This is a genomic window from Agromyces hippuratus, from assembly GCF_013410355.1.
Classification (GTDB): Bacteria; Actinomycetota; Actinomycetes; order Actinomycetales; family Microbacteriaceae; genus Agromyces; species Agromyces hippuratus.
In genome coordinates this window covers 282960-508525 of sequence record NZ_JACCFI010000001.1, presented here as the reverse complement: position 1 = coordinate 508525, position 225566 = coordinate 282960, and the positions used below count along the sequence as shown (strand labels likewise).

224 protein-coding genes, 1 tRNA gene, 3 rRNA genes and 1 pseudogene (2 of these 229 cut by a window edge) are annotated in these 225566 nt (G+C 69.8%); 61 read left to right on the top strand and 168 right to left on the bottom strand.

The genetic code is table 11. From position 1 onward, the window contains the following. From nrdR to BJY17_RS18420, 11 genes are all read right to left on the bottom strand, one after another. Nucleotides 1-130, bottom strand: partial view of a transcriptional regulator NrdR gene (nrdR, locus tag BJY17_RS02415; protein WP_056008298.1) — the beginning only. The gene continues 344 nt to the left of window position 1, outside the view; only the first 130 of its 474 coding nucleotides appear in the window; the start codon lies at nucleotides 128-130; its stop codon lies beyond the left edge, outside the window. 79 nt (nucleotides 131-209) lie between these two features. Further along, nucleotides 210-1517, bottom strand: coding sequence for a histidinol dehydrogenase (hisD, locus tag BJY17_RS02410; RefSeq protein WP_179549964.1), 1308 nt, complete (start codon nucleotides 1515-1517; stop codon nucleotides 210-212). A gap of 46 nt (nucleotides 1518-1563) precedes the next feature. Then, nucleotides 1564-5097, bottom strand: coding sequence for a DNA polymerase III subunit alpha (gene dnaE / locus BJY17_RS02405; protein ID WP_179549963.1), 3534 nt, complete (start codon nucleotides 5095-5097; stop codon nucleotides 1564-1566). Between the two features lie 87 nt (nucleotides 5098-5184). Then, entirely contained in the window at nucleotides 5185-6105 is a 921-nt protein-coding gene (locus tag BJY17_RS02400; protein WP_179549962.1) for an RluA family pseudouridine synthase, read from the bottom strand. After that, complete coding sequence (gene lspA, locus BJY17_RS02395) at nucleotides 6105-6722, bottom strand: signal peptidase II (RefSeq protein WP_179549961.1); 618 nt, start codon at nucleotides 6720-6722, stop codon at nucleotides 6105-6107. The genes BJY17_RS02400 and lspA overlap by 1 nt, the downstream gene beginning before the upstream one ends. Continuing rightward, a complete protein-coding gene (locus tag BJY17_RS02390) occupies nucleotides 6712-7407 on the bottom strand; it encodes a DivIVA domain-containing protein (RefSeq protein ID WP_179549960.1) in 696 nt (231 codons plus the stop codon). The genes lspA and BJY17_RS02390 overlap by 11 nt, the downstream gene beginning before the upstream one ends. A gap of 115 nt (nucleotides 7408-7522) precedes the next feature. Further along, nucleotides 7523-7840, bottom strand: coding sequence for a YggT family protein (locus tag BJY17_RS02385; protein ID WP_179549959.1), 318 nt, complete (start codon nucleotides 7838-7840; stop codon nucleotides 7523-7525). Nucleotides 7841-7846: 6 nt separating this feature from the next. After that, a complete protein-coding gene (locus BJY17_RS02380; RefSeq protein WP_074259250.1) occupies nucleotides 7847-8323 on the bottom strand; it encodes a cell division protein SepF in 477 nt (158 codons plus the stop codon). A 33-nt stretch (nucleotides 8324-8356) separates the two neighbouring features. Beyond that, nucleotides 8357-9049 (bottom strand): YggS family pyridoxal phosphate-dependent enzyme, encoded by a 693-nt coding sequence (locus BJY17_RS02375; RefSeq protein WP_376866154.1) that lies wholly within the window; start codon nucleotides 9047-9049, stop codon nucleotides 8357-8359. Then, on the bottom strand, nucleotides 9046-10239 hold the full coding sequence (gene ftsZ, locus BJY17_RS02370; protein ID WP_179549958.1) for a cell division protein FtsZ: 1194 nt from the start codon (nucleotides 10237-10239) through the stop codon (nucleotides 9046-9048). The genes BJY17_RS02375 and ftsZ overlap by 4 nt, the downstream gene beginning before the upstream one ends. A 178-nt stretch (nucleotides 10240-10417) precedes the next feature. Then, on the bottom strand, nucleotides 10418-11209 hold the full coding sequence (locus BJY17_RS18420) for a cell division protein FtsQ/DivIB (RefSeq protein WP_179549957.1): 792 nt from the start codon (nucleotides 11207-11209) through the stop codon (nucleotides 10418-10420). 64 nt (nucleotides 11210-11273) lie between these two features. Here BJY17_RS18420 and BJY17_RS18415 point away from each other — a divergent pair, with 64 nt between their 5' ends. Continuing rightward, nucleotides 11274-11462, top strand: coding sequence for a hypothetical protein (locus BJY17_RS18415; protein WP_179549956.1), 189 nt, complete (start codon nucleotides 11274-11276; stop codon nucleotides 11460-11462). A gap of 24 nt (nucleotides 11463-11486) precedes the next feature. On the opposite strand, the gene murC is transcribed toward BJY17_RS18415, so the two are convergent. The 12 genes from murC to BJY17_RS02300 all read right to left on the bottom strand — a co-directional run bounded on the left by murC (nucleotide 11487) and on the right by BJY17_RS02300 (nucleotide 25613). Then, the gene (gene murC, locus BJY17_RS02355; protein ID WP_179549955.1) at nucleotides 11487-12890 is read right to left on the bottom strand and encodes a UDP-N-acetylmuramate--L-alanine ligase; all 1404 of its coding nucleotides are present in this window, start codon (nucleotides 12888-12890) and stop codon (nucleotides 11487-11489) included. 103 nt (nucleotides 12891-12993) lie between these two features. Further along, nucleotides 12994-14094 (bottom strand): undecaprenyldiphospho-muramoylpentapeptide beta-N-acetylglucosaminyltransferase, encoded by a 1101-nt coding sequence (gene murG, locus BJY17_RS02350; RefSeq protein WP_179549954.1) that lies wholly within the window; start codon nucleotides 14092-14094, stop codon nucleotides 12994-12996. After that, nucleotides 14091-15359 (bottom strand): putative lipid II flippase FtsW, encoded by a 1269-nt coding sequence (gene ftsW / locus BJY17_RS02345; protein WP_179549953.1) that lies wholly within the window; start codon nucleotides 15357-15359, stop codon nucleotides 14091-14093. Before ftsW ends, murG begins: the two co-directional genes overlap by 4 nt. Beyond that, entirely contained in the window at nucleotides 15319-16860 is a 1542-nt protein-coding gene (gene murD, locus BJY17_RS02340; RefSeq protein ID WP_179552675.1) for a UDP-N-acetylmuramoyl-L-alanine--D-glutamate ligase, read from the bottom strand. The genes ftsW and murD overlap by 41 nt, the downstream gene beginning before the upstream one ends. Then, on the bottom strand, nucleotides 16860-17957 hold the full coding sequence (mraY, locus tag BJY17_RS02335) for a phospho-N-acetylmuramoyl-pentapeptide-transferase (RefSeq protein WP_179549952.1): 1098 nt from the start codon (nucleotides 17955-17957) through the stop codon (nucleotides 16860-16862). The genes murD and mraY overlap by 1 nt, the downstream gene beginning before the upstream one ends. A 73-nt stretch (nucleotides 17958-18030) precedes the next feature. Next, entirely contained in the window at nucleotides 18031-19443 is a 1413-nt protein-coding gene (locus BJY17_RS02330) for a UDP-N-acetylmuramoyl-tripeptide--D-alanyl-D-alanine ligase (protein ID WP_179549951.1), read from the bottom strand. Next, a complete protein-coding gene (locus tag BJY17_RS02325; RefSeq protein ID WP_179549950.1) occupies nucleotides 19440-20987 on the bottom strand; it encodes a Mur ligase family protein in 1548 nt (515 codons plus the stop codon). Before BJY17_RS02325 ends, BJY17_RS02330 begins: the two co-directional genes overlap by 4 nt. 13 nt (nucleotides 20988-21000) lie before the next feature. Beyond that, complete coding sequence (locus BJY17_RS02320) at nucleotides 21001-22809, bottom strand: peptidoglycan D,D-transpeptidase FtsI family protein (protein ID WP_246303633.1); 1809 nt, start codon at nucleotides 22807-22809, stop codon at nucleotides 21001-21003. A gap of 29 nt (nucleotides 22810-22838) precedes the next feature. Then, entirely contained in the window at nucleotides 22839-23429 is a 591-nt protein-coding gene (locus BJY17_RS02315) for a hypothetical protein (protein WP_179549949.1), read from the bottom strand. Further along, on the bottom strand, nucleotides 23426-24379 hold the full coding sequence (gene rsmH, locus BJY17_RS02310; protein WP_179549948.1) for a 16S rRNA (cytosine(1402)-N(4))-methyltransferase RsmH: 954 nt from the start codon (nucleotides 24377-24379) through the stop codon (nucleotides 23426-23428). Before rsmH ends, BJY17_RS02315 begins: the two co-directional genes overlap by 4 nt. Nucleotides 24380-24482: 103 nt before the next feature. Further along, nucleotides 24483-24914, bottom strand: a complete 432-nt coding sequence (mraZ, locus tag BJY17_RS02305) for a division/cell wall cluster transcriptional repressor MraZ (protein ID WP_179552673.1) — start codon at nucleotides 24912-24914, stop codon at nucleotides 24483-24485. A gap of 309 nt (nucleotides 24915-25223) precedes the next feature. Next, complete coding sequence (locus BJY17_RS02300; RefSeq protein ID WP_179549947.1) at nucleotides 25224-25613, bottom strand: DUF3040 domain-containing protein; 390 nt, start codon at nucleotides 25611-25613, stop codon at nucleotides 25224-25226. Nucleotides 25614-25687: 74 nt separating this feature from the next. On the opposite strand from BJY17_RS02300, the gene BJY17_RS02295 reads away from it, so the two are divergent. Next, nucleotides 25688-26800: a polyprenyl synthetase family protein gene (locus BJY17_RS02295; RefSeq protein ID WP_179549946.1), complete on the top strand. Its 1113-nt coding sequence runs from the start codon at nucleotides 25688-25690 to the stop codon at nucleotides 26798-26800. Between the two features lie 14 nt (nucleotides 26801-26814). Here BJY17_RS02295 and BJY17_RS02290 read toward each other — a convergent pair whose 3' ends face one another. Beyond that, nucleotides 26815-27153 (bottom strand): Rv2175c family DNA-binding protein, encoded by a 339-nt coding sequence (locus BJY17_RS02290; RefSeq protein WP_322789723.1) that lies wholly within the window; start codon nucleotides 27151-27153, stop codon nucleotides 26815-26817. Between the two features lie 279 nt (nucleotides 27154-27432). Here BJY17_RS02290 and BJY17_RS02285 point away from each other — a divergent pair, with 279 nt between their 5' ends. After that, on the top strand, nucleotides 27433-28605 hold the full coding sequence (locus BJY17_RS02285; protein ID WP_446680637.1) for a LysM peptidoglycan-binding domain-containing protein: 1173 nt from the start codon (nucleotides 27433-27435) through the stop codon (nucleotides 28603-28605). Nucleotides 28606-28696: 91 nt separating this feature from the next. Continuing rightward, the gene (gene pknB, locus BJY17_RS02280; protein WP_322789722.1) at nucleotides 28697-30625 is read left to right on the top strand and encodes a Stk1 family PASTA domain-containing Ser/Thr kinase; all 1929 of its coding nucleotides are present in this window, start codon (nucleotides 28697-28699) and stop codon (nucleotides 30623-30625) included. Between the two features lie 100 nt (nucleotides 30626-30725). Here the strand turns inward: pknB and BJY17_RS02275 are convergent, their stop codons facing one another. The 3 genes from BJY17_RS02275 to BJY17_RS02265 all read right to left on the bottom strand — a co-directional run bounded on the left by BJY17_RS02275 (nucleotide 30726) and on the right by BJY17_RS02265 (nucleotide 33874). Next, a complete protein-coding gene (locus BJY17_RS02275) occupies nucleotides 30726-32054 on the bottom strand; it encodes a class II 3-deoxy-7-phosphoheptulonate synthase (protein WP_179552669.1) in 1329 nt (442 codons plus the stop codon). A 123-nt stretch (nucleotides 32055-32177) separates the two neighbouring features. Further along, the gene (locus BJY17_RS02270) at nucleotides 32178-32867 is read right to left on the bottom strand and encodes a lysophospholipid acyltransferase family protein (protein WP_056008212.1); all 690 of its coding nucleotides are present in this window, start codon (nucleotides 32865-32867) and stop codon (nucleotides 32178-32180) included. 50 nt (nucleotides 32868-32917) lie between these two features. Further along, a complete protein-coding gene (locus BJY17_RS02265; protein WP_179549945.1) occupies nucleotides 32918-33874 on the bottom strand; it encodes an ROK family glucokinase in 957 nt (318 codons plus the stop codon). Between the two features lie 152 nt (nucleotides 33875-34026). Between BJY17_RS02265 and BJY17_RS02260 the strand changes: the two genes are divergently transcribed. Then, the gene (locus BJY17_RS02260) at nucleotides 34027-35859 is read left to right on the top strand and encodes an AMP-dependent synthetase/ligase (RefSeq protein WP_179549944.1); all 1833 of its coding nucleotides are present in this window, start codon (nucleotides 34027-34029) and stop codon (nucleotides 35857-35859) included. Nucleotides 35860-35920: 61 nt separating this feature from the next. On the opposite strand, the gene def is transcribed toward BJY17_RS02260, so the two are convergent. The 3 genes from def to BJY17_RS02245 form a co-directional block, all read right to left on the bottom strand. Then, a complete protein-coding gene (gene def / locus BJY17_RS02255; protein ID WP_179549943.1) occupies nucleotides 35921-36409 on the bottom strand; it encodes a peptide deformylase in 489 nt (162 codons plus the stop codon). Nucleotides 36410-36421: 12 nt separating this feature from the next. After that, complete coding sequence (locus tag BJY17_RS02250; RefSeq protein ID WP_322789721.1) at nucleotides 36422-37813, bottom strand: MinD/ParA family ATP-binding protein; 1392 nt, start codon at nucleotides 37811-37813, stop codon at nucleotides 36422-36424. Nucleotides 37814-37886: 73 nt separating this feature from the next. Then, on the bottom strand, nucleotides 37887-41291 hold the full coding sequence (locus BJY17_RS02245) for a pyruvate carboxylase (protein WP_179549942.1): 3405 nt from the start codon (nucleotides 41289-41291) through the stop codon (nucleotides 37887-37889). Between the two features lie 74 nt (nucleotides 41292-41365). On the opposite strand from BJY17_RS02245, the gene BJY17_RS02240 reads away from it, so the two are divergent. Beyond that, the gene (locus BJY17_RS02240) at nucleotides 41366-42199 is read left to right on the top strand and encodes a ParA family protein (protein WP_074259272.1); all 834 of its coding nucleotides are present in this window, start codon (nucleotides 41366-41368) and stop codon (nucleotides 42197-42199) included. Between the two features lie 140 nt (nucleotides 42200-42339). Here the strand turns inward: BJY17_RS02240 and BJY17_RS02235 are convergent, their stop codons facing one another. From BJY17_RS02235 to BJY17_RS02220, 4 genes are all read right to left on the bottom strand, one after another. Continuing rightward, entirely contained in the window at nucleotides 42340-42894 is a 555-nt protein-coding gene (locus BJY17_RS02235; RefSeq protein WP_179549941.1) for a MerR family transcriptional regulator, read from the bottom strand. A gap of 112 nt (nucleotides 42895-43006) precedes the next feature. Then, nucleotides 43007-43702, bottom strand: a complete 696-nt coding sequence (gene ftsR / locus BJY17_RS02230; protein WP_179552667.1) for a transcriptional regulator FtsR — start codon at nucleotides 43700-43702, stop codon at nucleotides 43007-43009. After that, on the bottom strand, nucleotides 43699-44217 hold the full coding sequence (locus BJY17_RS02225) for an FHA domain-containing protein (protein WP_376866170.1): 519 nt from the start codon (nucleotides 44215-44217) through the stop codon (nucleotides 43699-43701). The genes ftsR and BJY17_RS02225 overlap by 4 nt, the downstream gene beginning before the upstream one ends. Next, complete coding sequence (locus tag BJY17_RS02220) at nucleotides 44207-44842, bottom strand: CDP-alcohol phosphatidyltransferase family protein (RefSeq protein WP_179549940.1); 636 nt, start codon at nucleotides 44840-44842, stop codon at nucleotides 44207-44209. Before BJY17_RS02220 ends, BJY17_RS02225 begins: the two co-directional genes overlap by 11 nt. Nucleotides 44843-44874: 32 nt before the next feature. On the opposite strand from BJY17_RS02220, the gene BJY17_RS02215 reads away from it, so the two are divergent. Continuing rightward, nucleotides 44875-45705 carry a DUF1295 domain-containing protein gene (locus BJY17_RS02215; RefSeq protein WP_179549939.1) on the top strand — a complete coding sequence of 277 codons (831 nt, stop codon included), beginning with the start codon at nucleotides 44875-44877 and terminating at the stop codon, nucleotides 45703-45705. A gap of 9 nt (nucleotides 45706-45714) precedes the next feature. Here the strand turns inward: BJY17_RS02215 and BJY17_RS02210 are convergent, their stop codons facing one another. Further along, nucleotides 45715-46164 carry an NUDIX hydrolase gene (locus BJY17_RS02210; RefSeq protein ID WP_322789720.1) on the bottom strand — a complete coding sequence of 150 codons (450 nt, stop codon included), beginning with the start codon at nucleotides 46162-46164 and terminating at the stop codon, nucleotides 45715-45717. A gap of 54 nt (nucleotides 46165-46218) precedes the next feature. On the opposite strand from BJY17_RS02210, the gene BJY17_RS02205 reads away from it, so the two are divergent. Next, nucleotides 46219-46590, top strand: a complete 372-nt coding sequence (locus tag BJY17_RS02205; protein WP_074259278.1) for an RNA-binding S4 domain-containing protein — start codon at nucleotides 46219-46221, stop codon at nucleotides 46588-46590. A gap of 25 nt (nucleotides 46591-46615) precedes the next feature. Beyond that, nucleotides 46616-46909, top strand: coding sequence for a GNAT family N-acetyltransferase (locus tag BJY17_RS02200; protein ID WP_179549937.1), 294 nt, complete (start codon nucleotides 46616-46618; stop codon nucleotides 46907-46909). A 77-nt stretch (nucleotides 46910-46986) separates the two neighbouring features. Here BJY17_RS02200 and BJY17_RS02195 read toward each other — a convergent pair whose 3' ends face one another. Together BJY17_RS02195 and BJY17_RS02190 are read right to left on the bottom strand one after the other, a co-directional pair. Then, nucleotides 46987-47130 (bottom strand): hypothetical protein, encoded by a 144-nt coding sequence (locus tag BJY17_RS02195; protein ID WP_179549936.1) that lies wholly within the window; start codon nucleotides 47128-47130, stop codon nucleotides 46987-46989. A gap of 67 nt (nucleotides 47131-47197) precedes the next feature. Then, on the bottom strand, nucleotides 47198-48031 hold the full coding sequence (locus BJY17_RS02190; protein WP_179549935.1) for an aggregation-promoting factor C-terminal-like domain-containing protein: 834 nt from the start codon (nucleotides 48029-48031) through the stop codon (nucleotides 47198-47200). Nucleotides 48032-48175: 144 nt separating this feature from the next. Between BJY17_RS02190 and BJY17_RS02185 the strand changes: the two genes are divergently transcribed. After that, nucleotides 48176-48586 carry a YchJ family protein gene (locus tag BJY17_RS02185; RefSeq protein ID WP_179549934.1) on the top strand — a complete coding sequence of 137 codons (411 nt, stop codon included), beginning with the start codon at nucleotides 48176-48178 and terminating at the stop codon, nucleotides 48584-48586. A gap of 30 nt (nucleotides 48587-48616) precedes the next feature. Here BJY17_RS02185 and BJY17_RS02180 read toward each other — a convergent pair whose 3' ends face one another. Both BJY17_RS02180 and BJY17_RS02175 read right to left on the bottom strand, forming a co-directional pair. Further along, nucleotides 48617-49081: a VOC family protein gene (locus tag BJY17_RS02180; RefSeq protein WP_179549933.1), complete on the bottom strand. Its 465-nt coding sequence runs from the start codon at nucleotides 49079-49081 to the stop codon at nucleotides 48617-48619. A gap of 32 nt (nucleotides 49082-49113) precedes the next feature. Then, nucleotides 49114-49605: a carboxymuconolactone decarboxylase family protein gene (locus tag BJY17_RS02175; RefSeq protein WP_179549932.1), complete on the bottom strand. Its 492-nt coding sequence runs from the start codon at nucleotides 49603-49605 to the stop codon at nucleotides 49114-49116. A gap of 46 nt (nucleotides 49606-49651) precedes the next feature. Here BJY17_RS02175 and pdxR point away from each other — a divergent pair, with 46 nt between their 5' ends. After that, nucleotides 49652-51088, top strand: coding sequence for a MocR-like pyridoxine biosynthesis transcription factor PdxR (gene pdxR / locus BJY17_RS02170; RefSeq protein ID WP_179549931.1), 1437 nt, complete (start codon nucleotides 49652-49654; stop codon nucleotides 51086-51088). A 38-nt stretch (nucleotides 51089-51126) separates the two neighbouring features. On the opposite strand, the gene BJY17_RS02165 is transcribed toward pdxR, so the two are convergent. After that, nucleotides 51127-52275: an epoxide hydrolase family protein gene (locus BJY17_RS02165; RefSeq protein ID WP_179549930.1), complete on the bottom strand. Its 1149-nt coding sequence runs from the start codon at nucleotides 52273-52275 to the stop codon at nucleotides 51127-51129. Further along, nucleotides 52272-53123 (bottom strand): MBL fold metallo-hydrolase, encoded by an 852-nt coding sequence (locus BJY17_RS02160; RefSeq protein WP_179549929.1) that lies wholly within the window; start codon nucleotides 53121-53123, stop codon nucleotides 52272-52274. The genes BJY17_RS02165 and BJY17_RS02160 overlap by 4 nt, the downstream gene beginning before the upstream one ends. Before the next feature lie 150 nt (nucleotides 53124-53273). Here BJY17_RS02160 and BJY17_RS02155 point away from each other — a divergent pair, with 150 nt between their 5' ends. Next, on the top strand, nucleotides 53274-54002 hold the full coding sequence (locus tag BJY17_RS02155) for a GTP pyrophosphokinase (RefSeq protein WP_179552665.1): 729 nt from the start codon (nucleotides 53274-53276) through the stop codon (nucleotides 54000-54002). A gap of 25 nt (nucleotides 54003-54027) precedes the next feature. Here BJY17_RS02155 and BJY17_RS02150 read toward each other — a convergent pair whose 3' ends face one another. Continuing rightward, nucleotides 54028-54720 (bottom strand): ArsR/SmtB family transcription factor, encoded by a 693-nt coding sequence (locus BJY17_RS02150; RefSeq protein WP_218889837.1) that lies wholly within the window; start codon nucleotides 54718-54720, stop codon nucleotides 54028-54030. A gap of 64 nt (nucleotides 54721-54784) precedes the next feature. On the opposite strand from BJY17_RS02150, the gene BJY17_RS02145 reads away from it, so the two are divergent. After that, nucleotides 54785-55609: a hypothetical protein gene (locus BJY17_RS02145; protein ID WP_179549927.1), complete on the top strand. Its 825-nt coding sequence runs from the start codon at nucleotides 54785-54787 to the stop codon at nucleotides 55607-55609. Beyond that, nucleotides 55593-56399, top strand: a complete 807-nt coding sequence (locus tag BJY17_RS02140; protein WP_179549926.1) for an isocitrate lyase/PEP mutase family protein — start codon at nucleotides 55593-55595, stop codon at nucleotides 56397-56399. Before BJY17_RS02145 ends, BJY17_RS02140 begins: the two co-directional genes overlap by 17 nt. 1 nt (nucleotide 56400) lies before the next feature. Here BJY17_RS02140 and ligD read toward each other — a convergent pair whose 3' ends face one another. The 7 genes from ligD to BJY17_RS02105 all read right to left on the bottom strand — a co-directional run bounded on the left by ligD (nucleotide 56401) and on the right by BJY17_RS02105 (nucleotide 62316). Then, nucleotides 56401-57420 carry a non-homologous end-joining DNA ligase gene (gene ligD / locus BJY17_RS02135; protein WP_179549925.1) on the bottom strand — a complete coding sequence of 340 codons (1020 nt, stop codon included), beginning with the start codon at nucleotides 57418-57420 and terminating at the stop codon, nucleotides 56401-56403. 65 nt (nucleotides 57421-57485) lie between these two features. Further along, nucleotides 57486-57776 (bottom strand): DUF2277 domain-containing protein, encoded by a 291-nt coding sequence (locus tag BJY17_RS02130; protein WP_179549924.1) that lies wholly within the window; start codon nucleotides 57774-57776, stop codon nucleotides 57486-57488. Nucleotides 57777-57814: 38 nt separating this feature from the next. Continuing rightward, nucleotides 57815-58600, bottom strand: a complete 786-nt coding sequence (locus BJY17_RS02125; protein ID WP_179549923.1) for a lysophospholipid acyltransferase family protein — start codon at nucleotides 58598-58600, stop codon at nucleotides 57815-57817. A 60-nt stretch (nucleotides 58601-58660) separates the two neighbouring features. Beyond that, entirely contained in the window at nucleotides 58661-59167 is a 507-nt protein-coding gene (locus tag BJY17_RS02120; protein ID WP_179549922.1) for a nitroreductase family deazaflavin-dependent oxidoreductase, read from the bottom strand. A 31-nt stretch (nucleotides 59168-59198) separates the two neighbouring features. Then, nucleotides 59199-60260, bottom strand: a complete 1062-nt coding sequence (locus BJY17_RS02115; protein ID WP_179549921.1) for a YihY/virulence factor BrkB family protein — start codon at nucleotides 60258-60260, stop codon at nucleotides 59199-59201. Between the two features lie 135 nt (nucleotides 60261-60395). Then, the gene (locus BJY17_RS02110) at nucleotides 60396-61211 is read right to left on the bottom strand and encodes an aggregation-promoting factor C-terminal-like domain-containing protein (RefSeq protein ID WP_179549920.1); all 816 of its coding nucleotides are present in this window, start codon (nucleotides 61209-61211) and stop codon (nucleotides 60396-60398) included. Between the two features lie 298 nt (nucleotides 61212-61509). After that, nucleotides 61510-62316: an aggregation-promoting factor C-terminal-like domain-containing protein gene (locus BJY17_RS02105; RefSeq protein ID WP_179549919.1), complete on the bottom strand. Its 807-nt coding sequence runs from the start codon at nucleotides 62314-62316 to the stop codon at nucleotides 61510-61512. A 335-nt stretch (nucleotides 62317-62651) separates the two neighbouring features. On the opposite strand from BJY17_RS02105, the gene BJY17_RS02100 reads away from it, so the two are divergent. From BJY17_RS02100 to BJY17_RS02090, 3 genes are read left to right on the top strand one after another with little or no spacing between them, the layout of a single operon-like run. After that, nucleotides 62652-63185: a hypothetical protein gene (locus BJY17_RS02100; RefSeq protein ID WP_179549918.1), complete on the top strand. Its 534-nt coding sequence runs from the start codon at nucleotides 62652-62654 to the stop codon at nucleotides 63183-63185. After that, nucleotides 63182-65149: an ATP-binding cassette domain-containing protein gene (locus BJY17_RS02095; RefSeq protein WP_179549917.1), complete on the top strand. Its 1968-nt coding sequence runs from the start codon at nucleotides 63182-63184 to the stop codon at nucleotides 65147-65149. Before BJY17_RS02100 ends, BJY17_RS02095 begins: the two co-directional genes overlap by 4 nt. After that, nucleotides 65146-66039, top strand: a complete 894-nt coding sequence (locus tag BJY17_RS02090; protein ID WP_179549916.1) for an ECF transporter S component — start codon at nucleotides 65146-65148, stop codon at nucleotides 66037-66039. Before BJY17_RS02095 ends, BJY17_RS02090 begins: the two co-directional genes overlap by 4 nt. Here BJY17_RS02090 and metH read toward each other — a convergent pair. Next, nucleotides 66036-69662, bottom strand: coding sequence for a methionine synthase (gene metH / locus BJY17_RS02085; protein ID WP_179549915.1), 3627 nt, complete (start codon nucleotides 69660-69662; stop codon nucleotides 66036-66038). The genes BJY17_RS02090 and metH overlap by 4 nt on opposite strands. 186 nt (nucleotides 69663-69848) lie before the next feature. Between metH and msrB the strand changes: the two genes are divergently transcribed. Next, complete coding sequence (msrB, locus tag BJY17_RS02080) at nucleotides 69849-70310, top strand: peptide-methionine (R)-S-oxide reductase MsrB (RefSeq protein ID WP_179549914.1); 462 nt, start codon at nucleotides 69849-69851, stop codon at nucleotides 70308-70310. Next, nucleotides 70307-70828, top strand: a complete 522-nt coding sequence (gene msrA, locus BJY17_RS02075) for a peptide-methionine (S)-S-oxide reductase MsrA (RefSeq protein WP_179549913.1) — start codon at nucleotides 70307-70309, stop codon at nucleotides 70826-70828. The genes msrB and msrA overlap by 4 nt, the downstream gene beginning before the upstream one ends. A 74-nt stretch (nucleotides 70829-70902) precedes the next feature. On the opposite strand, the gene BJY17_RS02070 is transcribed toward msrA, so the two are convergent. Continuing rightward, nucleotides 70903-71391, bottom strand: coding sequence for an SRPBCC family protein (locus BJY17_RS02070; RefSeq protein WP_179549912.1), 489 nt, complete (start codon nucleotides 71389-71391; stop codon nucleotides 70903-70905). Between the two features lie 84 nt (nucleotides 71392-71475). Here BJY17_RS02070 and BJY17_RS02065 point away from each other — a divergent pair, with 84 nt between their 5' ends. After that, nucleotides 71476-72948 (top strand): carboxylesterase/lipase family protein, encoded by a 1473-nt coding sequence (locus BJY17_RS02065; RefSeq protein ID WP_179549911.1) that lies wholly within the window; start codon nucleotides 71476-71478, stop codon nucleotides 72946-72948. Nucleotides 72949-72977: 29 nt separating this feature from the next. On the opposite strand, the gene BJY17_RS02060 is transcribed toward BJY17_RS02065, so the two are convergent. Beyond that, entirely contained in the window at nucleotides 72978-73883 is a 906-nt protein-coding gene (locus BJY17_RS02060) for a serine hydrolase (protein ID WP_179549910.1), read from the bottom strand. After that, complete coding sequence (locus BJY17_RS02055) at nucleotides 73873-74805, bottom strand: LysR family transcriptional regulator (protein WP_179549909.1); 933 nt, start codon at nucleotides 74803-74805, stop codon at nucleotides 73873-73875. The genes BJY17_RS02060 and BJY17_RS02055 overlap by 11 nt, the downstream gene beginning before the upstream one ends. A gap of 74 nt (nucleotides 74806-74879) precedes the next feature. On the opposite strand from BJY17_RS02055, the gene bla reads away from it, so the two are divergent. Then, a complete protein-coding gene (gene bla, locus BJY17_RS02050; RefSeq protein WP_179549908.1) occupies nucleotides 74880-75803 on the top strand; it encodes a class A beta-lactamase in 924 nt (307 codons plus the stop codon). A 26-nt stretch (nucleotides 75804-75829) separates the two neighbouring features. Here bla and soxR read toward each other — a convergent pair whose 3' ends face one another. After that, the gene (gene soxR / locus BJY17_RS02045) at nucleotides 75830-76312 is read right to left on the bottom strand and encodes a redox-sensitive transcriptional activator SoxR (RefSeq protein WP_179549907.1); all 483 of its coding nucleotides are present in this window, start codon (nucleotides 76310-76312) and stop codon (nucleotides 75830-75832) included. A gap of 80 nt (nucleotides 76313-76392) precedes the next feature. Between soxR and fdxA the strand changes: the two genes are divergently transcribed. The 8 genes from fdxA (at nucleotide 76393) to BJY17_RS02005 (ending at nucleotide 83497) form a co-directional block, all read left to right on the top strand. Next, a complete protein-coding gene (gene fdxA, locus BJY17_RS02040) occupies nucleotides 76393-76740 on the top strand; it encodes a ferredoxin (RefSeq protein ID WP_179549906.1) in 348 nt (115 codons plus the stop codon). Then, entirely contained in the window at nucleotides 76737-77258 is a 522-nt protein-coding gene (locus BJY17_RS02035) for a flavin reductase family protein (RefSeq protein WP_179549905.1), read from the top strand. Before fdxA ends, BJY17_RS02035 begins: the two co-directional genes overlap by 4 nt. 61 nt (nucleotides 77259-77319) lie before the next feature. After that, nucleotides 77320-77952, top strand: coding sequence for a superoxide dismutase (locus tag BJY17_RS02030; RefSeq protein ID WP_179549904.1), 633 nt, complete (start codon nucleotides 77320-77322; stop codon nucleotides 77950-77952). Nucleotides 77953-78198: 246 nt separating this feature from the next. Then, entirely contained in the window at nucleotides 78199-78609 is a 411-nt protein-coding gene (locus tag BJY17_RS02025) for a GreA/GreB family elongation factor (protein WP_179549903.1), read from the top strand. Nucleotides 78610-78718: 109 nt separating this feature from the next. After that, the gene (locus BJY17_RS02020; RefSeq protein WP_179549902.1) at nucleotides 78719-79090 is read left to right on the top strand and encodes a DUF4180 domain-containing protein; all 372 of its coding nucleotides are present in this window, start codon (nucleotides 78719-78721) and stop codon (nucleotides 79088-79090) included. Between the two features lie 81 nt (nucleotides 79091-79171). Continuing rightward, nucleotides 79172-81343: an alpha-galactosidase gene (locus BJY17_RS02015; RefSeq protein WP_179549901.1), complete on the top strand. Its 2172-nt coding sequence runs from the start codon at nucleotides 79172-79174 to the stop codon at nucleotides 81341-81343. A 29-nt stretch (nucleotides 81344-81372) separates the two neighbouring features. Further along, nucleotides 81373-82395 carry a LacI family DNA-binding transcriptional regulator gene (locus BJY17_RS02010; RefSeq protein WP_179549900.1) on the top strand — a complete coding sequence of 341 codons (1023 nt, stop codon included), beginning with the start codon at nucleotides 81373-81375 and terminating at the stop codon, nucleotides 82393-82395. Then, on the top strand, nucleotides 82379-83497 hold the full coding sequence (locus BJY17_RS02005) for a hypothetical protein (RefSeq protein ID WP_246303631.1): 1119 nt from the start codon (nucleotides 82379-82381) through the stop codon (nucleotides 83495-83497). The genes BJY17_RS02010 and BJY17_RS02005 overlap by 17 nt, the downstream gene beginning before the upstream one ends. On the opposite strand, the gene BJY17_RS02000 is transcribed toward BJY17_RS02005, so the two are convergent. Then, entirely contained in the window at nucleotides 83490-84089 is a 600-nt protein-coding gene (locus BJY17_RS02000; protein WP_179549899.1) for a TetR/AcrR family transcriptional regulator, read from the bottom strand. The genes BJY17_RS02005 and BJY17_RS02000 overlap by 8 nt on opposite strands. A gap of 45 nt (nucleotides 84090-84134) precedes the next feature. Between BJY17_RS02000 and BJY17_RS01995 the strand changes: the two genes are divergently transcribed. After that, nucleotides 84135-85388 carry an aminotransferase-like domain-containing protein gene (locus BJY17_RS01995; protein WP_246303630.1) on the top strand — a complete coding sequence of 418 codons (1254 nt, stop codon included), beginning with the start codon at nucleotides 84135-84137 and terminating at the stop codon, nucleotides 85386-85388. Nucleotides 85389-85397: 9 nt separating this feature from the next. Here the strand turns inward: BJY17_RS01995 and BJY17_RS01990 are convergent, their stop codons facing one another. Beyond that, a complete protein-coding gene (locus BJY17_RS01990) occupies nucleotides 85398-86426 on the bottom strand; it encodes an NADP-dependent oxidoreductase (RefSeq protein WP_179549898.1) in 1029 nt (342 codons plus the stop codon). 98 nt (nucleotides 86427-86524) lie between these two features. On the opposite strand from BJY17_RS01990, the gene BJY17_RS01985 reads away from it, so the two are divergent. Beyond that, nucleotides 86525-87100, top strand: a complete 576-nt coding sequence (locus BJY17_RS01985) for a TetR/AcrR family transcriptional regulator (RefSeq protein WP_179549897.1) — start codon at nucleotides 86525-86527, stop codon at nucleotides 87098-87100. 49 nt (nucleotides 87101-87149) lie between these two features. Here BJY17_RS01985 and BJY17_RS01980 read toward each other — a convergent pair whose 3' ends face one another. The 3 genes from BJY17_RS01980 to BJY17_RS01970 are packed head-to-tail and all read right to left on the bottom strand — an operon-like array spanning nucleotide 87150 to nucleotide 88424. Continuing rightward, entirely contained in the window at nucleotides 87150-87602 is a 453-nt protein-coding gene (locus BJY17_RS01980; RefSeq protein WP_179549896.1) for a hypothetical protein, read from the bottom strand. A gap of 13 nt (nucleotides 87603-87615) precedes the next feature. Continuing rightward, a complete protein-coding gene (locus BJY17_RS01975; RefSeq protein ID WP_179549895.1) occupies nucleotides 87616-88158 on the bottom strand; it encodes an Imm21 family immunity protein in 543 nt (180 codons plus the stop codon). After that, nucleotides 88158-88424: a hypothetical protein gene (locus BJY17_RS01970; RefSeq protein WP_179549894.1), complete on the bottom strand. Its 267-nt coding sequence runs from the start codon at nucleotides 88422-88424 to the stop codon at nucleotides 88158-88160. Before BJY17_RS01970 ends, BJY17_RS01975 begins: the two co-directional genes overlap by 1 nt. A gap of 106 nt (nucleotides 88425-88530) precedes the next feature. Here BJY17_RS01970 and BJY17_RS01965 point away from each other — a divergent pair, with 106 nt between their 5' ends. After that, the gene (locus tag BJY17_RS01965) at nucleotides 88531-89871 is read left to right on the top strand and encodes a flavin monoamine oxidase family protein (RefSeq protein WP_322789719.1); all 1341 of its coding nucleotides are present in this window, start codon (nucleotides 88531-88533) and stop codon (nucleotides 89869-89871) included. A 7-nt stretch (nucleotides 89872-89878) separates the two neighbouring features. Here BJY17_RS01965 and BJY17_RS01960 read toward each other — a convergent pair whose 3' ends face one another. Next, the gene (locus BJY17_RS01960) at nucleotides 89879-90466 is read right to left on the bottom strand and encodes a M15 family metallopeptidase (RefSeq protein WP_322789718.1); all 588 of its coding nucleotides are present in this window, start codon (nucleotides 90464-90466) and stop codon (nucleotides 89879-89881) included. Nucleotides 90467-90607: 141 nt separating this feature from the next. Here BJY17_RS01960 and BJY17_RS01955 point away from each other — a divergent pair, with 141 nt between their 5' ends. The 3 genes from BJY17_RS01955 to BJY17_RS01945 are packed head-to-tail and all read left to right on the top strand — an operon-like array spanning nucleotide 90608 to nucleotide 93076. Beyond that, the gene (locus BJY17_RS01955; RefSeq protein WP_179552662.1) at nucleotides 90608-91303 is read left to right on the top strand and encodes a response regulator transcription factor; all 696 of its coding nucleotides are present in this window, start codon (nucleotides 90608-90610) and stop codon (nucleotides 91301-91303) included. 10 nt (nucleotides 91304-91313) lie between these two features. Next, nucleotides 91314-92390: a sensor histidine kinase gene (locus tag BJY17_RS01950; protein WP_281371081.1), complete on the top strand. Its 1077-nt coding sequence runs from the start codon at nucleotides 91314-91316 to the stop codon at nucleotides 92388-92390. After that, on the top strand, nucleotides 92387-93076 hold the full coding sequence (locus tag BJY17_RS01945) for a VanZ family protein (protein WP_179549890.1): 690 nt from the start codon (nucleotides 92387-92389) through the stop codon (nucleotides 93074-93076). The genes BJY17_RS01950 and BJY17_RS01945 overlap by 4 nt, the downstream gene beginning before the upstream one ends. Here the strand turns inward: BJY17_RS01945 and BJY17_RS01940 are convergent. The 7 genes from BJY17_RS01940 to BJY17_RS01910 all read right to left on the bottom strand — a co-directional run bounded on the left by BJY17_RS01940 (nucleotide 93073) and on the right by BJY17_RS01910 (nucleotide 99849). Next, nucleotides 93073-93633, bottom strand: a complete 561-nt coding sequence (locus BJY17_RS01940; protein ID WP_179549889.1) for a dihydrofolate reductase family protein — start codon at nucleotides 93631-93633, stop codon at nucleotides 93073-93075. The genes BJY17_RS01945 and BJY17_RS01940 overlap by 4 nt on opposite strands. A gap of 76 nt (nucleotides 93634-93709) precedes the next feature. Further along, on the bottom strand, nucleotides 93710-94087 hold the full coding sequence (locus BJY17_RS01935) for a DMP19 family protein (RefSeq protein ID WP_179549888.1): 378 nt from the start codon (nucleotides 94085-94087) through the stop codon (nucleotides 93710-93712). Between the two features lie 53 nt (nucleotides 94088-94140). After that, the gene (locus tag BJY17_RS01930) at nucleotides 94141-94992 is read right to left on the bottom strand and encodes a DUF6999 family protein (protein WP_179549887.1); all 852 of its coding nucleotides are present in this window, start codon (nucleotides 94990-94992) and stop codon (nucleotides 94141-94143) included. Between the two features lies 1 nt (nucleotide 94993). Further along, on the bottom strand, nucleotides 94994-95695 hold the full coding sequence (locus BJY17_RS01925) for an iron-containing redox enzyme family protein (RefSeq protein ID WP_179549886.1): 702 nt from the start codon (nucleotides 95693-95695) through the stop codon (nucleotides 94994-94996). Next, nucleotides 95692-96834 carry a 3-oxoacyl-[acyl-carrier-protein] synthase III C-terminal domain-containing protein gene (locus BJY17_RS01920; protein WP_179549885.1) on the bottom strand — a complete coding sequence of 381 codons (1143 nt, stop codon included), beginning with the start codon at nucleotides 96832-96834 and terminating at the stop codon, nucleotides 95692-95694. Before BJY17_RS01920 ends, BJY17_RS01925 begins: the two co-directional genes overlap by 4 nt. Nucleotides 96835-96922: 88 nt before the next feature. After that, on the bottom strand, nucleotides 96923-98332 hold the full coding sequence (locus BJY17_RS01915) for an APC family permease (RefSeq protein ID WP_179549884.1): 1410 nt from the start codon (nucleotides 98330-98332) through the stop codon (nucleotides 96923-96925). Between the two features lie 140 nt (nucleotides 98333-98472). Further along, complete coding sequence (locus tag BJY17_RS01910) at nucleotides 98473-99849, bottom strand: MFS transporter (protein WP_179549883.1); 1377 nt, start codon at nucleotides 99847-99849, stop codon at nucleotides 98473-98475. A 102-nt stretch (nucleotides 99850-99951) separates the two neighbouring features. Between BJY17_RS01910 and BJY17_RS01905 the strand changes: the two genes are divergently transcribed. The 3 genes from BJY17_RS01905 to BJY17_RS18865 all read left to right on the top strand — a co-directional run bounded on the left by BJY17_RS01905 (nucleotide 99952) and on the right by BJY17_RS18865 (nucleotide 102670). Then, entirely contained in the window at nucleotides 99952-100332 is a 381-nt protein-coding gene (locus tag BJY17_RS01905; protein WP_179549882.1) for a winged helix-turn-helix transcriptional regulator, read from the top strand. Nucleotides 100333-100544: 212 nt separating this feature from the next. Next, the gene (locus tag BJY17_RS01900) at nucleotides 100545-101969 is read left to right on the top strand and encodes a CCA tRNA nucleotidyltransferase (RefSeq protein WP_179549881.1); all 1425 of its coding nucleotides are present in this window, start codon (nucleotides 100545-100547) and stop codon (nucleotides 101967-101969) included. Between the two features lie 83 nt (nucleotides 101970-102052). Then, nucleotides 102053-102670 (top strand): GNAT family N-acetyltransferase, encoded by a 618-nt coding sequence (locus BJY17_RS18865; RefSeq protein ID WP_322789717.1) that lies wholly within the window; start codon nucleotides 102053-102055, stop codon nucleotides 102668-102670. Between the two features lie 30 nt (nucleotides 102671-102700). On the opposite strand, the gene BJY17_RS01890 is transcribed toward BJY17_RS18865, so the two are convergent. From BJY17_RS01890 to BJY17_RS01865, 6 genes are all read right to left on the bottom strand, one after another. Next, nucleotides 102701-103291 (bottom strand): thymidine kinase, encoded by a 591-nt coding sequence (locus BJY17_RS01890; protein ID WP_179549879.1) that lies wholly within the window; start codon nucleotides 103289-103291, stop codon nucleotides 102701-102703. Between the two features lie 137 nt (nucleotides 103292-103428). Then, entirely contained in the window at nucleotides 103429-105267 is a 1839-nt protein-coding gene (locus tag BJY17_RS01885) for a glycoside hydrolase family 3 protein (RefSeq protein ID WP_179549878.1), read from the bottom strand. 262 nt (nucleotides 105268-105529) lie between these two features. Beyond that, nucleotides 105530-105919, bottom strand: a complete 390-nt coding sequence (locus BJY17_RS01880; RefSeq protein WP_179549877.1) for a DUF1801 domain-containing protein — start codon at nucleotides 105917-105919, stop codon at nucleotides 105530-105532. Between the two features lie 239 nt (nucleotides 105920-106158). Beyond that, nucleotides 106159-106235, bottom strand: a tRNA-Pro gene (locus tag BJY17_RS01875). A 132-nt stretch (nucleotides 106236-106367) separates the two neighbouring features. Continuing rightward, nucleotides 106368-107024 (bottom strand): hypothetical protein, encoded by a 657-nt coding sequence (locus tag BJY17_RS01870; protein ID WP_179549876.1) that lies wholly within the window; start codon nucleotides 107022-107024, stop codon nucleotides 106368-106370. Next, nucleotides 107021-107500, bottom strand: coding sequence for a MarR family winged helix-turn-helix transcriptional regulator (locus BJY17_RS01865; protein WP_179549875.1), 480 nt, complete (start codon nucleotides 107498-107500; stop codon nucleotides 107021-107023). The genes BJY17_RS01870 and BJY17_RS01865 overlap by 4 nt, the downstream gene beginning before the upstream one ends. A 99-nt stretch (nucleotides 107501-107599) precedes the next feature. On the opposite strand from BJY17_RS01865, the gene BJY17_RS01860 reads away from it, so the two are divergent. Beyond that, on the top strand, nucleotides 107600-108223 hold the full coding sequence (locus BJY17_RS01860) for a GNAT family N-acetyltransferase (RefSeq protein WP_179549874.1): 624 nt from the start codon (nucleotides 107600-107602) through the stop codon (nucleotides 108221-108223). Nucleotides 108224-108258: 35 nt separating this feature from the next. Here BJY17_RS01860 and BJY17_RS01855 read toward each other — a convergent pair whose 3' ends face one another. The 20 genes from BJY17_RS01855 to BJY17_RS18280 all read right to left on the bottom strand — a co-directional run bounded on the left by BJY17_RS01855 (nucleotide 108259) and on the right by BJY17_RS18280 (nucleotide 126574). Beyond that, nucleotides 108259-109182, bottom strand: a complete 924-nt coding sequence (locus tag BJY17_RS01855; RefSeq protein WP_179549873.1) for a CHAD domain-containing protein — start codon at nucleotides 109180-109182, stop codon at nucleotides 108259-108261. Nucleotides 109183-109220: 38 nt separating this feature from the next. Continuing rightward, nucleotides 109221-109457 carry a DUF167 domain-containing protein gene (locus BJY17_RS01850; RefSeq protein WP_179549872.1) on the bottom strand — a complete coding sequence of 79 codons (237 nt, stop codon included), beginning with the start codon at nucleotides 109455-109457 and terminating at the stop codon, nucleotides 109221-109223. 5 nt (nucleotides 109458-109462) lie between these two features. Then, nucleotides 109463-110188, bottom strand: a complete 726-nt coding sequence (locus tag BJY17_RS01845; RefSeq protein WP_179549871.1) for a DUF4166 domain-containing protein — start codon at nucleotides 110186-110188, stop codon at nucleotides 109463-109465. Beyond that, nucleotides 110185-110829, bottom strand: a complete 645-nt coding sequence (locus tag BJY17_RS01840) for an SRPBCC family protein (RefSeq protein ID WP_179549870.1) — start codon at nucleotides 110827-110829, stop codon at nucleotides 110185-110187. The genes BJY17_RS01845 and BJY17_RS01840 overlap by 4 nt, the downstream gene beginning before the upstream one ends. Before the next feature lie 7 nt (nucleotides 110830-110836). Continuing rightward, nucleotides 110837-112351, bottom strand: a complete 1515-nt coding sequence (gene der, locus BJY17_RS01835; protein ID WP_179549869.1) for a ribosome biogenesis GTPase Der — start codon at nucleotides 112349-112351, stop codon at nucleotides 110837-110839. Then, nucleotides 112348-113082: a (d)CMP kinase gene (cmk, locus tag BJY17_RS01830; RefSeq protein ID WP_218889836.1), complete on the bottom strand. Its 735-nt coding sequence runs from the start codon at nucleotides 113080-113082 to the stop codon at nucleotides 112348-112350. The genes der and cmk overlap by 4 nt, the downstream gene beginning before the upstream one ends. Beyond that, on the bottom strand, nucleotides 113079-114161 hold the full coding sequence (locus BJY17_RS01825) for a prephenate dehydrogenase (RefSeq protein WP_179549868.1): 1083 nt from the start codon (nucleotides 114159-114161) through the stop codon (nucleotides 113079-113081). The genes cmk and BJY17_RS01825 overlap by 4 nt, the downstream gene beginning before the upstream one ends. Next, nucleotides 114158-114955 (bottom strand): pseudouridine synthase, encoded by a 798-nt coding sequence (locus BJY17_RS01820; RefSeq protein WP_179549867.1) that lies wholly within the window; start codon nucleotides 114953-114955, stop codon nucleotides 114158-114160. Before BJY17_RS01820 ends, BJY17_RS01825 begins: the two co-directional genes overlap by 4 nt. After that, the gene (scpB, locus tag BJY17_RS01815) at nucleotides 114948-115688 is read right to left on the bottom strand and encodes an SMC-Scp complex subunit ScpB (RefSeq protein WP_179549866.1); all 741 of its coding nucleotides are present in this window, start codon (nucleotides 115686-115688) and stop codon (nucleotides 114948-114950) included. The genes BJY17_RS01820 and scpB overlap by 8 nt, the downstream gene beginning before the upstream one ends. Next, nucleotides 115678-116508: a segregation and condensation protein A gene (locus BJY17_RS01810; RefSeq protein WP_179552660.1), complete on the bottom strand. Its 831-nt coding sequence runs from the start codon at nucleotides 116506-116508 to the stop codon at nucleotides 115678-115680. Before BJY17_RS01810 ends, scpB begins: the two co-directional genes overlap by 11 nt. A gap of 94 nt (nucleotides 116509-116602) precedes the next feature. Further along, nucleotides 116603-117487, bottom strand: a complete 885-nt coding sequence (locus BJY17_RS01805) for a ParA family protein (RefSeq protein ID WP_179549865.1) — start codon at nucleotides 117485-117487, stop codon at nucleotides 116603-116605. Nucleotides 117488-117530: 43 nt separating this feature from the next. Then, on the bottom strand, nucleotides 117531-118433 hold the full coding sequence (gene xerD / locus BJY17_RS01800; protein WP_179549864.1) for a site-specific tyrosine recombinase XerD: 903 nt from the start codon (nucleotides 118431-118433) through the stop codon (nucleotides 117531-117533). Continuing rightward, on the bottom strand, nucleotides 118430-119104 hold the full coding sequence (locus BJY17_RS01795) for an NUDIX domain-containing protein (protein WP_179549863.1): 675 nt from the start codon (nucleotides 119102-119104) through the stop codon (nucleotides 118430-118432). Before BJY17_RS01795 ends, xerD begins: the two co-directional genes overlap by 4 nt. Next, entirely contained in the window at nucleotides 119097-120857 is a 1761-nt protein-coding gene (locus BJY17_RS01790) for a CTP synthase (RefSeq protein ID WP_179549862.1), read from the bottom strand. The genes BJY17_RS01795 and BJY17_RS01790 overlap by 8 nt, the downstream gene beginning before the upstream one ends. A 50-nt stretch (nucleotides 120858-120907) precedes the next feature. Further along, nucleotides 120908-122608 carry a DNA repair protein RecN gene (gene recN, locus BJY17_RS01785; protein ID WP_179549861.1) on the bottom strand — a complete coding sequence of 567 codons (1701 nt, stop codon included), beginning with the start codon at nucleotides 122606-122608 and terminating at the stop codon, nucleotides 120908-120910. Between the two features lie 24 nt (nucleotides 122609-122632). Next, nucleotides 122633-123589 (bottom strand): NAD kinase, encoded by a 957-nt coding sequence (locus BJY17_RS01780; RefSeq protein ID WP_179549860.1) that lies wholly within the window; start codon nucleotides 123587-123589, stop codon nucleotides 122633-122635. After that, a complete protein-coding gene (locus BJY17_RS01775; RefSeq protein ID WP_179549859.1) occupies nucleotides 123544-124353 on the bottom strand; it encodes a TlyA family RNA methyltransferase in 810 nt (269 codons plus the stop codon). Before BJY17_RS01775 ends, BJY17_RS01780 begins: the two co-directional genes overlap by 46 nt. Nucleotides 124354-124356: 3 nt before the next feature. After that, a complete protein-coding gene (locus BJY17_RS01770; RefSeq protein WP_179549858.1) occupies nucleotides 124357-124551 on the bottom strand; it encodes a hypothetical protein in 195 nt (64 codons plus the stop codon). Nucleotides 124552-124599: 48 nt separating this feature from the next. Next, the gene (locus tag BJY17_RS01765) at nucleotides 124600-125631 is read right to left on the bottom strand and encodes an HAD-IIA family hydrolase (RefSeq protein WP_179549857.1); all 1032 of its coding nucleotides are present in this window, start codon (nucleotides 125629-125631) and stop codon (nucleotides 124600-124602) included. Next, on the bottom strand, nucleotides 125606-126574 hold the full coding sequence (locus BJY17_RS18280; protein WP_322789715.1) for a tetratricopeptide repeat protein: 969 nt from the start codon (nucleotides 126572-126574) through the stop codon (nucleotides 125606-125608). The genes BJY17_RS01765 and BJY17_RS18280 overlap by 26 nt, the downstream gene beginning before the upstream one ends. A gap of 18 nt (nucleotides 126575-126592) precedes the next feature. Here BJY17_RS18280 and BJY17_RS18275 point away from each other — a divergent pair, with 18 nt between their 5' ends. Next, entirely contained in the window at nucleotides 126593-127438 is an 846-nt protein-coding gene (locus tag BJY17_RS18275; RefSeq protein ID WP_218889835.1) for a hypothetical protein, read from the top strand. A gap of 223 nt (nucleotides 127439-127661) precedes the next feature. On the opposite strand, the gene rrf is transcribed toward BJY17_RS18275, so the two are convergent. The 4 genes from rrf to tyrS form a co-directional block, all read right to left on the bottom strand. Continuing rightward, nucleotides 127662-127778: ribosomal RNA gene (rrf, locus tag BJY17_RS01755) — 5S ribosomal RNA — on the bottom strand. Between the two features lie 222 nt (nucleotides 127779-128000). After that, nucleotides 128001-131107 (bottom strand): 23S ribosomal RNA (locus BJY17_RS01750). Between the two features lie 471 nt (nucleotides 131108-131578). After that, nucleotides 131579-133106, bottom strand: a 16S ribosomal RNA gene (locus BJY17_RS01745). Together the 16S, 23S and 5S rRNA genes form the textbook arrangement of a ribosomal RNA operon. 510 nt (nucleotides 133107-133616) lie before the next feature. Then, nucleotides 133617-134918, bottom strand: coding sequence for a tyrosine--tRNA ligase (tyrS, locus tag BJY17_RS01740; protein WP_179549856.1), 1302 nt, complete (start codon nucleotides 134916-134918; stop codon nucleotides 133617-133619). A 108-nt stretch (nucleotides 134919-135026) separates the two neighbouring features. Between tyrS and BJY17_RS01735 the strand changes: the two genes are divergently transcribed. After that, on the top strand, nucleotides 135027-135632 hold the full coding sequence (locus BJY17_RS01735) for a DNA-binding protein (RefSeq protein WP_179549855.1): 606 nt from the start codon (nucleotides 135027-135029) through the stop codon (nucleotides 135630-135632). Beyond that, nucleotides 135629-136234 (top strand): hypothetical protein, encoded by a 606-nt coding sequence (locus BJY17_RS01730; protein ID WP_179549854.1) that lies wholly within the window; start codon nucleotides 135629-135631, stop codon nucleotides 136232-136234. Before BJY17_RS01735 ends, BJY17_RS01730 begins: the two co-directional genes overlap by 4 nt. A 59-nt stretch (nucleotides 136235-136293) precedes the next feature. Here the strand turns inward: BJY17_RS01730 and BJY17_RS01725 are convergent, their stop codons facing one another. From BJY17_RS01725 to infC, 17 genes are all read right to left on the bottom strand, one after another. Then, a complete protein-coding gene (locus BJY17_RS01725) occupies nucleotides 136294-136914 on the bottom strand; it encodes a DNA-3-methyladenine glycosylase (protein ID WP_179552659.1) in 621 nt (206 codons plus the stop codon). Next, a complete protein-coding gene (gene argH, locus BJY17_RS01720; protein WP_179549853.1) occupies nucleotides 136911-138389 on the bottom strand; it encodes an argininosuccinate lyase in 1479 nt (492 codons plus the stop codon). The genes BJY17_RS01725 and argH overlap by 4 nt, the downstream gene beginning before the upstream one ends. After that, entirely contained in the window at nucleotides 138389-139318 is a 930-nt protein-coding gene (gene argF, locus BJY17_RS01715; RefSeq protein ID WP_179549852.1) for an ornithine carbamoyltransferase, read from the bottom strand. The genes argH and argF overlap by 1 nt, the downstream gene beginning before the upstream one ends. 33 nt (nucleotides 139319-139351) lie before the next feature. After that, nucleotides 139352-140539 carry an acetylornithine transaminase gene (locus BJY17_RS01710; RefSeq protein ID WP_179549851.1) on the bottom strand — a complete coding sequence of 396 codons (1188 nt, stop codon included), beginning with the start codon at nucleotides 140537-140539 and terminating at the stop codon, nucleotides 139352-139354. Further along, nucleotides 140536-141438: an acetylglutamate kinase gene (argB, locus tag BJY17_RS01705; RefSeq protein ID WP_179549850.1), complete on the bottom strand. Its 903-nt coding sequence runs from the start codon at nucleotides 141436-141438 to the stop codon at nucleotides 140536-140538. The genes BJY17_RS01710 and argB overlap by 4 nt, the downstream gene beginning before the upstream one ends. A gap of 2 nt (nucleotides 141439-141440) precedes the next feature. Further along, the gene (gene argJ / locus BJY17_RS01700) at nucleotides 141441-142592 is read right to left on the bottom strand and encodes a bifunctional glutamate N-acetyltransferase/amino-acid acetyltransferase ArgJ (RefSeq protein WP_179549849.1); all 1152 of its coding nucleotides are present in this window, start codon (nucleotides 142590-142592) and stop codon (nucleotides 141441-141443) included. After that, entirely contained in the window at nucleotides 142589-143632 is a 1044-nt protein-coding gene (gene argC, locus BJY17_RS01695) for an N-acetyl-gamma-glutamyl-phosphate reductase (RefSeq protein WP_179549848.1), read from the bottom strand. The genes argJ and argC overlap by 4 nt, the downstream gene beginning before the upstream one ends. A gap of 511 nt (nucleotides 143633-144143) precedes the next feature. Continuing rightward, complete coding sequence (gene pheT / locus BJY17_RS01690) at nucleotides 144144-146669, bottom strand: phenylalanine--tRNA ligase subunit beta (RefSeq protein WP_179549847.1); 2526 nt, start codon at nucleotides 146667-146669, stop codon at nucleotides 144144-144146. Nucleotides 146670-146672: 3 nt separating this feature from the next. Continuing rightward, entirely contained in the window at nucleotides 146673-147713 is a 1041-nt protein-coding gene (gene pheS / locus BJY17_RS01685) for a phenylalanine--tRNA ligase subunit alpha (protein WP_179549846.1), read from the bottom strand. Nucleotides 147714-147756: 43 nt separating this feature from the next. Then, complete coding sequence (locus BJY17_RS01680) at nucleotides 147757-148683, bottom strand: amino acid ABC transporter permease (protein ID WP_179549845.1); 927 nt, start codon at nucleotides 148681-148683, stop codon at nucleotides 147757-147759. Then, nucleotides 148680-149327: an amino acid ABC transporter permease gene (locus tag BJY17_RS01675; RefSeq protein WP_179549844.1), complete on the bottom strand. Its 648-nt coding sequence runs from the start codon at nucleotides 149325-149327 to the stop codon at nucleotides 148680-148682. The genes BJY17_RS01680 and BJY17_RS01675 overlap by 4 nt, the downstream gene beginning before the upstream one ends. A gap of 68 nt (nucleotides 149328-149395) precedes the next feature. Next, the gene (locus tag BJY17_RS01670; protein WP_179549843.1) at nucleotides 149396-150256 is read right to left on the bottom strand and encodes a glutamate ABC transporter substrate-binding protein; all 861 of its coding nucleotides are present in this window, start codon (nucleotides 150254-150256) and stop codon (nucleotides 149396-149398) included. A 56-nt stretch (nucleotides 150257-150312) separates the two neighbouring features. Beyond that, nucleotides 150313-151101: an amino acid ABC transporter ATP-binding protein gene (locus tag BJY17_RS01665; RefSeq protein ID WP_376866218.1), complete on the bottom strand. Its 789-nt coding sequence runs from the start codon at nucleotides 151099-151101 to the stop codon at nucleotides 150313-150315. A gap of 56 nt (nucleotides 151102-151157) precedes the next feature. Beyond that, complete coding sequence (locus BJY17_RS01660; protein ID WP_179549841.1) at nucleotides 151158-151970, bottom strand: TrmH family RNA methyltransferase; 813 nt, start codon at nucleotides 151968-151970, stop codon at nucleotides 151158-151160. Nucleotides 151971-152063: 93 nt separating this feature from the next. Continuing rightward, nucleotides 152064-152450 carry a 50S ribosomal protein L20 gene (rplT, locus tag BJY17_RS01655; RefSeq protein WP_179549840.1) on the bottom strand — a complete coding sequence of 129 codons (387 nt, stop codon included), beginning with the start codon at nucleotides 152448-152450 and terminating at the stop codon, nucleotides 152064-152066. 32 nt (nucleotides 152451-152482) lie between these two features. Then, on the bottom strand, nucleotides 152483-152677 hold the full coding sequence (rpmI, locus tag BJY17_RS01650) for a 50S ribosomal protein L35 (protein ID WP_056657888.1): 195 nt from the start codon (nucleotides 152675-152677) through the stop codon (nucleotides 152483-152485). Nucleotides 152678-152732: 55 nt separating this feature from the next. Beyond that, the gene (gene infC, locus BJY17_RS01645) at nucleotides 152733-153353 is read right to left on the bottom strand and encodes a translation initiation factor IF-3 (RefSeq protein ID WP_082571582.1); all 621 of its coding nucleotides are present in this window, start codon (nucleotides 153351-153353) and stop codon (nucleotides 152733-152735) included. Nucleotides 153354-153615: 262 nt separating this feature from the next. Between infC and BJY17_RS01640 the strand changes: the two genes are divergently transcribed. After that, nucleotides 153616-153966, top strand: coding sequence for a DUF1844 domain-containing protein (locus tag BJY17_RS01640; protein ID WP_074261092.1), 351 nt, complete (start codon nucleotides 153616-153618; stop codon nucleotides 153964-153966). Between the two features lie 26 nt (nucleotides 153967-153992). Here BJY17_RS01640 and BJY17_RS01635 read toward each other — a convergent pair whose 3' ends face one another. The 9 genes from BJY17_RS01635 to BJY17_RS01595 all read right to left on the bottom strand — a co-directional run bounded on the left by BJY17_RS01635 (nucleotide 153993) and on the right by BJY17_RS01595 (nucleotide 165330). Next, nucleotides 153993-154769 carry an Fpg/Nei family DNA glycosylase gene (locus BJY17_RS01635; RefSeq protein ID WP_179549839.1) on the bottom strand — a complete coding sequence of 259 codons (777 nt, stop codon included), beginning with the start codon at nucleotides 154767-154769 and terminating at the stop codon, nucleotides 153993-153995. After that, the gene (locus BJY17_RS01630) at nucleotides 154756-159282 is read right to left on the bottom strand and encodes an ATP-dependent helicase (RefSeq protein WP_179549838.1); all 4527 of its coding nucleotides are present in this window, start codon (nucleotides 159280-159282) and stop codon (nucleotides 154756-154758) included. The genes BJY17_RS01635 and BJY17_RS01630 overlap by 14 nt, the downstream gene beginning before the upstream one ends. A gap of 52 nt (nucleotides 159283-159334) precedes the next feature. Next, a complete protein-coding gene (locus tag BJY17_RS01625; RefSeq protein ID WP_376866219.1) occupies nucleotides 159335-160780 on the bottom strand; it encodes a pyridoxal phosphate-dependent decarboxylase family protein in 1446 nt (481 codons plus the stop codon). Between the two features lie 91 nt (nucleotides 160781-160871). Further along, nucleotides 160872-161675: an SseB family protein gene (locus tag BJY17_RS01620; protein WP_179549837.1), complete on the bottom strand. Its 804-nt coding sequence runs from the start codon at nucleotides 161673-161675 to the stop codon at nucleotides 160872-160874. Next, the gene (priA, locus tag BJY17_RS01615) at nucleotides 161672-162418 is read right to left on the bottom strand and encodes a bifunctional 1-(5-phosphoribosyl)-5-((5-phosphoribosylamino)methylideneamino)imidazole-4-carboxamide isomerase/phosphoribosylanthranilate isomerase PriA (protein ID WP_179549836.1); all 747 of its coding nucleotides are present in this window, start codon (nucleotides 162416-162418) and stop codon (nucleotides 161672-161674) included. Before priA ends, BJY17_RS01620 begins: the two co-directional genes overlap by 4 nt. Before the next feature lie 100 nt (nucleotides 162419-162518). Continuing rightward, a complete protein-coding gene (hisH, locus tag BJY17_RS01610; protein WP_179549835.1) occupies nucleotides 162519-163157 on the bottom strand; it encodes an imidazole glycerol phosphate synthase subunit HisH in 639 nt (212 codons plus the stop codon). Next, complete coding sequence (gene hisB / locus BJY17_RS01605) at nucleotides 163154-163768, bottom strand: imidazoleglycerol-phosphate dehydratase HisB (RefSeq protein WP_179549834.1); 615 nt, start codon at nucleotides 163766-163768, stop codon at nucleotides 163154-163156. The genes hisH and hisB overlap by 4 nt, the downstream gene beginning before the upstream one ends. Continuing rightward, nucleotides 163765-164856, bottom strand: coding sequence for a histidinol-phosphate transaminase (locus BJY17_RS01600; protein ID WP_179549833.1), 1092 nt, complete (start codon nucleotides 164854-164856; stop codon nucleotides 163765-163767). The genes hisB and BJY17_RS01600 overlap by 4 nt, the downstream gene beginning before the upstream one ends. Before the next feature lie 57 nt (nucleotides 164857-164913). After that, on the bottom strand, nucleotides 164914-165330 hold the full coding sequence (locus BJY17_RS01595; RefSeq protein WP_179549832.1) for a LysM peptidoglycan-binding domain-containing protein: 417 nt from the start codon (nucleotides 165328-165330) through the stop codon (nucleotides 164914-164916). 266 nt (nucleotides 165331-165596) lie between these two features. Here BJY17_RS01595 and lexA point away from each other — a divergent pair, with 266 nt between their 5' ends. Continuing rightward, nucleotides 165597-166274, top strand: coding sequence for a transcriptional repressor LexA (gene lexA / locus BJY17_RS01590; protein WP_179552657.1), 678 nt, complete (start codon nucleotides 165597-165599; stop codon nucleotides 166272-166274). A gap of 60 nt (nucleotides 166275-166334) precedes the next feature. Here lexA and BJY17_RS01585 read toward each other — a convergent pair whose 3' ends face one another. The 4 genes from BJY17_RS01585 to hflX form a co-directional block, all read right to left on the bottom strand. After that, nucleotides 166335-167102 (bottom strand): alpha/beta fold hydrolase, encoded by a 768-nt coding sequence (locus tag BJY17_RS01585; RefSeq protein WP_179549831.1) that lies wholly within the window; start codon nucleotides 167100-167102, stop codon nucleotides 166335-166337. Nucleotides 167103-167187: 85 nt separating this feature from the next. Continuing rightward, nucleotides 167188-169539: a 5-methyltetrahydropteroyltriglutamate--homocysteine S-methyltransferase gene (gene metE / locus BJY17_RS01580; protein WP_179549830.1), complete on the bottom strand. Its 2352-nt coding sequence runs from the start codon at nucleotides 169537-169539 to the stop codon at nucleotides 167188-167190. Next, a complete protein-coding gene (locus BJY17_RS01575; protein WP_179549829.1) occupies nucleotides 169536-170522 on the bottom strand; it encodes a methylenetetrahydrofolate reductase in 987 nt (328 codons plus the stop codon). The genes metE and BJY17_RS01575 overlap by 4 nt, the downstream gene beginning before the upstream one ends. A 324-nt stretch (nucleotides 170523-170846) precedes the next feature. After that, nucleotides 170847-172376, bottom strand: a complete 1530-nt coding sequence (gene hflX, locus BJY17_RS01570; protein WP_179549828.1) for a GTPase HflX — start codon at nucleotides 172374-172376, stop codon at nucleotides 170847-170849. A 42-nt stretch (nucleotides 172377-172418) separates the two neighbouring features. Between hflX and BJY17_RS01565 the strand changes: the two genes are divergently transcribed. Next, nucleotides 172419-173033, top strand: coding sequence for a class I SAM-dependent methyltransferase (locus BJY17_RS01565; protein WP_179549827.1), 615 nt, complete (start codon nucleotides 172419-172421; stop codon nucleotides 173031-173033). Nucleotides 173034-173119: 86 nt separating this feature from the next. Here the strand turns inward: BJY17_RS01565 and dapF are convergent, their stop codons facing one another. The 20 genes and pseudogenes from dapF to BJY17_RS01470 all read right to left on the bottom strand — a co-directional run bounded on the left by dapF (nucleotide 173120) and on the right by BJY17_RS01470 (nucleotide 193046). Further along, entirely contained in the window at nucleotides 173120-174001 is an 882-nt protein-coding gene (gene dapF / locus BJY17_RS01560; protein WP_179549826.1) for a diaminopimelate epimerase, read from the bottom strand. Nucleotides 174002-174063: 62 nt separating this feature from the next. Next, nucleotides 174064-174984, bottom strand: a complete 921-nt coding sequence (gene miaA, locus BJY17_RS01555) for a tRNA (adenosine(37)-N6)-dimethylallyltransferase MiaA (RefSeq protein WP_179549825.1) — start codon at nucleotides 174982-174984, stop codon at nucleotides 174064-174066. Between the two features lies 1 nt (nucleotide 174985). Continuing rightward, nucleotides 174986-176596, bottom strand: a complete 1611-nt coding sequence (miaB, locus tag BJY17_RS01550) for a tRNA (N6-isopentenyl adenosine(37)-C2)-methylthiotransferase MiaB (RefSeq protein WP_179549824.1) — start codon at nucleotides 176594-176596, stop codon at nucleotides 174986-174988. 12 nt (nucleotides 176597-176608) lie between these two features. Then, a complete protein-coding gene (locus tag BJY17_RS01545; RefSeq protein ID WP_179549823.1) occupies nucleotides 176609-177337 on the bottom strand; it encodes a regulatory protein RecX in 729 nt (242 codons plus the stop codon). Nucleotides 177338-177371: 34 nt separating this feature from the next. Then, nucleotides 177372-178442 carry a recombinase RecA gene (gene recA / locus BJY17_RS01540; protein ID WP_179549822.1) on the bottom strand — a complete coding sequence of 357 codons (1071 nt, stop codon included), beginning with the start codon at nucleotides 178440-178442 and terminating at the stop codon, nucleotides 177372-177374. A gap of 298 nt (nucleotides 178443-178740) precedes the next feature. Then, a complete protein-coding gene (locus BJY17_RS01535; protein ID WP_179549821.1) occupies nucleotides 178741-178986 on the bottom strand; it encodes a DUF3046 domain-containing protein in 246 nt (81 codons plus the stop codon). A gap of 69 nt (nucleotides 178987-179055) precedes the next feature. Then, nucleotides 179056-179364: a helix-turn-helix domain-containing protein gene (locus BJY17_RS01530; RefSeq protein WP_056013571.1), complete on the bottom strand. Its 309-nt coding sequence runs from the start codon at nucleotides 179362-179364 to the stop codon at nucleotides 179056-179058. A gap of 145 nt (nucleotides 179365-179509) precedes the next feature. Further along, nucleotides 179510-180028 (bottom strand): CinA family protein, encoded by a 519-nt coding sequence (locus tag BJY17_RS01525; protein ID WP_179549820.1) that lies wholly within the window; start codon nucleotides 180026-180028, stop codon nucleotides 179510-179512. A gap of 13 nt (nucleotides 180029-180041) precedes the next feature. Beyond that, nucleotides 180042-180644, bottom strand: coding sequence for a CDP-diacylglycerol--glycerol-3-phosphate 3-phosphatidyltransferase (gene pgsA / locus BJY17_RS01520; RefSeq protein WP_179549819.1), 603 nt, complete (start codon nucleotides 180642-180644; stop codon nucleotides 180042-180044). A gap of 65 nt (nucleotides 180645-180709) precedes the next feature. Beyond that, nucleotides 180710-183607, bottom strand: coding sequence for a DNA translocase FtsK 4TM domain-containing protein (locus BJY17_RS01515; protein ID WP_179549818.1), 2898 nt, complete (start codon nucleotides 183605-183607; stop codon nucleotides 180710-180712). A 106-nt stretch (nucleotides 183608-183713) separates the two neighbouring features. Then, nucleotides 183714-184205, bottom strand: coding sequence for a GNAT family N-acetyltransferase (locus BJY17_RS01510; RefSeq protein ID WP_179549817.1), 492 nt, complete (start codon nucleotides 184203-184205; stop codon nucleotides 183714-183716). Between the two features lie 58 nt (nucleotides 184206-184263). After that, the gene (locus BJY17_RS01505; protein ID WP_179549816.1) at nucleotides 184264-185505 is read right to left on the bottom strand and encodes an ABC transporter permease; all 1242 of its coding nucleotides are present in this window, start codon (nucleotides 185503-185505) and stop codon (nucleotides 184264-184266) included. After that, the gene (locus BJY17_RS01500; RefSeq protein WP_179549815.1) at nucleotides 185502-186293 is read right to left on the bottom strand and encodes an ABC transporter ATP-binding protein; all 792 of its coding nucleotides are present in this window, start codon (nucleotides 186291-186293) and stop codon (nucleotides 185502-185504) included. The genes BJY17_RS01505 and BJY17_RS01500 overlap by 4 nt, the downstream gene beginning before the upstream one ends. After that, nucleotides 186290-187402, bottom strand: a complete 1113-nt coding sequence (locus BJY17_RS01495) for an efflux RND transporter periplasmic adaptor subunit (RefSeq protein WP_179549814.1) — start codon at nucleotides 187400-187402, stop codon at nucleotides 186290-186292. Before BJY17_RS01495 ends, BJY17_RS01500 begins: the two co-directional genes overlap by 4 nt. Nucleotides 187403-187548: 146 nt before the next feature. Then, nucleotides 187549-189225, bottom strand: coding sequence for a ribonuclease J (locus BJY17_RS01490; RefSeq protein ID WP_074261122.1), 1677 nt, complete (start codon nucleotides 189223-189225; stop codon nucleotides 187549-187551). A 107-nt stretch (nucleotides 189226-189332) separates the two neighbouring features. Further along, nucleotides 189333-190307: a 4-hydroxy-tetrahydrodipicolinate synthase gene (gene dapA, locus BJY17_RS01485; RefSeq protein WP_322789714.1), complete on the bottom strand. Its 975-nt coding sequence runs from the start codon at nucleotides 190305-190307 to the stop codon at nucleotides 189333-189335. Nucleotides 190308-190561: 254 nt separating this feature from the next. Beyond that, nucleotides 190562-191125 (bottom strand): endonuclease domain-containing protein, encoded by a 564-nt coding sequence (locus tag BJY17_RS18860; protein WP_322789896.1) that lies wholly within the window; start codon nucleotides 191123-191125, stop codon nucleotides 190562-190564. A 180-nt stretch (nucleotides 191126-191305) separates the two neighbouring features. Next, nucleotides 191306-191452: pseudogene (locus tag BJY17_RS18855) on the bottom strand (type IV toxin-antitoxin system AbiEi family antitoxin domain-containing protein); the annotation flags it as partial. Between the two features lie 254 nt (nucleotides 191453-191706). Then, nucleotides 191707-192240: a dihydrofolate reductase gene (locus BJY17_RS01475; protein WP_179549812.1), complete on the bottom strand. Its 534-nt coding sequence runs from the start codon at nucleotides 192238-192240 to the stop codon at nucleotides 191707-191709. Continuing rightward, on the bottom strand, nucleotides 192237-193046 hold the full coding sequence (locus tag BJY17_RS01470) for a thymidylate synthase (RefSeq protein ID WP_179549811.1): 810 nt from the start codon (nucleotides 193044-193046) through the stop codon (nucleotides 192237-192239). Before BJY17_RS01470 ends, BJY17_RS01475 begins: the two co-directional genes overlap by 4 nt. A gap of 118 nt (nucleotides 193047-193164) precedes the next feature. Between BJY17_RS01470 and BJY17_RS01465 the strand changes: the two genes are divergently transcribed. From BJY17_RS01465 to BJY17_RS01445, 5 genes are all read left to right on the top strand, one after another. Beyond that, a complete protein-coding gene (locus BJY17_RS01465) occupies nucleotides 193165-193605 on the top strand; it encodes a TlpA family protein disulfide reductase (RefSeq protein WP_179549810.1) in 441 nt (146 codons plus the stop codon). Then, the gene (locus BJY17_RS01460) at nucleotides 193589-194089 is read left to right on the top strand and encodes a DUF4395 domain-containing protein (protein WP_179549809.1); all 501 of its coding nucleotides are present in this window, start codon (nucleotides 193589-193591) and stop codon (nucleotides 194087-194089) included. The genes BJY17_RS01465 and BJY17_RS01460 overlap by 17 nt, the downstream gene beginning before the upstream one ends. A 54-nt stretch (nucleotides 194090-194143) precedes the next feature. Further along, on the top strand, nucleotides 194144-194569 hold the full coding sequence (locus BJY17_RS01455; RefSeq protein WP_179549808.1) for an OsmC family peroxiredoxin: 426 nt from the start codon (nucleotides 194144-194146) through the stop codon (nucleotides 194567-194569). 3 nt (nucleotides 194570-194572) lie between these two features. After that, nucleotides 194573-195478, top strand: coding sequence for a TIGR01777 family oxidoreductase (locus BJY17_RS01450; protein ID WP_179549807.1), 906 nt, complete (start codon nucleotides 194573-194575; stop codon nucleotides 195476-195478). Nucleotides 195479-195697: 219 nt separating this feature from the next. After that, a complete protein-coding gene (locus BJY17_RS01445) occupies nucleotides 195698-195883 on the top strand; it encodes a hypothetical protein (protein ID WP_179549806.1) in 186 nt (61 codons plus the stop codon). A 157-nt stretch (nucleotides 195884-196040) separates the two neighbouring features. Here BJY17_RS01445 and BJY17_RS01440 read toward each other — a convergent pair whose 3' ends face one another. Next, nucleotides 196041-196481, bottom strand: a complete 441-nt coding sequence (locus BJY17_RS01440) for a hypothetical protein (RefSeq protein WP_179549805.1) — start codon at nucleotides 196479-196481, stop codon at nucleotides 196041-196043. Continuing rightward, on the bottom strand, nucleotides 196478-197230 hold the full coding sequence (gene dapB / locus BJY17_RS01435; RefSeq protein ID WP_179549804.1) for a 4-hydroxy-tetrahydrodipicolinate reductase: 753 nt from the start codon (nucleotides 197228-197230) through the stop codon (nucleotides 196478-196480). Before dapB ends, BJY17_RS01440 begins: the two co-directional genes overlap by 4 nt. 94 nt (nucleotides 197231-197324) lie before the next feature. Between dapB and BJY17_RS01430 the strand changes: the two genes are divergently transcribed. Continuing rightward, nucleotides 197325-197807, top strand: coding sequence for a GNAT family N-acetyltransferase (locus BJY17_RS01430; RefSeq protein ID WP_179549803.1), 483 nt, complete (start codon nucleotides 197325-197327; stop codon nucleotides 197805-197807). Between the two features lie 33 nt (nucleotides 197808-197840). On the opposite strand, the gene BJY17_RS01425 is transcribed toward BJY17_RS01430, so the two are convergent. The 8 genes from BJY17_RS01425 to BJY17_RS01390 all read right to left on the bottom strand — a co-directional run bounded on the left by BJY17_RS01425 (nucleotide 197841) and on the right by BJY17_RS01390 (nucleotide 206434). Beyond that, the gene (locus BJY17_RS01425) at nucleotides 197841-198443 is read right to left on the bottom strand and encodes a histidine phosphatase family protein (protein ID WP_179549802.1); all 603 of its coding nucleotides are present in this window, start codon (nucleotides 198441-198443) and stop codon (nucleotides 197841-197843) included. 37 nt (nucleotides 198444-198480) lie between these two features. Continuing rightward, complete coding sequence (locus BJY17_RS01420) at nucleotides 198481-199866, bottom strand: M16 family metallopeptidase (RefSeq protein WP_179549801.1); 1386 nt, start codon at nucleotides 199864-199866, stop codon at nucleotides 198481-198483. Nucleotides 199867-199935: 69 nt separating this feature from the next. Then, on the bottom strand, nucleotides 199936-201021 hold the full coding sequence (locus BJY17_RS01415; protein WP_322789713.1) for an aldo/keto reductase: 1086 nt from the start codon (nucleotides 201019-201021) through the stop codon (nucleotides 199936-199938). Between the two features lie 114 nt (nucleotides 201022-201135). Beyond that, a complete protein-coding gene (locus BJY17_RS01410) occupies nucleotides 201136-201951 on the bottom strand; it encodes an HpcH/HpaI aldolase/citrate lyase family protein (RefSeq protein WP_179549800.1) in 816 nt (271 codons plus the stop codon). After that, nucleotides 201948-202499 (bottom strand): MaoC family dehydratase, encoded by a 552-nt coding sequence (locus tag BJY17_RS01405; RefSeq protein ID WP_179549799.1) that lies wholly within the window; start codon nucleotides 202497-202499, stop codon nucleotides 201948-201950. The genes BJY17_RS01410 and BJY17_RS01405 overlap by 4 nt, the downstream gene beginning before the upstream one ends. 10 nt (nucleotides 202500-202509) lie before the next feature. Further along, nucleotides 202510-203631, bottom strand: a complete 1122-nt coding sequence (locus tag BJY17_RS01400) for an acyl-CoA dehydrogenase family protein (protein WP_376866766.1) — start codon at nucleotides 203629-203631, stop codon at nucleotides 202510-202512. 53 nt (nucleotides 203632-203684) lie between these two features. After that, entirely contained in the window at nucleotides 203685-205694 is a 2010-nt protein-coding gene (locus BJY17_RS01395) for an acetyl/propionyl/methylcrotonyl-CoA carboxylase subunit alpha (RefSeq protein WP_179549797.1), read from the bottom strand. Nucleotides 205695-205795: 101 nt separating this feature from the next. Beyond that, entirely contained in the window at nucleotides 205796-206434 is a 639-nt protein-coding gene (locus BJY17_RS01390; RefSeq protein WP_179549796.1) for a TetR/AcrR family transcriptional regulator, read from the bottom strand. 106 nt (nucleotides 206435-206540) lie between these two features. Between BJY17_RS01390 and BJY17_RS01385 the strand changes: the two genes are divergently transcribed. Then, on the top strand, nucleotides 206541-207263 hold the full coding sequence (locus tag BJY17_RS01385) for an MBL fold metallo-hydrolase (RefSeq protein ID WP_179549795.1): 723 nt from the start codon (nucleotides 206541-206543) through the stop codon (nucleotides 207261-207263). Nucleotides 207264-207294: 31 nt separating this feature from the next. Here BJY17_RS01385 and BJY17_RS01380 read toward each other — a convergent pair whose 3' ends face one another. Then, nucleotides 207295-208902 carry a carboxyl transferase domain-containing protein gene (locus tag BJY17_RS01380; RefSeq protein WP_179549794.1) on the bottom strand — a complete coding sequence of 536 codons (1608 nt, stop codon included), beginning with the start codon at nucleotides 208900-208902 and terminating at the stop codon, nucleotides 207295-207297. A gap of 104 nt (nucleotides 208903-209006) precedes the next feature. Here BJY17_RS01380 and BJY17_RS01375 point away from each other — a divergent pair, with 104 nt between their 5' ends. Then, on the top strand, nucleotides 209007-209675 hold the full coding sequence (locus BJY17_RS01375; RefSeq protein ID WP_179549793.1) for a TetR/AcrR family transcriptional regulator: 669 nt from the start codon (nucleotides 209007-209009) through the stop codon (nucleotides 209673-209675). Then, nucleotides 209654-210136 carry a GNAT family N-acetyltransferase gene (locus tag BJY17_RS01370; protein ID WP_179549792.1) on the top strand — a complete coding sequence of 161 codons (483 nt, stop codon included), beginning with the start codon at nucleotides 209654-209656 and terminating at the stop codon, nucleotides 210134-210136. Before BJY17_RS01375 ends, BJY17_RS01370 begins: the two co-directional genes overlap by 22 nt. 9 nt (nucleotides 210137-210145) lie before the next feature. On the opposite strand, the gene BJY17_RS01365 is transcribed toward BJY17_RS01370, so the two are convergent. The 6 genes from BJY17_RS01365 to pdhA form a co-directional block, all read right to left on the bottom strand. After that, on the bottom strand, nucleotides 210146-210520 hold the full coding sequence (locus tag BJY17_RS01365) for a hypothetical protein (protein WP_179549791.1): 375 nt from the start codon (nucleotides 210518-210520) through the stop codon (nucleotides 210146-210148). Further along, nucleotides 210517-210720, bottom strand: a complete 204-nt coding sequence (locus BJY17_RS01360; RefSeq protein ID WP_179549790.1) for a hypothetical protein — start codon at nucleotides 210718-210720, stop codon at nucleotides 210517-210519. Before BJY17_RS01360 ends, BJY17_RS01365 begins: the two co-directional genes overlap by 4 nt. A gap of 107 nt (nucleotides 210721-210827) precedes the next feature. Further along, entirely contained in the window at nucleotides 210828-211139 is a 312-nt protein-coding gene (locus BJY17_RS01355; RefSeq protein WP_179549789.1) for a 4a-hydroxytetrahydrobiopterin dehydratase, read from the bottom strand. Nucleotides 211140-211166: 27 nt separating this feature from the next. Further along, nucleotides 211167-212585 (bottom strand): dihydrolipoamide acetyltransferase family protein, encoded by a 1419-nt coding sequence (locus BJY17_RS01350; protein WP_179549788.1) that lies wholly within the window; start codon nucleotides 212583-212585, stop codon nucleotides 211167-211169. Nucleotides 212586-212587: 2 nt separating this feature from the next. After that, on the bottom strand, nucleotides 212588-213598 hold the full coding sequence (locus BJY17_RS01345; RefSeq protein ID WP_179549787.1) for an alpha-ketoacid dehydrogenase subunit beta: 1011 nt from the start codon (nucleotides 213596-213598) through the stop codon (nucleotides 212588-212590). Then, nucleotides 213595-214764, bottom strand: a complete 1170-nt coding sequence (gene pdhA / locus BJY17_RS01340) for a pyruvate dehydrogenase (acetyl-transferring) E1 component subunit alpha (protein WP_179549786.1) — start codon at nucleotides 214762-214764, stop codon at nucleotides 213595-213597. The genes BJY17_RS01345 and pdhA overlap by 4 nt, the downstream gene beginning before the upstream one ends. 166 nt (nucleotides 214765-214930) lie before the next feature. On the opposite strand from pdhA, the gene BJY17_RS01335 reads away from it, so the two are divergent. The 4 genes from BJY17_RS01335 (at nucleotide 214931) to BJY17_RS01320 (ending at nucleotide 217419) form a co-directional block, all read left to right on the top strand. Next, nucleotides 214931-215389: an Lrp/AsnC family transcriptional regulator gene (locus BJY17_RS01335; protein WP_074261157.1), complete on the top strand. Its 459-nt coding sequence runs from the start codon at nucleotides 214931-214933 to the stop codon at nucleotides 215387-215389. A 76-nt stretch (nucleotides 215390-215465) separates the two neighbouring features. Beyond that, complete coding sequence (locus BJY17_RS01330) at nucleotides 215466-216407, top strand: ATP-grasp domain-containing protein (protein WP_179549785.1); 942 nt, start codon at nucleotides 215466-215468, stop codon at nucleotides 216405-216407. Between the two features lie 110 nt (nucleotides 216408-216517). After that, a complete protein-coding gene (locus BJY17_RS01325; protein ID WP_179549784.1) occupies nucleotides 216518-217213 on the top strand; it encodes an ArsR/SmtB family transcription factor in 696 nt (231 codons plus the stop codon). Then, on the top strand, nucleotides 217210-217419 hold the full coding sequence (locus BJY17_RS01320) for a hypothetical protein (protein ID WP_056013695.1): 210 nt from the start codon (nucleotides 217210-217212) through the stop codon (nucleotides 217417-217419). The genes BJY17_RS01325 and BJY17_RS01320 overlap by 4 nt, the downstream gene beginning before the upstream one ends. A 107-nt stretch (nucleotides 217420-217526) precedes the next feature. Here BJY17_RS01320 and BJY17_RS01315 read toward each other — a convergent pair whose 3' ends face one another. Then, nucleotides 217527-219809 carry a polyribonucleotide nucleotidyltransferase gene (locus BJY17_RS01315; protein ID WP_179549783.1) on the bottom strand — a complete coding sequence of 761 codons (2283 nt, stop codon included), beginning with the start codon at nucleotides 219807-219809 and terminating at the stop codon, nucleotides 217527-217529. A 333-nt stretch (nucleotides 219810-220142) separates the two neighbouring features. Between BJY17_RS01315 and BJY17_RS01310 the strand changes: the two genes are divergently transcribed. Then, the gene (locus BJY17_RS01310; RefSeq protein ID WP_056658069.1) at nucleotides 220143-220334 is read left to right on the top strand and encodes a DUF5302 domain-containing protein; all 192 of its coding nucleotides are present in this window, start codon (nucleotides 220143-220145) and stop codon (nucleotides 220332-220334) included. 7 nt (nucleotides 220335-220341) lie between these two features. On the opposite strand, the gene BJY17_RS01305 is transcribed toward BJY17_RS01310, so the two are convergent. Further along, entirely contained in the window at nucleotides 220342-222378 is a 2037-nt protein-coding gene (locus BJY17_RS01305) for a GDSL-type esterase/lipase family protein (protein WP_179549782.1), read from the bottom strand. 198 nt (nucleotides 222379-222576) lie between these two features. Between BJY17_RS01305 and BJY17_RS01300 the strand changes: the two genes are divergently transcribed. Beyond that, nucleotides 222577-222783, top strand: a complete 207-nt coding sequence (locus BJY17_RS01300; protein ID WP_056013706.1) for a dodecin family protein — start codon at nucleotides 222577-222579, stop codon at nucleotides 222781-222783. A 306-nt stretch (nucleotides 222784-223089) separates the two neighbouring features. Beyond that, on the top strand, nucleotides 223090-224517 hold the full coding sequence (locus BJY17_RS01295) for a DUF5979 domain-containing protein (protein ID WP_179549781.1): 1428 nt from the start codon (nucleotides 223090-223092) through the stop codon (nucleotides 224515-224517). Nucleotides 224518-224655: 138 nt separating this feature from the next. Here BJY17_RS01295 and BJY17_RS01290 read toward each other — a convergent pair whose 3' ends face one another. Next, a complete protein-coding gene (locus tag BJY17_RS01290) occupies nucleotides 224656-225141 on the bottom strand; it encodes a hypothetical protein (protein ID WP_179549780.1) in 486 nt (161 codons plus the stop codon). A 290-nt stretch (nucleotides 225142-225431) separates the two neighbouring features. After that, nucleotides 225432-225566, bottom strand: the 3' portion of a protein-coding gene (locus tag BJY17_RS01285) for an FMN reductase (protein WP_056013718.1). 495 nt of this gene lie beyond the right edge of the window; the window shows 135 of its 630 coding nt (coding positions 496-630); its start codon lies off the right edge, out of view; its stop codon occupies nucleotides 225432-225434.

Genomic DNA, 225566 nt, shown 5'->3' with positions numbered 1-225566 from the left:
CCGTCTCGGTGGTCGAGAACCTGCGCCCGCACTCGGGACACTGGCGGCGGCGCCGGATCGAGAGCCCGTCGTCGCTCGTGCGGGAGTCGATGACTCGGGAGTCGGGGTGGCGGCAGAAGGGACAGTACATGGTGCTCCCAGCCTAGCGGCGGCGATCGGGGCGCCGCCGACCGCCGCGACGACTCCCGGCGGAACGGATCGGATCGAGGTCAGCCCGGGAAGCGGGCGGTGACGGCCTCGCCGTGGGCGGGCAGGTCCTCTTCGGTCGAGAGCGCGGCGATCACCGGTGCGACCTCGCGGAGCGCCTGCTCGTCGTAGCGCACGACCTGCTGCGGACGCAGGAACGTGGCGGCCGAGAGCCCGGATGCGTGGCGCGCCTGACCGCCCGTCGGCAGCACGTGGTTGGAACCCGCGGCGTAGTCGCCGAGGCTGACCGGCGAGAAGGAGCCGACGAAGATCGCGCCGGCGTTCTCGATGCGAGCGAGCGTGGCATCGACGTCGCGCACCTGGATCTCGAGGTGCTCGGGGCCGAAGGCGTTCGCGAAGTCGGCGGCCTGCTCGAGGTCGTCGACGAGCACGATCGCCGACTGCACGCCGTCGATCGCCTCGCGCACCCGCGCGCTGTGCTTCGTGGCCGTGACGCGCGCCTCGAGGCGCTCGGCCACCCGAGCGGCGAGTTCAGGTGAGTCGGTGACGAGCACGGCGGCGGCGAGCTCGTCATGCTCCGCCTGGCTCACGAGGTCGGCCGCGACGAAATCGGGGTCGGCACTGTCGTCGGCGATGACGAGGATGTCGGTCGGCCCGGCCTCGGCATCGATGCCGGTGACGCTCTGCACGACGCGCTTCGCGGCGGCGACGAAGACGTTGCCCGGACCGGTCACGCGCTGCACCGGGTCGAGACCGATGCCGTCGACGCCATACGCGAAGGCGCCGATCGCCCCGGCGCCGCCCATGGCGTAGACCTCGGTGATGCCGAGGAGGGCTGCGATGCCCGCGATCGTCGGGTGGATGCGGCCGTCGAACTCCGACTGCGCCGGCGACGCGAGCGCGATCGAGCGCACCCCGGCCACCTGGGCCGGCACGACGTTCATGATCACGCTCGACGGGTAGACGGCCTTGCCGCCCGGCACGTAGAGGCCGACGCGGGCGACGGGCTGCCAGCGCTGCTCGACGATGGCCCCCGCGGCGAGCACGGTCGTCTGCGGGGCGGGCACCTGGGCCTCGCTCGCGGAACGGACGCGCTCGATCGTCTGGAGCGCCGCGGCGCGGATCTCGGGGGCGAGACCCTCGAGCGCCGCCGCCAGTTCATCGGCCGGCACGCGCACCGCCGAAGGTCGAACGCCGTCGAAGCGCTCGGCCTGGTCGAGCAGCGCCGTCTCACCGTGCTCGCGCACCTCGTCGATGATCGAGCGGGCGGCGTCGAGTGCCGCGGAGACGTCGGTCGCCGCCCGGGGCACGAGGGCGAGGAGCCCTGCCGTCGAGGGTCGGGTTCCACGGAGGTCGATGGTGCGCAGCATGATGATTCCAGCCTACCGACGTGTCACGCCGCGCACCGGGCCGCCGTCACACGAGGCAGTTCGGGCCGAGCAGGCTCTTCAGCTCGCCGTAGAGGTCGGCGGTCACCTTGACCGGGTACTGCCCGATCTCGAAGACGCGACCGACGCGGCCCTTCGTCAGCGTGATGCGGACCTCGGTGTCGCCGTGATGACGGACGAGCACGTCTCGGAGCGCCTCGGTGGTCTCCTGCGTCGCCCGTTGGTCGGGCAGCGTGATCTTCACGATGCCCGATTCCTCGTCTTGACCGATCTCGGGCGTGAAGACGCTGTAGGCGTGCAGGTTCATGCCGTCGTCGCGCATGCTGACCCGCCCGCGCACGACCACGATCGAATCGGCCTGCAGTCCGGGCGCGAACTCCTGGTAGGCCTTGCCCATGAACATCACCGTGATCTCGCCCGAGAAGTCCTCGACCGTGATCATGCCGTACTGGTTGCCCGAGGCCTTCGCGATGCGGTGCTGCACGCTCGTGACGAGACCTGCAACCGTGACGGTGTCGGCGTCCTGCGTCGAATCGGAGGTCATCAGGTCGGTGATGGTCGTCGACGCGTGCTTCGCGAGCGGAGCCTCGAGGCCCGCAAGCGGGTGATCGGACACGTAGAGCCCCAGCATGTCGCGCTCGAACGCCAGCTTCTGCTTCTTCGGCCATTCCGGGCGCGCGGGCACGAGCGACGGCGCGGCATCCCGCTCGTCGTCGTCGAAGAGGCTGTCGAAGTCGAAGCCGAAGTCGCCGACCTCTTCAGCCCGCTTCTCCTTCACGACCGACTCGACGGCGCCCTCGTGGATCTCGACGAGCGAGCGACGCGTCGCGCCGAGCGAGTCGAACGCGCCCGCCTTCACGAGGGACTCGATCGTGCGCTTGTTCGCCACCGGGAGCGGCGACTTCTTCAGGAAGTCGTGGAAGGACTCGAACCGGCCCTTCGTCTCGCGTGCGCTGCGGATCGCGTCGACCACGTTGAACCCGACGTTGCGGACGGCACCGAGGCCGAATCGGATGTCTTCACCGACGGCGGCGAAGTAGCCGATCGATTCGTTCACGTCGGGCGGCAGCACCTTGATGCCCATGCGACGGCATTCGTTGAGGTACAGCGCGAGCTTGTCACGTGCGTCGCCGACGCTCGTGAGCAGCGCCGCCATGTACTCGGCCGGGTAGTGCGCCTTCAGGTACGCGGTCCAGTAGCTCAGCACGCCGTACGCGGCCGAGTGCGCCTTGTTGAACGCGTAGTCGGAGAAGGGCAGCAGGATCTCCCAGAGCTTCTGGATCGCGGCATCCGAATAGCCGTTCGCCTTCATGCCTCCGGAGAAGCCCTCGTACTGCTTGTCGAGCTCTGACTTCTTCTTCTTGCCCATCGCGCGGCGCAGGATGTCTGCCTGACCGAGCGAGAACCCGGCGACCTTCTGCGCGATCGCCATGACCTGCTCCTGATAGATGATCAGGCCGTAGCTCGTGTCGAGGATCTCCCGGAGCGACTCCTCGAACTCGGGATGGATCGGGGTGATCTCCTGCAGGCCGTTCTTGCGCAGGGCGTAGTTGATGTGCGAGTTCGCACCCATCGGGCCCGGCCGGTACAGGGCGATGACGGCCGAGATGTCTTCGAAGTTGTCGGGCTTCATCTGGCGCAGCAGCGATCGCATCGGCCCGCCGTCGAGTTGGAACACGCCGAGCGTGTCGCCCCTCGCCAGCAGGTCGTAGGCGCCCTGGTCGTCGAGCGCGAGGTCTTCGAGCACCGGACGATGGCCGCGGTTGGCCTCGATGTTGTCGAGGGCGTCGTCGATGATGGTGAGGTTGCGCAGCCCCAGGAAGTCCATCTTGATGAGGCCGAGCGACTCGCACGCCGGGTAGTCGAACTGGGTGACGATCTGTCCGTCTTGCTCGCGCTTCATGATCGGGATGATGTCGATGAGCGGATCGCTCGACATGATCACGCCGGCAGCGTGCACGCCCCACTGGCGCTTCAGGTTCTCGAGGCCGAGGGCCGTCTCGAACACGGTCTTCGCCTCGGGATCGGTCTCGACGATGGCCCGGATGTCGGAGGCCTCTTTGTACCGCGGATGCTTCGAATCGAAGATGCCGGTGAGCGGGATGTCCTTGCCCATGACCGCGGGCGGCATCGCCTTCGTGAGCTTCTCACCCATCGAGAACGGGAAGCCGAGCACGCGGCCGGAGTCCTTGAGCGCCTGCTTCGCCTTGATCGTGCCGTAGGTCACGATCTGCGCGACACGCTCGTCGCCGTACTTCTCGGTCACGTACCTGATGACCTCGCCGCGACGACGCTCGTCGAAGTCGACGTCGAAGTCGGGCATCGAGACGCGGTCGGGGTTCAGGAACCGCTCGAAGATGAGGCCGTGCTGCAGCGGGTCGAGGTCGGTGATGCGCATGGCGTAGGCCGCCATCGAACCGGCACCTGAGCCACGGCCCGGACCCACGCGGATGCCGTTGTTCTTCGACCAGTTGATGAAGTCGGCGACGACGAGGAAGTAGCCGGGGAACCCCATCTGCAGGATGACGCCGACCTCGTAGTCGGCCTGCTTGCGCACCTCGGCCGGGATGCCGTTCGGGTAGCGCACCTCGAGGCCGCGATCGACCTCCTTGACGAACCAGGTGTCTTCGCTCTCGCCCTCGGGCACCGGGAAGCGCGGCATGTAGTTGGCGTTCGTGTTGAACTTCACATCGGCGCGCTCGGCGATGAGCAGGGTGTTGTCGCAGGCCTCGGGGTAGTCGCGGAAGACGTGGCGCATCTCGGCGGCCGTCTTCAGGTAGAACTCGTCGGCGTCGAACTTGAACCGGTTGGGGTCGTCGAGCGTCGAACCCGACTGCACGCAGAGCAGCGCCGCGTGGCTCTTGGCGTCGGCGGCGTGCGTGTAGTGCAGGTCGTTGGTCGCCACGAGAGGCAGTGCGAGGTCTTTCGCGAGCCGGTGCAGGTCTTCCATGATGCGGCGCTCGATGCCGAGCCCGTGGTCCATGATCTCGGCGAAGTAGTTCTCTTTGCCGAAGATGTCGCGGAAGTCGGATGCCGCCTTCACCGCTTCGTCGTACTGCCCGAGCCGGAGTCGCGTCTGCACCTCGCCCGAGGGGCAGCCCGTCGTCGCGATGAGTCCCTTCGAGTACATGGACAGGAGCTCGCGATCCATGCGCGGCTTGAAGTAGTACCCCTCGATCGACGCGCGGCTCGAGAGACGGAAGAGGTTGTGCATGCCCTCGGTCGTCTCCGAGAGCAGGGTCATGTGCGTGTAGGCGCCCGAGCCCGAGACGTCGTCGCCGCCGCCGTTGCCCCACCGGATGCGGGTCTTGTCGCCACGTGCGGTGCCCGGGGTGATGTAGGCCTCGGTGCCGATGATCGGCTTGATGCCGGCGTCGGTCGCCTGCTTCCAGAAGTCGTACGCACCGAACACGTTGCCGTGGTCGGTGACCGCGACCGCGGGCATTCCCTCGCTCTTCGCGGCCTGGATGAGCTCCCCCACCCTCGCTGCGCCGTCGAGCATCGAGTACTCGCTGTGCACGTGCAGATGGACGAAGGAATCGGTGGCCACTGGGCTCCTCATCGGGTACGGCGAGTGTGTTTCGGGGTCTTCACGGGGTCATCAAAGTCTACGGCGACCCGGCGACGCCCGGCCCGCTCGAGTGGTGTTTCAGTCGCCGCGGAGCACGTCGAGCGCGTGCGCGAGGTCGGCCGGATACTCCGACACGAACGTCGTCCACCGACCGTCGGCCGGGTGGGCGAAGGCGAGCTGCTTGGCGTGCAGCCACTGCCGCTCGAGGCCGAGCTTCGCCGAGAGCGTCGGGTCGGCGCCGTACATCGAGTCCCCCGCGCACGGATGCCGCTGGGCGGCCATGTGCACCCGGATCTGGTGCGTGCGGCCGGTCTCGAGGTGCACCTCGAGCAGCGATGCGTAGGGGAACGCCTCGATGGTCTCGTAGTGCGTGACGGCGTGCTTGCCCTCGGCGGTCACCGCGAACTTCCATTCGGAGCGCGGGTGACGGCCGACCGGCGCGTCGATCGTTCCGGCGAGCGGGTCGGGGTGGCCCTGTACGACCGTGTGGTAGATCTTCTCCACCTCGCGGTCGTGGAACTGTCGCTTCAGCTCGGTGTAGGCGCGCTCCGACTTCGCGACGACCATGAGGCCGCTGGTGCCCGCGTCGAGGCGGTGCACGACGCCCTGTCGCTCGGACGCGCCCGAGGTCGAGATGCGGAAACCCGCGGCCGCGAGCGCGCCGACGACGGTCGGCCCGTTCCACCCCACCGAGGGATGCGCGGCGACGCCGGCCGGCTTGTCGACGACCACGAGGTCGTCGTCGTCGTGGATGATGCCGAGGTCGGGCACGGCGATCGGGTCGATGGTCAGGCCGCGCGGCTCCTCCCAGCTCACCTCGAGCCAGGCGCCGGCGCGGAGCCGGTCGGACTTGTCGACCGATGCCCCGTCGAGCGACACGCCGCCCGCCGAGGCGATGTCGGCCGCGAGGGTGCGCGAGAAGCCGAGGAGCTTCGCAAGGCCCGCGTCGACGCGCGCACCCTCGAGCCCGTCGGGAACGGGGAAGGAACGGTGCTCCATCAGGCTCCGGTCGCGGCTTCGCGGAGCGGAACGTCGCCGTCCACCGTGGCGGCGGGCGTCTCGTTCGGCACGGTCTCGACCGCGTCGCGCTTCACGGGCCGCAGCTCGCGCGAGCCGTCGAGGCCGATGCCGCGGATCGTGAGGATCATGAAGAGCACCATGCTCGACACGATCGCGATGTCGGCGATGTTGTAGATCGCCGGGATGAGCCATGGCGTCGCGATGAAGTCGACCACGTGCCCGAGGCCGAACGACGGCTCACGGAAGAGCCGGTCGGTCAGGTTGCCGAGCACTCCGCCGAGCAGGAGCCCGAAGACGACGGCCCAGGCGATCGAGCGGATGCGACGTGCGAACCACACGATGAAGGTGATCACGCCGGCGGCGAGGATCGTGAAGATCCAGGTCATTCCGCTCGCGAGCGAGAAGGCCGCACCGGGGTTGCGCACGAACTGCCACTGGAGCAGCGAACCGAGCACCGGCACGACCTCGCCCTCGGTGAGGTTCGAGACGACGAGGAACTTGCTCAGCTGGTCGAGGCCGTACGCCGCGAGTGCGGCGCCGGCCACGACCAGGAGGGCGGTGGTGGAGCCGACCTTCGCGGCCCGCTCAGCCTCCAAAGCCCTGGAACGTCGGTGCCGGCTGCTCAGCGGGCAGACCCGACGCGCCCACAGGCGACGAGAATCCCTGGTTGCCGGTGACCTGCACCGGCGCTGCGGTGTCGAGCTCGCGGAGCTGACCCTCGATGTAGTTCTTCAGCTTCGCGCGGTAGTCGCGCTCGAACACGCGGAGCTCGTCGACGCGCTTCTCAAGGGCGACGCGCTCCTGGTCGAGCACACCGATCTGCGCGCGCTGCTTGGCCTCGGCCTCGGCGACGACCCGCGCCGCAGTGGCATGGCCCTCGGCGATGAGCGCATCGCGCTTCTCGACGCCCTCGCGGACGTGCTCCTCGTGCAGACGACGGGCGAGCTGCAGGAGGTTCGTCGTGCTCGCCTGCTCGTCGAAGTCCGACTGCTGCGAGACGGGCTGCTGCATCGGCACGGCGACCGTCGGCGGCGGAGCCGCTTGCTCGGTGTAGACCGCGGCAGCTGCCGGCGCAGCGGCGGCGGGAGCCTTGGCGGCCTCCGCAGCACGGGCCTCGGCCGCGGACAGCCGCTGACGCAGCTCCTCGTTCTCCCCGTTCAGTCGACGAAGCTCGACCACGACCTCGTCGAGGAAGTCGTCGACCTCGTCTTGGTCATACCCCTCCCGGAACTTCGTCGCTTGGAAGCGCTTGTTGACCACATCTTCCGGAGTTAGCGCCATGGCTTTCCACCCTCAAATCTGTCGAACTGTTCGATCACGTTCAGCTAACGGTAGCAAAGACATCCTCAGAGTCGTGAGTGCCGATCGTCTCGACCTCATCCCTCGCAGGAGATCATCAGCCGGGCACGGACGCCGCCTGTGCCAGAAGGGACACCACGGTCATCGCCACGATCACGACGAGCATGGCCAGACTCCACCCCAGATCCAATGCGACCTGGCCGATGCGGATCGGCGGCACGAGTCGCCGGAAGAAGCGCACGGGCGGATCGGTGAGGCTGTAGACGGCCTCGACGACCACGAGCCAGGCGCCACGAGGGCGCCATGCACGGTTGAACGTGCGTACGAGATCCAGGACGAACCGCCCCCACATCACGAAGAAGTAGATGAGCAGCAGGATGTAGAGGATGTTCCAGACGATTGCCAGCGCGCCCACGACGGGCTACGCGTGCGTGAAGAACGACGCGTCCACGTCGCCCTCACTCTCGCCGGTCTCCCCCGAGACGACCACATGGGCGGGCGAGAGCAGGAACACCTTGCTCGTCACGCGCTCGATCTTTCCGTAGAGGCCCTGCGAGAGGCCGCTCGCGAAGTCGATGAGACGACGCGCGTCGGCATCCGACATCTGCGAGAGGTTGATGATCACGGGGACTCCCTCACGGAAGGACTCGGCGATCACCTGCGCGTCACGGTATTGACGCGGGTGGACGGTCAGGATCTCGTTCATCTCCGCCTGCGGTGTGCTCGGTTGGACATGGTTCTTGCGCAGCGGTGTGACCGATGCACCGGTCCTCGGTGCAGGCGCCGCGTTCGCGACCGGGGTCACCGGTGCGGGCGCGTGGGCCTGCGTGGTCTCCTCTTCGAGCTCTTCATCGGCGAGTCCGAGATAGACCATCGTCTTCTTGAGCGGGTTCGACATCGCTGCCTCCGTCTGTGTTCCGTCTCTTCGAGGTTAACCGGCGACCGGCCGATTCCCGGTGATTGCCGTTCCGATTCTCAGGTGTGTCGCACCCTCCATGATCGCGTCGCGAAAATCGTGCGACATCCCCATGGACAGATCGCGCGCAGTCAGGTCCGATTTCTGCACCAGCTCCGACATGGCGCGCACGCGGGCGAACGCCGGGCGCGCCGGTTCTCCGAGCGGCGCGACCGCCATGAGCCCACGGAGGCGCAGTCCGGGGGTCTCGAGCACGTGCGCGACGAGCGCCTCGAGGTCATCGGGGGCGACGCCGCCGCGGCCTGCGTCGTCGGTGAGGTTCACCTGCACGAAGCAGTCGACGGATGCCTCGTCGGAACGCAGCGCGTCGACGAGCGCCGGCCGGTCCACCGAGTGGATGGCCGAGGCGTAGGCGCGGACCTGCCTGGCCTTCTTGCTCTGCAACTGCCCGACGAAATGCCAGCGCAGGTCGAGTGCAGCGAGCTCGGCGGCCTTCGCCTGCGCCTCCTGATGCCGGTTCTCGCCCACGTCGCGCACGCCGAGCTCGGCGAGTTGCTCGACGAGCGACGCGGGATGGAACTTGGTGACGACGATCGTCGTGATCTCGGCAGGGTCGCGATCCGCGTCTCGCGCGGCATCCGACACCCGGCCGGTCACCTCGGCGAGGCGCCCTGCCAGTGACTCGGCGGCCGGCCTCGCGTCGCTCACTTCAGGAAGTCGGGGATGTCGAGGTCGTCGTCGTCGGTGTCGAACGCGGGGTCCGAGACGATCTGGTCGGCCGTCGCCGGCTCGACCTCGCCCCAGTTCGCGGTCTCGACGAGCTCGTCGATGTCGATCTCGGCGATCACATCGGCGGCCTCGCTCGAGATGGCTCCGCCGCCGCCGACCGCCGCGCCGACGGCAGCGGGCACGAAGTTCGTGCGTCGCGCCTCGACGGGCTTCGCGTTCGGCTCACCGCCATCGAAGCCGGCCGCGATCACCGTGACGCGCACCTCGTCGCCGAGCGTGTCGTCGATGACGGCACCGAAGATGATGTTCGCCTCGGGGTGCACCGCCTCCTGCACGAGCCGGGCGGCGTCGTTGATCTCGAAGATGCCGAGATTCGACCCGCCCTGGATCGACAGCAGCACGCCGTGGGCACCGTCGATCGAGGCTTCGAGCAGCGGGCTCGCGACGGCGAGCTCTGCGGCCTTGATCGCGCGATCGGCCCCCCGCGACGAACCGATGCCCATGAGCGCGGATCCCGCGCCCTGCATGACCGACTTCACGTCGGCGAAGTCGAGGTTGATGAGGCCGGGGGTCGTGATGAGATCCGTGATGCCCTGGACACCGGCGAGCAGCACCTGGTCGGCCGTGGCGAAGGCCTCGAGCATCGAGATGCCGCGGTCGCTGATCTCGAGCAGCCGGTCGTTCGGCACCACGATGAGGGTGTCGACCTCTTCCTTCAGGCGCGCGACCCCCTGTTCGGCCTGCGTCTGGCGTCGCTTGCCCTCGAAGCCGAACGGCTTCGTGACGACACCGATGGTGAGCGCGCCGATCGACTTGGCGATGCGTGCGACGACGGGAGCGCCGCCGGTTCCGGTGCCGCCGCCCTCACCCGCGGTGACGAAGACCATGTCGGCGCCCGCGAGCGCCTCCTCGATCTCCTCCGCGTGGTCTTCGGCGGCACGACGGCCCACCTCGGGGTCGGCGCCGGCGCCGAGGCCGCGAGTGAGATCGCGCCCCACGTCGAGCTTCACGTCGGCGTCCGACATGAGCAGCGCCTGCGCATCGGTGTTGATCGCGATGAACTCGACGCCGCGGAGGCCGAGCTCGATCATGCGATTGACGGCGTTGACACCGCCGCCGCCGATACCGACGACCTTGATGACGGCGAGGTAGTTCTGGTTTGTCGACATGACCGGCCTTCCGTGCGAACTCTGAACCCTGAACCTCTAGTCGAAGGTTAAAGTTTTGCTGAGTATGCAATTCCTGTGATGACGGTAGGCTCCCGACGGCCTCTGCCGCGAAAGGCTCGCCCGCGTGTCGCGAACCGCCGGGCGGATCGGCCGCGATCCGGCCGAATTCCGGCTGCCGCTACCGCGTGACGGCGCTGGCCGGCGACGACACGTCGTACTCGCCGACCGTGTCGGGCGGTGCCGCGGCCATGAGTCTCGCGAGCACGGCCGCCTTCGCGGCGGACTCCTCCGCACTCCCCCAGACGACGGTCGCGCCGGTCGACAACTCGAGCTGCACGTCGTCGGCCGTCGCCGCTGAGGCGCCGACGAGCTGCCCGCGCACCTCGGGCGGCAGGCTCCTGATGACCGCGGCAGCGGCGCGGAAGCCCTCGCCTGCCACGCCGCCCTCCGCGACGATCAGCGGTTGCCCGTCGGGCCGCTCCGTCGGGCGCTCGATGACGACGCCTGCGGCGTCGACGAGCTCGAGCCCGTTCCCGGTGTCGACGACGCCGACCGGCACCCGCTCGACGATGCGCACGACGAGGGTGCCGGGCGGGATCGTCTCGGTCGAATACGTCTCGATGAGCGGGAAGTCCGAGAGCGCGGCGAGCACGTCGGCGCTCGCGATGAGCGGCAGCGGAGTGCCCAGCTGATCGTCGAATGCCGCCTGCACGTCGGCGACCGGGATGCGTGCGGCGCCCTCGACGCGCACCTCGCGCAATGCCATGAGCGGCGAGTAGGCGCCGACCGCGACGACGACGACGAGCGCCGCGATCGCGCCGAGCACGACCGACCACACGATCCGACGACGACGGGATCGCTTCGTGAACCGCCGCACCTCCTGCCGTTCGTACTTCCGGCGTTCCCGGGCCGCTGCGGCGAGCTCGCGCTTGGCCGCCCGCTCGCTCTTCGAGGTCGAGGGGGCGGTCACTTCGTCGTCATGTTCGGCACGCGGCGGTTGCGACGGTACGCGGCCCGCCGCCGGGGTCGGAGCCGTGCCCGGCACGAGCGGAGGCACGGGCGTCGTGACCACGATCGCGATCGGCTCCGTCGAGGTGCGGTCCGCATCGGGCGCCGGCCGCGGCGCGCGAGAGGGACGCGCGGCGGGCGTCGAGGTGCGGTCGGCGTCGGGCGCCGGCAGAGGTGCGCGCGGCGCCCGCGCAGCCGGTCCGTCGAACCCCTGAGGCCGTTTCACGCGGGCTCCGGCGTCATCCGCGCTCGCGCTCGAGCGAGCCGAGCAGCTGGGGCACGATGCGGTAGACGTCACCGCAGCCGAGCGTGATCACGAAGTCGCCGTCGCGGGCGATGCTCGCCGTGTAGTCGGCGGCCTGCTGCCAGTCGGGCACGAAGGCGACGTGCGCCGGGTCGGCGAACCGCTCGCTCACGAGGGCGCCCGTGACACCGGGCACGGGGTCTTCGCGTGCGCCGTAGACGTCGAGCACGACCGTCTCGTCGGCGTACTGCTCGAGCACCTCGGCGAACTCCTTGGCGAAGGTCTGAGTGCGACTGTAGGTGTGCGGCTGGTGCACCGCGATGATGCGGCCCTCGCCGACCACCGTGCGGGCGGCGGCCAGCGCGGCCGCGACCTCGGTGGGGTGGTGCGCGTAGTCGTCGTAGACGCTGACGCCGCCGACCGTGCCGTGCAGTTCGAAGCGTCGACCGGTTCCCGCGAACCTGGCGATGCCGGCGAGGGATGCCTCGGGGTCGAAGCCGAGGCCGACGAGCACCGCGAAGGCGCCCGCCGCGTTGATCGCGTTGTGCAGTCCGGGGATGCGCAGCGTGGCGCGGTAGGTCGCGCCGGCGTAGTCGACGGCGAAGGAGACGGGCCCGTCGGTCTCGACCGAGTGCACGCGCACCGTGGCATCCGCAGCCTGGCCGAAGGTGACCACGTGCTCGTGCGAGAGCTTCTCGGTGACCCGCTTGGCTCCGGCGTCGTCGGACGAGACGACGACGAGCTCGCGCGCCCCGTCGGCGAACGTCACGAACGCCTGCTCGAAGGCCTCGCGCGAGCCGTAGTGGTCGAGGTGGTCGGGGTCGACGTTCGTGATGAGCGCGACCGAGGTGTCGTAGAGCAGGAAGGAGCCGTCGGACTCGTCGGCCTCGACGACGAACAGCTCGCCGGCGCCCGCGGCCGACGAGACGCCGAGCCCCTCGATGACGCCGCCGTTGACAAAGTTCGGATCCTCGCCGAGCGCGAGCAGGCCGGTGACGATCATGCCGGTGGACGTGGTCTTGCCGTGGGCGCCCGCGACCGAGACGAGGCGGCGGCCGGAGATGAGTGCGGCGAGGGCGAGCGAGCGGTGCAGCACCGGGAGGCCCCGCTCGAGCGCGAGGCGGTACTCGGGGTTGTCCTCCCAGAGCGCGCCGGTCACGACCACGGTGTCGATGTCGTCGGCGAGGTTCGCGGCGTCGTGCCCGATCGCGATCTCGGCGCCGAGTTCACGCAGTGCCGCGATGTTCGCGGAGTCGCGCACATCGGACCCGGTGACCCGGTGCCCGTCGCCGAGCATGAGCCGGGCGATGCCGCTCATGCCGGAACCGCCGATGCCGACGAAGTGCACGGCGCCGAGTTCGGCGGGGATCTGGGCGGAGAGGTCGGGCTTGATCGTCACGGGGTTGCGGTTCTTCCTGGCTGAGGTCGATTGCGGACGGGGTGCGAGACGCCGGAGGCGCCGGTTCGGGCGAGCGGATGTCGCGGCATCCGCTCACTCAACGTTACGCGCCCGCGGGGGCGGCGCCGGCTGGCTCGCCGAGCGCCTCGTCGACGAGGGCGACCATGCGGTCGGTGCCGTCGCGGAACCCGACGGATGCGGCGGCCTCCGCCATGACCCGGAGGCGGCCGGCGTCGGAGAGCATCGGCAACAGGGTCGCGTCGACCCACTCGGGCACGAAGTCGGCGTCGTCGACGAGCACGGCTCCCCCGGCCGAGACCACGCCGGCGGCGTTGAACCGCTGCTCGCCGTTGCCGACCGGGTACGGCACGAAGACGGCGGGGATTCCGAGCGCCGAGAGCTCGCACACCGTGGCGGCTCCGGCTCGCGAGACCGCGGCGTCCGCGACGGCGAGGGCGAGGTCCATGCGGTCGGCGTACTCGACCATGCGGTAGTCGACCACGTCGGGGTCGACGACCTCCGACTTCGCCCCGGTGACGTGCAGCACCTGCCATCCGGCAGCCGTGATGGCGTCGGCCGAGTCGACCATCGTGCGGTTGATGCGCCTGGCGCCGAGCGAGCCCCCGGTGGCGAGGAGCACCGGTCGCGACGGGTCGAGGCCGAAGTGAGCGGCGGCCTCCACTCGGAGGGCGGCCGGATCGAGCGTCTCGATCTCGCGGCGCAGCGGCATGCCGACGAGTCGGGCACCGGGCAGCGGCGTGCCGTCGAAGGCGACGCCGACCGTCGCGGCGAAGCGCGCGCCGAGTCGGTTCGCGAGACCGGGGCGTGCGTTCGCCTCGTGGATGGCCACGGGGATGCCGGCACGTCGCGCGGCGAGGTACGCCGGAGTCGAGACGTAGCCGCCGAACCCCACGACGACGTCGACGCCTCGCTCGTCGATGATGCGGCGCACTGCGGTGATCGACTCGCGGAACCGCGCCGGGAAGGCCACGGCTGCGCGGTTCGGCCGGCGCGGGAACGGCACCTTCGCGATCGTCAGGAGCTCGTAGCCGCGGGCGGGCACGAGTCGCGCCTCGAGGCCCTCGGCCGTGCCGAGCACGAGCACGGATGCCTCTGGGTCGCGTTCGCGCAACCGGTCGGCGACCGCGAGCAACGGGTTGACATGGCCGGCGGTGCCGCCACCGGCGAGGAGGTAGGTCGTCATCGGGCGGCTCGCGTTGCTGCGGTACGACCGCTCTTGCGTGCCGCAGCACGTGCCGCGGCACGAGCCGGGGCTTCGGGATCGCGCGCGACCGACAGCACGATGCCGATCGCGAAGAGCGTGGTGAGCAGAGCCGTGCCACCCGCGGAGACGAGCGGCAACGGCACACCGAGGATGGGGAAGACGCCGAGCACGACACCGATATTGACACACGCCTGACCGATGATCCACACGAGCACCGCAGCCGTGGCCGTGCGAGCGAACGGCGTGCGCGCCCCGCGCAGCACGCGCCCGAGCGCCACCGCGAGCACGACGAACATGGCGATGACCACGATCGCGCCGATCAGGCCGAGCTCTTCGCCGATGATCGCGAAGATGAAGTCGTTGTCGGCGGCGGGCAGCCACGACCACTTCGCGGCCGAGTTGCCGAGCCCGACGCCGAAGACGCCGCCGTTCGCGAGGGCGAACGATCCGTGCTGGATCTGCCAGCAGTCGCTGACGGAGTCGCCGCTGCCACCGCTCACGCAGTCGGCGTCGAGGAAGGAGGTGATCCGGCGCATGCGACTCTGGCTCGAGACCGCGACGATCGCGAACAGAATGATGGCCGCGAAGATCGGCGGCAGCAGCAGCCGCAGCCGCACCCCGATGAGGAACAGCGCGCCGAGCAGCATGGCGCCCATGATCATGACGGTGCCGAGGTCGCCGCCGAGGAGCACGAGGCCGATCGCGCCGCCGCCGACGAGCACGATCGGCAGCACCCCGTGCACGAAGTCGCCGAGTTGCGCCTCTTTCTTCGTGACGATGAGGCCGAGCCACATCACGAGGGCCACTTTGATGAACTCCGACGGTTGGAACTGCACCGAGCCGATCTCGAGCCAGTTCGTGTTGCCGCCCTTCTCGACGCCGAGGGGTGTCGCGACGACGAGGAGCTGCGGAATGCAGGAGAGGATCAGGGCGGGCCAGGCGAGCCGCATCCAGAACGTCTCTGGCATGCGACTCGCGATGAGCATGAGCGGGATGCCGAAGACGGCGAAGAGTCCCTGACGCAGCGCCTGCGCATAGAAGCTCTCGTCTTCGAGGTGCGACTGCACGACGGAGGCGGAGAGCACCATCACGAGGCCGAAGACGACCAGGAAGAGCGTCGTGCCGAGCAGCAGGAAGTAGTCGGCCGACTCGACGCGGAAGACGCGCCCGAGGCGGATCCTGGATGCCGAGACGCCGGTGCGCTCAGGCTCCGGGGAGCGGTTCGCGCGGGGCGGAGTCGCCATCCGCCTCACCTCCCAGCATCGATCCGACCGCGTCGTGGAACCGCCGTCCGCGATCGCCGTAGTCGGCGAACTGGTCCATCGACGCCGCAGCGGGCGCGAGGAGCACGGTGTCGCCCTCTTCAGCGACCGCCGCGGCCAGCGCGACCGCGTCGGGCATCACCGTCTCAGTGTCATCCGTGACCACTTCGAAGAGCGGCAGCTCGGGCGCGTGTCGGCGGAACGCGGCGACGAGCGCGGCGCGGTCGGCGCCGATCACGATCGCGGCGCGGAGGCGTGCGACGTGGGCTGCCACGAGTGCATCGGCGTCGACGCCCTTGAGGAGGCCTCCGACGATCCAGACGACCTTGCCGAACGCCCGCAGCGACGCCTCGGCCGCGTGCGGATTCGTCGCCTTGGAGTCGTCGACCCAGCGGATGCCGCCGGAGACCGCCACCGTCTCGATGCGGTGGGCGTCGAGCCGGAACGAGCCGAGCGCGTCGTGGATCACGCCGACCGGCACGCCGAACGAGCGGGCGAGGGCCGAGGCCGCGAGGATGTTGGCCACCACGTGCGGGGCGGTGAGCCCACGTGGCTCCAGTTCGTCGAGCGTGATGATCTCGAGCGCCGCAGTGCGACGGTCATCGAGGAAGGCGCGGTCGCAGAGGATGCCCTCGACGACGCCGAAGTCGCTCGGCCCCGGCACGTCGAGCCCGAAGCCGATGGCGCGGGCGCCCTCTTCGACCTCGGCGTCCTCGACCATGCGGCGGGTCGCCTCGTCGGCGCGGTTGAACACGCACGCGACCTTCGTGTTCTCGTAGACCGTCGCCTTGGCGGCCCGGTACGCCTCGAACGAGCCGTGCCAGTCGAGGTGGTCGTCGGCGATGTTGAGCACGGTGCTCGCCCACGGGTGCAGCGCACCCGGCCCCGACTTCGGCAGGTGGTGCAGCTGGTAGCTCGAGAGCTCGACGACGAGCACGTCGAAGCCGCCCGGGTCGCGCACGGCGTCGAGCACCGGCACGCCGATGTTGCCGCACGGCGCCGCACGCAGGCCGTTCGCCGCGAGGAACGTCGCCGCCATCTGCACGGTCGTCGTCTTGCCGTTCGTGCCGGTGACGAGGATCCACTCGGCGGTGTTCACCTTGTCGCGCACCCGCCAGGCCAGTTCGATGTCGCCCCACACCGCGATCGCCGACTCGGCCGCCCACGAGAGCAGCGCATGATCGGGGTGGAACCCCGGCGAGGCGACGATGAGTTCGGGTGCGAAGTCGACGACTTCTGCGGGCACGGCATCGAGCGGATGCCGCAGCAGACCGGCCCCGATGACCTCGAGGATGCGCGCACGGTCGTCGTCGACCTCGGGCGCGACGACGAGCACCGACGCGCCGAGCTCGGTCAGCGTGTCGGCGACGGCGAACCCGGTGACGCCGAGACCCATGACGACGACGCGGAGGCCGCGCCAATCGGCGTTCCAGCTGGTCAGCGCATCGAGACGATCGGAGACGGGCGAAGCGGCATCCGTCATCAGCTCTGCAGCCACTCGAAGTAGAAGGCGCCGACGCCCGCAGCCACGAGCAGACCGCCGATGATCCAGAAGCGCACGACGATCGTGACCTCCGCCCATCCCTTCAACTCGAAGTGGTGGTGGATCGGACTCATCAGGAAGATGCGCTTGCCGTGCGAGAGCTTGAAGTACGCCCGCTGCACGATGACCGAACCGGTCTCGATCACGAAGAGGCCGCCGATGAGCAGGAGGAGGAGCTCGGTGCGGCTGACGATCGCGAGTGCCGCGAGTGCGCCGCCGAGGGCCAGCGAACCGGTGTCGCCCATGTAGATCTTCGCCGGGTTCGTGTTCCACCAGAGGAAGCCGATGAGACCGCCGACGATCGCGGTCGCCACGATCGCGATGTCGAGCGGGTCGCGCACCTCGTAGCAGCGGTACTCGTCGGACGGATTCAGGCCGGCGGAGGCGCACGACTGGTTGAACTGCCAGAAGCCGATGATGACGAACGAGCCGATCGCGAGGATCGAGGCGCCGCCGGCGAGCCCGTCGAGGCCGTCGGTGACGTTGACCGCGTTCGAGGTCCCGACGGCGAGCAGGCAGATCCAGATGACGTAGAGGATCACGCCGACGACCGTGCCGAACACCATGAAGTCGAGGGGCAGGTCCCTGATGAAGGAGATCTTGGTATCGGCGGGAGTGACTGCGCGATCGTTCGGGAACTGGAGCGCGAGCAGGGCGAACGCGCCGGCGATGATCACCTGGCCGACGACCTTCGCCCAGCCGCCGAGACCGAGGCTCTGCTTCTTGCGGGTCTTCAGGAAGTCGTCGATGAAGCCGACGACGCCGAGTCCGACCATCATGAAGAGCACGAGCAGGCCCGATGCCGTCGGCTTCTCGTCACTGACGAGCAGCGTCGCGACGAAGTACCCGAACAGAGTGCCCAGGATGAAGATGATGCCGCCCATGGTGGGCGTGCCGCGCTTGACGTGATGGCTCTGCGGCCCGTCGTCGCGGATGAACTGCCCCCACCCGAGCCGTGTGAACAGCCGGATGAACAGCGGGGTCAGAAACAGCGTGAAGGCGAGCGACAACGCCCCAGCGGTCAGCAGTGCTCTCACGCGAACCATTCTCCCAGTCGATCGTCGGGCAGGCCGGCTGTGCGCCCTGCCCCGCCGCGTACCTGAACAGCGCTCACGCGAACCATTCTCCCAGTCGGTCGCCCAGCAGGCGGAGACCCGCCGCATTCGACGATTTCACCAATACCGTGTCGCCGGGGCGCACCGACGACGTGACGAGGTCGAACGCCTCGTCTGCGGACTCGACGAAGGCGGATTCGCCGTCCCACGACCCCTCGTTGATCGCCGTGATGTGCAGGCGTCGCGCGCCCGCTCCCACCACGACGAGTTGCGAGATGCCGAGCCGCACCGCGAGCAGCCCGATTCGATCGTGCTCCTCGCCCGAGAACTCGCCGAGCTCGCTCATCTCGCCGAGCACCGCGATCGTGCGCGCCTCGGGGTTCTTCACCTGTGCGAGCGTCTTCAGCGCGGCCGACATCGAGTCGGGGCTGGCGTTGTAGGCGTCGTTGATGATCGTCACACCGTCGCGACCGCCCATGACCTGCATGCGCCAGCGCTCGGCGAGGGTCACCTGCTCGAGGGCGGCGACGACCGCCGCGAGCGGCACGCCGAGTTCGACGGATGCCGCGATCGCCGCGAGTGCGTTCATGACGTGGTGCTCCCCCAGCACCGAGAACTGCACGCGTGCCGTCTCGCCGCCCGGGATCGTCACGGTGAAGTCGGTGCCGCGCGCGTGGGCGCGGATGTCGGTGGCCCGGACGTCGGCGGACTCGCCGAATCCGAACCAGACGACGCGCGCCGCGGTGAGGCCCGCCATGGGCACCACGCGCGGGTCGTCGGCGTTCAGCACCGCGACATCCGTCTCGATGAGGTCGGTGACCATCTCGGACTTGGCCAGCACGGTCTGCTCGATGCCGCCGAACTCGCCGGCGTGGGCGAGGCCGACCTTCAGCACGATGCCGACGTCGGGCCTGGCCATGCGCACGAGTCGTGCGATCTCGCCGACGCCCGAGGCGCCCATCTCGGCGACGAGGAACTCGGTCTCGTCCGTGAGCTCGAGCATCGTGATCGGCGCGCCGACCTCGTTGTTGAACGAGGCGCGGGCCGCGACGGTCGGGCCGACCTGCTCGAGCACCGCGCGCAGGAGGTTCTTCGTGGTCGTCTTGCCGTTCGACCCGGTGACGCCGACGATGCGCAGTCGCCCGAGCGCGCGCACCCGGCGCACCACCTCGGTCGCGAGCGCGCCGAGGGCGTCGACCGAGTCGGCGACGACGATCTGCGGCACCGGGAGGTCGAGGGCGTGTTCGACGATGAGCAGGGCGGCACCCTGTTCGGCCGCGGCCGGGGCGAAGCGGTGACCGTCGTCGAACTCGCCGCGCTTGGCGACGAACACGCCGCCTGCGCCGACCTCTCGCGAGTCGGTCGTCACGACGCCGTCGACGATCGTTTCGGGCGCGGCCTGTGCGGCCTCGAGTCGGAGCACGCCGGCGACGGCCGAGGCGATCTCGGCAAGGGTCATCGCGATCATGCGAGCCACCCCGCATCGCGCAGCGCCTGCCGGGAATCGTCTCTTGCGGAGTACGGGATCTTGACGCCCTTCACTTCGTGGTAGTCCTCGTGGCCGGGGCCGGCGTAGAGGATCGCATCGCCGTCGCCCGCCAGGGCGAGCGCGGCGCGGAACGCCTCGCGCGGATCGGCGATCTCGTGGATCTCGCGGTCGGGGACGGCCTCGCGTGCGCCGGCGATGAGCGCGGCGCGGATCGAGGCCGGGTCTTCGAACCGCGGGTGGAAATCGGTGATGACGACCACGTCGGCGCCGCGGGCGGCGATCGCGCCCATCTCTGCGCGCTTCGTGGTGTCGCGGTCGCCGTCGGCGCCGAAGACCATGACGACCCGGCCCGACGTCGAACGACGGATCGCGCCGAGGGTCTGCAGGAAGGCGTCGGGGCTGTGGCCGTAGTCGATGTAGACCACCGGACCGCGGTCGCCCGAGATGCGCTCTGCACGGCCCGGGATGTACGCCTGCACGCCGCCGTCGCGCTCGAGCGCGGCGCCGATGAGGTCGAGGTCGTACCCGGCCTCGGTGAGCATGACGATCGCGAGGGCGGCGTTGGCGGCCATGTACCAGCCGAGCAGCGGCACCTGGGTCTCGATCCGGCGACCGCCGGGGCCCTCGAGTCGGAACGAGGTGTGGTCGGCGCCCTCTTCGAGCACCGTGATGCGCCAGTCGGCCTCGACGCCGTCGACCGATGTGAGGGTCGTCACGGGGATGCGCGACTCGGCGACGAGGCGACGCCCCCACTCGGAGTCGACCGTCACCACGCCGCGTCGCGATCGCTCGGGCTGGAACAGCTCGCGCTTCGCCTCGAAGTACTCGTCCATCGACGCGTAGTCGTCGAGGTGGTCGTGCGTCAGGTTCGTGAACCCGACCACGTCGAAGACGAGTCCGTCGACGCGGTGACGCGAGAGCGCCTGCGCGGAGACCTCGATGCCGACGGCGCGCACGTCGACCTCGCGCATGCGGGCGAGCAGTGCGTGCAGCTCGCTCGCCTCGGGGGTCGTGAGCGAGCTCGTCACGGCCTCGTCGCCGATGCGCCGCTCGGCCGTCGACGTGAGGCCGGCCATGATGCCGAGCTGGCGGAGGATGCCGTACAGCAGGTAGACGACGCTCGTCTTGCCGTTGGTGCCGGTGACGGCGAAGAACGTCGCGGGGTTCTCGGCGGTGCGGTGGATCCACGCCGCGACCTCGCCGAGCGCCGCGCGCACATCGTCGGTCACGAGGATCGGGAGGCCTGCATCGGAGGCGCGCTCGGCGCCTGCGGCATCGGTGAGCAGCGCGACGGCGCCCGCTTCACGCGCGGATGCCGCGAAGTCGGCGCCGTGGGCGTTGCGCCCGGGCACTCCGACGTACAGGTCGCCGGGCTGCACGCTCTTCGAGGACAGGCCGGCTCCGGTCACCTCGAGACCGTCGATCTCGCCGAGCACGGCGAATCCGAACGCTTCGGCGAGGCCGGGAAGCGATCGAGGACTCGGGTGCTTCGGCCGGAGAGCCGTGAGAGGCGATCCGGTCACGAACCCAACTTTCTCACCAGGTAGCTGGCAGCTCGGGCGCCGGGGCGCCGGATGGAACGGTCCGGTACTTCTTCAGCACCTGGCTCATCACCTCTTGGAAGACGGGAGCGGATGCGGCGGACGAATTCATCTTAACGGGATTCATGATGCTCACCGAAACGACGAACTGCGGATCGTCGGCCGGGGCGAACCCCGAGACCGAGACGAGGTAGCCCGTCAGGTAGCCCCCGTCGCCGTCGGGCACCTGTGCGGTGCCCGTCTTCGAGGCGACGCGATAGCCGGGGATGTTCCAGTCGTCGGAGAGCCACGCGTCCTGGTAGACGCGCTCGAGCATCTGGCTCGTCTCGGACGCGGCTTCGGCAGAGATCACCCGCTCGCCCGTCGAGGGGGCGTGCGTCGAGATGCCATCCTCGTTGACGCACCTGTCGACGAGGGTGACCGGCATGCGCACGCCGCCGTTCGCGATGGTCTGATAGACACTCGCGATCTGCACCGCCGTGGTGGTGAGGCCCTGTCCGAACATCGTGGCGTACTTGGTCTGGTTGTCCCAGTCTTCATCGGGGTCCCCGTGCAGGTCGCCGGGCGCCTCCGCGGGGAAGCCGACCTCAGTCTCCTCGCCGAGACCGAACTTCAGCATGTCGTCGTAGCGTGCCCGGTCGCTCATCAGCTCGCCGAACTGCGCGATACCGGTGTTCGAGGACTCGATCAGCACGCCGGTCAAGGTGAGGTTCAGGTCGTCGTGCGGCGAGCTGTCACGGAATGTGGCGCCGTTCGGCGGGTAATACCAGTACGGCGCCACGATCTTGCTGAACGGGTCGGCGAGGCCCGCGTTGATGACGGATGCCGCCGTGAGCGCCTTGAACGTCGATCCCGGTTCGAACGGCGCGGTGAACGAGCGCGACCCTCGATCCTCCGCGTCGGTCGCCGACGGGTTGTTCGGGTCGACGGTCGGCACGTCGGCGACCGCGAGCAGACGCCCCGTCTTCGCCTCCATGACGGTGACCGTCGCCCAGTCCGCCCCGGTCTCCCGCACGCGCGACTCGGCGATGCGCTGCACCGCCCATTGCAGGTCGGTGTCGATCGTGAGTTGCAGCATGCCGCCGTCGTGGGCCTGCTCGTGCACGATCTCGGTGCCGGGGATCTTCACCCAGTCCTGCAGGCTGTGCAGGTAGCTGACCTCGCCGTTCTCGCTCGCGAGGCATTCGTCCTCGGAGAGCTCGAGGCCGGCGACCGGTTCGCCGTCGGGGTCGACCCAGCCCACGAGGTTGCCGGCGACGGCACCGTTCGGATAGCGACGACTCGGGTGCTCGTCGGCGTACACCCACGGGATGTCGAGCGCCTTCACCTGCTCGTACGTCTCGGTGTCGACGAGCTTGGCGACGTAGGCGTAGTCCGCGTTCGGGTCCTCGGCGAGTTCGGCGGAGATGATGCCCTCCACCTGGTCGCCGGTCAATCCGACCACTGCGCCGAGCTCGGCCGCGAGGTCCGGCATCGGCACGACGACCTTCTTCGTCTTGTCCGGGTTGTCGGGATCGGGCACCGTACGCTCGACGATCGCCTTCGACGCCTGCTTCGGCGACAGCACGATGTCGTACCGCATCACGCTGTCGGCGAGCACCTTGCCGTTCGCATCGACGATGTCGCCGCGTGAACCCCAGACGGTGACCGGCTCCGAGCGCGCCTCCTGCGCCTGCTCGTTGAGCTCGGCGGCGCGGACGATCTGGATGTCGACGAGCCGCACGACGAAGACGCCGACCAGGGCCACGAGCACGGCGGCGGAGAGCAGGATCCGCCGCATCGGGTGACGGCTGGTGCGGTTCATCGAGTGGGTCCTCGCAGTGGGTCGAACGGTCAGTGCGTGGCGGGCGTCGGCAGTCCGCCGTCGACGGGCGCCGCCGGAGCCCCAGCTGGAGCATCGGGTGCCGCGCCTGCGGCCTGACCGGGAGTTCCCCCGATCGGAGTCTCCCCCGCCTGCGCGTTGCCGGTCGGCGGCACGCCGTCGATCAGCGCATTCGGGACGAGCGGAGCGGATGCCCCGGCACCGCCTTCGGCCGCCTTCGGCTCGCCGAGCACGGCGCCGTCGGAGAGTCGGAGGTAGACCGGGTCGGAGTTCGGCACCATGCCGAGCCCCTCGGCCTTCGTGGCGAGGAACTGCGGGGACTCGACGCGGTCGAGGTCTTCGGAGAGCTTCTGCTCGTCGCGAGTGAGCGCCGTCTGCTGCATCTGCAGCGCGTCGATCTCGTACGCACCCTGCGTCACCGCGATCGAGAGCAGCAACTGCGCCACGATGATGACCGCGACGCCCCCGAGCGCGATGACCGCGTAGGCGAGCCTCGGCTTGGATCGTGCGGCGCGCTCGGGCGCCGGACGGAGCCGGCGCTGCGGGCGCTCGGGCCCGACCCGCCGAGGCGCGGGGAGGGACTGTGCCTGCACGGCGCTCATGACGGCCTCCGCAGACGCTCGGCGGCCCGCAGTCGCACGGGTTTGGCCCGCGGGTTCTCCGCCTGCTCGTCTTCGCTCGCGAGTTCGGCGCCACGCACCAGCAGCTTGAACTCGGGCCGGTGCTCGGGCAGCTCCATCGGCAGGCCGGCCGGAGCCGACGAGCTCGACGCCGCGGCGAGCGATCGCTTGACGATCCGGTCCTCGAGCGACTGATAGGCCAGCACGACGATGCGGCCGCCGACGGCGATCGTCTCGAGCGCGGCGGGCATCGCCCGCTCGAGCACCGAGAGCTCCTCGTTGACCTCGATGCGCAGCGCCTGGAACACACGCTTCGCGGGGTGCCCCTGACGCTGGATCGCGACCGGGGTCGCCGCCTGGATGATGGTGACGAGCTCGGCCGAGCGCGTGATCGGCGCTTCGGCCCTCGCCCGCACGATCGCCCGGGCGTACCGGGCTGCGAGCTTCTCCTCGCCGTAGTCGAGGAAGATGCGACGGAGCTCGTCTTCGCTCTCCTCGGCGATCACGTCGGCCGCCGTGCGACCGCTCGTGGAGTCCATGCGCATGTCGAGCGGCGCATCCTTCGAGTACGCGAAGCCGCGCTCGGCGCGGTCGAGCTGCAGCGAGGAGACGCCGAGGTCGAAGAGCACGCCCTGCACCTCGCGGAATCCCTCGCCGCGAACGGCCTCGACGATGCCGTCGTAGACCGTGTGCACGAATCGGGCGCGGTCGCCGAACTTCGCGAGCCGCTCGCGGGCGATGCCGAGCGCGTCGGTGTCGCGGTCGAGGCCGATGACGGTGAGTCTCGGGAACCGCTCGAGGAATGCAGCGGTGTGACCGCCCATGCCGAGGGTCGCGTCGACCATCACGGCGCCGTCGGCCTCGAGGGCCGGGGCCAGGAGCTCGAGCGTGCGCTCGAGCATGACCGGGGTGTGAATGCGTTCGATGTCCATGATTCCGCCTTGCCTTCGTGGCCTCGGGTTCCGATCCCCATCCGTTCGTCCTGATGCGGGGAAGTGCACCAGGCGCGGCCGGCTGGGAGTCGGAGCCCGAGCCCTAGAAGAGTCCGGGGATCACCTCCTCCGCCGTGTCCGCGAAGGCCGCCTCTTGCTCGGCGAGGTAGGTCGCCCATGCCGTCGCGTCCCAGATCTCCACACGGCTGCCCGTTCCGATGACCGTGAGGTCGCGGTCGAGGCCCGCGTACGCGCGGAGTGTGGCGGGAATGGTGACGCGATGCTGCTTGTCGGGGGTCTCCGCGGAAGCCCCCGAGAGGAAGACGCGCATGTAGTCGCGCGCCTGCTTGCTCGTTACCGGGGCTTGGCGGATCTTGTCGCTCATGTTCTCGAACTCCCGCGCGCTGAACACGTAGATGCAGTGTTCCTGCCCGCGCGTGAGCACGAGACCGCTCGAGAGCTCCTCCCGGAACTTCGCCGGAAGAATGACGCGGCCTTTCTCATCGAGCTTTGGTTCATAGCTACCGAGGAACACCACACCACCCCCTTTCCTCCGGCCAGAATCCAGGTAACCCCACTTTACTCCACTCTCATCCACCGATCAACGACATTCGCTCGTTTTGGCGTGTCGATCTCACTGAAAGCCGCATGAATACAGGGATGCGACCAGTGGAGCGGAGTGGAGGGATCGGGCTGGCACGGTCGACTTCGCCGGCGCGAACCGGGCGTTCAGGCAGCGGATGCCGCGCGCGGCATGTCGGGCGCACGGCGGAGCACCCCCGGGCGCACGAAAAAACGGGCCGATCCGAAGATCGACCCGTTCAGGTGGTGCGAAGTGGAGGGATCAGCCCTGGCCGTCTTGGCGGCGATCCCAACGCTCGTTCATGCGGTCCATGAAGCTGCCGCTCGTAGTGCCGCGGCCGCGTCGGCTCGCTGCCGGCGCTTCTGCGGGAGCAGCGGTTGCGGCGCCGCGTTTGGACGGGGTGATCGCGACGAGCACCCCGGCGAACATGAGGGCGAAGCCGACGACTCCGATGATGAGGAGTTGCGAGGCCACGCCCGCGATCAGTGCGCCCGCGCCGGCGACGGCGAGCAGCACTCCGAGCACGATGGCCCGGTAGTTCGGTCGTCGACCACGAACACCGCCGACCGCTTGCACGAAGTCGGCGTCATTGCGATAGAGGTTCCGCTCCATCTCCTCGAGAAGACGTTGCTCCTGCTCCGAAAGCGGCATCTCATTCCCCTCAGGCTCGGGATCGACGCATCCGAGTCCATTCTAGCCCTGCTCAGCCTCGCTAGGCTAGGCGGGTGGCTCACGGTTCCCGACTGGTCGATATGGTGCACGAACGCATCGAGGATTTCCTCGCCGAACGCACTTCCATTCTCCGCGAGATCAGCCCCGACCTCGAACCGCTCGACGCGTTCTCAAGGCGGTTTCTCAGCGGAGGCAAGCGCTTCCGGGCGCTGTTCTGCTACTGGGGCTGGGAAGCGATCGGCGGGCGCGGGTTCGACCCGTTCGCCGCAGAGGGCGGGCGCGACCGGTTCCCCGTCGTCTCCGCCGCTGCCGCGCTCGAGCTCTTCCACGCCGCGGCGCTGCTCCACGACGACATCATCGACAACTCCGACACCCGGCGAGGCGCCCCCTCGGGACACCGCCTCTTCGAACAGTTGCACGCGGATTCGGGCTGGGCGGGTTCGGCGCCCGAGTTCGGTCGCGCATCGGCGATCCTGCTCGGCGACCTGCTGCTCGGGTGGAGCGACGAACTGCTCGACGAGGGGCTCGCCGCGCTCCCCGACCGCGCCGCCGCACGCAGGGCCCGCTCGGAGTTCATGCGCATGCGCACCGAGGTCACGGCCGGTCAGTACCTCGACATCCTCGAGGAGCGCGCGTGGCAGAGCCAGGCCGAATCGGAGCAGCGACTCCGCGCCGAGCGCGTCATCGTCTACAAGTCGGCCAAGTACAGCATCGAAGCGCCGCTCGTCATCGGCGGAGCCATCGCCGGCGCCTCGGCCGCGCAGTTCGACTCGCTCCGCGCGTTCGGCCTGCCGCTCGGCATCGCGTACCAGTTGCGCGACGACCTGCTCGGCGTGTTCGGCGACCCCGAGGTCACCGGCAAGCCGAGCGGCGACGACCTCCGCGAGGGCAAGCGCACCATGCTCATCGCGATCGCCCGAGAGCGACTCGCAGCCGGCCAGCGCCGCCTGCTCGACGAACTCCTCGGAGATCCCGAGCTCGCGCCCGAACAGATCAGGATGCTGCAGCAGACCATCCGCGAATGCGGCGCGGTCGACGAGGTCGAGGCGCTCATCACCGCGAACGTCGACAAGGCCGCCGCGGCGCTCGAGGCCGCACCGATCAGCAGGGACGCCCGCGCCGAACTCGGCTCCCTCGCACGGGCGGTCACCCGCCGCACGAGCTGACGCCGCTCAGCGGTTCAGGCGAGCGCCTGCGCCACGCGGCGCACCTCGGCCTTACGGCCGGCGAGGAGCGCTGCGATCGGCGACGTGCCGAGGCTGTCCTCTTCGGCGAGCATCCACTCGAGCGCCTCGGCATCGGTGAAGCCGTTGTCGGCGAGCACGTTCGCCGTTCCGTACAGTTCGGGCAGCGGAGCGTCGTCGCGCAGGAACACCGCGGGCACCTTGAGCACGCCGTCGATGCGCGCGGCCAGCAGGTGCCGGTCGTCGATGAGTCGGCGAATGCGGCTCGGGCTCTGCCCGAGCATCTCGACGAGGTCGGGAACGGTCAGCCAGTCGGTTTCGGCAGCATCGGTCACGTACCAAGACTGCCACGAGCCGGGCGACTTGCGGAACCATCGATCGCGACACGCTCGCGAGCCCCTGCTCCGTCCGCTTCGAGAGACTCGCGTCGAGGTGTTTGACTCCCCCAGCACGCTATGCGACGGTTGCCGCGGGGGCCCGGGAGCAACAAGCCGGGGCGCAAGGGGGCAACGATGACGTACGACGCCGAGACTGCGAACAGCCCGGTCGACCATCCGCGTCGGCATGCACGCGACGTGAACGACCGTCGCCGAGGCATCCGTCGCCTGATCACCCTGCCGCTCGCCGTCGTGTCGACCATCGCGGTCACGCTCGGCATCGCGCAGCCCGCAGAGGCGGCGCCGCAGTCGGCCAAGCGCATGCCCAAGGCGAAGGCCACGAACGACGGACCCGCCCGCCCCGCCGCATCGGCGACCGCCTCCTCCACTTCCGTGCCGTCGGAGGTGACCGTCGGCGACGGCGACACGGTGAGCGGCATCGCCGAACGGTACGGCGTGGCGACCGCCGACATCCTCGCGCTCAACGGGCTCGGCTGGTCGAGCCTGATCTTCCCGGGGCAGCGGCTGGCGCTGCCCGGCAGCGGCAGCACCACCCCGGCACCGGCGCCCGTCGCCGCCGAACTCGCCCGGCACACGGTCGTCGCCGGCGACACCATGAGCGGCATCGCAGCCGCCTACCGCGTCTCACTCGACCAGATGCTGAGCGCCAACGGACTGGGCCGGCAGAGCCTGATCTTCCCGGGGCAGTCGATCGTGCTGCCTCCCGGCGGTGCGGATGCCGCGGCTCCCGCCCCCGCGACGCCGGCACCCGCCGCACCGGCGCCCGCCGCCCCGGCACCGGTTGCGCCGGCACCGTCGAACGGTGACGACTACACCGTCGTCGACGGCGACACCCTCTGGGACATCGCCGCACGGCACGACCTCGACGTCGCGGAACTCGTCGCGATCAACGAACTCGACGCCGCGGCGGTGATCCGCGCCGGCCAGGTGCTGCGGGTCGCCCGACCGGTCGCAGCCGTCAGCGTCGCCTCGGTCAGCGTCGCGCTCACCGAGGAGATGCGCGGCAACGCCCGCATCATCGTCGACGTCGGCCGCGCACTCGGCGTGCCCGACCAGGGCATCGTCATCGCCCTCGCGGCCGCTGCGCAGGAGTCGGGGCTGAAGAATCCCGAATACGGCGACCGCGACTCGCTCGGCCTCTTCCAGCAGCGCCCGAGCCAGGGCTGGGGCACCGTCGACGAGGTGCTCGACCCGGTGCGCGCCGCGACGGCGTTCTACGGCGGCGCCGCCGACCCCAACGCCGGACGCACCCGCGGCCTGCTCGACATCCCCGGGTGGGAATCGCTCACCGTGACGCAGGCCGCCCAGGCGGTGCAGTTGAGCGCGCACCCCGACCACTACGCGAAGTGGGAGGCCTCGGCGCGCGCCTGGCTGTCCGAACTCGGCTGACCGGGGCGCCGAGCATCACGATGGGGTTGCGATCGGCGCGCCGTCGGCGTTTGCAACGGTTCCGGCATATACCTCTTCGTAGACTCGGAGAGTGACCACTGCGCCTGTCGACCCCATGATCGGCCGTCTGATCGACGGCCGCTATCAGGTGCGCTCCCGGATCGCCCGCGGCGGCATGGCGACGGTGTACCTCGCGACCGATCTGCGCCTCGAGCGCCGCGTCGCGATCAAGATCATGCACGGCCACCTCGCCGACGACAACACCTTCAAGACCCGGTTCGTGCAAGAGGCCCGATCGGCAGCGCGTCTCGCGCACCCGAACGTCGTGAACGTGTTCGACCAGGGCCAAGACGCCGACATGGCCTATCTGGTCATGGAGTACCTGCCCGGCATCACGCTGCGCGAACTGCTGAAGGACTACAAGAAGCTCACCCCCGAGCAGACCGTCGACATCATGGACGCCGTGCTCGCCGGACTCGCAGCCGCGCACAAGGCGGGCATCGTGCACCGCGACCTGAAGCCCGAGAACGTGCTGCTCGCCGACGACGGCCGCATCAAGCTCGGCGACTTCGGGCTCGCCCGTGCCGCGAGCGCCAACACGGCAACCGGCCAGGCGCTGCTCGGCACGATCGCCTACCTCTCCCCCGAGCTCGTGACCCGCGGCGTGGCAGATGCCCGCAGCGACATCTACGCGGTCGGCATCATGATGTACGAGATGCTCACCGGCGAGCAGCCCTACGTCGGCGAGGCGCCGATGGCGATCGCCTACCAGCACGCGAACGACCAGGTGCCGACCCCGAGCTCGAAGAACCCTGCGGTTCCCGTCGAGCTCGACGAACTCGTGCTCTGGGCCACGAACCGCGACCCAGAGGCGCGCCCGAACGACGCCCGCGAGATGCTCGAGCGCCTGCGCGAGGTCGAACCCGGGATCCGCTCGTCGCATCGCCCCCTGCAGACGCAGGCGACGATGGTGCTTCCGGGCGGCCCGATGCCGGTCGCCGCGGCGACCGCCGAGACGCGCGTGCTCGGCGCGGGCATGGCGCCCGTGGCGGCGACGGCGACCCTCGAGGCATCCGACGGCGACGACACCGAGGCGCTCGCGAAGAGCGCCGAGCGCCGCAAGCGCCGCGGCTACTGGATCATCGCACTCGTGCTCCTGCTGACCGGCCTCGCCGCCGGCACGGGCTGGTACTTCGGCGCGGGCCCCGGCGCCCTCGCTCCGGTGCCCGAGACGGCGAAGCTCGCGCCCGCCGCCGCGACCGCCGTGCTCGAGAAGGCCGGATTCACGGTCGAGCCGGCCGAACGCAACGACCCCGTCATCCCGGAGGGACAGGTGTCGGGCACCGACCCCGAGGCGGGCGAGCAGGCGCAACGCGGTTCCACCGTCACGCTCTTCGTCTCGCTGGGGCCGCAGATACTGCCCGTCCCCGAGGTTCGAGGCGCGCCGTCGGCCGACGCGCGTGCGACGCTGAAGGACTTCACCGTCGTCGATCCGAACGTGCTCCAGTTCTCAGAGGACGTCGCCGCAGACACGGTCATCGACGTGCTCGACGTCGACGGCAAGTCGGTCGGCGCCGAGTACCCCGAGCTCGGCGAGCTGACGCTCGTGGTCTCCGCAGGACCGATTCCCGATGTCATCGCACTGCCCAGCGCCGAGGCCGAGGCCGCACTCACCCAGGCCGGGTTGAAGTTCGCCTACCTCGACCCCGTGTTCGACAACTCGGGTGAGATCGCCGAAGGCAGCGTCATCGCCTCTGAGCCGACGACCGAGGTCGTGCGCCAGGGCGACACGATCAACCTGACGCTCTCGAAGGGTCAAGACCTCGTCGAGGTGCCGGACGTCGTCGGCAAGTCGATGTCCGAAGCGAAGGCCGAGCTCGAGGAGGCCGAATTCGTGGTCAGCTACAGCCTGCCCGACCTCTTCCTCGACCTGGCTACGGTCACCTCCTCCGATCCTCCCGCCGGAGAGAAGATCGTGCGCGGATCCACCATCACGATCGTCGGTCAGCTCACGCTCTGAGCCCGACGAGTCGGTCGCGTCGGGCCGGGAGGGCCGCAGACATGCAGAACGGCGGATGCCCCGGGGCATCCGCCGTTCTGCGTCTCGATGGTGCCCGACGTCAGCGCGCCGCGAGCTCCTCGGCCACGAGGAACGCGAGCTCGAGCGACTGCATGTGGTTCAGCCGCGGGTCGCAGAGCGACTCGTAGCGGGTGGCCAGCGTCTCTTCGTCGATGTGCTCCGACCCGCCGAGGCACTCGGTGACGTCGTCGCCCGTGAGCTCGACGTGGATGCCGCCCGGGTGGGTGCCCGCGTCGCGGTGCGCCTCGAAGAAGCCCTTGACCTCGTCGACCACGTCGTCGAAGCGACGCGTCTTGTAGCCGTTGGGCGTGGTGATGCCGTTGCCGTGCATGGGGTCGGTGACCCACAGCGGGTTCGCGTCGCTCGCCTTGATCGCCTCGAGCAGGGGCGGCAGCGCGTCGCGGATCTTGCCGGCGCCCATGCGGGTGATGAAGGTGAGTCGACCCGGCTCGCGCTCGGGGTCGAGCTTCTCGACGAGTTCGAGCATCGTCTCGGGCGTCGTCGTCGGGCCGAGCTTCACGCCGATCGGATTGCGCACGCGCGAAAGGAAGTCGACGTGCGCGCCGTCGAGCTCGCGGGTGCGCTCGCCGATCCAGATGAAGTGGCTCGAGGTGTCGTACGGGGTGCCCGTGCGCGAATCGATGCGGGTCATGGGGCGCTCGTAGTCCATGAGCAGGCCCTCGTGGCCCGTGTAGAACTCGGTGTGCTTGATCGCCTCGAAGTCGGCGCCGCAGGCCTCCATGAACTTGATCGCACGGTCGATCTCGCGCGCCATGTTCTCGTAGCGGGCGTTCGCGGGGTTCGCCGCGAAGCCCTGGTTCCACGAGTGCACCTGGCGGAGGTCGGCGAACCCGCCCTGCGTGAACGCACGGATGAGGTTCAGCGTCGAAGCAGCCGTGTGGTAGCCCTTGATGAGGCGCGCGGGGTCGGCCGCACGCGACTCGGGCGTGAAGTCGTAGCCGTTCACGATGTCGCCGCGGTACGCGGGCAACGAGACGTCGCCGCGCGTCTCGGTGTCGCTCGAACGGGGCTTGGCGAACTGACCCGCCATGCGGCCCATCTTCACGACCGGCATCGACGCGCCGTAGGTGAGCACGACCGCCATCTGCAGCACCGTCTTCACACGGTTGCGGATCTGGTCGGCCGTCGCACCCGCGAAGGTCTCGGCGCAGTCGCCGCCCTGCAGCAGGAACGCCTCGCCGCGCGATGCGGCCGCCAGGCGGTCGCGCAGGATGTCGACCTCGCCGGCGAAGACGAGCGGCGGCAGGGTCGCGAGCTCAGCGGATGCCGCGTGCGCGGCTTCGAGGTCGGGCCAGGTCGGCTGCTGCTTGATGGGGAGCGTGCGCCAATAGTCGAGGCCGGCAATCACGGAGGGATCTGCATTCACGACCGGCTCGACGAGCTGTACCACGGGGAACGTCCTGAGGGTTCGGGGCGCATTCTGCGCCGAAAAGGGAAACGGCGACGCACGTCGCGTCCCCGCGGAACGAGCCTATCGCGATTGCGAGGCCCGCTTCTCCTTCACCGAACTGGCGTACACGTCGACGTACTCCTGGCCGCTCAGTCCGCGCAGGTCGTAGACGAGTTCGTCCGTCACGGAACGCAACACGAACCGGTCGCCCTCGAGTCCTTCGAAGCGACTGAAGTCCACCGGCTCGCCGAGGATGATGCCGATGCGCCGCACCTTGGGCAGGCGAGAGCCGATCGGCATGACGTGCTCGGTGCCGATCATCGCGACGGGGATCACGGGGACGCCGGCCTCGAGCACCATGCGCGCGACGCCCGTGCGCCCGCGGTACAGCTTGCCGTCGGGGCTGCGGGTGCCCTCGGGGTAGATGCCGAGGATCTTGCCCTCGCCGAGCACCCGAAGCCCCGTCTCGAGCGACGCCTCGGAGGCCTTGCCGCCCGAACGGTCGATCGGCAGCTGGCCGGCCGCCTGGAAGAAGACCTTCGTCGCCCAGCCCTTGAGGCCCTTGCCCGTGAAGTACTCGCTCTTGGCGAGGAAGACGACCGGGCGGTCGACGATGAGCGGCAGGAAGATCGAGTCGATGAACGAGAGGTGGTTCGAGGCGAGCACGACCGCGCCCTCTTTCGGCACGTTCTCGAGGCCGACGACCCACGGTCGGAAGATCGAGAGAAGGATCGGACCGATCACGAGGTTCTTCATGATCCAGTAGAACAACGTACTCCTCCTTCCCTCTTCAGCACCGATTCAGCCTAGCGTCGCGTGGCTCAGGCGTGCTCGGCGACCCACACGCGGGCGAGGTCGGCCGCACCGACGACTCCGGCGTCGTTGACGAGTTCGGCGATCACGAAGTCGGGCTCGGGGTGATAACCGCGGGCCGGCAGGTGCTCGAGGTAGGCCGCACGGATCGGCTCGAGCAGGAGTTCGCCCGCCACGGCGACGCCGCCGCCGAAGACGAATCGCTGCGGATCGAGCACTGCCGAGAGGCTCGCGGCGGCCTGGCCGAGCCAGTGCCCGAGCTGGCGCACGGCCGCGATCGCGCCGGCGTCGCCCGAGGCGATCAGCTCGCCCACGAGTCGGCCGTCGAGCTCGCCGTGCTCGGACCGCACGCGGGCCAGGCCCTGACCGATGCCGCCGGCGTCGGCGATCTCGTTCGCCATGCGCAGCAGCGCCCGACCGGAGCCGTACTGCTCGATGCATCCGCGCTGCCCGCACCCGCACGCGAGGCCGTCGGGGACGACGCGCAGGTGGCCGAGCTCGGCTCCCGCGCCGAAGCCGCCGCGGAACAGGCGGTCGCCTGCGACGATCGCGCCGCCGACGCCGGTGCCGATGGTGAGCATGACCATGTCGCTGACGAGGCGTCCGGCACCGAAGCGGAACTCCGCCCAGCCCGCCGCGTTGGCGTCGTTGTCGACGACGACGGTCGTGCCGACCCTGGCCTCGAGCTTCTCGCGGAACGGTTCGTTGCGCCAGTCGATGTTGGGCGCGTAGTAGACCGTCGACTGCGCCGCGTCGACGAAGCCCGCCGCAGCCACGCCGATCGCGACGATCTCCTCTTCTGCACGACCACGGAGCGACTCGATCATCTGCACGACCGCGTCTTCGAGGAGCGTCGAGTCACCGGCGGGCGTCGGGACGCGGTCGCTCGCGACGATGTTGCCGAGCTGGTCGACGATCGCGCCGGCGATCTTCGTTCCACCGATGTCGATACCGATCGCATGCACCGGAAGGCTGCCTTTCAGAAGGGGGACGAAGCGTGATGGAGCTGAGACCTGGGTCGGCCGCGAGCAACGACTAGAGTGTAATCGACCCCAATGCCGAGGTTCGCGCTGGTGCCCGAGCCGCGTGCAACCCTCCCGGTGCCGAAGGAGCTACCGTGATCGAATTCGCTACCCCACCCGTGGTCGCAGCAGACCCAGAAGCGAACACCACCGACCTGCTCGTCGACCGCGTCGCCGCGACACCCGACTCCGTGCTGTTCTCGCTTCCCACTGCCGACGGCGGCTGGTCGCCGGTGACGACGAAGGAGTTCTACGACCAGGTGATCGCCCTTGCGAAGGGCTTCGTCGCCGCCGGCATCCAGCCGGGCGACAAGATCGGCCTGATGTGCAAGACCCGGTACGAGTGGACGCTGATCGACTTCGCGACCTGGTTCGCGGGCGCGGTGCTCGTGCCGATCTACGAGACGAGCTCGCCGTCGCAGGTGCGGTGGAACCTGAGCGACTCGGGCGCCATCGGCATCATCGTCGAGACGCCCGACCACTTCGCCCGGTTCGACGAGGTGCACCCCGACCTCCCCGCAATCCGCGGCGTCTGGCAGATCGACCTCGGCGACCTCGACAAGCTCGCCGCGGGCGGCACCGAGGTGCCCGACGAGGAGATCGAGCGACGTCGCAACCTCGCCGTCGGCTCCGACATCGCGACGCTCATCTACACCTCCGGTTCGACCGGCAAGCCCAAGGGCTGCGTGCTGACGCACTCGAACTTCGTCGAGCTCTCCCGCAACGCCGCGGTCGCGCTCGACGAGGTCGTGCTCGACCCCAACGGCGCATCCACGCTCCTCTTCATCACCACGGCGCACGTGTTCGCCCGCTTCATCGCGGTCCTCTCCGTGCACGCCGGCGTGCGCGTCGGCCACCAGGCCGACACGAAGCAGCTGCTGCCCTCGCTCGCGAGCTTCAAGCCCTCGTTCCTCCTCGCGGTGCCCCGCGTGTTCGAGAAGGTCTACAACGCGTCCGAGCAGAAGGCCGAGGCCGGCGGCAAGGGCAAGATCTTCCGTGCAGCAGCCGAGACCGCCGTGGCGTACTCGATGGCGAAAGAGGCGGGCTCGGTTCCGCTCGGCCTCAAGCTCAAGTTCAAGGTCCTCGACACCCTCGTGCTGTCGAAGCTCCGTGCGGCCATGGGCGGCAACGTCAAGTACGCCGTCTCGGGCTCCGCACCGCTCGGCCCGCGACTCGGCCACTTCTACCACGCGCTCGGCATCACGATCCTCGAGGGCTACGGCCTCACGGAGTCGACGGCCCCCGCAACGGTGAACCTGCCGAGCAAGTCGAAGATCGGCACCGTCGGCCCCACTCTTCCGGGCGTCTCGGTGCGACTCGCCGACGACGGCGAGGTACAGATCAAGGGCATCGACATCTTCAAGGAGTACTGGAAGAACCCCGAGGCGACCGCAGAGGCGTTCGACGGCGAGTGGTTCAAGACCGGCGACCTCGGCTCCTTCGACGCCGACGGCTTCCTCACCATCACCGGGCGCAAGAAGGAGATCATCGTCACGGCCGGAGGCAAGAACGTCTCCCCCGCTGCGCTCGAAGACCCGATTCGCGCGAACCCGCTCGTCGGTCAGGTCGTCGTGGTCGGCGACAAGAAGCCGTTCATCTCGGCGCTCATCACGCTCGACCCCGAGATGCTCCCGGTCTGGCTCAACAACAACGGCGAAGACGCGGGCATGACGGTCGAGGAGGCCACGGTCAACCCCGCGGTGCTGGCCGAGGTGCAGCGTGCCATCGACGCCGCGAACGAGACGGTCTCGCGTGCGGAGTCGATCCGCAAGTTCACCATCCTCGCGACCGAGCTCACCGAGGCGAGCGGCCACCTGACGCCGAAGCTCAGCATCAAGCGCAACATCATCCTCGAGGACTTCAGCCCGAACATCGAGGCGATGTACTCCGGCGCTCCGGCGACCGAGGGCCACTCGATCGTGCACTGAGTCGTTCACGCATGACGAAGGCCCCGCGGATTCCGCGGGGCCTTCGTCATGCGATCGGAGCTCAGAACCAGTCCGACTCCCGCACCTCTTTCATCGCGAGGCGTCGTTCGTCCTTCTCGAGCCGGTCGAGGTAGAGCAGTCCGTCGAGGTGGTCGGTCTCGTGCTGCAGCGCCTGGGCCATGAGCCCCGTGCCCGAGAGCTCGATCTCGTTGCCGTCGAGGTCGATGCCGCGCACGCGGGCGAACGGATGCCGCGGCGTCTTGTGCCAGAGGCCCGGCACCGAGAGGCATCCTTCATCGATCAGTTCCCTGTCGCCCGAGACCTCGAGCTCGGGGTTCAGGATGTACCCGACCTCGCCGTCGACGTTGTAGCTGAACGCGCGCAGGTTCACGCCGATCTGGGACGCCGCGACTCCCGCCCGTCCGGGCAGCCTGACGCTGTCGAGCAGATCGGCGACGAGCCCGCGCACACGATCGTCGACCTGTTCGACGGGGGCGGAGACGGTCTTCAAGACGGGGTCGCCGAACAGGCGAATGGGACGTTCGGGCAAGGGTTCTCCGTTTCAGTGCTCGCGCTCGGCGGGCATGCCTTCCACCACGAGCGCCGCGAGCTCTCGAGCCGCGTGCTGGGTGACGGGTCGCAGCTCATGCCAGTTCACGACGGAACCTGCAGCGAGCTGGGGGTCGTATGGGATGCGCACGATCTCGCGCACCCGCGATTGGAAGTGCGCCTCGATCTCATCGACCTTCACGAGATGCGTGCCCTGCGTGGCGAGGTTGATGGCGACGACGGCATTGCGCACGAGCTCGCCGTAGCCGTTGGCCTCGAGCCAGGTGAGCGTCTCGGAAGCCAGACGCGCCTCGTCGACGCTGCCACCCGACACGATCACGACGGAGTCGGCGCGCTGCAGCGTCGCCCGCATGACCGAGTGCACGATGCCCGTGCCGCAGTCGGTGAGCACGATCGAGTAGTAGCGGGCGGCGAGGCCGGCGACGACGTTGTAGTCGTTGTCGTCGAACGCCTCGGAGAGGGTCGGATCGGTGTCGGACGCGAGGATGTCGAGGCGCGTCTCGTCGCGCGAGACGAAGCGCGAGAAGTCGGTGTAGCCGCCGATGGAGGACGCCTTCGCGACGACGTCGCGCACCGTCTCGCGGGTCTGCCGGTCGACGCGCTCGGCGAGGGTGCCGCGGTCGGGGTTCGCGTCGATCGCGATGATGCGGTCGTCACGAGCGTCGGCGAGGGCCATGCCGAGCAGCGCGGTGATCGTCGTCTTGCCGACGCCGCCCTTGCGGGTGAGCACGGGCACGAATCGGGCGCCGCCCTCGAACCGCCGCTGGATGCGCTGGCTCATCGCCTTGTAGGCCTGCACCTTCGGCGAGTCGCCGAGGTTCACGAGGTGCAGGGAGGCCTCGTAGACGAGCCGGTTGAAACCGCCCTGCGGCGCAGGCCGCGTCGTGCGGTTCAGGTCGATCAGCCGGTCGGCGGTGAGGGAGTCCGCGGTCTCGGGGACCTCGACGGGCACCGCCGGGTCGCCGGGAACGTCGACGATGGCGACGTGGCTGCCCGTGTCGGTGCTCACGCGCTCGCGTCGGGTCTTCGAAGCATCGGATGCGAGCAACGCGCTGTACGGCGACGGCTCACGACGCGACGCGCCCCGGTAGCCGGCACCGGCCAGTGCAGGGGTGACGACCTCGACCGAGGTCGTGCTGCTGCCACCGCCGACGAGGCTGCCCGGGTTCACCGCGACGTCGTCGATCGCCACGGCGACCTCGTCGTCGGGCATCTCGTGCACCGGCGCCGGCGGCAGGTCGACCCTGACGCTCGGGTTCGCCGCGGCGTCGTCGGCCGAATGCGCGCCGGACGCCGTCGATCTGCGCGCGCGGTCGAGTGCGGACGTGCGTGCGCCCGCCCCCGGACGCGACGCCGCGTCATCATCGAACTTGTCTTCAGTCACCGATACCCCTCCTCATCAGTGCCAACCGATCCCAGCCTATCGCGGGCGCGCCGCCGAACGCGGGCGCACCGCGTTATCGCGGGCGCACCACGACGAGCAGGTCACCCGCCTCGACCTGCTGCGTCTTCGGGATCGCGACGCGCTCGACCACACCGGCGATCGGCGAGGTGATGGCGGCCTCCATCTTCATCGCCTCGATGGAGGCGACGCTCTGGCCTGCGGAGATCTCGGCACCGGCCTCGACCTGGAGGGTCACGACGCCCGAGAACGGCGCCGCGATCTGGCCGGGCTGCGAGGCATCCGCCTTCTCTGCCGCGCGGGTCTCGACGACGATCGAGCGGTCGCGCACGAAGACCGGGCGGAGCTGCCCGTTCAGGATCGTCATGACCGTGCGCATGCCCTTGTCGTCGGCCTCGCCGATCGCCTCGAGACCGGCGTAGAGCCGCACACCCGTCGCGATCTCGACCACGTGCTCGGCGCCCTGGCGGAGACCGTACAGGTAGTCGGCCGTGTCGACGACGGACAGGTCGCCGAACAGCTCGCGGATCTGCTCGTACTGGCGCGTCGGCGCCGGGAACAGGAGCGCGTTCAGCGTCGCCCGGCGGGTCGTGCTGTCGGCCTCGAGCGCTTCGCGCTGTTCGGCGGTGAGCTCGGTCACGCCGATGCGGATGTCCTTGCCGGCGAGCACCTTCGTGCGGAACGGTTCGGGCCATCCGCCGGGCAGGTCGCCCAGCTCACCGGCCATGAAGCCGATCACCGAGTCGGGCACGTCGTACTTCTCGGGGTTGGCCGCGAAGTCGTCGGGGTCGGCCTTGACGGCCGCGAGGTGCAGGGCGAGGTCGCCGACCACCTTCGACGAGGGCGTGACCTTCGGGACCCGGCCGAGGATCCGGTCGGCCGCCGCGTACATGTCCTCGATGAGCTCGAAGTCGTCGGCGAGGCCGAGTGCGATCGCCTGCTGGCGGAGGTTCGAGAGCTGACCGCCGGGGATCTCGTGGTGGTAGACGCGGCCGGTGGGGCCGGGCAGGCCCGACTCGAACGGGCGGTACAGTCGGCGCACGGCCTCCCAGTACGGCTCGAGGTCGGAGACCGCGTCGAGCGAGATGCCCGTGTCGCGCTCGGTGTGCGCGAGTGCGGCGACGAGCGACGACGCGGAGGGCTGGCTCGTGGTGCCGGCCATGGGCGCGCTCGCGACGTCGACGGCGTCGACCCCGGCGCGGCTCGCGGCCAGGAGGGTCGCCAGCTGGCCGCCTGCGGTGTCGTGCGTGTGCAGGTGCACGGGAAGGTCGAACCGCTCCCGCAACGCGCCCACGAGCTTCTCAGCAGCCGTCGGGCGCAGGAGCCCGGCCATGTCCTTGATCGCGAGCACGTGCGCCCCGGCGTGGACGATCTGCTCGGCGAGCTTCAGGTAGTAGTCGAGCGTGTAGAGATCTTCGGCCGGATCGAGCAGGTCGCCCGTGTAACACAACGCAACCTCGGCCACCGCGTGACCGGTCGAGAGCACCGAGTCGATGGCCGGACGCATCTGCGAGACGTCGTTCAGCGCGTCGAAGATGCGGAAGATGTCGACGCCGGTCGACGCGGCCTCGCGTACGAACGCGTCGGTCACCTCGGTCGGGTACGGCGTGTAGCCCACCGTGTTGCGCCCCCGCAGCAGCATCTGGATGTTGATGTTCGGCAGCGCCTCGCGAAGGGCCGCGAGGCGGTCCCACGGGTCTTCGCCGAGGAAGCGGAGGGCGACGTCGTACGTCGCACCGCCCCACGCCTCGACCGAGAGCAGCTCGGGGGTCATGCGGGCCACGTACGGCGCGACGGCGACGAGGTCGCGCGTGCGGACGCGGGTCGCGAGCAGCGACTGGTGCGCATCGCGGAACGTGGTCTCGGTGACGGCGAGCGGCGTCTGGGCGCGGAGCGCCGAGGCGAAGCCCTTCGGGCCCAGTTCGAGCAGGCGCTGACGCGAGCCCGCCGGTGCCGGTGCCGAGAGGTCGATGGCGGGCAGCTTCTCGGCGGGGCTGACGGTCGTCGGCGCCGCTCCGTTCGGCTGGTTCACCGTGACGTCCGCGAGCCAGTTGAGGATCTTGGTGCCGCGGTCCTTCGAGACGCGACCGCGCAGCAGCTGCGGGCGCTCGTCGATGAACGAGGTGCTGAGGTCGCCGGCGACGAACGCGGGGTCTTCGAGCACGGCCTGCAGGAACGGGATGTTCGTGGAGACGCCGCGGATGCGGAACTCGGCGAGGGCGCGCTTCGCACGGGCGACCGCAGCGGGGTAGTCGCGGCCGCGGCAGGTGAGCTTGGCGAGCATCGAGTCGAAGTGCGGGCTGATCTGGGCACCCGGGTTGATCGTGCCGCCGTCGAGGCGGATGCCGGCGCCGCCCGGTGAGCGGTACGTCGTGATCTTGCCCGTGTCGGGGCGGAACCCTGCGGTCGGGTCCTCTGTCGTGATGCGGCACTGGAGAGCGGCGCCGCGGAGTCGGATCGAGTCCTGCTGGAGGCCGAGATCGGCGAGCGACTCCCCCGCGGCGATGCGGATCTGGGAGACGACGAGGTCGACGTCGGTGACCTCTTCGGTGACCGTGTGCTCGACCTGGATGCGCGGGTTCATCTCGATGAACACGTGCTCGCCGGCCCGCTCGCCCGCGGTGTCGAGCAGGAACTCGACGGTGCCGGCGTTGACGTAGCCGATCGACTTCGCGAACGCGATCGCGTCGCGGTAGAGCGACTGGCGCACCTCGTCGGAGAGGTTCGGGGCTGGAGCGATCTCGATGACCTTCTGGTGGCGGCGCTGCACGGAGCAGTCGCGCTCGAAGAGGTGCACGGTCTCGCCCGAGGCGTCCGCGAGCACCTGGACCTCGATGTGGCGCGGTCGCAGCACGGCCTGCTCGAGGAACATGGTCGGGTCGCCGAACGCGCTGTCGGCCTCGCGCATGGCCTCTTCGAGGGCGGCGCGCAGGTCGTCCTTCGTGGCGACGCGGCGCATGCCGCGACCACCGCCGCCCGCGACGGCCTTGGCGAAGATCGGGAAGCCGACCTCGTCGGCCTGCGCCACGAGCTCCTCGATGTCGCGCGACGGCGGCGTCGACTTCAGCACGGGCACGCCCGCTGCGATCGCGTGCTCCTTCGCCGTGACCTTGTTGCCCGCCATCTCGAGCACGCGCTTGGGCGGGCCGATGAAGGTGATGCCGGCAGCCTCCGCCGCCTGCGCGAGCTCGGGGTTCTCGGAGAGGAACCCGTATCCCGGGTAGATCGCGTCGGCGCCCGACAGCTTCGCCACGCGGATGATCTCCGCAACGTCGAGGTAGGCGCGAACCGGATGCCCCGGCTCGCCGATCTGGTATGCCTCGTCGGCCTTCAGCCGGTGCAGGGAGTTGCGGTCTTCGAACGGGTACACCGCGACCGTCTTCGCACCGAGTTCGACGGCGGCTCGGAACGCGCGAATGGCGATCTCTCCGCGATTGGCAACCAGGATCTTCGTGAACATGCAGGCCTTTCAGACTGGATTCCCCACAGCGAACGTTTAGGTATCGCCCGAGTAGTAAAGGTAACGTATCTGCCGTGCACGTACTCAGCGTCAGTTCTCTGAAGGGCGGTGTCGGGAAGACCACCGTCACCCTCGGACTGGCGTCGGCGGCGTTCGCCCGCGGCGTCCGTACCCTCGTGGTCGACCTCGATCCGCAATCCGACGTCTCGACCGGCATGGACATCCAGGTCGCCGGTCATCTCAACGTCGCCGATGTGCTCGCCTCCCCCAAGGAGAAGATCGTGCGCTCGGCGATCGCGCCGAGCGGCTGGGCGCGCTCGAACCCGCAGTCGACGATCGACGTCATGATCGGCAGCCCGTCGGCGATCAACTTCGATGGACCCCATCCTTCGATCCGCGACATCTGGAAGCTCGAGGAGGCGCTCGCCAACGTCGAGGCCGACTACGAACTCGTGCTCATCGACTGCGCGCCGTCACTGAACGCCCTCACCCGCACGGCTTGGGCCGCGAGCGACCGCGTCGCCGTCGTGACCGAGCCCGGACTCTTCTCCGTCGCCGCGGCCGACCGCGCGCTCCGAGCGATCGAGGAGATCCGGCGAGGTCTCTCGCCGCGACTCCAGCCGCTCGGCATCATCGTGAACCGCGCGCGGGTGCAGTCGCTCGAACACCAGTTCCGCATCAAGGAGCTGCGCGACATGTTCGGCCCGCTCGTGCTCTCCCCGCAGCTGCCCGAGCGCACGTCGCTCCAGCAGGCGCAGGGCGCCGCGAAGCCGCTGCACATGTGGCCGGGCGAGAGCGCCGAGGAGATGTCGTCGAACTTCGACCAGCTGCTCGAGCGGGTGCTGCGCACGGCTCGCATCGGCGAGTTCGCCGGACTGCCGCTCGAGGCCCCGACTCCGACCGCCTGATCGGCTCACGGGCCGCATGACGGCCCTGCAGCAGCCTGCCCGTGCGCAGGGACGGGACGGACGGGAACGACCGATCGCCGCTCGCGGAGTCGGCACTCCACGCTGATCGTGCTGCGCGCGTCAGGCGCGCAGGGCGGGGCTCAGGAGATCTTGCGCGAGCGCACGCCGCGGCGTGCGGCGAGTTCGTCCATGGGGTCGGCCGACTGCGTGCCGATCTCGACGAGCGTCGACTCCACCTCGCGCAGCACCTTGCCCACGGCGATGCCGAACACGCCCTGGCCTCGGTTGACGAGATCGATGACCTCGTCGTCGGAGGTGCACAGGTAGACACTCGCGCCGTCGCTCATGAGCGTCGTCTGAGCGAGGTCGTCGATGCCGGACTCACGCAACTGCGTCACCGCCGTGCGGATCTGCTGCAGGGAGATGCCGGTGTCGAGCAGTCGCTTCACGAGCTTCAACACGAGGATGTCGCGGAAACCGTAGAGCCGCTGCGAACCCGAGCCGGCAGCGCTGCGCACGGTGGGTTCGACGAGTTGCGTGCGCGCCCAGTAGTCGAGCTGGCGATAGCTGATGCCGGCGGCACGCGCCGCGACCGCGCCACGATACCCGGTGGCATCGTCGTGCTCAGGCATGCCGTCGGTGAAGAGCAACCCGAGGTCGTACCGCGAGCGTGGAGTCCGGTCGAGCTCACTCATCCGTTCCGCCCCTCACTCTCGCGTCGGCACCTCGTCGGCGCGAGTCCCACGCTACCGAGGGCGGCAGGCTCTGTCGAACACATCCGGCCGAACGTCACGGCGTGTCGCGAGATCATCGTGCGAGACGGCTGAGCGAGGCCCGCACGACACTCGCGTGCACGGCCTCGAGATGCCCGGCGAGTTCGAGGCCCCGCTCGGCGGCACGCGCCTTGTCGGCGGCATCGGCTCGACGTGACGGCGCGATCGCCCGCTCGACGAGCGCCGCCTCGCGCTCGGCCGCTGCGCGAACGCCGCGGAGGTGGCGCGGTTCGATGCCGACCGCCCTGAGTGCGACGAGCGAGCGGAGCACGCCGAGGGCCTCGTCGCCGTAGTACTCGGCCGCCGGCAGCAGCGACGTCGACACGGCATCGTCGAGCAGTAAGGCCGTGGCCCCGGCCTCCGCGATGAGTTCATCGCGACGGAATCTGCGCGCACCCGCGAGGAATGCCGCGGCACTCGTGGCTCCGGGCAGCGCCGGGGTCTCCCCCGCGTCGATCGCCTCGAGGTGGGTGCGGATCACCTTGAGCGGCAGGTAGTGGTCGCGCTGCATGGAGAGCACGACCGTGATGCGCTCGACGTCGGCCGTCGAGAACTTCCGGTAGCCGGCTGCGGTACGGGCGGGTGCGACGAGCCGTTGCTCTTCGAGGAAGCGCAGCTTCGACGGAGTGAGTTCGGGGAACTCGGGCTGAAGCCGTGCCAGCACCTGACCGATGCCCAGCAGTGGCGCCTGGCCGCTCGCGCGCGTGGACGCAGCGGGAGCTGCCACTATTCGCTCGCCACCGGAGCCAGGTCGCGCCGCGAGGCGTAGAACGTGAGCCGGAACTTGCCGATCTGCACCTCTGCACCGTCGCTCAGGAGCGCCGTCTCGATGCGCACTCCGTCGAAATAGGTGCCGTTGAGCGAGCTGAGGTCGCGGACCTCGAATGCGGAACGGTGCCGGACGAACTCCGCGTGCTTGCGGGAGACCGTCACGTCGTCGAGGAATATGTCGGCGTCGGGATGACGACCCACGACGGTCACGTCGGTGTCGAGCAGGAATCGCGCCCCGCTGTTCGGCCCACGACGCACGATGAGCAGTGCTGAACCCGATGGCAGTGCGGCGATCGCCTCCTGCTCCTCGGCCGTGACGTCGGCGTCGAGGGCGCTCAGCTGTGCGGCCGCCTCGCGACTGAAGCCGATGGTCGTATCGGTAGCCCCGCCGACCGCAGCTTGCGTCGACGTGGTCGTCGAAGGCTCGCTCCCGGTCTCGGCGCTGCCGGCCTGAGTGTTGTCGCTATCCGCCACATTGACCTCCCTGTTCCAGCGTATCCGATCGGGGCTCGTCTGCCACCCGCGGAATGCGGATGACGCGAGCGGTCTCGATCGCGTAGATGATGCCGGCCCACCAGTACAGGAACGCACCCCAGAGGGTGATCGCCCAGCCGATCGGCTGACTGATGGCGGCGACGGCGGGGAATGCGAGTCCGAGCATGATCACCGGCAGACCGAAGAACAGCGCGAACGTCGCGACCTTGCCGAGCTGATGCACGGGCAGCGGCCCGAATCCGTGGTTGGCGAGCACGACGCCGAGGGCGAGCAGGAAGACGTCACGGGCGACGATGACGATGACGATGAACCAGGGCACGAGTCCCTGAGCTGCGAGACCGACGAGCGCGGCGAAGATGTACAGCCGGTCGGCGGCGGGGTCGAGCAGCTGCCCCAGACGGGTCACCTGACCGAGCCGGCGGGCGAGGTAGCCGTCGAGCAGATCGGTGAGGCTCGCGACGACGAGCACGACGAGCGAGACCATGTAGTCGCCGCGCACGATGAAGATCAGGAAGACCGGAACGAGTGCCAGCCGGAGCATGCTGAGGATGTTCGGGATCGTCCAGATCTCCGAACCGACCTCCCCCGAGCGCTCCCCAGCCACGTTCCGATCCTATCGATCCGTAGAATGCCGCCATGGGTCCGCTCATCGTGTGTCTCGTCATCTGCGCCGCGATCACCTTCGCGACGTGGGTCGCCTCGATCGCCACTCGCGAGTACTCGTGGGTCGATCGCATCTGGTCGATCGCGCCGGTCGTCTACGTGTGGGTGTTCGCCGTCTCGTCGGAGTTCGACGGGCGACTCGTGCTCATGGCGGTGCTCGTCTCGGCATGGGGCATCCGCTTGACCTTCAATTTCGCCCGCAAGGGCGGCTACCGCCCCGGCGGTGAGGACTACCGCTGGGCGGTGCTGCGCGGGCGGATGTCGCGTGCCGGGTTCGCCGCATTCAACCTGTTGTTCATCTCGATCTACCAGAACGCCGTGATCCTGCTGTTCTGCCTCCCGGCTGCCACGGTGTTCGCCGCCGGCGGCACGCCGCTCGGTACGGCCGACGTCGTGCTCTCCGTCGTGTTCCTCGCCCTCCTCACCGGGGAGACGGCGGCCGACCAGCAGCAGTGGGCGTTCCATCGTTGGAAGGCCGCCGAGCGCGCGGCCGGCCGCACCCCGCAGCCCGGGTTCCTGCAGAGCGGACTGTTCCGCTTCTCGCGGCATCCCAACTTCTTCTTCGAGCAGGCGCAGTGGTGGGTCTTCTACGGGTTCGCGGTCGCGGCGACCGGCGTCTGGCTGCACTGGTCCATCGCGGGAGCCGTGCTGCTCACGACGCTCTTCATCGGTTCGACGATCTTCACCGAGTCGATCTCGCGGTCGAGGTACCCCGACTACGACGACTATCGCGCCCGCACCTCGCCGATCGTGCCGTGGCCTCCGCGGCGGGCCGCGTCGCCGGTCGGCGACCGCACCGCCTGACGCAGGACCTCAGAGGCGGGAAGCGAGGCCCGACCAGGCTTCGGCGAACCGCGGATGCAGCGGCACCTCGGTGACGCGATCGATCGCGATCCAGCGCAGCTCGATGCTCTCGGGGTCGCTGACGACGGGGGCGAACCGCTCGGCGGCGTCGGCGACGACCGTCGTGTACGACCAGTACCCGAGGTCGAGGACCGTGCTGAACCGCACCGCGAGCAGCGTCGGCGGCACACCGGCCTCCTCGCCCGCTTCGCGGACGGCGGCCTCCACGGCGCTCTCGTGCTCGTGCCGTGCGCCCCCGGGCATGCCCCACGTGCCGCCGAAGTGGCTCCACAACGCCCGATGCTGCAGCAGCACCTCGCGCTCGGGACTGACGACCAGCAGGCCCGCCGCCCCGTACCTGCCCCAGTACTTCGCACCATCGGGGCCCACGACCCATTCGTCGCCGCTCGCTCCGCTCATGAGTCCAGCATGCCGCACGAACATGCCGGGCCGACGCCGCCGTAGGCTGTTGGCATGAACGGCGAGTCCCCCGTGCGCGTCGACGCCTGGCTCTGGGCGGTGCGGCAGTTCAAGACGCGGTCCTCGGCCACGGCGGCATGCCGGGCCGGGCATGTGCGCGTGAACGGCGAGCGGGCGAAGGCGGCCCAGTCGGTGCGGCCCGGCGACGAGGTGCGCGTGCGCATCGACGGCTTCGATCGCATGCTCGTCGTGCGGCAGACGCTCGTCAAGCGCGTGTCTGCCGCGGTCGCGGCGACGGCGGTCGACGACCGCACGCCTCCCCCGCCGCCGCGCGAGACGGTGGCGATCGTCGCGACGCGCGACCGCGGTGCGGGGCGTCCGACGAAACGGGAACGGCGAGACCTCGAGCGCCTCCGCGGCCGCTGAGCGCGCGCGGCGTAGCCTGATCGACGTGCATACCGAACTCACCCACGAGCCCGACGCCCGCCGATACGTGCTCCGCGTCGACGGCGACATCGCGAGCGTGCTCGACTATCGGGAGCTGGGCGACTCGGTCGCGTTCACGCGCACGTTCACGAACCCGCCGTACCGCGGCAGCGGCCTGGCCGGCGAACTCGTCGAGTTCGCGGTCGACGATGTCGAGGCGAACTCGACCCGGCGCATCGTGCCGAGCTGCTGGTACGTGGGCGAGTGGTTCGACCGGCATCCCGATCGGGCGGGGCTGCTCGACCCGCGCGCGGTCTGACCCGGGCCACCGAACCCCGTCGCGACGCCCGGCGTCGCTATGGAGACTCCATCGCTCCGCCCGGGCGCCACTGCGGCTCAGCGCTTGCGGTGCGTTGCCTCGGACACTGCGTCGCTGCTGGCGCGGTGCTCGACCTTCGCCTTCTTGTCGGCGCGCTTCTCTTTCAGGGTCTTGCTCGCGGCCGTCTTGGACGACGACTTCTTCGGCGACTTGTCTGACATGGATTTGCCCTTTGATCGGAGGCCTGGGCGGCCCCGTGCGGGCAACCCTACGCGACATCCCCCGGGATCAGTACCAGTTCACCGACTGCGAGTGCGACCACGCACTGCACGGGCTGCCGTATCCGCGGGCGATGTAGTCGAGCCCCCACTTGATCTGGGTTGCGGCGTTGGTCTGCCAGTCGGAGCCGGCGGTGGCCATCTTGCTGCCGGGCAGCGACTGCGGGATGCCGGTGGCGCCGCTCGACGCGTTGTACGCGGTGTACGACCAGCCCGACTCCTTCTGCCAGAGCTGTTCGAGGCACTGGAACTGCGACTCGTCCCAGCCGTACTTCGACGCGGCGAGCGAGCGTGCGGTGTCGCGGGCGCCGTCGGGCGTGTTCGCCCGGGCGAGCGCCTCCGCGGCGGCGGCGGCCTTCTCGGCCTGGGCGCGGTCGTAGGCGGCGGCGGCCGCCGCGGCCTTCTCGGCTTCGGCGCGGGTCTGCTTCGTCAGGTCGACGATCGAATCGATCGGCAGCCGCTCGTACTCGCCGAGCGAGGCGACGGACGCAGCGAGGCCACTGGAGTCGACCTTGCCGTCGACCGCGGCGAGCGTGGCATTGGCCGCGGTGAGGGTGTCCTGAGCACTGTGGCGGGTGCGGGCCTCGGCGATCGCGCTGTAGGCGCCGAGCTGTTCCGAACGGAGTCCCGTCGACTCGGAGAGCGCGGTCGTCTCGGCGATGCTCGCCTGCGTGCTGATCGCGGACTGCACCGTGAATCCGGTGCCGACGATGAGGCCGGTGGCCATGACGGCGCCGACGGCGATGAGCCGCTTGCGGCTGATGCGGCGCTTGCGGATGCTGCGGCGCGGGTGTCGTGCTTCGGGGGCGGTTTCGGTTTCGGGCGTGATGATGTCGTTGCGCATATGTTCTGGGGTGCTCGGATCGGATGGGGGACGCCCCCGAGCGAGGGCAGAAGTCAGACACTCTGCCCGGAGTTTCTGAAGAGTTCCTCAGTTATTGCTGTGCAGAGCATGATGATCGCCCACCACGCCCGCGATACTGGGAGGATGCCCAGCAACTCCCGCCAGCTCCGACCGGCCGCAGACGATCGGTGCCCCTGCCGCAGTGGCAGCACCTTCGGGGAATGCTGCGGCCCCCTGCTCGCGCGCAGCGCCGAGGCGCCGACCGCCGTGCAGCTCATGCGCTCGCGCTACACCGCCTTCGCAGTCGGCGACGCCGAGTACCTCCGCGCGACTTGGCATGCCAGCACGCGTCCGATCGACCTCGATCTCGACGACGACACGACGTGGCTCGCCCTCGAGATCGTCTCGACCGAGCGCGGCGGCCCGTTCGATCGCGACGGCGAGGTCGAGTTCCGCGCCTCCTACCGTTCCGACGACGAGCGCGGCGTGCTGCACGAGCGGAGCCGGTTCCTCCGCGACAGCGGCAGGTGGTTCTACGTCGACGGCGACGTCTGAGCACGCCGCGTCGTCGGTCGCGTCGCGTCGTCAGTCGCGCTCGGCCTCGGCGCCCGACCCGTCGCGCAGGGCGCGCTCCTCGGAACCCTCGAGCTCTTCGAACACCGTGATCTGCAGGCCCGCCGGCGCATCGAGCCGTGAGTTGAGCGAACGCCACGGCGTCTCGACCGGCTCTGCGACGACGGCGGCGCCGGCATCGGCGAGGCGACGGGTGGTGCCCGCACCGTCGGTCACCTCGAAGGCGAGCCGGATGCGCTGGCTCGGGCGCCCTTCAGCCTCGAGTTCGTCGATCACGCGCTTGTGGGTCGGGTTCGCGATCTCGAGGGTCGCCCGCCCTGCCTCGAGGATGGTCACGCGGTCATCGTCGCCCTCGGTGTAGGCCATGAGCTCCGGCATGCCGAGCGCGTCGCGGTAGAAGGCCACCGCCCGTTCGTAGTCCTCCGCCTCGATGACGACTCGGAGTTGCAGGACCGGTGGCTGCGCGGCATCCGTCATGTCTGCATCATCCCAGATCGAGTCGTGCCGGGTCAGGCGGCGTCGCGGGCGACGGGCCAGCACCTCGTCGTCACGCCGATGGCATCCCACACGTTGATGACGATGATGAGCGAGATGAGCGCGGCCGTGCGATCCTCGCCGAAGACGGCGGTCGCGGCGGCGAGATCCTCCTCGGGCACGTGGGTCTCCGAGAGCCGGGTGATCGACTCGGTGAGGTGCAGGGCCGCCCGTTCCGCCGCGGTGAACAGCCCCGAATCGCGCCACACCGCGACGGCGTGCAGCTTCTGATCGGAGACGCCGGCGGAGCGCGCATCCTTCGAGTGCACGTCGACGCAGTAGACGCATCCGTTGATCTGCGAGGCGCGGAGCCGCACCATCTCGCGCAGCCGCGGGTCGAAGTCGACCCGGTCGAGTTCGGCGGTCGCGGCGTGGTCGAGCGAGGCGACCGCGCGGGAGAAGCGCGGCACGATCGCATCGAAGTCGAGGCGGAGGGGGATGTCGACGAGTGCATCGGTGATGGTCATGACACCACGCTACGAGTCGATCGGCCCACTGCTACAGTCCAATTCCATGGGTGAACCCTGGGCCATTCGCGGTCTCGACCTGCATCTCGATCTCGACCGGCGCCGAAAGGCGGCCTCGCTCGAAGAGGCGCTCCGCGCCGCGGTCCGCGACGGACGCCTCGAGGCCGGCACCCGGCTGCCCGCCAGTCGCACCCTCTCCGCGGACCTCGGCATCGCCCGCAACGTGGTCGCCGAGGTCTACGGCGTGCTCGTCGCCGAGGGGTGGCTCGAGGCCCGCGTCGGCGCCGGCACCTGGGTCGCCGCGCGGCACGGAGCGGGAGCGGAGGCATCGGGTGTCGAATCGCAGCCGCGTCTGCCGGAGTCCGGTCTCGACCTGCGCGGCGGAATTCCGGATGCCTCGTCGTTCCCCCGACGCGAGTGGGCGGCCTCGGCGCGGCGGGCGGCACTCGACCTCCCGGCGTCCGCATTCGGGTACGGCCCGCCGCAGGGCTCCCTCGCACTGCGGGCCACGCTCGCCGAATACCTCGCCCGCACTCGCGGCGTCTGGGCGGACGATACGCGCATCGCCGTCACCCGCGGCTTCGGCGCCGGTCTGGCGACTGTCGCGCGCTCGCTCGTGGTCCGAGGCGCACGGCGCATCGCCGTCGAGGAGTACGGCCACGAGGCGCATCGCGGCATCCTCCGCGCCGCGGGCCTTGACGTGGTGGCACTCGCCGTCGACGGCGACGGCGCCGTCGTCAGCCGTTTGGGAGGTCTCGCCGTCGATGCCGTGCTCCTGACGCCGGCGCACCAGTTTCCGACCGGTGTCGCGCTCTCGCCATCGCGTCGACTCGAGGTCGCCGCCTGGGCGGAACGCACCGGGGCGCTCATCATCGAAGACGACTACGACGGCGAGTTCCGCTACGACCGTCGAGCGATCGGCGCCCTGCAATCGCTCGCCCCCGAGCACGTCGTCTACCTCGGCACCGCATCGAAGAGCCTCGCCCCTGCCGTCGGTCTCGGCTGGGCCGTGGTGCCCGAGCGCCTGGCCACGGAGTTCGCCGCGCAGTTCGTCGCGGTGAACGGCATCGCCGACGTGTTGAATCAGTCGACCCTCGACGCCTTCATGAAGGCGCACGAGTACGACCGCACCGTGCGCCGCCGTCGCGCCGAGTACCGCTCACGCCGAGAGCTCCTCGAACGACGCGTCGCCGCAGAGCTCCACGGATGCCGGGTCAGCGGCATGCGTGCCGGCCTGCACTGCCTCGTCGAGATGCCGAGCGGCCGCGACGAGCGCGAGGTCACGTCCGTCGCCCGGCGGTTCGGCGTACGGCTCGACGGACTCGGGTCCTTCCGGCTCGGCGACGCCTCGGAGCTGCGGGCGCCGGCGATGGTCGTCGGCTACGGAGCACCGGCGACGCACCGCTTCGAGGCGGCCCTCGACCGTGCGATCGCCGCGGTCCGTGCGGAACTCGAGAGGTCGACGACGACCGACCGGACCTGACGCGAACGCCTTCCGCGCTCGCGCACCGCGTCGACCGATCAGTCGCCGCGTGGACGACCGTGCTCGTCGAAGAACGCGGCGAGATGACCGGCGAGCAGTTCGGGCTCCTCGTGGGCCATGAAGTGGCCGCCCGCCGTCGCCGGGTGCCACCCCCTGATGTCGCTGCACGCGCGCTCGGCGAGGCTCCTCGGGATGTCCCGGATGACCGCCTCGGCACTGAGCGTGAATCCAGCGGGCACCGTGATCACGGGTCTCGGCGCGTTCGCCGGGAAGTCGAAGTACTGGCGGAACGAGGTGCCGATCGAACCGGTCGACCAGTACAGGGTCGCGAGGGTGAGGAGGGTCTCTCGATCGAAGCGACGCTCGAGGTCGCCGCCGGCGTCGCTCCAGTCGCGCAGCTTGTCGATGATCCATGCGAGCAGCCCCGCCGGAGAATCGATGAGTGCCGCTCCGACCGTGTCGGGCCGTGTGCCCATGATGGCGCTGTACCCCTCGTCGCCCTCGTCGAACTCGGCTTCGGCCTCGAGCACCGCGCGCTCCGCAGACGTGAGCGGCTCGGTGAACTCCGCAGGGAACGGCGGATGGATCATGTACAGCCCGAGCACTCGATCGGGGTGCTTCGCGGCGATCCATGCGGCAACGGTGCCGCCGATGTCGCCGCCGAAGACGCCGAACGGCGCATCGCCGACGAGCTGCCGCATCAGCTCGGCCATCAGGTCGGCCATGACCTCCCGGGTCAAGGGAGCATCGGGCAGCTCCGAGAAGAGGAAGCCGGGCATCGACGGGATCACGAGGTCGAATCGGAGCCCGCGCGACTCGCCGGCGGCGTGGAGCGCACGGACGAGTGGCAGCATCTCGAGGAAGCTCGACGGCCAACCGTGCATGACGAGCAGCGGGATCGTCTCGCCATCGGCAGCGCCGGCGCTCGCGCGAACGAAATGCAACCGAGTGCCCTGCACCAGTGACTGCCGGTGATCGAGCTCGTTCAGGCGCGTCTCGACCGAACGCCAGTCGAACGTCTCGGCCCACTCGGCGACGAGGCCCGAGAGATACCCGGGATCGACGCCTCCCGCCCATGGGCGGCTGCTGCTCCCCTGAACGAATCGAGTGCGACGGAGTCGCTCGCGCAGGTCGTCGAGCTCGGCGTCGGAGAGGTCGATCGTGAGCGGATCACCGGCCGGGTTCATGCCAGTGCCTCCCCCTGCGCGTCGAGTGCGCGGTACGCGCGCTCGACGGCCCCGTCGAGCGCATCGACGGGGATCGACCAGTCGTCGTGCGCGTCGAGGGCTTCGACGGGCGTCAGCCCCGACGCATGCGCTGCGCGGAACCGATCGGCGATGAGCCCCAACTCCGCCGCCTGCCGCTCCACGAATGCGCGGTCGACCACTCGGCCGTGGCCGGGCACCACCCGGTCACTCGGCCGCATCACGGCGGCGAGGTCGACGAGCACTCCGGGCCAGCCCAGCGGATAGCTGCCCGACCCGTACATCACGGGCCCCGACTCCTCGATGAGGTCGCCGAGGATCCAGACGCGCTCATCGGGCACGAAGAGCACGAGATCGGTGTCGGTGTGCGCGGGCGGCTGCGGTCGCAGTTCCACGATGCGGTCGCCGAGGTTCAGCACCAGCGGTTCGCGGAGCGGATGCGTCGGGGGCGTCAGCACCACGTCGCCCCACTGCCGATCGGGCTCGCGGGTCGGATCCGCACGCCAGGCGGTCAGCCGCGGCCCCTCGAACTCGGCGAAGTGCGCGGCGATGTTCGCGTGGCCGTAGATCGCGGCATCCGTCGCCGTGCCCGGACCGAAGACCTGGTTGCCGAAGGTGTGATCGAAATGCGCATGGGTGTTCACGACCCAGCGCACCGGACGGTCGAACCGTGCAGCGACGTCTGCGGCGAGTTCGATCGCCTCGCTCGGCTGCACTCGGGTGTCGACGAGCAGCAGGCCGTCGGCGCCCTCGATCACGACGATCGAGATGTCGAACGGATCGTAGCGACGCTGGTGGACGCCGGGAGCCACGGTGAGCCATGCTGTCATGCCTCGAGCGTAGCGACGCGCCGATGCGCGGTCGGTGCGCCAGCGGCGAACGACGGCGCAGATCAAAGGAAACGCAGAGATTCGCGTCGTAACGTGGCATCCGTGACCCCGCTCGACGGTACCCCGCCCACCAAGCACGGCACTCCTCCGATGCTCACGGCTCGCGCGCAGCGCACGCTCGAGACCATCGACGGCCAGACGCTCGATGAGATGCGCGCCCTCCGCGACGAGACCGAGCGCTTCATGCTGCGCTACAAGTTCGGCATGGACGAGGTGATCACGAAGCTCTCGATTCTGCGCGAGGAGTTCAGCCAGACCCACGACTACAACCCGATCGAGCACATCTCGAGCCGGTTGAAGAGCCTCGACAGCGTCATCGACAAGATGCAGCGCAAGGGCGTCGACCCGACGTTCGAGACGATCCGCGACACGATCACAGACATCGCCGGCGTGCGGGTGACGTGCAGCTTCGTGTCGGACGCGTACCGCATCTTCGAGCTGCTCACGGCGCAGCGCGACATCCGGGTGCTGCAGGTCAAGGACTACATCAGAGACCCGAAAGCGAACGGCTACCAGAGCCTGCACGTCATCGTGGAGGTGCCCGTCTTCCTCTCGACCGGGGCGCACCCGGTGGCCGTCGAGGTGCAGATCCGCACGATCGCCATGGACTTCTGGGCGAGCCTCGAGCACAAGATCTACTACAAGTACGACCGTCAAGTGCCGCAGGAACTGCTCGACGGGCTGACCGACGCTGCGCACACCGCCGCCGAGCTCGACACCCGCATGGAGCGGCTGCACCGCGAGGTGCACGGTGCGCCGCGGTCGCCGATCGGCGCCGACGTGCACCCGGTGGCCGGGCGGCCCGGCAACCCGGTCTGAGCTGCACCGGGTCTGAGCTGCCGGCTCAGCGTCGGGTGAGCGCGGCGAACTCCCGGGAGCCCGCCTCGGTCACCCGGAGCGATCGGTCCCCCCGGCGACGCTCGACCCAGCCCTCGGCGATCACGCGTTCGAGCACGTGGGCGCCGAGACCACCGGCGACGTGCGGTCGGCGCTCGGTCCAGTCGAGGCATCCGCGCAGCACGGGTCGCCGGGAGGAACCGACGACACTCATTCCCTCGGCGATGCCGAGCCGATGCGCGAGCGGCGTATCCGGGTCGAGCACTCGCCCCGGTTCCCCCGCGACGAGCGGCGCGATCGCACCTTCGCGCACGAGCGCGTCGGCGAGGTCGAGTGCGAGCCGGCCCGCGAAGTGGTCGTAGCACGAGCGAGCGAGGGCGAGCCGATCCGCGGAGGCGGACTGGGCGTATGAGGACACCGCCCGCCGCGGCGCGATCGACTGCAGCGCCTCGACGGCGTTCGCGACATCGGCGCTCGCAAGGGTGAAGTACCGATGCCGGCCGAGCCTGCGATCGGTCACGAGTCCGCCGGCGAGCAACTGCGCGAGGTGCGTGCTCGCGGTCGATGCGGTCACCCCTGCGATGGCGGCGAGCTCGCTCGCGGGCAACGACCGTCCATCGAGCAGTGCCACGAGCATCGCGGCACGGGCGGGCTCGCCCATGAGGCGAGCGGGTTCGGCGAGGTCGGCGTCTCCGAGCATGCCTCCACGATACGTCGGCGACACTTCGCCCGGCATCGAAGCGTCCCGGGCATAGCTTCGAACCATGATCGAGTTCATCGAACGGGCCGAGGTCGAACGCATCCTCGTCGACCCCGCATCGCGGGTCCCCGAGGCCGCGCCGGCGACAGGCCGCCCTGGTTCACCGCTCACGCGCTTCCGAGCGGGCGTCTCGCGCTTCGTGAACGACGCCGAGCACGATGCCCGTCGAGCCCGCCTCGAGGCGCTGCTCTGCGAGCTCGACGCCGCCGCCCTCGCCGCTGCCGCCGCGGCGCAGGTCAAGGCCGGAACTCCGGTCGGCCGCATCACCGTCGCCGTGCTCGCCGAGCGGCTCGGCTTCGCCCGCCCCGACGCCCTCCCGCCGCTCGTCGAGACGGTCGCGGCCGCGTACCCCACGGGCGAGGCAGCGGACCCCGATGCAGCGGATGCCGCGGTGGCCGCCGTGCTCGAGGCATCCGGCGCCGTCGACCCGGGCGAGCGGGTAGTGCGCGTGCAACTGCTCGTGCAGGCGCACGCGGCGACGACGACCCTCGTCGAGCGGGCGCTCGCCCTCGCTCGATCGCAGGCTGCCGCCGTGCCGACCCGGACGCTGCTGGAGTCCGTGCTCCGCGACGACTCCCCGGTGCCCGTCACGCGACGGCTCGTGCCCGGACCGCTCGACGGCGGAGAGACGCTCGTCTCGCTGCACCTCGACGGCCCCGACCGCGACGCCACCGCCGAGCGCCCCGCTCGCGTCCTGGCGTTCGGCGCGGGTCCCCGAGCCTGCCCGGCGCCCCACCATGCCCTGGCGATCGCCGCGGCGATCGTCGAGACGATGCGCAGCGACGCGCCCCGAGACGAGGAGACCTCCCCCGATGCTGACCCCCGCTGAGTTCCGCACCCTGCACCGACCGGGCGACCCGCTGCTGCTTCCGAACGCGTGGGATCTGGCCTCCACCCGCTGGCTCGCGGCCGCCGGACACCGCGCAATCGGCACCACGAGCCTCGGTCTCGCCTTCGGCGCCGGCCGGCGCGACGGTGCCGGCGAGATCGCTGCGGAGACGTTCGCGCTCGCGCAGGCGGCCGCGGCCGTCGGCATCGCGCTCAGCGTCGACCTCGAGGCCGGCTTCTCGGACGACCCCGACGAGGTGGGCCGGTTCGCCGCCGAGCTCGCCGCGATCGGATGCGTCGGCGTGAACCTCGAGGACTCGACCGAGCACGGCGAGCTGGCCGATCCCGAGCTCGCCGCAGCGAAGGTCGCCGCGATCGCCGCTGCGGCGCCAGGGCTCTACCTGAACGCCCGCACCGACGGGTACTGGATCGACGGCGACGCCGACGCCGACGCCCGCTTCACCGATGCGGTGGCCCGTTCCGGGCGATATCTGGCCGCCGGTGCATCCGGTGTCTTCGTGCCCGGCGTGCTCGACCCGGCGACGATCGCTGCCCTCGCGGGCGCGATCGAGGCGCCGCTCAACGTGCTCGTGCAGCCGGAACTGCCGTTCTCGCGACTCGCCGAGCTCGGGGTCGCCCGGGTCAGCACCGGGTCGTTGCTCTTCCGGATCTCGCTGGGGTCGATCACCGGGGCCGTCGGTGCGCTCGTCGGAGACGGCGTGCCGACGAGCACGCTTCCAGCTGCGCCCTCGTACGCCGAGGTCGCCGGCCTGCGGCCCACCGCGGACTGAGTCAGGGCTGCTGCTTGGCCCGGCTCGGCTGCACGCGCATCGGTTCGCCCGGCATCTTCGGGAAGTCGGGCGGGAACGGCAGTTCGCCGAGCCCGTCGTCGAGGTCGCGCTGCCACCATTCGAGCAGCGTGTCGATGCGGCCCGGCTCGTCGTGCATGCCGTGCCACGGGTCGCCGACGCTCCGAAGCCGCTCCGGCATGGTGCGCACCGTGTGATCGCCCGGATCGGTCGAGGCGAGCTCGTCCCACTCGAGCGGGCACGACACCGAGGCCTGCGGCAGCGGGCGCGGGCAGTAGGCGCCCGCCATCGTGCGGTCGCGGTTGGCCTGGTTGTAGTCGATGAAGATGCGGTCGCCGCGCTCCTCCTTCCACCAGTTGGTGGTGACCTCGTCGGGCATGCGGCGTTCGAGCTCGCGCCCGAGCGCGATGACGGCGTGCCGCACGTCGAGGAACTCGTGCTCGGGCTCGATGGGCGCGAAGACGTGGATGCCGCGACTGCCCGAGCTCTTCACGAACGCCGTGAGCCCGACCTCGCCGAGCAGCTTCCGAAGTTCCACTGCGACGGGCACGGCCTCGGCGAATCCCGTGCCGGGCTGCGGGTCGAGGTCGATGCGCAACTGGTCGGGGTTGTCGGGGTTCTCGGCCCGCGACGCCCACGGGTGGAAGACGATCGTGTTCATCTGCGCCGCCCAGACCGCCGCGGCCGGCTCGTCGACGACGAGCTGCGGATGCGTGCGCCCGCTGGGGTAGGTCACCGGCACCGACCGCACCCACTCGGGTGCCCCCTTCGGCGGGTTCTTCGAGAAGAACTGCTCGCCGTCGACGCCGCCCGGGAATCGCTGCAGCGACACCGGGCGGTCGCCGTTCGCCTCGACGAACGGCGCGCCCACCGCGACGAAGTACTCGGCGAGTTCGAGCTTGGTGATGCCGGCCTCCGGCCAGATCACGCGCGACGGACTCGAGATCCGCACGTCGCGATCGCCGTGCGGACCAGGGACGGAGAGAGTGACGGCATCGGCCATGCAGGCGACGCTACTCCCCTCGCGCAAGCGACGTCACGCGGGCGGCGCTCAGGCGCTCCGGCGCGTCACGCGATCTGCGCCGTCGCCTGCGTCGCGTACCGGCGCGCCGCCCGCTCCCGGGCCTTCGCCGCTTCCTCCTCGCGGTTCTTCGGCGGTGCCGTGGTCACGAGGTCGTCGAGCAGGTGGCGGGTCACGTGCGCGATCTCGGCCACCGCGCGGTCGAACGCCTCGGCGTTGGCCTTCGAGGGTTTCGTCGACCCGCTCACCTTGCGCACGAACTGCAGCGCCGCGGCGTGCACCTCGTCGTCGGTGGTCGCCGGTTCGAAATTGTGGAGGGTGTGGATGTTCCTGCACATGCCACGAGCCTAACTCGCAGCGTCGAGGATGTCTCGGCTCAGCGCTGTTCGTCGCGCGCGGCACGAGCTGCCTCGCGCGCGGCATCCCGTGCCGCGTCGGCGGCCGCGGCCGCTTCGGGCGTCGGTGCGGTGCCGCCGAGCGAGCGCGGCTGCCACCACATGCCGGTGCCGTCGACCGGGTACTCGGCCTGCAGTCGATCGACCATGCGCTGCAGGGTGGCACGGAGATGCTCGGTCACGGTGTGCGGGTCCTCGTCGGCGGCGACGGTGATCGGCTCGCCGAATGCGAAGCTCACCGGCACGCCGAACCGCTCGAAGAACCTCACCTTGTGCCCCTTGGTCATCAGGCGATGGCCGCCCCAGACGGCGACCGGGATGATCGGCACACCGGCCTCGGCCGCGAGACGCGCCGCGCCGGTCTTGAGCTGGCGCACGGTGAAGGAGGCGCTGACGCCTGCTTCGGGGAAGACGCCGAGGAGTTCGCCGTCGCGGAGCGCGGTCACGGCCTTGGCGTAGGCGGCAGCGCCGGCCTTCATGTCGACGGGGATGTGCTTCATGCTGCGCAGCATCGACCCGACGATGGGCTTGTCGAACACGCTCTGCTTGCCCATGAAACGGATGCGGCGACGGTTGGCGAGCCAGGTCGCCCACTCGACGAGCGCGAACTCGAAGTAGCCGAAGTGGGTCATGGCGACCACCGCACCGCCGGTCGTCGGCACGTGCTCGGCACCGGTCACGTTGCGCTTCAAGCCCCAGAAGCCGAACAGCGCGCGCCCGGCGACGATCGCCGTGCTGTAGATCGGGTCACTCGGGCGTCGCGTCATATGCCCAGCGTACGGCGTGGCGCTGAGCGCGTCCTGCGTTCGCGCGGCTCCCTCAACGCGTCACATCGACTCGTGATGCACGTCGGCGACGGGCTGCAGGCGGAAGAGCCGCACGACCCTGCCCGACTCCCGCTCGTACGCGCGGTACCCGGGCCACTGCGCCTCGATGCGCTCCCATGCGGCGTCGCGTTCGTCATCGGCGATGCGACTCGCGCGCACCGGCATCCGCTTGCCTCGCACCGTGATCGCGGCGTCGGGGTGCGCGATCAGGTTGTAGGTCCACCCGGGATGACGGTCACGGGCGAAGCTCGTGCCGGCGACGATCGCGCGGCCCTGCCCGTCGGGCGTGTACATGAGCGCGGAGTCGCGGGGCTCACCCGACTTCGCGCCGGTGGTGTGCAGCACGAGCGACGGCACGAGCAGTGCGCTGAGTTGCACCCGCCCGCCCGAGACCGCGGCGATCGCGCGCTCGATCGGCGGAAGCGCGCGCGGGGCGCACCAACGGAAGAGTCGCGTGCGGGTCAGCGGCGACACCACGGCACGGACGAGCTGCAGCACGGTCGGCATCCACCCATTGTGTCGGCCAGACCGCTCAACGTCACGAACCGCCCGCGCGCTCCTGCTCGACGGCCTCGCGTGCGGCGACGAGTTCGGCCGCGGCATCGGTCGCCCGGCGCTCCGCGCGCTGCATGCGGCGGATCGCCAGCGTCGGGGCGCCGTACCGCGCGCTCACGCGGTCGTGCTCGTCGTCGACGCCGGTCACGATGTAGGCGGCGGCGATGAGGATGACCTGGCTCGAGAGGTTCAGCCAGATGAGCAGGGCGATGAGCGACCCGAACGAGGCGAGCAGCGGATTGCTGGTCGCCCCGCCGACGAAGAGGCCGGAGAGCAGCTGCAGCACGGAGAGGCCCACGGCCCCGAGCAGCGCCCCGCTCCAGAGCGAGCGGGCGCTCGGGCGCATGCCGGAGAGCACGCGGAACATGATCGCGATGAGGAGCGCGTCGATCACGAACGTCACCGCGACGGTGACGACCCGGGAGGAGGCGTCGAGGACCGCATCGCGACTCTCGATGCCGAGCCAGCCCAGCATGGTGCCGAGCGCGGTGGTGCTGAAGACCGTGACGGTCGCGGCCGCAGCGAACGCGGCGCCGAACCCGATCGCGAGGAGGAGGTCCCGGAGCATGACCCAGACGAAGAAGGTCTGGTCGTCGGGCTGCGAGCCGAGGCGGCGGAAGGCGGTGCGGAGCGACCCGATCGCACCGATCGCGGCCCCGATGAGCCCCACGAGGGCGAGGATGCCGGCGATGCTGAGCGTCAGCGGCTGCACGAGGTCGCCCGGCGCGATCAACCCGCCCTCGCCGAAGAGACCGGGAATCGCGGCATCGACCGTCTCCACGAGCGCGGCGAGCGCGTCTGGATTGCCCGAGAGCCAGATGCCCGCGATCGCGAAGCCGAGGAAGACGCCCGCGAAGATCGAGAAGAGCACCCGGTACGTCACGCTGTCGGCCAGCATCGCACCGTGGCGTTCGAGGTAGAGGAGGAACGCCCGGGCGGGCTTCAGCTCCAGGGCCCACGCCGTGACGCGGGTGCCGAACGCGATGATTCCGGCGAACGCGCCCGGCTTCGCGGCGTTCGGACCGTCTCCCCCGTGCTCGCTCATGCCGTCAGGCTATCGAGCCGCGGATGCCGCCGGCCGACGACCCACGCCGATGCCGCCGAATCGGGCTGCAATGCCGAACGGCGGCGACGTCGGGCGCGCAGCCCGGCGTCGCCGCCGTTCGATCATCCGTTCGGATCAGTACCAGCCGGCGGACTCCGAGTGGTCCCACGCGCCGCACGGCGTGCCGTAGCGGCCCGCGATGTACCCGAGGCCCCAGGTGATCTGCGTGGCGGGGTTGGTCTGCCAGTCGCTGCCGGCCGTGCCCATCTTGCTACCGGGCAGGGCCTGCGGAATGCCGTAGGCACCGCTCGAGGAGTTCTCGGCGTAGACGTTCCAGCCGGACTCGCGGTCCCAGAGCGAGACGAGGCAGCCGAACTGGTCGGCACCCCACCCGTACTGCGCGGCCATGAGGTCGCGCGCGATCGCCTGGGCGCCGCTCGGGTTCGCAGGGCCGCTGGGGCGCGAGCCGGTCGAGGACCCCGACGACTCGGACTCGGCCTCCGCCTCGGCAGCGGCAGCAGCAGCGGCAGCGGCGGCAGCAGCGGCAGCCGCCTTCTTCTCGGCTGCGATCTTGTCGGCCTTCGCGACGGCCGCCTGCACCGGCGCCGCGTGGGCTTCCGTGCGATCGGCGAGCTCGAACACTCGCTCGGGGGCGAGGAGCCGGTAGTTGCCGAGCGCCGCGACCGACGAGGCGAGCTCCGTGGCGTCGGCCTTGCCCTTCGCCGCCGCGATCGTGTCGTTGGCCGCGGCGATGGTGTCGTTCGCGGCCTTCACGGCCCGCGCCTCGAGGATGCCGGCATGCGAGCCGAGCTGCTCCACATCGAGGTTCGCGGCGTCGCGCAGCGCGTCGGTCTGCGCGATGCTGTCGTTCGTCGCGGCGACGGCGGACTGCACGGCGAATCCCGTGCCGACCATTGCGCCGACGGCGACGACGGCTCCGGCCGCGAGCATCGGTCCGCTCCTCCAGAGGGGGCGGTTGCGGCGGGACCGGGGGCGGAGCTCCTCGGTCTCGCGGGCTTCGGACTGGCTGTTTTCAGAAGAGGATGACTGGTTCTGCATGACTTTCACAAGGCGGGTCGCCGTGACGCAGTGCGCTGGATGACCCTTGGTCGACGTTCCACGAGCGGGGGCGCCCGGGCGAAGTGGCCAGTCTGCCGAGGCCTTCTGGACAGAACCTCAGCTTCGCCTGTGAAAGTCATCCGAACCGAGGACGGGTTCCGAACGCTGTTGTAGGCCCCAGACGATGGGATCAGTACCAGTTGTTCGCCTGGAAATGGGCCCATGCACCGCACGGCGTGCCGTATCTCCCCGCCACGTAGCCGAGTCCCCAACTGATCTGCGTGGCCGCGCTCGTCTGCCAGTCCGCGCCCGCCGACGCCATCTTGCTGCCGGGCAGGGCCTGCGGAATCCCGTAGGCGCCGTCCGGACTGCCTGCCGTGACGTTCCAGCCGGATTCCCGGTTCCAGAGTTCGACGAGGCAGCCGAACTGGTCGGCGCCCCAGCCATGGCGGGCAGCCATCATGTCGCGGGCGATGACCTGCGCCTCGCTCGGGTTCGCGGGCGCCGCCGGCCCGGGTCCGCTGCTCGCCGGCGGCGTCGCGGCGTCGCGCTCGGCCGCCGCGCGTTCGGCGGCCGCCCGCTCCGCTGCCGCCCGCTCGGCCGCGGCCTGCTCGGCCGCGACGCGATCGAACTCGACGACCGCGGCCTGCACGGTGACCGCGTGGGCGCGAGCCGCATCGGCGAGCTCGAAGACCCGCTCGGGGGCGAGGAGCTCGTACGACTGCAGCGCGGCGACGGATGCCTCGAGGTCCGAGGCATCCGACTTGCCGTCGGCTGCCGCGATCACGGCCTCCGCCGAGTGCAGCGCATCGACCGCATCCTGCGCGGCCCGCGCCGTGAGGATGCCCTCGTGGGTGCCCAGCTGGCTCGCGTCGAGATCGGTCGCCGCGGAGAGCTGCGCCGTCGCGGCGATCTGCTCCGCCTCCTGCGCTGCACGTTCAGCGACGGTGTCGTTCGTGATGACGCCGGTGCCCGCCACTGCGGCCAGTGCGATCACGGAGGCTCCTGAGGCCATGGCGCGCCAGCGCGCTGGTCGTGTGCGTCTGCGTGGGGTTCCTGGTCCGGTCGATCCGCCCGTCGTGGGCCGTGCGGTGGTCGAGACTCCGGACGCTTCGCTCATGCTTCTCCCCCAGCGGAGGCTCGACCCGACGGCCGATCCTCACCGTGCGACGATCCGCGAGCGCCCTCCGCCCGCGGAAGTTGCCAATCCGCACAGACTAACCGAAGGGATCCTCGGTTTGGCAAGCCCTTCGTGACGGGCGTCACGTTCGTACATGTCGGGTTGTTTCACGCCGCGACGGTGCGGAACCGCGCGTCGGTAGGGTGGTCGACGTGCGATCCCCCCTCCTCTCCCTGCTCCTCGTCGGTCCGCTCGCGTTGAGCGGCTGCGCCGCCGCGACTCCGGCTCCGACCGCCGATCCGACCGCCGCAGCGAGCGCCGAGGCGAGCACCGAGGCCGGGGCCGAATGCGACGGCATCGGCGTGATCGTCGACTTCGGCACGCTCGGGGGCGAGGGTGCGTCGGACTGCGTCGACACCGGCTCCGCGATCGCCGCGACGGCGGCGCTCGATGAGGCCGGCGTCACGACCGAGGGTTCGGTCGAGTGGGGCGACCAGATCGTCTGCCGGGTCGACGAGCGGCCCGGGCCCGATGAGACCGTCGAGGTCGCGGGCGAGTCCTCGTTCGTCGAGTCCTGCCAGTCGATGCCGCCCGCCTACGCCTATTGGGCGCTCTGGGTGAAGCCCTCGGCCGAGGCCGAATGGGAGTACGCGCAGGAGGGCCTCGGCACGCTGCAGCTCGAGCCCGGCCAGAGCGTCGGCCTCGTCTACACGACCGGCACGGAGACTCCGACGCCGGCCGGATGATGCGGTTCCGCGCGGCTCCACTGCGCGCGGCGGCGATCGTCGCGGCGGTGTTCGTCGTGTCGCGCGTCGCCTACCGCCTGGTGTTCGGCGGGGCATCCGGTGGCGGAATGGTGCTCCTCGACCTGCCGCGAGTGCCGCTCGAGGGCCCGTTCGCGCACATCGCGCTCTTCGGACCCGTCACGAGCGGCGGCATCTGGAACGCCGCGGTCAGCGCGCTGCCGTTCGCGGCGGTCATCCTCGCCTTCGGCGTGCTGAACGCGTTCATCGACGTGCAACGCCTCTTCGTGCTCGGTGCGACCCGTGGCCCGATCCGCGCCGTCTCGCGCGCGCTCGTCATCGCCTGGGCCACCGCTCCGGCGCTCGCCCATTCGGTGCGACGGATGCGTCGGGCCGCCGCCCTTCGCGGTGAGCGCGGGCCTTCGGCCCTCCTCGTGCCGGTGTTCGAGCACACGGTCGAACGGGCCCTCGCACTCGCCGCCTCGATGGAGGTGCGCGGGTTCGCGGCATCCGCTCGACCGACCGCCGACGCCGAACGGCCCGTGCGGTGCACTGCGGCCTCGCTCGACCAGGGCGGCGTCTGGCGCCTCGACGACGTCGATCTCGAACTCGCCCCGGGCAGCCTGACGATCGTGTCGGGCGCGACGGGCGCGGGCAAGTCGAGCCTGCTCGACGCGATGAGCGGCCTCTTCCAGCATTTCGAGGGCGGCGTGCAGGGCGGGCGCATCGAGATCGGCGGGCTCGATCGGCGCCGGTTCACGCCGCGTGAGACGGCCGGCTTCGTCGGCGTCGTCGCCCAGCAGGTGCGACGGTCGTTCGTGGCCGAGACGGTGCGCGACGAGATCGGCTTCGCGCTCACCACGCGGGGCCTCGACGCCACGCTCATCGCCGAGCGGGTGCAGCAGACTGCCGATGAACTCGGGATCGCCCGACTGCTCGAGCGGCCGGTCATCGCGCTCTCCGCCGGTGAGGCGACGCTCGTCGCGATCGCCGCGGCCCTCGTCTCGCTCCCGGCCCTGCTGCTCGTCGACGAGCCGCTCGCCGAGCTCGACACGGCGGCGCGACGAGTCGTGTGCGCGGTGCTCGACCGGGTCGCGCACGAGTCGGGCGCCTGCGTCGTCGTCGCCGATCATCGGACCGCGGAGTGGCGAGGCGTCGCCGATGTCTGGCTCGAGATCGACGACGGGCGCGTCACGATCGGCGATGCCCCGGCACTCGCACCGTCGACACCGACGACTCCCCCGGCACCTGCTGGCCGAGTCGTCGGCGACGACCGGGCTGCGGCGGGGCCGCGGCATCCGCTCGTCTCGGTGCAGGGACTCGAGGCCCGACACGGCGACACGCTCGCGGTGCGCGATGCGCGGTTCGCCATGCGCGCCGGCGAGCGCGTCGCGGTCACCGGCGCGAACGGCGCGGGCAAGAGCAGCCTGCTGGGTGCGATGGCGGTGCCGGATGCCGCGGGCCGAATGCTGATCGACGGCATCGATGTCGCCTCGCTCGACCCGACGGCGCGCCGCCGCGCGATCACGCTCGTGCCCGAGCAGTTCGACGACCTGTTCTTCAGCACGACGGTCGCCGCCGAGTGCCACCGGGCGGATCGCCGGAATCGGCCGGCGACGCCGACCGCAGAGGCCTTCGCGGCGCTGCTCGGCCGCGAGCTCGACGAGGGCCTGCTCCTCCGGCATCCTCGCGACCTCTCGGCGGGCGAGCGGCTGTGCCTCGCGATCGCGATCCAGCTCGCCCCTTCGCCCGCCGTGCTGCTCGTCGACGAGCCGGCCCGCGGGCTCGACGCAGCGGCTCGGCGACTCGTGGGCGACGCCCTCGTCGCCGTCGCCGGCGCCGGTCGGGCCGTGCTGTTCGCGACGCACGACCGCGAGTTCGCCGCTCGATTCGCGATCCGCGAGCTCACGATCGAGCGGGGCGCGGTCTCACCGGCTCCGCTCGTGACCGCGGAGGTGATCGCATGACCGCCGTGGGGCCGCGAACCGACCAGCACGTCGGGGTCGACGACAGCGCGCGCGCAGACCGTGCCACCTCACGTCGCGAGCTCGTCACCACCGTGGCGCTGCTCGCCGGCAGCACCCTCGCCCTCGCCGCGTTCGGCTGGCCGCTCGTCGCCACGGCGGTTCCGGCCGATGCGCAGCGTGCCGCGCCGTTCGTGGCCTTCGCGGTGCTGCCGGCGGTCATCGCCGTCGTGCTCGCCGCCCTCGATCGGCAGATGCACTCGGCGAAGGCGGTGGCGCTGCTCGGCGTGCTCGCGGCGATCGGTGCGGGCATCCGCATCGCGGGTGCCGGAGTGGGCGGCATCGAGGCGGTCTTCGTCCTGCTGATCCTCGCCGGCAGGGCGTTCGGCGCACGGTTCGGGTTCCTGCTCGGCATGCTCACGATCGCCGTGTCGTCGGTGCTCTGGGGCGGCATCGGCCCGTGGACGCCGTTCCAGATGTTCGCGTGCGCCTGGGTGGCCGCGGGTGCCGGCCTGCTGCCGGCCATCCGCCCACGGGCGGCGACCACGGCCGCCGTGCGGCGCGCGACCGCCCTCGAGATCGCCATGCTCGCCGGGTACGGGGTCATCGCCGCCTATGCGTTCGGGCTCATCATGAACCTCTGGTTCTGGCCCTTCGCCGTCGGCACGGGAACCGGCATCTCCTACGACGGGGCGGCGCCGCTCGGCGAGAACCTCGCCTCGTTCGCGCTGTACTCGCTCGTGACCTCGACGCTCACCTGGGACACGGTGCGCGCGGTCACGACCGTGATCGGCATCGCCCTGATCGGCCCGGCCGTGCTCGCCTCCCTCCGGCGGGCGAAGCTGCCGTCGCAGCGCCCGTCGGTCCGGCGGCAGTCGGTCCCGCCCGCCTAGACCGAGAAGTACTTGGCCTCGGGGTGGTGGAAGACGAACGCGTCGGTCGACTGCTCGGGGTGCAGCTGCAGCTCCTCCGAGAGCACGACGCCCATGCGCTCGGGCTTCAGCAGCTCGACGACCTTGCGACGGTCCTCCATATCGGGGCAGGCCGGGTAGCCGAGCGAGAAGCGCGCACCGCGGTAGTGCAGCTTGAAGAGCCCGGCGACGTCGTCGGGGTCCTCCCCGCCGAGGCCGAGTTCGTCGCGCACGCGCGAGTGCCAGTACTCGGCGAGCGCCTCGGTGAGCTGCATCGCGAGGCCGTTGAGCTCGAGGTAGTCGCGATAGCGGTTCTCGGCGAAGATCTTCGCGGTCGCCTCGCTGACGCGCTGCCCGGCGGTGACGAGCTGCACGGCGACCACATCGACCTGCCCGGCGTCGCGCGAGCGCACGAAGTCGGCGAGGCAGAGGTGCCGATCGCGGCGCTGCCGCGGGAAGTGGAATCGCAGTCGATCGCCGCCGAGCGCACCGCCCGAGCCGCCGTCGGGCGCGAGCAGGCCGGCCGCGCCGAGCAACCCGTCGGGGTCGTCGCCGTGGTGGAGCACGACCATGTCGTCGCCGTCGGCGACGACCGGGAAGTAGCCATAGGCCACTGACGCGTCGAGCAGCCCCTCGGCGAGGATGCGGTCGAGCCAGTACCGCAGGCGCGGGCGGCCCTCGGTCTCGACGAGCTCGTCGTAGCTCGCGCCGTCGTCGGCGCGACTCGGCTTCAGGCCCCACTGCCCCATGAACGTGGCGCGCTCGTCGAGGAACGCGGAGTATTCGGCGAGCGCGATGCCCTTGACGATGCGGGTACCCCAGAACGGCGGGGTCGGTACGGGGTTGTCGGCCGCGACATCCGATCGTGCCGGCATCTGCTCGGGCTCGGTGACGGTGAGCAGCCCCGGCCGGTGGATGCGCTTCTTCAGCGGTGGCAGGCCGACGGTCGCCGGATCGGCGCCGCGGGCGATCGCCACGAGCGGCTCCATGAGCGCGAGTCCCTCGAAGGCGTCGCGGGCATAGCGGACCTGGCCGTCGAAGATCCCGGCGAGATCGTCCTCGACATACGTGCGGGTGAGGGCGGCGCCGCCGAGGATGACGGGCCAGCGCTTCGCGAGGCCCCTGGCGTTCAGCTCCTCGAGGTTCTCCTTCATCACGACGGTCGACTTCACGAGGAGGCCCGACATGCCGATAACATCGGCATCGTGCTCCTCGGCCGCCTTGATGATGTCGGCGATGGGCTGCTTGATGCCGAGGTTGATCACCTCGTAACCGTTGTTCGAGAGGATGATGTCGACGAGGTTCTTGCCGATGTCGTGCACGTCGCCGCGCACCGTCGCGATGACCATCGTGCCCTTGCCGCCGGCAGACGACTTCTCCATGTGGGGTTCGAGCAGGGCCACGGCGCTCTTCATCACCTCGGCCGACTGCAGCACGAACGGCAGCTGCATCTCGCCCGAGCCGAAGCGCTCGCCGACGACCTTCATGCCCTCGAGCAGGTGCACGTTGATGATGTCGATCGCGCTCAGTCCCCCGGCGCGCGCCAGGTCGAGGTCGGCCTCGAGCCCCTTGGCCTCGCCGTCGATGATGCGGCGCTCGAGGCGCTCGCCCACGGGCAGCGCTGCGAGCTCTGCCGCACGCGCATCGCGGATCGCGGCCATGTCGACGCCGGCGAACAGGTCGAGCATCGCCACGAGCGGGTCGTAGGTCAGCGTGCCGTCGGCGTCGTACTCGCGCCGGTCCCACACGAGGTCGAGCGCGACCTTGCGGCGGTCCTCGGGCACCGAGGCGAGCGGCACGATCTTCGCCGCGTCGACGATCGCGCTCGTGAGTCCTGCCTCCACCGCTTCATGCAGGAACACCGAGTTCAGCACCGACCGCGCCGCGGGGTTCAGCCCGAACGAGACGTTCGAGACGCCGAGGGTCGTGTTGATGCCCGGGTACTTCGCCGTGATCTGCTGGATCGCGTCGATCGTCTCGATGGCGTCGCGTCGGGTCTCCTCCTGCCCCGTCGCGATCGGGAACGTCAGGGCGTCGACGATGATGTCGTCGACGCGCATGCCCCACTCGCCCACCAGGGTGTCGACGAGTCGCGAGGCGATGCGCACCTTGTTCTCCGCGGTGCGCGCCTGGCCCTCCTCGTCGATCGTCAGGGCGATGACCGCGGCGCCGTGCTCCTTGACGAGCGGCATGATGCGGGCGAAGCGGCTGGTGCCGCCCTCGCCGTCTTCGAAGTTCACCGAGTTGACGACGGGGCGGCCGCCGATGAGCTCGAGCCCGGCCTGCAGCACGGCCGGCTCGGTCGAGTCGACCACGAGCGGCAGCGTCGAGGCGCTCGCGAGCCGTGAGACGACCTCGCGGATGTCGGCGACCCCGTCGCGCCCCACGTAGTCGACGCAGACGTCGAGCAGGTTGGCGCCGTCGCGCACCTGGTTGCGGGCGATGTCGACGCAGTCGTCCCACCGCTCGTCGAGCATCGCCTCGCGGAAGGCCTTCGAGCCGTTGGCGTTGGTGCGCTCGCCGATCGCGAGGTACGAGCTCTCCTGCTCGAAGCTGACGTGCTGGTAGAGGCTCGCGACACCGGGGTCGGCCTCGATACGGCGATCGGATGCCTCGGCACCCCGCAGCCTCGCGACGACGGCGCTCATGTGCGCCGGCGTGGTGCCGCAGCATCCGCCGACGAGGCCCAGGCCGAACTCGCGCACGAACTGCTCGTGCGCGGTCGCGAGCTCCTCGGGAGTGAGCGGGTAGCTCGCGCCGTTCGCGCCGAGCACGGGCAAGCCCGCGTTCGGCATGCACATGACGGGCACGTTCGAGAACTTCGAGAGGTGGCGCAGGTGCTCGCTCATCTCGTCGGGCCCGGTCGCGCAGTTCAGGCCGATCGCGTCGACGCCGAGCGGTTCGAGCGCAGTGAGGGCAGCGCCGATCTCGGAGCCCATGAGCATGGTGCCGGTCGTCTCGACGGTCACCTCGACGAAGATCGGCAGCCGCACGCCGGTCGCCGCGATCGCCTGCTTGCAGCCGTTCACGGCGCTCTTGGTCTGCAGCAGGTCCTGCGAGGTCTCGACGAGGAAGGCGTCGGCGCCGCCGCGGATGAGGCCCTCCGCCTGCAGGGCGAAGGTCGACTTGAGGTGCGCATAGCTCGTGTGCCCGAGGCTCGGCAGCTTCGTGCCAGGTCCCATGGAGCCGAGCACCCAGCGCTCACGGCCGTCGCGCGCCTGCCAGGCCTCCGCGCGCTCCCGGGCGATCGCGGCGCCCGCCGCGGCGAGCTCCTCGATGCGGTCGTCGATGCCGTAGTCGGAGAGGTTCGACCAGTTCGCACCGAAGGTGTTCGTCTCGACGGCGTCGATGCCGGTCTCGAAGTAGGCGTCGTGGATCCGCCCGATGATGTCGGGGCGGCTGACGTTCAGGATCTCGTTGCAGCCCTCGAGCTGCTGGTAGTCGTCGAGGCTCGGGTCGTGCTCCTGGAGCATCGTGCCCATCGCCCCGTCGGCGATGACGACGCGCTGTGCGAGCGCCTCGAGCAGGTGCACGGATCGCTCGGGTCGCACCGCTCCCTCGATGTCGGTCGAGGCGGAATCCGTCTGCGCTGAGGCCTGAGTCACCCGGCAATCGTAACGATCACGGGCGCCGCGGCCGCTCGTGTGACGGACCGTGCGTCACGTGCACCGGCGCGGCATCCGTTCACAGCGAACCCACAGCGGGCAGGCCGTCGAACCGGAACAGCCTCGCGCCCCCCGCTGTTCTCTCCAGTGAGCGTCGCAGCCGGCGGCGCCGAACAGGAGGACCACGTGTCACAGGACTACCGGAAGACTCCCGAGGCCATCGCCCGCCTCACACCGAAGCAGTACTCGGTCACGCAGGAGGACGGCACCGAGCCGGCCTTCCGCAACGAGTACTGGGACCACCACGAGCCCGGCCTCTACGTCGACGTCGTCTCGGGGCAGCCGCTGTTCGCCTCGACCGACAAGTACGACAGCCGCTCGGGCTGGCCGAGCTTCACGAAGCCGATCGAACCCGACGCGGTGACCGAGAAGACCGATCGCTCGCTCTTCATGAAGCGCGTCGAGGTGCGGTCGAGCGGCGCCGACAGCCACCTCGGCCACGTCTTCGACGACGGCCCTCGCGAGGCCGGCGGGCTTCGCTACTGCATGAACTCCGCGGCCCTGCGTTTCGTTCCGCTCGCCGAGCTGGACGAGGCGGGCTACGGTCGATACCGCGCACTGTTCGAGAACCAGGAGAACGCACGATGACTGCACGAACCGAGACCGCGATCCTCGCCGGCGGCTGTTTCTGGGGCATGGAGGACCTGATCCGCAAGCGCCCCGGGGTGATCAGCACCCGCGTCGGCTACACGGGCGGCGACGTGCCGAATGCGACGTACCGCAACCACGGCACGCACGCCGAGGCCATCGAGATCGTGTTCGACCCCGAGACGGAGTCGTTCCGCGACCTCCTCGAGTTCTTCTTCCAGATCCACGACCCGTCGACGAAGAACCGCCAGGGCAACGACATCGGCACGAGCTACCGCTCCGCGATCTTCCCGACGAGCGACGAGCAGGAGGTCGTCGCGTACGAGACGATCGCCGACGTCGACGCCTCCGGTCTCTGGCCGGGCCCGGCGACGACCGAGGTCGCGCCCGCCGGTCCGTTCTGGGAGGCCGAGCCCGAGCACCAGGACTACCTGGAGAAGTACCCCAACGGCTACACGTGCCACTTCGTGCGGCCGGGCTGGAAGCTGCCGAAGCGCGACAGCGAGCCCGCGGCGTAGTTCCACCACCACTCGGGCCCCGGCGATCGATGATCGTCGGGGCCCGACTGCGTGCGCCGGTCGGACCGCGCCGGTCAGACCGCGTCGAGCATCCGCCGCGCCTCCGCGACGACGATCGGATCGAGGCATCCGGCCGCGAACCCGGCGATGCGGCGATCGATGTCGCGTCGGATGACGCGCGTGCCGATCCACTCCGCGATCGGGCGGATGACCGCGGGGCGGCACACGAAGTTGTACTTCCAGCTCGCGAGCGTGTCACCGCTCCCGTGGGCGGAGAAATGCCAGCCGCCGCCGAGCCGCTCGAAGAACCACGGGGCGTCGACGACCCGCATGCCGACGCTCGTCGGCGGTCGATACGACACGTACTCGCTCACCATGCGCGCACCCCGTCGCGAGACCGTCACCGTGCGCACCCCCTTCGCGGCCCGGGTCGCACCGTCGAGGAAGTACTGCTCGCGGATGAACGTGTCCCAGCGCAACCGCACCTCGCCCGTGGTCTGCGACACGGCGAACGCGAGGGCCGGGTCGACGGGAACGACCACGGTGGCCGTGATGACGGGCATGCGCCCAGCCTACGCATCGGCGGGTCCCGAGTGGATCGCGGCGCAGTGTGGTGCGAACCGGACTCCGACGTGCAAGATGAGCTGGTGCAACCACTCAGCGACGAGCGGGCACCCCTCGAGGGTGTCATCGAGACCTCCACCGGCGCCCTCCGCGGCGAGACCATCGACGGCATCGCCCGGTACCTGGGCGTTCCGTATGCCGCACCGCCCTTCGGCGAGCGCCGGTTCCGCCTGCCGGAACCGGTCGAACCGTGGCAGGGGGTCCGCGACACGACGGCCTTCGGACCGACCGCTCCGCAGGCGCCCTATGCCGGGGCGCTCGGCGAACTGCTGCCGACGGTCGCGATCCCGGGCGACGAGATCCTGCACGTCAACATCTGGGCACCGGCGGATGCCGCGGGCGCGCAGCTGCCCGTCATGGTCTGGATGCACGGCGGATCGTTGAAGCACGGGTCGAACGCGCTGCCCGGCTACGACGGGTCGGCGTTCGCCCGCGACGGCGTCGTGTTCGTCTCGGTCAATTACCGACTCGGCTCCGAGGGCTTCTCGGTGCTCGAGGGCGCTCCGCTCAATCTCGGCCTGCACGACCAGCTCGCCGCCCTCAGGTGGGTGCAGCGCGAGATCGCCGAGTTCGGCGGGGATCCCGACCGGGTCACGGTCTTCGGCCAGTCGGCCGGCGGAGCGACCGTCGCCGCCCTCGCCGCGTCGCCCGTCGCGAGTGAGGTGATGCAGCGGGCGATCGTCATGAGCGGGCCGCTCGAGGTGAAGTCTCCCGCCGATGCGGGCAGGATCACCGCGCTCATCGCCCGCGAACTCGGCGTGCCCGCCACTCGCGACGCCTTCGCGGCGATCGATCCCGATCGGCTCGTGGCGGCGCAGGCCAAGGTGCTCGCGGGCAGCTCGCCGCTCGGCGGCGGTCCGGCGTTCTCCATCGCGACCGACGACGACCTCGTGCCCGCTTCGCCCGCCGACGGCTTCGCAGCCGGCGCCTCGTCGAACGTGCCGCTCCTCATCGGCACGACCACGGAGGAGTACCGCCTCTGGCTCGTGCCGAGCGGCGCCGTGGACAAGATCACGCGCCTGCATCTGGCCCTCGGGAGGCGAGCTGCCAAGATCTCGGCGGCTGCCGTGCGTCGGTACCGCGCCAACCGGCCCGGGGCGAAGCACGGCGAGGTGTTCGGCGCGATCCTCACCGACGTGCTGCTGCGACGTTCCGAGTACCGGGTTGCCGATGCACGGGCGACGGCCGGCGCACCGACATGGGTCTACGAGTTCGCGTGGCGCAGCCCGGTGCGCGACCTCGGCGCGGCGCACGCCGTGGAGCTCGGGTTCGTCTTCGACGGGCTCGCCGCGCCCGACTCGGTGGCGCTCGCCGGGGCATCCGCGCCGCAGTCGCTCGCCTCGGCCATGCACGAGGCGTGGGTCGCCTTCGCGACCGCCGGCGAACCCGGTTGGCCGCGGTGGGGCGCCGAACGCACTTTGCGCATTTTCGACGGCGTCGACGACCCGGTCGCTCCGGCACCCCGACTCGATGAGCTGCAGGAACTCGGCGGCTGAGGCGGTCGGGCCGTCCGGCGGCGGCACCGTCAGGCCGCGGCCGAGCGGACCCGATCGTGCAGCAGCTTCGTCGCGAGCCCCAGCGCCTGCTCGGCGGCGGGCTGGCGCTGCGCCGGCACGGATGACTCGCTGAGCACCGCGATGGCGAGCGCACGACCATCGGCGTGCTCGAGCACGCCGACCTCGTGGCGCAGGTGCAGGAACGTGCCGGTCTTCGAGTGCCACGCGGCATCGTCGGACTCCAGGTCGGGTGCGAGTCGCTGACGCATGACGTTCATCGCCAGCAGGCCGCGCAGCCGCTCCTTCTGGCCATCGATCGCGGGCGACCGCCAGATGCGGTCGAGGAGCTCGACGCACGCGTTCGCGGTGCCCGCGTTCGCGCTCGACACGTCGAGCTGCGGAATCAGGTGCCCGCCGCCTCGGGTGGACGCCCGGATGGCGAGCGCGAGCGCCTGCGGCATCTGCTCGGGCGGCAGCACGCTCGCGAGGGTGCGGTGCAGCTCGCGGATCGAGTGGCGCACCGTGATGCCCGCGATGCCCGCCTCGCGCAGCGACGCCGTGACCGCATCGGGCGGGCAGAGGTCGAACAGGGCGTCGGCCGCGGTGTCGTCGCTCAGGCACACGGCCATGTACAGGAGGTCCTCGATCGAGACGGTGGTCGGATGCCGGAACCGGGAGTAGCCGGTCTGCCCCGGCGTTCGATCGGCGGGTTCGAGCATCACCGGCCGGGCCGGGTCGAGCCGCCCGTCGTCGATGCGCTGCAGCACGGCGAGCGCGAGCGGAAGCTTCACGACGGAGGCGAGCGGGTAGGCGTCGTCGGCCGCGATCGACAGCTGCCGCCCGCTCCCGAGATCGCGCACCACGATCGAGGCGCGCAGGCCCGCCGAGTGCAGCACGTCACCCGCGTCGCGGAGCACGGCGCGATCAGTCTGCATGCGTTCCGCCTCGAGTCGGTCGGGTCTCGGACGGACCGCCCGCGACCGGGGCGGACTGCAGCAGCTCGGCGACGTCGGCACCGGCGAACTCGAGGAATCGTGCGAGGAGCTCCCGCTCGCGCCCGGCCACGGCGTACCCGCGCACCAGACGCAGATCTCCGAGCGCTCGCCATCGGAGCCCGAACGAGACGGCCTCTGAGCCCGTGCAGAGCACCAGGTCGTCGCCGCCGAGCCCCGCCGACATCGCGGCGATGAGCGACGGCGCGGTTCGCAGCTGGGTGGGCGCGAGTCCCGCGCCGTTCCGCACCCGCTCGAGGCGGTCGCGAACATGCGGCACGTCGTCTTCGGGCGCCAGCCAGAGCCTGACGAGCGAGCGGATGCCGCGGCGCGGTCGCAGCTCGGAGAAGAAGAAGTCGCCCTCCGTCGGGCCCGTGCCCGCGACCCCGAGCGGCACCGCCCATCGGGCGCGATCGGGCGCGACGGGCTCGATGTCGAGCGAGGTGCGCCCTGCCGCGAACGCCGCCGCGCGTTCCGCCGGAAGCCCCGGCAGGAACTCGACGGTCATCGACCGGCTCGATGCCGCGGCGGCGATCCTCGCGGCCACGGCGGCGTCGAAGGAGTGCGGCATGCCGATCGTCACGGGGAGCCGATGCGACCGCTCGGCGTCTTCGGAGAGTTCGAGCGCCGCGTCGACGAGTTTGATCGCACTCGGCAGCACTCCGCGACCGAACTCGGTCAGCACCACGCGGCGCGAGGTGCGCTCGAAGAGGCGTGCTCCGAGGTGCTGCTCGAGGGCCGCGATGCGCCGACTGGCAACGGATTGGGTGACACCGGCTCCGATGGCGCCGGCCGTGAAGCTCTCCCGCTCGGCGACGGACACGAACGCCTCGCACGCGGCCCGGAGGTCGAGGTGTCGCGACATGCATGCGATTCTGGCATCGATCGGCATGATTCGTGCTTTGCCTGCATCGACGGGTCGCCGACAGACTCCCGGACATGATCAATCGACCGACTTCCAGCCAGCTCTCCCGACGATCCCTGCTCGCCATCGGCGGCCTCACCACGGCCGGCGCGGCGGCCGCCGCGTTCTCGGCGACACCCGCCGTCGCAGCACCGGCAGCGCCAGCGGTCGGCGGCCACCGGCGCCTGACGGAGGCCATCGCAGAACTCGAGCGGGCGACCTCCGTCACCATCGGCGTCACCGCGCTGTGGCACGACTCGAGGCGGGCCTTCCGCTATCGCGGCGACGAGCTCTTCCCGATGTGCTCCCTGTTCAAGACCTTCGCCGCCGGCGCCCTCGTGCAGGCACGTGGCTACGACGACGTCTACTGGGCGAAGCCGATCCCGTTCACCGACGCCGATGTCGTCGGCAAGGAAACGAGGCTGAATCGGATGACCTGGCAGGCCACGCCTGAGGAGATGGCCGACGCCGCCATCCGCTACAGCGACAACACCGCCGGCAACCTGCTGCTGCGCGAGCTCGGCGGTCCGCAGGCCGTGACGGCCTTCGCCCGATCCCTCGGAGCCACCCGAACCCGCCTCGATCGGCCTGAGCCGCAGGTCAACGAGGCGACGCCCGGCGACGAGCGCGACACGTCGACGCCCGACGACATCGCGTTCCTCCTCCAGCTCCTGCTCATCGACCAGGGCGCCGGCGCCCTCACCACCGCCCGTCTGCAGGAGTGGATGCTGCGGAACACGACCTCGGGCAAGCGGATCCTCGCGGGCCTGACGCCGCCGTTCGAGCTCGCCGACAAGACCGGCCTCGGCGGCTACGGCGTGGTCAACGACGCCGGCGTCGTCTGGCGCCCGGGCGAGGAGGCGCTGACGCTCGCGATCCTCACCCGCACCGATCGCGCCGACGCTCCGAGCAACCACGACGTGCTCGGCGACGTGACACGTCTCATCGCCGCGGTCTGACGCCCGCTGAACCGCCGACGACGGACTCAGAGCCGCTGCGGCCCCGACCCGTGCTCGCCGAGCTCGTCGTCGGGGTTCAGCAGCCGGCAGGCCTTCATCGAGAGGCAGCCGCAGCCGATGCATCCGGTGAGCTCGCGTTCGAGCTGTTCGATGCCGAGGCGACGCAGTTCGAGCTGCCGCTTCCAGCGGCGTGACGCCCGCTGCCAGTCCTCGTGGCTCGGGGTCGTGTCGAGCGGCACGTTCTCGAACGCCGTCTGCACGTCGGAGAGCGGGATGCCGAGCCGCTTGGCGACCGAGATGAGCGAGACCCGGCGCAGCATGTGGCGCGGGTAGCGGCGCTGATTGCCACCGGTGCGGTGCGAGGCGATGAGTCCGAGATCTTCGTAGAAGCGCAGGGCCGACGGCGCGACACCGGTGCGCCGGCTCATCTCGCCGACGGTCAGCAGCTCGTCGGGCGCGTGCTTGCCGGTCGATGCCGGCTCGGCCTCGAGTGCGTCATGCTGCGACATCCGACCCCCTCGTTTTGACTTCAAGGGTACTTGAGGTTTTACGGTAGAGGCATGCGAATCGTGAAGTCGGTGACCGCCAGGTGACGTATGTGATCGCGCTGCCCTGCGTCGACGTCAAAGACAAGGCCTGCATCGACGAATGCCCCGTCGACTGCATCTACGAGGGTGAGCGCTCGCTCTACATCCACCCCGACGAATGCGTCGACTGCGGTGCATGCGAGCCGGTCTGCCCCGTCGAGGCCATCTACTACGAAGACGACCTGCCCGACGTCTGGGCCGACTACTACAAGGCCAACGTCGAATTCTTCGAGGTGTCGGTCGGCGGGGCGACGCCGCTCGGCTCCCCCGGCGGTGCAGCGAAGACCGGCATGCTGGCCTTCGACCACCCGATCATCGCAGCGCTTCCTCCGCAGGAGGCGCACGCATGACGGATGCCGCAACCGCGCACCGGGCCATCGCCACGGCCGACGCGTTCAAGGCCGCGTTCCGCGACCACCCGGCCGGTGTCGCGCTCATCACCGGCGCGACCCCCAGCGGACCGGTCGGCCTCACCGCCTCGAGCGTCGCGTCGGTCTCGGCCGAACCTGCAGCGCTGTCGTTCTCGGTGACCCGGGCCACGGGCTCGGCGGGCGCGCTGCTCGCGGCCGACAGCATCGTCGTGCACTTCCTCGGCGCCCAGCACGTCGACGTCGCCCGCGCATTCGCCCGATCGGGCCAGCCCCGGTTCACGCCCGAGCAGGGTTGGTCGCAGCTCGAGACCGGCGAGCCGTGGCTCGCCGACTCCCCCGCGGCGCTGCGCTGCCGTACGCTGCACGTGGTGCCGGTCGGCGGGTCCTCACTCGTCGTCGCCGAGGTGCTCGACGTGTTCCTCGGCGACCAGGCGCCCTCGCTCGTCTACCGCGATCGCCGATTCCACCGCCTCGACCACGCCGCCCCCGAACTCTGACCTCGTCGTCCCACGCCGCCGCATCGCACCCGCGATCGGCACATCGAAAGGAAGCATCCGGATGCCCGCCTATTCACTGCCCGAACTGCCCTACGACTACTCCGCGCTCGAGCCGCACATCTCGGCGACGATCATGGAACTGCACCACTCGAAGCACCACCAGGCCTACGTGACGGGCGCGAACACCGCGCTCGAGCAGCTTGCGGAGGCCCGCGAGAGCGGCAACCTCGCGAACGTCAACAAGCTCGAGAAGGACCTCGCGTTCAACCTCGGCGGCCACGTCAACCACAGCGTCTTCTGGCAGAACATGTCGCCCGACGGCGGCGGCTCCCCCGAGGGCGAGCTGGCTGCGGCGATCGACGACGGCTTCGGCTCGTTCGACGCCTTCCGCGCCCACTTCACCGCGACGGCGCTCGGCGTGCAGGGCTCGGGCTGGGCGGTGCTCGCCTGGGACAGCGTGGGCGCCCGCCCCGTGATCTTCCAGCTCTTCGACCAGCAGGGCAACGCGCCGCTCGGCGTGACCCCGCTGCTGCAGCTCGACGTGTGGGAGCACGCGTACTACCTCGACTACCGCAACGTGCGTGCCGACTACGTGAAGGCGTTCTGGGAGATCGTGAACTGGACCGACGTGCAGGCGCGGTTCGCGGCCGCCAGCACCGCCACCAACGGCCTCATCGTGCCGAGGGCCAGCTGAGCACTCCGCCCGAACCCCCTCGCGCGCCACGGCGCCGGCGCAGACCGCGCCGGCGCCCGTCGGTCGCGCTCCTCGCGGTGCAACTGCGGCGCTACGGGCTGCTCGCCCTGATCCTCCTCACGGCGATCGGCACGTTGATCGCCTGGTTGAGCCAGTAGGCGGTATCCCTCTCGAGCCGACTCGACTAGGCTGGGAAGTTCTGTTCCAGACGACCCCACGGGGTCGCCGAAAGGGAGGAATTCCGCGATGACCACGGAATCCGTGTGGATGACCCCGGCCGCACTCGAGCGGCTCGAGGCGGAACTCGTCGAGCTCTCGCGGCCCGGCCGAACGCTGACCGACACCGAGCAGGCGCGCGCCACCGAGCTTCGTGCGATGGTGCGCAACGCCGAGGTCGGACTGAAGCCCGACGACGGGCTCGTCGAGCCCGGCATGCGCATCACGGTGCGGTTCGACGACGACGCGGAGCCCACGAGCTTCCTGCTCGGCAGCCGCGAGCTCGCCGACCTCGACGCGACCGTCGACCTCGACGTCTACTCGCCGACCTCGCCGCTCGGCGCGGCGATCACCGGGCACTACGTCGGCGACGTCGTCACCTACCAGGCGCCGAATCGCGCCGTGCAGGTCACGGTGCTCGAAGCCGTGCCGTTCGGCTGATCGAACGAGAATCGAGCGGATGCCGCGGGTGCACGCCACCCGCGGCATCCGCTCGTCTGCTGCGCCGTTTCCTGCGCCGTTTCGCGCACGCCGGGTCTAGCGTGGGGTCATGCCCATCGAAGAGCTCCACGGAGTGCGCGTCGACCTTCTCGACGTCGACGGCCCGGCGATCGCGACCGATGACGACACCTCCGACCTGGTGGGCGGCGCGTGGTCGAGCCGGGCGAACCTCATCGCGATCCCGGTCGAACGGCTCGACGAACGGTTCTTCGACCTCTCGACCGGCTTCGCCGGCGAGGTGCTCGGAAAGTTCGGCAATTACCGCCTGCGCGTCGCGATCGTGGGCGACGTGACCGAGCACACGGCGGCGAGCGATGCCTTCGACGCGTTCGTGCGGGAGGCGAACCGAGGCGATGCCGCGTGGTTCGTGCCCGACACCGCAGCCCTCGCCGCGAGGCTCGCGGCACGTCCCCGACGCTGAGGGCGGGTTCAGCACGCTCCGGGCACGATCGCGGTCGAAATACCACTGGCTCAATGCAAGATCTTGCCTGATACTTGCAGCATGTCTCACTCGGTAGTGCACTTGACCTCCGCCGGCGTCTCGTTGCTCCTGCGCATCCACCCCACGGGTCTGCCCGAGGTGACGCACTGGGGCCGCGAGCTCGGCGAGCTGACGCCCGACGAGCTCCAGATCGCGTGCGTCGTCGGCGAGCAGGTCCCCGCGACGAGCGGCCCGGATGCACGCCTCGCGCTGACCATCGTGCCGGCGCACGGTGACGGATGGTTCGGCAGGCCCGGAGTGGTCGGAGGCCGCGACGGCGGTGCCTGGTCTCCGCGATTCACCGTGGTCGAGACCGCCCTCGGCGACCGGACGATCGCGCCCGGCGACACGATCTCGAGCGGAGCGGGGCGCCTCGCCATCCGCGCCCGCGACGACTGGGCAGCGCTCGAGCTCGAACTGGGCATCGAGATGGAGGCATCCGGAATCGTGACCATGCAGGCCGCGATCCGCAACACCTCGGTCGACCCGTACCGCCTCGACGCGCTGCGACTCGTGCTCCCCGTGCCGACGTATGCGAGCGAGGGGCTCGACTTCACCGGACGCTGGGGCAACGAGCGCTGGCCGCAGCGATTCACCGTCGGCCACGGCGTGCACTCGCGTGAATCCCGTCGCGGGCGCACCGGCTTCGATGCTGCGCTGCTGCTCTGCGCCGGCACCCCCGGCTTCACCTTCCGCCACGGCGAGGTCTGGTCGATGCACGTCGGCTTCAGCGGCAACCACGAGCACTACCTCGAGCGCACGTCGAGCGCCGCGGTGCTCGGCGGCGGCGAGCTCCTCCTGCCCGGCGAGGTCGTGCTCGCGACCGGCGAGGAGTATCGATCGCCGCTCGTCTACGCCTCCTACGGCACGGGTCTCGACGGCGTCGCAGCCCGTCATCACGCGTCGCTGCGCGCCCGGCCGCACCATCCGCGATCGCCGCGTCCCGTCACCCTCAACGTCTGGGAGGCCGTCTACTTCGACCACGACTTCGACAAGCTCGCCCGGCTCGCTGCGATCGCGGCCGACCTCGGGGTCGAGCGGTTCGTGCTCGACGACGGCTGGTTCCTCGGCCGACGCGACGATCGCGCGGGCCTCGGCGACTGGATCCACGATCCCGCCGTGTGGCCGAACGGCCTCGACCCGCTCGTCTCGCTCGTCACCGACCTGGGCCTGCAGTTCGGCATCTGGGTCGAGCCCGAGATGGTCAACCTCGATTCCGACGTCGCGCGGGCACACCCCGACTGGATCATGCGGGCACGCGACACGCTGCCGATCGAGGGGCGCAACCAGCAGCTGCTCGACCTCACGAATCCGGCGGCGTACGAGTACCTCAGGGACCACTTGTCGACACTGCTCTCGGATTCGCGCATCGGCTACCTCAAGTGGGACCACAACCGCGATCTCGTCGAGGCCGGCAGCGGGCGCGACCTGACACCCGCGGTGCATCGTCAGACCTTGGCGACCTATCGACTGATGGACGAGCTCCGGGCCGCGCACCCCGGCCTGGAGATCGAGAGCTGCAGCTCCGGCGGCGGCCGCGTCGATCGCGGGGTCATCGAGCACACCGATCGTGTGTGGGCCTCCGACAACATGGACCCGCTCGATCGGATGCGGATCATGACCGGCACCGGCCTGCTGCTGCCCCCCGAGCTCATCGGCTCGCACGTCGCCTCGCCGACGTCGCACACGACCGGCAGGACGCATTCGCTGCCGTTCCGTGCCGCAGTGGCCCTGATCGGCCATCTCGGCGTCGAATGGGACCTCACGACTGCATCGCGCGAGGAGCTCGCCGAACTCCGCGGATGGATCGAGCGCTACGTCGGCCTGCGGCAGTTGCTGCACACGGGCGAGGTCGTGAACGGCGACCGTGCCGGCCAGGACGCCGTCGTGCGCGGCGTGGTCGCCGCCGACGGATCCGCGGCGTTCTACACGATCATCGCCGCAGAGCACGGGCCCGACTCGACCCTTCGGTTGCGGCTGCCCGGACTCGACGCGAGCTCGCGCTACCGGGTTCGCGCCGAGATGCCGGGCATGACGGAGGTCGAACTGGCGGAGGTCGACGGCATCGGCGCGTACGGTCTCTTCTCCCCCGTTCCCATTGCGCTGCCGGGTGGCATCCTGATGACATCGGGGGTGGAGATTCCGGCGTTGCGCCCGGAGACGGCCGTGCTCGTGCACCTCGAGCGCGAGTGATCGAGACCGTCGCGTCGGAAGGGAACCGAATGGCCAAGGTCGGGCTGAGCGCCGTCGCCGAGGCGGCCGGAGTCAGCGAGGCGACGGTGAGCAGGGTGGTCAACAATCCCTCCGTCGTCGCCGCTGAGACGCGCCGCGTCGTCGAGGAGGCGATGCGCCGCGTCGGCTACACGCGACCGACGCACGGCAGCCTGGTGCTGCTCGTGACCCCCGGCATCCGGGATCCGTTCTTCGCGCACCTCTCCGATCGGATCGCCGCAGCTCTGGGCCTCCAGGGGCTTCGTGCCGTCATCTGCTCCGCGCCGGTCGGCGGAACCCAGGAGCTCGACTTCGTGGGCGCCATGGTCGACGCCGGGGCGGTCGGCGTGGTCTTCGTGTCGGCGAGCAACACCCTCGATGAGGCGGAGCCGGCGGTCCATCGCCTGCTCACGAGTCGAGGAATCCCGTTCGTGTGCATCAACGGCAACTTCCCCGGCGTGCCGGCGCCTGGGCTCTCGACCAACGACCTGATGGCGTCGGAGCTCGCGGTCGACCACCTCTGGCGCCTCGGCCACCGCCGCATCGGGCTGGCGGCCGGGCCGGTCGGCAACCGCCCCAGCGAGCTGCGTGTGGAGGGCTTCATCGCCGCGCTGCGGATGCGCGGTGACGACGGCCCGTTCCACGTCGTGCGCCATGAGTACAGCATCGAAGGCGGCATCTCGGCGACGACCGCGCTGCTCGATGACTCGCCCCTGACGGCGATCGTCGCGGCGAGCGACGAGATCGCGCTCGGAGCCGTCCGAGTCGTACGACGACGTGGGCTGCGCGTTCCGGAGGACATCTCGATCGTCGGCTACGACGACGTCTACCCGCTCGACTACGCCGACCCGCCGCTCACCTCGGTGCGGCAGCCGCTCGAGCGACTGGCCGAGGCGGTCGTGCCGGTGATGACGCGCCTGTTGAAGCACCGGGCCGTGCATCGCGGCGAACTCCTCTTCGAGCCCGAACTCATCATCCGCAGCTCGACCGCGATTCCGCCCGCCCCGAGCCGACGGCATGAAGGCCGTGGCTGAGCGCGGAACGGCGTCCACGGCGGTGCGCCCGGACACGACGGCCCTCGAGCAGCCCATCGACAGGGCGTCGCTGACGGCGTACCGGTCGCGGTTGCCGGCATCGATCCGGCCGAGCCTCGCCGCGGTCTTCTGGCCGACTGGGGTGCTCCTCGTCGCGGCCCTCGTGCTGCTCGCGTTCTGGGCCTCGCTGCTCGGCGACGACCTGCTGTCGCCGTCCGACCCGGGCGAAGCGTTCGCGGCATGGTTCCTGCTGCTGCCCTACCTCGGGTTCGTCGGAGTGTCGACCGTGCTCCTCGTTCGCAGCCTCGTCCGGCGCACCGGTCGGCGCCAGTACCGCCTGCACCGATTCGCAGCGGCGAACGGCATGACCTATGCACCGGTGCAGCCCGGCCCGCAGCTCCCGGGCATGATCTTCACGCGGAGCGGCACGGAGCGCGCCTACGACGTGGTGGCGCGGGGCGGGAGGCATCCCGTCTCCATCGCCAACCATCACTCGACGACGGGCGAGGGCAAGGGCCGCGAGCGCCACCGATGGGGATACGTCGCTGTCCGGCTGCCGGCATCGCTGCCGCACATCGTGCTCGATGCGAAGGGCAACAACGCGCTCGGTCGCCGCAACCTGCCGATCGAGTTCGCCCGGAGTCAGCGACTGCGCCTCGAAGGCGACTTCGACCGGTACTTCGAGCTCTCCTGCCCCGAGGGGTACGAGTCGGACGCGCTCTACCTGTTCACGCCCGACGTGATGGCCGCGTTCATCGACACCGTGGCGGAACTCGATGTCGAGATCGTCGACGACCACCTGTTCCTGTACTCGCGCAAGGACCTCTCGACGCTCGATCCGGCGACCTGGGTGTGGTTGTTCTCCGTCGTCGACGCACTGACCGAGCGCGTGTCGCGATGGGAGCGCTGGCGCGACGAACGACTCGGCTCCACCCACGTGACGTCGTCGGCCGAGGGCGCTCCGGTGATCCGCCGCCCACCACCCGGTGTCGCCAAGCAGGGCAGACGGATGAGGCGCCGCGTCGAGTGGTTCTGGATCGTGGGCGGCCTGCTCGTGTTCCTGATCGGCGTGTACTCGATGATCGAAGACGCCGTCACCTGAGGCGCGGACCGGGCCCGTCGAGTTCGGCGAGCGCCGCGGTGATCGTGTGCTCGATCAGCGCAGTGTCGATCGTCTGCAGCCCGGGGAGCAGCGCGCGCATGAGCAACGGCCCGGTGAGCAGGTCGCTGATCCACTCCACGTCGACGGAGGCGTCGACGACCCCGCGATCGATCGCACGCTGCACGGCACGCGTCGTCGCGGTGCGCCGCGGGCCGAGGAACTCCTCGGAGAAGCGCCGCGCGGCATCGGATTGGAGCGAGAGGTCGTCGATCAGGCCCGGGAGACCGCGCACGATGAGCGGGTGGGTGAACAGCTCCAGCCGATGGCGCTGGATCGTGCGGAGGTCGGTCTCGAGGTCCCCGGTGTCCACGCCCGGATCGGTGCCGAAGCGGTCGCTCAGCACCGCGATCGCGAGCTCTGCGGTCGTGCGGAATCGCCGGTACACGGCGGCACGCGTCGTCGCGGCATCCTGGGCCACCCGGCCGATCGTGAGGGCCCGGTAGTTCTCGACCTCGATGATGCGCGCCGCCGCGTCGAGGATCGCCCGATCGATGCTCTCGTGTCGAGGCCGTCCCAACGGTGTTGCCGCCATACGATACATTCTGTACCGTAAAGCACGAGCCCGCATCCGACCACGATGACGGAATCGCCCGGCCGGGGACACGATCACGACGGCCTCCAGATCCTGACGTTCCCGCACTCCGCCGAGGTGTCCATGCACGCTCCACTCCCCCGTCTCTCCCAACGCTCCGGCGGCACGACGCGGTCGCCGGTGCGCGATCTCCTCGCGCTGACCGAGAACCCCGACGTCATCTCGTTCGCCGGGGGCCTGCCTGCCCCCGAACTCTTCGACCTCGACGGCCTCCGGCGCTCGTTCGACGCGGCGCTGGCCGAACCGGGCGGTCTGCAGTACTCGACCAGCGAAGGCAATCCGGTGCTGCGCGAGTTCATCGCCGACCGCTACACGGCCCAGGGCCTGCCGACGACGCGCGACGAGATCCTCATCACGACGGGATCGCAGCAGGCCCTCAGCCTGCTGGCGCTCTCACTGCTCGACCCGGGCGACGTGGTGCTCGTCGAGCGGCCGAGCTATCTCGCGGCGCTCCAGGCCTTCACCATGGCAGGGGCGCGCATCGTCAGCGTGCCCATGGCCGCCGACGGCATCGATCTCGACGCGCTGAACGTACTGGCCGAGCAGCACCGCCCGAAGCTCATGTACACGGTGCCGACATTCCAGAACCCCACGGGCGGCTCGCTCGGGCGCTCGACACGCGACGGCCTCACCGGTCTCGCGGCCCGACACGGCTTCCGCGTCATCGAGGACGAACCGTACCGTGAACTGCGCTACTCGGGTGATCCGCTGCCGTACCTCGCTGCTCTGACGAACGAACACGTCATCACGGTCGGCAGCTTCTCCAAGGTGCTCGCCCCCGGCCTCAGACTCGGTTGGATCCGGACCCGGGCGGACCTGCACTCCGCGGTCGTCGTCACGAAGCAGTCCGCAGACCTGCACACGTCAACCGTCGACCAGGCCGCCGCGGCGCACTACCTGACCGCTGGCGGCCTCGAGACCGCCCTCGACCGCATCCGTGCGGCCTACGGCGAGCGCCGGGACGCGATGCTCGCGGCCCTGCCGCAGACGCTCCCGGCCGGGAGCACGTGGAGCACCCCGCACGGCGGGATGTTCGTCTGGGCGACGCTGCCGACCGGCCACGACAGCACGCGCCGGCTGACTTCGGCGATCGAGCAGTCCGTGGCGTACGTGCCTGGGGCCCCGTTCTATGCGGAGCGGCCGGATGCCTCCACGATGCGACTCTCGTTCACGACCTACGAACCCGCGACGATCCGCGAAGGGATGAGCCGCCTGGAGCGATCGTTCGCGCAGCCGTGACGGTCGTGCTCAGCTCGCGGACGGGCCGCCGACCCGAACGAGCATCTTGCCGGTGTTCGCGCCGCGCATCATGTCGAGGAACGCGTCGACGGTGTTGTCGATGCCGTCGACGATGGTCTCGTCGTAGGCGATGCGCCCCTCTGAGAACCAGCCGGTCATCTTGCCGTTGAACTCCGGCGCGAGGTGGAGGTAGGCCGCGAGCGTGAACCCCTCGACCGACAGCCCGCGGGTGATGATGTTCGCCAGGTTGTCGGGTCCGGCCGTCTTCTCGGTCGTGTTGTAGCTCGTGATCGCACCGCAGAGTGCGATCCTGCCGCCGTCGTTCATGACGTCGAGGGCGGCCTCGAGGTGGTCGCCGCCGACGTTGTCGAAGAACACGTCGACCCCGTCGGGGGCGAGTTCGGCGAGCTGCTCGCGCACCGGGGCATCCTTGTAGTTGAACGCGGCGTCGTAGCCGTACTTCTCGGTCAGCAGGCGCACCTTCTCGGCCGAGCCGGCCGAGCCGATGACCCGGCCCGCTCCGAGCAGCTTCGCGATCTGACCGGCAGCGGTGCCGACGGCACCGGCGGCGCCCGAGACGAAGACGGTGTCGCCGGGCTTCATGCCCGCGATGGCGGTGAGGCCGACGTAGCCCGTCAGCCCCGTCATGCCGAGCGTGCCGAGGTACAACGACAGCGGCACCCCCGGGATCTCGGGCACGACGCGGAAGGTCGTCGCGTCGTGCTGCACCAGGTCCGACCAGCCGTGCTGGTGCAGCACCACGCTGCCGACGGGGAACGATTCGACCTCGGATGCCACGACACGGCCGATCGCCCCGCCGGCGATGGTCTCGCCGAGGGCGTACGGCGCGACGTAGCTGCGCACGTCGTTCATGCGACCGCGCATGTACGGGTCGACCGAGACGAACTCGTTCTGCACGCGGATCTGCCCGGGCTGGAGCTCGCCGTACGCGACGGTGGCGACCCGGAAGTCGGCCGGAGTCGGCCACCCCTCGGGGCGGGCGATGAGCTGGATGTGCGTGCTGGTCGCGTTCGACACGTGCTGCTTCACTTTCCCGGCCTCGTGGGCCGTGTTTCATGTAACGATCGTTCTAATATATACTGGACTGACCGTTCCGCAAAAAAGGGAGCCGGCACATGGGTCGCCAGCAGACGTTCGACACCGCCGAGGTCGTTCGCGCCGCGCGTACCGTCTTCTGGCAGCACGGGTACGAAGACGCGTCGATTCCCGACCTCGAAGCGGCGACGGGGCTCAAGCGGTCGAGCATCTACAACGCGTTCGACAGCAAGCGCGGGCTGTTCGATGCCGCCGTGAACAGCTACCTCGACGAGGTCGTCCGCCCGAGGATCCGCCCCCTCATCACCGAGCCGGTCTCCCCCGATGCCATCGTCGAGTACCTCACGGGACTTCGGGCGGCGCTCGGGCAGGCCGGTTCGTTCCACGCCGAGAACGGCTGCCTGCTCATCAACGCCGCAGGCGCACCGATCGCCCACGACGCGGCCGTCCGCGAGTCGGTCGCCGCCTATCGCGCCGAACTGCACGCGGCAATCCGCAACGGCGTCACCGCAAGACACCCCGATCGCCCCACCGGCGAGGTCGATCGTCTCGCCGAGACCTGCACGGCCCTCGTCGTCGCGACCTTCGCCCTCACCCGCGTCGATGCCGGCGCGGCGCTCGGCAGCCTCGACGCCGCGCGGCGACTCGTCGACTGACGCTCCGTGCACGGGCGGCCGTCAACCGAACGGCACGCGTCGTCGGCACTCAGCCATTCGGTCCGTCGTAGTAGCCCGGCGGCGCGACGAGCACCGACTGGAAGTAGTGACCCTGCTCTTCGTCGGGGTTCTCGTCGTCGACGAACGGGCGCCACAGCGACAGCAGGAGCGCCGGTGCCACGTAGCTGCGGCCGCCCTCGTCCTCTTCGAGCTCCGTGAACTCGGAGAGCTGCTCCACGACTCGCGCGGCCGGCGTGCCCAGCAGGTCGATGCCGCGGTACTCGACGCGCACCGGGCCGTAGGGGCGTGACACCTCGATCGCGCCCACCGTTCCGCCGGGGGCGGGTTCGAGTTCGATCGACATGCCGCTGTCGTAGACCGCAGGCAACCCCGACTGCGGATCGTGGCCGTCGATCTCGGCGAGCGCGCGCTCCGCCTCATCCATGGTCATGCCGATTCGGACCGGCCCCACGCCTTCGGGGGGAACAACGTCGATGATCATGCACCTCACCCTGTCACAGCGGAGGCGCGGGAGACAGCCTGACCAGCAGAAGCCAGGTGTCGTCGTCGGGCTCGACGGAGGCGGTCTCGACCCGGTAGCGGCCGGGCGTGAGATCGACGCGCAGCGACGACGTGCTGCCGAGATCTTCCGCTGAGAAGGCCGCGTCGAAGAGCACGACGGGCCCGGGCACGTCCCAGTGCGTCGCCTCCTCCCACCCGGCAACCTCCATCGCCCCCCCGAGCGCGCCCGCCGCGGCCTCCTCGCTGTCGGCGGCCAGCCTGCGGAGGAACAGGGAGCGCTCCGAGACGAAGGTCGTGGGGGCCGGGTCGTCGCCGAGGACGAGGGCGGGCGTGCCGCCGACGTCGATCACCCCCGCGTACCCGGCAACCGCGCAGGCACGCCCGTAGTCGCTGCGCTCCGCTTCGGCGTCGTCGTCGTCGTCCAGATCCTCGTCCTCATCGTCCGCCCCGGTCCAGGCCTCGAGCACCGACTCGGGCACGGCGATCAACGGCCCGCCCCCCGTTCCGACCCATGCGACGTTCGTCTCGTCGCTCATCAGACGTCGATCCACTCCGTGCCGTCGCCCGGGCGGATCCGTGCCAGCCCGGACAGCCCGAGTCCGACGAGCACGCCCAGCACGCGTCTCACCACCTCGTCGCGCTCAGCCGCGGGATCGACGTCGACATCGAGGTGCGCGCCGAACGCACCGGAGCCGGCGCCGCTCACCTCGCCGACGCCTTCCAGCGCCTCGTTCAGCTCGTCCTCGACGTCGTCCCGGTCGACCGGGAGCCGGCCGTCGAAGCGGATCTCCATGAAGTCCATGCTCCATCCTCACTCGGAGACGCCTGCAGGTCGATGGCGATGTCACGCTCGGCGGTGTCGACCGATAGCGTCGGAGGGCATGCGGCATCCGCTCGAAGGAGAATCGGTGAGAGACCAGGTCGACACAGTCGTGATCGGTGCGGGGGTGGCGGGCCTGACCGCCGCTCGACTGCTGGCGAGAGCCGGGCGCCGGGTCGTGGTGCTCGAGGCACGCGATCGGGTGGGCGGCAGGGTCTGGACCGAGCGCGGGGACGGGCTCGTCACCGACCTCGGCGCCTCGTGGATCCACGGCGTCACGGGCAGCCCGGTCGCCGCGGCGGCCGCGGCGTTCGACATGCCGATGGTCGAGTTCACGGTGGGCGGGTATCAGCCCGACAGCCGCCCGATCGCGTACTACGGCCCCGATGGCGAGCGACTCGCGGATGCTGCGGCGCAGCGTTTCGCGGGCGACATCCGCACGGTCGATGCTGCGCTCGTCGAGGCGGTGGCGGCATCCGACCCGGATGCCTCGTACCGCGACGTGACCGAGGCGGCGCTCGCCGCGGTGGTCGCCGCCCAGCACTGGGACGCCGAGCGCACCCAGCGCGTGCGCGAGTTCCTCGAGCATCGGTCGGAGGAGCAGTACGGGGCGTGGATCGAGGATCTCGCCGCGCACGGTCTCGACGACGACTCGATCGACGGTGTCGAGGTCGTGTTCCCCGAAGGATACGACCGGCTGCCCGATCGTCTCGCGGCCGGACTCGACATCCGATTCGAGCACGTCGTGTCCCACGTGAGCTGGTCGGCAGACGGGGTCGTCGTCACGACCGACCGGGGCGTGTTCACGGCCGGCGACGCCGTGGTGACAGTGCCGGTCGGCGTGCTGCGTTCGCCCGAGTTCGTCGTCGAGCCGCCGCTTCCCGACCCCGTGGCGGGTGCGCTCGGCCGACTCGAGATGAACGCGTTCGAGAAGGTCTTCCTGCGGTTCCCCACGAAGTTCTGGGACGACGGGGTCTACGCCATCCGTCAGCAGGGGCCCGAGAGTCGCTGGTGGCACTCCTGGTACGACCTCACCGACCTGCACGGCACGCCCACGCTGCTGACCTTCGCGGCGGGACCCACCGCTCGAACGACTCGAGCCTGGGACGAGGAGCGAGTCGTCGAATCCTTGCTCGCACAGTTGCGCAGGCTCTACGGCGAGCGCGTGCAGGAGCCGAGCGCCGTGCACATCACGGCGTGGCAGGATGACCCGTTCGCGCGTGGTTCGTACGCCTACATGACGGTCGGCTCCACGACGGCCGACCACGACGACCTCGCGACGCCCGTCGGCGGCGTCCTCCACCTGGCCGGCGAGGCGACCTGGACGGATGACCCGGCGACGGTGCCTGCGGCGATGTACTCCGGGCACCGGGCGGCGTCGAACATCCTGGGCCGCGAGATCTCGATCGACGAGGTGTGGGCGGACTGACCGAAGATCACTGCTGCATCCTCGGATCCTCCGTGGGGTCGAAGTACTTCGCCGGGCATCCCTGGTCGATCGCCTCCGGGTGCAGTTCGAAGTGCCATGGCTCGTTGTCGTAGATCGGGCACAGGCCGTACCCGGCTCCGTACTCGGAGAGCCAGTCGATGGCGTCGTACGACCCGACGTCGACCGCCTCCCCGGCGACGTGCGCAGAGGTCTCCGCGGTGGCGACCCATCGTGCGGCCTCCGCTTCGGACCCGTAGTCGGCGACGGCGTCGCCGAGGAGCCGGTCCTGGTACTCCGGCGAGCGCCAGCCGCTGTTGACGACGACCTCGATGCCGTCCTCACGGGCATGCACCGCCGCTTCACGCAGGGCGTGCAGCAGGTCGGGGTCGAGGTTGACGACGCCGGGTTGCTGCTCGTCGAAGGCGGACACGCCATCCGGCATCGCGCCGTCGGCCTCGGTGACCACGCCGTCGGCCCCGGCCATCGCCGCGCCACCCTGCAGCGTGTCAGCTGGGCCGGCGGATGTCGCTGCCAACGATCGGGCGAGGGATCCGACCATCATCGTGACCGCGACGACGATCGCGATGAGGACCACAGCAGCCCAGAGGATCCTGCGATTCCGACTTCGAGATGTTGCATGGTGACTCATGCCGCCAGTCAACGCAGCCCCGTGTTGCCCGCCCGTATCCGGTTTCGGATACGCCCGCGATACGTGGTGGCTCCTAGCATTGCCAGCATGCGTGTGTTGGTGGTTGAAGACGAACCCTTCATGGCGGAGGCCATCCGCGATGGGTTGCGCCTGGAGGCGATCGCGGCCGATCTCGCCGGCGACGGGGACACGGCGCTCGAGCTGTTGAGCATCAACACCTACGATATCGCCGTCCTCGACCGCGACATCCCCGGGCCGTCGGGCGACGAGATCGCCGCGAGCATCGTCGCCTCCGGCAGCGGGATGCCGATCCTGATGCTCACGGCGGCCGACCGGCTGGATGACAAGGCATCCGGATTCGGAATCGGTGCCGACGACTACCTCACCAAGCCGTTCGAACTGCAGGAGCTCGTGCTCCGGCTTCGAGCGCTCGACCGCAGACGGGCGCACAATCGCCCGCCGGTGCGCGAGATCGCCGGGCTGCGTCTGGACCCGTTCCGCCGCGAGGTCTACCGCGACGGCCGATACGTCGCGTTGACCCGCAAGCAGTTCGCCGTGCTCGAGGTCCTCGTCGCCGCGGAGGGCGGTGTGATCAGTGCCGAAGAGCTGTTGGAGCGGGCGTGGGACGAGAACGCCGACCCCTTCACGAACGCCGTGCGCATCACCGTCTCGGCGTTGCGGAAACGACTCGGCGAGCCCTGGATCATCGCCACGGTGCCCGGCGTCGGCTACCGCATCGACATCGGGCCGGCCGCTCAGGGCGAGGCCGGTCGGCATGAGTAGGGCTCCGGGAATGAGCGTCCGACTCAAGCTGACCCTCAGCTATGCGGGCTTCCTGATGGTGGCGAGCGTGCTGCTGTTGGCCGCCGTATGGCTCTACCTCCTGCGCTACGTGCCCACTCATGCAGTCCAGACGATCGGCGGTTTCGTGCCCGGCCAGGGCGATCTCATCCGGGCATTCGGTCCGGTGGTGACCGTGGTGCTGCTGTTCCTGCTGGTCCTCGGGCTGGTCGGGGGCTGGTTCCTCGCGGGCCGCATGCTCGTGCCGCTGGATCGCATCACGGAGGCCACGCGCAAGGCGGCCGACGGGTCCCTCTCGTACCGCATCGATCTGGAGGGCCGGAACGACGAGTTCCGCGAACTCGCCGACAGCTTCGACGCGATGCTCGCACGGCTCGAGGCGCATGTCGCCGAACAGCAGCGATTCGCGGCCAACGCCTCCCACGAGCTGCGCACCCCGCTCGCGATCACGCAGACCATGCTCGAGGTCGCGCGCAGCGATCCCGATCACGTCAGCCCCGCACTCATCGACCGTCTCAGCACGGTGAACTCCCGCGCGATCGACCTCACCGAGGCGCTCCTCCTGCTCAGCCGGGCCGATCAGCGGTCGTTCACCCGAACGGTCGTCGACCTCTCCCTCCTCGCCGAGGAGGCCGTCGAGACGCTGCTGCCGATCGCGGAGCGGCGCGGCGTCATGGTCGAGACATCCGGAGACATCGCACTCACGCTCGGCTCCCGCGCGCTGCTGCTGCAGTTGACCACCAACCTGCTGCACAACGCCATCGTGCACAACCTGTTCGAGCACGGCACCGCGAAGGTCACGACGTCCGTCGAGGGCGGGCTCGCCGCCCTCACGGTCGAGAACACGGGCGACGAACTCCCGCCGCAGCTGATCGCCACGCTCACCGAACCGTTCCAGCGGGGCACCGAACGCATTCGCGGCGACCACGGGGGCGTGGGGCTCGGCCTCGCGATCGTCAAGAGCATCACCCAGGCGCACGACGGCACGCTCACCATCGTCGCCCGACCCGAGGGCGGGATGCGCGTGACGGTGCAGTTGCCCGCCGAACCGTCGGCCCCGGCACGATGAGCGTCGAGGAGCGGCCGCGGCCGTCGACGCCGATCGGCGAAGGCGAGGCCGAGGGCGAGGCCTCGCCAGGCACACCCCCCATCGTGCTCTCCGTGCTGTTCGCGCTGTACCTGGTGCTGCTCACGTGGATCGTGCTGTGGAAGCTCGAGGTGCCCTACCTCGGCGCCGGTGAGCTGCGCCAGGTCAAGCTCGTCCCGTTCGTCTCCAGCGCCTGCAACGGCGCCAGCGCGCCGTCGGAGGTGATCGCGAACGTCGTGCTGTTCATCCCGTTCGGCCTCTACCTCGGACTCCTCGCGCCGGCCTGGCCGTGGTGGAGGACCGCGGTCACGATCGCCGGCGCGAGCCTCGGCCTCGAGATCGCCCAATACGTCTTGGCCGTCGGCAGCTCCGACCTCACCGACGTCATCACCAACACCGTCGGATGCCTCGTGGGGCTCGGCCTGCTCATGGTCGTGCGCCGCAGGCTCGGCACCAGGACGCTTGCGGTCATGACGCGGGTCTGCTCGCTCGTGACCGTGCTCGCGCTGCTCCTCACCGCCGCCGTCGTCGCGTCGCCAGTGCGCTTCGCGCCGCCGCGTGACGTCGGACTCTCCGCGCACGGTGCACTTGGAGCACCCGGTGCGGAGCCGGGCGAGTTGACCGGCGACCGCGACCGGCTCGATCGACTGCGCGAACCGTGCGGCTAGCGCACCACGCGGTGGCGCAGGAAGACGACGCCCGAGGCGAAGGTCCGGCTCTCGAGGAGTTCGAGATCCACGTGTCGCTCCTGCTGGGCGAAGAGCGGGATACCACCCCCGACCAGCACCGGATACACCCTGACCCGGTACTCGTCGATCAGGTCGAGCGCAGCCACCTCGGCGGCGAGGGTTGCGCCGCCGATCGCGATCTCACCGTCTCCCGGCTCGCCTCGCAGCCGCTCGATCTCCTCCGCCACACTGCCGGTGGCCAGACGCGAGTTGCCCTGGACCTCTGAGAGCGTGGTGGAGAAGACCACCTTCGGGAGCGGGTTCCAGAGCGCGGTCCACTCGCGCTCCGACTCGTCGAGGTCGCCCGGATCGACGGTCTCCCAGTACAGCATCGTCTCGTAGAGCTTGCGTCCCAGCAGGTGGACACCGACGCCCTGTATCTCGTCGAGGGAGAGCTGGAACACCTCCTCATCGGGGACGCTCCAGTCGAACCCGCCGTCGGGTCCGACGATGTAGCCGTCGAGCGAGGCACTCATCGAATAGGTGACACTGCGCATCGGATGCCCTCCTCAGTCACTGGTTCGACGATACGGCCCCGACTGCCCTTCGGGAAGGCTCCCGCGATGCCGACCGTCAGGTCGAGTGAGCGGTGAGTCTCCCGCCGATGTCTTCGACGGCCTCGAGCCGATACAGCCGGTCGTCGAGTGCAGCGAGAGCGTCGTCGAAGTCTCCGGCGTCGAGCATCGCAGCGCGATCGTCCGCCGAGCGCGGATACGGAGCCCCCATCAGGCTCATCGCGTCGCGCAACAGCACTGCCCAGTCTTCACCGAGCAGTCCGGGCAGCGCGTCCAGCGCGATCTCAGCCGTGTCGCCACCCCAGTACCGGAAGTAGGAGTCGAATCCACCCGAACTCACTTCCTGCCTCAGATCGAGGACTGCGTACAGGCGCTGCTGCCCGATCGGAAGGCTGGATCGATCGGCTTCACCGAATTCCACATAGGCGTCCCACACGCGACAGATCCTAGACCTCCGCCATTGCTCGGTGATCGGGTGCCGCGCTCGCGTCAGTCGAACTCGACGCTGGTCTGGCGCGGGTACTCTCCCCCGGCCAACTTCACGAGGCGCGCGTGCGCGTACTCGCAGACGAGCGCGTGACGATAGACCATCCGTGGCACGTCGACGTTCGAGTCCATCCAGAGGCTCATGCCCGCCAGCTTCCAGTGGCGGAACGTGTCGTCGTCGGTGACGAGGGCGAGGATCTCGAGGAACGAGTCGTCGAACCGGATGGAGTGCACCGCACGTCGGTATTCCTCGACCGTGAGCGCCATCGAGAACGGGATGTTCATGAAGCACAGAGCGGTCTGGATGTCGAGGCGGACGAACCGACGGCGCTGTCGTTCGGCGTCGAGCGGCGGGATGTCGAGCTGCGTGAAGTCGAGCCTCTCGGGCCGCGTCAGCTGTACCGCGTCGAGCGCGATGAGCACGTCGTAGACGTTGACGTCGTGCTCGACGACGGCCTGATCACCGAGCCCCGAGAGCGCCTCAGGGCGCAACGTGACCGGTTCCATGTCGACCGGGGTGTTGCGGATGATGAAGTTGACGAGATTCGTCTCGACGACGAAGTGCCGGATGAGCAGCTCGACGGCGTCGGGCGACACGAATCGTCGAAGGAACCAGACGCACAGCACGTCCATCGTGTGGAGCGGCATCCACCGGAACGGCAGCACACGCTTCACGATCGAGATGAGCGCGACCAACACGCGCGACAGGATACGTGCGATCGGGTAGAGCCAACGCCGCGAGAGGCGTCGTTGGTCGTCGATGATCAGTCGCACGAGCGCGCGGTCGAGTGGCACGGATGGATCGGCGTACACCGCCTCCCACATGCTCGGGTCCGAACGGACGAACTCCGCCATGTCAGTGATCCAGCTCTTCGAGTTGCAGCGCGTACAGGCGGGCGACCACCTGCGCACAGCGCACGATCTCGTCGGCGGCGGCGTCATCGATCATGCCGGAGGTGAGGATCGCCTCGAGGTCGCCGGTGTGCTCGCTGTCGGCCTCCTGGTGGTACTGCATGAAATGCACCTGGCTGCCGGCGAGGCCGAGCACCTCCTGGAATCTGCCGGCCCACCCAGCGGCGCGCTTCGCACCGAGCCCCTCGATGATGAACATCGCGCCGAGCAGACCCACGGGGTTCGGCTGGTCCGCGTAGTGGAACATGTACCCCGAGAGCGCTTCGGAACCGATGTTCTTGCGGCCCCCGCGCAGGTCGGCGAGTGAGCCGCCGATCGCGACGTAGTCGCGTTCGAGCATGAGGAAGTCGCGGTGCTCCTCTTCGGCGTGCCGGATCGCGGCAGCTCGCAGTTCGAAGTGCTCGATGTCGAAGTTGGATGCGGCACGGGAGATCCACGGCGAGCCGTCGACGACCTGCTGACGGAGGTTGAAGAGCAGTCGCCGGTAGTCGTCGATCGTCACCGTGCCGTCGTCGAGCCGCTGGAGTAGGGGGACCCGAGCGAGGTGCTCCTCGAGCTCGACCCACACCTCGCCGAGCCGCTCGAAGAGCGTGCCGGTGTCGGTGGACGGCATGTCGGTGGAGTCGGTCGTCGTGTCGGTCGTCATGTCGGTGCTCCTTGCTGATCGAGTGGGGCGACAACGGTGAGGTGGGCGAACGCGAACGAGAACCGGCCCGACTCGGGCACCGCCAGCAGGATCGTCTCGCCGGGGCTGAACCGACCGGTGCTCCAGGCCTCTTCGAGCGCGATGAAGATGCTCGCCGAGCCGGTGTTGCCGCGGGTCTCGAGGTTCGAGTACCACTTGTCGGTGTCGAGCGACGGGATGCGCCGGCGCAGCCCGTCGAACGCCGCATCGCGGAACGCATTGGTGCTGTAGTGGCAGACGACGTGGTCGAGGTGATGGACGTCGACGAGACCGATGTCGACGAGCTCCTCGAACTGCTTGATTCCGGCGTCGGCGAGCTCGTCGAGCACGGTGACATCTTGACGCAGTACGAACATGCCGCTCGCTTCGGCCTCGGCGACGCCGACATCCTGCCAGGTGTTGCCGACGGTGGGCTCGATGCCGTCCATGCCGGCCCGCATGCACACGTCGTGCTCATGCGCGAGCGAGACCTGTCTTACCCAGTCGACCCGGAGCGACGGTCTGGTCGGATGCGGCTGGAACTCGACGACGACGGCGCCGGCGCCGTCGGAGAGCATCCAGCGGAGGAAATGGGAGTCCATGCCGGCACGGATGTCGTCGAAGCGGCGCTGCCGCAGGCTGCGACTCGGCAGCTCCGAACCCACGACGGCGACGAGCGGATGGTCGCCGAGCCTGACCTTGCTGACGGCTGCGTCGAGCGCAGCGAGCCCCGAGGCGCAGACGCCCGACGCCGACAGCAGTTGCATCGGACCGCCGCCGAGACGCCCGTGCACCATCGACGCGAAGCCCGGCACGAGCACGTCGCCCATCGTCGTCGCGCAGGCCAGCATTCGCACGTCTGCCGCGTCGATGCCCCGGTCGTCGAAGGCTGCGCGAAGCGCCTTGACGGCGAGCTCCTCATTGAGCTCGGTGGGCTCGCCGTGCTCGTCGAGTGCGTAGTGCCGCTGCCGGATGCCGTTCGCGTCGAGGATGCGACGCCGGATGCGCGCGGTGACCGGATCGTCGCCGCCGAGCCGCGCGGCGATGCCGTCGTTGTCGACGGGTTCTCCGGGAAGGTACCGGCCGAAGCCGGTGAGATACGCCGTCGCAGTCGAACCCATGGAGACGACCATATGGCACCGGCCCTCCCCCAGTTCGAAACCTGTGCACAGGCCACACGGTGCGTCGGTCAGATGCCGGCTGCCGGCCTCACACGTCGACGCGTCGGCGTCGCGCGGCCGTGTACAGCCGCTCGGCGATCCACAGCACGACGCCGATCGCCAGGAGCCCGAGCGCGATCCCGTACTGCCCTGCCGGCCGGCCGGAGGTCCACGGGAACACCAGGTAGAGGCAGGTGATCGCGCCGATGACCGGCAGCGCAGAGGGAGCACGGAAGTGCTTGTGCTCGACCGGCTGCCGCCGAAGCACCAGTACGGTCACGTTGACGATCGCGAACACGGTGAGCAGCAGGAGCGAGGTCGTGCCGCCGAGCAGGGCGACGATCGAGCCTTCGGCGTCGAGGGAGACGTAGACGATGAGGCCCACAGCCAACGCGCTCGTGAACAGGATCGCCGCCCACGGCGTCTGTCGTCTCGGGGCGACCTTGCCGAGGAACGGCGGCAGCACCTCCTGCCGGCTCATGCCGTAGAGCAGGCGGCTCGCCATCATCATGTTGATGAGTGCCGTGTTGGCGACGGCGAACATCGAGATGAACGGCAGCAGGTCGTTGATCGGGAACCCGGGTGCCGCAGCCTCGACCGCGGTCACGAGCGGCGTCTCGCTGCCGACGAGTTGCCCGATCGGCACGAGCGCGACCACGGTGATCGACACCAGCACGTAGATCACCGCTGCGATGCCGAGCCCGCTCAGCATCATCTTCGGGAAGATGCGGCTCGGGTCCTTCGTCTCCTCGGCCATGTTGACCGAGTCCTCGAACCCCACCATCGCGAAGAAGGCCAGGGATGTCGCGGTGCTGACCGCGAGCAGCACACCCTTGTCTTCGGGCGTCTCGAAGGCCACGACCCGCGACCAGTCCGCGTTGCCGCCGGCGATCGCCCACATTCCGATGAGGATCACCAGGAGCAGTCCCGAGAGCTCCACGAGTGTCAGGAAGACGTTCAGCCAGACGCTCTCCGACACGCCGCGGAGGTTCACGAGCATGATGAGCACGATGAACGCGACCGCGATGAGCATCGTCGTCACCGTGGCATCCGGAATGCCGAAAGCGACCAGGAGGTTCGCCGCGAACGCGCGCGAGGCCGTCGACGCCGAGGTGATGCCCGAGGTCATCACGATGAAGCACACGATGAAGGTGAAGAAGTGGATGCCGAACGCCTTGTGCGTGTAGAGCGCCGCCCCGGCGGCCTGCGGGTACTTCGTGACGAGCTCCAGGTACGAGAACGCGGTCACGGTCGCCACCGCGAACGCGAGGAGGAACGGCAGCCATGCGGCGCCGCCGACCTCCGCGGCGACCTGACCCGTCAGCGCATAGATGCCCGTGCCGAGGATGTCGCCGACGATGAACAGGAGCAGCAGTCCGGGCCCGAGCACCCGCTTGAGCTGTGGCTGCTCCGGCTCGACGGCCTGCACGACCTTGGTCCAAGACGGGTCGTCGTTCATGTCGCACCCCTTTCCCCGAACCCAGCCGACCACATCCGGCTCGCCGGCTCAAGTCCTGCGGCGCGCCGAACGCGGCCGAGGGAGGAACCGCACTCGGACCCGGGGAGCTTGCTGCAGACGGCCGACCGACCGGCGGGAGGTCAGGAGTCCTCCGGCGTGAGCGTTGCCCGAGAACCGCTCGCCGTCCGGCGGCGCACGAGCGGGAGGATCGCCGCGCCGACGAGCGCGATCGCCGCGACGAGAGCGGCGGTGGCGAATCCGCCGCCTGAGACTGCAGCGATCGTGCCGAGGATGGCGATGCCGAGCCCGCCGCCGAGCGCGAAGCCGACCTCCTGGATCGCGCCGACCTGGCCGGCGTCGTCGTCAGTGGTTGCCTCGAACAACGCCGTCGCCGCCAGCGTTCCCGCGATGCCGAATCCGAGGCCGACGAACGCCAGTGGCACCGCGACGAGCTCCGGGTCAGTGACGAGCCAGGCCATGCCGGCGGCCTGCAGGAGAAGCGCTCCGACCGTGAGTGTCCGTGCGCGCAACCAGCGAAGCGCGATCGGCGCGACCACCCCGCCGATCGCGATCGCCGCCGCCTGGGGCAGGATCGCGAGGCCGGCATCCGCGGCGCTCTGGCCCCTCGTGTCCTGCAGATGCAGGCTCACGAGCAGGACGGACGCGGATGCGACGCCGCTGGCGATGAGCACTCGAACGATGGCGGGGCTGAACCCCGGCAGCCCGAACAGTCGCATGTCGAGGAGCGGTTCGCTCAGTCGTCGTTGCCTGGCGACGAAGAAGACGAGACTCACGACGGCGATCGCACCGGCTACCGCGGCGGACGCCGGCGCTGCAAGCGCCTCGTGCAGCGCGAATGTGAGGGCGCCGAGTGCGACGATCGAGGAGACGATGCTCGGGATGTCCCAGGACTGCGGTCGGGAACTGCGCGAGTCCGGGACCAACCAGAACGTGAGAACCCCGGCGAGCACGGCGATCGGCACGCTCCCCAGCAGCAGCCAGCGCCACCCCGGTCCGTCCGAGAGCAGCCCGCCGAGCACAGGACCGAGTGCGCTTCCCACGCCGAACGTGGCCGTCCACAGCCCGTACGCCAGCACGCGCTCCCTGGCTTGGTAGTTCGCGCCGATCGTGGCGACCACTCCGGCGACGACGAACGCTTCGGCGACACCGAGCAGCGCACGGATGACGATGAGCAGGGTCCCGTTGTCCGCGAGGCCTCCGACCGCGTTGAGCACGGCGAATCCTCCGAGGCCGATGAGGACGATCCGCTTCCGACCGAACGCGTCGCCGATCCGCGCGGCGACGATGAGCGTTGCGGCCAGCGAGAGCGAGTAGATGTCGACGAACCAGAGCCCTTCGGTGTCGGTGAAGGCCAGGTCGGCACGTATTCGGGGAAGAGCGGTTGAGACGCTGCTGATCGCGAGCGCGCCGATGAGGATTCCCAGGAGCAGTGGGACCATCGCGAGCCAGAGGCGAAGGGTCGAGCGCGATTCGATGATGGCGGTGGGTGAAGTCACATGACGAGTCTGTAAAGTACAGACAGAAGGTGCAAGTACCGACAGAGTTGTCACGTACTTACCAATTGGATACTGTCAGGTGCCGACAGGAGGGAGCTCTCCATGAGGGAGAAGACGGAACGGATCGTCCGCGAGTGGTCCGATTCGTGTGACGCCGAGGTGTCGATCGCCGTGCTCGGCGGGGCATGGAAGCCGAGCATCCTCACCCTCCTCGGCGAGCACGAGGTGCTGCGATTCGGGGAACTCGGCCGGCTCCTTCAGGATCCGACGTCACGCGTGCTCACCCGCCAGCTGCGCGAGCTCGAGGAGGACGGCCTCATCACGCGCACGGTGTACCGGCAGGTGCCGCCGAAGGTCGAGTACCGGCTGAGCGAACTCGGAGTCAGCGCGACGCCGCTGCTCGGCGAGTTGACGCGCTGGGGCACGCAGTACGCGGAACAGCAGCGCTCGTCGCTCGACCGGGTTCCGAGCCCGTCGGAATGACGGGATAACGCCGCAGTACCTACCAGCGCGCACCGGGTCGGGTTCTCTGCGCTGGATGCAATACGCCGAGGGCGTGCCGCCTCTACGACCTCAATCGGGCGACGCTCTCGACGCGCGGCTTCCGGAAGCCCTAAGCTAGCGCACTTGGCCGATCGCGAACGGGCGCCTCGCCTGCGAACGTCCTGCGAGAAGCCACGCCGATCAGGAGAGCCGTGACCAGCATCGACCTCGTGCCCCTGACGCCGGCAGCCGCTGCCGTCGTCGAGGCGATAGCGGATGCCGGCGGCCGCCCGCTCCTCGTCGGCGGCCTCGTGCGCGATGCCCTCCTCGGCCATCCCAGCAAGGATGTCGATGTCGAGGTCCACGGGCTCACCGACATCCGGAAACTCACGAATCGGCTCTCGAAGCTCGGCTCCGTCGACCACCGCGGGCAGGCGTTCGGTGTGCTCGCCCTCAACCTCGACGGTGAGGACTTCGACGTGTCCTTCCCCCGCCGGGACTCTCTGACTGGTGCCGGCCACCGCGGGTTCGACATCCACGTCGACCCGAGCCTCAGCATGGAGGAGGCGTTCGGCCGTCGCGACTTCACCATCAACGCGATGGGCTGGGACCCGATCAACGGCGAACTCATCGACCTGTACGGAGGTGTCCCCGACCTCGAGGCCGGCATCCTGCGTCACACGACCTCGGCGTTCCGCGAAGATCCGTTGCGGGTGCTTCGCGCGGTACAGTTCGCGGGCCGCTTCGGCTTCGGACTCGCGCCCGAGACGGTCGCCGAGTGCCAGGATGTGACCGACTCGATCGTGGGCGCCGGCGGACTCCGGATGGTGGTCTCGATCGAGCGCGTCTGGGAGGAATGGCGCAAGCTCGCCCGACGAGGGACGCACTGGCCGAACGCCATGCAGGCCCTCGCCGACACCGGCATGATCCGGTTCTCCCCCGAACTGGCCGCGACCCGCGGAGTCCAACAGGACCCGGGCTGGCATGCTGAGGGCGATGTCTGGACTCACCTTGCCCTTGCGGCGGAGCAGGCCGCACTGAACGCGGAGCGAGACGACCTCAGCGCGTCCGACCGAGAGGTGGCGGTGCTCGGCGCACTCGTGCACGATCTCGGCAAGGTGACGCACACGCAGCTCACCGGAGGGCGCATCACGAGTCGCGGGCACGCCGCCGCCGGCGTCGCCCCCGCGTCGGCATTCCTCCGCAGCATCGGGGCGCCGCACCAGCTCGTCGTTCGCATCCTCCCGATCGTGCGCGAGCACATGTCGCACGTCGGCATCGACCGGCCCTCACCATCGCAGGTGCGGCGCCTGATCCGCCGTCTGGGCTCCAACGGCGCGGGTGCGAGCATCCGTGACTGGGCGCGCGTCGTCGACGCCGACTGCGCCGGCCGCGGCCCATCAGCGAAAGAAAGCCCGGCACACCTGTGGTTGCAGGTCGCGGCCGACACCACCATCGGCGAGACACCCCGAACCGGCATCCTGACCGGTCAGCACCTCATCATGCGCGGGTATACGCCCGGTCCGGGGTTCAAGCCGATCCTCGCGGCAGCGCTCGAAGCGCAGGACGACGGGATGATCCACGACGAGGAGAGTGCCCGACTGTGGCTCGATCGGCACGAAGGCCTCGCCCGATAGCGAGCTCGGGCGCGCATCTCTTCGAAGCCTGGAGGCATCCACGACAACGGCCCACCGTCCGCGTGCACGGTCTTCCGCCGCGAGTGCCATCTAGACTCGGCGAGGTGAGCGAGCGTCCCGTCTTCCGCCTCCCGTTCAAGTTCGAGGAATCTCTCACCGAACGCCTCCGGCTCCGTACCATGCGTGAGGCGGACCTCGGTGACATCCTCGCCTACCAGTCCCGCGCCGACGTCTGCGAGTACCTCCTCTACGAGCCTCGCGATCGCGAGACCCTCGCCGCCAGGATCGCGAAATGGTCGGAGCAGTCGACCCTCGCATCCGATGGCGACTTCCTCGAACTCGCGGTCGAGCACCGGAGTGATGCGCGCGTGATCGGCGACCTCTACTTCATGCTCGAGCGTGCCGAACACGGCTGTGCCGCGATCGGCTGGGCATTCCACCCCGGGTATTCCGGTCAGGGGTACGCCACCGAGGCCGCGATGGAGGTGCTTCGGCTGGGATTCGACTCGATCGGCCTGCATCGCATCGTCGCCGAGGTGGATCCCCTGAATGCGGCATCCGTCGCGCTCTGCCGTCGACTCGGAATGCGCAAGGAGGCGCACCTGGTCGGGAACATCTGGTTCAAGGGCCGCTGGGCCGACACGGATGTCTACGCACTGGCCGAGACCGAGTGGCGCGACCGGCCCGGCGACTCGCGTTGACGCTCCCGCGTTCAGCACTCGGGTGACACTTCACACTGGGCGACGGCCTCGTTCGCCGAAGTGCTGCCGACAGCGTGCCTGGTACGACTCGATCCCGCCCACGTGCTCGGAGGTCGCGACGCGAGCGTCCGCGACGTCGTCGGCGAGGACCCGCTGATGGAACACGGCATCCTGCCCGCAGACGGCGCACACGGCTGTGAGCTTCGTCACATCCTCGGCGAGCGCCATGAGCGATGGGAGCGGCTCGAAGGGTCGGCCGTCGAACGTCACGCAGAGACCGGCGACGACGACCGACATTCCAGTGAGCACCAGCCTGCTCACCGCGGGGACGAGCTCCGTCCCGAAGAACTGGGCCTCATCGATCGCGAGCAGGTCCAGCTCGCGATCGCCGACCAGCTCCACCAGGGAGTCCACATCGGGCACCGACCGGGACGCGATGCTGAGACCCGAATGCGAGGCCACCCGGGCCGCGGCATGCCGATCGTCGAGCGCGTGGTTGACGACCTCGACGGCGAGTCCGGCGAGTTGCGCGCGGCGCACGCGCCGCAGCAACTCCTCGGACTTGCCGGCGAACATCGGGCCGCAGACCACCTGCAGGCGGCCGTTCGGGATGCTGCGCATGGAGAGAGCCTACGAGGCCGTCATCAGGTGGAACAGACCGGATGTCCCGGGCCCGTCGCTCTCCGACCGACGGCGTCGCCCGTCGCGGAGTGAGTGGATGCCGCGCGGCATCCACTCACCCCTCGCGCGTCAGCGCGTCAGTCGAACCCGAGCCCGTGGCCGAACGGGTACAGCACGCCGGTTCGGTCGGCCGTCGGGATCGTGACGGGCAACTTGCCGACGGGGTCGTTCTCGCCGAAGAGCACACGCGTGAGTGACTCGAGCGACGCCGCCGTGTAGCCGTAGGTCGCGAGTGCCGTCGGCACGTTCGTCATGACCGAGATGTCGTACGGGTTGCGCATCGCCGACACGACAACTGGCGTGCCGCTTGCCAGCAGCGCCTGCACGAAGGCCTGCTGGGCTGCGGCCGACGCGGTCGGCAGACCGGTCGTCGCCGACACGTTCGACGCGTTGTTCGTCGAGACCACGACGAGGTCGTGGTTCGCAGCCGACGCGGCGACCTCGGCAATCACGGCCGCACTCGGCGTGAGCCCCGTTTCGCGCACCGTGACGCCCTGCCCGCGGGCGGCGATCGCGCCTCCGAGGGTCGACGTCGTCGCGACACCCCAGCCGGTGACGAGCACGTCGCGCGGCTCGCTCGAGAGCGGCAGCACGCCGGCGTCGTTCTTGAGGAGCGTGGTCGTATCGTCGGTGATCGTCTGCGCGTCGGCGACGTGCGCTGGTGCGCCGACGATCGCGGCCGCTGCCGCGGTATCGACGAACGGGTCCTCGAAGAGGCCGCGCTGCTGCTTGAGGCGCAAGACACGGTACACCGACTCGTCGAGCCGCTTCTCGGAGATCTCGCCGCTCAGCACCGCGTCGAGCACGGCCTGATAGGCGACATCCATCTGGGGCGGGAGCACGAGCATGTCGGCGCCCGCCTTGAACGCCGCGACGGGCGCGACGTTCGGCGGATAGGTGCTCGTGGCACCCTGCATGTCGAGCGCGTCGGTGACGATGAGGCCGTCGTAGCCGAGCTCTTCGCGCAAGAGGCCCGTGAGGATCGGCTCCGACATCGTGGCGGGGGCGCCGCTCGGGTCGATCGAGCGCAACACGACGTGCGCGGTCATGATCGTGTCGACGCCTTCGGCAATCGCGGCCCGGAACGGTGGCAGGTCGATGGCTTCGAGTTGCTCGCGCGTGTGCGTCACCTCGGGCAGCCCGAAGTGGCTGTCGGTCGCCGTGTCGCCGTGGCCCGGGAAGTGCTTCGCGGCGGCCGCGACGCCGCCGTCGTGGAAGCCGTCGACCTCGGCGGCGACGAGCTCGGCGACGAGTTGCGGGTCTTCACCGATCGAGCGGATGCCGATGACCGGATTGGCCGGGTTGACGTTGACGTCGGCGACCGGCGCGTAGTCCTGGTTGATCCCGACCGCGGCGAGCTCGGTGCCGATCACCTCGGCCGAGCGGTGCGCGTGCTCCGCCGAGCGGCTCGCGCCGAGGGGCATCTGCCCGGGCATCTGCGTCGCCGGAGCGCCGAACCGGGCGACGAGGGCGCCGCCCTCCTGGTCGGTCGAGATGAGCAGGGGGATGCCGGCCGGCTGGTCGGTCGCCGCTGTCTGCAGCCCGTTCGAGAGCGTCGCGATCTGGGTCGGCGTGCCGAAGTTGTCGGGCCCGCGGGTCGTGAAGTAGATGACGCCGCCGGGCTTGTACTTGTCGATGACCTGCGCTGGAGTATCGACGCCGTACAGCCGCCGGTTGTTCGCGGCAGCGGTGTCGCTCACGGTCGTGGCGTCGCGCCCGTACACCTCGACGACGAAGAGCTGACCCACCTTCTCTTCGACGCTCATGTGCTGGAGCATGCTCACGATCCGCCCGCGGAACGGAGCGTCGTCCGAGTTTCCCGGGCCTGCGGCCGTGGCCGGAGTCACCGCGAATCCCAGCATGCCCATGACGGCGGCGGCCGTGATCAACGACCTCCTGCCGATTCCGTGTGTCATGTCGACCTCCTTGTCGCACACCGGCCATTGTGACCGTATCCGCGGATGCTATCGAGTGGCTCCTGTCCGTGTCACCCCTTCTGGGGTCAAGTGGACATACTCGGGCCATCGAGCACGAAGCCCTCGACCTTTCCGGACTTCCTGGTCGGGTCGACAGGATCTGAACCTGAAACCCATTGGAGGATTCAGGCGTCGGCCGGTCACCTCCGGAAATCTTCGGAACCCCGCGGATTCCCTTGTGTTGTACCGGGTATCGGGCGGTTCACTTGGCTGCGACGTTGAGTTCCACGGCCTCTGCCACGAGCGCCTTGACCGCCGCTTCGTCCACGCGGTCTCCATCGAAGTAGTCGATGGCTCGGACGACTTTGCTGTCCAGCCGGGTGTTGAAGAGATCGCTGCGTTCCATGCGGGCCCCCTTCGCGAACGTCAGCCTTACAGCGCTCTTGAGCACGTCGACGAAGCAGACGTCTCCGTCATGCGTCCAAAACGGAACTCCCTCCGGTTTGGAGGGCTTCTTGTACTTGACCGCCTCGACGGCAGCCGGGTCGGCCGCCATGATCGCAGCTCGAAGCGCGACGAGCACGTCCTGCTTCCAGCCGCTCTGCTGCGCGATGATGTCGTCGATCTGCTCGGAATCGGACTTGTCACTCATGCGCGAATACTTGCGAAGAGAGCTGGCGAAGTCAACAGCCGAAGTCGGTCGCCAACAGGCGTGGCAGGCTCCCACACCGACGGACCGCGTCGGCCTTGTGCGGAGATCGGCGTACTGCGTCAGCGCGCCCATTGGATCGCTGCGTGGACCCGAGCACTGCAAGATCGACGCTCGGCATGGGAGGATCAGTCTCTCTTAACCGCAGAAGTCCCGGAAACCCTCAGGTTTCCGGGACTTTCTGGTCGGGCTGACAGGATTTGAACCTGCGACCCCTTGACCCCCAGTCAAGTGCGCTACCAAGCTGCGCCACAGCCCGATGCCACCGGATTTCTCCGAAGACAACTTGACCATCATAGCGGCATCCGAAGGGGTGCTCGTGACACATGGGAGCCAGCGAGGCATCCGATCGGTCCGAATTCGACCGACGGATGCATCGAGCACGCCTCGCTCAGATGTACTTCCGCACCTCGTCCATGAACGCCACCGGGTCGTCGACCCAGATGCGCAGTGCCGTCACCGACTGCTCGCCGCCGGCCCTGCCGTGCCCGGGCAGCTTCACGATCGTCGGCCCCTCGAGTTCGATCTCGAGGTTCGTCTCGTCGGTCATGCGCAGCATGAGGGTGCGCGAGGCATCCGTCTCGACGATCTTCGGCGACTTGGGCTCGTCCACGCGAAGGTTGCGCGCAACCGACGCGATGTCGTCCCAGCTGAGCGCGATGTCGAGCTCGAGACCGCCGCGCACGCGGATGCCGTCAGGGCCGACCGTGTGCGGCCGCATGAGATACGCGCACAGCAGCCCGAACATCCAGGTGAGCCCCCAGATGCCGAGCACGAGCAGCGAGATGCGCACGGCGGGCCAGCGATGCACGATGAGGTCGAAGATCGGGATCTCGACGGCCGAGAGCACGATGAAGATCATGAGGATCGTCAGCACCGGCTTGTGGAAGCCGAAGCCCCTGGCGCCGGGCGCGATCGCCGGGCGCCGTGCGATGAACCGGCCGATGCTCGCGTAGATGCTGAGCTCCATGAGCAGCGCACGCTTCAGGAACCAGCCGATGCGCTGCCAGACGGATGCCTCGGCGCGCGCCGAGGTCGCGGTGCTCACTCCCCCACCGCCTGCGCGTCGCCCGCTGCTCGGCGCTGCTCATCGGCCGCGATGAGTTCGCGCAGCCGCCCGGCGATCGCCTCGACGCCCCGCAGCAGCGCCTCGCGATCCGCGGGCTCGACAGCGCCGAGCAGCTCGGTCGACAGCTCGGCATGGTCGCGCTGCATGTCGCGCATGAAGTCTTCGGCGGATGCCGCGAGCGACACGATGATCGCCCGCCGATCACTCGGGTGCGGTGAACGAGTGACGTAGCCGCCGGCCTCGAGTGCGTCGACGAGACCGGTGATGTTGCGCGGACTCACCTCGAGCCGGGTCGCGAGCGCATGCTGCGTCGACGGACCGGTGGCGGCGAGCTCCCAGAGCACCCGCACGCGCGAGGGGGTCAGCGGCGTGCCATCGAACGCGTGGGCCATGTCCTTCTGGAAGAGCTCGCTGACCTCGAGCAGCCGGTCGAGCACGGTGATCTCGGGAGTCATATCATGATGGTACTGCATTGTTACCTATGTTCACGAATTAGCGCGATCGAACGCCCTGCAACCACTGCGGATGTCAGTGGTCGGCGCTACATTCGAATCGTGATCACCGACGTGACCGAAGACCTCGAGCCCCTCCGGCTGCGGGTCGCCCCTGCAAGCGAAGTCCCGTTCACCGATGTCGAAGCCGTCTTCGGCACTCGTGGTGATCCTGCGCACTGCTGGTGCCAGTGGTACAAGATCCCGGGCAGCGACTGGCGTCGGTTCGGCGACGACGGGCTCCGCGACCAGCTGCAAGAGCAGCTGAACGCGTCGGGCATCGGGCGCGGGCTCATCGCGTACGACGGCGAGACTCCGGTCGGCTGGTGCGCCGTCGAACCTCGCACCGATCTCCCCAGGGTTCGCCTGAGCACCATCGTCAAGGGCGGCACCGAGCATCCCGATTTCGATGACACCGCCGTCTGGGCGGTCTCCTGCTTCGTCGTGCCGCGCAACCACCGAGGCCGCGGCGTCGCTCGCGCTCTCGCCGAGGCGGCGGTCGACTTCGCCCGCGCGGGCGGCGCCCGCGTCGTCGAGGCCTACGCCGTCGACCCGAAGATCCGCGCGAAGGTCTCGGCCGACGCGCTCTTCCACGGCACCGTCTCGATGTTCACCCACGCGGGCTTCACCGAGGTCGCCCGACCCCGGCCCGACCGCGCGATCATGCAGGTCGAGCTGGCCGGCTGATCGGGCACGCCGACCCACGATTCCGTGGCACGGCGTCAGAGCAGGAGCCAGTCCTGCTCGGCTCGGCGAAGCTCCCGCACCGCGGCTTCGAGACCGGCGATCCGTGCGGCGGCACGCTGCTGCGCAGCATCCGCGAGCTGTTCGAGCACAGCGCGGTCCGGCTCGGATCGGCCCGCGACCGCAGCCGAGTCCCGCAGGTACGAGGCGAACAGCAGTTCGTCCCGATGATCGCCGATCACGTCCTGAACGCCCTGCCCTGCCGCCGCGAGCGATCCCATCGGCGCATCGAAGGTCGTATCCGGGCTGTCGGACAGCGCCTCAGCGGCGTACCGCAGGCGCCGACCGGCCCGTCGCACCGAGTGCAGCTGCGCGAGCGTACTGGTCGCATCCACGCCTGATGCGCGTATCACGGCACGACGGGCTTCGCGTGCGAGCAGGGCGCCGAGCACGGGCCCGGCCGCCGCGCCTGCCAGCCGGGTCGCGGGCGCGTCGGTGAGCAGTTCGTCGAGGTCGGCGCGACGCCGGGAGGCACCCGGCCGTGCCTCGTGTTCGACGAAGTCCTGGTGCGCGAGCTGATGCGATGCGGTCGCCGCGGCGATGAGGCGGGCCATGACCGGCGCCAGCACCACAGGATCGGAATCCGCCGACGCCGCGGCATCCCGCAGCGCCCCCTCGGCCACCAGGAGCCGCACCTCGAGGTCGCGCACGGCACCCAGCCGTCGACCCAGCTCTCGATACCGACGGCGTACCGCGTCGACCTCCGAGGCGTCGAACAGAGATCCGTACACGGCGATCACGCTGCGAAGCCGGCGCACGTTCGTACGCAGTCGATGCACCGCATCCGGTTCATCGGCGACGGCCGCGGGCTCGATCTCATCGAGGCGGGCGGCGATCGCGCGCAGCGCCGCCAGCACGACCGCACCGGCGTCGTCGTGGTCGCCCGCGTCGTCGAGAGCCATGGCGCCATCGTAGGCGCCCCGCCGTGGTCTCGGCGGGATCAGTCGTCGTCGACGCGCACACGCTTCACGCGCGACGACGCTCCGCGCAGGATGTGCACGCGACTGCGCGGCACGCCGTAGTGCGCGGCGAGGGCGGCGACGACCCCGTCGTTCGCGGCGCCGTCGACCGCGCGCTCCCGCACGAACACGACGAGCGCAGCTGCGGGGTCGCCCTCGAGCACCTCCACGAGCGGGCCCTTGCGGCTGCCTGGCTTCACCCGGATCGAGACCTCCATCGCGCTCAGTACCGCGCCTCGTGCCGTTTCGGCAGCACCTGCGCGGGCAGGCCGCCCGCATCGGGGAACTCGCTCACGAACCATCCCTCGTACCCGAAGAGGAATCCGAAGACGCGATTGCGCACCTCCAGACGCACGCGGAACACGCCGTCGGCGTCGTCGAACCGCTCGCGCAGCTCCGCGTACCCCGAGAACAGCATCGGGAATCGGAAGTCGATCCACCCCTCGCGGAACCGCTGGGCGCCCGAACGCAGCAGCAGCGACCCGTCGGGCTCGACCTCGAGCGTCAGGTCGACGGCGAGATGCTGATGCGTCCCGAGGTAGTCGACGACGGCGCCGCGGCTGGGGTCGAACACCATCGTCGCATCGAAGCGACTCGGCCGGCGTCGACCCGGCACCCGGTACTCGCGCACGAAGGTCACGGTCTCCCGGCCGAACGGGTCGACGTAGGCGTGGTTCTCGATCGTGAACGGCACGTCGCGCCCCACATCGGGGATCAGGATGTTGCGGAGCCGCCCGATCTGCAGGAACGGCAGCGTCCACCACGGCCCGCGTCGAATGCTCGTCATCACGCCGCGGCCGATGCACGCGTACCCGCCATCGATCGAGACCCCGAATCGGCGCTGCATCATCGGGTGCAGACGCCCGAAGTCCTCGCCGAGCGCGCGAGGGAACACCGCACCGAGCGTCGCTGCTTCGGGCGGTCGGGCATCGCCGGTGATCTCGGTCATGGCTGCTCCAGGGCGGCGAGGCTGTCGGGCACGAAGGCGAATGCACCGCGCGGCGGCGGCGCCGTTCGGCATCGTCGGGCGCGGGGCCGGTCGCCCCGCCAGAACATGATGACGGATGCCACCGGCCAGCGCTCCGGCTCCACGCCGGTCTCGGCCCAGATGCGCAGCCGGTCGAAGCTCCACGCCGTCATCCACCGCACGAACGGGCGGATGACGAGATCGGCGAGCCGCCCGAACCCGGGCTCGTAGTCGTATCCCGTGATGAAGCGCACGCCCTCGGCGGTCGGGATGTAGCGCCAGTAGCCCCGGCCGTCGCGCAGCGGCGACCACGGGTCATCCGTGTCGAATCGCAGCGCCGAGGTCGCGCCGCCGTCGGCATGGGTTCGCTCGCCGAGCGAGACGCCGGTGCCGCGGATGGTGTGCACGCCGAGCGCGCGTTCGTACGTGAAGCGCGTGGTGCCGTCGAGCAGGGGCGACTCGGGCGTGATCGCCGAGAAGCGGAGATCCCACCGCGGGTGCAGCTCGGGGTCCTGCGTGAGCCGCCACACCTCGTCGAGATCGGCGCGCACGACGATCTCGACGTAGAGACCACGAACGCCCGCGCCGCTCCCCGCTCGGGAACGACTCGGGCGTCGCGACATCCGTGACCTACTTCGAGCGGTCGCGCTTCTCGCGCACACGCATGTTGATGACGATCGGCGAACCCTCGAAGCCGTAGATCTCGCGCAGGCGCCGCTGGATGAACCGGCGGTAGCCCGGGTCGAGGAACCCGGTCGTGAAGAGCACGAATGTCGGCGGGCGGCTGGCCGCCTGGGTGCCGAACAGCACGCGGGGCTGCTTGCCGCCCCGAACCGGGTGCGGGTGCTCCTGCGTGAGCTCCGTGAGGAACGCGTTGAACTTGCCCGTCGGAATACGGGTGTCCCACGACTCGAGCGCCGTCTCGAGCGCCGGAACGAGCTTCTCGAGGTGACGGCCGGTCTTGGCCGAGATGTTGACGCGGGGCGCCCACGCGACGTGGTGCAGGTCCTGCTCGATCTCGCGCTCGAGGTACCGGCGGCGTTCGTCGTCGAGCAGGTCCCACTTGTTGTAGGCGAGCACGAGCGCGCGGCCCGACTCGAGCACGAGGTCGATGATGCGCACGTCCTGTTCGGAGATCGGCACCGAGACGTCGAGGAGCACGACGGCGACCTCGGCCTTCTCGAGCGCCGCCTGCGTGCGGAGCGAGGCGTAGAAGTCGGCGCCCTGCTGCAGGTGCACACGGCGACGGATGCCGGCGGTGTCGACGAAGCGCCAGATCTTGCCGCCGAGCTCGATCTGCTCGTCGACCGGGTCGCGCGTGGTGCCGGCGAGTTCGTTCACGACGACGCGCTCTTCGCCCGCCGACTTGTTGAGCAGGCTCGACTTGCCGACGTTCGGGCGACCGAGGATCGCGACGCGGCGGGGACCGCCGAACTCGTCCTTCGCGACGGCCGAGACCTGCGGCAGCACCTTGAAGACCGACTCGAGCATGTCGGCGACGCCGCGACCGTGCAGTGCCGAGACCGGGTGGGGCTCGCCGAGGCCGAGGTTCCAGAGCGCTGCGGCCTCGGACTCCTGGCGCGCGTCGTCGACCTTGTTGGCCAGCAGGAACACGGGCTTCTTGGTCTTGCGGAGCAGTCGAACGACGTGCTCGTCGGTCGAGGTCGCACCGACCGTGGCGTCGACGACGAACAGCACGACGTCGCAGAGCTCGATGGCGACCTCGGCCTGCAGGGCGACCGAGGCGTCGATGCCCTTCGCGTCGGGCTCCCAACCGCCGGTGTCGACGAGCGTGAAGCGGCGGTCGAGGTACTCGCCCTTGTACGAGACGCGGTCGCGCGTGACACCGGGGGTGTCTTCGACCACGGCCTCGCGCCGGCCGAGGATGCGGTTGACGAGCGCGGACTTGCCGACGTTCGGTCGACCGACGATCGCGATGACGGGCAGCGCGGGGAGGTAGCGGATGCCCTCCTCGCCCTCCTCCGAGAGCTCGAGCACGTCGAGGTCGTCGTCGTCGAGCGCGTAGTCGGCGAGCCCCGAGCGCAGCGTGGCTGCGCGCTGCTCGGCGAGTTCGTCGTCGACGCCGGCGAGACGCTCGACGAGGTCGTCGTCGGGAGCGTCGAACTCTTCGCTCTGGTCGGTCATGGTGTCTCCTCTGAAATCTGTGCGCCCCTGGCATCGTGCCGCTGGGCGAGCGCAAGTTGCGCTGCGCGGATCACGCCGATCACCGCATCGACCGTCTGGTCGAAGTCGAGTTCCGTGGAATCGACGGTGGTGACGCCGTCTGCCGCGGTCATGAAGTCCACGACCTTGGAGTCCGCCGCGTCGCGCTTCCGCAGCTGCTCCCCCACAGCTTCGACCGACGATCCGGTCAGCTCGGCGGAGCGCCTGCTCATTCTAACCGCTTCGGATGCTGTGAGGAGTATGCGAACGGGGGCATCGGGCGCCACGACGGTCGTGATGTCGCGGCCCTCGACGATGATGCCGGGCGCATCGACGGCGGCCATGATCGACCGGAACAGCTCGATGAGGTGACGTCGCACCTCGGGCACCCGGGCGACGGCGCTCACGACGGCGGAGATCTGCGGGTCGCGGATCGCCTCGGTCACGTCGACCTCGCCGACGTGCACGGCGTAGCCGGTCGGGTCGGTGCCGATGCGGTAATCGAAGGAGTCGAGGCACGAGACCACGGATGCCGCGTCGTCGGTGTCGACGCCGGACGCCTCGGCGTGCCACGCCAGCGCACGATACGCGGCGCCCGTGTCGAGGAAGCCGAAGTCGAGCCGGCGTGCGACCTCTTTCGAGACGCTCGACTTGCCGCTACCTGCCGGACCGTCGACGGCCACGACGAACGGGATGACGAGTGACACGTTCAACCTGCAATCCGCCAGCCGCGTGCGGCCAGCTCATCGGTGAGATGCTGCTGCACCTCGGGGAGCACCGAGATCTCGGCGAGGCCGATCTGCGCGCCCGGCGAGTGCTCGAGCCGCAGGTCTTCGATGTTGGCGCCGGCCTCGCCGACGTCGTTGAAGAGCCGGGCGAGCTGGCCGGGCCGGTCGTCGATCATGACGATGAGGCTCGAGTAGCGACGGTCGACGCCGTGCTTGCCGGGCAGCCGTTCGACGCCGGTGTTGCCGCCGAAGAGCTCTTCGGCGATGCGACGACGGGCGCCCGGGGCATCCATGTTGTCGAGCGCGTCGATGAAGCGGTCGAGGTCGTCGCGGTAGCCGCGGAGGATCTCGGCGACCGGCGCGGAGTTCTGCCCGAGGATCTGCACCCAGAGTTCGGGGTCGCTCGCCGCAACCCGTGTGACGTCGCGAACGCCCTGCCCGGCCAGGTTGACCGAGGCGTGCGGGGCGTCGATGAGGCGACGCGCCATGAGGCTCGAGACGACCTGCGGCACGTGCGAGACGAGAGCGACGGCGGCGTCGTGCTGCTCGGGCGTGAGCTCGACGAGCGTGGCACCGAGGTCGAGGATGAGGTCGTCGATCGCCGAGCCGTCCTGGTACGAGATACCGCCGTGGGCGGCCACGACCCACGGGCGACCGACGAAGAGGTCGGCGCGGCCCGACATGGGACCACCGCGTTCGCGCCCGGCCATGGGGTGGGTGCCGATGTAGCGCGAGAGGTCGGCGCCACGCGCCTTCAGGTTCTCGTAGACGGCGAGCTTCACGCTCGCGACATCCGTGACGATGGCCTCGGGGTATGCCTCGAGCTCGGCCGCCACGACGTCGGCGGTGACATCGGGCGGCACGCACACGACGACGAGCTGCGGGCGGTCGCCCGCGGCGGCGGCTCGGCCGGCGCCGTAGTCGACCGCGATCGCGAGGTGCGTCGGCGAGGCATCGGCGAGGATCACCTCGACGCCCTTGGCGCGCAGCCCGAGCCCGATGCTCGCGCCGAGCAGGCCCACACCGACCACGCGAACGGGGCCGGTCAGACGTGATTCGGTCACGACTCGTTTCCCTCCCGGCCAGCGTCCGCGGCGCGGGAGATGGTGAGCAGCTGGCCCCGCTCCACTTTAGTCAACTCGCGCATCTGACCCGAGCGGAGGGTGCCGAGGTTCAGCGGGCCGAAGCTGCGACGCACGAGGTCGACGACCGGATGCCCCACGGCATCGAGCATGCGGCGCACGATGCGGTTACGGCCCGAGTGGAGCGTGAGCTCGACCATCGAGTGCCGGTCGTCGCCCTGCTGCTGCAGGATGCGCGCCTTGTCGGCCTTGATGGGGCCGTCGTCGAGCTCGATGCCGTTCTTCAGCTGCTGGATGACCTGCGGCGTGACACGACCGGTGACCTTCGCGATGTACGTCTTCGAGACGCCGAACGACGGGTGCGCGAGCACGTGGGCGAGGTCGCCGTCGTTCGTGAGCAGCAGCAGGCCGCTCGTCTCGGCGTCGAGGCGGCCGACGTTGAACACCCGTTCTTCCAGGTCGTCGGTGAAGCGGGTGAGGTCGGGGCGGCCCTGTTCGTCGCGCATCGACGAGACGACGCCGCGCGGCTTGTTCAGCATGTAGTAGCGCTTCGCGGGGTCGAGCTGCACGGCGACGCCGTCGACGGCGACGAGGTCGGTCTCGGGGTCGATGCGACGGCCGAGCTCGGTGACGATCTCGCCGTTCACCTCGACGCGGCCCTCGGCGATGTACTGCTCGGAGACCCGCCGGCTCGCGACGCCCGCGGCGGCGAGCACCTTCTGCAGTCGTACGCCCTCAGGGGCGGGTTCGCCGCCCCAGCCGGTTGCGTCAGTCAAAATCGAATCCTTCCTGGCCGTCGTCGAGCAACGGCGAGATGTGGGGCAGCTCGTCGAGCGAGTTGATGCCGAGGTTGGTGAGCAGCAGCTCGGTCGTGCCGTAGAGGATCGCGCCGGTCTCGGGGTCGGTGTCGACCTCGGTGACGAGGCCGCGCCCGAGCAGCGTGCGCACGACCGAGTCGACGTTCACCGCGCGGATCGATGCGACCTGCGAGCGCGAGATGGGCTGCTTGTAGGCGATCACCGAGAGCGTCTCGAGCGCCGCCTGCGAGAGCCTGGTCGACGACTGGGTGAGCACGAAGTCGGCCACGAGGGTGTCGTACTCGGCACGCACGTAGAAGCGCCAGCCTCCGCCGACCTCGCGGAGTTCGAACCCTCGACGGATGCTTCGCGGCTCGGGCTCCCCCGCGACATCCGTTCGCGGCTCGCCCGACGCACCGGCGCCGTCGTAGTCGGCCCGGAGCCGCGCGATCGCGGCGCGAACCTCGGCGACGGGGCGAGCGACGGCTGCCGCGAGGGACACGACGCTCTGCGGCTCGTCGGCGATGAAGAGGATCGCCTCGAGCGCGCGGTCGAGGTCGAGTCGGGGCTGGCCGGGCACGTCGAGCGGGGTCACGATCGAGAGCTCGGGGCCGCCGGGCTCCGACTCGTTCGCCGTGTCGGGCTCGTTCACCGCGTCGACGACCTGCTCGTCGGGCACGTCCGTCGCCGCGACATCCGTCTCATTCGTCATAGTCAGCCCCCAGGCTCTCGAGGTTCTCGTCCGACCAGTTCTCGGCCGACCAGCGCAGCGTCAGCTCGCCGAGCGGCTCGAGCTGCTCGAAGCCGATCGCGGCATGGCGATAGAGCTCGAGCACGGCGAGGAATCGTGCGACGACGACGCCCGACTGGCCGACGCCGGCGATGAGCTGGCGGAAGGTCACGGGATCGCCGCGGCGGAGCACGGCGACGACGTGCGCCGCCTGCTCACGGATCGAGACGAGCGGTGCGTGCAGGTGGTCGAGGCCGACGACCGGGATCTCGCGCGGCGTCAGCGCCAGTGTCGCGAGTGCGGCGAAGTCCTCTGCAGACAGGGTCCAGACGAGCTCGGGCGCGCGCCGGCGGAACTTCTCCTCGAGGCGCACGTTGCGGGCATGCCGCAGTGATTCGCGTTCCATGTTGGCCGAGAACCAGCGCGCCGCCTCCTTGAAGGCGCGGTACTGCAGCAGGCGCGCGAAGAGCAGGTCGCGGGCCTCGAGCAGGGCGACGTCTTCGGCGTCGACGAGCTCGCCCTGCGGGAGGAGACCGGCGACCTTCAGGTCGAGCAGCGTCGCCGCGACGACGAGGAACTCCGAGGCGCGATCGAGCTCCTCTTCGGAGTCGAGCCCGCGAAGGTAGGAGATGAACTCATCGGTCACGGCCGACAGCGAGACCTCGGTGATGTCGAGCTCGTGCTTCGTGATCAGCGAGAGCAGCAGGTCGAACGGGCCCTCGAAGTTCGTGAGGGCGACGCGGAAGCCGCCCTCGTCGGCCGCGGGGGCATCCGCGTGCGCGTGGACCTCTTCGGCCGACACCGTCGTCGCCGAATCATCCGACCGCGCGTGCGCGTGATGGTCTTCGGCCGACACCGTCGCGTCGTGCGCGTGCTGTTCGGGGGCCGAAGCCGCCTCAGGCGACCGCGCCACGGAAGACCAGCTCCCTGGCGAGCTGGCGGTACGCCCGCGACGCCTGGTGCTCGGGTGCGAACTCGGTGATGGGAGTGCCGGCGACGCTCGCGTCGGGGAACTTCACGGTGCGGGTGATGACCGTCTCGAGCACCTCGTCACCGAAGGCGTCGACGACGCGTTCGAGCACCTCGCGGGAGTGCAGGGTGCGGGAGTCGTACATCGTCGCGAGGATGCCGTCAAGCTTGATCGCGGGGTTCAGCCGGTCGCGCACCTTGTCGATCGTCTCGATGAGGAGGGCCACGCCGCGCAGGGCGAAGTACTCGCACTCGAGCGGGATGACAACGCCGTGGCTGGCCGTCAGCGCGTTCACCGTGAGCAGGCCCAGCGACGGCTGGCAGTCGATGAGGATCACGTCGTAGTCGGCCGAGACGCGGCGCAGCACGCTCGCGAGGATCTGCTCACGGGCGACCTCCGTGACGAGGTGCACCTCGGCGGCCGAGAGGTCGATGTTCGCGGGGATCACGTCGAGGCCGTCGACGCTCGTCTTCTGGATCACGTCGGACGGGTCGAGCGTGCGCGAGAGCAGCAGGTCGTAGATCGTCGGCACGTCGTGCGTCGGCACGCCGAGCCCCGCCGAGAGCGCGCCCTGCGGGTCGAAGTCGATCGCGAGCACCCGGCGGCCGTACTCGGCGAGCGTCGCCCCGAGGTTGATCGTGGTGGTCGTCTTGCCGACGCCGCCCTTCTGGTTGCAGAGGGCGATGATGCGTGCCGGGCCGTGCGCGGTGAGCGGCGCGGGCTCGGGGAACTCGCGTGAGGGGCGACCAGTGGGACCGAGCTCTGGCGGAGTTGCGATTCCGTCCGCTGAGTGGTTCGTCTGGTGCGTCACGTGTCGTCTTCTCTCCTGAGGCCGGGCGGGTGCTTGGTCGATTCTAGCGAGCACGCGGGTGGGCCGCGGTGTACATCTCCCGGAGTGTGTCCGCTGTGACGAGCGTGTAGATCTGCGTGGTGGCGACCGAGGAGTGACCGAGGAGCTCCTGCACGACGCGCACGTCGGCGCCGCCTTCGAGCAGATGGGTCGCGAACGAGTGCCGCAGGGTGTGCGGCGAGACGGATGTCGCGAGCCCCGCCGTCTCGGCGGCGTCGCGGATCGCCTCCCAGGCGGCCTGCCGAGACAGCCGCTTGCCGCGCACGCCGAGGAAGAGGGCGGGCGTCGCCATGCCGCGTGCCGAGAGCAACGGGCGGGCACGCACGAGGTAGGCGTCGACCGCCCGCCGGGCGTAGCTGCCGAGCGGCACGATACGCTGCTTGCCGCCCTTGCCGAAGAGTCGCACGACCTCCTGGTCGACGAGGTCGTCGACGTTCAGCGACACGGCCTCGGAGACGCGCGCGCCGGTCGCGTAGAGCACCTCGAGCAGGGCGGTGTCGCGGAGGTCGGTCGGCTCGTCGCCGCCGGCCGCCGCGATGAGCGCCTCGACGTCGTCGACCGGGATCGCCTTCGGCAGCCGCATCGGCAGCTTCGGCGGGCGCAGCTCACGCGAGACGTCAGCCGCCACCAGCCCCTCCTCGGCGAGGAAGCGGTGCAGGCCGCGAACGGCAGACAGCACTCGAGCGATCGACGAGGTCGCGAGCGGCGGCACCCGGTCGGCGCCGAGGAACCGCACGAAGTCGCCGAGGTCCTGCTCGGTCGCCGCCGACGGTCCGGCGATGCCGCGTGACGCGAGCCAGTCGGCGTAGATCGCGAGGTCGCGCCGATACGACGAGATCGTGTTCTGAGCGAGCCCCCGCTCCACGGCGAGATGCCGCAGGTAGTCGTCGACGGGGGTTCGGTTCATCGTCGCGGAGGCTCCGTGCGACCGATGGACTGCCCGGGCCACGGGGCATCCGCCGCACCGAGGGTCGACCAACCGCGTGCGCGTGCCGTTGCGGCCGCGAGCACCGCGACCGCCAGCGGGGCATTGTGGACGCGTCGGTCGAGCACCGCGTCGACGCACTCGTCGAGCGGCACCCACCGGGTCTCCATGTCGGCCTCCTCGCCCTCTCGGGCGAACGCCTCGGATGTGGCCGACAGCCCGCGCGCCAGGTACACCCGGATCAGCTCGTCGCTGCCGCCGGGCGACGTCGCGAAGTCGCTGAGCACCGCCCAATCGGATGCCTCGAGGTCGGCCTCTTCGGCGAGCTCCCGCTTCGCAGCAGCCAGGGGCGGCTCGCCGTCGATGTCGAGGAGCCCGGCGGGGATCTCCCAGTCGCGCATGCGCACAGGGTGGCGGTACTGCTTGATCAGCAGTACCCGATCCTCGTCGTCGAGGGCGAGCACGCCGACGGCACCCGTGTGGTCCATGTACTCGCGCACGATGGTCTCGCCGCCGAACTCGAAGGCATCGCGCCGGACGTCCCACACGCGACCCTCGAAGACCCGATCGCTCGAGACGACGGGCACCTCGACCCGTTCATCGGCGAGCGGCTCGCGCCGCCCGCCGATGCCCGCGTCGTGGGTTTCAGCCATTGGTGACGTCGTCGAAGAGCAGGCTCGCCTGCTGACGCTCGAGCGCCGCGCCGACGAGGCCGCGGAACAGGGGGTGCGCATCGTTCGGTCGGCTGCGCAGCTCGGGGTGCGCCTGCGTTCCGACGTAGAACGGGTGCACGTCGCGCGGCAGCTCGACGAACTCGACGAGGTGCCGGTCGGGAGACATGCCCGAGAACGAGAGGCCCGCCTCGGCGATGCGGTCGCGGTAGGCGTTGTTGACCTCGTAGCGGTGACGGTGGCGCTCGGAGACCTCGGTCGAGCCGTAGAGCTCGGCCGCGATCGAACCCTCTGCGAGCTTGGCCGGGTAGAGGCCGAGACGCATGGTGCCGCCGAGGTCGCCGCCGGCGATGATCTCGACCTGCTCCTCCATCGTGGCGATGACCGGGTACTGCGTGTCGGGGTCGAACTCGCTCGACGAGGCGCCGGGCAGACCGGCGACATTGCGCGAGTACTCGATGACCATGCACTGCAGGCCGAGGCAGAGGCCGAGCACCGGGATGGCGTTCTCGCGTGCGAAGCGCAGTGCGCCGAGCTTGCCCTCGATGCCGCGCACGCCGAAGCCACCGGGCACGCAGATGCCGTCGAGGTGGGCGAGGTGCTTCTGCGCGCCCTCGGGCGTCTGGCACTCGTCGGACGGGATCCACTCGATGTTGACCTTGGCGTCGTTCGCGAAACCGCCGGCGCGCAGCGCCTCGGTCACCGAGAGGTACGCGTCGGGCAGGTCGATGTACTTGCCGACGAGCCCGATCGTGACCTCGTGCTTGGGGTCGTGCACGACGTCGAGGAGACCGCTCCATCCCGACCAGTCGACGTCGGCCGCCTTCTCGGCGAGGCCGAGGGTGTCGATGATGTAGGCGTCGAGCCCCTGGTCGTGCAGCATCGTCGGGATGTCGTAGATCGACGGCACGTCGACCGCGTTCACGACGGCCTGCTCGTCGACGTCGCACATGAGCGCGATCTTGCGCTTGTTGGACTCGGTGACGGGCCGGTCGCTGCGCAGCACGAGTGCGTCGGGCTGGATGCCGATCGAACGCAGGGCGGCGACGGAGTGCTGCGTGGGCTTCGTCTTCTGCTCGCCCGATGCGCCCATGAAGGGCACGAGCGAGACGTGCACGAAGAAGACGTTCTTGCGACCGAGCTCGTGACGCACCTGGCGTGCCGACTCGATGAACGGCTGCGACTCGATGTCGCCGACGGTGCCGCCGATCTCGGTGATGATGACGTCGGGCTTCGGCGACTCCGAGGCCTGCAGCCGCATGCGCCGCTTGATCTCGTCGGTGATGTGCGGAATCACCTGCACCGTGTCGCCGAGGTACTCGCCGCGACGCTCCTTGGCGATCACCGTCGAGTAGATCTGGCCGGTGGTGACGTTCGCCGCCTGGCTCAGGTTGATGTCGAGGAACCGCTCGTAGTGACCGATGTCGAGGTCGGTCTCAGCGCCGTCGTCGGTCACGAAGACCTCGCCGTGCTGGAAGGGGTTCATCGTGCCCGGATCCACGTTCAGATAAGGATCGAGCTTCTGCATGACGACTCTGAGGCCCCTGGCAGTCAGGAGGTTGCCGAGACTCGCCGCCGTGAGTCCCTTGCCCAACGAAGAAACGACACCACCGGTCACGAAGATGTGCTTGGTCGTGTCGTTCTGATTGTCTGTTCCGCGTTCATCCACCACGGGCTTATAGCCTAACCCACGTTCCTGATCATTCGACCCGACATGCCCCACGCGCTCCCCCATTTTTCTCGGGATCCACTCGATCCCGTTCGTTCACGGTCGTCGACCGCGTGTCACGCCGCGCGGTCGGCGGCGATCTCCAACAACTCCCTCGCGTGCGCGAGTCCGCTCTGCGAGTCGGCCAGACCCGACAGCAGCCGCGCCATCTCGGCTTCTCGCTCGGCACCGGCGAGCTGGCGCACGCTCGACGAGGTGACCTGCCCGTCGGTGCCCTTGACCACGCTCAGGTGATTCGTCGCGAACGCGGCGACCTGTGCGAGGTGGGTCACGACGATGACCTGCGAGCGTTCGGCGAGGCGCGCGAGTCGTCGCCCGATCTCGATCGCGGCGGCGCCGCCGACGCCGGCGTCGACCTCGTCGAACACGAACGTCGGCACCGGGTCGCTGCCCGCGATGACGACCTCGATCGCGAGCATCACCCGTGACAGCTCGCCGCCCGAGGCGCCACGCGACACCGGCCGCGGCTCGGCGCCGGGGTGCGGTCGCAGCAGGATCGACACGGCATCGCGGCCGTGGGTCGTCGCTTCGACCGTCGGCTCGATCGCGACCGCGAGCTGCGCGTCGGGCATCGCGAGCGCCGCGAGTTCGGTGGTCACCGCAATCGCGAGACGGCCCGCGGCATCGGTTCGCAGTTCGGTGAGGGCACCGGCGAGCCGATCGACGTCGGCCTCGAGCGAGGCGACGGATGCCTCGAGCCCCTCGATTCGCTCGTCGTCGCTGTCGAGCTCGACGAGCCGGAGACCGCCGTTGCGGCGGAACTCGAGCACGTCGTCGAGACCTCCGCCGTGACGGCGCACGAGGCCGCCGAGCACGGCGCGGCGTTCTTGCACGATCTCGAGCTCGCGTGCACCGTCTGCATCGAGGCCGGCGAGGTATCCCGACAGCTCGGCGGCGGCATCGGCGAGCAGGAAGCCCGCGTTGGTCAGCATCTCGCCGATCGGCTGCAGCGCGGCATCGTGTTCGGCGACGCGCTCGAGCTGCCGGCGTGCGCCGTCGACGAGTGCGACGGCGTCGGGAACGTCGTCGACGACATCTTCGGCAGAGATCAGCGCACGGGCCTGCGCGGCGGCGAGCCGCAGCTCTTCGAGGTTCGAGAGCCGGTCGGCAAGCTCCTGCAGTTCGAGGTCTTCACCGGGCTGCGGGTCGGCGGCCTCGACCTCGTCGAGCGCGGCACGCAGCTCTTCGGCTTCACGCAGACGCGACTCGTGGTCGGCTCGCAGTCGCTCGAGCTCCGCGGCATCCGTTCGCCAGGCGTTGAACGCGGCGCGATACTCGTCGAGCACGGACTGCAGCTTCGGCCCGGCGAAGCGGTCAAGCGCCTCGCGTTGCGCGACCGCCGAGCGGAGCCGCTGCTGGTCGGCCTGGCCGTGCACGACGACGAGTTCGTCGCCGAGGTCGGAGAGCACCCCGACCGGAGCGCTCCGGCCGCCGACGACCGCTCGGCTGCGCCCCTCGGCCGAGACAGACCGGCCGAGCAGCAGCTCACCGGCTTCGATCTCGCCGCCGGTCTCGGCAACGCGTTCGGCGACGACGCCGTGGTCGGGAACGAGCCATCGACCCTCGACCCATGCCTGCTTCGCACCGGCGCGCACGGCGCCGGCATCGGATCGCGAGCCGAGCAGCAGCCCGAGCGCGGTCACCACCATCGTCTTGCCCGCGCCGGTCTCGCCGGTCACCGCCGTGAAGCCGGCCCCGAGCGGAAGCGTCGCCTCGGCGATGACGCCGAGGTCGCGGATGCCGAGCTCCTCAATCACTGCAGACCTCGATCACTCTGTACCTCATTCACGCCCGACCGGCCCCCTCCACCCGGTGACCGGGAGCTGGAACTTGTTGACGAGCCGATCGGTGAACGGCGCCTCGTGCAGGCGCGCGAGGCGCACCGGAACGGGCGACCTGCGCACGATCACGCGCGCGCCCGGCGGAAGATCGAAGGTGCGGCGACCGTCGCACCAGATGACCGCGGATGCCTCGGTGCGCTGCAGGATCTCGACCGCGAGCGACGACTCGGGGCCGACGACGAGCGGCCGGGCGAAGAGCGCGTGCGCGCTGAGCGGCACGAGCAGCAGGGCCTCGAGGCTCGGCCAGACGATCGGGCCGCCGGCCGAGAACGAGTACGCGGTCGACCCGGTCGGTGTCGACATCACGACACCGTCGCAGCCGAAGGAGGAGAGCGGCCGACGGTCGACCTCGATGACGACCTCGAGCATGCGCTCGCGCTCGGCCTTCTCGACGGTGACCTCGTTGAGCGCCCAGCTCTCGTAGACGACGCCCTCACCCACCTTCGCGCGCACCGCGAGCGTCATGCGCTCTTCGACGGTGTAGTCGCGCGCCAGTGCGCGGCCGATCGTGTAGCCGAGGTCGTCGCGCTCGCTCTCGGCGAGGAAGCCGACATGGCCGAGGTTCACGCCGAGCAGCGGCACCGGGTGGTCGCGCATGATCTCGGCGGCCCGCAGGATCGTGCCGTCGCCGCCGAGCACGATGACGAGTTCGATGCCCTTGGGGTCGGTCTCTTCGAACCGCTCGACCGAGCCGTTGAGCTCGGGCACGAAGTCGTGCACCTCGTCCCAGTGTTCGGCCGCGATGACCGGCACCGCACCGGCGGCGAGCAGCTGCGCGCAGACCTCGCTCGTCGCCTCGAGGGCGGACCGCCGACCGGTGTGCGAGACCACCAGGAAGCGCCGTGCGTCGCTCACGCCTTCGCCCTCCCCGTCACTTCGTCGACCTGACGTGACCATTCTGTCGGATTCGACCCCCGCACGGCGCTGAGATGCACGAGGTATTCGAGGTTTCCGTGGCCACCGGCAATTGGGGAGGACAGGATGCCCGCGGTGCCGAGCCCGAGGTCGAACGCCGCCCACAGCACGTTCGAGACCGCCTCGGAACGCAGACCGGCATCGCGCACGACGCCCTCGCGCACTCCCCCGCGGCCCACCTCGAACTGCGGTTTGACGAGCAGCACGAAATCGGCCTCGTCTGCCGCGCTGGCGCGCAGCGCGGGCAGCACGACGGTGAGCGAGATGAACGAGAGATCGGCGACGACGAGCGACGGACGCTCGTTGACCCCGGTGAGCTCCGCGAGTCGCGCGGCATCGAGATGGCGCACGTTGCAGCCCTCGACGAGCACGAGACCGGGGGCGTCGGCGAGTTCGGGCGCGAGCTGACCGTGCCCGACGTCGACGGCGAGCACCTGCCGGGCGCCGCGCTCGAGGAGCACCTGGCTGAAACCGCCCGTCGAGGCGCCCGCGTCGAGCGCGACCCGCCCGGCGACGTCGACCGCGAAGCCGTCGAGGCCGGCGATGAGCTTGTGCGCCGCGCGACTCACATAGTGATCGGATGCCGCGACCTCGAGCACCGCGTCGTCGCCCACCTTCGCGGAGGCCTTGACGACGGGACGACCGTCGACCGTCACCACACCAGCTGCGATGAGCGTTGCGGCGTGCGTGCGTGATCGAGCGAGTCCGCGCTCAGCAAGGGCCGCGTCGAGCCGTTGTCCGGTCATGCGTCAGGTGCGCAATGACGGGTCGGACTGCTCGAGCTGGGTGCGCAACTCGTCGGCGAGCGACTGATAGGCCGCCGCACGTTCGTCGAGCGGTCGCGACTCGACCTCGGCGAGCACGGACGACACCGACGACGACGACGCGTCGGACGCGGGCGAGGTCGTCTCGGCCTCTGCTGATCGATCGGGTTCAGTGCTCACGAGTCAACGCTACCCCGCCCCGCTGACGCCGAGTCGACGACCGACCGATCAGCTGTAGAGCCGGGCCGGAACGTCGAGCACGTGGATGCCCATGCCCGAGCCCCAGATCGCCGCGCATGCGGCACGGAGCAGGTCGAGCCGATCGCCGCCGTCGTCGACGATCTCGACCCGGTTCCCCGAGACGCGCACCCGCGCGGTGCCCACGCGCGTGACCCCGCCGCGCACCTCCTCCGTCACCGGATACGGCGCATGGAGGCCGTCGAGGTCGGCGAGGATGAAGTCGGGCCGGCTCGACTCGGGAGCCGCGAGCACCTGCTTCGCCTTGTCGATGCCGGTGAGCACGAGTGCGCTCAGCATGCCGGCGCGTCGGGCGCCGAGGATGTCGGTGTCGAGCCGGTCGCCGACCATGAGCGGTCGCTCGGCGCCGAAACGGCGGCGGGCCTCGTCGAAGATGGGCGTCTCGGGCTTGCCCGCGACGAGCGGGAACCGCCCGACGGCCGTGTGCACCGCGGAGACGAGCGTGCCGTTGCCCGGCGCGATGCCGCGCGCGACGGGGATCGTCCAGTCCATGTTCGTTGCGATCCAGGGGATCCCAGGCGAATCGTCATCCCCAGCGCCGGCGGTCAGCGCGAAGGATGCCTCGGCGAGTTCGCGCCATCCGATGTCGGGCGTGAAGCCCTGCACGACGGCCTCGGGCGCATCATCGGCGGAACGCGTGATGCGGTAGCCGCGCTTCTCGAGCTCGGTCGTGATGCCCTCGCCGCCGACGACGAAGACGAGGGCGCCCGGCGCCACCTGCTCGGCGAGCAACGACATCGCGGCTTGCGGCGACGTCACGACATCGGCCGGCACGACTTCGAGGCCGAGTTCGGCCAGGTGACCGGCGACGGATGCATCGCTGCGCGACGCGTTGTTCGTGATGTACCCGACGGCCCGATCACGCTTCGCGAGGTTCAGGCTCTCGACCGCGCGCGGAATCGCGTGGGCGCCGGCGTAGACGACGCCGTCGAGGTCGGCGAGCACGGCGTCGACGCCGTCGAGCGGCGTCGCGTGCTCAGTCTTCGCGCGGAACAGTCCCACCGGACGTGCCCTCGCTCTCGTCGGCCTCGAGCGCGGCGAGCACCTCGCGCACGTCGTCTTCGAGCACGTCGCCCGGGTCGCCGTCGAGCACCTCGTCGGTCTCGTCGGAGGATTCGCGAGCGCCGGAGGATTCGTCCTGAGCTGCGCCATCCGCTGCTTCAGGCTCGTCGGACGCCTCGGCGGCGACGGTCTCGACGGATGCCTCGGGCTCGACGCTCTCGTCGGCTTCTGCGCTGTCGGCCTCGTCGTCGACCTCCTCGAGCTCCACCTCGAAGATCTCGATCGACTCGGCTTCGGCGGGGCCTCCGAGTGCGGCTTCGGCGCGGTCGGCGCGGGCGCGCCACTTCGCGGCCTCGTCGGCGCGGCCCAGCTCCTCGAGCACCTCGGCGTACGCCGAGAAGAGCGCTGGGCTGTACGAGAAGGCACGGTCGGGGTCGAGCTGCGGGATCTCGAGCTCGGCGAGGGCGATCTCGGGCTCACCGAGGTCGAGCCGGGCGCCCGACATCGCGATGGCGAGTCCGACCTGCACCGCGGCCGGCAGCGTCGAGCGATCGACCGCGCGGCCGACCTCCAGGGCACGGTCGGGGCGGCCGACTCCGCGTTCGCTGTCGACCATGAGCGGAAGCTGGTCGTTGCTGCCGGAGATACGGCGATACGTGCGCAGTTCGCGGAGCGCGAGCGCGAAGTCGCCGGTCGCATAGGCGGTAATCGCGAGCGTCTCGCGCACGACCGCGATACGGCCCGCGCGGCGTCCTGCCGAGAGCGCGTGCTGGTGAGCGAGCTCGGGGTCGTCTTCGAGCAGTTCGGATGCCGCCACCAGGTGCCGCGCGACCCAGTCGGCGTTCTCCTTGCTCAGCGTCTTCAGCTCGGCGCGTGCGCCCTTGTCGAGGTCGCGTGCCTCGATCGATTCGGGGATGAACGGGTCGTCGTGACGCGGGCGCACCTGCAGTTCAGGCGCTCCGTGGACCTCGCGGGGAGCCTCGCGCTGGTCGTCACGCCCACCACGCGGCCCGTCGCCGTAGGGCTTGCGGTTGTCGCGGTCGCCGTAGGGCTTCTTCGCATCGCGGTCGCCATACGGCTTGCGGTTGTCACGGTCACCGTACGGCTTCGACGCACCGCGGTCGCCATAGGGCTTCGTGTCACGGTCACCGTAGGGCTTCTTCGCATCGCGGTCGCCGTAGGGCTTCTTCGCATCGCGGTCGCCATACGGCTTGCGGTTGTCCCGGTCGCCATACGGCTTCGACGCAGCGCGATCACCGTAAGGCTTCCTCGCATCGCGGTCGCCGTAGGGCTTCTTCGCATCGCGGTCGCCATACGGCTTGCGGTTGTCCCGGTCGCCATACGGCTTCGACGCACCGCGATCACCATAGGGTTTCGCATCGCGGTCACCGTAAGGCTTCTTCGCATCGCGGTCACCGTAAGGCTTCTTCGCGTCACGATCACCATAGGGCTTGCGGTTGTCGCGGTCACCGTAAGGCTTCTTCGCGTCACGATCGCCATAGGGCTTGCGGTTGTCGCGGTCACCGTAAGGCTTCTTCGCGTCACGATCACCATAGGGCTTGCGGTTGTCGCGGTCGCCATAAGGCTTCTTCGCGTCACGATCACCATAGGGCTTGCGGTTGTCGCGGTCGCCATAAGGCTTCTTCGCATCGCGGTCACCGTAGGGTTTGCGGTTGTCGCGATCGCCATAAGACTTCTTCGCATCGCGGTCACCGTAGGGCTTGCGGTTGTCGCGATCGCCATAAGGCTTCTTCGCGTCACGATCTCCGTACGGCTTCTTCGCTGGAGCGCCATCTCGGTGGGCTGAACCGGAACGCGCGCCTGCTGTTCGGCCGGCTCCGTTGCCGCCGCTGCGCTGTCCGCTCCGCTCAGGTCGTCCCTGGTCTGCCGAGTCCTTCTTGGAGTCGCTCACGATAGTCCCGTCGTGTGTGGAGTCCTCATGAGACTCAACCGTAATGGGGCACCTTGTGAAGTACCCCGTTAACGAAGAATGGCCACCCGTCTTCGGGTGGCCACTCTCCTCAATGATTGTCCGGCGGTGTCCTACTCTCCCACAGGGTCCCCCCTGCAGTACCATCGGCGCTGCGAGTCTTAGCTTCCGGGTTCGGAATGTGTCCGGGCGTTTCCCTCGCGCTATGGCCGCCGAAACTCTTGCCACACCTCGCCCGCCAACCAGGGTTGGGGTGGGTGTGTGGTCTCGGTGACCGCACCATCCTGCACCCGCGTGCGGGTGTGGTGGTGCGGGTTCAACAATGTTGAATTATGTGTTGGGTTTCCGTCTGAAGGGAACCACAGAGTGGACGCGAGCGTATCTTTGGCCACTCACACGGCCTTTTCATGAACATGTTCAAACGTGTGTGAGTGTAGTGATTATCAAGTTATCGGCTTATTAGTACCGGTCAGCTCCGACAGTCGTTAGTCCTGTCTTCCACATCCGGCCTATCAACCCAGTCGTCTGGCTGGGAGCCTCTCACCCCGAAGGGTATGGAAATCTCATCTCGAGGCCGGCTTCCCGCTTAGATGCTTTCAGCGGTTATCCATCCCGAACGTAGCTAACCAGCGGTGCTCCTGGCGGAACAACTGGCACACCAGAGGTTCGTCCAACCCGGTCCTCTCGTACTAGGGTCAGATCCTCTCAAATTTCCTACGCGCGCAGCGGATAGGGACCGAACTGTCTCACGACGTTCTAAACCCAGCTCGCGTACCGCTTTAATGGGCGAACAGCCCAACCCTTGGGACCTACTCCAGCCCCAGGATGCGACGAGCCGACATCGAGGTGCCAAACCATGCCGTCGATATGGACTCTTGGGCAAGATCAGCCTGTTATCCCCGAGGTACCTTTTATCCGTTGAGCGACAGCGCTTCCACAAGCCACTGCCGGATCACTAGTCCCGACTTTCGTCCCTGCTCGACCTGTCAGTCTCACAGTCAAGCTCCCTTGTGCACTTACACTCGCCACCTGATTGCCAACCAGGTTGAGGGAACCTTTGGGCGCCTCCGTTACTTTTTGGGAGGCAACCGCCCCAGTTAAACTACCCACCAGGCACTGTCCCTGAACCGGATCACGGTTCGAAGTTAGATATCCAGAGTGACCAGAGTGGTATTTCAACAATGACTCCACCGACACTAGCGTGCCAGCTTCAAAGTCTCCCACCTATCCTACACAAGCCACACCGAACACCAATACCAAGCTGTAGTAAAGGTCACGGGGTCTTTCCGTCCTGCTGCGCGTAACGAGCATCTTTACTCGTAATGCAATTTCGCCGAGTTCGCGGTTGAGACAGCTGGGAAGTCGTTACGCCATTCGTGCAGGTCGGAACTTACCCGACAAGGAATTTCGCTACCTTAGGATGGTTATAGTTACCACCGCCGTTTACTGGGGCTTAAATTCTCAGCTTCGCCTTGCGGCTAACCGGTCCTCTTAACCTTCCAGCACCGGGCAGGCGTCAGTCCGTATACATCGTCTTGCGACTTAGCACGGACCTGTGTTTTTAGTAAACAGTCGCTTCCCACTGGTCTCTGCGGCCCTGCAGCGCTTCCTGGAGCAAGTCCATTCACGCCTTAGGCCCCCCTTCTCCCGAAGTTACGGGGGCATTTTGCCGAGTTCCTTAACCACGATTCTCTCGATCTCCTTAGTATTCTCTACCTGACCACCTGAGTCGGTTTGGGGTACGGGCGGCTGGAACCTCGCGTCGATGCTTTTCTTGGCAGCATAGGATCACCCACTTTTTATCCGCATCGCGTCTCAGCCATCATGAGCGACGGATTTGCCTATCGCTCGGCCTACACGCTTGCCCCGGGTCAACCATCGCCCGGGTTGGGCTACCTTCCTGCGTCACACCTGTTAATACGCTCACTCCACCAGATGGGGTCGCATGCCGCCTCACGATCGTCCCCGAAGGGATCCACGCGTCTTGGGATGCTTAGCACTCCTGATTTCATGTGGGCGGTTCTTCGCCGGTACGGGAATATCAACCCGTTGTCCATCGACTACGCCTGTCGGCCTCGCCTTAGGTCCCGACTTACCCAGGGCAGATTAGCTTGACCCTGGAACCCTTGGTCTTCCGGAGGACGGGTTTCTCACCCGTCTTTCGCTACTCATGCCTGCATTCTCACTCGTGTGGCCTCCACGGCTGGTTCACACCGCCGCTTCACTGCCCACACGACGCTCTCCTACCCATCAACACGGCTGGACCACGAAGGCCTACCATTAATGTCAATGCCACAACTTCGGTGGCGTGCTTGAGCCCCGTTACATTGTCGGCGCGGAATCACTTGACCAGTGAGCTATTACGCACTCTTTCAAGGGTGGCTGCTTCTAAGCCAACCTCCTGGTTGTCTGTGCAACTCCACATCCTTTCCCACTTAGCACGCGCTTAGGGACCTTAGTTGGTGGTCTGGGTTGTTTCCCTCTCGACGATGAAGCTTATCCCCCACCGTCTCACTGCTGCGCTCTCACTTACCGGCATTCGGAGTTTGGCTGACGTCAGTAACCTTTTGGGGCCCATCGGCCATCCAGTAGCTCTACCTCCGGCAAGAAACACGCAACGCTGCACCTAAATGCATTTCGGAGAGAACCAGCTATCACGAAGTTTGATTGGCCTTTCACCCCTATCCACAGCTCATCCCCTCCATTTTCAACTGAAGTGGGTTCGGTCCTCCACGACGTCTTACCGTCGCTTCAACCTGGCCATGGATAGATCACTTCGCTTCGGGTCTAGGACATGCGACTGAATCGCCCTATTCAGACTCGCTTTCGCTACGGCTGCCCCTCACGGGTTAACCTCGCCACATATCACTAACTCGCAGGCTCATTCTTCAAAAGGCACGCTGTCACCCCTACAAGGAGGCTCCAACGGTTTGTAAGCAAACGGTTTCAGGTACTATTTCACTCCCCTCCCGGGGTACTTTTCACCTTTCCCTCACGGTACTTGTCCGCTATCGGTCATCTGGGAGTATTTAGGCTTATCAGGTGGTCCTGACAGATTCACGCGGGATTTCTCGGGCCCCGCGCTACTTGGGATACCTCTCCGGGCCGCCAGGCATTTCGACTACGGGACTCACACCCACTCCGGTCCGGCTTTCAATCCGGTTCGTCTATACCTGACGCGTCACCGTGACTGCACGGCAGTACAGTCCGAAAGGTCCCACAACCCCGACCATGCAACCCCTGCCGGGTATCACACATGGCTCGGTTTAGCCTCTTCCGCGTTCGCTCGCCACTACTAACGGAATCACGGTTGTTTTCTCTTCCTGTGGGTACTGAGATGTTTCACTTCCCCACGTTCCCTCTACCCGCCCTATATATTCAGGCGGGAGTCACCAGGTCACCCAAAGGGCCTGGCGGGGTTTCCCCATTCGGAAATCCTCGGATCACAGCTCGTTTATCAGCTCCCCGAGGCTTATCGCAGATTACGACGTCCTTCTTCGGCTCCAGATGCCAAGGCATCCACCGTTTGCTCTTAAAAACTTGAAAATCACATGAGATCGAATCGTGCGACACCACCCGAAGGCAATGCCGCGAAATTGACCAGTGAATACGCCAACAAGATCCCCCCGAAGGGCGACCTCTTGGCGACTCACCTATTGTGAAACAGGACCGAAGTCCCGTTTCTAAGATGCTCGCGTCCACTATGTAGTTCTCAACAGACGGCCAGAACCCCCACACCCACCGAATCAGAACCCATCGGCTTCGTGAAGGTCTGTAAGAAACCATCACCCCCACGCCGAAGCGCGGGAAGTTGTCCGGCCCCTCAGGACCCAACAGCGTGCATGCACCCGACCGGCCGGCCCCCACCGTTCCAACCACCCCCCGAAGGAAGCGGCGTACTAGGTCTGAACCATTCAGACGAGCACCTATGTCAATGTTCCACCCATGAGCTGCCAGCAGACACGTTCGGTCTGATCTGGCATGCCTGGACCACCAAAAGTGGCCAGTGCTCCTTAGAAAGGAGGTGATCCAGCCGCACCTTCCGGTACGGCTACCTTGTTACGACTTAGTCCTAATCACCGATCCCACCTTCGACGGCTCCCTCCACAAGGGTTAGGCCACCGGCTTCGGGTGTTACCGACTTTCATGACTTGACGGGCGGTGTGTACAAGGCCCGGGAACGTATTCACCGCAGCGTTGCTGATCTGCGATTACTAGCGACTCCGACTTCATGAGGTCGAGTTGCAGACCTCAATCCGAACTGAGACCGGCTTTTTGGGATTCGCTCCGCCTTACGACATCGCAGCCCTTTGTACCGGCCATTGTAGCATGCGTGAAGCCCAAGACATAAGGGGCATGATGATTTGACGTCATCCCCACCTTCCTCCGAGTTGACCCCGGCAGTCTCATATGAGTTCCCACCATTACGTGCTGGCAACATACGACGAGGGTTGCGCTCGTTGCGGGACTTAACCCAACATCTCACGACACGAGCTGACGACAACCATGCACCACCTGTATACGAGTGTCCAAAGAGTTCCACATTTCTGCGGCGTTCTCGTATATGTCAAGCCTTGGTAAGGTTCTTCGCGTTGCATCGAATTAATCCGCATGCTCCGCCGCTTGTGCGGGCCCCCGTCAATTCCTTTGAGTTTTAGCCTTGCGGCCGTACTCCCCAGGCGGGGCGCTTAATGCGTTAGCTACGACACGGAAACCGTGGAATGGTCCCCACATCTAGCGCCCAACGTTTACGGCGTGGACTACCAGGGTATCTAATCCTGTTCGCTCCCCACGCTTTCGCTCCTCAGCGTCAGTTACGGCCCAGAGATCTGCCTTCGCCATCGGTGTTCCTCCTGATATCTGCGCATTCCACCGCTACACCAGGAATTCCAATCTCCCCTACCGCACTCCAGTCTGCCCGTACCCACTGCAGGCCCGAGGTTGAGCCTCGGGATTTCACAGCAGACGTGACAAACCGCCTACGAGCTCTTTACGCCCAATAATTCCGGACAACGCTCGCACCCTACGTATTACCGCGGCTGCTGGCACGTAGTTAGCCGGTGCTTTTTCTGCAGGTACCGTCAAGCCGAAGCCCTTCTTCCCTACTAAAAGAGGTTTACAACCCGAAGGCCGTCATCCCTCACGCGGCGTTGCTGCATCAGGCTTTCGCCCATTGTGCAATATTCCCCACTGCTGCCTCCCGTAGGAGTCTGGGCCGTGTCTCAGTCCCAGTGTGGCCGGTCACCCTCTCAGGCCGGCTACCCGTCGACGCCTTGGTGAGCCATTACCTCACCAACAAGCTGATAGGCCGCGAGTCCATCCCAGACCGAAAAAACTTTCCACCCAAAACCATGCGGTTCCAGGTCCTATCCGGTATTAGCTCCGATTTCTCGGGGTTATCCCAGAGTCCAGGGCAGGTTACTCACGTGTTACTCACCCGTTCGCCACTAATCCCCCAGAGCAAGCTCCAGGTTCATCGTTCGACTTGCATGTGTTAAGCACGCCGCCAGCGTTCGTCCTGAGCCAGGATCAAACTCTCCAAAAAAAATGGTTCCAACACCCCCGAAGAGGCATTGAGAGTTTCAATCTCTGACTGAAAGAACAATCAAACTGACTGTCCATCAATCCAAAGGAATCCTCCCCCCACCAAACGGTGAGGTCGGGGTTCAATAATTTGGCATTGAACATAGTGCACGCTGTTGAGTTCTCAAGGAACGGACGCACCCGACAACCGAACCACAACAGATTCGAACCACCGGAGCTTTTCGTTCTCATCCGGCCATCCAAAGGACGCATCCGAACGCTTCAAACACAAGAAGAAGAAACAACTTGGTTTGGGATCTTCGTGCCACTTGAGGAGGAGAACCAGACGCTTACTCAGCAGTCCCGCTCATCCGCTCCTGTGGGGCAACGAGTGATTACATTACGGGGAATCCCCACCCCACGCAAACTCCACACACATCCCGGGCGTGTCGCGCGTGCGGGCCCCGGAAACGCACGAAGCCCCGGCCGCTCACCGAGGCAAGCGACCGGGGCCCGAACATCTCTGGAACAACTACTCGACGAACACACCCGCGAGCGTCTTCTTGCCCCGACGAAGCACCGCCATGCCGCCGGCCGCGACGCGACCATCGAGCGTCGCGGCGTCATCGTCGATGCGCACGTTGTCGAGCGACACTCCCCCCTGGGCGATGGCCCGCCGGCCCTCACTCTGGCTCGAGACGAGGCCGGTGTCGACGAGGAGCTGGACGATCGAGGCATCCGTCGTCGCCGTGGTGTTCGGAAGCTCGCGAAGTGCCGCCTCGAGGGTCGCGCGGTCGAGCGCGGCGAGATCGCCCTGTCCGAACAGTGCGCGCGATGCATCGATCACGGCCTGCGTGGCATCCGCTCCGTGCACGAGGGTCGTGACCTCGGTCGCGAGCACCTTCTGCGCCTCGCGCTTGAACGGCTCGGTCGCGACGAGCGATTCGAGCTCCTCGATGCGCTCGCGGCTGAGGAACGTGAAGATCTTCAGGCGCGAGATCACGTCGGCATCGTCGGTGTTGAGCCAGAACTGGTAGAACGCGTACGGGCTGCACATCGAGGCATCCAGCCAGATCGCGTTGCCTTCGCTCTTGCCGAACTTCGTACCGTCGGAGTTCGTGACGAGCGGGGTGCCGATCGCATGCACGCTCGCTCCCTCGACGCGGTGGATGAGATCCGTGCCGCTCGTGAGGTTGCCCCACTGGTCGCTGCCGCCCGTCTGCAGCACGCAGCCGTACTGGCGGTAGAGCTCGAGGTAGTCGAAGCCCTGCAGGATCTGGTAGCTGAACTCGGTGTAGCTGATTCCGGCGTCGGAGTTCAGGCGCGACGCCACCGCGTCTTTCTTCAGCATCGTGCCGACGCGGTAGTGCTTGCCGATCTCGCGCAGGAAGTCGATGGCGGAGAGCCCGCCGGTCCAGTCGAGGTTGTTGACGAGTCGAACCGCGTTCTCGCCCTCGCCCGAGAGGAACCGCGAGACCTGACCCTGCAGGTACCCGACCCACTCGGCGACGGTCTCCTTGGTGTTCAGCGTGCGCTCGGCCGTCGGCCGGGGATCGCCGATCAGACCAGTGGAGCCGCCGACCAGGCCGAGCGGCTTGTGGCCGGCGAGCTGGAGGCGGCGCATCGTCAGCAGCTGCACGAGATTGCCGAGGTGCAGGCTCGGCGCCGTGGGGTCGAACCCGCAGTAATACGTGATCGGCTCGCCCGCGAGCAGCTCTTTCAGCGCAGCCTGGTCGGTCGACACATGCACGAGGCCGCGCCAGACGAGCTCCTCCCAGACGTCTGCGAAAGCGGCGTCGTTCTGCTGGGAATTGAGGATCACTGGGTCTGACACTCCGTCAGGGTATCAGCGAGCGGATTAGGTCCCATCTCTAACCGATTCTCGATTAATGTTGTATGCTTATGTGACTGCCAATGAAGGCCACGGGCTGAAGGAGTTGTCATGATCGTCGTCACCGCGGACCAGGTCTCCAGTCGCACGCAGGCCGATCTCGCCGGAGCCGAGCGCGACCGCATCCAGCGCGCGCACGGCGAGAAGCTGCTGCTGCCGGTCGCGCGAAACGCAGGCGACGAGATCCAGTTGATCACGAGTGATGCACGCACGGTCGTCGAGGTCGTGTTCGAACTCACCCGCGAGGGAGCATGGAGCGTCGGCATCGGATGCGGCGACGTGCGAGACCCGCTTCCGGCCGACATCCGGGAGGCGAGCGGCGAGGCGTTCTTCGCCGCACGCGACGCGGTCGAGCGCGCGAAGAAGAACTCTCCCCGGCTCGCGATCGAGGCGGCGCACGGCGACGCCGAACACGTCGAGGCGTTGTTCAAGCTCGCCCTCCTCCTCCGTGAACGCCGATCCGACCAGGGGTGGGAGGTCTACGACCGCATCGTCGCCGGCGCCCTGCAGTCCGAGATCGCCGACGAGCTCGGCGTGAGCGCCCCGGCGATCAGCTCGCGCATGAAGTCGGCGAACATCCGCGCAGAGCTCGACGCCATGCCGGCGCTCGCTAGGCTGCTCGAGAACCTCGACCGCTCGACGGGAGCCCACGCATGAACCACTTCGTCGTCATCGCCGACGCCATCACCTGGTCGGCCCTGGTGGTCTCGCTGGTCGCAGCGGCAGCGCTCTCGGTGCTCGCCTACCTGCGCCCGCGACGTGCGTACATCTGGTTCGCGGCAGGCACGCTCGGCGTGGCGCTGCTCGCGGCGGCGTCGGCGAGCAGCCCCGCCCAGTTCGGCCTCGCGCCGCTCATCACCGTGCTCGGCCTCACCGTCGCCGTCTTCGGCGGCAGCCCGGCCGCTGCCACGGCGCTCGACCTCGCGATGGGCGGCACCGTGGCACCGGGTCTCCACGGCGGCATCATCGTCGCAGGGAAGCGATCGGCCGATGAGGAGCATCGCGGCGTGCAGGCCGCCGCCAAGCGCGAGGTGCTGCGCGGCGGCCTGACGATCGGCGTGCTCGAGCGCGTCGCCTCGGCGGGCGCCATCATCGCCGGCTTCCCCGAGGCGCTCGCGATCGTCGTCGCGATCAAGGGTGTCGGCCGCTTCACCGAACTCGAGGCACCCGAGGCGCGCGAGCGATTCATCATCGGCACCTTCGCGAGCCTCATCTGGGCCTGCGCCGGCGCACTCGTCGTGCATCTCGCGCTGCGCTGAGCGCTCCCCGCTCGCGGCGGCGCATCGCGAGATCAGCGGATGCCGCGTGGTGGCGCCCGTCACTCGGCGGCGAGCTTGTGCCGCCGATACGGGGAGACGCCCTCGTCGCCGGGGAGCCAGAACCGCCACGGGTACCGGGAGCCACCGCCCTCCCCACCGACGCCCGTGCGCGGGCCGCTCGCGGCATGGAGCGGCGTCGACTCCACCTGCAGGGTGAACGGCGGTGCGAGCAGGTCGCTGCCCCCGGCATCGAGCGGCACGCCGAGCGCCTTCGCGAGCCGGCCCGGCCCTCTGGCGAGGTCGCGATCGTTCACGCCGGGCCGACGACTCCTCGCCAGGTCGAGACCGTCGACGACCGTCGCCCCCCGCATGAGCACACCCGATGAGGAGCCCGGCGGACGCGCGACGATGTTCAGGCAGACGTGCATGCCGTAGCTGAAGTACGCGTACAGGTGGCCGGGCTCGCCGAACATCACCGCGTTGCGCGGCGTGCGCCCGCGGAACGCGTGCGAGCCGGGATCCTCGCCGACGCCCCGGTACGCCTCGAGCTCCGACAGGCGGATCGCCACCCGCCCGCCGGCGGCGGCGTCGTAGCTCAGCACCGCTCCGAGGAGGAGCGGTGCGAGCACGACGGGATCCTGTCCGAAGAACTCCCGGTCGGGGGTGACGAGTTCGCTCAGCTGCGCGCCTCCGGCAGGCCGGCGACGAGGTGACGCACGCGATCGGCGAGGCGGGAGAACTGCTCGGCGACGCGCACCGGGGCGGTGCCGCCGATGCCGTCACGGCTCGCGACCGAGCCCTCGACCGTGAGCACCTCGCGCACGTCGGGCGTGAGGTGCGGCGAGATCGCCGCGAGTGCGGCGTCATCGACGGCGTCGAGCTCGAGCGAGTGCTCCTCGGCGTACCGCACGAGGGCGCCGGTGATCTCGTGGGCATCGCGGAACGGCACGCGCCGCTTCACGAGCCACTCCGCGACATCCGTGGCCAGCGAGAAGCCGGCCGGCGCGAGCTCGGCCATGCGCTCGGTGTGGAAGGTGAGCGTGGCGACCATGCCCGTGTACGCGGGCAGCAGCACCTCGAGCGTTTCGACGGAGTCGAAGACCGGCTCCTTGTCCTCCTGCAGGTCGCGGTTGTAGGCGAGCGGCAGGGCCTTCAGCGTCGCGAGCAGACCCGTGAGGTTGCCGATGAGCCGACCCGACTTGCCGCGCGCGAGCTCGGCGATGTCGGGGTTCTTCTTCTGCGGCATGATCGACGAGCCCGTCGAGTAGCCGTCGTGCAACGTGACGAAGCCGAACTCGCGGGTGTTCCAGAGGATGATCTCCTCGGCGAAGCGCGAGAGGTCGATGCCGATCATCGCCGTGATGAAGGCGAACTCGGCGACGACGTCGCGGCTCGCGGTCGCGTCGATCGAGTTCTCGGCGGGGCTCGCGAGGCCGAGGTCGCGGGCGACGGATGCCGCGTCGAGGCCGAGCGTCGACCCGGCGAGGGCCCCCCCGCCGTAGGGCGAGACATCCGCTCGCTTCGTCCAGTCGACGAGGCGCTCGAGGTCGCGCGAGAGCGCCCAGGCGTGCGCGAGCAGGTGATGGGCGAGCAGCACCGGCTGCGCGTGCTGCAGGTGCGTTCGCCCCGGCATGATGGCCGTGCGATGCGCGTCGGCCTGCGCGGCGAGCGCGTCGATGAGGTGCACGAGGTCGCGACCGATGGTCGCGGCGTGGTCCTTCAGATAGAGCCGCACGAGCGTGGCGATCTGGTCGTTCCGGCTGCGGCCCGCGCGGAGCTTGCCGCCCAGCTCGGGGCCGACGATGGTGATCAGTGCGGCCTCGAGAGCGCCGTGCACGTCTTCGTCGGCCTCACCGGCGACGATCTCGCCCGACACGACGCGCGCCTCGAGCGTGTCGAGGCCCGCGAGCATGGCCTCGAGTTCGTCGGCCTCCAGGTATCCGGCCGCGGCCAGCGCGCGGGCGTGCGCGCGTGAGCCGGCGAGGTCGTAGCCTGCGAGCTGCCAGTCGAAGTGCGTCGACTTCGAGAGGCGCTGCAGCTCGGGCGACGGGCCGCTCGCGAATCGAGCACCCCAGAGCGAGCCCTCATTGGTGCCGTGGGCCTCGGCCGCGGCCTCGGCGCCCGCCGTGCCGTCGGTGCCGTTCACGTCGCTCATCAGGCGTCCTTCCTCGCGAGCAGCCAGACCAGCAGCGCCTTCTGCGCGTGCAGGCGGTTCTCGGCCTCATCCCAGATGATCGACTGCGGGCCGTCGATGACGTCGGCGCTCACCTCGTAGCCGCGATCGGCGGGCAGGCAGTGCATGAACACCGCATCGGATGCCGCGTGCGACATGAGTTCGGCATCGACCTGGTACCCGCCGAAGGTGGCGACGCGATGCGCCTTCTCCTCCTCCTTGCCCATCGACACCCAGGTGTCGGTGACGACGACGTCGGCACCGGTCACCGACTCGCGCGCGTTCGTGACGACGGCGACGGACCCACCGGTCGTCGCCGCGATGCGCTCGGCGTCGGCGACGACGGATGCCTCGGGGGCGAACTCCGCCGGAGCGGCGATGCGCACGTGCATGCCCGCGGTGGCGCCGGCGAGCAGGTACGACTGCGCCATGTTGCTGCGGCCATCGCCGAGGAAGGTGACCGTGAGGCCGGCGAGCCTTCCCTTGTGCTCGCGGATGGTGAGCAGGTCGGCGAGCAGCTGGCACGGGTGGAAGTCGTCGGAGAGGGCGTTGACGACCGGCACGGTCGTGCCGGCGGCCATCTCTTCGAGGCCCGACTGCGCATAGGTGCGCCAGACGATCGCCGAGACCATGCGCTCGAGCACGCGGGCGGTGTCGGACGGCGTCTCCTTGCCGCCGAGCTGGCTGTTCGCCGTCGAGATGATGAGCGGCGAGCCGCCGAGGTCGGCGATGCCGACGGCGAACGACACACGCGTGCGGGTGGAGGACTTGTCGAAGATCACGGCGACGGTCTGCGGGCCGGCGAGCGGCGTCTGCGACCAGCGGTCGGCCTTCAGCTGCTCGGCGAGGTCGAGGATCTCGGTCTGCTCGGCCTGGGTGAGGTCGTCGTCGCGGAGGAAGTGGCGGGTCATGCGGTGGGTCCGTTCGTGGAGAGGTCGGTCGGGTCAGTACGGGTGAGCGTCGGCGAGGGCGCGCGCGAAGCGCGCCTCGAACTCGTCGACCTCGGCGTCGCCGATGATGAGCGGCGGTGCGATGCGGATGGTGGTGTCGTTCGCGGCGTTCACGATGAGGCCGTGGTGCATGGCGTGGGCGACGACCTCGCCGGCGACCGGCGCCGTGAGCGCGACGCCGATGAGGAGCCCCCGGCCGCGCGTTCCGGCGACCAGCGGCGATCCGATGGCCTCGATGCGCCGACGCAGCTGCGGGCCTCGCACGGCGGCGTTCTCGACGAGGCCGGCGCGCTCGATCTCGCCGAGCACGGCGTTCGACACCGCGGTCGCGAGCGGGTTGCCGCCGAACGTCGAGCCGTGGTGGCCCTTCTGGTACAGCTCGGAAGCTCGGCCGAACGTGATGAGGCCGCCGATCGGGATGCCGCCGCCGACGCCCTTCGCGACGGTGATCGCGTCGGGCGTGATGCCGTCGTGCTGGAATCCGAACCACCGCCCGGTGCGCCCGGCACCGGTCTGGATCTCGTCGACGATGAGCAGCGCACCGTGGCGGAGGGTCAGCTCGCGCGCCGCCTCGAGGAAGCCCTCGGGCAGTTCGACGACGCCGGCCTCACCCTGGATCGGCTCGACGAAGACGGCCGCGACCCCATCGTCGATGGATGCCTCGAGCGCCTCGATCGTCGCGGGGATGTGCTCCACTCCCCCGGCCATCGGCTCGAACGGCGCGCGCATGTGCGGCTTGCCGGTCAGCGCGAGCGAACCCATCGTGCGCCCGTGGAAGGCATCGACGAGCGCGATCACACGGGTACGCGCACCGCCCGAGTTGTTCAGCCGGGCGAGCTTGAACGCGGCCTCGTTGGCCTCGGCGCCCGAGTTGCCGAACCAGGCGCGCCCGTCGGGCCCGGCTCCGGCGAGGCGCACGAGCCGTTCGGCGAGTTCGAGCGCCGGCTCGGTCGTGAAGTAGTTCGAGACGTGCGCGAGCTTCGAGGCCTGCGCCGTGACCGCCTCGACGAACACGGGATGCGCGTGCCCGAGGGAGTTCACCGCGATGCCCGCGAGGAAATCGAGATAGGTCGTGCCCGCGGCATCCGTCACCCAGGCGCCCGAGCCGTGCTCGAGCTTCGCGAGCGGCATGCCGATGGAGCGCATGATGCGCTGGTCGAACCGCAGCTGCCAGTCGTTCATGCCGCCACCACCTCGGTGCCGATGCCCGACTGCGTGAAGACCTCGAGCAGGATCGAGTGGGGCACGCGTCCGTCGATGATCGCGGCCTTCGCGACGCCGCCCTCGACGGCCTCGAGACACGCGGCCATCTTCGGGATCATGCCCGACTCGAGACTCGGCAGCAGTTCGACGAGCGAGGGCACGTCGATGACCGAGACGAGCGAGTCGCGGTTCGGCCAGTCGCGGTAGAGGCCCGCGACGTCGGTGAGGATGACGAGCTTCGCCGCACCGAGCGCGACCGCGAGCGACGCGGCGGCGGAATCGGCGTTCACGTTGAGCGACTGCCCGGTCACGTCGCCGTCGGGGGCGATGGAGGAGACCACGGGGATGCGCTCGGCAGCGAGTTCGGCGAGCACCGCGGCCGGGTCGACCGCGACGACGTCGCCGACGAGCCCGAGGTCGACCTCTTCGCCGTCGACGATCGCGCCGCGCCGGCGCCCAGTGAAGAGACCGGCGTCTTCGCCCGAGAGCCCCGAGGCGAGCGGGCCGTGCTCGTTGATGAGCGAGACGAGCTCGCGGTTCACCTGGCCGGAGAGCACCATGCGCACGACGTCCATCGTCTCGGGGGTCGTGACCCGGTAGCCGCCGCGGAACTCGCTCGGAATGCCGAGCCGCTCGAGCATCGCCGAGATCTGGGGGCCGCCGCCGTGCACCACGACGGGCTTGATGCCCGCGTAGCGGAGGTAGACCATGTCTTCGGCGAACGCACGCTGCAATTCGGGGCTCACCATGGCGTTGCCGCCGAACTTCACCACGATCGTCTCGCCGTGGAAGCGCTTCAGCCAGGGCAGCGAATCGATGAGCACCTGGGCTTTCGCCGCCGCGTCGTTCGTGTCTTGGGGTTCCGTGTCGTCGCTCATGCTCAACTCGCGTAGGCGCTGTTCTCATGCACGTAGTCGTGCGTGAGATCGTTCGTGAAGATGGTGGCGGATGCCTCGCCGGCGTGCAGCTCGATGAGCACGTGCGTCGCGCGCGGCGTGAGGTCGACCTGATCGCGCGGGGCGTCGGGGCGTCCGGCGTGGCAGACGCGCACCCCGTTCATCGAGACGTCGACGAGATACGGGTCGAACGGCGCGCTCGTGGTGCCGATCGCCGCGAGCACGCGGCCCCAGTTGGGGTCGTTGCCGAAGATCGCCGCCTTGAAGAGGTTGTTGCGGGCGACCGAGCGGCCGACCTCGACCGCGTCGTCTTCGGTCACCGCACCGACGACCTCGATCGCGATGTCATGGCTCGCGCCCTCGGCGTCGGCCTGCAGCTGGAGTGCGAGATTCCGGCAGGCGTCGGTGAGGGCCGCGGTGAACTCGGCGAGGTCGGGCGTGACACCCGATGCGCCGCTCGCGAGGAGGGTGACCTGGTCGTTCGTCGACATGCAGCCGTCGGAGTCGAGCCGGTCGAACGTCACGCGGGTGGCGGCGCGGAGCGCGATGTCGAGCTCCTCGCTGGGCAACGCGGCATCCGTCGTCACGACCACCAGCATCGTCGCGAGGCCGGGCGCGAGCATGCCGGCCCCCTTCGCGATGCCGCCGATCGACCAGCCGCCGCCCTCGACGACGACCTGCTTCGGCTTCGTGTCGGTCGTCATGATCGCGCGGGCGGCGTCATCGCCGCCATCGGTCGAGAGACGGGCGATCGCCGAGACGACGCCCTCTTCGAGCACCTCGCCGTCGAGCTGGTCGCCGATGAGTCCGGTCGAGCAGACGAGCACGTCGCCGGCCGCGATGCCGAGGCCGGACGCGACGGCCTCGGCCGTGCGGTGCGTGACCTGGAAGCCCTCGGGCCCGGTGAAGCAGTTCGCCCCGCCCGAGTTCAACACGATCGCCGACACGATGCCGTCGGCCGCGACCTGCTTCGACCAGATGATCGGGTTGGCCTGTGCGCGGTTCGACGTGAACACGACCGCTGCCTGCTGGGCGGGCCCGCGGTTCACGACGAGCGCGAGGTCGAGTGCTCCGGAGCGCTTGATGCCCGCGGCGATGCCGGCCGCTTCGAATCCATTGGGATGGGTGACGGTCACGGGGCGACTCCGTTCACGGGGAGTCCGGTCGACTCGGTGAGCCCGAGTGCGATGTTCGCGGACTGGATGGCGGCACCCGCGGTGCCCTTCACGAGGTTGTCGACGGCGGCGACCACGACGACGCGGCCCGAGTTCTCGTCGATCTGGAGGCCGAGGAGCGCCGTGTTCGCACCGAGCACATCGGCGGTGCGCGGGAACTGGCCCTCGGGCAGCAGCTGCACGAAGCGCTCGCCCGCGTAGGCGTCCTCCCACGCCGCACGGACCGTCGCGGCATCCGTGCCGGGCACGATGCGCGCCGTCGACGTCGCGAGGATGCCGCGCGACATCGGGACGATCACCGGAGTGAACGAGATGGTCGGGTTGCCCCCGCCCGCCCAGCGCAGCGCCTGCTGGATCTCGGGGATGTGACGGTGCACGCCGCCCACCGAGTACGGGTTCGCCGAGCCGAGGAGCTCGGAGCCGAGCAGGTGCGCCTTCAGGCTCTTGCCGGCACCCGAAGGACCGACCGCGAGCACCGACACGACGTCGGAGGCCTCGATGACGCCGGCACGGATGCCGGGCGCGAGCGACAGCGCGACGGTCGAGGCGTTGCAGCCAGGCGCCGCGATGCGCTTCGTCTTCGCGAGCCGGTCGCGCTGCGTGCCCGACAGGCGCGGCAGCTCGGGCACCCCGTAGGTCCATGCGCCGTGGAAGTCGCCGCCGTAGAACGCCGCCCAGTCGGCCTTGCTCTCGAGGCGATGGTCGGCACCGCAGTCGATCACGAGGGTCTCGGCCGGCAGCTGCGCGGCGATCGCACCGGATGCCCCGTGCGGCAGCGCGAGGAACACGATGTCATGACCGGCGAGGTTCTCGGCCGTCGTGTCCTTCAGCGTGAGATGCGTGTAGCTGCGCAGGTGCGGCTGCACCGCGATGAGCGGCTGGCCGGCGTTGGAGTGCGCGGTCACGGTGCGCACGTCGAAATCGGGATGATCGGCGAGGAGGCGAAGGATCTCGCCTCCGGCATAGCCGGACGCGCCGGAAACGGCGACGGTGAACGTCATGGTTCCACCTTAAAGGTCGGAGTGGTCGAGGTTGGCTCCCGGCGACGCACACGACCTTAAAGGTCGGAGTGGTCGAGGTTGGCTCCCGGCGACGCACACGACCTGAACGGGTCGACGTGGTCGAGGGATGGCTCCGGCGACGCCTGCTGACGGCTTCATTGCCGCATGCGGGGTCGCCTAGAGTCGGCGCTCGCCACGACGTCGGCTGCGCACCACGACGACACGCGAGATGCGTGCGGGGGCTGCGAACCGAGCGGCGGACATACAGCGACCCTAGCCGGGGCGGGCGGTATCGTGCAAACGCGTGACGTCAGGCGCCGTCGCCGCCCGCGGGCTGTACCAGAGGAGATCGGCCGTTCCGAGGTGGGTCGGGGCTCGATCATCCTCGGGAATGCAGAACTCCTCGGAATCGCGCGTGCTCAGCGATCGGCGGCGATCCGCCGGCCGGCGAGTCGTGCGGCCACCGAGTCGATGGCCGCGACGACGTCGCCGACGGATCGCGCGCGCGCGGTCATTCGCGGACGGTCGCCCCGAGCCGCTCGTTCGCGAGCGCCGCACCGGCGAGCTTCGCCTCGCTGGCCTCGGCTGCCGTGAGCGTGCGGTCGTCGGCGCGGAACCGGAGCGCGAACGTCAGGCTCTTCGCGCCGGTCGGCACGCCCTGGCCGCGGTAGTCGTCGACGATCGAGAGGTGCTCGAGCAGTGCGCCGGCGCCCTCGCGGATCGCCGCGGCGACCTCGGCCGCTGCGACCTCGACCGGCACGATGAGCGAGAGGTCCTGCGTCGCGGCGGGCATCGTGTCGATCGTGCGCGCTTCGAGGGCGGGCTCGGTCAGCGCGATGACGGCGTCGAGATCGAGCTCGACGACGGCGACCACCCGCGGCAGGTCGGCTTCGGCGGCGAGCACCGGCAGCAGCTCGCCGGCGAAGCCGACGAGGGTGCCGCCGACGCGGAGCTCTGCCGTGCGGCCGGGGTGCATCGCCTGGTGCGAACCCTGCGCGACGTCGATGCGGGCACCGGTCGCGAGTTCGACCTGGCGCACGACGTCGAGCGCGTCGGCGATGCCGGCGGGCACCGCGGGCTGACCCGGCTGCTTCACCACGACGTCGCCGACGATGAGCGCACCGAGGTGGCGCGGCTGCGGCGGGATGCCGGCGTCGAGCGCTGCGAGCACCTCATCGCTCGGCTTCTCGTCGCCCACGGGAAGCTCGAGCGAACCGTACGTGCGACCCGTCTCGGGCAGGAACACCGTGCCGATCTCGAAGAGGTCGAGGTCGGTGAGGCCGCGCGAGAGGTTGCGTCGCGCGGCGCCGATCAGGCCGGGCACGAGCGAACGACGCAGGAACGGCACCGTCTGGTCGAGCGCGTTCGCGATGCGCACGGATGCCACGGGGGCGCCGTCGGCACTGCCGAACACCGCGTTGTCGGCGTCGGAGACGAACGGGAAGGAGAGCACCTCGACCGATCCGGCCGCCGCGAGCGTGTCGGCGGTGCGCCGGCGCAGCCGCTGCGAGCGGGTGAGTCCGCGGCCGGGAGGCGCGACGGGGAGCACCGAGGGGATGCGGTCGTAGCCGATCAGTCGGGCGACCTCCTCCGCGAGCTCTTCGCGGCCGGTCAGGTCGGGGCGCCAGGCCGGCGGCACGACCGAGAATCCGCCGTCGACGGCGGTGATGACGCCGCCGATCTCGGCGAGGGCGTCGTGCACCTCGTCTTCGGTGTACTCGACGCCGATGATCGACGAGACGAAGCCGGTGGGCAGGAGGATCGCCTCGCGCGCCGGCGCCGTCGAGATCAGGGAGCCGCCCGCGTCGGCGGTGCCGCCGGCGAGGTCGACCATGAGCTGGGCGACACGGGAAACGGCTGCGGCCGCGATCTCGGGGTCGACACCTCGCTCGTAGCGTTTGGCCGCCTCGCTCGGCAGCTTGTGCCGACGCGCGGTGCGCGCGATCGACACCGGGTCCCAGTTGGCGGCTTCGACGAGCACGTTGCGCGTCTCGTCGCCCATCTCGGTCTCTGCGCCGCCCATGACGCCGCCGAGGCCGATCGGCCCGCGGTCGTCGGTGACGACGAGGTCTTCGACGTGGAGCGTGCGCTCCTTGCCGTCGAGCGTGGTGAACTTCTCCCCCACCGTGGCGCGTCGCACGACGATGCCGCCGCGCAGCTGATCGAGGTCGTAGCCGTGGATCGGCTGACCGAGCTCGAGCATGACGTAGTTCGTGATGTCGACGAGCAGCGAGATCGAGCGGATGCCGGCGAGCTTCAGCCGCGCGATCATCCACGCCGGAGTCGGGCGGGAGGCGTCGACGTCGCGCACGATGCGCGTGGCGAAGACCGAGGAGCCGATCTTGCCGCGGATCGGGGCCGCGTCGTCGATCACGACGGAGAACGCGTCGTCCGAGACATCCGCCGGCGCCGCCTGCTCGACCGGGTCGCGGAAGCGCGCCCCGGTGGCGTGCGCGTACTCGCGGGCGACCCCGCGGATCGAGAACGCGTAGCCGCGATCGGGGGTGACGTTGATCTCGATGGCGGCGTCGTCGAGGCCGAGGAGCTTGATCGCGTCGGTGCCGACGGGCGCGTCGATGCCGAGCGTCGAGAGCCGCAGGATGCCGTCGTGGTCCTCGCCGAGGCCGAGCTCGCGCGCCGAGGCGATCATGCCGTCGGAGACGTGCCCGTAGGTCTTGCGGGCGGCGATCGGGAACGGGCCGGGCAGCACGGCGCCCGGCAGCGTCACGACGACCTTGTCGCCGACGAAGAAGTTGCGGGCACCGCAGACGATGCCGTGCACGGCGTCGCCGCCGTCGGCAGCGGTCTCACCGTCGGCCGCGACGCGCACCTGGCACCAGCGGATGGTCTTGCCGTTGGACTGCGGCTCCTCGACGAACTCGAGCACCTCGCCCACGACGATCGGGCCCTCGAGGTCGAACGTGTGCACGTCCTCCTCTTCGAGGCCGACCTTGACGAGCGCTGCGTGCACGTCTTCGGGCGTCGTGCCCGGCACGAGCTCGACGTACTCGGCGAGCCAACTCAGTGGAACTCGCATGTTCTAGACCACCATTCCGAACTGCTGGGAGAAGCGGATGTCTCCCTCGACCATTTCGCGCATGTCCTGCACGTCGTTGCGGAGCATGAGTCCGCGCTCGATGCCCATGCCGAAGGCGAACCCGGTGTAGACCTCGGGGTCGATGCCGGCAGCCTTCAGCACGTTGGGGTGCATCATGCCGCAGCCGCCCCACTCGATCCAGCGCGCGCCGCCCTTGAAGGTCGGGTGCCAGAAGTCGAGCTCTGCCGACGGCTCGGTGAAGGGGAAGAAGCTCGGGCGCAGGCGGATCTTCGCCTCGTCGCCGAAGATCGACTTCACGAAGTGATCGAGCGTGCCCTTGAGGTGCGCCATGGTGAGGCCCTTGTCGACGGCGACGCCCTCGAACTGCATGAAGACGGGCAGGTGCGTGGCGTCGAACTCGTCGGTGCGGTAGACGCGCCCCGGTGCGAGCACGTAGAGCGGCAGCTCGCGCTCGAGCATCGAGCGGATCTGCACCGGGCTCGTGTGCGTGCGCAGCACGAGGTGCGACTCGGGCGGGTCGACGAAGAAGGTGTCCTGCATGGCGCGCGCCGGGTGGTCGGCGTCGAAGTTCAGCGCGTCGAAGTTGAACCACTCGCTCTCGACCTCGGGCCCCTCGGCGACCTCCCAGCCCATGCCGGTGAAGACATCGCACACGCGGTCTTGCAGGAGCGAGAGCGGATGCCGCGCACCCGCCCGGTACCGCGACGCGAGCGCCGTGACGTCCACCGTCTCAGCCGCGAGCTGCTCGGCGGCCTCGGCCTCGAGGATCTCGGCCTCACGGGCGGCGAACGCCTGGTTCACACGACCGCGCGCACCGCCGACGAGCTTGCCGAGTGCGGCCTTCTGCTCGTTCGGAACGTTGCGGAGTTCGGCGTTCAGGAGCGCGAGGGCGGACTTGTCGCCGGTGTGCTCGGTGCGGACCTGCTTCAGCGCGGCGGAGTCGCCGGCCGACGCGATGGCCGCGAGGGCTGCGTCGACCGCCGTCTGGACGGCGCTCTCGGTGATTTCACGGGGCTCGGACACGAGAACCGAGTCTACCGGGCGCGATCCGCCCGGTCGGGTCGCCTCACATGCTGCCGTGCTGCGTTTCGGACTGACGCGCCGCTGCGGACGCCTCGGCCATGAGGATCGCCTGGTTCGGATTGTCGGGGTCGAGCCTTGCACCGCTCGACTTCGACGCCGTGCGCTTCGAGAGCCAGCGTGCGAACCACGAGAGCGACAGGTTCATGATCAGGTACAGCGCCAGGGCGACGACGAACAGCGAGAACAGGTAGCGATTGCCGTAGAAGCTGGCGAGGTTGTTCATGGTCACGCGCAGGAGTTCGGTGTAGCCGACGATGAACCCGAGCGAGGTGTCCTTCAGGAGCACCACGAGCTGCGCGACGATGATCGGCAGCATCTGGCGGAAGGCCTGCGGGAACTCCACGAGCATCTTCGACTGCAGCGGCCGCATGCCGAGGCTGAGGCCGGCTTCGCGCTGCCCGCGGGGAAGCGAGGCGAGGCCGGCGCGCAGGGCCTCGCCGATGATGGCGCCGTTGTAGAGGCTGAGCGCCATCACCACGGCCCAGAACGATCCGGTGTTCAGCACGAGCAGGATGAACAGCATCATGAGCAGCACCGGCATGCCGCGCAGGAACTCGAGCACCACCGTCGTCGGAACGCGGATCCACGCGCGCTCCGAGCTGCGCAGCAACGAGAACAGCACACCGAGTGCGATCGCGAAGACCGCCGCGGTGAACGCCGCGCGCAAGGTGCCGACCACGCCCTCGAAGATGATGAACTGCCAGACCTCGGGATCGGCGAAGATGTCCCAGCGGCTCGGGTCGAAGAAGCCGGGAAGCGTGATGCCACCGCTCTCACGGGGCTGCGCGAGGGTCCACACCATCCAGGCGAGGCCGCCGACGATGACCACGCCCGTGAGGATCGACGAGACCACCGAGAGCCGCCGCGCCTTCGGGCCGGGAGCGTCGAAGAGAACCGATGAGTGAGTCATCGCTGCACCACCCATTTGCGTTCGAGGCGTCCGGCCAGGATGCCGAGCGGCACCGTGATCACGAGGTAGAGGGTTGCTGCCGCCATCAGGATCGCGATCACGGCGTTGCCGTTCGCGTTCGCGATCTCGCGGGTTGCGGCGAAGAGTTCGAAGACGAAGAAGCCGCCGGCGACCGAGGTGTTCTTCGTGAGTGCGATGAAGACGTTGATGAGCGGCGGGATCGTCATGCGGAACGCCTGCGGCATGATCACCAGGCTGACCGTCTGACCGAACCCGAGCCCCACGCTGCGTGCGGCCTCGGCCTGGCCGAGCGGAACGCCGTTGATGCCCGAGCGGAGGGCCTCGGCCACGAACGGCGACGTGTACACGGCGAGGCCGATCATCGCGGCCGTCACGTAGTCGAGCCGCGAGCCGAGGTAGGGCAGGATGATCGCGCAGAAGAGGAGCACGAGCGTGAGCGGCGTGTTGCGCACGAGTTCGGTGTAGACCGTCGCGAACGCGCGCAGCGATCCGACCGGGGAGATGCGCATCGCGGCGATGATCGTGCCGAGGATGAGTGCCGAGATGCCGCTCACCACGAGCAGCAGCAGGGTCATCCTGAAGCCCTCGAGGAACGTCGGCAGGTTCTCGATGACGGCGTCCACGCGTCTCCGTTCTGGTCAGTGCGGGAGGGACGGGTCCCGGGCGGTCTCCCGCCCGGGACTCGTGCCGATCAGTAGCGGTCGACGGCCGGCGGCTCGACGAAGGGCAGCACGGCTCCGGCGGTGGAGTTCCACGCCTCCTCGTAGCGGCCGTCTTCGTAGGCCTCTTCGAGCACGTCGTTGATCCACATGCGGAAGTCCGTGTCATCGAGCGCGAGGCCGATGCCGTAGGGCTCCTCGGTGAAGGGCTCGCCCACGACCTTGAACTCGCCCTCGTTCTGGGCCGCGAGGCCCGCGAGGATCACGTTGTCGGTCGATACCGCGACGACCTGGCCGCTGCGGAGCGGCTCGAGGCAGTTGCTGTAGGTATCGGTCTCGATGACCTCGGCGCCGAGTTCCTTCAGGTTGGCCGCCGGCGTGGAGCCGGTGACGGAGCACACGGGCTGGCCGACGAGATCTTCTTCGGACTTGATGTCGTCGTTGTCGGCGAGCACGAGGATCGACTGACCTGCCATGTAGTACGGGCCTGCGAAGGAGACGACCTCCTTGCGCTTGTCGTTGATCGTGTACGTCGCGACGACGATGTCGACCTGGCCGTTCTCGATGAACGGTTCGCGGTTGGCCGAGACCGTCTCGGTCCAGTTGATGTTCTCCTCGTCGATGCCGAGCTCGCTCGCGATGATCTTCGCGATCTCGACGTCGAAGCCCTCGGGGTCGCCCGACGGCCCCTTCAGGCCGAAGAGCGGCTGGTCGAACTTCGTGCCGACGTTGATCTCACCGGCCTCGGAGAGCTTCGCCATGGTGGTTCCTGCTTCGAAGGTCGGGGCCGGTTCTGCCGAGGGCTCCTCGGTTCCTCCGTCGCCGGCGCAGCCGGCCAGCGCGAGCGCCGATACCGCAGCTGCCGCCACGAGCGCCATTCTCATGCGTTTCATGTCTCTGCCTCTTCTCCTGTGTGATGGTTCCTCGCCGAACGCGCCGGCGCAGGTCTCTAGTGCTCGAGGATCTTCGAGAGGAAGTCCTTCGCACGTTCGGACTTCGGGTTGTCGAAGAACTCCGCGGGCGTGGCCTCTTCGACGATCTTCCCGTCGGCCATGAACAGCACCCGATCGGCCGCCTTGCGGGCGAAGCCCATCTCGTGCGTGACGACGATCATGGTCATGCCGTCTTTGGCCAGACCGATCATGACGTCGAGCACCTCGTTGATCATCTCGGGGTCGAGTGCGCTCGTCGGCTCGTCCATGAGGATGAGCTTGGGGTTCATCGCGAGCGAACGGGCGATGGCGACGCGCTGCTGCTGACCGCCCGAGAGCTGGGCCGGGAGCTTCTTCGCCTGGTTCGCCACGCCGACGCGCTCGAGCAGTTCCATCGCCTTCGCCTCGGCGTCTCTGCGCGACATGCGCTTGACCTTGATCGGCGCGAGCGTGACGTTCTCGAGCACCGTCTTGTGCGCGAACAGGTTGAACGACTGGAACACCATTCCGACGTCGGCACGCAGCTTCGCGAGCGCCGCGCCCTCTTCGGGCAGCTTCACGCCGTCGATCGCGATGGAGCCGGAGTCGATGGTCTCGAGACGGTTGATCGCACGGCAGAGCGTCGACTTGCCCGAACCGCTCGGGCCGATGACGACGACGACCTCGCCGCGGTTCACGACGGTGTTGATGTCGTTCAGCACGTGCAGCTCGCCGTAGTGCTTGTCGACGTGGTCGATGACCACGAGCGGCTCGCCGCGACGCACCGAGATGTTGGAGGTCGGCGGGGCAGGCTGCATTGGCTCCATATCCCCAAAACTAGGGCCAGCAGCGGCCCAGCGGCGCGGAGTCGGGCAGTGGTTACCTAACCGTGATCAGCGGTGCGCTGCGCGAAGGCGCTCTCGTACAGGCAGACGGATGCCGCGGTCGCGAGGTTCATCGATTCGGCGTGCCCGTAGATCGGCACGGTGACCACGCGATCGGCGAGCTCGAGCTGTTCGTCGGGCAGGCCCCTGGCCTCGTTGCCGAACACCCAGGCGGTCGGCCCGGCGAGCACGCCGTCGTTGCGGGCGGAGAGCAGGTCGTCGCCCTTCACATCGGCGGCGAGCACGGTGAGGCCCGCGGCACGTGCCCGCACGAGCACGTCGGCGAGCTCGGCGCCGATGGCGACGGGCAGGTGGAAGATCGAGCCGGTGGAGGAGCGGACGACCTTCGGGTTGTAGAGGTCGACCGTGCGCCCCGTGAAGATGACGGCGTCGGCGCCCGCGGCGTCGGCCGCACGCACGATGGTGCCGGCGTTGCCCGGATCGCGCACCTCTTCGAGGATGGCGACGAGCTTGGGCTTGGCTGCGAAGACGTCTTTCACCGCGGTCGGGAACTGGCGGCAGACGGCCACGAAGCCCTGCGGCGTGACCGTGTCGGCCATCGAGTCGAGCACCTCTTCGGTGACGAACTCGATCTCGACGTCGGCCGAGGCCGCGGCATCGGCGAGCTCGGGGTAGCGCTCGAGCGCGGTCGGCGTGGCGAAGAGCTCGATGACGAGCTCGGACCGGAAGGTCAGCGCCTCGGCGACCGCCTGGGGGCCCTCGAGCAGGAACATGCCGCTCTCGACACGTGCTGCCTTGCGGGCGAGCTTCGCTACTGCGCGCACGCGCGGCGATCGGGGGTTCTCGAGCATGCCCCGATTCTACCGGGGGAATGCGGAACGGCCCGGCACGCCTCGCTCGTCAGAGCAGAGGGTGCCGGGCCGTTCGAACGCTGAAGTCGCTGCTTACGCGGCGGTCTTCGGAGCCGAGGTGTCGGCCGGGAGGGCCTTCTTGGCCGACTCGACCAGCGCGGCGAACGTCGCGGGCTCGTTGACCGCGAGGTCGGCGAGGATGCGACGGTCGACCTGGATGCCTGCGAGGCCGAGGCCCTGGATCAGGCGGTTGTACGTGAGGCCGTTCGCACGCGACGCGGCGTTGATGCGCTGGATCCAGAGGCGACGGAAGTCGCCCTTCTTCTGGCGGCGGTCGCGGTACGCGTAGACGAGGGAGTGGGTGACCTGCTCCTTGGCCTTGCGGTAGAGACGCGAACGCTGGCCGCGGTAACCGCTGGCGCGCTCGAGAATGACCCGGCGCTTCTTGTGGGCGTTGACCGCCCGCTTCACTCTTGCCATGACTCTGTTTCTTCCTTAACGGGTCTCGCGGCTCAGTGGCCGAGAAGCTTCTTGATGACCTTGGCGTCGGGGGCCGACACGACCTTGTCCTGGTTCAGACGGGCCTTGCGCTTCGAGGACTTGACCTCGAGGTTGTGGCGCATACCGGCCTGCTGCTTCTTGATCTTGCCGCTACCGGTGATCTTGAAGCGCTTCTTGGACCCGGAGTGGGTCTTCTGCTTCGGCATCTCGTATTTCTCCTTGGTTCTGCCGTCACGCGAGTGACGGACGGGGATGTTTGGCTCAGCCCTCGACGGGCTCGGCCGTCTGCGCGTCGCCGTCGGCCGGGGCGTCAGCCGCCGGTCGCGCCTTCGCTGCAGCACGCTGTGCATTGGCCTCGGCCTTGGCCTCGGCCTTGTTCTTGAGGGGCCCGATCACCATGACCATGTTGCGGCCGTCGATCGTCGGGTTGTGCTCGACCGTGCCGAACTCGGCCACGTCTTCCGCAAAGCGCTGCAGCAGGCGGACGCCCATCTCGGGGCGCGACTGCTCGCGACCGCGGAAGAGGATCATCGCCTTGACCTTGTCGCCGGCCTTCAGGAAGCCGATGGCGCGCTTCATCTTGGTCTCGTAGTCGTGCTTGTCGATCTTGAGACGGAACCGCACCTCTTTGAGGATGGTGTTCGCCTGGTTGCGCCGGGCCTCTTTCGCCTTCTGCGCAGCCTCGTACTTGAACTTGCCGTAGTCCATGATCTTCGCGACCGGCGGCTTCGAGTTCGGAGCGACCTCGACGAGATCGAGGTCGGCCTCCTGCGCGAGCCGCAGGGCCACCTCGATCTTCACGACGCCGACCTGCTCTCCGGCAGGCCCCACGAGTCGAACCTCGGGGACGCGGATACGGTCGTTTGTACGGGGATCGCTGATGCGTGTTCTCCTCTACTCAAGCTGTTTCGCTCGGTCGGGAGGCGGTTGCCGCCCGACGACGAAAGGAGAAATTCGCGCATGCGTGCACGGATTTCCACCGTACTTTTCATGCGGCACCCTACCTACTCCCCCGTCTTGCGACGTGGGAGCGGAGTGCAATGACCCGGTAACCTTGATGAAGCGGTATGCGCGGGTGGGAGAATCTCCACTTTCGTACCGGGGTGAAGCCCCGGAGCCCGAAGTAGTCTAGCAGAGGAAATCCGTGAACAGTAGTTCAGACGAGACCACGGTCGAGGGCGCCACCCGCGACATCGCCGAGGTCCCCGCAGTCGAGATCATCACGACCGCCGCCGTGCACCTCATGAGCGCCGCCGCCGTGAAGGTCGGGCTGGCCGAAGACCCCGAGGAGCAGATCGACCTCGACGAGGCGCGCAAGCTCATCAACGCCCTCGCCGGGCTCATCACGGCCGGCGCCCCCGAGATCAGCGACATGCACGCGCGCTCGCTGCGCGACGGCCTGCGCTCGCTGCAACTCGCGTTCCGCGAGGCATCCGTCATTCCCGACCCGATCGGCAAGGGCCCGGGCGAGAAGTGGACCGGACCGGTCAGCTGAGCCCGGCCGGGCCAACGGCACGCTAGCTAGCGCTGGCAGTTCGGGCACCACCAGGTCTCCCGCAGTTCGAGCTCGGTGCGTCCGAGACGCCCGTGCTCGATGAGCGTTCTGCAGCGTCGGCACGCCTCGCCGCCTCGGCCGTAGACCCAGAGCTGCCGGCCTCGATGCGTGTCGCCGGTGGTCGTGCGCACCGCGCGGTCGCGGTTCGCACGGATGACGCGGCTCGCGAGTGAAACGAGGGGCGCGAGCTCGACCTCTCCGACCGGCCGGGCCGGCAGGATGCCCCGGAGGAAGCACACCTCGTTGACGTAGACGTTGCCGAGCCCGGCGAGGTTGCGCTGCTCGGCGAGGGCGACCGCGATCGGCGTCTCGGGCGAGCTCGCGAGCCGGCGCACGGCCTCCTCTGCGTCCCAGTCGGGCCCGAGCAGGTCGGGCCCGAGGTAGGCGAACCGTTCCGCCTCTTCTGCAGCACCGAACAGCTCGAGGGTGCCGAGGTCGAAGCCGACCGCCGAGGCATCCGGCACGTCGATGATCGCGCGCGCCTGCCAGGTGGGCCGTCGCCACGGCTGGCCGGGGCGGAACACCCGCCATTCCCCCTCCATCTTCAGGTGCGAGTGCACGACGACCCCGCCGATGCGCATCAGGAGGTGCTTGCCGCGGCTCGCGACGGAGTGCACCGGCTCGCCCGCCAGGTCGACCTCGGCGAGCGCCGGCACCCGGAAGTCGGTGCGCGACACCGTGCGGCCGGCGAGCGCCTCGTCGAGCAGTCGTGCAGCCCGATAGACGGTGTCACCCTCTGGCATCGAAGCGAAGCCCTCTCGGCGTCTCCCGGAACCCTGCAGCGCGCAGCGGCCGGTCGAGCACGGAGCCGAACACCGCGCCGCCGTTCACCGTCTCGACCCGGAGCCGCTCGGTGCGACCCCGGGTGAGCGCGGTGGCGAGCGCCGCGGTCGCCGCGGCGAGCGCGGCCTCGTCGTCGGTGAAGACGAGGGTCGTGCGCCCGCCGCGCTCGAGGTAGAGCACCGCCTCGCCGTCGACGACGGCGACGAAGGCGCCCGCCTTGCGCCCCGGGCGATGCGCGTTCTCGCCGGGAACCTCGGGCCAGTCGAGGGCGGCGCCGAACGGATTGGCCGGGTCTGTGGCCGCGAGCGCGACCGCCTCGCCCTTCGGCGCAGCCCGGAGCCGATCGACGGCCGCCCCGGTCGCGAACTGCGCCCCGCCCTGGCCGTCGATGAAGTACCCGCGGCGCACTCGCCCGGAGTCCTCGAACCCCGAGAGGGTGCGATACGCGAGCGCGAACCCGCCGACGTGCGCCTCGGCCATGACCGAGCCGCGCGTGACGATGCCGTAGCGCTCGAGCAACGCCTCGCCGAGCGCATGCGCCCGCGGCGTGGCGGCGCTGCTCGCGAGCGGCAGCACCGACCAGCGCCCGGCAGCCCTCGGCGGATTGGCCCTGGCCGCGGCCGTGCGCCCGGCCTGCACGGTCGCCGCGAGCGACCGACGTGAGAGCGAACCCGCCCGGAGCCGTGCCCGTGGGGTCGGCGCAGCGGTCTTGTGGGCTCCCCCGCCGGCGAGCAGGCCGCGCACCGGGGCGAAGGTGTCGTTGCTCACGAGCCCGGCCCAGACGAGTCGCCAGAGGGCGTCGGCGAGCGCGCGGTCGTCTTCGGAGCCGACGGCCTCGGCCAACTGCCGGAAGAAGAAGCCCCCGCCGCCGCCGAGCACCGCGATGAGCTCGGTCTCGAGTGGGTCGAGTGGTGCGGCCGCGGGTGCAGGCAGCGTGAGCTCGGCCGTCTCGGCGAGGTGCAGGCTGATCCACCCGTCGTCGCCGCCGAGCGACCCGGTGCCGGCCCAGAGCACCTCGCCCGATGCGGTCAGCTCGTCGAGCATGCCCGGCCGGTATTCGGCGACCCTGGCCGGCAGCACGTACGCCTCCCACGCCGAGGCGGGGATGCGCGCGCCCTCGAGTTGCTCGATCACCGCGGCGACGCCGTCGACACCGCCGAGCTTGCCGCCCACGTGCTGCCACGACGGCAGGAACCGCGCGAAATCGCGGGGCTCGACCGGTTCGACCTCGTTTCGCAGCACCGCGAGCGAGCGTCGACGGATGCGCCGGAGCACCCCGCTGTCGCACCATTCCAGGCCCGACCCATGCGGCAGGAACTCGCCCTCGACGACGCGGCGCTCCCCGCCGAGTCTCGCGAGCGCAGCGGATGCCACGGCCTGGCCGATGCCGAAGCGTGCGGCGACCGCCTGTGCCGTGAACGGCCCGTGCGTGCGGGCGTAGCGGGCGACGAGATCGCCGAGCGGATCGCGCACCCCCTCGCCGAACACCTCGGGCAGCCCCGGAGGGATCGGTACTCCGAGCGCGTCGCGCAGCCGACTGACGTCTTCGACGGCGACGAACCACGACCGGCCGGCGAAGCTCACCGGTGCCGCACGGCGTGCCGCGACGAGTGCGGCGAGGGCCGCGGCGGCATCCGTCTCGTCGTCGATCCGCGCCGCCACCTCGTCGGCCGTCAGCGGCCCGAGGTCGCCGAGCAGATCGGCGACGCCCTCGTCGCCGCGGGCGACGCGATCGGGATGGAGGCGCTGGAGCATGCGCTCGACCTCGTCGACCACCTCGGGGTCGAGGAGCTCGCGCAGCTCGACCGTGCCGAGCAGTTCGGCGAGCAGCGCCGGGTCGAGCGAGAGCGCCGCGGCCCGCCGCTCGGCGAGCGGGGCGTCGCCCTCGTACATGAACGCACCCACGTAGCCGAAGAGCAGGCTCGATGCGAAGGGGCTCGGCGACTCGGTCGTGACCTCGACGAATCGCAGCTCGCGACGCTCGATGCGCTCGGCGAGCCGGGTGAGCGCCGGCAGGTCGTAGACGTCTTGCAGGCACTCGCGCACCGCCTCGAGCACGATCGGGAACTCGGGGAAGTCGCGGGCCACCTCGAGCAGTTGCGACGCGCGCTGGCGCTGCTGCCAGAGCGGTGATCGCTTGCCCGGATTCGAGCGCGGCAGGATGAGCGCCCGAGCGGCGCACTCGCGGAACCGCGCGGCGAACAGCGCCGAACCGCCGACGTTCGCCGTGACGAGCTCGCTGAGCTCGGCCGGTTCGAACGCGAACAGCTCGGCACCGGGCGGATCGTCGCCCGTGTCGGGCATGCGCAGCACGATTCCGTCGTCGCTCGCCACGGCGTTGGAGTCGACCCCGCTCTGCTCGCGCACACGCGCGCCGATGGCGAGGGCCCACGGCGCATGCACGCGCATGCCGTACGGCGAGTGCAGCACGATGCGCCAGTCGCCGAGCTCGTCGCGGAATCGCTCGACGACGAGGTTCGTCGCGTCGGGCACCACCCGGGTCGCCGCGCGCTGGTCGTCGATGAACTTCACGAGGTTCACGGCGGCGCGCTCGTCGAGTCCGGCGGCTCGGCTGCGAGCGAGGGCGTCGGATGCCGGTGCGCCCGAGAGCTCGGCGATGAAGCCGCCGATGGCCGCCCCGAGTTCGGCGGAGCGCCCGATGCCGTCGCCCTTCCAGAACGGCAGGCGTCCGGGTTCGCCGAACGCCGGGGCGACGAGCACGCGATCGTGCGTGATCTCCTGAATGCGCCAGCTCGTGGCCCCGAGGGCGAACACGTCGCCCACCCGCGACTCGTAGACCATCTCTTCGTCGAGTTCGCCGACACGGCGGCCGGGGCCGGCCTCGCCGACCATGAACACACCGAACATGCCTCGGTCGGGGATGGTGCCGCCGCTCGTGACCGCGAGGCGCTGGGCCCCGCGGCGGCCGACGATCGTGCCGGTGTCGCGGTCCCAGACGATGCGGGCGCGGAGCTCGCCGAAGCGGTCGGAGGGGTAGCGCCCCGCGAGGAGGTCGAGCGTGGCGTCGAACGCGGATCGGGGCAGCGCAGCGTATGGCGCCGCCCGGCGCACGAGCTCGAACCACGCTTCGACGTCCCATTCGTCGAGCGCGGTCGCCGCGATGGTCTGCTGGGCGAGCACGTCGAGCGGGTTCGCGGGGATGCGGAGCTCTTCGATGGCCCCGCCGATCATGCGTTCGGCGACGACCGCCGAGTGCAGCACGTCGGCGCGGTGCTTCGGGAAGATGAGGCCCTTCGAGACCTCGCCGACCTGGTGACCCGCTCGGCCGAGCCGCTGCAGTCCGCTTGCGACCGAGGGCGGCGACTCCACCTGCATGACGAGGTCGACCGCGCCCATGTCGATGCCGAGCTCGAGGCTCGACGTCGCCACGACGCAACGGAGCCGCCCCGACTTGAGGTCGTCTTCGACGAGGGCGCGCTCCTCTTTGCTCACCGAGCCGTGGTGCGAGCGCGCGATCACGGGCGGGGCTCCGGTCGTGATGCCCGAGGCGCCGACCATCTCGGCGGGCGTTCGCTTCGCGGTGCCTCCTGGCACGGTGAGCGCCTCGACCGGTGCAGCGGCGCGCTCGGCCCACAGCTCGTTGAGCCGCGCCGTCAGCCGCTCCGCGAGACGCCGGGAGTTCGCGAACACGATCGTGGAGCGGTGCGCGAGCACCTCGTCGAGGATCGCCTCCTCGACATGGGGCCACACCGTGCCCGCACCCGTCTCGCCGGCGAGATCGGAGAGGTCGTCGACCGGCACCGTCACCCGCAGGTCGAACCGCTTGCCCGAAGCCGGCGCCACGATCGTCACGGCTCGGGTGCCGCCGAGGAACCGGGCCACCTCTTCGTGCGGGCGCACCGTGGCCGACAGGCCGATACGCTGCACAGGCTCGGCCGTGAGCTCGTCGAGCCGCTCGAGCGAGAGCGCGAGGTGCGAGCCGCGTTTCGTGCCGGCGAGCGCGTGGATCTCGTCGACGATCACCGTCTGCACGCCGCGGAGGGTCTCACGCGCCGCCGAGGTGAGCATGAGGAAGAGCGACTCGGGCGTCGTGATGAGGATCTCGGGCGGATGCGTCACCAGGCGCCGCCGTTCACCGGGCGGCGTGTCGCCCGAGCGCACCCCCACCGAGACCTCGGGCACCTCGAGACCGTGCGCCGCCGCCGTGCGGGCGATGCCGACGAGGGGCGCCCTCAGGTTGCGTTCGACGTCGACGCCGAGCGCCTTCAACGGCGAGAGGTAGATGACGCGCGTGCCGGTCGACTCGGCATCGGCGCCCTCGTGGTGCAGCCGGTCGATCGCCCAGAGGAAGGCCGCGAGCGTCTTGCCCGAGCCGGTCGGAGCGACGACCAGAGAGTGCTCTCCGCGAGAGATCGCCTGCCAGGCGCCGTTCTGCACGGTGGTGGGCGCGCTGAAGGACTCGGTGAACCACGCCCGGGTCGCGGGCGAGAACGCGTCGAGCGCCTCCGTCATGTGTCCATTCAAGCGGATGCCGCCGACGCCGGGTCGGCTGCGCCCGCCGGCTTCATCGTTCCGGGCGGGTTTCGGCCCGGATCGCGGTCAGTCCACGAGCGACGGCATCGACGGTTCGGCGCACCTCCGCGGCATCCGTTCGCCAATTGCTCACCGAGAAGCGCACGACGGCGCGGCCGTGCCAGCGCGAGGTCATGGCGAGCACCTCGCCCTCGTTCCAGAGGTGCTCGCTGAGCGCTTCGGTCGCCTCGTCGGAATCGAGGGCGATGCAGACCTGGGTGAACGCGACCTCGTTCAGCACTTCGACTCCCGGCAGCGCCCCGACCCCGTCGGCGATGCCGCGCGCGGCCTCGGCGAGTCCGTCGACGAGGCGCGCGACACCCTCGCGTCCGAGTGAGCGGAGCACCGCCCACGTCGGCACGCCGCGGGCACGCCGCGACAGTTCCGGCGCCTTCTCGTGCGGATCGGCACCGACCTCGGTGGCCTGCAGGTAGCTCGCGTGCATGCCGAGCGCACGCCGCATCGCGGCCGGGTCGCGCACGATCGCGATGCCGCAGTCGTACGGCACGTTCAGGGTCTTGTGCGCATCGGTCGACCACGAGTCGGCGGCCTCGAACCCCGCGGTGAGGTGCCTGAGGCTCGGCGACGCCGCCGCCCAGAGTCCGAATGCGCCGTCGACGTGCACCCAGGCGCCGGACGCGTGCGCCACCTCGATCGCGGCCGCGAAGTCGTCGAACGCGCCGGAGTGGATGTTGCCGGCCTGGAGCGCGACGATCGCCGGGCCCTGGCCGGCGGCGAGCACCGCGGCCAGTTCGTCGACGCGGATGCGCCCCTGTTCGTCGGCCGGCACGGTGATCGGCGCTCCGAGCCCGAGATAGCGCGCCGCGAGGTCCATGGTGCCGTGACGTTCCTCGCCCGCGATGTACCGCACGGCCGGCCCGCCGGCGAGCCCATCGGCCTCGACGTCCCATGCCGCCCGACGCAGCACCTCGTTGCGTGCGGCGGCCATGCACGAGAACTGGGCCATCGTGGCGCCCGTCGTGAAGCCGACGTCGCTCTGCGGCGGCAGGCCGAGCAGGTCGAGCAGCCACTCGCCGGCGAGCTCCTCGACGGCCACCGCGCCCGGCGTGATCGCCCGCAGCCCCGTGTTCTGGTCCCACGCCGAGACGAGCCAGTCGGCGCCGAGCGCGACGGGCTGCGTACCGCCGATCACCCAGCCGTAGAAGCGCGGCGAACCGATCGCGATGAGCCCGGGCTCCACGCTCTCCGCCAGGCGCGCGATGACCTCGAGGTCGGGCTCCCCCGTCTCGGGCAGCTCTCGACCGAGACGGTCCTTGATGTCGTCGGCCGTCGCCTGCGGCGGGATCGCCCGCTCGCGCACACTCGAGAGCCACGCTCGGGCGTGGCGGCCCGCCGCCTCCATGACCTCGTCGTACGAGGCATCCGCTGCCTGAGCGGCCCCATCCGCTGCGCCGGTCGTCGTGTTCCGATCGCCCATGACCCACCTGGATTCCGTGCGCCGTGCGCACACCACCGATTGTGCGCCGCTTCGGCGACAGGGTCAATGACCCGGCCAGACCGCAGCGGGGCTAGACCGCGGGCGCGCCGACGAGCTTGACCGTGAGCGAGTCCACCGACGTCGCGATGACGTCGTCGGCCGCCCAGCCTCGTGCGAGCCTGCCGGTGATGGCGTCGAGTTCCTCACGGCTGAGGCCGGCGACGAGCTCGAGACGTACGACGAGCTCGGGCCCGGTGAGGCGGGCCGTCGGGTCGCCGGGAAGCAGGATCACGTCGAGCACGGCGAGTTCTCGCTCGATCGAACCCCTGAAGGCCGCGCCGACGGCGGGCGACTCGAACGGGGGCTGCCACTCGTGCGACTGCGCGACCGACCAGACCGCCGGGCGCCGAAGCACGAACTCGGTCGGCGAACCCGGGTCGAGCACGACGAGATCGGTGCCGTCGTCGGCGGCCGCGAGGGCGACGCGCACGCCGTCGGCCGGCACCGGCCTCGCGAGCGGGTTCCACCGCGACATCGCCTCGACCGAGGCGAACACGGGCAGTACCTTGCGACCGTCGGGGCCCTGCACCGTCACGATCGAGAGCTCCTGGCTCTTGTCGATCGCGAGACCATGAGCGCCGACCTCTGAGCCCCCGTCGCCGAGTTCGGCGAGCAACGGGATCAGGAGACGCGAACGCGCGAACTCCGCCACGACGGGCGCCTGCCCGGCGTCGCCGGCACGGAACGCGTCGAGGGCGGCGACGAGCGCCTCGGGCGCCCGGCCGTCGTCGGAGGCGTGCGTGTTGGGCTGGAAGGAACGCCCCGCCCACGGCACGCCGGCGGAGTCGGCGGCAGCGGCGTCGTCGGAGCGGCCCTCGCCGGCGTCAGCACTCACTGCGAAGCGACATCCAATGCCTCGACCAGGGTGAAGGCGCCCGCGTACAGGGCCTTGCCCACGATCGTTCCCTCGAGGCCGAGCGGAACCAGTTCGCGCAGCGCCACGATGTCGTCGAGGCTCGAGATGCCGCCCGATGCGACCACCGGACGGTGCGTGCGCTCCATGACCTGGCGGAGCAGGTCGAGGTTCGGGCCCTGCAGCGTGCCGTCCTTCGTCACGTCGGTGACGACGTAGCGAGCGGCACCGGCCTCTTCGAGGCGCTCCATGACCTGCCAGAGGTCACCGCCGTCCTTCGTCCACCCGCGGGCGGCGAGCGTGGTGCCGCGCACGTCGAGCCCGACCGCGATCGCCTCGCCGTACTGCGCGATGACGGAGGCCGCCCACTCGGGGTTCTCGAGTGCAGCGGTGCCGAGGTTGATGCGCTTCGCGCCGATCTCGAGCGCGTGCTCGAGCGACTCGTCGTCGCGGATGCCGCCGGAGAGCTCGACGTTGACGCCGCGCACCTGACGGATGGTCTTCTTCAGCACACCCGCGTTGGAGCCGCGTCCGAACGCGGCGTCGAGGTCGACGAGGTGGATCCACTCCGCGCCCTGGTCGGCCCACTCGACCGCGGCATCGACGGGGTCGCCGTAGCTGGTCTCGGTGCCGGCCTCGCCCTTGGTCAGGCGCACCGCCTTGCCGCCGGCGACGTCGACCGCCGGGAGCAGCACGAGGCGGGGGGTCTTGTTGAATTCACTCATTCACTGTCCTAGTCATCGCGGTCGCGCCTTGCGAGTCGGCACAGTCACAGCATCCTAGTCCGACCATGTCGGAGCCGAGTGCACGTGACGGTCGAACGGCTCAGCCGAGGGTCCCGATCCAGTTGGAGAGCAGGCGGATGCCCGCCTCGGCCGACTTCTCGGGGTGGAACTGCGTCGCCGTCAGCGGGCCGTTCTCGACGGCGGCGAGGAATCGTCCGCCGTGCTCGGCCCAGGTCAGCGTCGGTGCCGGGAACGGCGGCTCGACCTCGAGCAGCCACTCCTGCGCGGCGAACGAGTGCACGAAGTAGAACCGCTCGTCTTCGATGCCGGCGAAGAGGGCCGAACCCTCACCCGCCTCGACGGTGTTCCAGCCCATGTGCGGCAGCACAGGGGCGGGCAGCTCGGTGACGGTTCCCGGCCACTCGCCGAGCCCCTCGGTGTCGACGCCGCGTTCGACGCCGTGCTCGAAGAGCACCTGCATGCCCACGCAGATGCCGAGCACCGGGCGTCCGCCGGCGAGACGGCGATCGATGATCTCACCGCCGCGCACCGCGTGCAGTTGGTCCATGACGGCCTTGAAGGCGCCGACGCCGGGCACCAGGAGTCCGTCGGCCTCGAGCGCCGCCGTGCGATCGGCAGTCACGGTGACCTCGGCGCCCGCGTGTTCGAGCGCCTTCGCGGCCGAGTGCACGTTGCCCGAACCGTAGTCGAGCACGACGACACGACGGCTGCGGGTCACAGCGCACCCTTGGTCGACGGCACGCCCGACACCAGGGGGTCGAATGCCTTGGCCTGGCGGAACGCACGCGCGAACGCCTTGAACTCCGCTTCGGCGATGTGGTGCGGGTCGCGGCCCCCGAGCACGGTGACGTGCACGGTGAGCGCCGCGTTGTACGCGATCGCCTCGAAGACGTGCCGCACCATGGAGCCCGTGAAGTGGCCGCCGATGAGGTGGTACTCGAAGCCGACGGGCTCGCCCGTGTGCACGAGGAAGGGCCGGCCCGAGATGTCGACGACGGCCTGCGCGAGCGCCTCGTCGAGCGGCACGAGCGCGTCGCCGTAGCGGGAGATGCCGCGCTTGTCGCCGAGCGCCTGCTTGATGGCCTGGCCGAGCACGATGCCGACGTCTTCGACCGTGTGGTGCACGTCGATCTCGAGGTCGCCGCTCGCGCGCACCGTGAGGTCGGTCAGCGAGTGCTTCGCGAACGCCGTGAGCAGGTGGTCGTAGAACGGAACGCCGGTCTCGATGTCGCTCGTACCGGTGCCGTCGAGGTCGATCGAGAGGTCGATGCTGGATTCGCTCGTCTCGCGCTGCACCCGGGCAGTGCGCGAAGGGCTCGATGCGGTCATGAGGCAATCCTATTCGGGGCGGAAACGGCGATCGCTTCGAGGAAGGCCGTGGTCTCGGCCTCCGTGCCGGCGGTGACCCTCAGGTGACCGGGGATGCCGATCTCCCGGATCAGGATGCCGCGGGCCAGCAGCTGCTCGAACACGGCACGCGGGTCGTCGACGCCGCCGAACAGCACGAAGTTCGAGCCGCTGCGGTACGGGTGGAACCCGAGCCGGGCGAGTTCGTCGGAGATGCGCTCGCGCTGCCCGCGGATCTCGTCGACCATCGCGAGCATCTCGGCCGAGTGGGCGAGCGCGCCGAGGGCCGCCGCCTGCGTCAGCGCCGACAGGTGGTACGGCAGTCGCACGAGACGGAGCGCGTCGATCGCGGCGGGGTCGCCCGCGAGGTAGCCGACGCGCGCGCCGGCGAACGCGAACGCCTTGCTCATCGTGCGCGACACGAGCAGACGCGGTCGCCCCTCGAGCAGCGTGAGCGCGCTCGGCGTGCCGGGGTCGGCGAACTCGAAGTACGCCTCGTCGACGACGACGATGCCGCGAGCGGCGTCGGCGACCGCCTCGATCGTCTCGATCGGGAGCGGCGTGCCAGTGGGGTTGTTCGGCGCGCAGAGCAGCACGATGTCGGGGTCGTGCTCGCGCACCGCGGCGACGGCGGTCTCGGGGCCGAGTTCGAACTCGTCGTCACGGCCCGCGGTGATCCACTCGGTGCCGGTGCCCGAGGCGAGCAGTCCGTACATGGAGTAGGTCGGCGCGAACCCCAGCACCGAGCGCCCCGGGCCGCCATAGGCCTGCATGATGTGCTGCAGCACTTCGTTCGAGCCGTTCGCCGCCCAGATCTGCGCGGGCTCGAGATCGTGCCCGAGGTAGTCGGCGAGTGCTCCGCGCAGCGCCGAGAACTCACGGTCGGGGTAACGGTTGAGCGTCATGATCGCTGCGGCGACGCGGGCGACGATGTCGTGCGCGACGACCTCGGGGATCGGATGCGTGTTCTCGTTGACGTTGAGCGCGACCGGCACGGCCTGCTGCGGAGCCCCGTATGGGGTGCGACCACGGAGGTCGTCGCGGATGGGGAGGTCTTCGAGACTCGTCACGATGCAAGCCTAACGAGGCTCGCCCGAGTGTTTCAGCCGACCGTCACGCACCGAACGTCACGGGGCGAGCGGGAGCGCGAGCCGCTGCCCGGGCTCGACGACCGCGTCGTCGAGGCCGTTGAGTCGGATGATCTCGTCGATGACCTCGCGCACGTCGCCGCTGGGGTCGATCGACTCGGCGATGGCCCAGAGCGAGTCGCCCTGGCCGACGGTCACGTAGTCGAAGGATGCCGCCTCGAAGACCGCGCCGACGGAGTCGACATCGGCGGCGGCAGCCCCCGACCCGAGCACCATGACGAATGCCCCGATCACGAACGGAAGCGACGCGAGCGTGGTGAAGACGATGCGGCCGCGTCGCGTCAGCCGGAGCCGGGTGCGCACCACCGTGCTCGATGTCGAGTCGTTGCCCCGTGCCGCTTCACGCGGGAGGGCCCGCGAGGGCTGGAAGCCGGTCGTTGCGATCGCTGCGCTCATGTCACACCTCCTGTAGGAGTCGCATCCGGCCCTCGGCCGGGAGGACCGGATGCGAAACTCTGTTCCGAACATACATTCGAATTTCGAAGATTGCAAGGATGAATCTCCGGAAACTCGGGAACCCGGATCCCCGACACACTCGAACAGATGTTTGCCGCACGCACGCGAGGCGGATACAGTTTCGAATGTCTGGAAGACAGTCGACCAGACACCACCGACATCCGGCCGCTGGGCCGCTACGAGGGGCGAAGACGTTGAGCACCGACATCGACGACGTGCAGGCAGCCGGCAGGCCACGCCGCCGCAAGAGTCTGAGCGCCAAGCAGATCGCCATCCTCGAGATGATCCAGCGTTCGGTCTCGAGCCGCGGCTACCCGCCGAGCATGCGCGAGATCGGCGACGCCGTCGGCCTCTCATCGCTCTCGAGCGTGACCCACCAGCTCAACCAGCTCGAACTCGCCGGGTACCTCCGGCGCGACCCCAACCGCCCTCGCGCCCTCGAGGTGCTCATCGAACTGCCGGGCGTCACCGACCGCCCCGCGACGTCGTCCGACCCCACGCCGGTCGGCGATGCGGCGATGGTGCCCCTCGTCGGGCGCATCGCGGCCGGTGTGCCCATCACCGCCGAGCAGCAGGTCGACGAGGTCTTCCCGCTCCCCCGGCAGCTCGTCGGCAAGGGCGAGCTGTTCATGTTGAAGGTCGTCGGCGACTCCATGATCGACGCCGCCATCTGCGACGGCGACTGGGTCGTCGTGCGATCGCAGCGCACCGCCGAGAACGGCGAGATCGTCGCGGCGATGCTCGACGGCGAGGCGACCGTCAAGGTGTTCCGTCAGCGCGACGGGCACACCTGGCTGCTCCCCCGCAACAGCGCGTTCGAGCCGATCGTCGGCGACCACGCCGAGGTGCTCGGCAAGATCGTCGCCGTGCTGCGCTCGGTCTGACGCCGACGCCCGCGGCCACCGCGCTCAGCGCATGCACGGCCAGCGAGCGGATGCCTCACGCTACGCGGCGGCGCGCGCCCCGGCCGGCACCGATTCCGCCGTCACCGGAGACAACTCGCGAAGCCAGCCGAGCACGGCGTCCATGAAGCCGGCGTGATCGTCGCGGAACACCGTGTGCCCCGTGCCCTGCACCGTTTCGACGGTCATGCCCTGATGCCGTAGCTGCCGGGCCACCTTCGCCGTGATCAGCAGGCTCTTCTCGGCCAGCACGACGAGCGTCGGCGCCACGAGCCGTGCCGGCGGCACGAGCGGCCGGGTGTCGGTGAATCCGAGGATCGTGCGCTTGTCCCAGTCGCGAAGCGTCGCGAGCTCGATGTCGACGTCGGCGGCGCTCCACTTCGGGTTCATGCGCACGAGCACCGAGCGTCGGGGCCGCGGCGCGACGGCGAAGAAGGCCTTGAACGCCCACCCCTTGACGCCCTTGGGGAAGGAGAAGGCCGGGTCGATGTAGATCGCCGCGCGGGGCGCGAGTCGATCGGCCACGATGCTCGCGACGAGTCCGCCGAGCGAGTGCCCCATGACGATGTCGGGCGGACCGTCGAGGAGCGGTTCGAGCGTCTCCACGACGTCGCTCGCCCACGCCGCCGGCGAATAGCGCACCGCGCGGGGGCTGCATCCGTGGCCGGCGAGGTCGACCGCGAGCACGCGGAAGCCCTGCGCCTCGAGCTCGGCGGTGACACGATGCCAGGCGCGCGAGTCCGACATGATGCCGTGGATGAGGATCGCGGTGCGCGGACCCCCGCCGGATTCGTGGACCGCGAGTTGCATGCGTCGACCATACGTTCCTCGCCTGTGCATCACCCCGGCGTGAGCCGAGCGGATGCCGCGAGCCGCGACATCCGCTCGACCACTGCTACCCGGCGAGCACCGGGGCGGCGCGCTCCGCCCGCACCGCCGCGGTCGCCTCGACGATGTGCCGCAGCGACTCGACGGTCTCGTCGTAGCCGCGGGTCTTCAGACCGCAGTCGGGGTTGACCCAGAGCCGCGTCGCGGGAATCGCGCCCGCCGCTCGCTCGAGCAGCGCCTGCACCTCGGCGACACCCGGCACGCGCGGCGAGTGGATGTCGTAGACGCCCGGGCCGATGCCGTGGTCGAAGCCGCTCGTCTCGAGGTCGTCGACGACCTCCATGCGGCTGCGGGCCGCCTCGATCGAGGTGACGTCGGCGTCGAGGTTCTTGATCGCGTCGATGACGACGCCGAACTCCGAGTAGCAGAGGTGCGTGTGCACCTGCGTGCCCGGCTCGGCGCCGCCCGTCGCGAGGCGGAACGAGCCGACCGACCAGTCGAGGTACGCGGGCTGATCGGCGAGCTTCAGCGGCAGCAGCTCGCGAAGGGCCGGCTCGTCGACCTGGATGATGCGGATGCCCGCCGTCTCGAGGTCGGTGATCTCGTCGCGGAGCGCGAGCGCCACCTGTCGCGCGGTGTCGCCGAGCGGCTGGTCGTCGCGCACGAACGACCACGCGAGGATCGTGACGGGGCCGGTGAGCATGCCCTTCATCGGCAGCTCGGTGAGCGACTGCGCGTAGCTCGACCACTCGACCGTCATCGGCGCGGGCCGCGAGACGTCTCCCCAGAGGATCGAGGGTCGCGTGCAGCGCGAGCCGTAGGACTGCACCCAGCCGTGCTTCGTGACCGCGAAGCCGTCGAGCAGTTCGGCGAAGTACTGCACCATGTCGTTGCGCTCGGGCTCACCGTGCACGAGCACGTCGAGCCCCAGCTCCTCCTGGAGCCGCACGACGCGCTCGATCTCGGCGCGCATGAGCGCCGCGTAGTCGTCAGCGCTCAGCTCGCCCTTCACGAGACGGGCGCGGGCGCGACGGATCTCGGCCGTCTGCGGGAACGATCCGATCGTGGTCGTCGGCAGCTCGGGCAGCCCCAGCGAATCCTGCGCAGCGACCCGCTCGTCGTAGCTCACGCGGGCGAAGTCCGCCTCGGCGAGCCCGGCGAGACGGTCGCGCACCGAGGACACGCGAACGCCCGGCGCGGTGTCGCGGTCGGCGAGGGCAGCGGATGCCGCGGCGAGCTCGCCCTCGATCGCGCCGCGCCCCTCGGCGAGCCCGCGGCCGAGCACGGCCACCTGGCCGACCTTCTGGTCGGCGAACGCGAGCCACGAGACGAGGCGGGCGTCGAGCTCGTCTTCGTCGGCGACGTCGTGCGGCACGTGCAGGAGCGACGTGGAGGTCGACACGGAGACGGCCGGCGAGAGGTACTGCACGGCCGTGACCCGGTCGAAGGCTGCGGTGAGGTCGCCGCGCCAGATGTTGTGGCCGTCGATGACGCCGGCGACGAGGGTCTTCGCGGCGAGCGACTCGGCGGTCACGGGGTCGAGTGCGTCGGGCAGCGTGCCGCGCACGAGGTCGAGGCCGATCGCCTCGACGGGAGTCGCAGCGAGCGCAGGCAGGGCGTCGTCGAGCGAGCCGTACGGAGCGGCGACCAAGATCGCCGGTCGGGCCTCGAGCGCACCGAGTGCGTCGTAGGCGATGCCGACCGACTCGATGACGCGCGCACGGGCGACGTCGATGCTCTCGCTCACGAGCGCGGGCTCGTCGAGCTGCACCCACTCCGCACCGGCGGCGGCGAGCTGCTCGAGCAGCGCCGCGTAGACCGGCACGAGATCGGCGAGCCGGTCGATCGGCGCGAAGCCGGCCGGGGCGCCGTCGGCCGCCTTCGCGAGCAGCAGGAAGGTCACGGGACCGACGATCACGGGCCGAGTCGTGAACCCGGCCGCCTTCGCCTCGGCGAACTCGGCGAGGATGCGCTCGGCGTGCAGCGAGAACACGGTGTCGGGGCCGATCTCGGGCACGAGGTAGTGGTAGTTCGAGTCGAACCACTTCGTCATCTCGAGCGGAGCGTCGTCGCCGACACCTCGGGCGATCGTGAAGTAGGCGGTGAGGTCGAGCCGGCCCTGGTCGTCGGCGAGCCCCGCGAAGCGCTCGGGCACCGCGCCGACGGTGACGGCGGCGTCGAGCACCTGGTCGTAGAACGAGAACGTCTCGGGGATCGCGGAGCCGCTGCGCGCGAGGCCGAGCGACGCGAGGCGGTCACGGGTCGCGGTGCGCAGTGCTGCGGCCTGGCGTTCGAGTTCTTCGGCCGTGATGGATCCGGCCCAGAACGCCTCGACGGCCCGCTTGAGCTCGCGCCGGCGACCGATGCGCGGGTAGCCCAGGATCGTCGCGTTCGGGAAGACGGGTGCAGGGGTGGTCATCGTGCGGTGTTCCTCTCGTCGGCGAACCGGTCGGTTCGCAGCCCGAGCCGGTCGACGACGTCGAGCACGGCTTCATGGCGGTTGAAGGTGTAGAGATGCAGGCCCGGGGCGCCGCCCGCGATCACCTCGGCGGCGAGGCGGGTGGCGAAGGCGATGCCGAGCTCGGCCTGCGCCGCGGCATCCGGTTCGATCTCGAGCTCGATGGCGAGCTCGGCCGGCGGTTCGACGCCCGTCAGCTCGGTCAGCCGCCCCAGCCGTGCCGGGTTCGTGACGGGCATGATGCCGGGCAGGATCGGGATCATGACCCCGCCGGCGCGGGCGCGCTCGACGAAGCCGAGGTAGTCGTCGGCGCGCCAGAAGAGCTGCGTGATCGCGAGGTTCGCTCCGGCGATCTCCTTCGCGAGCAGCGTGTCGACGTCGTGCCCGAGGTTTCGCGACCGCGGGTGCCCGGTCGGGAACGTCGCGACCGCGACCCGCTCGGGACGCGGCCGCGCCTTGATGCGCGACGCACCCGGGTTGCCGGGCACGCCGACCTGGCCGAACGGCTCCCGCTCCTCCTGCACGCGGTGGATGAGCTGCACGAGTTCGGCGGCGCTGCCCAGGTCGCCGATGCCCGCGTCGGGGTCGGCGTTCGCCGGCGGGTCGCCGCGCAGCGCGAGGAAGCTCGTGATGCCTGCGTCGAGGAACTCGCGCACGAGCCGGTTGGCCTCGGCATGGGAGGAGCCCACGCACGTGAGGTGCGCCATCGGCTCGACGTGCGTGTGCTCCAGCATGTAGCGGAGCACCGTCAGCGAGCGGGCTCGCGAGCTGCCTCCCGCGCCGAACGTCACCGAGATGAAGGCGGGGTCGACCTCGGCGAGCCGGTCGATCGTGCGACCGAGGGCGAGTGCCGCCGCGTCGGTGCGCGGTGGGAAGAGCTCGAAGGAGAGCGGCAGTCGGGGGCGACAGTCGGCGCCCGATGCGTCGGTTGCGGTCGATGCCATGGTGCTCCTGCGTGGCGAGCGGCAACGGGAAGAACACGGCAGGCCGCGTTCCCCCGGCCGGAACGGCGGGTGGATGTCGCGGGCGGGTGCCGGGCTCGGCGGTCGCTCCAAGTGGTCGGCGTGGGCCGGTCACTGATCGATCAGATGCGACGATACGCGCCGGCGTGACGCACCGCACGACTGTGACGCAGGGTGACGCGGAGCGGTAGGCAGCCCGTTGCGGCCGAGGCATCCATCACCGGATCACGGGTCGCCGAAGCGCCGGTCATGGACCGCGCGTGCGGTCGGCGCGTACCGGTGCTCCTGCAGGGCGGATGCCGCGGCTCAGGCCTCCGCGGAGGCCGCGGCGAACTCCTCGAGCTGGCCCGCGAGCTCCGGCGAGGCGAGCGCACGCACGCGCGTGCCGTCTTCGAGGTACTCGATCGAGAGCACTCGACCGGTCTCGTGCAGCGTCGAGACGACGTCGCCCCGGTCGTACGGCACGAGCAGGTCGATCTCGACGGCGGGGTCGGGCATCATGCGGGCGATGGCCTCGAGCACCTCGGGGATGCCCTCGCCGGTGCGCGCCGATGCGAAGATCGCGCCGGGCTCGAGTCCGCGCAGCACGAGCCGGTCTTCGGGGGTCACGAGGTCGGCCTTGTTGAAGACGATGAGCTCGGGGATGTCGCGTGCGCCGACTTCGCCGATGACATCGCGCACCGTGGCGATCTGCCCGGCGGGGTCGGGGTGCGCCGCGTCGACGACGTGCACGATGAGGTCGGAGTCGCCGACCTCCTCGAGCGTCGAACGGAACGCCTCGACGAGCTGGTGCGGGAGGTTGCGCACGAAGCCCACCGTGTCGGCGATCGTGTAAACGCGGCCATCGGCCGTGGTGTTGCGACGCACGGTCGCGTCGAGGGTGGCGAACAGGGCGTTCTCGACGAGCACCCCGGCACCGGTGATGCGGTTCAGGATGCTCGACTTGCCGGCGTTCGTGTACCCCGCGATCGCGACCGAGGGCACCGCGTTGCGCTTGCGGTTGGCGCGCTTGGCCTCACGGGCCGGCTTCATGCCCGCGATCTGCTTGCGGAGCTTCGCCATGCGGGAGTGGATGCGCCGGCGATCGAGCTCGATCTTGGTCTCACCGGGACCGCGGGAGCCCATGCCGGCCCCGGCGCCGCCGACCTGGCCACCGGCCTGTCGCGACATCGACTCGCCCCAGCCGCGCAGGCGCGGGAGGAGGTATTCGAGCTGCGCGAGTTCGACCTGCGCCTTGCCCTCACGGCTCTTCGCGTGCTGGCTGAAGATGTCGAGGATGACGGCGGTGCGGTCGATGACCTTGACCTTGATCGCGTCTTCGAGGGCACGCCGCTGGCTCGGCGCGAGCTCGGTGTCGGCGACGACCGTGTCGGCGCCGAGCGAGGCGACGATGTGCCGCAACTCGTCGACCTTGCCGCGGCCGAGGTAGGTGCTGGGGTCGGGGTGCGGACGTCGCTGCAGCACGCCGTCGAGCACGCGGGCGCCCGCCGTCTCGGCGAGGGCGGCGAGCTCGCGCATGGAGTTCTCGGCCTCGTCCTGCGAACCCTGCGAGTACACGCCGATGAGCACGACGTTCTCGAGCCGGAGCTGCCGGTACTCGACCTCGGTGACGTCTTCGAGTTCGGTGGAGAGTCCGCCGACCCGGCGGAGACCGGCCCGTGCCTCGCGGTCGTACTGCTCGCCGTCGGTATCGGAGCCGAACAGGTCGACCGAATCGGGCGACATGAGCGCCTCGGCGGAATCGGATCCGAAGCGGGTCACCCCGGCCTTGGTCTCTGCACCCTTGAGCACCCGCTCGACGGCGTCGTCTGCGGAGTTCTGTTCGGCGTCATTCATCGCGTTAACCCTAGTTCCCATCGCTGCGATAGGTTCCCCTGTATGGCCTCCGAGCATTACTTCTCCTCTCGTCCGGGCGGCGAGGCCACTCTCCGCACCATCACCGTGACCCTCGCCGGGCGCGAACTGTCGCTCTCGACCTCGGGCGGCGTCTTCAGCCCCGAGCACCTCGACACCGGCACCCGGATCCTCCTCGACCGCGCCCCGGCGCCGCCGGCGAGCGGTGACCTGCTCGACCTCGGCTGCGGCTGGGGACCGATCGCGATCTCACTGGCGCTTCGGGCACCGGATGCCACGGTGTGGGCCGTCGACGTGAACGAACGCGCCCTCGACCTCGTGCGCCGCAACTGCGCACGCCTCGGCATCACCAATGTCAACGCGCTGCTGCCGGGCGATGTTCCCGCCGACGTGCGGTTCGCCGGCATCTGGTCGAACCCGCCGATCCGGGTGGGCAAGGCCGAACTGCACGCCATGCTCGAGCACTGGCTCCCCCGCCTTGAAGACGACGCGAGCGCATGGCTCGTCGTCGCGAAGCATCTCGGCGCCGAGTCGCTGCAGCGTTGGATCGCCGACGACCTCGGCCTCGACATCGACCGCGCGGCGCAGGACAAGGGGTTCCGGGTGCTCGAGGTGAGCGCCGCGGCATCCGATCGCTGACGGCGGGCTCGCCTGCTGAGCCTGTTCTCGCCTGCTGAGCCTGTTGGAGCGAGGCCACCCTTCGACGAGCTCAGAGAACAGGGGTGTCAGGCGAGGCTGAGCACGCCGTCGAAGACGAGTTCGGCCGGCCCCGAGAGCGCCACGTGCTCGCCGTCGGCGGCCTGCACCATGCGCACGCCCAGCACGCCGCCGGGCACCTGCACGCGCCAGCGGTCGGGAGCAGCTTCGCCGGCCCAGTACCGAACGGCGAGGGCCGAGGCCACCGCTCCGGTGCCGCAGGAGAGCGTCTCGCCGGAGCCTCGCTCGTGCACCCGCATGCGGATGCGCCCGACTCCCTCTTCGACGAGCGGCTCGGCCGGCACGACGAACTCGATGTTGGCGCCCGCCTCGGGTTCGGGCTCGATGATCGGCTGGTAGGCGAGGTCGAGTCCGTCGAGCTCATCGTCGTCGGCCAGGGCGACGACGATGTGCGGGTTGCCGACGTCGATGCCGAGGCCGGGACGGGCGACCGGCAGGCTCTTGCCGCGCACGAGCGGCTCGCCGCCGGCCAGACGCCAGAGACCGAGGTCGGCCTCGAACCCCGCCACCGTGCGTCGCACGGTGCGAACACCGGCACGGGTGCCGATGGCGATCGACTCGTTCGCGCCGAGGTCGGCGAGCCCCTGGTCGATCAGGTAGCTCGTGAAGACGCGGATGCCGTTGCCGCACATCTCGGAGACCGTGCCGTCGGCGTTCCAGTAGTCCATGAACCACACGGCCTGCGGGTCCTCTGCGAGCGATGCGGCGCCCGCATCGAGGTTCGCCGATCGCACGGCGCGGATGACCCCGTCGGCGCCCACGCCGAACCGGCGGTCGCAGACCGCGGCGATCTGAGTCGGCGTGAGTTCCGACTCCCCCTCGGGATCACTGAAGAGCACGAAGTCGTTGCCCGTGCCCTGGCCCTTGGTGAACCGCAGATCGAATGCCATCCGATCAGTCTATGGCTGGGATCCGGACTCCCTCGGCGAGCCGCAGATCGAATGCCGGCCGATCAGTCCGTGGCTGCGATCCGCGAGAGTTCGGTGCCGAGCGCCACGACGTCGTCGGCGTCGATCGTGACCGCATCGCGGTAGCGCTTGAACCAGCTCACCTGGCGGCGGGCGTAGGTGCGGGTGAGCTGCTGCGTCTCGGCGATCGCGTCGGCCCGCGAGAGCCGGCCCGTGATCTCGCCGAGCGCCTGCGCGTAGCCGATGGCCCTGCGCGCGGTCACACCCTGCTCGATACCAGCCGGGATGAGCCCCTGCACCTCGTCGACGAGCCCGTCCCGCCACATGCCCTCGACCCGCTCGTCGAGGCGCGCGACGAGCGTCGCCCGGTCGCTGCGAAGGTGCACGATGCCGTGCGGGCGCCACGGCACGGGTTCGTCGGGCAATCGCGCAGCCTTCGGCTCCCCGGTCACCTCGATCACCTCGAGTGCGCGCACGAGACGGCGCCCGTTCTGCGCGTCGACGCTCCCCGCCGTCACCGGGTCGATCTCGCGGAGGCGCGCGTGCAGCATGCCGGGGCCCTGCGCGGCGAGCTCCGCCTCGAGACGGGCGCGCACCGCGGCATCCGTGCCCGGAAAGCGGAAGTCGTGGATGACCGACGACACGTACAGGCCGGAGCCGCCGACGAGCAGCGCGACCGAGTCGCGCGCGAGGATCTCGTCGACCGCGGCGCGCGCCGCCGTCTGGTACTCGGCGACGGATGCCTCGTCGACGACGTCGAGCACGTCGAGCAGGTGATGCGGCACCCCGCGCCGCTCGGCCGGCGGGAGCTTGGCAGTGCCGATGTCCATGCCCCGGTAGAGCTGCATGGCGTCGGCGTTCACCACCTCGGCGGCGCGGCCGACCCTGCCGTACGCCTCGGCGAGGTCGAGCGCGAATGCGGACTTGCCCGTGCCGGTCGCGCCGACGATCGCGATGAGCGTCACGTCAGCGTTGGCCGTCGGTGGGGTCGTAGATCGGCATCGTGCCGACGCCGGGCGAGATGAGCGGTTCGGTGCCGCGCGCCCGAAGCGTCGGCAGGCCGAGCGACACGCGGCCGGCGGCGGATGCGCCGGGGGCGGCCGGGACGCCGCAGCTCTCGGCCTGTGCCCGATCCCACGCGTCGCCGGCGCGGGTGCGGCGAATGCGCAGCGGTGCGTCGTCGAGCGAGTCCGCGATCAGGTGGAACGGCGCGGCCTGCGTGATGGTCACGGAGACGACGTCGCCCGGGCGCGGCAGCTCGGAGCCGGCTGGGACCTCGAAGTGCACGAGGCGGCTGTCTTCGGCGCGACCGCTCAGACGGTGCGTCTCGGCGTCCTTCTTGCCCTCGCCGGTCGCGACGAGCACCTCGACGGGGTGACCGATGAGTCGCTGGTTCTCCTCCCACGCGATGCGGTCCTGCAGGGCGAGGAGTCGTTCGTAGCGCTCCTGCACGACCTCTTTCGGCACCTGGTCCTCCATCGTCGCCGCAGGCGTGCCGGGACGGATGGAGTACTGGAACGTGAATGCCGAGGCGAACCGCGCCGCCTCGACCACGCGGAGCGTCTCTTGGAAGTCCGCTTCGGTCTCGCCCGGGAAGCCCACGATGATGTCGGTCGAGATCGCCGCGTTCGGGATGCGCGCGCGCACCCGGTCGAGGATGCCGAGGAACTTCTCGGAGCGGTAGGAGCGGCGCATCGCCTTCAGCACCCGGTCGGAACCGGACTGCAGGGGCATGTGCAGCTGCGGCATGACGTTCGGCGTCTCGGCCATCGCGTCGATGACGTCGTCGGTGAAGGCGGCGGGGTGCGGGCTCGTGAAGCGGATGCGTTCGAGGCCCTCGATCTGGCCCGCCGCGCGGAGCAGCTTGCCGAACGCCTGGCGGTCGCCGAACTCGACGCCGTAGGAGTTCACGTTCTGGCCGAGCAGCGTGATCTCCATCACGCCGTCGTCGACGAGCGCCTGCATCTCGGCGAGGATGTCGCCGGGCCGGCGGTCCTTCTCCTTGCCGCGAAGCGCCGGCACGATGCAGAAGGTGCAGGTGTTGTTGCAGCCGACCGAGATCGACACCCAGCCGCTGTAGCTGGAATCGCGCTTCGTGGGCAGCGTCGACGGGAACACCTCGAGCGAGTCGAGGATCTCGAGCTGCGCCTCGTCGTTGTGGCGCGCGCGCTCGAGCAGGCTCGGCAGGGCGCCCATGTTGTGGGTGCCGAACACGACGTCGACCCAGGGCGCCTTCTCGAGGATGACGTTCTTGTCCTTCTGGGCGAGGCATCCGCCCACGGCGATCTGCATGCCCTCGTGGCGACGCTTGACCGACGCGAGGTGGCCGAGGTTGCCGTAGAGCTTGTTGTCGGCGTTCTCGCGAACGGCGCACGTGTTGATGACCACGACGTCGGGCTCGGCACCGTCGGCGGGCACGTAGCCGGCGGCTTCGAGCGAGCCCGAGAGTCGCTCGGAGTCGTGCACGTTCATCTGGCAGCCGAAGGTGCGGACCTCGTAGGTGCGCGGCGTCGTTGCCGGTCCGGCGAGCGAATCGCCGGGCACCCCATCAATGGAGACGTCGTGAATGGTGCTCATGATCGCACCAGTTTACGAGCCTTCGGCCGCGAGTGCCGCCGTCACCGCCTCGCGCACGACGTCGCCCGGGTAGCCTCGCCGCTGGAGGAACGCCGACAACCGGCGCTCGGCGGTCTGCCGGTCGAGGCCGCGCAGCTGACGTGCCCGTCGCTCGGCGACGGTGCGCGCGTTCTCGAGCTCGGTCTCGGGGTCGAGGTCTTCGACCGCCGCTCGTGCGAGCGCGTTGTCGACGCCGCGGCGCCCGAGCTCTTGCATGATCGCGCCGCTGCCCCGACCGCGGCGCACGCCGTGACTGTGCACGACCTGCTCGGCGAGCTTCGCGTCGTCGAGGTAGCCGAGCCGTTCGTAGCGCTCGATCCACTCTTCGACCTCGATGTCGTCGAGCCCGTGCTCGACGAGCACCGCGCGCACCTCGGAGACCGAGAGCGCCGAGCGGCGCAGCCGAGAGATGACGAGCCGGTCGATGCGCTCGTCGCGCTCCGCCCCGGACTCTTCGGGCTCAGACGGCTCTCGTGACTCCGACTCCGCCTCGGACTCGGCCCAGGTCTCGTTGCGCGAGATCGAACGCAGGCGACCAGGACGTCCGTCGGCCTTCGGGCGATTCCGTGGTGCCGCAACGGGCGGTGCCTCAGGTTCAGCGGGCGGACGGCTCCGTGATGCCGCAACCGGCGGCGTCGGCTCGGCCTTCGCCCACGGCAGGTACGTGACCGGGGCGAGTCGTTCTGATGATGCGTCGTTCATGTCTGACTCACCCCGGTCGTGTCGTGGTTCTCGCTCAGGCGCCCTTGCGCCCGAGCTTCGGTGCGATGGGCTCGACGTTCGCCGGAGCAGCTGCAGCCGCACCGGCCGGCTGGCCGATGTTCAGCTTGACGAGGATCTTCTGCTCGATGTCGGCGGCGATGTCGGGGTTCTGCAGCAGGAAGTTGCGGGCGTTCTCTTTGCCCTGACCCAGCTGGTCGCCGTCGTACGTGTACCACGCACCCGACTTCTTGACGATGGCCTGGTCGACGCCGTAGTCGATGAGGCTGCCCTCGCGCGAGATGCCGACGCCGTAGAGGATGTCGAACTCGGCCTGCTTGAAGGGCGGCGCCATCTTGTTCTTGACGACCTTGACGCGCGTGCGGTTGCCCACTGCGTCGGTGCCGTCTTTCAGGGTCTCGATGCGACGGATGTCGAGACGCACCGAGGCGTAGAACTTCAGCGCCTTGCCGCCGGCGGTGGTCTCGGGGCTGCCGAAGAACACGCCGATCTTCTCGCGCAGCTGGTTGATGAAGATCATCGTGGTGTTCGTCTGGCTGAGACCACCGGTGAGCTTGCGGAGCGCCTGCGACATGAGGCGGGCCTGCAGGCCCACGTGCGAATCGCCCATCTCACCCTCGATCTCGGCGCGGGGCACGAGCGCCGCGACCGAGTCGATGACGATGAGGTCGATGGAGCCGGACCGCACGAGCATGTCGGCGATCTCGAGCGCCTGCTCACCCGTGTCGGGCTGGGAGACGAGCAGCGCGTCGATGTCGACGCCGAGCTTCTTCGCGTACTCGGGGTCGAGCGCGTGCTCGGCGTCGATGAACGCGGCGATGCCGCCGTTGCGCTGCGCGTTGGCGATGGCGTGGAGGGTCAGCGTCGTCTTACCCGACGACTCGGGGCCGTAGATCTCGATGATGCGGCCGCGCGGGAGCCCGCCGATGCCGAGCGCGACGTCGAGCGCGATCGAGCCCGTGGGGATGACCTCGACGGGTGCGCGGTCTTCGCTGCCGAGGCGCATGACCGAGCCCTTGCCGAACTGGCGGTCGATCTGCGCGAGGGCGGTCTCGAGTGACTTCTCGCGGTCTGCTGGTGATGCCATGGGTAGGGCTCCTTCGATGCTCGATTGCTGCTGCCTCTAGGCTGTCGTTCCACGTTGCGGGCCGTGACCCGTGGCGTCGTGCGACAAGGCGGTTGCGGTGTGTTCCGATGCATCGACCGTATGGTCGGCCACCGACATCCGACGCCGATCTCGACGGGGATGTGGACAGCTGCACTGGAGCTCCTGCTGTTGAGGAGCCTACCCCAGCTGCCGAACGCATGTTCGAAGAAGCGCCCGCGTGTCGAACACGTCTTCGGACGCGGGTGCGAGCATCGATCGCACGGCGAACGACGGTCGACTACGGATGCCGCGGCGAGCGGGTCTCCCCGGGAACCGGGCGCCCGGCGCCGTGCCGGCGCTCCTCCGGGACATCCGTCGCCTCGCAGAGGGCGAGCCAGACCTCGCGCGGGCGCACCCCGGCGGCGAGCGCCTCGCGGGCGGTGCGGCCGCCGAGTGCGGTGAGCACGAGGTCGCCGACGATCGCGCCGCCGAAGCCGACGCCGAACTCCTCAGCGACCGCGGCTTGGAACTCGCTCTGCTTCACCGGATCACCTCTGGAAAGACGATCGGCCGGTCTGACGACCGGCCGATCTGCGTTGCGTATTGGGAGTGGTCAGCGGACCATCAGGTCGGCGTCGAACTCTGCCACGAGCTCGTCGGGCAGGCTGTCTGGCACCACCGAGAGGCCTTCGAGCACCGCGATGCGGTCGCCGACCTCGTGCATGATCACCGAGATGGGCGTGTCGAGCGCATCGGCGACGGAGGCGAGGATCTCGGAGGACGCCTCTTTCTGGCCTCGCTCCACCTCGCTCAGGTAGCCGAGCGCGACGCTGGCCTTGGACGCGACCTGACGAAGGGTACGACCCTTCTGCAGACGGAAGTCCCTCAGCACATCGCCGATCTCCTGTCGAACCAGGACCATCGGGAACCTCCTTCTCTCTGCCTGCGGCTCCCCCGGAGCCGGAAACGGGAGCGTCAGTCTAGCCGACTCTCCGTTGTACCAATCTAGCGTTGCACACTGGGGCTTTCGTGTGAACCTGCCACATGTAACAGGGTGTTCACGAAGACTATTCCGCGCGTCGCGGAGAAGATTCCTCGAGACGAGCGAGCGCCGCATCGATCGCCCCCTGCACGGTCGCGGCACGGATCTCGGCACGGCTCCCGCGCAGCGCGAGCTCGATCGCCTCGACCTCACCGTCGAACGCGATGCCGACGAAGACGGTGCCCGGCGGCCTGCCGTCCTGATCGGCGGGACCGGCGACGCCCGTCGTCGCGATGCCGAGCTCGGCCGCTCGCCCGTCGATCGCGAGCGCCGCGCGCACGCGATCGGCCATCTGCCGGGCGACCTCGGGGTGCACGGCGCCCTCGGCTTCGAGCAGCTCGGCGTCGACGCCCAGCACCGACCGCTTCACCGCGGTGTCGTAGGCGACGACGCCGCCGCTGACCACGACCGACGCCCCGGGCACGCTCGTGAGCTCGGCGACCACGAGCCCGCCGGTCAAGGACTCGGCGACGGCGACCCGCAGGCCGCGCTCGGTCAGCTCGGCGATGAGTCGGGCTGCCAGGTCTCCGGTGGCACGAGGCATCCGCTTGCTCGTCTCAGCTCGCGTCGCGGGGTGCGCGCGCGAGGCGCACGGCGTCGCGCACGTAGAGCAGGCCCGACCAGAGGGTGAGCACGAGGGCGACCGCCATCGTCGCCCAATTGAGCCAGTAGATCCAGTCGCCGACGATCGTCCACAGCGGCACGAGCGCGAGTGAGATCGCGACCGACTGCGCGAGGGTCTTGAGCTTGCCGCCGGATGACGCGGGCACCACGTTACCGCGGCGCAGCTCGACGAGGCGCCACACGGTGATGCCCACCTCGCGCACCACGATGACGATCGTGACCCACCACCACAACTCGCCGAGGATCGAGAGGCAGATCAGGGCGCCGCTCGTGAGGAGTTTGTCGGCGATCGGGTCGAGGATCTTGCCGAGGTCGGTGACCAGACCGCGGGAGCGAGCGAGCCACCCGTCGACCCAGTCGGTCGAGATCGCGACGATGAAGATCACGGCGCCCCACCAACGCATCGGGCCGTCGGCTCCCGCGTCGGCGAGGAGCAGCCAGAAGACCAGCGGAGCCATGAGGATGCGGACGACGGTGATCGCGTTCGGAAGGTTCCAGTTCGCCGATCGCGCGGGGGTGCCGGCGGAAGAGGTCATACCGCCAGACTACCGGCCGGGCGGTCGCGCGGAGAGGCCGACGTGCACTCCGGCACGAGCGAGACTCAGTCGCGGCCGGTGAGGCCCCACGCGTCTTCGTCGGTGTCGCCCTCGACCTCGGGTAGGCCCTCGCTCATGCGGGCGACCGGGTCTTCGTAGCGCGCGTCGGGTGCGTCGTAGGCCTCGGTGGGTGCGATGCCGCCGCCGAGCGGGCCAGTCTGCGCCGGGGCAGGCGCGGCGGCCGCAGCAGGCCGGGCCGCCGGAGCCGCCGCCGGCTCCTCGCCGCGGAGTCGGGCGAGCACACCGGGCAGCTGCTCGGCCGTGACGAGCACGTCGCGCGCCTTCGACCCCTCCGAGGGGCCGACGATCTCGCGGGACTCGAGCAGATCCATGAGGCGGCCGGCCTTCGCGAAGCCCACACGGAGCTTGCGCTGCAGCATCGACGTCGAACCGAACTGCGTCGACACCACGAGCTCGGCCGCGGCGAGCAGCAGCTCGAGGTCGTCGCCGATGTCGGAATCGATCTCCTTGCGTTCGACGGATGCCGCGACATCCTGCCGGTACTCGGGACGGGCCTGCCGGGTGACGTGCTTGACGACCCGCTCGATCTCGTCTTCGCTCACCCAGGCGCCCTGCACGCGGAGCGGCTTCGATGCCCCCATCGGCAGGAAGAGCGCGTCGCCCTGCCCGATGAGCTTGTCGGCACCCGGCTGGTCGAGGATGACGCGCGAGTCGGTGACGCTCGTGACCGCGAACGCGAGACGCGACGGCACGTTGGCCTTGATGAGGCCAGTGACGACGTCGACCGACGGTCGCTGCGTCGCGAGCACGAGGTGGATGCCGGAGGCGCGGGCGAGCTGCGTGATGCGCACGATCGAGTCCTCGACGTCGCGCGGGGCGACCATCATGAGGTCGGCGAGCTCGTCGACGACGACGAGCAGGTACGGGTACGGCTTGAGCTTGCGCTCGGAGCCGGCGGGCAGCACGATCTCGCCGTTGACGACGGCCTTGTTGAAGTCGTCGATGTGACGGAAGCCGAACGACGCGAGATCGTCGTACCGCATGTCCATCTCCTTCACGACCCACGAGAGCGCCTCGGCGGCCTTCTTCGGGTTCGTGATGATGGGAGTGATGAGGTGCGGCACGCCCGCGTACGGAGCCAGCTCGACGCGCTTCGGGTCGATGAGCACCATGCGCACGTCGGAGGGCTTCGCCCGCATCAGGAGCGAGGTGATCATCGAGTTCACGAAGCTCGACTTGCCGGAGCCCGTGGAGCCGGCCACCAGGAGGTGCGGCATCTTGGCGAGGTTCGCGACGACGTAGCCGCCGCCGACGTCCTTGCCGACGCCGATCGTCATGGAGTGCGTCGCGTTCGCGGCGTTGCCGGAGCGCAGCACGTCGCCGAGGGTCACGATCTCGCGGTCGGCGTTGGGGATCTCGATGCCGATGGCGCTCTTGCCCGGGATCGGCGAGAGGATGCGCACCTCGTTCGAGGCGACGGCGTAGGCGAGGTTCTTCGACAGCGCGGTGACGCGTTCGACCTTGACGCCCGGGCCGAGCTCGATCTCGTACTGCGTCACGGTCGGGCCGCGCGAGAAGCCCGTGACCTTCGCATCGACGCCGAACTGCTCGAGCACGCCGGTGATCTGGCGCACGACGTCGTCGTTGGCCTGCGAGCGCTTCTTCGCGGGAGCGCCGGCCGCGAGCGTCGACGCCGCGGGGAGGCTGTAGGGGCGATCGGGCTCGGATGCCGCCTCCGCATCGAACTCCGACGATTCGGGTGCGCCGGCGCCCGGCAGGCCGGCCGCGTCGCCGGCGACATCGAAGGCCGCGAGCACGTTGGTCGCCCCGGCATCGTCGCCGCGGAGCCCGGTGCCGCCGCGCGGCACGTCGCCCGTGAACTGCTGCAGCGCCGACTCGGCGCGTTCGAGGTCGCCGAGCACCTCGGTGTTGTAGCTGTTCTGGCCGACGCCCTCGAGCGGGGTCTCGAAGCTGCCCGCGGCGGAGCCAGCGCCGAACACCTCGGTGAGGCCTTCGACGCCGGTGGCCTCGAACGCGGGGTCCTCTTCACGGTTGGAGTCGTTGCGGCGCCACCAGGGCAGCATGCCGCCCTTCGGCTCCTCGTCGTCGCCGTCGCCGAGGGCGTCGATGCCGTCGAGTTCGGTCTGCACCGACTTCTTGCGTTCGCGCTTCGTCGGCTTCGGGCCGACCTCGGTCACGGGTTCGTCGTGCGTCGCCCCGAAGAGCCACTCGTAGAGCTCGCGGAAGCGCGCCGGGATGCGGTTCGGCGGGGTCTTGGTGATGATGAGCAGCGACAGCACGAGCAGCACGATGACGACCACGGCGGCGCCGGCCTCGGTGATGAGCGCGATGAGCGGCGCGGCCACCAGCCAGCCGAGGATGCCGCCGGCACGGGCGAGCACCGCCATGCCCTCACGTGGTTCGGGCTGGCCGCCGAAGATGTCGCAGAGGGCGGAGACGGTCAGGAGCAGGAGGCCCAGCCCGATGCCGATGCGCGTGTTGTCGTGCACGGAGCTCGGGTGCCGGAACAGCCAGACCGCGAAGAGCAGCATGACGACGGGCAGGGCGAAGGCCACTCGGCCGAAGAGGCCGCCGAAGGTCCACGAGTCGAGGGTCTGGGCGACGGGCTCGTTGATGAGGAACCACTCGATCACCGCGCCGATGATCGCGAGCACGACGATGAAGAACGGCAGGCCGTCGCGACGCTCCTCCTTGGAGAGCGTCTCGGGTCCGAGCGCGCGCGCGGCGCCGCCGGTGAGGTGTGCGAGTCCCATCCACGCGCGGACGAGGATGTTCGGCCCCTCGGGTGCCGCGGGCGGCTTCTTGGCGGCCGTGCCGCGGGTGCTCGCCGCCGGCAGCTTCTTCGTGGGCGCGGTGCGGGCACTCGAAGCACGCGAGGACGCGCCCGAGGCACGCCCATTCGACCTGGTGCTCGTAGCCATGTGCCTAGGCTACGGCCGCGCGCCCACACCGGGCGACAGCCGGGTGCGAGTGTTCGGGATCCGCCGCGCCTCCGTCACCGATGCGATCACCGGGAATCCTGCGCCATCAGCCGAGCGAACGCACCATCGTGTCGCGTCCGGAGCCGGTGCCGACCACCACGAACCCCTCGGAGCGATACAGCGACTCGGCGAAGTTGCCGTGCTCGACGCTGAGCGCCAGTCGCGCGAAGCCCGCCGCGCGCGCGGTCTCGGCGAGCGACTGCATGAGCACTCGGCCGACCCCCTGCGCACGCCAGAGCGGTCGGACGCCGATGATGAGCTCGGGCACACCGACCGCGACGAAGCCGTGCGCGGCCGCATCGGCGGCGAAGAGCCGGTACCAGGCGGCTCCGACGGGTCGGCCGTCGCCGTCGACGGCGACGACGCCGCGATCGGCCGGGCGCTGCCAACCGGCGACGTACACGCGCGATGCCGGGTCGGCGAGCACCGTCGGTCGCGGCCGGGTGCCTCCCGACCGCCAGTTCGCCGCCTCGACCACCATGTCGGCGAGGAATGATCCGTCGTCGGGGATGGCCGGACGCACCGTGAATGCCGCCATGGCCGGATGCTACGCGCGGGGTGTTACGGCGGTGTTTCGCGCCGCACCCCGCGTCGCCTCAGAACCGGATCGCGTCGATCACCTTCACCCGCACCGCGCCCAGCGCAGGCAGGAGTCCGGCGAGCGCGCCGACCGCGACCGCTGCTCCGATGCCGATCAGCGCCGCCTCGATCGGGAACCCCGGCATGTCCTGCACGTCGGCCCCGCCGAGCGCCATGCCCATGAGCGGACTGCGCACGATCGCGATCGCCGCACCCACTCCGACGACACCCGCGACGAAGGTGCCGACGACGGTCTCCATCAGCACCGAGAAGAACACGCGCCCCGCTGTGGCCCCGAACGACCTGCGGATGCCGATCTCTCGGATGCGTCCGCGCACGGTCACGAGCGCGATCGTCAGGAGCCCGAGGGCGCCGAGCAGCAGGATGACGACCGCGACGCCGATGACCATCAGCTTGAGCGGGAGGAACGGGTCGCCCCCCATCGCGCCGTAGTCGCTGCGCCATCCGTCGACCGTGGCCCCATCGCCGAGCTCGGACTGGAACGCCTGCTTCATCGACTCGGTGAGTTCGTCGGCCGAGCCGTCGGGAATCCACATCTCGTACGCCGGGGCGTACGCGCCCATCATGGGATCCGGTGTCGCGGGCTGCAACGGCAGGAAGCCCTCGGAGAGGATGAACGCGGTCGGCTCGGTGTCCCACTCCCCCTGGGCCGGCGTGACTCCGGTGACGACTCCCGTGGCGGCACCGCGGCCGAGGAGCTGCACGGTCGGGTGCGTGTCGAGCGCCGGGCTCCCGAGCCGCTTCCAGAACGCCTCGTTCACGATGAGCGCCGGCGCCAGGCGGTCGGCATCCCGGTCGACGAACCAGGAGCCCTCACTCAGCCGAACACGGTGCATGAGGCCGTAGTCGGGGTCGACGACCTGCATCGAGACGGGCACGGCCCCATCGGCGAACTGCACGGTCAGGCCGCCGTACCCGACGCGACTCGCGTACTCGATGCCGTGCCGCTCGAGGGCGGCGCGCCACGCGGCGTCGGCGGTCTCGGGATCGATCGAGCCGTTCTGGGACATCGGGTTCAGCTGCACGGTGGCCGGGCGCCCGCCGCCGCGTTCCTGCATCTCCCGACCCGCCTGTTCGGCGATCGCTCCCGCTCCGACGACCGTCGTCAGCGCGCACACGGCGACCGCGACCCCGATGAGCGAGAGCAGCACGCGTCCGCGGTGGATGCGCAGTTCTTCGAGGGCTTCGACGATCGTGCTCACGACGCCCGTCGCCGTTCGGGTCAGCCAGCCCATCATGCGACGGCCCCGATCCCGGTCGCGGCGGAGGCATCGTCGACGGCTTCAGCCTCGGCGTCGTCCACGGCCTCGGCTTCGGCCCCGACGTCCGGGGCCGTGCCCGAGGCATCCGCCGATTCGAGCCTGCCGCCTCGCAGCAGGAAGTGGCGGTTCGATCGCGCTGCGATCGTGGGGTCGTGCGTGATCGTCACGAGCGCGGCACCGGTCTCGGCCGCGACGGATTCGATGAGCGACATGACCTCGGCGCCGGTCTCGAGATCGAGGGCGCCGGTCGGCTCGTCGGCGAGGATGAGCCGCGGCTTGCGCACGAGCGCACGGGCGATCGCCACCCGCTGCTGCTCGCCGCCCGACAGCCGCTCGGGCTTCGTCGTGAGCCGCTCGCCGAGCCCGACGCGTTCGAGCATGTCGCGGGCGATGCGCTCACGCCGCCAGAACTCGCGGCCGCCCGAGTAGAGGAGCGGCGTCTGCACGTTCTCGAGCGCGGTTCGCCCCGGCAGCAGGTTGAACTGCTGGAAGACGAAGCCGACCTCGCTGCCGCGCAGCCGGTCGCGGGCACCGCTGCCGATGCGGCGCACATCGTGGCCCAGGAAGGCGAGCTCGCCTTCGGTCGGCGCGTCGAGCAGGCCGAGGAGGTTCAGCAGCGTCGACTTGCCCGAACCCGAACGGCCCACGATCGAGACCCGGTCGCCCTCGGAGACGGTGAGGTCGACGCCCGACAGGATCGTGAGCGGCCGCCCGTCGGGCAGCTCGACGGTGCGGCCGACGCCGCGTGCTTCGACGAGGGTCATTTGGTGAGCGTTCCGCACATCATCATGCCGTCGGGGGCCTGCACGCAGCTCTCCTCGCCGGTGCCGCCAGGGGCGCCGGGAACGAACTCGAGCACTTGGTCGCCCTCGGCGACGCCCTCGACGACCTCGACCTGCGTGCCGTCGCTGAGGCCGAGCTTCACGGGCTGCTCGACCCGCTCGCCCTCGGGCGTCACCAGCCAGACGACGCCCGTCTCCGCACCGCCCTCGACCGCCGTGACCGGCACGACGAGCACGTCGTCGGCGCTGCCGGCCGAGATCTTCGCCTGCGCGGAGAGCCCCGGGAACACGCGCACGTCACCCGGCACCGAGCAGCGCACCGTGGTGCCACCGGATGTCGCTTCGCCCGTGCCGCCGGCACCGCCGGCCGCGCCGGCGCCGCCCGCCCCGGCACCGCTGCCCGACAGGGGCGTGGAGATCACGAGCCCGCCGCACGTGAACGGCGCGGGGCCGCCCGCGATCGTCACGACCGCCTCGGTCGGGGCACTCGTCAGCCGGTACTGCTGCTCGGGGCTGAGCGTCGCGGTGACGTTGAAGGTCGGCGGGGCGACCTGCCCCGTGACGTCGCCCGTCGCGACGGGCTGGCCCGCGATGACGTCGAGCGACGACAGCACTCCGGCCGACGGCGCGAGCACCTTCTCGAAGTGGAAGGTCGGCTCGGGGGTGGTCATCACCGGCGCACCGTCGGGCCCGGGTGCGGCCTCGACCGGTTCCGGCTCGTCAGGCACCTTGATGTCGTAGATCTTCTGCCCGGCGGTGACCTTCTGCCCCGCAGCGACGAACACCTCGTCGACCGTGCCCGTGGCCGTGGCCTTGACGGGAGCCGCGGCATCCGCGTTGACCGTGCCCGTGAGCACGACGTCGTTCGCGATCGAACCACGCGCCACCACGACCTGCGGCTCGGCCACGCTGCCCGTGGGCGTGAGCGTCTCGGTCTCGGCCTCGGCGCGATCGGGGAAGAACGCGAGCTTCGCCAATGCGATCGCGATCACCGCCACCAGCACGATGCGAACGGTCGGGAAGATCCACTTGCGCCAGACGCCCACGGCACTCCTTCGTCGGGTCGCCCGGGCGTAGGGGCCGCCGGGCATCTCCCCCACCCTAGGGATTCGACGACGACAGCGGAATCCTCCTCAGGGAGGATTCCGGGTCATCCCCGATACCCGCGACGGTTGCCGCACCGAAACGCGGAACGGCCCGTCCGAAGACGGGCCGTTCCGGGACGTGCACCCCGCTGCTACGCCTCGATGACGAGCGGCACGAGCATCGGGCGACGACGCAGGCGACGGTTGACCCAGCCGCCGAGCACGCGGCGCACGATCTGCGACAGCGCGTGCGAGTCGCGCACGCCGTTGCGAGCGGCCTCGGCGAGGGCGTCGATGATCTTCGGCTTGACGTCGTCGAAGACCGAGTCGTCTTCGGCGAAGCCGCGCGCGTGGATCTCGGGCCCGGTGATGACGCGGCCCGTCGAGGCGTCGACCACGACGATGACCGAGATGAAGCCCTCCTCCGCGAGGATGCGGCGGTCCTTCAGGTCGGCGTCGGTGATCTCACCGACGGTCGAACCGTCGACGTAGACGAACCCGAGGTCGAGCTGGCCGACCACGCTGAGCTCGCCGCCGCGCAGGTCGTAGACCGTGCCGTTCTCGCCGATGAAGGTGTTCTTCTCGGGGATGCCGGTGTCTTGCGCGAGCTTCGCGTTCGCGAAGAGGTGCCGGTACTCGCCGTGGATCGGCAGCACGTTCTTCGGCTTCAGGATGTTGTAGCAGTAGAGCAGCTCGCCGGCGGCCGCGTGGCCCGAGACGTGCACCTTCGCGTTCGCCTTGTGCACGACGTTCGCGCCGAGCTTCGTGAGGCCGTCGATGACGCGGTAGACCGCGTTCTCGTTGCCCGGGATCAGGCTCGACGCGAGGATCACCGTGTCGCCCTCGCCGATCTCGATCTGGTGGTCGCGGTTGGCCATGCGCGAGAGCACGGCCATCGGCTCGCCCTGAGAACCGGTCGACATGTAGACGATCTCGTCGTCGGGGATGTTGCCGGCCTTCTTGTAGTCGATCAGCACGCCCTCGGGCACCTTCAGGTAGCCGAGGTCGGCGGCGATCGTCATGTTGCGCACCATGCTGCGGCCGAGGAGCGCGACGCGCCGGTGGTTCGCCCACGCGGCGTCGAGCACCTGCTGCACGCGGTGCACGTGGCTCGAGAAGCTCGCGACGATGACCCGGCGGGGCGCACGGTTGATGACCTCGTCGAGCACGGGGCCGATCGAGCGCTCGAGGGGCGTGAAGCCCGGGACATCCGCGTTCGTGGAGTCGACCATGAAGACGTCGACGCCCTCTTCGCCGAGCCGCGCGAACTCGCGCAGGTCGGTCAGGCGGCCGTCGAGCGGCAACTGGTCCATCTTGAAGTCGCCGGTCGCGAGCACGGTGCCCGCGTCGGTCTTGATCGCCACGGCGAGCGCGTCGGGGATCGAGTGGTTGACGGCGATGAACTCGAGGCGGAACGGGCCGATCTGCTCGTGCCCGCCCTCCTTCACCGTGAGGGTGTACGGCTTGATGCGGTGCTCCTTGAGCTTCGCCTCGATGAGCGCGAGCGTCAGTTGCGAGCCGATCAGCGGGATGTCGCCGCGGAGCTTCAGGAGATACGGCACGGCACCGATGTGGTCCTCGTGGCCGTGCGTGAGCACGACGCCGACGATGTCGTCGATGCGCGACTTCAGGAAGCCGAAGTCGGGCAGGATCAGGTCGACGCCCGGCTGGTGCTCCTCGGGGAAGAGCACGCCGCAGTCGACGATGAGGATCTTGCCGTCGATCTCGTAGCTGGTCATGTTGCGGCCGACCTCCCCCAGGCCGCCGATGGGGATGATGCGGAGCGTTCCGGCCTCGAGCGGGGCGGGATCGATGACGACGTCGGGCATGTGCCCTCCTTCTGTTGCGGTGTTCAGTTCGGTGCCGGCCCTGTGACCGGCGGATGTCTCGGAGCGGATGTCGGGGCGGGCAGGTGCGCGCCGCGGCATCCGCTGGTTCAGCGGGTGGTTCCCGCGACCTTCGGCAGTGCGCCGCCGGCGGCGGCGTTGCGGTCGGGCCGGAAGTTGTGGAAGTCGACGCCGGGGATGCCCTGCACGTGGTCGATCTCGTCTTCGATGAGGGCGGCCTCCCACTCTTCGGGGCCGACGAGGGGCAGGCGCACTCGGGGGCTCGAGATGCGGCCGAGGCCGTGCAGGATGTACTTCGCCGCGACCGTGCCGGGCACGTGGGTCATGGTGGCGCGCACGAGCGGCTCGAGCTGCTGGTGGGCGGCCGTGGCCGTGGCGAGGTCGCCGCGGTTCACGGCGTCGACGATCGTGCGGTACGGCGCCGGCGCGATGTTCGCGGTGACGCCGATGAGCCCCGTCGCACCGATCGCGAGGTGCGGCAGCACGTTGGCGTCGTCGCCCGAGAAGTACATGAGGTCGGTCTGGTTCAGCACCCGGCTGACCTCGGAGAAGTCGCCCTTGGCGTCTTTCACGGCGAGGATGTTCGGGTGCTTGGCGAGCCGCAGGATCGTCTCGTACTTGATGGGTACGCCGGTGCGGCCGGGGATGTCGTAGAGGATGACCGGCAGGTCGGTTGCGTCGGCCACGAGCCGGAAGTGCGTCAGGATGCCGGCCTGCGTGGGCTTGTTGTAGTACGGCGTGACGATCATGATGCCGTCGGCGCCGACGCGCTCGGAGTGCTTGTAGAGCTCGATCGCGTGCGCGGTCTCGTTCGACCCGCCACCCGTGATGATCTTGGCGCGGCCCGCGGCGACATCCTTGCCGACCTCGACCAGACGGATCTTCTCGGGGTCGGTGAGCGTCGACGTCTCACCCGTGGTGCCCGTGACGACGATGCCGTCGGCGCCAGCCGAGATGACATCGTCGATGTGCTTCTCGACCCCGGGCCAATCGACTTCGCCGTCCGCCGTCATCGGCGTGACGAGCGCGACGAGCACTTGTCCGAAGGGGTTCTCTGAGGTCACGCTCTCCAGCGTATCGGGTCGGCCCCGCGCGGCGTGCGCCGGTGACGTCCGCCCCCGGCTGCTGCCTCGACCTGGCCTGCCTCCTCGCTCGTCACCCCTCCTCCCCCGTCATTCCTGCGGATATACGATCCGGCGCGCCGTCTCTGCAGCCGATTCGACGGAGTGTCGGATCGTATATCCGCAGTTCTGCACGCAGGCAGGCGAGAAGGGGCGCCGCCCAACACATCCCGACAACAGGCGCGGCGACGGGAGCCTCAGACCGCCGCTGCGCCGGCGCGGACGCCTTCGGCCCAACCGTCGAGGTGCAGCCCGCGACGGAACTTCTCGAGGATCGCCGCCTCGACCGTGGCCCAGTCGTGCACGACGAGCGCGTAGTCGAATCGAAGCGTGTCGAATCCGTGAGCAGCCGCCACCGCATCTCGCACGCGGTCCTTGTGCCGGCTGTCCGCGCCTTCGTGTCCTGGCCGACCGTCGACCTCCAGGATCAGACGGTCTCCCACCACGAAATCGACGCGACCGACGCCGACGATATCGACCTGCGCGGCGAGCGTGACCCCCAGTCGATGCATCCGCACCTTCATCAGCGATTCGAGTCCGCTCTCCGACTCCGCACACGCCAGGTCGATGAGCCATGATCTGGACTCGGCGATCCGCGACCTCAGTCGGACGAGGTCGACGGGCGACAGGCGCCGCAGCCGGAGCGCCGATTCGAGGGCGGCGAAGAATGCGTCCTCGCCGATGCACGACAACAACTGTGCGAGTGCGTCGACGAGGCCGACACGGCCTGCCGCGACATCCGCTACGCCCCAATGGCTCACGCAGGTGCAGCGGACGTGAGGAAAGGCGTGCCCATGTGGCGGGAGGGCGACATGCACGTGATCATCGATCGGGAGCACCCAGAGTCCTGCCTCTCGCGCCACGGAGACGCAGCCGAGCACACCGCCGTGGGCGACCGCGGACCGGAGTTCCTCGGGCGCGTCACTTGCGACGTAGACACCCCGCCGAGCGCGTTCGATGACGCCCGAGCGAACCGCTCGCGCGATCGCCGCGCGAGCGATGCCGTGCGCCACGATCTCGCGAGCGCTGGCCAGCCCTCCGAGTCGGGTGCAGACGGCGTGCACGGCTGCCGATGAAGTCCTCGCCATCGGAAGAGCATGCGGGCACGCCGAACGCCGCGGGCGACCACGTGCGATTTCGGTGCCCGAGCCGTTCGGGCATCACCGTGTGGAGGAGAAGTCGGCGCTGCGGGTCAGGCTCAGACCGGGGTGCGCTCCTGCGGATATACGATCCGACACGCCGGCACCTCGAGAGAACTCGCGGCGTGGCGGATCGTATATCCGCAGGAATGACGAGGGCGAGGCGAGGGCGGGCGAGGGCGGGGCGGGAGCGGACAGCCGGTTCAGGGGCGGTCGTAGCGGCGGAACTGGTAGCCGATGCCCGTGCGGGAGACCCGCGTGCCGGCGTCGTCGGTGTCGACGAGCCGCCAGCTCAGGTCGATCGACGGGGCGTAGGCGTCGCCGGGGAGGTCGAGGTCGAGGTCGGTGACCTCGAGCCGGTCGGCGCGGTCGATGAGGCGGGCGTAGAGCTCGCCGCCGCCGATGCCCCAGATCCACTCGGGGCCGGATGCCGCGGCAGCCGCCAGCGCCTCGTCGATCGAGCCCGCCCGCACGGCCCCTTCGGCCGCCCACTGCTCATTGCGCGTGACGACGATGTTCGCGCGCCCCGGGAGGGGCCGGAATCGCTCGGGCAGCGAGTCCCAGGTCTTGCGGCCCATGACGACGGGGCTGCCGAGCGTGACGGCCTTGAAGTGGGCGAGGTCTTCGGGCAGGTGCCAGGGCATCACTCCCCCGGCCCCGATCACCCCGCCGTGCGCCTCGGCCCAGATGAGCCCGAGCTTCGGTGCCCGCGCTGCCGAGGCATCCGCTTCGCTCATACCGCGACGGCCGCGCGGATCGGCGGGTGGTGCTGGTAGCCCTCGACGATGAAGTCCTCGTACTCGTAGTCGAAGACCGAGTCGGGCGTGCGAGCCAGCCGCAGGGTGGGCGGCGCGAACGGCTCGCGGGTGAGCTGCTCGGTCACCTGCTCGACGTGGTTGTCGTAGATGTGGCAGTCGCCGCCGGTCCAGACGAAGTCGCCGACCTCGAGCCCGGTCTGCGCCGCGATCATGTGCGTCAGCAGGGCGTACGAGGCGATGTTGAACGGCACGCCGAGGAAGAGGTCGGCGCTGCGCTGGTAGAGCTGGCACGAGAGCTTGCCGTCGGCCACGTAGAACTGGAACAGCGCGTGGCAGGGCGCGAGCGCCATCGACGGGATGTCGGCGGGGTTCCACGCCGAGACGATGAGCCGGCGCGAGTCGGGGTTCGTGCGGATCTGCTCGATGACCTCGGAGATCTGGTCGATCTGCTCGCCCGACGGCGTCGGCCACGACCGCCACTGCACGCCGTAGACGGGGCCGAGCTCGCCCGCGGAATCGGCCCACTCGTCCCAGATGGTGACGCCGTGCTCGCGCAGCCAGCCGACGTTCGACGAGCCCTGCAGGAACCACAGCAGCTCGTAGGCGATCGACTTGAAGTGCACCCGCTTCGTCGTGACGAGAGGGAAGCCCGCTGAGAGGTCGAATCGCAGCTGGCGGCCGAACACGCTGCGCGTGCCGGTGCCCGTGCGATCGGTCTTGACGGCGCCGTGCTCGAGCACGTCGCGCAGCAGGTCTTCGTACGGGGTTGAGATCGTCTCGGCCATCCCCACAAGGCTAACCCGCACCGGCGACACTTCGGCGAAGGCGAGCGGATGCCGCGGCATCCCCGTCATCGTCGGTCATACTCCGCACGGGGCGGCGCGTGCTGCGTACGCTGACCGCATGGACTGGCTCCCCGCACTCGCGACCGGCGCGGCACTGCTCGCCGCGGCGACCGCCATCGGCCTCGTCTGGCGCTCGCGGCAGGGCGTCGCCCGAAGCGGCTCCGGCGACGTGGTGCGGCCGGACGAGCTCGGCGTCGCCGCATTCGGCGAACGCGCCACGCTCGTGCAGTTCTCGACCGAGTTCTGCGCCCGCTGCCCGGCGACGGGGCGCCTGCTGACCCAGCTCGCGGGCGAGCACGACGGTGCGACCCACGTCGAGGTCGATCTCACGCATCGCCCCGATCTCGCCGGCCGCTTCCGCGTCACCGAGACGCCGACGACACTGCTGCTCGATGCCGACGGCGCGGTGCGCGCCCGCATCGCAGGACTCCCCCGCGCCGCCGTCGTGCGCGAACGACTCGACGACCTCCTGAGGAGCCCCCATGTCATCTCCGGCTGAATCGGCATCGTCGGCAGACCGCGCCGCGGCCGGCCGCGCTCCCGCCGGCATCGACCCGCGCGGCCCGCGCTTCGGCGCCGCCATCACGGCGACCCTGCTGCTCATCACCGTCGTGCTCGCGATCGCGGGGGCGGATGCCGCGGCGTTCTGGCTGCTCGTCGCGATCACGCTGCTCTTCGCGTGGGGTGCGTTCGCAGGCATCCGCCGGCATCCGTACGGCTTGATCTTCGCCAAGCTCGTGCGTCCGCGGCTCGAGCCGCCCGCCGAACTCGAGGACCCGCGCCCGCCGACCTTCGCGCAGGGCGTCGGCTTCGCCGTCGGTCTCGCCGGCCTGTTGCTCTCATTCCTCGGCCTCGAGTACGCGGTGCCGATCGCCGCGGCGATCGCCTTCTTCGCGGCATTCCTCAACGCCGCCTTCGACTTCTGCCTCGGCTGCCAGATCTACCTGCTGCTCGCTCGGGCGAGGATCGTGCCGGGAGTCTGACCTGCGGCTGCTCTCGCCGATAGGCTGGTGTCCCGGCTCGACGAGGAGGATCACATGGCAGTCACGAGTGAAGCGACCACCGTCTGGAAGGGCACGCTCTTCGAGGGATCGGGCGATGTCGCCCTCGACTCCTCGGGCCTCGCCTCCTTCCCCGTCAACTGGAAGGCCCGCGCCGAGGGCGCGGAAGGCACGACCAACCCCGAGGAGCTCCTCGCGGCAGCGCACTCCTCGTGCTTCTCGATGGCGCTCTCGCTGGGCCTCGCCCAGGCGGGCACTCCGGCAGAGAGCATCCAGACCACCGCGGCCGTCACCTTCGAAGCCGGCAAGGGCGTGCTCGGCAGCCACCTGCTGGTGAGCGCCCGGGTGCCCGGACTCACCGAGGAGCAGTTCGAGGCCCTCGCCGAAGACGCGAAGAAGAACTGCCCGATCTCGCAGGCGCTCGCCGGCGTTCCCATCACGATCGAAGCCGAACTCGCCTGATCCATGCGGGTACTCGTCGCCGGTGCATCCGGATTCATCGGCACCGCGCTGGTCACCGCACTGACCGGCGACGGGCACGAGGTCGTGCGTCTCGTGCGCCGACGCGCTGAGAGCCCCGATGAGGCCTCATGGTCGCCGGCGGCGGGCATCATCGATTTCACCGTCATGGACCGGGTCGACGCGGTCGTGAACCTCTCGGGCGCCTCACTCGCCCGACTGCCGTGGTCGAAGTCCTACCGCGGCCAGATCCTCGAGTCGCGCATCACGGCGACCCGCACCCTCGCCGACGCGATGCGCAAGGCGCGGCAGCCGCCGACGGCCTTCCTCAACGCCTCGGCGGTCGGCTACTACGGCGATCGCCCGGGCGAGCTGCTCACCGAGTACTCGAGCGCCGGCACCGGCTTCCTCGCGGAGGTCGTCGGCCGCTGGGAGTCCGCAGCCGGGCTCGCGCCCGAAGAGACGCGCACCGTCGTCTTCCGCAGCGGCATGGTGGTCGGGCACGGCGGCGCCATGAAACGCGTCGGCACCCTGACCCGCTTCGGCGTCTCGGCCAGGCTCGGCACCGGCGGCCAGCACTGGCCCTGGGTCGCGCTCGATGACGAGGTCGGCGCCATCGTGCACCTGCTGGGTTCGTCGCTCTCGGGCCCGGTGAACATCGCCGGCCCGACACCGGCGACCGCCGATCGCGTGATGGCCGCCATGGCCGAGCGGATGCATCGGCCGCACGCATTCGGTGTGCCCGAGCGCATGCTCGAGGTCGCCCTCGGCCGTGCCGCCGACGAGCTCCTGCTCTCGAGCCAGAAGGTGCGTCCGCAGCGCCTCATCGACGACGGCTACCGATTCATGCACGCCACGGTCGAGTCGGCGATCGACGCGATGCTCGCGGCGCCGCGCACGGCGACCCGCTAGGCCGATCCGACCAGCCGCCTCCGCGACGCGGACATCAGCGCCTGACTGGCTGGACCTTCGCCGCTGCGCCTTCATCTCCGCCGCATCCTCGGCACCTCGCCGAGCAAGCACCAGCACACGCAGGACCCGGCCGCCGGACGAGCTCATTGCGGCTCCGACACGGCGGGAATATCGTATGTACGATCGACGCCGGCGGCGTCGTGGACGAGGAGGTGGGTCATGGATCCGCTGTGGTGGGTCGTCGGGCTCGCGATACTCGCGGTGATCGTCGTGTTGCTCGTCAGGAGCTTCGGACGCTCGCGTGCCTCTTCCGAGGATCCCGCCGCCGAGCGCGCTGCCCAGGAGCAGGCGCGGATCGAGCAGGAGAGACGGGATCAGGCTGGCCCCGGTGCCGGCAGCATCTGACGGCCGATGCCTTGGACGCCCGCGCGCGGGCGCGGGCGCGTGAGGGAGCCGGCGACGATGGCGTAAGCAGAGCGGGCAGCGCCTCCACCCCTGCGCTGCGGACTCAGCACGAGTCGCGCAGGCTCATCGACGTTTGCTCGGGCTGATCGCCACGGCGTCAGCGCGGTGCTCGAGACAGCGCGATCGCGCGCCGCACGGCCTGCCGGGCGCTCCGCCGGTCGCCAGCCGCGTCGTATGCGAGTCCGAGCCGGAGCGCCGCCTGCCAGGATTCCGGGGCCGTGTCGGAGGCCGCGCGGAACCTGTCGAGTGCCGCCCCAGCAGCGGCGCGCTCGGGACGCCCGCTCGGCAGGAGCGGCAGTTCGAGGTCGAGCGCGCACTCGGCGTCGAGCCGTTTCACGAGTTCGTGCGAGCGGATGCCGAACTGGAGTTCGCGCCACAGCGCCCAGAGGCCGATGATCGGCAGCACGATGAGCGCGACGCCCATCGCGATCGCGATCGGTTCCCCCGTCGCCATGAACTGCACGGCGCGCCATCCGACGAGCGCGAGGTAGAGCACGAGGAGCGCGGCCATGATGAGCGCGCCGAGCTTCGTGGTCATCGGGCGGTGCCGGGCAGCCCGAGGTCGAGCATTGCGTCGAGGCCGACGGTGACACCGGATGCCTCGGGGGCGCTGCGGAGCGCGAGCAGGATACCGGCCTCGTACGAGCTCGACGAGAGCGTGGAGTGCGTGATCGTGAGGGTCTCGCCGTCGCCGCCGAAGACGACGCGCTGCTCGGCCGCGACGCCGTTGAGGCGCAGGCTGTGCACGGGAACCCCGCTCACGAGCTGCCCGCGGGCGCGCTGGTCGGCGTGCGGAGCGGCGACCGGACCGCGCGCCGCACGCGCCTCGCCGATGAGCTCCGCCGTGCGCACCGCCGTGCCCGAAGGCGAATCGACCTTGCCGGCGTGGTGCGCCTCGACGATCTCGATCGAGTCGAAGAACGGCGCCGCGAGCTTCGCGAAGGCCGTGCCGAGTACGCTGCCGATCGAGAAGTTCGGCACGAAGAGCACGGCCCCGGCGTCGGCATGGCCGCGCACGAACGCGGAGATCTCGGAGATGCGCTCGCTCGACCATCCCGAGGTGCCGACCACGATCGGAATGCCGGCTCCTGCGGCGAACTCCACGATCTCGCCGCTCGCGCCGGGGTGCGTGACGTCGAACGCCACGTCGGCTCCGAGCATGAGGTCGAGGCTCGACTTCGAGTCGAGTGCGGCGTGCAGTTCGAGGTCTTCGGCCTCCTCGATCAGTCGAAGCGTCAGCTGCCCCATCTTGCCGGTGGCTCCCGCCACGGCGATCCGTATCGTCACGGATTCACCCTAGCAAGCGCGGGCCGGGCGACCGCTGTGACGGATCGACGCCGTGCACGCGGCATCCGCTGCCGTTCGCAAATAGTGTGGGGGCATGCTGCGCTACCGAGACGCCTCAGTGAACGACGCCGACGCGCACGCGTTGCTCGCCGACTACTTCGCCGAACGTGCTGTGGGGTTTCCGGCCGAGCAGGGCGAGTACCGTCCGACCTGGCCGGCCGCCGAGCAGTTCACGCCGCCGGCCGGCGTCTTCCTGGTCGTCGTCGACGAGTCGGGCACGGCGGTCGGATGCGGCGGGGTGCGACGCATCCAGCGCCGGCCCGAGACCTTCGAGGTGCGCTTCGAGATCAAGCACCTCTGGCTCGCGCCGGCGGCCCGCGGCGGCGGCGAGGGGCGCCGGCTGCTCGCCGAGCTCGAACGCCGGGCGATCGAGTACGGCGCGCAGGAGCTCGTGCTCGACACCAACGCGAGCCTCGAGGCCGCGGGGGGGCTCTACCGCTCGAGCGGGTACGTCGACATCGAGCCCTACAACGCCAACCCCAACGCGACGAACTGGTACGGCAAGCGCGTCGGCTGACGCACCGCGGGCGGCCAGCCGACTCGCGATCGCTCAGATCGCGTACGGCTCCGACAGGCCGGTGCGCAGCTCGGGTGGCAGGTGCGCGATGTCGTTGTGGGAGACGAGGCTCCACGGCCGTCCGGGCCGCTGGGTGAGCACCGTGAGGCCGCAGTTCACCTGGTTGATCGAGACCCAGCGCCAGTCGGGCGCACCGAGCACCTCGCGCACGAACCATCCGATGACGAAGTTGTGGGTGATGAGCAACTCGTGCCGGTCTTCGCGATGAGAGCGGAGGAACTCGGAGGCCGCATCTTCCATCTGCGCACTGCCGGCCTCGATCTCGGCCTCGGTCACCGAGCCGAAGAAGGCGTCGTAGGCCTTCGGCGTCTCGGGCGCGGGGCCCGTCGGGATGCAGTCGAAGAGCAGCGGCGAGGGCTCGAGGCTCAGCGCCGGCATCTTCGCCGCGATGATCTGCGCCGTCTCGGTCGCCCGCTGCAGCGGCGAGTGCCACGCGTTGTCGAACGGCACGCCGCCGAGGCGCTCGGCGAGGAGCTCGGCCTGACGGCGGCCACGGGGCGACAGCGGGCCGTCGGGAAGGCCGTGCTCGGCGTCGAGCTGCTCGCCGTGACGGACGAGGTAGAGGTGGTGGGCCACAGGTATCGGTTCCTCTGATGCAGGGCGGATGCCGCCGTCAGGCGACGTCGGAGCTCGGAGCGACCGCGGCGGCCGCTCCGGTGAATGCCGTCTCGTCGATCGCGCCGACGGCGACGAGCGAGAACGGGCGTGCGACGAGATCGCCCGCCAGCCGCTGCACGTCGTCGGCGGTGACGAGCGAGATGCGACGGAGGGCCTCGTCGAGGTCGACGAACTCGCCGAGGGTCAGCTCGGCGCGGCCGAGCCGCGACATCCGGGTGTCGGAGTCCTCGAGGGCGAGCGCCGAGGCGCCCGCGAGCTGCCCTGAGGCGCGGCGCATCTCTTCGGCGGTGACGCCGTGTTCGGCGAGCCGCTCGAGTTCGTCGCGCATGAGGGAGGCGACTGTGCCGGCCTTCGCCGGGGCGCACCCCGCGTACATGCCGAAGAGGCCGGCGTCGGAGTAGCCCGGCGCGAAGGAGTAGACCGAGTAGGCGAGCCCGCGACGTTCGCGCACCTGCTGGAAGAGGCGCGACGACATGCCCGAGCCGAAGATCGCGTTCAGCATGCTCATCGTCGGGCGCCGTTCATCGGTCGCGACGAGACCTGGAACGCCGAGCAGCAGGTTCACCTGCTCGGTCGGGCGTGCCACGACGGAGACCTCGGGACCGGCCTCGAGCGCTGCGGGTACCACGGAACGCCGATCGACGGGCCGCCCGGCGACCGTCGGGTCCCACCCGGCCGCCGCGAGCGCCCGGTCGAGTTCGGCCAGCAGCAGGTCGTGGTCGACGGCGCCGGCGACGGTGACGACCAGGTCTTGCGGGCGGTAGTTGGCCCGGTAGTGCTCCCACACGGCGTCGCGCGTTGCGCTGCGGATCGTCTCGGGGTTGCCGCCGATCGGCCGGCCGAGCGGGTGCGCTCCGAGCACCGCCTCGAAGAAGCGCTCGTTCGCGACGTCGCCCGGGTCGTCGCCCGCCATGGAGAGCTCTTCGAGGATGACCCCGCGCTCGCTCTCGAACTCGGTCGGGTCGAGCAACGATGACGTGAACATGTCGGCGAGCACCTCGACCGCCATGGGCAGGTCTCGGTCTTGCACCTTGGCGTAGTAGCAGGTGTACTCCTTCGCCGTGAGCGCATTGTGCTCGCCGCCGACGGCGTCGAAGGAGATCGCGATGTCGAGAGCCGAGCGCGTCTCGGTGCCTTTGAACAACAGGTGCTCGAGGAAGTGCGTCGATCCGTACGTCGCGGGGTGCGCGGCATCCGCTCGCTGCTCGTCTCGGGAGCCGACCGCGACCCAGAAGCCGATGGTCGCGCTGCGACTGCCCGGCACCTGTTCGCTGAGCACTCGCACCCCCGAGGGGAGCACGCTGCGCCGAACTCGCGCGTCGCCTGCTGCGGTGAAGGAGAGCTCGGCCTGGCCGAGTGGGAGGTCGACAGCGCCGTTCATCCCGATCAGCCTATGCCACCCGCGTCGGGCGCGCTCGGGCGGCGCGCACCCGGGCGCGCCGCCACGCGATCAGGCGGAAGCGCGGTCGAGTTCGACGATCTCCGAGCGCTGCAGTTCGACGGATGCCGCGGCCATGAGCGCATCGACCTGATCGGGCCGGCTCGCACTCACGACGGGCGCCACGACGGTGGGCTTCGCCAGCAGCCATGCGAGCGAGATGGTCGCCGGCTGCACGCCGTGCGCGAACGCGATCTCGTCGACCGCTGCGAGCACGCGGTGGCCGCGTCGACCGAGGTATCGTGCCTGCCGTTCGCCCCTGGCATCGTGGCGCACGTCGGCGCGCCGCCGCACCTGCCCACCGAGGAACCCGCTCGCGAGACCGAAGTAGGGCAGCACGGCGAGCGCCTGCGCATGGGCCACGAGTTCGGGCGCACCCTCGAACGGGCGTCGCTCCATCAGGTTGTACTTCGTGGTCAGCGCCTGGAATCGCGGCAGGCCGTTGGCGGCGAGCACGCGCGCCTCGATGAGCCGATCGGGCGTGAAGTCCGCCGCGCCGATCGCGCCGACCTTGCCTGCGGTGATCAGGGCGTCGACCGCGCCGAGGCTCTCCTCGAGCGGCACCTCGGCATCGTCGCCGTGGAAGTAGAGCAGGTCGATGCGCTCGATGCCGAGACGCAGCAGCGAGTCGTCGACGGCCGCCGAGATCTCTGCGGGCGACAGCCCGCGGTGGTCGGGGTGGTGGCCGATCTTCGTCGCGATGGCCATGCGGTCGCGGGTGCCGCGCGAGTCCATCCACTTGCCGATGATGGATTCGCTGCGCCCCGCGGCGTAGCTGTCGGCGGTGTCGACCAGGGAGCCGCCGAGGCCGGCGAAGCGGTCGAGCACGTCGAACGCCTGCTCGGTGCTGAGGGTCCAGCCGAACGTGCTGGCGCCGAGCGCGAGCGGGTGCACCTCGAGACCGGAGTCGCCGATCGCCACTCGCCGAGGCACGATGATGGGACCCGAGAGCGGGTTCGACGCGATGACGTCGACGTGGAGTCCGTCGAAGATGTCGGCTCGGTCGGCGCTCTCGTCGTGCGAGATCGCGTCGGCGAGTGCGACCGCTGCCCCCGCAACGCTCGCTTCATTCGCCCGATAGACGTGTCGTCGTGCCACGTTCCCCTCCTCCCCAGGATTGACTCCGAGAATACGTCGCGTCAGGCGCTCGGAGGGTGCGATCCGGAGAACGGCGGGTGAACCGTTATCGAATCGTTTCGCACAGCCGCCGACTCAGCCGCCCGCGCGACGAATGAGCGAGGCGGCCTGCCGGAGCACGGGTGCATCGACCATTCCGCCCCGGAAGGCGAAGACGCCGCCCTGCCCTTCGGCCGCGTCGAGCACGGCTCGCGCCCACTCCAGCCGCGCGGCATCGGGTCGGTACGACTCGCGCACGACCTCGATCTGACCGGGGTGGATGCATGCCGTCGCGGCGAACCCGACGGCCACTGCGTCTTCGGCCTCGGCCCGGAGTCCGTCGAGATCGCCGATCTCGAGGTGCACCGTGTCGATCGCTGCGATGTCGTGCGCCCCCGCCGCGAGGCACACCTGGGACCTGGCGTGCCTCGCGACGTCGCGGTATCGGCCGTCGGCGAAGCGGCTCGACGAGCCGCCGAGCGAGGCGACGAGGTCTTCGGCACCCCACATGAGCGCCGAGACGTTCGGCAGCGCCGCGATCTCGTTCGCCGCGAGCACGCCGCGAGCGGTCTCGCAGAGCGCGATGACCTCGAGATCGGCGAGGTCGACGAGGTCGGCGGTGCCCTCGCACTTGGCGAGCATCACGGTGCGGTACTCGGTCTCCAGGAGCGCCGCGAGGTCATCCGCGAACTCCGGGGTCGAGGCCGGGTTCACCCGCACGATGACCCGCTCCGGGTCGAGCGGCGTGCTGAGCAACGCGACCCGGGCGGCGTGTTTCGCGTCGCCGGCGACGGCGTCTTCGAGGTCGAGGATCACGGCGTCGGCGCGATCGAGGGCCTTCGCGAAGCGGTCGGGCCGGTCGGCCGGGCAGAACAGCAGCGCCGGGCCGAAGCGGAAGGCCGGATGCGTCATGCGTTCGCCCCCGTCTGGTCTGCCGCCGAACCGGTGTCCGTCAGCCGTTCTCCCGCTTCGCGGAGCCAGACGAGCATCGTGCGCGACGCGGTCGCGACGACCTCGCCGTGCTGGTTTCGGGCGGTGTGCGCCACGACCACGACGCCCTGGCCCGGGCGCGAGGCCGACTCCCGCTTGGACTCCACGACGGTCTCGCCGTAGAGCGTGTCGCCGATGAAGACCGGGTGCGGGAACGCGACGGCGCCGAAGCCGAGGTTCGCGACGAGGGTGCCCTGCGTGAGCTGGCCGACCGACTGGCCGACGAGCGTCGAGAGCGTGAACATCGAGTTGACGAGCCGCTGGCCGAACGGCTGCTCGGCCGACCACGCCGCGTCGAGGTGCAACGGCTGCGGGTTCATCGTGAGGGTCGTGAACAGCACGTTGTCGGCCTCGGTGACGGTGCGGCCGGGTCGGTGCAGGTACCGCACGCCCTGCTCGAACTCCTCGAACCAGAGCCCGCGCTGCACGACGTCGCGGAGCGGCGCCCGTTCTGCCGAAGCATCCGTCATGGTGAACCCCTTAGCCGATGCCCAGCTCGCGTGCGATGACCATGAGCTGCACCTCGTTCGTGCCCTCGCCGATCTCGAGGATCTTCGAGTCACGGTAGTGCCTCGCCACGAGGGACTCGTTCATGAACCCCATGCCGCCGAAGATCTGGGTGGCGTCACGCGAGTTGAGCATGGCCGCGTCGCTCGAGACGAGCTTGGCCATCGCGGCCTCCTTCTTGAACGGGAGGCCCGCGTCGAGCCGCCGGGCGGCGTCGTGCCAGGCGAGTCGAGCGGTGTACACCCGCGCCTGCATGTTCGCGATCGTGAACGCGATGTACTGGTGCGATGCGATCGGCACGCCGAACACATTGCGGGTCTTCGCGTAGGCGAGCGCCTCGTCGAGGCAGCCCTGTGCCACGCCGGTCGCGAGGGCGGCGATCGCGATACGGCCCTCGTCGAGCGTGCGCAGGAAGTTCGCGAAGCCGCGGCCCCGCTCGCCGAGCAGGTTGGCCGCAGGCACTCGCACGTCGTCGAAGGTGAGCGGATGCGTGTCGGAGGCACGCCAACCCGACTTGTCGTAGCCGGGGTCGACCGTGAACCCGGGCGTGCCGTTCGGCACGATGATCGTCGACAGCTCCTTGGAGACCGAGCCGTCGGGCCGGGTGCGCTCGCCGGTCACGGCGGTCACCGTCACGAACCTCGTGATCGGCGTGCCCGAGTTGGTGATGAACTGCTTCGAGCCGTTGACGACCCACTCGTCGCCGTCGAGCACCGCGGTCGTGCGAGTGGCACCGGCGTCGGAGCCGGCCTCGGACTCGGTGAGGCCGAAGCCCGCGAGCGCACGCCCTGCGACGAGGTCGGGCAGGAGTTCGGCCTTCTGCTCCTCGGTGCCGTGACGGTAGACCGGCATGGCACCGAGGCCGACCGCGGCCTCGAGGGTGATCGCGATGGACTGGTCGACGCGGGCGAGCGCCTCGATCGCGAGGCCGAGCGCCATGTAGTCGCCGCCCTGGCCGCCGACCTCCTCGGGGAACGGCAGGCCGAACAGGCCGAGGTCTCCCATCTGCGCGACGACGTCCATCGAGAGCGTGTGGGTGCGGTCGGCCTCGTAGGACTGCGGGGCGACGACGGTGTCGGCGAACTCGCAGACCATGTCGTACAGCTGCTGTTCCTCGGTGCTCAGCTCGGTGCTCACGGTCGTGCTCCTCATTCCTGGTGGGACGGCGTCGAGTGGGCGCCCTCGTGGGGCGCGTCCGACGATGCGGGGACGGATGTCGGGACCACGGCGGATGCCGCGAGCTGCGGCTCCACTCGGGCGACGGACTGGTCACGGGAGACCTGCTCCCCCACTGCGACGGCCAGGCGCACGATGCCCGCGACGGATGCCGTGACGCGGTGCTCCATCTTCATCGCCTCGATCGCGACGACGGCGTCGCCCGGTTCGACGGCGTCGCCGTCGGCGACGAGCACCGCGGTCACGGTGCCGGGCATGGGCGCACGGAGTTCGGGGTCGGCGAGGCCGCCGCGCTCGATCATGGCGAGGCGCGCATCGAGAGAGCCGCGCCGGTCGGCGGCGGGCACGCGCCAGATGCCGTTCGGCGTGTGCAGCCAGACCGCGCCGTCGGCATCGGTCGAGATGGCGTCGGGCACCGCGGGGGCGGCGAGCGGGTCAGCAGCGTCGGCGTCGGCGGCCATCGGCCGGCCGAGACGCCAGCCTCTGGCCGCCTGCCAGGCATGGGCGCCGGCGGCCCGTGCGTCGTCGATCGCCGCGGCCGTGCGGAACGCCGCGGCTGCGGCGAGCACCTCGGGCGGTGCTGCATGCGACTCTGGCTCGGGCATGCGGTCGATGAGACCGGTGTCGAGGTCCCCGCGCTGCACGGCGGGATCGGCGAGGAGCCGGCGGAGGAAGCCGAGGTTCGTCTCGACGCCGAGCACGACGGTGTCGGCGAGCGCCGCGTCGAGGCGCGCGAGCGCCTCGGAGCGGTCGGCACCGTACGCGATGACCTTCGCGAGCATGGGGTCGTAGTCGGCGGTGATGCGCTGACCCGAACGGATGCCGCCGTCGACCCGCACCCCGTCGCCACTCGGCGCCCGCCACACGAGCAGTTCGCCGATCGACGGCAGGAAGCCGCGCTCGGGGCTCTCGGCGTAGACGCGCGCCTCGATCGCGTGGCCGGTGAGTGCGATGTCGGACTGCTTCATCGCGAGTGGCTGACCCGCCGCGACTCGCAGCTGCTGCTCGACGAGGTCGACGCCCGTGACGAGTTCGGTGACCGGGTGCTCCACCTGCAGCCGGGTGTTCATCTCGATGAAGAAGAACTCGTCGGGCGCGGCATCCGACACCAGGAACTCGACGGTGCCCGCCCCGCGGTAGTCGACACTGCGGGCGGCGTCGCATGCGGCCTGCCCGATACGCGCACGGGTCTCGGTGTCGAGCAGCGGCGACGGCGCTTCTTCGATGACCTTCTGATGGCGGCGCTGCAGCGAGCACTCGCGCTCGCCGAGGTGGACGACGTTGCCGAAGTCGTCGGCGAGCACCTGCACCTCGATGTGCCGTGGGCGTTCGATGAGGCGCTCGAGCAGCAACGTGTCATCGCCGAAGGCGGCGATGGCCACTCGCCGGGCAGCGGGCAGCGCCGCCGCGAGCTCGCGTGCGTCGCGGGCGATCTGCATGCCCTTGCCGCCGCCGCCGGCGCTCGGCTTGACGAGCAGGGGGAAGCCGACCGCTTCGCCGGCTGCGGCGAGCGCGGCGTCGTCGAGAGACGGGTCGGCGATGCCGGGCACGGTCGGCACACCGGATGCCTCGACGTGGCGCTTCGCCCGGATCTTGTCGCCCATGACCTCGAGCGCATCGACCCCCGGGCCGACGAAGACGATGCCCGCATCGCGGCACGCCTCGGCGAAGCCTGCGTGCTCGGAGAGGAAGCCGTAGCCGGGGTGGATCGCCTCGGCGCCAGTCTCGCGTGCCGCCGCGATGATGCGGGCGGGATCGAGGTAGCTCTCGGCCGCGGGTGCCGGGCCGATGCGCACGGACTCGTCGGCGAGGCGCACGTGCGGCGCCTCGGCGTCGGCGTCGGAGAAGACGGCGATCGAGCGGATGCCGAGGCGGCGGAGCGTGCGGATCACCCGCACCGCGATCTCACCGCGGTTGGCGACGAGCACCCGGTCGAACGGACGAGTCGACCGTGCCTCGTCGACGGCGTCGACCGTGCCCATCCGCGCCTCCCTGCGCTCGAGGTGCGCGAACTAAGTTAACGCGCACTAACTGGATTCGATGTTAGTGGGCGTTAACTGAAATCACAAGGGGGAACTCCCGCTCACCCCGATCGCGGGGCGAGCGCCATGGCGATGCGCTCGACGCCGAACTCGAATGCCCGATCGACGTCGCCGCCCAGGCGGAACGCCCCCGAGAGCTCCATGCTGATGAATCCCGTCACCCATGCGGTGAGCGTGCGCGCGGCATCGAGCGCGTGATCGGAGCCGGCGAGCCGACCGGCCACGGCGAGCAACGGCGCGCTGGCATCGCGGAGCGCCTCGACCTCGAGCCCCGACTCCGCTCCGGGCGAGAAGACGAGTCGGTAGGCCGCCGGCTGCTCGTGCGCGAACGCCCGCACGACACGGGCGAGGCGGGCGACCTCGGCGACCCCTGCCGCCCCCGTTGCCTCCGCTGCCTCCGCACCCTCGCCCGGCGCATCCGTCACCGCGACGCCGCGGGCACCGCCGGAGATCGGAGCCGACGCGGCACTGAGGCGCACCCCGAGTTCTGCGACCGATGTCGCGGCGATCAGCCGCACGAGATCACTGCGGTTGCGCACGCGCTTGTACAGCGACGGGGCACGCACGCCGACGCGTTCGGCGACCGCCTGCATCGTGAGCCCCCCGAGCCCCTCGGCCTCGAGGATGGCTCGTCCTGCACCGACGATGGCGTCGAGCGAGGTTCGTTCGGGTGTCGGCATCGGCGGGATCCTTTCGATCGATTCGACTCTAGGCTATTGCACATAGCCATGATGGCTATGTAGCATAGCCATCATCTTCCCGAATCCGTCACAAGTGAGGCACCTGATGAAGCTCGGCCCCTCCCTCCACCGCATCGGCTCCGATCTCGTCGCCGTCTACCTCGTCGACACCTCAGAGGGCGTCACCGTCATCGATGCCGGGCTCGCCGGGCAGTGGAAGGAGCTGATCGCAGAGCTCGCCGAGATGGGCCGCTCGGTCGGCGACATCCGCGGCGTCGTGCTCACCCACGGCGACTCCGACCACATCGGCTTCGCCGAACGGCTGCGACGCGACCACGGCGTGCCGGTCTTCGTGCACGCGGCCGATGCCGCCCGCGCTCGCGGCGAGGAGTCGACGAAACCGGAGTGGGGCGGCATGAGGCTCGGGGCGACCTCGAAGTTCCTCTGGTACGCCCTCACCCGCAACGGCCTGCGCACGACCCCGCTCACCGAGGTCGTCACCGTGGACGACGGCGAGGTGCTCGACCTGCCGGGCGCCCCGCGCGTGATCAGCATGCCGGGTCACTCCCCCGGCAGCATCGCGATCCACGTGCCGGCCGCCGATGCCGTCTTCGTCGGAGATGCACTCACTACACGCCACGTGCTGACCGGCGCGACCGGCCCGCAACCCGCGCCGTTCACCGACGACCCGGCCGAGGCGCTCGCATCGCTGCGGCGTCTCGAGGGCACGGATGCCGCGTGGGTGCTGCCCGGCCACGGCATGCCGTGGAACCGCGGCGTCGACGAGGCGATCCGCGAAGTCGAGGCCGCGGCGGCGCGTCGGGCCTGAACCGGCACGGCGCGTCGACCGGCCGCCCGGGTCACATGCGGAACAGCCCGAACGCCGGATCGGGCAGCGGCGTGCGGCTCGCGAGCTCGAGGGCGAGGGCGAGCACGGTGCGCGTGTCCTCGGGGGCGATGATGCCGTCGTCCCAGAGTCGCGCGGTCGAGTGGTACGGGCTGCCCTGGTCGTCGTACTGGGCGCGGATCGGGTCCTTGAACGCCTGCTCCGCGGCATCCGACCAGGTCTCGCCCTTGATGGCGAGCTGATCGCGCTTGACGGTCGAGAGCACGGATGCCGCCTGCTCGCCGCCCATCACCGAGATACGGGCGTTCGGCCACATCCAGAGGAAGCGAGGCGAGTACGCCCGCCCGCACATGGAGTAGTTGCCGGCGCCGAACGACCCGCCGATGACGACCGTGAACTTCGGCACGCGGGTCGTCGCGACGGCGGTGACCATCTTCGAGCCGTGCTTGGCGATGCCGCCGGCCTCCGCATCGCGGCCGACCATGAAGCCCGAGATGTTCTGCAGGAAGAGGAGCGGGATGCCGCGCTGGTCGCAGAGCTCGATGAAATGCGCGCCCTTCATGGCCGACTCGCTGAAGAGCACGCCGTTGTTCGCGACGATGCCGACCGGGTGACCGTCGATGTGGGCGAAGCCCGTGACGAGCGTGTCGCCGTACTCGCGCTTGAACTCGGCGAACTCGCTGCCGTCGACGAGGCGCGCGATGACCTCGCGCACATCGTAGGGCTGTTGCACGTCGACCGGCACCGCAGCGGTGAGCGTCGACGGGTCGACGGCCGGCGGCCTGGGCTCGCGCACGGACCACGCCCGCGGCAACGGCTCGGGCAGCGTCGCGACCATGTCGCGCACGAGTTCGAGGGCGTGCTCGTCGTCTTCGGCGAGGTGGTCGGTGACGCCCGAGACCTTGGAGTGCAGATCGCCGCCGCCCAGCTCCTCGGGGGTGACGACCTCGCCGATCGCCGCCTTCACGAGCGGCGGGCCGCCCAGGAAGATCGTGCCCTGATTGCGCACGATCACGGTCTCGTCACTCATCGCGGGCACGTAGGCGCCGCCGGCCGTGCAGGAGCCGAGCACCGCGGCGAGCTGCGGGATGCGCATCGACGAGAGCTGCGCCTGATTGAAGAAGATGCGGCCGAAGTGCTCGCGATCGGGGAAGACCTCGTCCTGCAGCGGCAGGAATGCGCCACCCGAGTCGACGAGGTAGATGCACGGCAGCCGGTGCTCCTTCGCGACCTCCTGGGCGCGCAGGTGCTTCTTCACGGTCATCGGGTAGTAGGTGCCGCCCTTGACCGTGGCGTCGTTGCAGACGACGAGCACCGGGCGCCCGTGCACGAGCCCGACGCCCGTGATGATGCCGGCCCCCGGCGAGTCGCCGCCGTAGAGCCCCTCGGCCGCGAGCGGCGAGAGCTCGAGGAACGGGCTGCCCTCGTCGAGCAGCCGGTCGACCCGGTCGCGCGGCAACAGCTTGCCGCGCGCGACATGGCGGTCACGGGATGTCTCGGGGCCGCCCAATGCCGCCGTCGCGAGGCGTGTGCGCAGCTCGGCGACGAGCTCGGCGTGGGCATCGATGTTGGAACGCGCGGCAGCGGCGTTCGAGTCGATGCTCGTCTGCAGGATGGACATGCGTGCCACCAGTCTTCGTCGACGGCGCGCCCCCTTGTGGCCGGCGCAGGATTTCGGTTAGTGTGCACTAACTCGATTCCCGATGTTAGCGAGCATTAACCGAGATGGCAACCACACCGAGCACGGCCGAGATCGTCGGCGACGGCCTCGCCGACGCGCCGACGGCCCATGCCGCGACCGCAGCAGCCGCCACTGAGCGCAGCCGGCAGAAGGCCGATCGCCGCCAGGCGATCCTCACCGCGGCCGCGACGCTCTTCGCGCAGCGCGGGTACGCCGGTGTCACGATCGAAGACCTCGGCGCCGCCGTCGGCGTGAGCGGCCCCGCCGTCTACCGCCACTTCCCGGGCAAGGCCGCCGTGCTCGCCGCGATCCTCCAGGGCGCGAGCCGCACGCTGCTCGACGGCGCCGAGCGCGTGCTCGGCGAGGCATCCGACCCGGCGACGACGCTTCGCGAACTCATCGCGTTCCACGTCGACTTCGCCCTCGGCGACGCCGACGTGATCCTCGTGCAGGACCGGGAGCTCGAGCAGCTCGACCTCGGCGCCCGGCACGAGGTGCGACTCCTCCAGCGTCAGTACGTCGAGCACTGGGTCGACACCCTCCACAGACTCCGGCCCGATCGGGCCGAGACGGAGCTCAGGGTCCGGGCACACGCCGCCTTCGGTCTCCTGAACTCCACTCCGCACAGCGCCCGCATCCCCGGGCGCAGACCCGCCGACGGCACCATCCGCGGCATCCTGGAGGAAATGACATGGGCGAGCCTCATGTCGTGACCCTGCGCGCGACCCGCGCGGGCGATCTCGACGCTCTGTTCGGATTCGAGCAGGACCCCACCGCCGTGCGCATGGCCGCGTTCACGTCACCCGATCCGAGCGATCGCGCGATGTTCGACGCGCATTGGCGGCGACTCCTCGCCGACCCCACGGTCGACACCCGCACCGTGCGCGCCGACAGGGTGATCGTCGGCAGCGTCAGCCGGTGGTTCGAAGACGGCCGGCCCGAACTCACGTGCTGGATCGACCCGGCGCACTGGCACGAGGGCATCGCCACCCGGGCGATGCGATTGTTCCTCGACGAGGTGCACGAGCGCCCGGTGCGCGCCCGCGTGGCCGCCGACAACGCTCCGTCGATCGCGCTGCTGGAGAAGCTCGGGTTCCGGCACATCGCCACCGAGACGAGCTTCGCCAACGTGCGCGACGCCGAGATCGAGGAGCGCGTCTACGCGCTCGACTGAGGGCGCCTCTCAGTACGCGGAGGCGGCGACGCCCATTGCAACGAACATCACGACGACCGGATTGAGCAACACGCAGATCGCGATCGTCACGATGTTCGGCCACCTCGGTCGCATGACGATCAGCAGCACCAGGCCGACGACGAACGAGGGAATCTGCGCGAAAGCCAGGCCGAAGGTGATCAGGTACCCCATGAAACCGGTCGCGCCGTCGAACGAGCCGGGCACGGTGATGATCGCCGATACGGCGATCCAGATCGCCCACCCGAGGGCGAGGACGCTCAAGATGCGCTTGACGATCTCCTTGCGGCGCGGCGACACCGGGCCGGGGGCGTATGGCGCGAGCCATGCGTCAGCCGACGAAGCGCGATCGGGGCGGGCGGTCATTCGCCGCGGACGATCTTCTCGGCGCCGCCGGGCACGCACCAGGAACCAGCCCTGATGCTGACCTGCTCGGCACTGAGCACTCGCGCGACGGTCTCGTCGCGCTCCGCTTCAGAGACCATGCCCGGGCCACGTCGGATCTCGTTGCAGGTGACGCCCTCCACGCCGCGTATGGTGCACTCGCGGGACGTTGGTGCGCTCATCGGGTCTCCTCGGACATCCGGCAGGGGGGAGGGCGAGTAGGGCGGTTGCCTGCTTGCGGAGAGCCTAATCGAAGTGGAGCGTCCGTTTCGGGGCGATCGCCGAGGTGTCAGTTCCCTGGTCGGGCGCCCTGCTCGGCGGCGATCTCGCCGATGCGCCCCGCGAGGGCGACATCGCGCGAGGTCACCCCTCCGACGTCGTGCGAGGTGAGCTCGAACTCGACACGTCCCCAGCCGAGCCGCACGTCGGGGTGGTGGTTCAGCTCGTCGGCGACGACGGCGACCTCGTCGAGCAGCCGAACCGCGGTCGCGAAGTCGGCCGTGCCGAAGCCGCCCACGAGGTGGTCGTCGACGTGGATGAAGGCGGTGCCGGCGAGGTCATCGGCGGTGTCCGCCGGCGAGAGGATGGTGCGAGCGTCCATACGCACATCCTCTCGCCGTGGCGGCGTTCACGCCATGGTCAGCGCGACACCCGGCTCGCGAAGGATCGCTCCGATGTCGGCGAGGAACCTCGAACCCTGTGCACCGTCCACCAGACGGTGGTCGAACGACAGCGACAGCGTCATGACCTCGCGCAGCGCGATCTCACCGCGGTACTCCCACGGTTGGCGCCGCACGGCACCCATCGCGAGGATCGCCGCCTCCCCCGGGTTCAGGATCGGCGTGCCCGCATCGATGCCGAAGACCCCGATGTTCGTGATCGAGATCGTTCCGCCCGAGAGATCAGCGGGGCTCGTGCGCCCGGCCCGTGCCGTCTCGGCGAGCGCAGCGATCGCATCGGCGAGTTCGATCAGGGTCATCCGCTCGGCGCCCTTCACGTTCGGCACGACGAGACCGCGCTCGGTCGCAGCAGCGATGCCGAGATTGACACCGCCGAACCGCACGATCTCCTGCGCCTCCTCGTCCCAACGCGAGTTCACCTCGGGCGTGCGCCGGGCGGCGATGCACACGGCCTTCGCGACGACCGTGAGCGGCGTCACCTTGCGATCTGCGAACTCACGGTTGTCGCGCAGCCCGCGGAGCAGTTCCATCGTCGCGGTCACGTCGACCGTCAGGAACTCGGTCACGTGCGGGGCGGTGAAGGCGCTCCGCACCATCGCCGCGGCGGTGTGCTTGCGCACTCCCTTGATCGGGATCCGAGTCTCGGCGGGTGCGGCGCCGGCCGCGACCGGCGCTCCGGCGACCAGCGACGACACGTCGTCGGGCACCGGCATCGCCAGGGCGGATGCCGCGCGCTCGACGTCATCGCGGGTGATCAGGCCGCGCTCGCCGCTGCCCTCGATCGCCTCGAGGTCGAGGCCGAGGTCGCGAGCGAGCTTGCGCACGGGCGGCGTCGACCGCGGACGTTCGGTGCGCGACGGCGACGCGGACTGCGCCGGAACGGTCTCGGCGACGGTCGCCTCGGCCGGCGACTCGGGCACCGCGGGCACGAGGTCGGCGACGAGCGCCGAGCGGCGTGCGCGTCGCTTCGGGCCGGTCTCGGCCGCGGCGCCGTAGCCGACGAGGTTCGGCCCGGGTGCGGCCTCGGCCGCGGTGCCTGCGCCGGCACTCGACGAGGCCGGCGCCGCCGAGGCGGCCTGGGCGGGCGACGCCGCACCGGCGGTCGTCGCCGGGCCCGCGGCATCCGCTTCGCCGGTGTCGCAGGAGAAGAGCGGCGCGCCGACATCGATCGTCTCGCCCTCGGCCGCGTGCAGCGCCGTGATGACGCCCGCGTAGGGAGACGGCAGCTCGACCACGGCCTTCGCGGTCTCGACGTCGGCGATGATCTGGTTGAGCTCGACGCGATCGCCGACGGCGACGCGCCAGGCGACGAGCTCGGACTCGGTGAGTCCCTCGCCGAGGTCGGGCAGCGGGAAGTCGCGGATCATGCTCACGCCTCCACCCCGCTCAGCGAGTTCGGCCGACCCATCACGCGGTCGACCCCGTCGAGGATGCGGTCGAGGTCGGGCAGGTGGTGCCGCTCGAGCTTCGCCGGCGGGTACGGGATGTCATGTCCGGTGACGCGCACCGGGGCCGCCTCGAGGAACTCGAAGCACCGCTCGGTGATCGAGGCGGCGAGTTCAGCGCCGACGCCGCCCTGCTGGCCCGCCTCATGGGTGATGACGAGCCGACCGGTGCGGCGCACCGAGGCCTCGATGGTCGCGTAGTCGACGGGAGCGATCGATCGCAGGTCGATGACCTCGACCGAGACGCCGTCTTCGGCGGCCGCCGTCGCGACGTCGCGCGCCGTCTGCACGAGCGCACCGTAGGTCACGAGCGTCACGTCGGTGCCGGCGGTCACGGTCGTCGCGACGCCCATCGGCCGGGCATCGGCGAGGCTGGCCGTCTCGTCGACCTCGCCCTTCACGTGGTAGCGCCGCTTCGGCTCGAAGAACAGCACTGGGTCGTCGCTCGCGATCGCCTGGCGCACCATCATGTAGGCGTCGGCCGGGTTCGAGCAGGCGACGACGCGCAGGCCCGCCGTGTGGGCGAAGTACGCCTCGGGCGACTCCGAGTGGTGCTCGGCCGCGCCGATGCCGCCGCCGAACGGCACTCGGATCGTGATCGGCATGCGCACGTTCCCACGTGAGCGGTAGTGCAGCTTCGCGACCTGCGCGACGATCTGGTCGAACCCCGGGTAGATGAAGCCGTCGAACTGGATCTCGATGACAGGCCGGAAGCCGCGGTACGCGAGCCCGACGGCGGTGCCGACGATGCCGGCCTCCGAGAGCGGCGTGTCGACGACCCGCTTCGCCCCGAACTCGGCCTTCAGCCCGTCGGTGACGCGGAACACGCCGCCGAGCGTGCCGATGTCCTCGCCCATGAGCACGACCTTGTCGTCGTCGGCGAGCGCGCGGCGGAGTCCGGCGTTGAGGGCCTTCGCGAGGGTGAGCGTGGTCATCGTGCGCCTCCTTCGGCGGTCTCGGATGCCGCGGCATCCGTGCTGTGCTCCGTCGATGCGTCCTCGAACATCGCGAGGTAGCGCGTGTAGTGCTCGCGCTGGCGTTCGAGGTGGCTGTTGGGTTCGGCGTAGACGTGGTCGAAGACGGTCAGCGCCTCGGGGTCGGCGATCGTCGTGATGGCGGCGCGCAGCTCGGCCGCCGCACGGTCGGCGTCGGTCGCGACGTCGCGCTCGAGACCGACGACGTCGACGCCGGATGCCTCGAGCAGCGCGAGCACCCGTGCGAGCGGGTCGCGTTCGCGCCATTCGGCGAGCTCGTCGTCGGTGCGGTATCGCTTGGGGTCGTCGGCCGTCGTGTGCGGTCCCATGCGATACGTGACCGCCTCGATGAAGGTCGGGCCCTCGCCGCGGCGGGCGCGGTCGAGTGCGATGCGAGTGGCGGCGAGCACGGCGAGCACGTCGTTGCCGTCGACCCGCACGCCGGGCATGCCGAACCCGTCGGCGCGGCGCGCGAGGTGCTGCTTCGACTGCAGCCCGACGGGCTCGGAGATCGCCCACTGGTTGTTCTGGCAGAAGAAGACGACCGGGGCGTCGAAGCTCGCCGCGAAGACGAGCGCCTCGTTGACGTCGCCCTCGCTCGTGGCGCCGTCGCCGAAGAACGAGATGGCCGCGGCATCCGAGCCCTCCCAGGCCGCGCCCATGGCGTAGCCGGTGGCGTGCAGGGCCTGGGCGCCGATGATGATCTGCGGCACGGCCATGCCGTGCTCGAACGGGTTCCACCCCGAGGCCGCGGTGCCCCGCCAGACCGAGAGCAGCTCGGCCGGCTCGACGCCGCGCACCCAGGCGAGCGCGTGCTCGCGGTAGCTGGAGAAGATGAAGTCGTCGTCGCGGAGCGCGCGACCGGCGCCGATCTGCGCGGCCTCCTGGCCGGCCAGCGGCGGCCAGAGTCCGAGCTCGCCCTGACGCTGCAGGGCGGTCGCCTCGGAATCGATGCGCCGCACGATCGCCATGTCGCGGTAGAGACGGCCGAGGGCTCCGAGATCGATGTCGGCGATCCACGGATCGAACTCCGCGTTCGCGTGGCGTTCGCCCGTGGGGGTCACGAGCTGCACGAAGTCGTCGGGCCTGGTCAAGAGCCCGGTGGCGTCTCGGTCGGATGGGGTCATCGTCGATCCTCGCTGTCGGCGGACTCGCTTCGTGGGCTGCCCGCGCCCGGCGGCACTGCCGGATACCCAGAGCGTACGTCGATCTCGCACACAGCTCAACCATCCAAAGCACCGTTGAGCATGTTGCACGGTTCGATCGGGTGTTCGACTGCTATCGTGTGGCGTTATGACCGGTTACGACGCTGTCGACAAGGCGCTGCTGACGGCGCTCGCCCCCGACCCGAGGGCGACCGTGGTGGCGCTCGCCGACCGTCTCGGCCTCTCGCGCAACACCGTGCAGGCGCGCATGGCACGCCTCGAGGCATCCGGCGCCTTCCTCTCGTTCGAGCGCAGCATGGACCCGGCGCCGCTCGGCTACCCGATCGAGGCGTTCATCTCGGTGCACGTGCGCCAGAAGCTGCTCGGCGATGTCGTCGACGAGATCGGGCGCATCCCCGAGGTGATCCAGGCGCACGGGCTCTCGGGCTCGATCGACCTGCTCGTGCGGGTGGTCTGCCGCGACGCGCACGACCTCTTCCGCATCGACGGCGAGATCCTCGCGATCGACGGCGTCGAGCGCACCGAGACCTCGCTCGCGATGGGCGAGCTCATCCCCTATCGACTCGCTCCGCTGCTCGAGCGCTGAGGCACGAGCGGCACCGCCCTGCGCCGCGCAGCGCCGTCGCGCACGTCGATCGAACAGCCGGTGCCATACTGGCGCCATGACCGGCAGCGGCACGGATCCGATGTCGCGTGCGAAGCCGATGCGCATCGCCGTGCTCCGCTGCGAACGACTCCCCGGCTTCGTGACCTGGGAGATCCCCGACGTGGAGTCGCTGTTCGACGACGACCATCGGCTCCTCGACGCCTTCGCCGAGCGCGGCGTCGACGCCGAGCCCGTCGCGTGGAGCAGCGCAGAGGTCGACTGGAACGCGTATGACGCCGTCGTGATCCGGAGCACGTGGGACTACGTCGATCGACTGCCGCGTTTCCTCGAGGTGATCGCGGCCATCGAGCGATCGAGTGCCGCACTCCTCAATTCCGGTGCGGCCGTGCGCTGGAATGCCGACAAGCACTATCTCGACGACCTCGATCACCTCGGCGTGCCCATCGTGCCGCTCGTGCGCGGAACGCCGGCAGGCGCATCGCGGCTCCACGCAGCGGTCGCCGAGGCCGGCTGGCACGAGCTCGTGCTGAAACCCGCGGTCGGCGTGGGCGGATCGGGCGTCGTGCGCGCCGACGCCGCAACCCTGCAGCAGGCACTCGACGCCATCCCACCCGAGACCGAGGTCATGGTGCAGCCGTTCGCACCGGCGATCCTCGACGAGGGGGAACTCTCGTTCGTCTTCCTCGGCGGCGAGTCGAGCCACGTGCTGCGAAAGCGTCCGGCCACCGGCGACTTCCGGGCGCACGGCATCTACGGCGGCACCGTGGAGCGAGCCACCGCCGAGCGGTCGGACCTCGCGGAGGTGCAGTCGATGCTCGCGCGCCTCCCGTTCGACCTGCTCTACGCCCGCGTCGACGTCGTGCGCGTCGACGGGCGGCTCGCCGCGCTCGAGTTGGAGCTCATCGAACCGATGCTGTACCTCGGCCTCGCCCCGGGCAGCGCCGGGCGAATCGCCGACGCGACCCTCGCCCGACTCGCTCGGCCGGCACCCGGCTGAGCCCGCTTCGATCCCGCACCGGCGAGCGGTTCCGGCGGCCGAAAGAGTTGCAGAGAACTCGTTGCAAACAAATCCTTGCAAAGCTTTCTTTGCAGCGGTATCTTTGCAACATGGCAACCACGAACCCCGACGACCTCACGGCCCAGCCGAGCAGCAGCCGCCACCCCGGCATCGATCACGTGCTGCCGTCGGCGAGCCTCAAGTCGCTCGCGCACCCGCTGCGCGTTCGCATCTACGACGAGCTCTCGGCGTACGGCCCGCTCACCGCGAGCGGGCTCGGCGAACGACTCGGCGAATCGAGCGGCTCGACGAGCTACCACCTGCGGCAGCTCGAAGGCGCCGGGCTCGTGCGCGAAGACACCACGCGAGGCAAAGGCCGCGAGCGCTGGTGGGAGCGCACGCCGGGGTCGATCGCGATTCCCGATGCCCGTTCGCTGCCGCCGGGCAGCGCCGACCGTCTCGCGGTCAAGCTCGTCGAAGACGAGTGGTTCCGCAAGCGCGAACAGAACTTCCGCGAGTTCCTCAGCGAGGGCGAGCACGTGTTCGACGACGCGTGGCTCGACGTCGCGACGAGCGACACCATCAACCTGCGCCTGACGCCCGAGCAGCTGAGCGGCCTCGTCGCCGACATCGACGCGGCGATCGCGAAGTACGTCACGGCCTACAAGCGCACACCGTCGACCGGCTCCCGGCCCGTGCAGCTGCATGTCAACGCCTTCCCGCTCGTGCGCGGGGAGCCGACCGGCGACACCTCGAAGAACGACACCTCTCCGAACAACGACACGTCACCGAAGGAGGAACGATGACCACCCTGCTCTCACCCGATTCCGGACTCCTCTCCGGCTGGGCGGTGCGCAGCGGTCTCAGCCTTGCGAGCTGGGGGCTGCAGCGCGCGGCGCGACGCAACGATCGCGACCGGCTGCAACGCCGCATCGATGCACGGGCCACCGCAGAAGCAGCGCTCGCCGAGCGCGACGCGCTCCACCGCAGCGCCGGCTTCCTGCCCATGTGAGTCGAGTCTCGTCCGATGCGTCGCCACCGCAGAAGACAACGCGGCCGCAGACGACGGATGCCCCGCCCGAACGAATCGGGCGGGGCATCCGCTGTGTCGACTGCGACTTACGCGTCGGCGCCCTCTGCGGGCTCCTCGGCGTGCGTGCCGGCGGTCTCGCGCCCCTCGGTGTCGGCCTCTTCAGCCAGCACCGGGGCGAGCGACAGCTTGCCGCGGTCGTCGATCTTCGTGATCTCGACGAGGATCTTCTGGCCGACGCCGAGCACGTCTTCGACGTTCTCGACGCGCTTGCCACCGGCGAGCTTGCGCACCTCGCTGATGTGCAGCAGGCCGTCCTTGCCCGGGAGCAGCGAGACGAACGCGCCGAACGCCGCGATCTTGACGACGGTTCCGAGGAACTGCTCGCCGACCTCGGGGTTCGTCGGGTTCGCGATCGCGTTGACCTGGGCGCGGGCGGCCTCGGCCGAGGGGCCGTCGGTCGCGCCGATGTAGACGGTGCCGTCCTCCTCGATGGAGATGTCGGCGCCGGTCTCGTCCTGGATCGCGTTGATCGTCTTGCCCTTCGGGCCGATCAGCTCGCCGATCTTGTCGACGGGGATCTGCACCGAGATCACGCGGGGCGCGGTCGGGGCCATCTCGTCGGGGCCGTCGATGGCGGCGTTCAGCACGGCGAGGATCGTCGTGCGGGCGTCCTTCGCCTGCGTCAGCGCGCCGGCGAGCACCGAGGCGGGGATGCCGTCGAGCTTCGTGTCGAGCTGGATCGCCGTGACGAACTCCGACGTGCCGGCGACCTTGAAGTCCATGTCGCCGAGGGCGTCTTCGGCACCGAGGATGTCGGTGAGCGCCGCGTAGCGGGTCTCACCGTTCACGGTGTCGGAGATGAGGCCCATCGCGATGCCGGCGACGGGTGCGCGCAGCGGCACGCCCGCGTTCAGGAGCGCGAGGGTCGAGGCGCAGACCGAGCCCATCGACGTCGAACCGTTGGAGCCGAGCGCCTCGGACACCTGGCGGATCGCGTAGGGGAACTCCTCGCGCGTGGGCAGCACGGGCACGAGTGCGCGCTCGGCGAGTGCGCCGTGCCCGATCTCGCGACGCTTCGGCGACCCGACGCGACCGGTCTCACCGGTCGAGTAGGGCGGGAAGTTGTAGTTGTGCATGTAGCGCTTCTTGGTGACCGGGCTCAGCGAGTCGATCGACTGCTCGAGCTTCAGCATGTTCAGCGTCGTGACGCCGAGGATCTGGGTCTCACCACGCTGGAAGATGGCCGAGCCGTGAACGCGGGGAACGACCTGCACCTCTGCGTCGAGCGGGCGGATGTCGGCGAGCCCGCGGCCGTCGATGCGCACACCCTCTTCGAGGACGCGCGTGCGCATGACGTGCTTCGTGACCGACTTGTAGGCCGCGGAGACCTCGGCGTTGGCCGAATCGGGCAGTTCGCCCGCTTCGACCTTGGCCGCGACGTGTTCCTTGACGCGCGACTTGAGCGCGTCGTCGGCGTCCTGGCGCTCGACCTTGCCGGCGATCTTGTAGACGTCCTTGAGTTCGGCGCTCGCGAACGCTTCCACCGCTGCCTTGACCTCGGCCTGGTACGGCGGGAACGTCGGGTAGTCGGCGGTCGGCTTCGCGGCGGTCTTCGCGACCGACTGCTGCGCCTCGACGAGCTGCTTGATGAAGGGCTTCGAGGCCTCGATGCCCTGCGCGATGACGGCCTCGTCGGGCTTGACCCCGCCGGCCTGGATGAGGTTCCACGCGTTGTCGGTCGCCTCGGCCTCGATCATCATGATCGCGACGTCCTGCGAGCCGTCGGCCTCGGTGATCACGCGACCGGCGACGACCATGCTGAACACGGCCTCCTCGATCTGCGAGTACTTCGGGAACGCGACCCACTGGCCGTCGATGAGGGCGACGCGGACGCCGCCGACCGGGCCCGAGAACGGGAGGCCGGAGAGCTGCGTCGAGAGCGACGCGGCGTTGATGGCGAGCACGTCGTAGAACTCGTCGGGCTCGATCGCGAGCACGGTGACGACGACCTGCACCTCGTTGCGGAGGCCCTCGACGAACGAGGGGCGCAGGGGGCGGTCGATCAGACGGCAGGTGAGGATCGCCTCGGTCGAGGGGCGGCCCTCGCGGCGGAAGAACGAGCCCGGGATGCGGCCCGCTGCGTACATGCGCTCTTCGACGTCGATCGTGAGCGGGAAGAAGTCGAAGTGCTCCTTCGGCTGCTTGGAGACCGAGGTCGCCGAGAGCAGCATGGTCTCTTCGTCGATGTAGGCCGCAGCGGAACCCTGCGCCTGCTGCGCGAGTCGTCCGGTCTCGAAGCGGATGGTACGGGTGCCGAACTTGCCATTGTCGATGACGGCTTCGGCGAACGTGATTTCAGGACCTTCCAAGAGGTCGTCTCCTTTGTTTACCGTCGCACCCCGTGTGGGCGCGACTCATCCAGAGGAGCAGGAACAGGCAATACGAATCGCGTCGGTCGACGCGTTCACGCTGGCCACCAGTAGAAGTCCACCAAACCCTCGATTTGGTAATCCACCACAGGGGACCAGCTTCCTGCCGGCCTGCTCCAACCGATCGCCCGCGCGAAAAGCACGGGCAACCTCCCCCAATGCTAGCAGAGGGTCCGTTTTCGGCCGGTGAACAGCGGATGTCGCGTGGCGCGAGCCCGCTCGACGCCGCCCCGGCGTGCGCGAGCACGAGGCATCCGTGCCAGACTCGAACGCATGAGTTCCGACGAGCAGACCAACCAGGGCCCGTCCGACGAGGCGAAGCGCAAGTTCCGCGAAGCCCTCGATCGCAAGAACAACGCGGCGAAGAAGCGCTCGGGCGAAGCCCACCTCGACGGCGGCGGCGCGGCACAGCACACGCAGGGTCCGGCCGACCACAAGCGCGAGTTCCGCCGCAAGAGCGGTTGATCCGGCGTCACTCCCCCGGCACGACCCGCTGAGCCGTCGCAACCGGCGGCTTCCGTGAGGTTCGATCCGTCGCGGGCACGATGACGGGCAGCATTCGCCCGCGCTTCGGCACCCGGCCATCGCCTGCCGCACGACCGGCGAGCCGGCGCCGCACCCACGGCACCGCGTGCCGGAGGAGCCATTCGGCGTCGCCGACCGCGGTGCGGGCGAGCTCCTCCTGATCGTGCACGGCGCGCTCGAGTTCGCCGAGCACGTTCGCATCCCGCACACCGAGCACGCGCGCCGCGGCGTACGCGATGCCGCGGTGCCCGGCGGCGTTCAGGTGCACGCGGTCCTCCGCCCATCGATCGTCGTCGACGAGCTCGGGGTGGGCGTCGACGTCGAGGAGCATCGACCCCGTGGCCCCGGCGAGTTCGCGCAGCCGGGCGTTGTAGGCCCGGAAGCGGCGCGCGTAGAACCGGGTCACCGGCCGGCGCGGCAGGAACGGCGTCACGAGCAGCACGTCGCACCCGGTCGAACGCAACCGCGAGACGGCAGCGCCGAGGTCGCGGGCGAGCGCCTCGGGATCGGCTCGCCGGCCCACGAGGTCGTTGGCCCCGATGAGTACCGAGACGAGGTCGGCGCCGAGCTCGGCGGCCTGCGGCAGTTGCACGTCGACGGCGTCGCGCACCTTGCGACTGCGCACGGCGAGGTTCGCGTAGGCGACGGGTTCGTTCGCCGAGCCCGTGACGGCGAGGAGCATCGCGAGCCGGTCGGCCCAGCCGCGGTACTCCCCCGCGGGAACGCGCGAGGTGTCGCAGAGCCCCTCGGTCAGCGAGTCCCCGACGGCGACGTACCGGCTCCAGCCGCGTGTCGCGGCGGCGGGCGGTGCGGATGCCGCGGGGCCCGTGGCTCGAACGACCGGCGGCGGCGGCGCGGCATCCGTCGCCGTGGCCTCCGCCCGCCCCATCGCCGACTCGTAGTGGCCGATGAGCTCGTCGCCGAGCCGGTCCCACCCGCGGCCGGAGACGGAGGCGAGTGCGCGTTCGCCGAACGCCCGGCGCTTCGCGTCGTCACCCGTGAGGTCGCGCACGCGATCGCGGAGCTCGGCGAGGTCGCCCGGACGGTAGAGCCATCCGTTCGCGCTGTTCTGCACGAGGTCGACCGGACCGCCGCGCCCGGTGGCCACGACCGGCACGCCGCTCGCCATCGCCTCCTGCGCGGTCTGGCAGAACGTCTCGCTCTCGCCGGGGTGCACGAAGACGTCGAGACTCGCCATCGCCCTCGCGAGTTCGTCGCCGCCGAGGAACCCGGTGAAGCGGGCCTCGGGCAGCATCCGTTCGAGCTGCGGCCTCGACGGCCCCTCGCCGATGACGACGAGCCGCACGCCCGGCAGCGTCGCGATCGCACGGAGGTCCTCGACCTGCTTCTCGGGGGCGAGGCGCCCGACGTAGCCGACGAGCACATCGCCGTTCGGCGCCATCTCACGGCGCCAGGCGTCATCGCGCCGGCCGGGCGAGAACCGATCGGTGTCCACGCCGCGCCGCCAGAGCCGGAGCCGGTCGACGCCGAGCGACTCGAGCCGCTCGACCGCTGACGACGAGGGTGCGAGCGTCAGCGTGGCGCGCCGGTGCAGGCGCCCGAGGTGACGGGTGAGTGCCGGCGCCGCTCCCGGGACGCCGTAGCGCTCCGCATACGACGGGATGTCGGTCTGGTAGACCGCGACGCTCGGGATGCCGAGCGACTCGGCGGCCAGCACGCCGCGCCAGCCGAGCACGAACGGCGAGGCGAGATGCACGACGTCGGCGCCGTGTGCTTGCATCACCCCGGCGAGACGATGCGCGCCCGCGAGGGTGACGCGCACATCGGGATAGCTCGGGAGCGGCACCGACGGCAGCAGCACGGCCCGGGCGCCGTAGAGGGTGTGGTCGATCGGCCCCGAGCGCGGGGCGATCACGAGGGCCTCATGCCCCCGGCGCTCGAGGTGACGCAGCGCCTGAAGGAGCGAGTGCGTCACGCCGTTCATATGCGGGAGGAACGATTCTGCGAGGAGGACGACCTTCACGACTCCAGCGTGAGGGCTGCTCGGGCGGCGAACGGACGGACTCGCCCCCGGGAACCGAGGATTCATCGTCTGGTCGACTGCCGTTCGCCGCCACGTCGATGGGGCGGAGGTTCGGCGGCTCCGCAAGCCCCTCGCTTTCCGCACGGCGGAGGCGCAAGATGAGTCCGTACGCACGCACATCATTCGAGGGGGAATGCAATGACTTCCGTCGCACGTGTCACCACCATCACCGTTCGTTCGGAGACCGGCTTCGACGACGCGGTCGCCGCCGGAGTCGCCCGGGCGTCGGAGACCCTGCGCAACGTCACCGGTGCGTGGGTCAAGGAGCAGAAGGTCGACGTCACCGACGGCGCCGTCACGTCGTGGTCGGTCACGCTCGAGGTGACCTTCGTGCTCGACGACTGACGCGCGGTCTTCGGCACCCACCTGCCGCGCGGCGTGAACGCCCGTGCGGAGTTCGGCGCGCCGGAACGGTCGCCCCGTCGGTCGGCGAGCTGCCGAACCTGAGAAACCCATGAGCATCGCCGGACCGGCGTCATCGAACACGACCCCGGCCGTCTCTTCGGGTGGAGGGCTGCACCCACGGCTCCTCCGCTTTCCACCCGAAGGAGCTGATCCGCCGTGCACCCGAATGCGCACACCTCCACCCGACGTCCTCGAGGATTCCGCACGATCGCGGCGTCGCTGGCAGCGTCACTCGCCTCGTTGGCGATGGTCTTCGCCGCGCCGGCCGCAGCGAACGCGAGCGAGCTCGACGCCATCACGAGCGTCACGATCAACGCCGACGCCCCGAGCGGCCCGATCGGCGTCGGGCAGCGCTACGCCGTGGATGCCACGTGGGCTGCACCGGCGGGCGCCGTCGAGGGCGACACGTTCCGGCTCGACTTCCCGAGCCCCGTGCGGGCCCACTCGGCCACGTTCGTGCTCCGCGATGCCTCCGGCGCGACGGTCGGCGACTGCGCCGTCACCGAGTCGAGCATCCTGTGCACCCTCGGCGACTACGTCGAGACGCACCACGACGTGCGCGGCACGCTGCACTTCTACGCCCAGTCCACGGCGGCGACCGACGACGACTCGTACGTCTTCACCACCGGCAACGGCATCGAGATCCGGGTCCCGATCCCTGGCGGAGGGATCGTCGAGGGCGGCGAACCCGGCACCGCGCCGACCTCGCCGCAGAAGTGGGGCTGGCTGAACGACGACGGCACCTCGATCACGTGGCAGGTCGTCGTCCCGTCGGACGTGCTCGCAGGCGGCTCCCCCGTCGTGCTCGAGGACGTCTACGACGCCCGCATGGGCTTCGACCCCTCGAGCCTCACCGCAGGGTGGGTTCCCGCATCGAAGTGGGCCTCGTGGGAGTACCACGAGGTCGTCGCCGGCACCGGCCCCGAGACCTACACGCTCGTCGACTCCCCCGGCACACACTCCTTCGAGTTCACGTTCAACGAGCCCGTGGCCTCGGAGGATCGCGTGTACACGCTGCAGTACCGCACGACGCTGCCCGCGGATGCGCGCGACGGGGATCTCTTCGGCAACACCGTCACGGCCTCCGGCGAGGCGTTCACCACCTGGCCGGTCGAGTTCGTCACGGCAGGCGGCGAGGGCGGCGGCACCGGCAATGTCGGCGGATTCACCGTGACCAAGACGCTCTCGGGCGACGGAGCGTCCTCGGTGCCCGACGACACCGTCTACACGGTGACGTACTCGTACCTGCGAGACGGCGCACCCGTCACCGGTTCACTCGCCCTCTCGCCCGGCACGCCGCTCGGGGTCGGCGGGCTGCCGACCGGCACCGTCGTGACCCTGAGCGAGGCGGCTCCCGAGGCGATCAGCGGAGCGGACTACGGGACGCCTCGGTTCTCGGGCGACGGCGTCATGACGGATGCGAGTACAGCGACCCTCGTGATCGGCGACCGCTCGACCGTCGCCGTGACCCTCGACAATCCGGTCCTCCTCACGCCGCCGACACCGTCGACACCGCCGACGCCGCCGGCCGCGACGCCCGCACCCCCGGCGCCTGACACCTCGTTGGCCTCCACGGGAGTCGAACCGGGTCGGCCGATCGCCGGGGCGATCCTCATGGTGCTCCTCGGCGGGGCAGCACTCATCGTGGCCCGCCGCCGAGCGCACTCCGGGTGAGGCAGTTCGCACCCATGGCGGATCCTCCCCGGCGGTGCGAACAACCGTCTCCGGGACGGCGCAGTCCGTACGCGACAAGAAGCGGGAAGGGCGAGCCTTCCCGCTTCTCGTCGTTCGATCGAGAAGGTGAACGCACCGCTAGAAGGTGAACGTACCGGCGATCGCGAGGAAGGCCCCGCTGTCCTCATCGGAGACCGAGACGTTCGACCACATTCCCGAGACGAGGGTCGACGTCTGTCCGCCCGGGCATGAGAGCACCTCGGCTGCCGCCGGCGCGCTGAGCGTGAGCGACCCCGTGACGTTCCCGTTCTTGCCAGCGGTGAACTCTCCGCTCTCGGAGACCTCGGAGCTGATCGTCGTCTTCTTCGGGTCCGAAGGCACGTGGCCTCCGTTGTTGACGCACGAATAGGTCGCGTCGAGCTGCGCGGTGGCCGTGATGGTCTCCGTGGCGCCGGACGGGAGGCCCGCTTCCTTGAAGTGGACGACCAACGAGGTCCCCGAGAGTGAGGCGCCCGTGGCGTTCTTGATGAAATGCGGACTGCCTGCGGCCGATGCCGCTCCGGCACCGACGAGTACGAGTGCCGCCGTTGTTGCGAGCACGGCGAGTGTTCGGCGAATGGTCATGATCTGCTTCCCTCCGGGTGGGTGTGCGCGGTCGGACTGCGCAGACACCGGCCTTCACACGGGTCGCCCCCCGATCGGTCCGCGTGGACGATGTCGCACGTGACCACGTCCTGCCCATGACGGTACGCTCCTCGCTCCGCGACCGACATCCCCAAAATGAGGTATGTTCACTTTTTTTCGCCACGTGGGACGGCACTGACGACATCCCCTGTCGGTGCACCGGCGACGACGACCGACTCCCCGCGCGCCGGCAGGGCGCTCCAGATCGCCGCCGACCCTTCAGCGAGGCGTCACTCCCCCGTCAGGCCCCCGATGAGGTGGCCGAACGGCCGGTCGAGGGCGAAGGGGTCCCTGACGTTCGCTGAACGGTCGCTCGCGGCGACGAGCGCGGCGAGCTCGCCGGAGGCCCGGTCGATGCGGGCAGG

Bases quoted from the DNA above. Each gene is read 5' to 3' on its own strand.
- der (WP_179549869.1), bottom strand. From the start codon at position 112,351: ATGACCGACCAGAGCGAAGAGTTCGACGCTCCCGACGACGACCTCGTC.
- BJY17_RS01880 (WP_179549877.1), bottom strand. From the start codon at position 105,919: ATGAGTGACAAGTCCGATTCCGAGCAGATCGACGACATCATCGCGCAG.
- xerD (WP_179549864.1), bottom strand. From the start codon at position 118,433: ATGAACCGAACCCCCGTCGACGACTACCTGCGGCATCTCGCCGTGGAG.
- BJY17_RS02025 (WP_179549903.1), top strand. From the start codon at position 78,199: ATGACCACGGAATCCGTGTGGATGACCCCGGCCGCACTCGAGCGGCTC.
- BJY17_RS01865 (WP_179549875.1), bottom strand. From the start codon at position 107,500: ATGACTCCCGAGATCACCGTGCTCGACCGGCTGCTCGAGGTCAGCGAG.
- BJY17_RS02205 (WP_074259278.1), top strand. From the start codon at position 46,219: ATGAACGGCGAGTCCCCCGTGCGCGTCGACGCCTGGCTCTGGGCGGTG.
- BJY17_RS01660 (WP_179549841.1), bottom strand. From the start codon at position 151,970: ATGCTCGAGAACCCCCGATCGCCGCGCGTGCGCGCAGTAGCGAAGCTC.
- BJY17_RS01310 (WP_056658069.1), top strand. From the start codon at position 220,143: ATGAGTTCCGACGAGCAGACCAACCAGGGCCCGTCCGACGAGGCGAAG.
- BJY17_RS01885 (WP_179549878.1), bottom strand. From the start codon at position 105,267: ATGACACACGGAATCGGCAGGAGGTCGTTGATCACGGCCGCCGCCGTC.
- rpmI (WP_056657888.1), bottom strand. From the start codon at position 152,677: ATGCCGAAGCAGAAGACCCACTCCGGGTCCAAGAAGCGCTTCAAGATC.
- BJY17_RS02215 (WP_179549939.1), top strand. From the start codon at position 44,875: ATGGGTCCGCTCATCGTGTGTCTCGTCATCTGCGCCGCGATCACCTTC.
- dnaE (WP_179549963.1), bottom strand. From the start codon at position 5,097: ATGAGGAGCCCAGTGGCCACCGATTCCTTCGTCCATCTGCACGTGCAC.
- hisB (WP_179549834.1), bottom strand. From the start codon at position 163,768: ATGACCGCATCGAGCCCTTCGCGCACTGCCCGGGTGCAGCGCGAGACG.
- BJY17_RS02150 (WP_218889837.1), bottom strand. From the start codon at position 54,720: ATGCTCGGAGACGCCGACCTCGCCGAACCCGCTCGCCTCATGGGCGAG.
- argB (WP_179549850.1), bottom strand. From the start codon at position 141,438: ATGAGCGACGACACGGAACCCCAAGACACGAACGACGCGGCGGCGAAA.
- pgsA (WP_179549819.1), bottom strand. From the start codon at position 180,644: ATGACCTCTTCCGCCGGCACCCCCGCGCGATCGGCGAACTGGAACCTT.
- BJY17_RS01345 (WP_179549787.1), bottom strand. From the start codon at position 213,598: ATGACCACGCTCACCCTCGCGAAGGCCCTCAACGCCGGACTCCGCCGC.
- BJY17_RS01500 (WP_179549815.1), bottom strand. From the start codon at position 186,293: ATGACCCTCGTCGAAGCACGCGGCGTCGGCCGCACCGTCGAGCTGCCC.
- BJY17_RS01385 (WP_179549795.1), top strand. From the start codon at position 206,541: ATGAAGCTCGGCCCCTCCCTCCACCGCATCGGCTCCGATCTCGTCGCC.
- BJY17_RS02095 (WP_179549917.1), top strand. From the start codon at position 63,182: ATGATGCGGTTCCGCGCGGCTCCACTGCGCGCGGCGGCGATCGTCGCG.
- dapF (WP_179549826.1), bottom strand. From the start codon at position 174,001: ATGGCATTCGATCTGCGGTTCACCAAGGGCCAGGGCACGGGCAACGAC.
- BJY17_RS01375 (WP_179549793.1), top strand. From the start codon at position 209,007: ATGGCAACCACACCGAGCACGGCCGAGATCGTCGGCGACGGCCTCGCC.
- BJY17_RS01905 (WP_179549882.1), top strand. From the start codon at position 99,952: ATGAGGGAGAAGACGGAACGGATCGTCCGCGAGTGGTCCGATTCGTGT.
- BJY17_RS01630 (WP_179549838.1), bottom strand. From the start codon at position 159,282: ATGACGGAGGCGCTCGACGCGTTCTCGCCCGCGACCCGGGCGTGGTTC.
- BJY17_RS01300 (WP_056013706.1), top strand. From the start codon at position 222,577: ATGACTTCCGTCGCACGTGTCACCACCATCACCGTTCGTTCGGAGACC.
- BJY17_RS02165 (WP_179549930.1), bottom strand. From the start codon at position 52,275: ATGAACCCGGCCGGTGATCCGCTCACGATCGACCTCTCCGACGCCGAG.
- BJY17_RS01330 (WP_179549785.1), top strand. From the start codon at position 215,466: ATGACCGGCAGCGGCACGGATCCGATGTCGCGTGCGAAGCCGATGCGC.
- BJY17_RS02235 (WP_179549941.1), bottom strand. From the start codon at position 42,894: ATGAGTGAGCTCGACCGGACTCCACGCTCGCGGTACGACCTCGGGTTG.
- BJY17_RS01930 (WP_179549887.1), bottom strand. From the start codon at position 94,992: ATGGCGGAGTTCGTCCGTTCGGACCCGAGCATGTGGGAGGCGGTGTAC.
- BJY17_RS01890 (WP_179549879.1), bottom strand. From the start codon at position 103,291: ATGCGCAGCATCCCGAACGGCCGCCTGCAGGTGGTCTGCGGCCCGATG.
- BJY17_RS01525 (WP_179549820.1), bottom strand. From the start codon at position 180,028: ATGCCTCGTGCCACCGGAGACCTGGCAGCCCGACTCATCGCCGAGCTG.
- BJY17_RS02320 (WP_246303633.1), bottom strand. From the start codon at position 22,809: ATGAACCGCACCAGCCGTCACCCGATGCGGCGGATCCTGCTCTCCGCC.
- BJY17_RS02175 (WP_179549932.1), bottom strand. From the start codon at position 49,605: ATGACCATCACCGATGCACTCGTCGACATCCCCCTCCGCCTCGACTTC.
- BJY17_RS02120 (WP_179549922.1), bottom strand. From the start codon at position 59,167: ATGCCGACCGTGCTGCAGCTCGTCCGTGCCGTGGTGTCGCCGCTGACC.
- BJY17_RS01780 (WP_179549860.1), bottom strand. From the start codon at position 123,589: ATGGTCACGTCAGGTCGACGAAGTGACGGGGAGGGCGAAGGCGTGAGC.
- BJY17_RS01365 (WP_179549791.1), bottom strand. From the start codon at position 210,520: ATGACCGCCCGCCCCGATCGCGCTTCGTCGGCTGACGCATGGCTCGCG.
- BJY17_RS01380 (WP_179549794.1), bottom strand. From the start codon at position 208,902: ATGTCCATCCTGCAGACGAGCATCGACTCGAACGCCGCTGCCGCGCGT.
- pdxR (WP_179549931.1), top strand. From the start codon at position 49,652: ATGGGTGAACCCTGGGCCATTCGCGGTCTCGACCTGCATCTCGATCTC.
- bla (WP_179549908.1), top strand. From the start codon at position 74,880: ATGATCAATCGACCGACTTCCAGCCAGCTCTCCCGACGATCCCTGCTC.
- hflX (WP_179549828.1), bottom strand. From the start codon at position 172,376: ATGAATGACGCCGAACAGAACTCCGCAGACGACGCCGTCGAGCGGGTG.
- BJY17_RS02390 (WP_179549960.1), bottom strand. From the start codon at position 7,407: ATGGCGCTAACTCCGGAAGATGTGGTCAACAAGCGCTTCCAAGCGACG.
- BJY17_RS01920 (WP_179549885.1), bottom strand. From the start codon at position 96,834: ATGGGTTCGACTGCGACGGCGTATCTCACCGGCTTCGGCCGGTACCTT.
- BJY17_RS01460 (WP_179549809.1), top strand. From the start codon at position 193,589: ATGTCATCTCCGGCTGAATCGGCATCGTCGGCAGACCGCGCCGCGGCC.
- BJY17_RS01985 (WP_179549897.1), top strand. From the start codon at position 86,525: ATGGGTCGCCAGCAGACGTTCGACACCGCCGAGGTCGTTCGCGCCGCG.
- BJY17_RS01295 (WP_179549781.1), top strand. From the start codon at position 223,090: ATGGTCTTCGCCGCGCCGGCCGCAGCGAACGCGAGCGAGCTCGACGCC.
- BJY17_RS01390 (WP_179549796.1), bottom strand. From the start codon at position 206,434: ATGCCGACACCCGAACGAACCTCGCTCGACGCCATCGTCGGTGCAGGA.
- BJY17_RS01795 (WP_179549863.1), bottom strand. From the start codon at position 119,104: ATGGCTGAAACCCACGACGCGGGCATCGGCGGGCGGCGCGAGCCGCTC.
- murD (WP_179552675.1), bottom strand. From the start codon at position 16,860: ATGACGGATGCCGCTTCGCCCGTCTCCGATCGTCTCGATGCGCTGACC.
- BJY17_RS01505 (WP_179549816.1), bottom strand. From the start codon at position 185,505: ATGATGGGCTGGCTGACCCGAACGGCGACGGGCGTCGTGAGCACGATC.
- BJY17_RS01945 (WP_179549890.1), top strand. From the start codon at position 92,387: ATGAGCGTCGAGGAGCGGCCGCGGCCGTCGACGCCGATCGGCGAAGGC.
- BJY17_RS01625 (WP_376866219.1), bottom strand. From the start codon at position 160,780: ATGGGCGATCGGAACACGACGACCGGCGCAGCGGATGGGGCCGCTCAG.
- BJY17_RS02185 (WP_179549934.1), top strand. From the start codon at position 48,176: ATGCCCAGCAACTCCCGCCAGCTCCGACCGGCCGCAGACGATCGGTGC.
- BJY17_RS01670 (WP_179549843.1), bottom strand. From the start codon at position 150,256: ATGAAACGCATGAGAATGGCGCTCGTGGCGGCAGCTGCGGTATCGGCG.
- BJY17_RS02300 (WP_179549947.1), bottom strand. From the start codon at position 25,613: ATGCCGCTTTCGGAGCAGGAGCAACGTCTTCTCGAGGAGATGGAGCGG.
- BJY17_RS01730 (WP_179549854.1), top strand. From the start codon at position 135,629: ATGAACCACTTCGTCGTCATCGCCGACGCCATCACCTGGTCGGCCCTG.
- soxR (WP_179549907.1), bottom strand. From the start codon at position 76,312: ATGTCGCAGCATGACGCACTCGAGGCCGAGCCGGCATCGACCGGCAAG.
- BJY17_RS02145 (WP_179549927.1), top strand. From the start codon at position 54,785: ATGATCGAGTTCATCGAACGGGCCGAGGTCGAACGCATCCTCGTCGAC.
- scpB (WP_179549866.1), bottom strand. From the start codon at position 115,688: ATGACGAATGAGACGGATGTCGCGGCGACGGACGTGCCCGACGAGCAG.
- BJY17_RS01405 (WP_179549799.1), bottom strand. From the start codon at position 202,499: ATGACGGATGCTTCGGCAGAACGGGCGCCGCTCCGCGACGTCGTGCAG.
- BJY17_RS01980 (WP_179549896.1), bottom strand. From the start codon at position 87,602: ATGATCATCGACGTTGTTCCCCCCGAAGGCGTGGGGCCGGTCCGAATC.
- BJY17_RS01510 (WP_179549817.1), bottom strand. From the start codon at position 184,205: ATGGCGGCATTCACGGTGCGTCCGGCCATCCCCGACGACGGATCATTC.
- BJY17_RS02245 (WP_179549942.1), bottom strand. From the start codon at position 41,291: ATGTTCACGAAGATCCTGGTTGCCAATCGCGGAGAGATCGCCATTCGC.
- BJY17_RS02115 (WP_179549921.1), bottom strand. From the start codon at position 60,260: ATGAGCGAGCACGGGGGAGACGGTCCGAACGCCGCGAAGCCGGGCGCG.
- BJY17_RS02030 (WP_179549904.1), top strand. From the start codon at position 77,320: ATGCCCGCCTATTCACTGCCCGAACTGCCCTACGACTACTCCGCGCTC.
- BJY17_RS01710 (WP_179549851.1), bottom strand. From the start codon at position 140,539: ATGAACGACTGGCAGCTGCGGTTCGACCAGCGCATCATGCGCTCCATC.
- BJY17_RS01440 (WP_179549805.1), bottom strand. From the start codon at position 196,481: ATGACCACGAAGCTCGGCGCGCTCATCATGGCCGCGCTCCTCGTGCTC.
- BJY17_RS02070 (WP_179549912.1), bottom strand. From the start codon at position 71,391: ATGCCCGTCATCACGGCCACCGTGGTCGTTCCCGTCGACCCGGCCCTC.
- argF (WP_179549852.1), bottom strand. From the start codon at position 139,318: ATGACCCGCCACTTCCTCCGCGACGACGACCTCACCCAGGCCGAGCAG.
- BJY17_RS02210 (WP_322789720.1), bottom strand. From the start codon at position 46,164: ATGAGCGGAGCGAGCGGCGACGAATGGGTCGTGGGCCCCGATGGTGCG.
- priA (WP_179549836.1), bottom strand. From the start codon at position 162,418: ATGAGTGAATTCAACAAGACCCCCCGCCTCGTGCTGCTCCCGGCGGTC.
- hisD (WP_179549964.1), bottom strand. From the start codon at position 1,517: ATGCTGCGCACCATCGACCTCCGTGGAACCCGACCCTCGACGGCAGGG.
- BJY17_RS01350 (WP_179549788.1), bottom strand. From the start codon at position 212,585: ATGATCCGCGACTTCCCGCTGCCCGACCTCGGCGAGGGACTCACCGAG.
- BJY17_RS02035 (WP_179549905.1), top strand. From the start codon at position 76,737: ATGACGGATGCCGCAACCGCGCACCGGGCCATCGCCACGGCCGACGCG.
- BJY17_RS01775 (WP_179549859.1), bottom strand. From the start codon at position 124,353: ATGACCGGACAACGGCTCGACGCGGCCCTTGCTGAGCGCGGACTCGCT.
- BJY17_RS01595 (WP_179549832.1), bottom strand. From the start codon at position 165,330: ATGAGCGCAGCGATCGCAACGACCGGCTTCCAGCCCTCGCGGGCCCTC.
- ftsZ (WP_179549958.1), bottom strand. From the start codon at position 10,239: ATGTCGACAAACCAGAACTACCTCGCCGTCATCAAGGTCGTCGGTATC.
- BJY17_RS02060 (WP_179549910.1), bottom strand. From the start codon at position 73,883: ATGCAGACTGATCGCGCCGTGCTCCGCGACGCGGGTGACGTGCTGCAC.
- ligD (WP_179549925.1), bottom strand. From the start codon at position 57,420: ATGGCCGATGCCGTCACTCTCTCCGTCCCTGGTCCGCACGGCGATCGC.
- BJY17_RS01840 (WP_179549870.1), bottom strand. From the start codon at position 110,829: ATGTCGCGACGCCCGAGTCGTTCCCGAGCGGGGAGCGGCGCGGGCGTT.
- rplT (WP_179549840.1), bottom strand. From the start codon at position 152,450: ATGGCAAGAGTGAAGCGGGCGGTCAACGCCCACAAGAAGCGCCGGGTC.
- BJY17_RS01635 (WP_179549839.1), bottom strand. From the start codon at position 154,769: ATGCCAGAGGGTGACACCGTCTATCGGGCTGCACGACTGCTCGACGAG.
- BJY17_RS02130 (WP_179549924.1), bottom strand. From the start codon at position 57,776: ATGTGCAGGAACATCCACACCCTCCACAATTTCGAACCGGCGACCACC.
- BJY17_RS01575 (WP_179549829.1), bottom strand. From the start codon at position 170,522: ATGGCATCGACCGCAACCGACGCATCGGGCGCCGACTGTCGCCCCCGA.
- ftsW (WP_179549953.1), bottom strand. From the start codon at position 15,359: ATGGCGACTCCGCCCCGCGCGAACCGCTCCCCGGAGCCTGAGCGCACC.
- BJY17_RS02125 (WP_179549923.1), bottom strand. From the start codon at position 58,600: ATGACGCGACGCCCGAGTGACCCGATCTACAGCACGGCGATCGTCGCC.
- BJY17_RS01950 (WP_281371081.1), top strand. From the start codon at position 91,314: ATGAGCGTCCGACTCAAGCTGACCCTCAGCTATGCGGGCTTCCTGATG.
- recA (WP_179549822.1), bottom strand. From the start codon at position 178,442: ATGGCATCACCAGCAGACCGCGAGAAGTCACTCGAGACCGCCCTCGCG.
- BJY17_RS02110 (WP_179549920.1), bottom strand. From the start codon at position 61,211: ATGCTCGCGGCCGGAGCCGTCGTCGCCGTCGGCGCAATGGTCGGCACG.
- BJY17_RS01490 (WP_074261122.1), bottom strand. From the start codon at position 189,225: ATGCCCGACGTCGTCATCGATCCCGCCCCGCTCGAGGCCGGAACGCTC.
- BJY17_RS02400 (WP_179549962.1), bottom strand. From the start codon at position 6,105: ATGGAGCACCGTTCCTTCCCCGTTCCCGACGGGCTCGAGGGTGCGCGC.
- BJY17_RS01790 (WP_179549862.1), bottom strand. From the start codon at position 120,857: ATGGGGGAGCGCGTGGGGCATGTCGGGTCGAATGATCAGGAACGTGGG.
- BJY17_RS01465 (WP_179549810.1), top strand. From the start codon at position 193,165: ATGGACTGGCTCCCCGCACTCGCGACCGGCGCGGCACTGCTCGCCGCG.
- BJY17_RS01395 (WP_179549797.1), bottom strand. From the start codon at position 205,694: ATGGGCACGGTCGACGCCGTCGACGAGGCACGGTCGACTCGTCCGTTC.
- BJY17_RS01530 (WP_056013571.1), bottom strand. From the start codon at position 179,364: ATGGTCCTGGTTCGACAGGAGATCGGCGATGTGCTGAGGGACTTCCGT.
- BJY17_RS01565 (WP_179549827.1), top strand. From the start codon at position 172,419: ATGGCCTCCGAGCATTACTTCTCCTCTCGTCCGGGCGGCGAGGCCACT.
- BJY17_RS01680 (WP_179549845.1), bottom strand. From the start codon at position 148,683: ATGACTCACTCATCGGTTCTCTTCGACGCTCCCGGCCCGAAGGCGCGG.
- BJY17_RS01975 (WP_179549895.1), bottom strand. From the start codon at position 88,158: ATGAGCGACGAGACGAACGTCGCATGGGTCGGAACGGGGGGCGGGCCG.
- BJY17_RS01850 (WP_179549872.1), bottom strand. From the start codon at position 109,457: ATGGAGGTCTCGATCCGGGTGAAGCCAGGCAGCCGCAAGGGCCCGCTC.
- BJY17_RS02160 (WP_179549929.1), bottom strand. From the start codon at position 53,123: ATGACAGCATGGCTCACCGTGGCTCCCGGCGTCCACCAGCGTCGCTAC.
- BJY17_RS02195 (WP_179549936.1), bottom strand. From the start codon at position 47,130: ATGTCAGACAAGTCGCCGAAGAAGTCGTCGTCCAAGACGGCCGCGAGC.
- BJY17_RS01515 (WP_179549818.1), bottom strand. From the start codon at position 183,607: ATGGCTACGAGCACCAGGTCGAATGGGCGTGCCTCGGGCGCGTCCTCG.
- BJY17_RS02315 (WP_179549949.1), bottom strand. From the start codon at position 23,429: ATGAGCGCCGTGCAGGCACAGTCCCTCCCCGCGCCTCGGCGGGTCGGG.
- BJY17_RS02180 (WP_179549933.1), bottom strand. From the start codon at position 49,081: ATGACGGATGCCGCGCAGCCACCGGTCCTGCAACTCCGAGTCGTCATC.
- BJY17_RS02155 (WP_179552665.1), top strand. From the start codon at position 53,274: ATGCTCACGGCTCGCGCGCAGCGCACGCTCGAGACCATCGACGGCCAG.
- BJY17_RS01925 (WP_179549886.1), bottom strand. From the start codon at position 95,695: ATGACGACCGACACGACGACCGACTCCACCGACATGCCGTCCACCGAC.
- BJY17_RS01370 (WP_179549792.1), top strand. From the start codon at position 209,654: ATGGGCGAGCCTCATGTCGTGACCCTGCGCGCGACCCGCGCGGGCGAT.
- BJY17_RS01545 (WP_179549823.1), bottom strand. From the start codon at position 177,337: ATGAACGACGCATCATCAGAACGACTCGCCCCGGTCACGTACCTGCCG.
- BJY17_RS02330 (WP_179549951.1), bottom strand. From the start codon at position 19,443: ATGATCGCGATGACCCTTGCCGAGATCGCCTCGGCCGTCGCCGGCGTG.
- BJY17_RS01855 (WP_179549873.1), bottom strand. From the start codon at position 109,182: ATGGCTCTCGACGACGCGGGCGACCACGACGACGCCGGTGCGGTCGTG.
- BJY17_RS01355 (WP_179549789.1), bottom strand. From the start codon at position 211,139: ATGGACGCTCGCACCATCCTCTCGCCGGCGGACACCGCCGATGACCTC.
- BJY17_RS01735 (WP_179549855.1), top strand. From the start codon at position 135,027: ATGATCGTCGTCACCGCGGACCAGGTCTCCAGTCGCACGCAGGCCGAT.
- BJY17_RS01495 (WP_179549814.1), bottom strand. From the start codon at position 187,402: ATGCCCGGCGGCCCCTACGCCCGGGCGACCCGACGAAGGAGTGCCGTG.
- BJY17_RS02015 (WP_179549901.1), top strand. From the start codon at position 79,172: ATGTCTCACTCGGTAGTGCACTTGACCTCCGCCGGCGTCTCGTTGCTC.
- BJY17_RS01290 (WP_179549780.1), bottom strand. From the start codon at position 225,141: ATGACCATTCGCCGAACACTCGCCGTGCTCGCAACAACGGCGGCACTC.
- BJY17_RS01915 (WP_179549884.1), bottom strand. From the start codon at position 98,332: ATGAACGACGACCCGTCTTGGACCAAGGTCGTGCAGGCCGTCGAGCCG.
- BJY17_RS02020 (WP_179549902.1), top strand. From the start codon at position 78,719: ATGCCCATCGAAGAGCTCCACGGAGTGCGCGTCGACCTTCTCGACGTC.
- BJY17_RS01585 (WP_179549831.1), bottom strand. From the start codon at position 167,102: ATGCAACTCGCGGTCCACGAATCCGGCGGGGGTCCGCGCACCGCGATC.
- BJY17_RS01335 (WP_074261157.1), top strand. From the start codon at position 214,931: ATGACCGGTTACGACGCTGTCGACAAGGCGCTGCTGACGGCGCTCGCC.
- BJY17_RS02140 (WP_179549926.1), top strand. From the start codon at position 55,593: ATGCTGACCCCCGCTGAGTTCCGCACCCTGCACCGACCGGGCGACCCG.
- BJY17_RS02380 (WP_074259250.1), bottom strand. From the start codon at position 8,323: ATGTCGAACCCGCTCAAGAAGACGATGGTCTATCTCGGACTCGCCGAT.
- pheT (WP_179549847.1), bottom strand. From the start codon at position 146,669: ATGCGAGTTCCACTGAGTTGGCTCGCCGAGTACGTCGAGCTCGTGCCG.
- BJY17_RS01665 (WP_376866218.1), bottom strand. From the start codon at position 151,101: ATGGAGCCAATGCAGCCTGCCCCGCCGACCTCCAACATCTCGGTGCGT.
- BJY17_RS01325 (WP_179549784.1), top strand. From the start codon at position 216,518: ATGGCAACCACGAACCCCGACGACCTCACGGCCCAGCCGAGCAGCAGC.
- BJY17_RS01430 (WP_179549803.1), top strand. From the start codon at position 197,325: ATGCTGCGCTACCGAGACGCCTCAGTGAACGACGCCGACGCGCACGCG.
- msrA (WP_179549913.1), top strand. From the start codon at position 70,307: ATGACTGCACGAACCGAGACCGCGATCCTCGCCGGCGGCTGTTTCTGG.
- BJY17_RS01420 (WP_179549801.1), bottom strand. From the start codon at position 199,866: ATGAACGGCGCTGTCGACCTCCCACTCGGCCAGGCCGAGCTCTCCTTC.
- BJY17_RS01360 (WP_179549790.1), bottom strand. From the start codon at position 210,720: ATGAGCGCACCAACGTCCCGCGAGTGCACCATACGCGGCGTGGAGGGC.
- BJY17_RS01410 (WP_179549800.1), bottom strand. From the start codon at position 201,951: ATGACGCATCCGGCCTTCCGCTTCGGCCCGGCGCTGCTGTTCTGCCCG.
- BJY17_RS02190 (WP_179549935.1), bottom strand. From the start codon at position 48,031: ATGCGCAACGACATCATCACGCCCGAAACCGAAACCGCCCCCGAAGCA.
- BJY17_RS01470 (WP_179549811.1), bottom strand. From the start codon at position 193,046: ATGGCCGAGACGATCTCAACCCCGTACGAAGACCTGCTGCGCGACGTG.
- rsmH (WP_179549948.1), bottom strand. From the start codon at position 24,379: ATGGACATCGAACGCATTCACACCCCGGTCATGCTCGAGCGCACGCTC.
- murG (WP_179549954.1), bottom strand. From the start codon at position 14,094: ATGACGACCTACCTCCTCGCCGGTGGCGGCACCGCCGGCCATGTCAAC.
- pdhA (WP_179549786.1), bottom strand. From the start codon at position 214,764: ATGACCCCATCCGACCGAGACGCCACCGGGCTCTTGACCAGGCCCGAC.
- BJY17_RS01445 (WP_179549806.1), top strand. From the start codon at position 195,698: ATGGATCCGCTGTGGTGGGTCGTCGGGCTCGCGATACTCGCGGTGATC.
- BJY17_RS01995 (WP_246303630.1), top strand. From the start codon at position 84,135: ATGACGGAATCGCCCGGCCGGGGACACGATCACGACGGCCTCCAGATC.
- BJY17_RS01475 (WP_179549812.1), bottom strand. From the start codon at position 192,240: ATGAGCGAAGCGGATGCCTCGGCAGCGCGGGCACCGAAGCTCGGGCTC.
- metE (WP_179549830.1), bottom strand. From the start codon at position 169,539: ATGACCACCCCTGCACCCGTCTTCCCGAACGCGACGATCCTGGGCTAC.
- BJY17_RS02005 (WP_246303631.1), top strand. From the start codon at position 82,379: ATGAAGGCCGTGGCTGAGCGCGGAACGGCGTCCACGGCGGTGCGCCCG.
- BJY17_RS02055 (WP_179549909.1), bottom strand. From the start codon at position 74,805: ATGTCGCGACACCTCGACCTCCGGGCCGCGTGCGAGGCGTTCGTGTCC.
- BJY17_RS01955 (WP_179552662.1), top strand. From the start codon at position 90,608: ATGCGTGTGTTGGTGGTTGAAGACGAACCCTTCATGGCGGAGGCCATC.
- argH (WP_179549853.1), bottom strand. From the start codon at position 138,389: ATGAGCGACGTGAACGGCACCGACGGCACGGCGGGCGCCGAGGCCGCG.
- BJY17_RS01970 (WP_179549894.1), bottom strand. From the start codon at position 88,424: ATGGACTTCATGGAGATCCGCTTCGACGGCCGGCTCCCGGTCGACCGG.
- BJY17_RS01400 (WP_376866766.1), bottom strand. From the start codon at position 203,631: ATGGTCTGCGAGTTCGCCGACACCGTCGTCGCCCCGCAGTCCTACGAG.
- BJY17_RS02000 (WP_179549899.1), bottom strand. From the start codon at position 84,089: ATGGCGGCAACACCGTTGGGACGGCCTCGACACGAGAGCATCGATCGG.
- BJY17_RS01845 (WP_179549871.1), bottom strand. From the start codon at position 110,188: ATGACCGAGATCACCGGCGATGCCCGACCGCCCGAAGCAGCGACGCTC.
- BJY17_RS01320 (WP_056013695.1), top strand. From the start codon at position 217,210: ATGACCACCCTGCTCTCACCCGATTCCGGACTCCTCTCCGGCTGGGCG.
- BJY17_RS01455 (WP_179549808.1), top strand. From the start codon at position 194,144: ATGGCAGTCACGAGTGAAGCGACCACCGTCTGGAAGGGCACGCTCTTC.
- BJY17_RS01450 (WP_179549807.1), top strand. From the start codon at position 194,573: ATGCGGGTACTCGTCGCCGGTGCATCCGGATTCATCGGCACCGCGCTG.
- BJY17_RS01940 (WP_179549889.1), bottom strand. From the start codon at position 93,633: ATGCGCAGTGTCACCTATTCGATGAGTGCCTCGCTCGACGGCTACATC.
- miaB (WP_179549824.1), bottom strand. From the start codon at position 176,596: ATGAGCACCATTCACGACGTCTCCATTGATGGGGTGCCCGGCGATTCG.
- argC (WP_179549848.1), bottom strand. From the start codon at position 143,632: ATGACGTTCACCGTCGCCGTTTCCGGCGCGTCCGGCTATGCCGGAGGC.
- BJY17_RS02010 (WP_179549900.1), top strand. From the start codon at position 81,373: ATGGCCAAGGTCGGGCTGAGCGCCGTCGCCGAGGCGGCCGGAGTCAGC.
- BJY17_RS02090 (WP_179549916.1), top strand. From the start codon at position 65,146: ATGACCGCCGTGGGGCCGCGAACCGACCAGCACGTCGGGGTCGACGAC.